Consider the following 230,686-nt stretch of genomic DNA (forward strand, 5'->3'; position numbering starts at 1 on the left):
TGAAGGCCGAGATTTCTCGGGAAAACCACCGATGAACTTGCAATCGAATGATTTTGAACTGTTTGACCTGCCCCGGCGCTTTGCGCAAGAGCGCAGCACCATCGACAACCGCTGGAAAGAGCTGCAACGCGAAGCCCACCCCGACCGCTTTGCCGCCCAAGGGGCCGCTGCCCAACGCATTGCCATGCAATGGTCAGTACGCATCAATGAGGCCTACCAGCGCCTGAAAGACCCCCAGCGCCGCGCCGCCTACCTGTGCGAACTGCACGGCGTACCTATCCGCGCCGAAGACAACACCGCCATGCCCGCCGCATTTCTGATGCAGCAAATGGAATGGCGCGAAGCCCTTGAAGAAGCCAAAACCCTTGCAGAAATCGACGCCCTAGAGCGCGAAGTGCGCCAAGCGCAAAAAGCCGGGCTAGAGCGCTGCGCCACGCTGATCGACACGCAACAAGACTTTGCGGCTGCGGCCCAGCAAGTCAGAACCCTTATGTTCATTGCGCGTTTTGCCCACGACGTAGGGCAGCGCCAAGATCAACTGGGACAATAAGGCCCTCTCCGTATCCCACAAAAGAAAAAATTCATGGCGCTGTTGCAGATTTCCGAACCCGGCCAATCCCCCAACCCCCACCAACGGCGCATTGCCGTAGGCATTGATCTGGGCACCACCCATTCGCTGGTGGCTGCCGTGCGCAATGGCGTCGCTGAATGCCTGCCCGACGATGAGGGCCGGGTGCTGTTGCCCTCTATCGTGCGCTACCTAGCAGGTGGCAAGCGCCAGATTGGCCATGCCGCTGCCGCCGCACAGGCCGACGATGCCAGCAATACCATTGCCTCGGTCAAGCGCTTTATGGGCCGGGGGCTGGCCGACATCACCCAGCCAGACAAGCTGCCCTATACGCTGGTGGGTGCCGATGGGGGCGCAGCCACCACAACCGGCATGGTGCATCTGGCTACTGCCGGGGGCGTGAAATCGCCGGTAGAAATCAGCGCCGACATTCTGGCTACGCTGCGTTACCGCGCTGAAGACACCTTCAACGACGACCTGTATGGGGCCGTGATTACCGTCCCTGCCTACTTTGACGACGCCCAACGCCAAGCCACCAAAGATGCAGCCCAATTGGCCGGTATCCACCTGCTGCGCCTGATCAACGAACCCACCGCCGCCGCCATTGCCTACGGCTTAGACAACGCCAGCGAGGGCGTCTATGCCGTGTATGACCTCGGTGGCGGCACGTTCGATATTTCCATCCTGCGCCTGACGCAAGGCGTGTTTGAAGTCATTGCCACCGGGGGCGACTCGGCACTCGGCGGTGACGACTACGACGCCGCACTGGCCGATGCGGTGCTGGCCCCCTTGGGCGTCGCCTTGCACACCCCGGCTGACAAAACAGCCGCCCGCTTGGCCGCCCGTGCCTGCAAAGAAGCCCTGACCGCCCACGACAGCGCGCTGTTCAGTGCTACGCTGGCCGGAACCACCATCGCGCAAACGGTGCAGCGCAACGATTTTGAAGCCGCCACCGCCCACCTTACCGCCCGCTCCTTGGCCGCTGTGCGCCGTGCGCTGCGCGATGCCCAACTGGCAGTGGACGAAGTACAAGGCATGGTCATGGTCGGTGGCTCTACCCGGATGCCGCACATTCAGCAAGCGGTGGGCGCATTTTTTGGCCGCACGCCCCTAACCAACCTCAACCCCGACGAAGTAGTCGCCTTGGGCGCGGCCATCCAAGCCAACCAATTGGCAGGCAACAACACCGCAGGCGATTTGCTGCTGTTGGATGTGATTCCGCTGTCACTGGGCATTGAAACGATGGGCGGCTTGGTCGAGCGCATTGTCTCGCGCAACGAAACCATCCCCACCGCCAAAGCGCAAGACTTCACCACCTACAAAGACGGCCAAACCGCGCTGGCGCTGCACGTCGTGCAAGGCGAGCGCGATTTGGTGCAAGATTGCCGCAGCTTGGCCCGTTTTGAGCTGCGCGGCATTCCACCGATGGCCGCTGGGGCAGCACGTATCCGCGTCACCTTTACCGTGGATGCTGATGGCCTGCTGTCGGTCAGTGCCAAAGAGCAAATCAGCGGCGTCGAGGCCCGTATCGACGTCAAACCGTCGTATGGCCTGAGCGATGAGCAAATCGCCACCATGTTGCAAGAGGGCTTTGCTACCGCTGCCCAAGACATCCAAGCGCGTGCGCTGGTAGAAGCCCGCGTCGATGCCGACCGCATGTTGCTGGCGACACAAAGCGCTTTGGACATCGACAGCCATCTGCTACAAAACGACGAACGCACCACCATTGACGCCTTAATGGCTGCCCTGCGCCAGCAAAAAGACAGCGATGATGCCGCCGCCATTGAGGCCGCCACCCAAGCGCTGGCTAAAGGCACCGAGAGCTTTGCCGCCCAACGCATGAACCAAGGCATTCGCCAAGCGCTGGCCGGTAAAAACGTCCAAAGCCTGTAAATTGACCCCCACACCTTATGCCAGTCATCAAAATCCTGCCCCACGCCGAATTCTGCCCCCAAGGCACTGAAATCAACGCCCCTGCGGGCACTTCCATTTGTGAAGCCCTGCTAGAAAACCATATCGCCATTGAGCACGCCTGTGACATGAGCTGTGCCTGTACCACCTGCCACGTCATCGTGCGCGAAGGCTATGCCTCACTCAATGCGGCAGAGGAAGAGGAAGAAGACCTGCTCGACCGGGCTTGGGGCTTAGAGCCACAATCGCGCCTGAGCTGTCAGGCCATTGTGGGCGCACAAAATCTGACGGTAGAAATCCCCAAATACACCATCAACCACGCCCGAGAAAACCACTGAGATGCTGCGCCAGATCATCCTCGACACCGAAACCACTGGCCTGTCGGCAGACAACGGCGACCGCATCATTGAAATCGGCTGCGTCGAGCTGGTGGCCCGCAAGCTCACGGGCAACAACAAGCATTTTTACCTCAATCCGGGGCGCGATAGCCACCCGGATGCCCTGCGCATCCACGGTATCAGCAACGATTTTTTGAAAGACAAACCCAAGTTCGAGGCCGTGGTGGAGGATCTGCTGGCGTATTTGCAAGATGCCCAGCTCATCATCCACAACGCACCGTTCGATATCGGCTTTTTGAACAAAGAGCTAGAACTAACGGGCCGCCCGCCCCTGCGCCACTTTGTCGGTGAGATCACCGACACGCTGGTCATGGCCAAGGAGATGTACCCCGGTAAGCGCAACTCGCTTGATGCGCTGTGCGACCGCTTGGGCGTGGACAACTCCGGGCGCACCCTGCACGGCGCGCTGCTCGATGCCGAGCTGCTGGCCGATGTGTATATCAACCTCACCCGCGGCCAAGATGCCCTGCTGGTGATAGAGGAAGACGCCCAAAACACCGGCAGCAGCCAGCACATTGCCCTCGACTTGCAGAGCATCCAACTGCCCATTATGTTTGCCACCGAGCAAGAACAGGCGGCCCACAAAGCCGTGCTGACCCAGATCGACAAAGCCAGTGGTGGCAAAACGGTTTGGCGCACGCAGCAAAACGGCTAAAAACTGTGCGATAATATTGGTCTTGTCATTAAGACAGGGTGATTAGCTCAGCGGTAGAGCACTGCCTTCACACGGCAGGGGTCACATGTTCGATCCATGTATCACCCACCACAATTTGCGGCTTTGGTTTTCCCGATCAAAGCCATTGGGTGATTAGCTCAGCGGTAGAGCACTGCCTTCACACGGCAGGGGTCACATGTTCGATCCATGTATCACCCACCACAAAATTGAAAGAAATCAAGGACTTGTCCATTAGGCCAAGTCCTTTTTCTTTGCCCCATCCATTCAGATCACAGCACGGCCAGCCCAACCGTCAGCTTCCCGCAAGCACAGCCTGAATAATTATGAATTCAAAATTGCCACGACTGTGCGCCCCTCTCGGAGACATTGCATGACCAGCTACGCCGACTTCCACCAACGCTCCATTACCGAGCGCGATGCCTTTTGGGCCGAGCAGGCCCGCCTGATTGACTGGTACACGCCCCCAGAACAAATTTGCGACTACAACAACCCGCCCTTTGCGCGCTGGTTTGTAGGCGGTACCACCAACCTGTGCCACAACGCCGTCGATCGCCACTTGGCCGAGCGTGCCGATCAAGCCGCGCTGGTAGCCATCTCCACCGAGACCAACACCGAGCGCAGCTACAGCTTTGCCGAACTGCACCAAGAAGTGCAACGCATGGCCGCCAGCCTGCAAGCATTGGGCGTAAAAAAGGGCGACCGTGTCCTGATTTACATGCCCATGATTGCCGAGGCCGCTTTTGCCATGCTGGCCTGCGTGCGTATTGGCGCACTGCATTCGGTAGTGTTCGGTGGTTTTGCTGCCGGTTCTTTGGCTTCGCGCATTGAAGACGCCCAACCTGTGGCCGTAGTCAGTGCCGATGCAGGTTCGCGCGGCGGTAAGGTCGTGCCTTACAAGCCGCTGCTGGACGAAGCGATTAGCCTGTCTAGCCACAAGCCTGCCGCCGTGCTGATGGTCAACCGTGGTTTGGCCCCGATGGACTGGGTACAAGGCCGTGACCACGATTGGGCCACCTTGCGCCAGCAGCAAATCGATACCCAAGTGCCTTGCGAATGGCTGCAAGCCACCGACCCCAGCTACACCCTGTATACCAGCGGCACCACGGGCAAGCCCAAGGGCGTGCAACGTGACACCGGCGGCTACACCGTGGCACTGGCGTCCAGCATGAAGCACATTTTTGATGCCAAAGCAGGTGATACCTTCTTTGCCACCAGCGATATCGGCTGGGTGGTGGGCCACAGCTACATCATCTATGGCCCCCTGATTGCTGGCATGACCACCATCATGTACGAAGGCTTGCCCACCCGCCCCGATGCTGGCATCTGGTGGAGCATTGTTGAGAAGTACAAAGTCACGCACATGTTCTCGGCCCCCACCGCAGTGCGCGTGCTCAAAAAGCAAGACCCTGCCTATCTGGCTAAATACAACCTGTCCAGCCTCAAGGCCTTGTGGTTGGCCGGTGAGCCGCTCGATGAGCCCACAGCCCAATGGATCAGCAGTTCGCTCAATGTGCCCATCATTGACAACTACTGGCAAACCGAAACCGGCTGGCCTATCCTCTCGCTGTGCAACGGCGTCGAGCAGCAAGTCACCCGCTTTGGCAGCCCCGGCAAGGCAGTGTATGGCTACAACGTCAAACTGATTGACGAATCCACCGGTGAGGAACTCACCACCCCCAACCAAAAGGGCGTGGTAGCCATTGAAGGCCCCTTGCCCCCCGGCTGTATGCAAACCGTCTGGCGCGACGACGACCGCTTTGTCAACACCTACTGGAAGAGCATTCCGGGCCGTTTGGTCTACAGCACCTTTGACTGGGGCATCCGCGATGCCGACGGTTATTACTTCATTCTGGGCCGCACCGACGACGTGATTAACGTGGCTGGGCACCGTTTGGGCACCCGCGAAATCGAAGAATGTATTGCTTCGCACTCCAACATTGCCGAAGTGGCTGTGGTGGGTGTAGCCGACAGCCTCAAGGGCCAAGTGGCCTTGGCCTTTGCCGTACCCCGCGATGCCACCACCTTGGGCGATGATGCTGCGCGCAAAGCGCTAGAAGCCGAAGTGATGCACTTGGTCGATCACAGTCTGGGCGCTGTGGCACGTCCATCGCGGGTTTATCTGGTCGGGCTGCTGCCCAAGACCCGCAGCGGCAAGCTCTTGCGCCGCGCCCTGCAAGCCGTGGCCGAAAAACGCGATCCGGGCGATTTGACGACAATGGAAGACCCCGCCGTGCTGCAACAAGTGCGCGATTTGGTCGGTTCCTGATTCGGTTCCCGTAGGGCTATATGAGCCGCAATGCCTTATCGGGCATTGCGGCTTTTTTATGGCTCGGCTCAATGCCCGGTAAACACTGGCTTGCGCCGCTCGGCAAAAGCACGGCGGCCTTCGGCAAAATCTTCGCTTTCAGACGTCAGGGCTTCGCGCTCGCGCATGGCGGGCCAATTGGCTTGGCCGGTAGCAATCTCATTGATAGATTGCTTGGTGGCCCGCACAGCCAGCGGTGCCAGCGCCGACACATCTTGCACCAAGGCCGCCAACGTGGCCTCCATCGCCGCGACATCGGGCACTACGGCCTCTAGGCACCCGGTGTTCCAGAGCATTTGCGCCGTAAAAGGTCGTGCCGTCAAAAAAGCCCGTTTGGCCGCCGACACCCCCAACCGCGCCACATAGCGCTGCAAACCACTGGGGTAGTAGTGCAAGCCCAGCGCCGTGGCGGGCATACGGAACTCAATGCCATCCAAAGCCACGCGCAAATCACAGGCCAAAACCAAATCGGTAGCGCCGCCATAGACGCTGCCATTGAGGGCGCAGATCGTTACCGGGTGCAACACCGCCAGCGCATCGGCCACGCGCTCAAACAATGCCGATCCGCTCTCATCTTCGCCACCAAAACCACCAATATGGTAGCCCGCACAAAACACCGGCTTGGGCTGGTCTGCGGTGTTAGCTGTCAGCACCACGACACGGATACTGGGATCGGCATCAATTTGGGCAAACAGGTACAACAGGGCTTTCAGATCGGCATTTTCTAGCCGGTTGCGGTGGGCGGGGCGGTTCAGCGTGATGGTAGCCACACCGCCATCAGCAAGGGTCAATACAGGGGTGGAAGGTGAAGAAAAAACAGACTCAGACATAAGGAGGGTTTGCTTCCAATCGGAAGCGCAGCATAGACAAAAGCGCAAGAATACCCGTGTTGCAATTCCTGCTACGCTCTCGCCCCCATGAACCCATCCCATCCTATTCCGGCCAGCCTGCAAACCTTGTTGAGCCAAACCCCCGTGACCGATTTGCTTGGCCGGCACATCCAATTGCTAGACCTGCAAGCGGGCACCATCGTCGTGCAATACCAAGCCACAGAACAGTTTCTCAACCCGGCCCGTCAGGTGCAGGGCGGTATGCTCAGTTCCATGCTCGATGATGTGACCGCCGTACTGGTCACAGCCACGCTGGAGCCGGGAGCTTTTTGCGCTACCCTGAGCCTGAACACCTCGTTTCTGGCCTCGGCCAAAGCTGGAGCGCTGATAGGCAAAGCCCATTTTGAGCGCCGGGGCAAGAACATTTGCAATGTGCGCGGTGAACTCTGGCAGGGCGATACGCTGGTAGCCAGCGCCAGCGCGGTCTGCATGGTGCGCCGTCCGGCCAGCGCCTGAAAGTCCGTTATAAGGCCGGTTGGGCCGCCTGCCACACTTGCAGTGCTTGGGCGGTGGCGCGCACATCATGCACGCGCACAATGCGCGCCCCACGCTCCACCGCCAGCAGGGCAGCAGCCACACTGGGCACCATGCGCTGATCTACCTCCAGCCCCGTCACCGCCCCAAGACAAGACTTGCGCGACCACCCAGCCAACACGGGGTAGCCCAGCGCCAGCAACTCCTGTTGGCGCGCCAGTAAAGTTAAGTTTTGCTCCACGGTTTTGCCAAAACCGATGCCGTAGTCCAGCACGATACGTTCGGGCTGCACCCCCAAGGCTTGCAAGTTTTGGGCGTTTTGCGCTAAAAATTGCACCACTTGCGCTACAGCATCACCAGCCATCGGGGCCTGCTGCATGGTTTGCGGATCGCGGTGCATGTGCATCAGGCAGATGCCGCAGGCGGGGTGCTGCGCCACTACCTGCGCCGCCCCCGGCTGGCGCAAGGCCCAAATATCGTTAATGATGTCAGCACCTAAATCCAACACCGCCTGCATCACCTCCGGCTTATAGGTGTCTACCGACACCGGCACGCCCAAGCGCACAGCCTCACGCACCACGGGCAAAACGCGGGCTAATTCTTCGACCAAAGGCACTGCTGGACTGCCGGGGCGCGTGGATTCGCCACCAATATCCAAAATATGCGCGCCGTCATGCAGCAACTGCTCGGCATGGCGCAAGATCGCTGCAATATCCGAAGGCTGACGCTGGCCGCCATCCGAAAACGAATCGGGGGTGACATTCACAATCCCCATGATTTGGGGCGAGGTCAGGTCAATACTGAAACGAGAAGTTTGCCAAAACATATTTGCGTGGGCGCTATCACAGCACCATGAAAAACGGGGCACTAGGCCCCGTGTCAGAAAAAAGAAGGCGCTACTACTGCCTTAAACCACCGTGGGGGCGGCTGGGGCAGCGGCGGGGCCAGCGGCCACCGCAGGTAAACCACCACTGCCACTGTCCCCGCCCGAAGAGGCTGGGGGTGTGCGGGGCGTCCAATCCTTGGGTGGGCGTGGTGCCTTGCCCGCCATGATGTCATCGAGCTGCTCGGTATCAATGGTTTCCCATTCCAGCAGGGCCTTGGCCATGGCGTGCATCTTGTCGCTGTGCTCTTCAATCAGGCCACGCGCCAAGGAGTATTGCTCGTCAATGATGCGGCGCACCTCGTTGTCCACCTTTTGCATGGTGGACTCACTCATGGTAGTGGTTTTGGTCACGGAACGGCCCAAGAACACCTCGCCCTCATTCTCGGCATAAACCATCGGCCCCAAGGCGTCGGTCATGCCGTAACGGGTCACCATGTCACGGGCAATGTGCGTGGCACGTTCAAAGTCGTTGCTGGCACCCGTGGTCATTTGGTGCATAAACACTTCTTCAGCGATACGGCCCCCAAACAACATGCTGATTTGGTTCAGCATATAGTCTTTGTCGTAGCTGTAGCGGTCTTGCGCGGGCAGGCTCATGGTCACGCCCAAGGCCCGGCCACGCGGAATGATGGTTACTTTATGAACCGGGTCGCACTTGGGCAGCAGCTTGCCAATCAGGGCATGACCTGCTTCGTGGTAGGCGGTGTTGCGGCGCTCTTCTTCGGGCATGACCATGCTCTTGCGCTCAGGCCCCATCAAGATTTTGTCTTTGGCCTTTTCAAAATCTTGCATCTCTACCGTGCGGGCATTGCGGCGTGCTGCCATCAGCGCCGCCTCATTGCACAGGTTAGCCAAGTCGGCGCCAGACATACCGGGCGTGCCACGGGCAATGATGCCGGGATTCACATCTTGGCCCACCGGAATCTTGCGCATATGCACATTCAGGATTTGCTCACGGCCCCGGATATCGGGCAGCGTGACATACACCTGACGGTCAAAACGGCCCGGACGCAGCAAGGCAGCATCCAGAATGTCGGGGCGGTTGGTGGCGGCCACCACGATCACACCGAGGTTGGTCTCAAAACCGTCCATCTCGACCAGCATCTGGTTGAGGGTTTGTTCGCGCTCGTCGTTGCCACCGCCCAAACCCGCACCACGTTGGCGGCCTACGGCGTCGATTTCATCAATAAAGATGATGCAAGGAGCATTCTTTTTGGCGTTTTCAAACATGTCGCGGACACGGGCCGCGCCCACGCCGACGAACATTTCCACAAAATCAGAACCAGAAATGCTGAAAAACGGCACCTTGGCTTCACCTGCAATAGATTTGGCCAACAGGGTTTTACCGGTGCCCGGAGGGCCGACCAGCAGCAAACCACGCGGAATACGGCCACCCAGCTTTTGGAATTTTTGTGGGTCTTTCAGAAAATCGACCACTTCCTTGACTTCTTCTTTGGCCTCATCGCAACCAGCGACATCGGCAAAAGTGACACCATTGTTGTTTTCATCCAACATACGCGCTTTGCTTTTGCCAAAGCTGAAAGCACCACCCTTGCCGCCGCCTTGCATCTGGCGCATGAAATACACCCAGACGCCAATCAGCAGCAGCATCGGCCCCCAGCTGACCAGCAAAGTCATCAGCAGCGAGCCTTCTTCGCGTGGTTTAACGTCAAACTTGACGTTGTTGTTCACCAGATCGCCCACCAAACCCCGGTCGAGGTAGGTGGCAGTGGTACGGATACGGCGGTCATCGTTGGTGACGGCCACGATTTCGGTGCCGCCTTGGCCTTCTTGGATGGTGGCGCTCTTGATGCGGCTGTTGCGCACTTCGTCCAGAAACTCGGAATATCCGATGTAGCCAGCTGCCGCGCCTACCCGCGTATCAAACTGTTTGAATACGGTGAACAGCACCATGGCAATGACCAGCCAAACGGCGACTTTTGAAAACCACTGATTATTCAAGCGGGGCTCCAGAGAGAGTGCAAAGAGCAATAGACAAGGTAAGGGGCGATTTTAGGCGTTTCGAGACAGGCCGGAACAGCAATAGCCCCAGACGGCCACAGTTGGGGCGTGGATTTGACCCACCGCAGCCCAACGTATGGCTTTAGCCTTGGTTTTTAAGACCAATGCCGACCAAAAAGGTTTCGGATGATTTGTCGCGCGATGCCTTGGGTTTGACAGGCTTGACGATACGAAACGTCTCTTTGAACAAGGCCACCAGCGGCGCATAGGCACCGCCATGAAACAATTTGGCCACCAACGCACCATCAGGATGCAGATGCTGGCGGGCAAAATCGACCGCCAACTCTACCAGCAGCTCAATGCGGGCAGCATCGGTAGCACCTATGCCAGACAGGTTAGGAGCCATGTCAGACACCACCACATCCACCGTACGGCCTTGCACTGCTGCTTCGAGTTGTGCCAGCACCTCAGGCTCACGGAAATCGCCTTGGATGTAGTGGACGCCCTCTACCGGCTCCATCGGCAACAAGTCCAAAGCGATGATGGTGCCATCGAGTGTGCCACTGGCCGCACCACCGGGCGACAAGCGGCGGCGCACATACTGGCTCCAAGCACCGGGGGTGCAGCCCAAATCGACCACTACTTGGCCGGGGCGGATCAAGCCAAACTGCTCGTCGATCTCCTTGAGTTTGTAGGCGGCGCGGGCGCGGTAGCCCTCTTTGTGCGCCAGTTTGACGTAGGTGTCATTGACGTGGTCGTTCAACCAAGCCTTGTTCACCTTCTTACTTTGTGTTTTGACCTTCATGATTCTCCTGTCCTGCCTCGATAATACGGCCCATGCCCCAAATTGAACTTACTCCGGCCCAGCGCCGGGAACAACGCGCCGAAGCCCACCACCTGAACCCGGTGGTGCATATCGGCAACGATGGCCTTACCCCCGGTGTGCGCAAAGAGGTCGATGCCGCCCTCAATGCCCACGGCCTCATCAAAATTCGCGTCTTCAACGATGACCGTGCAGCCCGCGAACTGATGTACCAAGAGCTGGCCGCCGAACTCAACGCTGCACCCATCCAGCACATCGGCAAATTATTGGTGCTGTGGCGGCCCATGCCCGACAAAGAGCGTAGCGTCGATGAAGACCGGATGCCCGGCCCCAAAGACGTCAAGGTGCTCAAGTACAGCAAACGCGGCGGTCAACGCCCCGAAATCAAAACCCTGCGCGTGCTAGGCAACGAGCGCCTGACCTCTGGCGGCCAGATTAAACGCGCCAAAAAGCGCAAGCCCACTTCAGTGAAAAAACGCCAATCGGATTAAGCACTGTGGCCTCCCTGTTTCTACACAATGTGCAACAGCAGCAAGCCTTGCTTGCCACGCTGCACACGCTGGATGAGGCAGTGTTGCAAGCGGGTCAACTGGCAGCCCAAGTGCTGCGCCAAGGTGGCAAACTGTTGTGGTGTGGCAACGGTGGCTCTGCCGCTGACAGCCAACACTTGGCCGCCGAGCTGACGGGGCGCTTTGTCCAAGACCGGCGGCCCCTTGCGGCGCTGGCCTTGTCCACCGACACCTCGGCCCTGACCTGCATCAGCAACGACTACTCTTTTGACGAAGTGTTTGCCCGTCAGGTGCAGGCGCTGGGGCGCCCTGGTGATTTGCTGATTGGTATTTCCACCTCTGGCAACTCGCGCAATGTGATCCGTGCTGTGCAAGAGGCCCAGCAGTTGGGCCTGCACACCTTGGGCCTGCTGGGGCGCGATGGCGGCGCACTGCGCCCGCTGTGCAGCCACAGTATCGTCGTTCCCAGCCAAACCACGGCGCGCATCCAAGAAGCCCATATCCTGATCGGACATACCCTGTGTGGTCTGATTGAACAAGAGTTAGGCTTGGCCTGAATGGGCCTAAGCCCCGTGTTGATGAAGCCTTTGTTACCTTCTCCTGAACACATTGCCCACTGCCGCATCTTGGTGGTGGGCGATGTCATGCTTGACCGTTATTGGCATGGCGAAGTCACCCGCATTTCGCCCGAAGCCCCGGTGCCAGTCGTGCATATCCGGCGCGAAGAAAACCGCCTCGGTGGTGCTGCCAACGTCGCCTTAAACCTCAAAACCCTTGGTGCCCAAGTCACTTTGTTGAGCATGGTGGGGCAAGACGAGGCCGCCGAGCGCCTGCACGAGTTGCTCCAGCAGCACGGCATTTGTGCCGAGTTGGGCCGCGACCCGGACATGGACACCATCGTCAAGCTGCGCGTGATTGGCCGGGCGCAGCAAATGCTGCGCATCGACTTTGAAAAAGAACCCGACCACGAAGTGCTGGCCAGCATGTTGGGGCATTTTTCTACGCTGCTGCAAGGGCACGATGTGGTACTGTTTTCCGACTACGGCAAAGGCGGATTGGCGCATATCCCGCAAATGATCGACATGGCCCGGCGTGCGGGCAAGCCGGTGCTGATTGACCCCAAAGGCCACGATTACAGCCGGTATGCCGGAGCCACCGTGATCACGCCCAACCGCGCCGAATTTACCCAAGTGGTGGGCAGTTGGCACAGTGAGGAACAACTCCAGCACAAAGCCGAGGCTTTTTGCCAGCAACTGGGATTGCAAGCCCTGCTGCTGACCCGCTCTGAAGAGGGCATGACGCTGTTTCAGGCGGGCCAAGTGCATTCTGTGCCTGCGCAAGCGCGGGAAGTGGCCGACGTTACCGGAGCGGGCGATACCGTGATTGCCACCCTCGCCCTGTTGCTGGCCTGCGGCCTGCCCCTAGAGCAAGCCATGCACTGGGCCAACCATGCCGCTGGGCTGGTGGTGGCCAAATTTGGCACAGCCAGCCTGAGTTACGAAGAATTATCCGCATGAGTAACCCTGCCGAGAAAATCTGTCCGCCAGACCAACTAGCCGCCCGGCTGCCAGCCTTGGCGCGGCCATTAGTCATGACCAATGGGGTGTTTGACGTGTTGCACCGTGGGCACGTCAGTTACCTGCACCGCGCCGCTGAGTTGGGCGGCTCGTTGCTGGTGGCCCTCAACACCGACCGCTCGGCCAAAATGCTGGGCAAAGGCCCAGACCGGCCCCTGCACAGCGATGTAGATCGGGCCTATGTGCTGGCTGGTTTGGGCTGCGTTGATTTGGTCACGTTTTTTGACACCCGCACCCCGGTAGAGTTGATTCGCGCCCTGCGCCCCGACATCTACGTCAAGGGCGGTGACTACGATATGGAAACCCTAGAAGAAACCCAAGTGGTGCGCAGTTGGGGTGGGCAATCGCTGGCGCTGCCTTTTGTCGAGGGTTTTTCCACCACCGCACTGGTGCAGCGCATTCGCACCCCCTTGCGCAAGGCCGCTTTTTTAGACCGCGATGGCGTAATTAACCGCGACCGGGCCTATGTCCATCGCTGGCAAGATTTTGAGTTCATGCCCGGTGCCATCGAGGGGATGCGCCGTTTGCAGCAAGCGGGTTACGCACTGGTGGTAGTCACCAACCAATCAGGCTTGGCACGCGGCTACTACACCGAAGCAGAGTACCAAGCCCTGAGCAGCGCCATGCGCCAAGAGCTGGCGCGCCAAGGCGTAGAGCTGGCAGGTATCTACCACTGCCCACACCACCCAGCCGGGGCAGTAGCAGATTTGGCTATAGCCTGTGACTGCCGCAAACCCGCCCCCGGCTTGCTGTTGCAGGCTGCGCAAGAGCTGCAACTCTCGCTCACAGATTCACTCTTGATTGGCGACAAACCCAGCGACATCGAGGCCGCACGCGCCGCAGGCGTAGGCCATGCCTATCTGGTCGATTCGGACAACCCCGAATCTGGCACCGCACCCCATTTGGCAGACGGCCATTTTGCCGATTTGCTTACCTGTACCACCGCGCTGCTGGGTGCAGCAACACTGTAAAAGAGAAGCACTTATGATTATTGTGACTGGCGGTGCTGGCTTTATTGGCAGCAACCTTGTGCAGGGGCTCAATGCCCGTGGCATTTCGGATATTTTGGTGGTCGATGATTTGAGCGATGGCCACAAATGCCTGAACCTCGCAGACGCCCACATCCGCGATTACTTGGACAAAGACGATTTTCTACAGCGCATCCAATCGGGCCAACACTTGGGGCCGGTAGAGGCGGTGTTTCACCAAGGAGCCTGCTCCTCCACCACCGAGTGGGATGGCCGCTTTGTTATGCGCGTCAACTACGAATACACCAAAGCACTACTGGGCTGGACAACGGAGAAACGGGTGCCGTTTTACTATGCCTCCTCGGCCTCGGTGTACGGCAATGGCACGGTGTTTAAAGAGTCCCGCGAGCACGAGCGCCCTCTCAATGCCTATGCCTTCTCCAAATTTTTGTTTGACGTGCATCTGCGACCCTTACTGGCAGGTATCGACAGCCCAGTAGTAGGCCTGCGTTATTTCAATGTGTATGGCCCGCGTGAACAGCACAAGGGCAGCATGGCCAGCGTGGCCTACCATATGCGCCAGCAACTGCACACGGGCAACACCGTGCGCCTGTTTGAGGGCTGCGATGGCTATGGCCCCGGCGAGCAGCAACGCGACTTTATCCATGTCGATGATGTGGTGGCAGTCAATCTGTGGCTGCTGGACAACCCACAGGTGCGCGGCATTTTTAACTGTGGCACGGGCCGGGCGCAGAGCTTTAACGAAGTGGCCCAAGCTGTGATTGCACACCACCAGCGTGGTCAGCTCGAATACATCGCTTTTCCAGAGCACCTCAAGGGCCGCTACCAAAGCTACACCCAAGCCGATATGGGAGCGCTGCGCCAAGCAGGTTACGAGGCCCCATTCCTGAGCGTAGAGCAGGGCGTACAGCGTTACATGGCATGGCTGGATCAGCGGGCCTAAAATTTTCCATGACAACTGCGCAGCAGATTTTGGTGGTCGGCCCCTCTTGGGTGGGCGACATGGTTATGGCGCAAAGCCTGTTCATGGTGCTGCACACCCAGCATCCGGGAGTGTGCATTGATGTGCTGGCACCGCAGTGGTCACTGCCCATTTTGGCGCGTATGCCCCAAGTGCGCCAAGGCATTGCCATGCCGCTGGGGCACGGTCAGTTGGATTTGCGCACGCGCTGGCAACTGGGGCGGTCGCTGGCAGCCAAGGGCTACGATCAGGCCATTGTGCTGCCCGGCTCGCTCAAATCAGCATTGGTGCCTTGGTTTGCAGGCATACCCACGCGCACTGGCTTTGTGGGCGAGATGCGCTATGGCCTGCTCAATGACCGGCGTCGCTTGGATAAGCAAGCCCTGCCCATGACCGTGCAGCGGTTTGTGGCGCTGGGCCTGCCAGCATCAGTGACACCAGCACCAGAAACACCCCAGCCCCGGCTCTTGGCCAATACCGATCACGCTACGCGCCTCAAACAACAACTGGGCCTGAGTGACGACCGCCCCGCCATAGCCTTGATGCCCGGTGCCGAATATGGCCCGGCCAAACAATGGCCGGCCAACCATTTTTCTCGCCTCGCCACGGCCTTGCTCGCCCAAGGCTATCAAGTCTGGATTTTGGGTTCCGCCAAAGACCGCCCAGTGGCCGATACCATCGCCCAAGGGGTATCAGGTAACGGTGTGCATAACCTCTGCGGCCAGACGCAACTGGCCGATGTGTGCGATTTGCTGTCGGTGTGTGCAGCGGCAGTCAGCAACGACTCCGGGCTGATGCACGTAGCCGCCGCCTTAGACAAGCCGGTGGTAGCCCTGTATGGTTCCTCTAATCCACACCATACACCGCCCTTAAGCCCCAAGGCGCAGATTCTGTATTTGGGGCTGGATTGTTCACCCTGCTTCAAACGGCAATGCCCGCTAGGACACACGCGCTGCTTGGCCGATATCCAGCCTGAGCAAGTGCTACAAGCACTGGGGCTACCCTCTTTATGAACCGACCTACCCTGTCCGTCATCCTTATCACCAAAAACGAGGCCTTGTTGATCGACCAAGCACTGGCCTCGGTGCAATGGGCCGATGAGATCATCGTGGTCGATTCTGGCAGCACCGATGCCACGGTAGAAATCTGCCGCCGCTACACCGACAAAGTGACCGTCACCGACTGGCCGGGCTTTGGCGCACAAAAAAACCGCGCTTTGGCCCTAGCTACGGGTGAATGGGTGTTGTCGATAGATGCCGATGAGCAAGTGTCACCAGAACTAGCACAAGAAATTCGTGCCACGGTGCAAGATGCGGCATACCCGGTGTACAGCCTGCCCCGGCTGTCGAGTTTTATGGGCCGCCCCATACGGCACGGCGATTGGTGGCCGGATGAAATCCCGCGCCTGTTTCGGCGCACGCAAGCCCGGTTTTCAGATGATTTGGTACATGAACGCTTAGTATTTGAAGGTGCAGCAGGCCGATTGCAGCACCTGTTGTTGCACCAAAGCATCCGCTCCATCGAGCAGCTTTTGGGCAAAACCAACAGTTATACCACCGGTGGGGCCGTGCGTGTGCGCCAAGCGGGCAAGTCTTGTGGCATAGGCACAGCCATCAGCCACGCCTTTTGGGCTTTTTTGCGCGGCTATGTGTTCAAACGCGGCTTTCTCGATGGCAAGGAAGGGTTCATCATTGCCTTGTCGGTGGCAGAGAATTCTTTCTATAAATACGTCAAAGCCAGCTATCTACCACCCCGCCAGCCCTGAGTGGGCGCGCTGTGCAGCCGCTGCATTGGTAGCCCCCACACATGCATATTCTGATTATCAAAACATCGTCACTGGGTGACATCATCCATATGTTGCCCGCCATTACCGATGCAGCACGGGCCATACCAGCCTTGCGCATTGATTGGCTGGTCGAAGAATCGTTTGCCGCTATTCCAGCTTGGCACCCGGCAGTGGGGCGCATCGTACCTATCGCCATGCGCCGCTGGAAAAAACAGCCCCTGTCTAGCCAAACGTGGAAAGAAATTGCCAACGCCCGCCAAGCATTGCGCACACAACGCTACGATTTGATCCTCGATAGCCAAGGCTTGCTCAAGAGTGCGCTGTGGTGCAAGATGGGCCTAGGCCCTAGCGTGGGTTACGACCACCATTCGGCCCGTGAGCCGCTGGCAGCCCGCTTTTACGACCGACCACTGCCCGTGGCACGCCAGCAGCACGCCATTGCGCGCAATCGGCAACTGCTGGCAGCGGCGCTGGGCTATAGCCTCGATCAGCCAGAGCCTGACTATGGGCTGTCAAATTTGGCAAAGCGCTTGCCTGTCCTCGACCTTCAGTTGCCCCTCGGCAGCGTTGTGGGCCTGCATGGCACCAGCCGCGCTGACAAACTGTGGCCGGTAGAACACTGGAAAGCGTTGGCGCTGCATTTGCAGCAACAGGGCACCCATCTGGTACTGCCTTGGGGCAATGCACCAGAACAGGCCCGCGCCCAAGCACTGGCAGAAAATAGGAGCCATGTGATCGTCCTGCCCAAGTTGGGGCTGGATGCGCTGGCGGGCATCATTACCCAAGCAGCCGCCGTAGTGGGCGTGGACACCGGTTTACTGCACTTGGCCGCTGGTCTGGGCAAACCCGGAGTGGCTCTTTATACCGCCACCCCACCAGCGCTGACCGGGGCGGTTTCTGACCGAAGCGCACCCACCACGCTGCGCAACCTGTGCACCACACAAGAGTTACAAGCATCCACTGTGATAGCGGCGGTGGACGCCCTGCTACACAATCAGCGCCGTGCAGACGCCGACAAACGCCAGAGCAGCGCGCCAGCACACAGCCACTGAAGCACATACATCAGCGTGCCCACGCTGTGCCACAGGCGCAGGTCTTGGCGGGCCACAATGCGCGGTGCCACACCAAACTGCACCAGCAGCGCCAACAGCATCCCGCCCAAAATAAACACCAGTGTGTTTTGCGCCCACGGTTGCAGCGTTGCGCTGCCCCTGTGCCGCGACAGCAGCAACAACACCAAGCAGCAAACCACCGACAGCCAAGTTTGCGCAGCAAACAAGCGGGCCGCCATATTGCCCGCCAATGCCGGGCTGGGCAGGTGAGCAAACAGCAGCGGCACGGCCATAAAACCAATGGCACCCAAGCTGCCCCACCACAGGGCCGCTACCAACAACGGCAGGCGTTCTTGCACGCTCAAAGGTAGCGTACCGCCACTACTTCGTAGCGGCGCACGCCACCGGGAGCTTGCACTTCGGCGGTGTCGCCTTCTTCTTTGCCGATCAGGGCACGGGCAATCGGGCTGCTGATGTTAATCAGGCCCTGCTTGAGGTCGGCCTCGTCTTCACCAACAATTTGGTAAGTGACGGCATCGCCGGTTTCTTCGTCTTCCAAATCGACGGTGGTGCCAAATACCACCCGGCCCCCGGCATCTAGCGCCGAAGGATCAATGACTTGAGCAGCCGACAGCTTGCCTTCAACCTCTTGGATGCGGCCCTCGATAAAGCCTTGGCGGTCTTTGGCCGCTTCGTATTCAGCATTTTCGCTCAGGTCGCCTTGGGCGCGAGCTTCGGCAATCGCCGCGATCACGGAAGGGCGCTCAACGGTCTTGAGGCGGTGCAACTCGGCCTTGAGCAATTCAGCGCCGCGCTTAGTAATAGGAATGGTAGCCATTGTGTGTTCTCCAAAAGCAAACCGCCGATCGTTCCCGGTCGGCGGTGTGGGGCTGATTATGCCTCAAGCGTTTTGGGATGCAATCATTGCAGTACGAAAAAGGCCCCATGGAAATGCACATCCACTGCGGGGACGCAGACCCATCAAACCATTCTCCTGAGAGGGATAGATACAATTAGATACAAAGCAGCCTGTAATCTTCAATCCAAGGTCAACAATAGCGCATATTTGGTGCATATTATCAACAAAAGAGGCTTTTGAACCATGACCAAGCACCCATTGCACAAGCACGCACCCCACCGTGGGCGATGGCTGCTCTCTCTCATGATCGGTGTTGTTGTCTGGGGCAACCACATACCCAGTGTAGCTGTAGAGCGCCCCCAAGAATCGACAGAAACAGTGGCAGAGTCCTCGTTCACCCTACACGGCTTTGGTACCTTAGGCGTGGCACGGTCGTCCTCAGATCAGGCAGAGTTTGTGCGTGACCTGTCACAACCGCGCGGCATTTCCAACCATTGGTCTGGGCGTATTGATTCGGTCATGGGCTTGCAGGCTAACTGGCAAGCCACACGCGAGCTTGAGCTGGTGGGGCAAGTGGTCAGCCGTTACCAACACAACGAAAGCCGCGATCCAGAAGTAATGTGGGGCTTTGCCAAATGGGATATCGATGGCCGTTTGGAACTACGAGCCGGACGACTGGGGGCTGATTTCTTGATGGGTGCCGATTCTCGGCTGGTGGGCTATTCTTATTTGCCGGTGCGCCCTTCGGTGGACTATTTTGGCCCCCTGCTCTTTTCTTATTTTGATGGAGCTGATGCCAGCGCCACGTTTCCGCTGGCGGGTGGATTGCTACGCACCAAAGCCTATGCCGGTTTGAGCCGAGAAAAAGGCTCCTCTGGGGGCGTGGTCTGGGATGCCAGTGACTCCACCCTAAAAGGTCTGGTCTTTGATTATTTTACGGGCCCGTGGCAGGTACGTGCCAGTGCCACCCATGTCCGACTGTCGCGGGATATGCCCTTTGGGCCATTGCCCAGCAGCCTGCACACCGCAGGTACCGCATTGGGCATACCCCAGGCCATTGCTGCCGCCCACACGCTAGCGGTGGGTGGCAGCACTAGCCAGTTCATAACCGTAGGCATGGTGTACGACGATGGCCCGCTACAGGTGCAGGGCATGGTCAATACCATCCGCCACGACACTGGGGCCTTTGAGAACTCGCAGGCAGGCTACTTGCTGAGTGCCTACCGTCTGGGAGCCATCACGCCCTATGTGGGCTATTCGTGGTGGAAAAGCAAATCCAAGCACCTTGCTACTGGCTTGCCCAACACAGGCGCGCTCATCGCACTCAACCAAGGATTTGACAGCGTGCTACGCGACTCGGCCAGTGACCAAAAAACCTACACGCTGGGTGCCCGTTGGGACATCATGCCCGATGTAGCACTCAAAGCCCAATGGGATACCATAAACGGCAAACCCCGCTCCATTTTTCCCTATCGGGCCGAAAAACTGGGGTGGACTGGTCATACTGATGTTTTCAGCCTGACGCTTGATTTCGTCTTTTAAACAATGCGCAGCCTACTCCAAAGACTGCTCATACTGCTTGCATTGTCGGCCACGCCTGTCATGGCAGCAGATTGGGTGCTGGTAGCTAATCCACAGTCAGGTATCAAAGCACTGTCACAGGATGAAGTGGTCAATATCTACCTAGGCCGCTATCGGCATCTGGCATCGGGCCTTACCGCTGAACCCATAGACCAAGCCGCTGACACCCCCATCCGAGCGCGCTTTTACCGCCACTTGGTCAACAAAAATGTGGCGGAAATCAACGCCTATTGGTCACGCTTGACCTTTTCTGGCAAAACCAAACCCCCACGGGTAGCCACGAGCAGTGAGCAAGCGCTCCAACTGGTAGCACACACCCAAGGAGCGCTGGCCTATATCGAGCGCTCTCAGGTTGATGCTCGTGTCGTGGTGGTTTTTGAATGGCCGGAATGATGCGATGGCAAAACACAACAACACGATGTATTGGTGGAATGGTATTGTTTTTCGCAGCTTGGCCGCCGTAACCCTACTGACAGCGCTGATCGGCGGTCTGTCTAGCCTGATGCTGCGCGAACAGGTGGTTGCCCGCGCCCACACTGATGCCCAGCGACGCCTAGAAGAATTGCTCGACACGGTGGAAAACACCGCCAGCGTTGCTGCCTTTGCCAACGATGAGCAGTTGGCGCGTGAAGTGGTGCAAGGCCTGTTGCGCAACACCGAAGTGCGGCGCGTTAGCATCCACGGGGCAACGGCCCCATTGGCCGATGCCGACTCTTCTCAACCACAAAATACAAGGCACCCTCCGATACAGCGCCGTCTGATGTCACCATTCAAGCAAGGTGAGTACATTGGTGAAATCCGCTTAGAAGCCCATTGGAATGCCATCTACCGCCAAGTAGAGGCCGATGCCCAGCACGCCATGCTGCTGCTATCGGCCCAAACGTGGCTGATGATTTTTGGCACCGCAGGCATGGTTTTTTGGGTGGTGGTGCTGCCCATCAAGGTTATTTCTGACCGTCTGCACCACCTTGATGCCAGTGGCAGTGATGCACTGACCGTCCCTGAAGGCTACGACAAGACGGAGCTGGGGCGCTTGGTCGATGACATCAATGATCTCAAAGGCCGTCTTATCAGTACGCTCGACCAAGAGCGGGCGCTACGCTGGCAACAAAACATTGCCCAGCGCATGTACCAAGACTTGTTTGACCACTCCACCTCCGGCATTTTTGTTGCTGATCTTCAGGGTCAGCTTCTGTCCTTTAACCCAGCGTTTGTGGAGCTGACTTGGCTGCCGCCGTTGCCCAGCGAACCAACAGACCGCCGTCTGGTCGATGCCCACTGGGATGAGGCGGGGCAACTGTTGCAGCTTATCGAGCACAGTACCCAGCAGCATGAATCGTGCGCTGCCGATCTGCTGTTGCATGGCCCGCGCAGCGATGAGCGCTGGCTCAATATCGTGGTGCTGCCCTTGGGCGATGGCACCGTGCAGGGCACCGTTACCGACGTGACCGCACGCAAGCGTGAAGAAATGTCTGCACGCCGCCTTGCCGTGACAGACCCACTGACCGGCTTTGCCAACCGCGAAGGTTTGTTTCAGGCCCATGCCTGCCTCAATGCGGCCAGTGACGCCCCGTTTGCCGTGGTAATGATTGATCTCGAAGGGTTCAGACAAATCAACGATGCACTGGGGTTTAGCGTAGGAGATCAGGTACTGTTGATGGCAGCCAACCGCATTCGTGAAGCGGCCCACCCTGACTCTTTCTTAGCCAGAGTAGGGGGTGACGAGTTCGTCATCATCCTGCGCAGCCTGGGAGAACATGACACCGTCGAAACCTGGATCAATAACCTGCAAACGCGGTTGAGCAAACCCTACAAAACCGATACCACGCCCATCTCTATGGGCTCCAGTGCTGGTATTGCCCTGTTTCCCCACGATGGCACAGATATACAAAATCTGCTGCATTGTGCCAAACTGGCATTGGGCAGCGCCCATGACTCCCGCCACGGGGTGCAAACCAACCCATACCTGTTCTTCCATCCAGAATTGCTCAAACAGGCTGAATACCGTCGGCGCCTAGAAGACGATCTGCGTCTGGCTGTCGAGCAGCGGGAGTTGAAACTGGTATTTCAGCCGATTGTCGATCTGCGCACGGGCCTGCTGGCCGGTGCCGAGGCACTGTTGCGCTGGCAGCATCCTGAACGCGGTGCTATTTCGCCAGAAGTATTCATTCCACTGGCCGAACGTATTGGCCTGATTGGAGAAATTGGACGTCAGGTGCTGAACGAGGCTTGTCGCCAAGCGGCCCACTGGCGTCAAGATGGACTCGATATCTATGTTTCTGTCAATGTATCGGCCAGCCAGATTCCCGAAGAATTGCCCCCAGAATCCATCTTAGAAACTCTACGCCGCCACGGTCTGCCCAGTCAGGCCATTGCCCTCGAAATCACCGAAGGCGTTTTGATGGGCAATATCTCCGTGGTTCAAAATTGGATTGCACAATTGCGCGCCGCTGGTCTGCGCATTTACTTGGATGATTTTGGTACCGGCTATTCGTCACTGTCGTATCTGAAGCGTTTTCCGATGGACACTGTCAAGGTCGATAAATCGTTCATCATGGACATGAGCGATGACCACACACTGGTAGACGCCATCATCACCATGACGGGCAGTTTGGGACTCACTGTGGTGGCAGAAGGGATTGAGGAAATTGAACAACTCGACCTGCTGCGTGCTATGGGCTGTGGTTACGGCCAAGGGTATCTTTTTTCGCGGCCGGTAGCCGCAGCCGACTTTATGGCTACGGCCAGACGTATCAATACCGACATGGCCAGAAGCGCGGCATAGCCATAAGAAAAAAGCCCCTGCTTATCAGGGCAGGGGCCTTGTGGTGGGCACACAGGCCCCTTTTTTCTGGCTATCAGGCAGCGTGCAATTGCGCGTGCATTTCCTGCACCGAAATCACATCGAGTTGATCCATGTGCTTCATGCCCTCGACGGCCGCCTCGGCACCAAAGATGGTGGTGAAAGTGGTGACGCGGGCCAACAGCGAACTGGTACGGATAGCACGCGAATCGGCAATGGCGTTGCGGCGCTCTTCTACCGTGTTAATGACCATAACAATGTCATTGTTCTTGATCATGTCCACGATATGTGGGCGGCCTTCGGCCACCTTGTTCACCACCTGCACCGGCACACCGGCTTCGGCAATGGCGGCTGCGGTGCCCTTGGTAGCACACAGGGCAAAGCCCATAGCCACCAGTTCGCGGGCAATAGCCACGGCACGGGGCTTATCGTTGTTTTTCACGGTCAAGAAGACCTTGCCCGATGTAGGCAACTTGGTGCCTGCGCCCAGCTGACTCTTGACAAAAGCCTCGCCAAAGGTCTTGCCCACGCCCATCACTTCGCCGGTAGACTTCATCTCAGGGCCAAGGATGGTATCAACACCAGGGAACTTGACAAACGGGAACACCGCTTCTTTGACGCTGAAATACGGCGGTGTCACTTCCTTGGTGATGCCTTGGCTAGCCAGCGTTTGCCCGGCCATGCAGCGCGCTGCCACCTTAGCCAATTGGATACCCGTGGCTTTGGAAACGAACGGCACGGTGCGCGAGGCACGCGGATTCACTTCGAGCACATAGATGACATCTTGGCCGTCGGCTTCTTGAATCGCAAACTGCACATTCATCAGGCCGACCACATTCAAGCCTTGGGCCATGGCTGCCGTTTGGCGCTTGATCTCATCGACCGTGGCCTTAGACAGGTAATACGGTGGCAGCGAACAGGCCGAATCGCCCGAATGCACGCCCGCTTGCTCAATGTGTTCCATCACGCCGCCAATAAAGACTTGGCCGGTGTGGTCGCGCACGCAGTCCACATCGCACTCAATGGCGTTGCTCAAGAAGCGGTCGAGCAGCACAGGGCTGTCGTTGCTCACCTTGACCGCTTCGCGCATATAGCGCTCTAGGTCGCGCTGCTCGTGGACGATTTCCATCGCCCGGCCACCCAACACATAGCTGGGGCGCACCACCAGCGGATAACCCAGCGCGGCGGCTTTTTCTAGCGCATCGGGTTCGGTACGGGCGGTGGCATTGGGCGGCTGCTTGAGGTTCAGCTCGTGCAGCAGCTTTTGGAAGCGCTCGCGGTCTTCGGCGGCGTCGATCATATCGGGGCTGGTGCCGATGATGGGCACGCCTTCGGCCTCTAAGCCCAGCGCCAGCTTGAGCGGCGTTTGGCCGCCGTACTGGACAATCACGCCCACCGGCTTTTCTTTATCGACGATTTCCAGCACGTCTTCGAGCGTCACCGGCTCAAAATACAGGCGGTCAGAAGTGTCGTAGTCCGTCGAGACGGTTTCGGGGTTGCAATTGACCATGATGGTTTCGTAACCATCTTCGCGCATCGCCAAAGCGGCGTGAACGCAGCAGTAGTCAAACTCGATACCTTGGCCGATACGGTTGGGGCCACCGCCCAGCACCATGATCTTTTTCTTGTCGGTCGGCTCGGCCTCGCACTCTTCTTCGTAGGTTGAGTACAGGTAGGCAGTGTTGGTAGCAAACTCAGCGGCGCAGGTATCCACGCGCTTGTACACCGGGCGCACGTTCAGGGCGCGGCGCTGGTCGCGCACGGCCTTTTCGGTGGTCTTGAGCAGCTTGGCCAAGCGGCGATCTGAGAAACCCTTCTTTTTCAGCGCCAGCAGGGTGGCGGCATCCAATTGGGCCAGGGCGGCGTCAGGGTGGCTGGCCGTGAGTTGATCCAGTTCCAGCTCAATTTTGACGATTTCTTCGATCTGCACCAAGAACCACTTGTCGATTTTGGTCAGGTCGTGGACTTCATCCACCGACAGGCCCATCGCAAAGGCATCGCCCACGTACCAGATACGCTCAGGGCCGGGCTCGCCCAGTTCTTTTTCCAAGATTTCGCGGTCTTGGGTTTTTTCGTTCATGCCATCCACGCCCACTTCCAAACCGCGCAGGGCTTTTTGGAAGGACTCTTGGAAGGTACGGCCCATCGCCATCACTTCGCCTACCGACTTCATTTGCGTGGTGAGGCGGTTGTCGGCAGCGGGGAATTTTTCAAAAGCAAAACGCGGAATCTTGGTGACCACGTAGTCAATCGACGGCTCAAACGAGGCCGGAGTCGCGCCGCCGGTGATTTCGTTCTTCAGCTCATCGAGGGTATAGCCCACCGCCAGCTTGGCCGCCACCTTAGCAATCGGGAAGCCTGTGGCCTTAGAGGCCAGCGCCGAGGAGCGCGACACACGCGGGTTCATCTCAATCACGACCATGCGGCCATCTTTGGGATTGATGGAGAACTGCACGTTGGAGCCGCCGGTATCGACGCCAATCTCGCGCAGCACAGCCAAACTGGCGTTGCGCAGGATTTGGTACTCTTTGTCGGTCAGGGTTTGTGCCGGGGCCACGGTGATCGAGTCGCCAGTGTGCACACCCATCGGGTCAAGGTTTTCAATCGAGCAGATGATGATGCAGTTGTCCGCCTTGTCGCGCACCACTTCCATCTCGTACTCTTTCCAACCCAGCAACGACTCTTCAATCAGCAGCTCGTTGGTGGGCGAAGCTTCCAAACCGCGCTTGCAGATGGTTTCAAACTCTTCGGGGTTGTAGGCAATGCCGCCGCCGGTGCCACCCAGCGTAAAGCTGGGGCGAATGACGGTGGGGAAGCCCACGCTCTTTTGCACCGCCCACGCTTCTTCCATGCTGTGGGCAATGCCCGAGCGCGCCGAGCCCAGACCAATTTTGGTCATGGCGTCTTTGAACTTGAGGCGGTCTTCGGCCTTGTCGATGGCCTCGGGGGTCGCGCCAATCAGCTCAACCTTGTATTTTTCTAGCACGCCGTGGTGCCACAAGTCCAAGGCGCAATTGAGCGCCGTTTGGCCGCCCATCGTGGGCAAAATGGCGTCGGGGCGTTCTTTGGCAATGATCTTCTCGACCGTTTGCCAAGTAATCGGCTCGATATAGGTAACGTCGGCGGTGGCCGGGTCAGTCATGATCGTGGCAGGATTGCTGTTGATCAGAATGACCTTGTAGCCTTCTTCGCGCAGGGCCTTGCAGGCTTGCACGCCGGAATAGTCAAACTCGCAGGCTTGGCCGATGATGATCGGGCCAGCGCCAATGATGAGGATTGATTTGAGGTCGGTGCGCTTTGGCATTACTTCTTCTCCATCAGCGCGGTGAAGCGGTCAAACAGGTAGGCGATGTCGTTCGGGCCGGGCGAGGCTTCGGGGTGGCCCTGAAAGCAGAAGGCGGGCTTGTCGGTGCGCTCTAGGCCTTGCAGCGTGCCATCAAACAAGCTGATGTGCGTGGCACGCAGGTGGGCGGGCAGCGATTGCAGTTCTACCGCAAAACCGTGGTTTTGGCTGGTGATGCTGACGCGGCCATTGTCCAAGTCTTTGACCGGGTGGTTGGCACCGTGGTGGCTGTTGTCCATCTTGAAGGTTTTGGCCCCAGAGGCCAGCGCCATGATTTGGTGGCCCAAGCAGATACCAAACGTGGGCACGCCTGACTCAATGATGGTTTGCGCAGCGGCAATGGCATAATCGCAAGGCTGCGGATCGCCGGGGCCGTTGGACAAAAAGACGCCATCGGGGTTGAGGGCCAGCACTTCGGCGGCAGGGGTTTTGGCGGGCACCACCGTGAGCTTGCAGCCGCGTTCGGCCAACATGCGTAAGATGTTTTTCTTGACGCCAAAATCATAGGCCACCACATGGAAACGTGGGGCAGTCTGCTGGCCGTAACCTTGGCCCAGCTTCCACTCGGTCTGATCCCAAGCATAAGGAGCAGCCGTAGTGACGACTTGGGCCAAATCCAAGCCCTTCATGGGGGGGGCGGCTTTGGCAGCGGCAATGGCCTCGTCAATACGTGCCTGCGTCACCACTTCACCCACGGCCAAACCAACGATGGCACCGTTTTGCGCGCCTTGGCTGCGCAACAGGCGGGTCAGCTTGCGGGTGTCGATGTTAGCAATCGCCACTGTGTTCTCGCGCACTAAGTACTGCGAGAGCGTTTCGGTGGAGCGGAAATTGCTGGCCAGCAAGGGCAGGTCTTTGATGATGAGGCCTGCGGCGTGGACTTTGTCGGCTTCGATGTCCTCGGCATTGACACCATAGTTGCCAATGTGCGGATACGTGAGGGTCACGATCTGCTGGCAATAGCTGGGGTCGGTGAGGATTTCTTGGTAGCCGGTGATGGAGGTGTTAAACACCACTTCACCAACGGTGGTGCCAGTGGCACCGATCGAATTGCCGATAAAGACCGTGCCGTCTGCGAGCGCCAGAATGGCGGGCGGGAAGGTTCCCTGTAGAGACAAAAGCACTGGGTTCTCCGGTTTGGTTACGGGCACGCCCAGCGGAGCAGGAGACAGGATGGGTCTCATGCAAAAGCTCTTGTGGGGGTCGGCTATGAAGCTGCGCTAGGCGTAAGGGATGCGTAAAAGCCGCCCATTATAGCCAATGGCAATGATTTCCCCATGACAGTTGCAGGGAAAACCCGCAGCGTTAAATGGCTGAAGCGGGGGCAAAGGCCGCTACGGCGCTGGCGTGCAAGCAGATGGCTGCCGCTGCGGCCACATTGAGCGATTCTTCGCCGCCGGGCTGGGCAATGCGCACCGACAAGGCAGCACGGGCCGCCACAGCATCACCTACGCCTTGACCTTCGTGGCCCAAGGCCCACGCACAGGGCCAAGGCAAGGCTTGCTGCTGGATGAGCTCGCCTTGGTGCGAGCTGGTAACGATCAAGGGCATTTGCAAGGCATCCAAAGCCTCTGGCTGCAAGCCCTCGATCAGGCGCAAACCAAAATGGGCACCCATACCGGCGCGCAGCACCTTGGGTGCCCACAGCGCCGCTGTGCCCTTGAGCGCCAACACCTGCACAAAGCCAAAGGCAGCAGCACTGCGCAAAATAGAACCTACATTGCCTGCATCTTGCACCCTGTCTAGCACCACCGTGGACACATCAGGCAACACCGCAGGGGCGGCAGCGTAATCCATCACATAGCCCATCTGCGCGGGGGACTCTAAGCCGCTGATGTCGGCAAACAAAGCATCGGCCAGCACCACCACCCGGCCAGCACCCTGCACCCAAGCTGGGGGCGCTACCGGCCAGAAAGACTCAGTAAACACCGCTATTGCTGGGCGCAAGCCACGGGCCAAAGCGGCGCGGCAGAGATGATCGCCCTCCAACCACACCCGGCCCTGCTTGCGATAAGCGGTGCTGTCTTGGGCCAGACGGCGCAAATCTTTGAGCAGGGCGTTATCGCGCGATTGGATATGGGTGACGGAAGGAGCGGTCATAAAACGTTGGGTAGGCTGGCAGACGCCCGTTGGGCCTTAGCCACCGGGGCAAAAGAGCTGCGGTGCAGTGGGCAAGGGCCATGTTCTTGCAAAGCTGCCAGATGGGCCGCCGTGCCATAGCCCTTGTGCAGGGCAAAGCCATATTGCGGATACTGGGCATCGGCTTGGACACACCAACGATCCCGAAACACCTTAGCCAAAATGGAAGCTGCCGAAATTGCAGGAACCAAGGCATCGCCCTTGACAATGGCCTCGGCGGGCATATCGAGTTGGGGCAGGCGGTTGCCATCGACCAGCGCCATCGCAGGCTTGAGGCGCAGCCCGAGCACAGCACGGCGCATGGCCAACAAGGTGGCCTGCAAGATATTCAGGCGCTCGATTTCTTCGACGCTGGCTTGGGCAATGCTGCAACACAGGGCCTTGGCGCGGATTTCATCAAACAGCGCCTCGCGCCGGGTGGCAGTGAGCTTTTTGGAATCGGCCAAACCAGCAATCGGATACAACTCGTCCAAAATAACGGCAGCAGCCACCACCGGCCCTGCCAAGGGGCCGCGCCCAGCCTCATCCACCCCGGCCACTAAGCCGGGCGGATGCCACGGTAAACAGTGCTGCTCAGGCAGCGAGAACTTGTCGGATGGCATCGGCAGCTAAAACAGAAGTGTTGCGGCGCAAACTGTGGTGCAAGGCGGTAAAGCGCTGGTGCAGCGCAGCGATACGCTCAGGGGCCTGCTGACGTGCATCGAGCCATTCGAGCGCAGCCTTAGCCAGTGCCTGTGGCGTGGCCGCCTCTTGCAAAAGCTCAGGCACGACAAACTCGCCACACAGGATATTCGGCAGGCCGACCCACGGCTGCAACTGCTTGCGCTTCATCAATTGCCAGCTCAGAGCCTGCATGCGGTAGGCAATGACCATAGGGCGTTTGAACAAAGCGGCCTCGAGGGTGGCAGTGCCGCTGGCGATCAGCGTACAGTCACAAGCGGCCAGCACGGTATGCGATTGCCCGGTCAGCACCTGCACTGCGCCCTGCAAGCCAGCGGCCTGCACCATGCGCTCAATAGTCGGGCGCTGGGCAGGCGCAGCGGGCAGCACCAGCTTAATGCCCGGATGGGCCTGCCGCACCAAAACGGCAGCCTGCAAGAAAGTGGGAGTGATGTATTTGACTTCTGCGCCCCGGCTGCCGGGCAACAGGGCAAGCACGGTATCTTCGGGCTGCAAGCCCAAAGCGGTACGTGCCGCTGCACGGTCAGGCTCTAAGGGAATCACACTGGCCAAAGGATGCCCGACATAGCTAGCGGCAATACCGTGGCGGGCCAACAACTCAGGCTCAAACGGAAAGACACACAACACATGGTTGGCAGCACGGCGGATTTTTTCTACCCGCTCGGCCCGCCAAGCCCAAATAGACGGGCAAATGAAATGCACTGTTTTGACACCCGCTGCGCGCAAATCGGTCTCTAAGCCCAAATTGAAATCTGGGGCATCGACACCAATGAATACGTCGGGCTTGTTTTGTAACAGACGCGTGCGCAGCTGGCGGCGAATCTGGATGATCTCACCCAAGCGACGCAGCACTTCAAGGCTATAACCATGCACTGCCAGCTTATCGCTGGGCCACCAAGCCTCAAAACCACGCTGAACCATTTGCGGGCCACCAATACCTTGGCTGGGCAGGCCGGGCCAGTGCTGCTGCAAGCCATCGAGCAACAGCCCAGCGAGCAAATCGCCAGAGGCTTCGCCCGCCACCATCGCGATGCGCGGTAGATGTTTACTCATGCCCCAGCCTAGCGCGCAATACCGCGTGTGGAAGCTGCTAAAAAGGCCAGCAGCAAAGCAATATCGTCTGCCGCTTCGGGGTGGCTGGCTGGCATGTCGGCAATGGCGTTGCGCGCTAACTCCAACGTTAAACCTTGGCGATAGAGTAGCCGGTGCATCTGCTTGATAGCAGCCACGCGCGCCGTTGAGAAGCCCCGGCGGCGCAGCCCTTCTGCATTGAAACCGCGCACCGCCAGCGGGTTGCCATCGACCATCATGAACGGCGGCACGTCCTGCGAGATATGGCTGGCAAAACCCGCCATGACGTGGGCCCCCACCTTGGTGAATTGGTGCAGCCCCGTGAGGCCACCAATGATGGCGTAATCACCCACCTGCACATGGCCTGCCAGCGTGGCATTGTTGGCTAAGATGGTTTGGTTGCCCACTACACAGTCGTGGGCAATGTGGACATAGGCCATGATCCAATTGTCATCGCCAATGGTGGTCACGCCTTGGTCTTGCACCGTGCCGGTATTGAAGGTGCAAAACTCGCGGATGGTGTTGCGATTGCCAATCACTAACCGGGTAGGCTCGCCTGCATACTTTTTGTCTTGCGGGGCAGCTCCCAGCGAGGCAAATTGAAAAATGCGGTTGTCTTGCCCAATGGTGGTGTGCCCCTCGATCACACAATGGGCACCCACCGTGGTGCCAGCCCCCACCGTGACATGGGGGCCAATCACCGCGTAAGGCCCAATGGTGACGCTGCTGTCTATCTGCGCGCTAGCATCTACCAGCGCCGTAGAGTGAATCGTGCTCACAGCCAAAACCTACCACTCCAGCTTAGGCCACGCTGCGCATGGTACACATCAGCTCGGCTTCGCAGGCCACTTCTTCGCCCACACGGCCCACGCCCTTGAACTTCCAGATGCCGCCGCGCACCCGGTCAATGGTGATGTCGAGGATAAGCTGGTCGCCCGGCTCTACCGGACGCTTAAAACGTGCGCTGTCAATGCCCACAAAATAATAGATATTGTTCTCATCGGGCACCTGCCCCATCGCATCAAAGGCCAACAAGCCAGCAGCTTGGGCCAGTGCCTCTAAGATCAGCACGCCCGGCATGACCGGACGGCCCGGAAAATGCCCGGTAAAGTAAGGCTCATTGAACGTGACGTTCTTGATTGCCCGGATGCGCTGGTTGCGCTCCAACTCCAGCACCCGATCCACCAGCAAAAAAGGATAGCGGTGGGGCAGTTGCTTAAGAATTGCGTGAATATCCATCATGATCGATTCCGTTCAGGCTGCGTCAAGGCCGCGCTCTAGCGCCTTGATGCGTTCACGCAGCCGGTGTAGTTGTTTGAGGGTGGCGGCGTTTTTTTCCCAATGGGCATTGTCGTCCATCGGAAAAAAGCCGGTGTAATGCCCAGCACGGTTGATAGAGTGGCTGACCACCGTAGCGGTCGATACATTGACACCATCAGCTAATGTTAAATGCCCTAACACCATGGCGGCACCGCCAATGGTGCAATGCGCGCCAATGTGGGTACTACCGGCGACACCTGCACAACCCGCCATCGCAGTGTGGCGGCCCACACGCACGTTGTGGCCAATTTGCACCTGATTATCGAGCTTAACGCCGTCTTCAATCACCGTGTCTTGCAATGCACCCCGGTCGATACAGGTATTGGCGCCAATTTCGACATCATCGCCAATACGCACCGCACCCAGTTGTTCAATTTTGAGCCACTGTCCACCTTGGGGCGCAAAACCAAAGCCATCGGCACCAATCACCACCCCTGGATGCAAGATGCAGCGCGCACCAATGTGGCAGCCCTCGCTGACCGTAACCCGCGACTTGAGCACCGTGCCCGCACCAATCACGGCCCCGCGCTCGACCACACACAACGGGCCAATGCTAGCCGTAGGGTGTACCACGGCGGCAGCATCGACCACCGCGCTGGGGTGAATACCTACAGGCACTGGGGTACCGTAGCGCTGCTTCCACAGTTGCGTCACACGGGCAAAATAAACATACGGATCGTCAGCAACGATGCAGGCACCGCGCTGCAACGCCAGCTCGCGCAACGCCGGGGCCACAATGACACAGGCCGCCTGGGAGGCGGCCAGCTGCTGCCGGTAACGGGGATTGCTCAGGAAGCTCAGCTCCTGCGGCCCAGCCACCTCCAGCGGGGCCAGACGCTCTATTGGCACTTGGGGGTTGCCCTCTAGGCTGCCTCCCAAGGCCGCCACAATATCACCCAGCAATAAGCTCACGCGCCACCCACCTGCCAGCGCTGCGACTTACTTGGCTGCGGCTGCATTCAGCGCCTTAATCACTTTGTCGGTGATGTCGTGCTTAGGGTTGATGTACACCGCCTGATCCAAAATGACGTCGTACTTTTCAGCCTCAGCCACCTGTTTGACCACCTTGTTAGCACGCTCCAAGACTTGGGCCAGTTCTTCGTTTTTGCGGGCGTTGAGGTCTTCTTGGAACTCACGGCGTTTGCGTTGCAGATCACGGTCTTGATCGACCAATTGGCGCTGGCGGGCAATGCGTTGGCTTTCGGCCATAGTCGGGGCTTCGCGCTCAAACTTTTCGGTGGCCGTCTTTAGAACGTTGCCTTGGTCAATGATTTCCTTGTCGCGGCGGGAGAACTCTTGCTCTAAGCGGCCTTGGGCGGCCTTGGCGGTACCTGCTTCACGGAAGATACGGTCGGTATTGACAAAACCGGCCTTGAATTCTTGGGCCTGCACCGGAGCGGCCACAGCCAAAGAACCGAGCAACAGAGCCAAGGGCAGGGAGCGAGAAAGTGTTTTCATTAGAAGGAAGTTCCAATTTGGAATTGTAGTTTCTGGATTTTATCCCCGGCAAACTTACGCACCGGATGTGCAAAGGCCAAACGCAGTGGCCCCAGAGGAGAAATCCAGCTCAGGCCCAAGCCCACCGAGGCGCGCATATCGCCCCAAGCCACCTTCTCACTGTCACCAAACACATTGCCAGCATCAGCAAAGGTGAACAGGCGCAAGGTACGGTCATTGCCCGCACCTGGGAAGGGCGTAATCATTTCCATGTTCAGGGTGACTTTTTTCGGGCCGCCCAAGGAAGCGCCAGTCACGTCACGCGGCCCCAAGGTGCCTTGGTCAAAACCACGCACCGAGCCTAAACCACCCGAATAGAAGTTTTTGAACACTGGGAAGGGCCGGTTGTTCATGCCCTTGCCCCAGCCCAACTCGCCGTTGAAAGCCAGTGTGAACTTTTTGTTCAGGGGCACATACTGTTGGTACTGGTAGTTGGCGCGCAGATAGCGCGCATCACCCGCCACCGACCATTCAGAATTGAGCCGTTGGTAGCGGCCCACATTGGGTGCCAGCGCACTATCGCGGTCATCACGCGCCCAACCGATGGTCAGGGGCAAGGAGGTGCTAGAAGAACCAAAAGCGTCGGTATAGGCGAGGTAAGCGGCTGGAATGTTGGTACCGGCCTTGATGCGGTTGTTCTCAATGCCGCCGCCAAAAAACACGGTATCGGTTTCACTGAATGGCACGCCAAAACGGACACTGCCGCCGGTGCTAATCAGCTCGTAGTTGCCGCCTTGGTCTTGGTACGGCTTATCAGTGCGGTAGTACACATCAAGCGTGCGCGAGATACCGTCGTTGGTGAAATACGGGTTGGTAGTGCTCAAGACAAAGGTGCGTTTGTACTTGCTGGTATTGACATCCACCCCTAGGTAGTTGCCAGAGCCAAACACGTTTTCTTGCTTGACCGCAAACGACAGCGACACCTTTTCAGCGCTAGAAAAGCCAGCACCCAATTGCAAAGAGCCGGTGGGCTTTTCTGCCACTGTCACCACCAGATCGACCTGATCGGGGGCACCGGGCACCTCTTGGGTTTCAATATCGACGCTGGTAAAGTAGCCCAGCCGGTCAATGCGGTCACGCGAGAGGCGGATTTTCTCACCGTCGTACCAAGAAGACTCAAACTGGCGAAACTCGCGGCGGATAACTTCGTCGCGGGTGCGGTTGTTGCCCGCCAGTTGGATACGGCGCACATAAGCACGGCGCGAGGGCTCGGCCTGCAAGGCCAGCGCCACCCGGTTGTTCTCGCGGTCTACTTCGGGCGCAGGCTCGACGCGGGCAAAGGCAAAACCAAAATTGCCAAAATGCTCAGAGAAGGCTTTGGTCGTTTCGGCCACTTGGTCGGCGTTGTAAGGCTCGCCGGGGCGGATGGTGACCAGCGATTTGAACTCGTCTTCCCGCTCTAGGTAGTTACCTTCAAGCTTGACCGCCGACACCACATAAGGCTCCCCCTCCGTGACATTGACAGTGATGGAAATGTCTTGCTTGTCGGGCGAGATGGCCACTTGGGTCGAATCAATGCGAAACTCCAAATAGCCACGTTGCAGATAGTACGAGCGCAGTGTTTCGAGGTCGGCGTTGAGCTTAGAGCGGGCATAGCGATCGGACTTGGTGTACCAACTCAACCAGCCGCCGGTATCCTGATTGAACAGGTCTTTGAGCGTGGACTCGCTAAACGCTTTGTTGCCCACAATGCGGATGTCTTTGATGCGTGCGCTCTCACCTTCAACCACCGTAAAAGTGAGATTGACCCGGTTGCGCTCTACAGGCGTCACGGTGGTGAGCACTTCGGCGGCATAAAAGCCTTTGTTGATGTACTGGCGCTTGAGTTCTTGCTCGGCGCGGTCGGTCAGGGCCTTGTCGTAGGGGCGGCCATCGGCCAAGCCGACGTCGCGCATGCTCTTTTTGAGGGCATCTTTGTCAAACTCGCGCGTGCCCGCAAAATCAACGTCGGCAATGCTCGGGCGCTCTTGCACCACCACAACCAACACATTGCCGTTGGCCTCTAGGCGTACATCTTTAAACACGCCCAATGCAAACAGGGCGCGGATGGCAGCAGCACCTGTGTCGTCGTTGTATTGCTCGCCCACGCGTAGCGGCATGGAAGCAAACACAGTGCCGGGCTCAATGCGCTGCAAGCCCTCAATGCGGATGTCTTGCACCTGGAAGGGCTCTAACGCCCAAGCTGCTGGGGCAGCAAAAATCAGGGCAGCAACAGCCGATGCCGTACGCATACCAAAGCGGTGATGATGTGTTTTCATGAGTCAAGCGGGTGCCACCGCAGCCTTGCAGCGGTGTGCGTAAGATTAGCCCAAAAGCCGGGTGATATCGTTGAACAAGGCGATGGACATCATGAGCAGCAACAAAGCCACTCCGCCACGCTGTAGGCGCTCCATCCAGGCGTCAGATACGCCCTTGCCCGTTACGCCTTCCCAAAGATAATACATCAGGTGGCCGCCATCGAGCACTGGCAACGGCAGCAGATTGAGTACGCCTAGGCTCACACTGATGAGTGCCAAGAACAACAAATACTGTGTCAGGCCCATACTGGCAGAGCGGCCAGCATAGTCGGCAATGGTCAGGGGGCCACTCAAGTTTTTGAGCGAGGCCTCGCCAATCACCATGCGCCCCATCATGCGCAGGCTCAGTAGCGATACATCCCAAGTGCGCGTTGCACCATGCCAAAGGCTCTCGCCTAAACCATACTCTACGGTGATCAATTCGGGGGGCGCACCCACATAAGCCCCAATACGGGCTACAGCACCAGCGGGCTCAGTGACCAGATCAGGCCGAACCTCCAGCATTAACACCTGCCCAGCACGCTGCAAACGCCACGTTTGCGCAATGGGCTGACCCGCACGCACAGAATTGCGAATCAAGTCGCGCAATTGCTGGCCGTCTACTACCTCTACGGCCCCCACCTGCAAAATCAAATCGCCTTCACGCAGACCTGCACGCCACGCGGCACCGTCTGGACTAACACCACCAATCACTGGGCGCGTCCACGGCGAGACAATACCCACCTTGCGCAGCAGTTGGGCATCGGCTTCACGCACATCCAACTGCTCTAAGGGCAACAGCACCGAGCGCAGGCGTGCGCCTTCTGCGGACTGCACTTCGAGGCGGATAGAAGTGGTATCGAGCGCCGCTTGGGTCAACAGCCAACGCAGGTCTTCAAAGGAGCGCACTGGGCGCAGCTCTTCGGTGCCGATGGCCGCGTTGCGCACCCAATCGCCGCCCTGCAAACCCGCTTGTTGTGCTACCGAGCCGGGCACTGGGCTGGCCAGTCGGGCCACGGGTTCATCAATGCCCGTCCAGTTGACACCCGCATAGAGAAAAATAGCCAGCAATAGATTCGCCAACGGCCCAGCAGCCACAATGGCCGCCCGCGCCCGCAGCGATTGGGTGTTGAAGGCCAGATGGCGCTGCTCGGCAGGTACGGGTGCCTCGCGCTCATCAAGCATACGCACATAGCCGCCCAAGGGAAAAGCCGCCAGCACAAACTCGGTGCCTGACGTTGGCGATTGCCAGCGCAGCAACGGCTTGCCAAAACCGACTGAAAAGCGCAACACCTTAACGCCACAGGCCACTGCTACCCGGTAGTGGCCATATTCGTGAACGGCAATCAAAATGCCCAAGGCCAACACAAAAGCGAGCAAAGTCAGCATAGTGCAAATGCCTCCAAAAGGGCGAATTTTTTCACAGTGCCATGCGCGCCGCACAACGTTGGGCGGCGTCACGGGCTTGGGCATCCAAGGCGAGTAAATCTTGCAGGCTATCGGGTTGGGCGGGCACGATGGCCTCTAGGGTAGCGTGATTGACGGCATGGATTTGGTCAAAGCGGATACGGCGCTCTAAAAAGGCAGCCACCGCTACCTCATTGGCGGCATTGAGCACTGCGGTGGTGCCTGTGGGAGCCTCTAGGGCCTCCCAAGCCAACCGCAGCCCCGGAAAACGCTCCGGGTGGCCGTGGTCGTCAATGGCCTCAAAAGTCATGGCCGACAGCGCATGAAAATCCAAGGCCGTCGCGCCAGACGCAATGCGTTCAGGCCAAGACAGGCCGTAGGCAATGGGCACGCGCATATCGGGGGTGCCCAACTGTGCCACCACTGAGGTGTCGCGGTACTGCACCATCGAGTGGATGATGCTCTGCGGATGAATCACCACGTCCAGCCGTGCTGGGGCCAAGCCAAACAGATAGCGGGCCTCAATCACCTCAAGCGCTTTGTTCATCATGGTGGCCGAATCGACCGAAATTTTGCGCCCCATCACCCAGTTGGGATGGGCGCAGGCTTGCTCTGGCGTCACATCGCGCAAACTGACCGGAGCGCGGCTGCGAAACGGCCCACCTGAGGCCGTGAGGATGATTTTTTCTACCCGCCGCTCCCATGTGGAGGGGTCTTCAGGTAGGGATTGGAAGATGGCCGAGTGCTCGCTGTCAATTGGTAGCAGGGTGGCTCCACCTTCGCGCACGGCACGCATAAACACGTCGCCCCCCACCACCAGCGCCTCTTTGTTGGCCAGCAGCAGGCGCTTGCCAGCCCGTGCTGCGGCCAGACAGGGGGCTAAACCCGCCGCGCCAACAATCGCTGCCATGACCGCATCCACGTCTGGATGGGCAGCAATAGTCTCTAGCGCATCGGGTGCGGTCAACACTTCGGTTTTCAGCCCTTCAGCTTGGATTTTGTCTGCCAACAGCTGTGCATGGGCGGCACTCGCCATCACGGCATAACGGGGCTGGAACTGCGCGCATTGCGCCAGCATCAAATCGACTTGGGTGGCAGCGCTCAGGGCAAAGACCTCAAAGCGCTCTGGGTGGCGGGCCAACACATCCAAGGTGTTGCTACCGATGGAGCCGGTCGAGCCCAGCACCGTAATCCGTTGTTTCATGGGTTTGTTGCGCTGGTTACAGCAAAGAGAAAAACATCATCGCCAAAGGCAGCGTGGGCAGCAGGGCATCAACACGGTCGAGCACACCACCGTGACCGGGCAACAGGCGGCTGCTGTCTTTGGCCCCCGCAGCGCGCTTAATCAGCGACTCGACCAAATCACCAGCGACACTCATCGCCACCATAAACAGCACTGCTGGCAACAGCCACCACCCGCTTTGTTGGGCGAGGCGGCTAAACAAGCTGGCTACCGGAGACTGCCATGCGGCATCTGCCGCCACCCAAACCCAAGCCAGTAGTAACGCGCCAACCACGGCACCACCCACACCTTCCCACGTTTTGCCGGGGCTGATAGACGGAGCAAGCTTCTGGCGAGTGAAACGCAAACCCAAAGCACGGCCAGCGCAGTAAGCAGCAATATCAGCCACCCACACCAAGGCCAGCGCCGACAACAAAAAATTGGTACCCACGATGCGCGCTTGCACCGCCGCCAGCCAAGCTAGCCACAGAGCGACCACGCCCGCCAGCAAACGCACCACCACAGGAATGCGCGGCCACCCCGCTACCCCAGCGCGCAGCATGAGCACCACGCCTAGCACCCAGAACAGCCCCGCACCCAGCCACAGCGGCGTCAAGGTCTGTTGCAGCACTCCCAACCCCCAAGTGAGCAGGCACAGCGCCACACAGCCTACACCCAACGCCAAAGATGGCAGCATGGTACAGCCATTGAGCCGCCCCCACTCCCAAGCCGCAGCCGCCATCAGCACCAGCACGACCAAAGCAAAAGGAACAAACGAGGGGTACAGCAGAGCTGGCAACAAAATTGCCAGCAAAACCAAGGCAGTGAGAACGCGCTGTTGCAGCATGGTGCCCTTTCAGGCGTGCAAAGAAGGGCTACCAGGCGCAGCCAGCACTTGCTCGGAGGTTTTGCCAAAACGGCGCTCACGCGAGCGGTAATCGGCAATGGCAGCGTCTAGCGCAGCCTCATCAAAATCGGGCCAGAGCTTGTCGCTGAACAACAACTCGGCATAGGCTGCCTGCCACAGCAAAAAATTGCTCAGGCGCATTTCTCCGCCAGTGCGAATGAGCAGATCGGGGTCAGGCACCGCTGACAGGGCCATTGCAGCATTGAGACTGATTTCGGTAATCGGCTCACCGCGTGCTGCCAGAGTGGCTGCCGCTTGGGCAATATCCCAGCGACCGCCATAATTGAAACAAATATTGAGCACCAAGCGGCTATTGTGCGCGGTAGCCTGCTCGGCTTTCTCTAGCCCCTGACGCACCTTGGGCGATAGGCTGACCCGGTCGCCAATAAAACGTACCTGCACGCCGTCTTTGCACAACTGCGGCACTTCGCGGGACAAAGCCAAGGCGAGCAAATCGAGCAGGCCGCTAACCTCCTCTGCTGGTCGCCCCCAGTTTTCGGAGGAAAAAGCAAACACCGTGAGCACAGCCACACCGCGCTGGGCGCAGGCCTGCACACAACGGCGCAAGGCGGTGACGCCCTGCTTGTGCCCAGCCAGACGGGGCAAAAAGCGGCGTTGCGCCCAACGACCATTGCCATCCATGACGATGGCAATATGCCGGGGCACCGGCGCAGAAAAAGTCGTAGACACAGGACTCTACTGCCTGGCCTCAAACTGCCATGATTTCTTGCTCTTTGGCCGCCACCAGCGCGTCAATCTCGGCAATATGCCGGTCAGTGAGCTTTTGAATCTCTGTTTCGGAGCGTTTTTGCTCATCTTCAGAGGCAAGCTTGTCTTTGACCAGCTTTTTCACCGATTCATTGGCATCGCGGCGCAGATTGCGGATGGCAATTTTGGCCGACTCGCCCTCGTTGCGCGCCAGCTTGGTCATCTCTTTGCGACGCTCTTCGCTCATTGGGGGCATGGGCACGCGGATCAAATCGCCCATCGAGGCCGGGTTCAAGCCCAAATCGCTCTCGCGGATGGCCTTTTCAATCTTGGCGCTCAGGTTCTTTTCCCAAGGCTGCACGCTGATGGTGCGCGAATCGAGCAGCGACACGTTGGCCACTTGGCTCAGGGGCACCATCGAGCCGTAATAATCGACATGGATTACATCCAGCAAGGCGGGGTTAGCGCGGCCAGTGCGGATTTTTTGCAGGTTGTGCTTGAAAGCCACAATGGACTGGTCCATTTTGGTTTCCATAGTTTTCTTGGTATCGGCAATCGTCATGTTGTTTCCTCAAATGCAATATGGGCCAGCCTGCCACACAACGCGGCACCACAGGCCCACACGTCAAGCGTAAACCAGCGTGCCTTCATCCTCACCCAGCACCACACGCTTGAGGGCACCGGGCTTGATGATGGAAAACACCTTCACGGGCAGTTTCTGGTCGCGGCACAGGGCAAAGGCGGTAGCATCCATGATGCCCAGATTGCGCACCATCGCCTCATCAAAGCTCAATTGGGTGTAGCGCGTGGCTGTAGGGTCTTTGTGTGGATCAGCAGAATAAACACCATCGACCTTGGTGGCCTTGAGCACCAGCTCAGCACCAATTTCAGCACCGCGCAGCGCCGCTGCTGTATCGGTGGTAAAGAAGGGGTTGCCGGTACCGGCAGCAAACACCACCACTTTGCCTTCTTCGAGGTATTGCAAGGCCTTGGGGCGCACATAAGGCTCCACCACCTGCTCAATCGAGATGGCCGACATCACGCGGGCCGTCAGGCCTTGGCGCTCCATGGCATCGGCCAAAGCCAAAGCATTCATGACCGTGGCCAGCATGCCCATGTAGTCGGCGGTGGCACGGTCCATGCCCGCAGAACCACCAGCCACACCACGGAAGATGTTACCCCCGCCAATCACCACTGCCACCTCTACCCCCATCGCCGTGACTTCGGCCACCTCAGAGACCATGCGATCAATAGTGGCCCGGTTGATGCCAAAAGCATCATCGCCCATCAGGGCCTCGCCCGACAACTTGAGCAAGATGCGCTTGTAGGCCGGTGTTGCGAGGGTCATGGGAAATTCTCCGTAAAGGGTAATAATGAAAAGAAAAATGGAGGGGGCAGATCAACAATTAAGCAGCAGCTTTAGCAGCGGCTACTTGAGCGGCCACTTCGGCAGCAAAATCGTCAACCTTCTTCTCGATGCCTTCGCCCACCACGTACAGGGTAAAGCCCTTGACGGTGGTATTGGCAGCCTTGAGCATCTGGGCCACGGTTTGCTTGCCATCGGCAGCCTTGACAAACACTTGGTCGGCCAGCGAGACTTCTTTCAGGTACTTTTGCACGCCGCCTTCGATGCGCTTGGCAACGATTTCGTCCGATTGTGCTGCCTTGCCTTCGGCCAGAGCCTTGGCCTTGTCTTCAGCGGCCTTAGCGGCGGCCACGCTGCGCTCTTTTTCGATCAGGTCAGCGGGCACTTCGGTGCTGGTCAGGGCCACGGGCTTCATGGCAGCCACGTGCATGGCCACATCCTTGGCGGCTACAGCATCACCTTCAAACTCCACCACCACGCCAATGCGCGAGCCGTGCAGGTAAGAAGCCAATTGGCTGGCACCAGAGAAATACTTGAAGCGGCGGAAAGACATGTTCTCACCGATCTTGCCGATCAAGCCCTTGCGCACATCTTCCAAGGTGGGGCCAAAGCTGTCTTGCTCGTAGGGCAGGGCACCCAAAGCAGCCACATCAGCGGGGTTGTGTTGGGCGATCAGCTTGGCAGCGGCATTGGCCATGGCCAAGAAGCTGTCGTTCTTGCTCACGAAGTCGGTTTCGCTGTTGACTTCAACCAAGCCACCCACATTGCCTTCAATGTGGATCGCCACCACGCCTTCGGCGGTGATGCGCGAAGCAGCCTTACCAGCCTTAGTGCCCAGCTTGACGCGCAGCAGCTCTTCAGCCTTGGCCATATCGCCATCGGCTTCGGTCAGGGCTTTTTTGCATTCCATCATAGGAGCATCGGTTTTAGCGCGCAGTTCAGCGACCATGCTTGCGGTAATTGCAGCCATTTGTTTTCTCCGTATTCAGTTCAATTGATTCGAGATAAAAAAAGGGGGCTAAATGAGCCCCGCTTTTTAGCGCGTTGAGCGCGGCCGGGCTGGCCGATCAGGCAGCGGCGTCTTGGACTTCCACAAACTCGTCGGTGCCTTCAGGGGCGGCCACAGCACGAACCACATCTTCGGCGGCGCTGGCGCGGCCTTCGATGATGGCGTCTGCGATCACGCGGGCATACAGATCAACGGCCTTGGCCGAGTCATCGTTACCGGGGATCACGTAACCGATGCCATCGGGCGAGTGGTTGGTATCGACCACACCGATCAGCGGGATACCCAGCTTCTTGGCTTCAGCGATGGCAATCTTGTGGAAACCGACGTCGATGACGAAAATGGCATCGGGCAGCGCGGTCATGTCTTGGATGCCGCCGATGTCTTTTTCCAGCTTCTCGATCTCGCGAGCAAACATCAGTTGCTCTTTCTTGCTCATGGCTTCCAGACCCGTTTCTTGCTGGGCCTTCATGTCTTTCAGACGCTTGATCGAGGTCTTGACGGTCTTGAAGTTGGTCAACATGCCACCCAACCAGCGTTGGTTGACAAAAGGCACGCCAGCGCGGGCGGCTTCAGCGGCGATGGTGTCACGGGCTTGGCGCTTGGTGCCGACCATCAAAACGGTGCCGCCATTGGCCGACAGTTGCTTGGCAAACTTGGCTGCGTCCTGCAACAGGGGCAGGGACTTTTCCAAGTTGATGATGTGAATCTTGTTGCGATGACCGAAGATGAACGGGGCCATCTTGGGGTTCCAGAAGCGGGTTTGGTGACCGAAGTGGACACCGGCTTCCAGCATTTCGCGCATAGTAACGGACATGGTATTTTTCCAAAGGTTAGGTCTGAAACCCAGCCCGACATTTGCCGCCTTGTCACGGGCAACAACACCTTGAATGGGCTGGTTTGGGATTGGCTTTGCCACTTGGCTGTAGTGCCCAAGGAAACGGCGTCTGACAGTCGGCAAAACCCTAAGATTCTAGCATATTTGGCCCTCTTGGCATCGCCACTGCTGCTTGGGATTTTTCTTGGCATCTCTCTTTTGAGGGTTTGCCCCACTACAATTTTCTTAAAATTTCAGGTAATTTTTATGATGTATCGCATGATCCGCCGCTCATTTTTGACTACTGCCACCGCCGCCTGTGCCCTGCTGGCATCAGGCGCACATGCCGGTGCCCATGACGACTTTTTCAGGGCTATCCACCGTGATGACGGCGACACACTGCAAACCTTGTTGCGCCGGGGCATGGACCCCAACACTCGCAACAACAAAGGGCAAACAGGCCTCGTACTGGCGTTGCAACTGGGTTCTTTGCGCGCTTTCGCTGTGTTGGTGGCTGCACCCCGTGTCAATGTAGAAGTGCGCAACGTCCACGGTGAAAGCCCGCTGATGATGGCCGCCTTGCAAGGACATCTAGATGCCGCTCGGCTATTGATTGAACGCGGCGCCGATGTCAATAAACCCGGCTGGACGCCGCTGCACTATGCCGCCTCTAAAGACCAGCCAGCGCAGGAGCAAATAGTGGCGTTGCTGCTGGAGGAGCATGCCTATATTGATGCCGCCTCGCCCAACGACACCACGCCCTTGATGATGGCAGCGCAATACGGCAGCATGGCCGTACTGCACCTGCTCCTTGATGAGGGGGCCGACCCGTTACTCAAAAACCAACTCGGCCTGCGTGCTGTCGATTTTGCTGCACGGGGGCAGCGCCCGGACAGCGTGGCACTGCTACAAGCGGCAGTGCGCCAGCACCAGCCCAACCCTGGGCAGTGGTAGGCGTACACAGCCGCCTTTAATCGGCGTCAATCCAGTGCCACGGATCGCGCTGCAAAGCCAGTGGACGGTTAAAGTGCAGGCTTAGATCGGCCATGCGCTGCTTGACCAGAATGGGCGGCACTTCAAACAGGCGCGCCAAATCGTCCAAATCGGCCATGCGCAACTCCTGCACACGCTGGCGCAAAGCGTCGCCGGGCATGAGCAGCGCCAAGGCAAATTGATTGGCTTCGGTTTCGCTGCGCTGGTGGGCGTTAACGCCAAAATTGTCCGATACATCAATCAGGCGCTGGTGCCCTGGCCGCAGATGGTGCAAGGCCACATGGCCCAAAGCATGGGCCACACCATAGCGTTGGCGCACAACGCTTTGCGCTTTACCAAGGGTGATAATGGCCTGATTTTGCAGGCTAATATCTAGCTGCGCACAGGCTTGCAGCGTATCGCTCAGGCGCACGGCAATACCCATGCTGCGAGCGATGCGCGCTAGATTGACTGGTACCGATTGATCCCAGTGGAGTTTCAGGATGCCTTCCGCGAACATGGCCATAGGGCTGCATTATCCCAGCCCCAGCCATGCACAAAAACTTAGGAGGGCAGCGACAACTTGACTTGGTAGCTAGGGTCGTTTTTGGGGTGGCTTTGGTTGGTAAACACCGTGCGGTCGTTTTTGAGCACAATGATCTCAAAGAAGGGGCGGAAACGTGCTTCCGAGACCCCAAACGCTTGCAAGAACTTGCCAAACAGCGCCTGCTCTTCTGGCTCAGGCTGACCATCCGCGAGCGATGAGTCGATCAGGTTAACCAACATGCACATCTTTTGCGCATCACTCAGCAGCGGTGCTGCTTCTTGCAAGAAGGTGTCAATCGAGTTTTTGCGACGGTATTTCACTGCGCTATCGAGCAACGCTTGGTTTTGCGCGCCCACACCAATGGAACCATTGCCTTGATCGGAGCCGCCCAACACTGACAGTAGATGGCCAATTTCTTCATGATCAATCTCGCCATCGGCAGACATCATGTAGATCAGGCTGGTGGCAAAAGCCAAGTGGGGCGTCATTTTGTCGCCCGAATCGCTCTTGAACATGTCAAACAGACCCATTGTGCTTACTCCTTGAAAACAAGTGGACCAAAAAACCGTACCGCTTTCACTACGGTGCCGGGGTGCGTTGCAGTGTACCCAAGGAGACCACGTAAACAACCTGAATCCCTGTAAGTTGCAGGAGATTGATTCAGTACACTTTGCGTTGTTACAAATCACACTAGCTAGAGCTGGCCGGCCCTAAGCACAAGGAATATTTATGCACAACACAACTACAAGACATTGCTCCAGCGCCTTGGGACGGCTCTGTCTTGGGGTGTTGACGGCCCTGCTGACCACAGGCGGCGTTTGGGCCGCCGATGTGCAGGCCCCTACCGCCACGCGCTTTCAGGTAGTAAAAGCAGACAAAGAACACATTGAACTCTTGCGCCGGGGTGGTTTGGTGGTTTACATGCGCCACGGTGCCACCGATGCGCGCTTTCCAGACCAAATTCCGGTCAAGCTTGACCATTGCGCCAACCAGCGCCCTCTGACGGATGCTGGCCGCGCCCAGCTCGATCAAATTGGGAGCTTTGTACGCAGCATTCGCGTTCCGTATACCACCGTCATCAGCAGCCCCTTTTGCCGGGCGCAAGAAAGCGCAGAACGCGTTTTTGGCAAACCAATAGAGGTAGACCTGATGCTGCGCTATACCGCCACTATGCCTGCATCTGAGAAAAAACCCGCTGTGGCCCGCACCCGGCATTGGCTGTCTGAGAAGGTAGCCGAAGCTGGCACCAACCGCGTGGTGGTAGCCCACGGCCCCAACATTGCCGAGCTGATGGACTACCTGCCGCCCGAAGCGACGCTGGTTATTTTTCGCCCACTGGGCAGTGCTGCCGAACCCAGTTTTGAATACATTGCCAGCATAGAGGCTAAACACTGGCCTGAGCTATTGATGCAACTGGGGGCACCATGAACACGGGACGCCGATTACAGTTGTTCCTGCTACTGCCAATGGCACTGGTGGTGCTGGTGGCTTTGTTGGTGTTTTATGGTGCCTTGGCCAGTATGCGCCAGCAATTTGAGCTGGCCCACAGCGCGCAGCATAAGGATTTGGAGGGGATGGCCAGTGCCGCTAGCTTCTCGCGTGACATCGGCTTGATAGAAGAACGCACCTCTGCGGCGTTAGAAGGTGCGATCAACGGCTCGCTCAATGAGTTGCAGCTCTACCGTATGCACACTGCAATTGTCAATGACTTGGACGTTTTGGGCAAGCAGGTAGAGCAACTTACCCAATCGGCAGCGCTCGTGCTTGACGCCAACCAAGGCAGTACCAACAGCTTACAACAAGAATTTGAACTGTATCGGCGTTTTGTCGTCATGTCTACCGATGTGCTAGCCGTCGATCCCAGCGTAGCACGTGATTTCTTGAACCAAGCACGGCAACATTTTCGGGATTTTTCTATATTCTCCAGCCGCCTTAGCATCTTGCTAGCCCAGCGTGCGCAAGAGCGCAATCTGGCCCAATTCCATGCCTTTACCCACATGGCCCAGCAGCTGTGGTGGCTGGGTTTGGCTGCCGTGTGTGTACTGCTGCTGGTCAGTTACCTGTTAGCTCGACGTGCCAGCCACGCACTTATCGACATTGCAGACGCGTTGCACACCTTGGCGGGCAGCCAGCACAAAGAGATTCCGTTGCCACGCCTAGAAGCCATGCACGACAAAGACTCCGGTGAACTAGGGCGCTTGGCTGGGGCCGTGCTGGTGTTTCGCAACGCCATTGAGCGCCAACGCCAAGCTGAGGAACAAGCACACCAGCTTGCTTTTTATGATGTGCTCACCCAACTGCCCAACCGCCGTATGCTGATGGAGCGGCTCAAGCTAGCCTTGGATGGCTGTGCACGCAGCGACCATCATGGGGCTGTGGTGTTGCTCGATCTGGATAGCTTTAAGCGCATCAACGATGCACGCGGCCACAGTGTGGGAGATCAATTACTACAACAGGTAGCCCAGCGCTTGGCCCAAACAGTGCGTGCCAACGACACCGTCGCCAGACTCGATGGCGACAAATTCGGCTTTGTGCTGGCCGCCCTGAGCCACCAATCTCAACAGGCAGCCAATGAAGCCGAGCAGGTAGTGCTGGAATGCACGCAAATTTTGGCCCAGCCAGTGCAATTGGAAGGGCAAACCTACTTTATCAGTGCCAGCATCGGCATCACCCTGTTTGATGCACAACGCCAAAGCCTTGATGAGCTGCTCAAACAGGCAGAGGCAGCTATGTACCGAGCCAAAAATGAAGGGCGTAACACCTACCGTTTTTATGACCCACAAATCCAAGCCCACCTAGACGCCAAGGTCAGCCTCGAAGCAGACTTGCGCTTAGCGGTAGAGCAAGAACAGTTGTGCCTGTTCTACCAATTGCAGGTCGATGAGCAAGACCATATGCAGGGCGTCGAAGCCTTGGTGCGCTGGATTCATCCCAACAAGGGCATGGTCTCGCCCGCGCAATTTATTCCGCTGGCCGAAGAATCCGACCTGATTTTGCCGATTGGCCATTGGGTGCTAGAGACCGCCTGCCGCCAACTGAGCCAATGGGCGCGCCAGCCAGAGCGCGCCCACTTAAGCATTGCCGTCAATGTGAGCGCACGGCAATTTCGCCAGCACGACTTTGTGCAACGTGTACAGGCCGTGCTCGCCGCCACCGGCGCGCCACCCCAAACCCTCAAGCTCGAACTGACGGAGAGTTTGGTGCTAGAAAACGTTGAGGCCACCATTGCCAAAATGCTGGCGCTGCGTGCAGTGGGGGTACGCTTTTCGATGGATGACTTTGGCACCGGCTACTCATCTTTGCAATACCTCAAGCGCCTACCACTCGACCAACTCAAGATCGAGCAATCATTTGTGCGTGACATCACCACCGACCCTGACGATGCCGTGATTGTGCAAACCATCATTGCAATGGGCCGAGCCTTGCGTCTCGAAGTGATTGCCGAAGGGGTAGAAACCCGCGAGCAGCAGGCATTTTTGCGCACCCAAGGCTGCTTGGCCTACCAAGGCTATCTGTTTGGCAAGCCTATCCCCATCGAACAACTAGAGCCGCAACTGCCCAGCCCGACATAAATTCCTCTGCACCATCCCCGTCAAGGGGGCGGTGAACGGCTGTTGTTTTCGGCGGCAAAAATATCCCAAGTAGCCATAAACAGGGCTGCAATCACCGGGCCAATGACAAAGCCATTGAGGCCCAGCAACGCCATGCCGCCCAAGGTCGAGATCAGCACCACGTAGTCGGGCATTTTGGTATCTTTACCCACCAAAATCGGGCGCAGCACGTTGTCCACCAACCCAATCACACCCACGCCAAAGGCGGCCAAGATCAGCGCCTTGCTGGTAGCGCCCACGGCCAAAAAATACAGTGCCACAGGCCCCCAAATCAGCCCAGCTCCCACCGCAGGCAGCAGGGATAAGAAGGCCATCAGCACGCCCCAAAGCACTGCGCCTTGGATGCCCAGCACGCCAAAAATAAAGCCACCCAGCATCCCTTGCGATGCCGCCACCATCACGTTGCCTTTGACCGTCGCCCGGATCACGGTAGTAAATTTGCTCACCAGATGGCGCTTGTGCGCCTCATTGAGGGGCACTGCATCGCGCACCCGTGCCACCAAAACAGCGCCGTCGCGTAGCAGAAAAAACAGCAGATACAGCATGATGCCCACGCTGATTAAAAACTGAAACGTATTTTGGCCAATATTGAACGCACGGGTAGCAATCAACTGACTGGCCTGCACGGCCACCGCCGACAGTTTGCGCTGCACAGCGTCCATGCTGGTCAACTCTAAGCGTGCCAACAAGTCTACCGCCCAAGCGGGTAAGGCCCCAATGATTTGCTTGAAATAAGCACCCAGATCAAGCTCTCCCGAACGCAGCAGATCGTAAATATGGGTAGCTTGTTGAATCAAGGACAGACTGAGCAGCGTCATGGGCAAAATGACCACCAACAAACACAGGCCCAGCATGAGCAGCGCTACCAAATTGGGGTACTGCGGTAGCCGCTGCAACAGACGCCGATGCAGAGGTGCAAACAAAATAGCCAACACTACGCCCCAGAACACCGCATCGTAAAACGGCCACAGCACCGCTGCAAAGGCCAGTGAGGCACAGACCAGCAGAAATAAAAAAGTTTTGTGCTGTAGTGAGGAGGAATTCATGCGCAGTAGTCCGATCAAGTGGCCCAATGTACGCCACAAGGGAAACTCCTAGCAGGCGAGCAGGGGTTTTCAGTGGCACAATCTGGGGTGAACAGGCCCTTCCCAGCCACAGTCGCATCCGCCAATCGGTTCAGCCGTGTCGCGGAAGGTTTCTTAAACCAGCTAATGCTTTCTTCAGGAAAGCTGAGGTCAGCGGAAAATATGAGCGATAAGACATCCGTCTACCAAGCCTACCAAGGCAACACCTACCTCTTCGGCGGCAATGCGCCTTATGTCGAAGAGATGTACGAGAACTACCTCGCCAACCCCGGTAGCGTGCCTGATACATGGCGCGACTACTTCGACGCGCTGCAACATGTGCCCGCCGTCGATGGCTCCAACGCCAAAGACGTTCCACACCTGCCGGTGGTCAATGCCTTTGCCGAGCGCGCCAAACAAGGCGGCACCAAGGTCGTGCTGGCCAGTGGTGCTGATTCCGACTTGGGCCGCAAGCGCACCGCCGCGCAGCAATTGATTGCCGCTTACCGCAATGTCGGTCAACGTTGGGCCGATCTTGATCCGCTCAAGCGCACCGAGCGCCCCGCCATTCCTGAGCTAGAACCATCGTTCTACGGCTTCAGCGACGCTGACCAAGAAACCGTGTTCAACACCAGCAACACGTTCTTCGGCAAAGACAGCATGCCGCTGCGCGAGCTGATCAACGCACTGCGCGAAACCTACTGCGGCACCATCGGTGCCGAGTTCATGCACACCACCGACCAGAACCAAAAGCGCTGGTGGCAACAGAAACTCGAAACCATCCGTAGCAAGCCCCAATTCAATGCGGACAAGAAAAAGCACATCCTCGACCGCCTGACCGCTGCCGAAGGCCTAGAGCGCTACCTGCACACCAAGTACGTCGGCCAAAAGCGCTTCTCGCTCGAAGGTGGCGAAAGCTTCATCGCCGCGATGGACGAGCTGATCCAGCAAGCCGGTGCCAAGGGCGTGCAAGAAATCGTTATCGGCATGGCCCACCGTGGCCGCCTGAACGTGCTGGTCAACACCTTGGGCAAGCTGCCCAAGGATTTGTTTGCCGAGTTTGACCACACCGCCCCCGAAGACCTGCCCGCCGGTGACGTTAAATACCACCAAGGTTTTAGCTCCGACGTCTCTACCGCAGGCGGCCCAGTGCATTTGTCGCTGGCCTTTAATCCTTCGCACTTGGAGATCGTCAACCCCGTGGTTGAAGGCTCGGTGCGCGCTCGTATGGATCGCCGTGGCGATCCCAAGGGTAGCCAAGTGCTGCCCGTGTTGGTACACGGTGATGCCGCCTTTGGCGGTCAAGGCGTGAACCAAGAAACGCTGGCCTTGTCTGAAACCCGTGGCTACAGCACCGGCGGCACCGTCCATCTGATTATCAACAACCAGATTGGCTTTACCACCTCTGACCCCCGCGACATGCGCTCGACGCTGTACTGCACCGACATCGTCAAGATGATCGAGTCGCCCGTGCTGCACGTCAATGGTGATGACCCAGAAGCCGTGGTTTTGGCCATGCAATTGGCGCTCGAATTCCGCATGGAGTTCCGCAAAGACATCGTTTTGGACATCATTTGCTTCCGCAAGCTGGGCCACAACGAGCAAGATACCCCCGCGCTGACCCAGCCGCTGATGTACAAAAAGATCAGCCAGCATCCCGGCACCCGCAAGCTGTACGCTGACAAGCTGGCCGCACAAGGCTTGGGCGAAACGCTGGGCGACGACATGGTCAAGGCTTACCGTGCTGCAATGGACGCCGGCCAACACACCTCCGATCCAGTCCTGACCAACTTCAAGAGCAAGTACGCCATTGACTGGTCGCCCTTTGTGGGCAAAAAGTGGACGGACGCTGGCGAAACGGGCATCCCACTGACCGAGTGGAAGCGCCTGTCCGAAAAGCTCACCACCCTACCTGCCACCCTGACACCACACCAATTGGTGAAAAAGGTCTATGACGACCGCGCCGCAATGGGCCGGGGCGAGATCAATGTGGACTGGGGCATGGGCGAGCACATGGCGTTTGCCTCGTTGGTAGCCAGCGGCTACCCCGTGCGCCTGTCGGGCGAAGACTGTGGCCGTGGCACCTTCACGCACCGCCACGCCGTCATTCACGACCAAAACCGCGAAAAGTGGGATACCGGCACCTATGTGCCCCTGCAAAACGTGGCCGAAAACCAAGCCCCGTTTGTCGTCATTGACTCCATCCTGTCTGAAGAGGCAGTGATGGGCTTTGAATACGGCTACGCCGGTTCTGACCCCAGCTCGCTGGTGATCTGGGAAGGCCAGTTTGGCGACTTCGCCAACGGCGCCCAAGTGGTGATTGACCAGTTCATCGCCTCTGGTGAAGTCAAGTGGGGCCGTGCCAATGGCCTGACCTTGATGCTGCCCCACGGCTACGAAGGCCAAGGCCCAGAGCACAGCTCGGCCCGCGTCGAGCGTTTCTTGCAATTGGCCGCTGATACCAATATGCAGCTGGTGCAACCCACCACCGCCAGCCAGATTTTCCATGTGCTGCGCCGCCAAATGGTGCGCGATCTGCGCAAGCCCTTGGTCATCTTCACACCCAAATCGCTGCTGCGTAACAAGGATGCGACCTCGCCGCTGTCTGAGTTCACCTCGGGCATCTTCCAAACTGTGATTGCCGAGCAAGACGAAGCCATCACCAAAAAGGCCGACAAGGTCAAGCGCGTAGTGGCTTGCTCAGGCAAGGTGTACTACGACTTGGTGAAAAAGCGCGCCGAGAAGGAAATCACCGATGTGGCCATCATCCGCGTTGAACAACTCTATCCGTTCCCACACAAAGCCTTTGCTGCGGAACTGAAAAAGTACCCCAACGCCACCGACATCGTCTGGTGCCAAGATGAACCACAAAACCAAGGCGCTTGGTTCTTCATCCAGCACAACATCCACGAAAACATGCTCGATGGGCAAAAGCTGGGCTACTCGGGTCGCGCTGCCTCGGCATCGCCTGCCGTGGGTTACTCGCACCTGCACCAAGAACAGCAAAAGGCGCTGGTCGAAGGCGCATTTGCCAAGCTCAAGGGTTTTGTCCTGCCCAAGTAAGGTCAGCAACCCGAATTCAGAACAAAACCCTTTACCGAAAGAATTGAAATGGCAATCGTAGAAGTTAAAGTTCCGCAACTGTCCGAATCCGTGGCCGAAGCCACCATGCTGACGTGGAAGAAAAAGGCCGGTGAGGCCGTGGCTATCGATGAAATCCTGATTGAAATCGAAACCGACAAGGTGGTGCTGGAAGTGCCCGCTCCCGCCGCTGGCGTGCTGGCCGAAATCATCCAAGGCGACGGTGCCACCGTGACTGCCGAGCAACTCATCGCCAAAATCGACACCGAAGGCAAGGCCGGTGCGGCAGCTCCTGCCGCCGCCCCCGCTGCTGCGGCTCCCGTGGCTGCTCCTGCTGCTGCCGCTGCCAACAAGGGCGACGTGGCAATGCCTGCCGCCGCCAAGCTGCTGGCCGACAACAACCTGTCGGTCTCTGCCGTGACCGGCACCGGCAAAGATGGCCGCGTGACCAAGGGCGACGTGCTGGCTGCTGTAGCCGGTGGCGTGCAATCCACTGCTGCCGTCATCCCAACCGGCGTGCCCACCAAGGCCCTGCCCCAGGTGGCAGCACCTTCATCCAAACTAGAACTGGGTGACCGCCCTGAACAGCGCGTGCCCATGAGCCGCCTGCGCGCCCGTGTAGCCGAGCGTCTGTTGCAATCGCAATCGACCAACGCCATCCTGACCACGTTCAATGAAGTGAACATGGCCCCAGTGATGGAAATGCGCAAGAAGTTCCAAGACGCCTTCAGCAAAGAGCACGGCGTCAAGATCGGCTTCATGAGCTTCTTTGTCAAGGCCGCAGTGCACGCACTGAAGAAGTTCCCGGTGCTCAACGCCTCAGTGGATGGCAACGACATCGTTTACCACGGTTACTTTGATATCGGTATCGCTGTGGGTTCGCCCCGTGGCTTGGTGGTGCCTATTTTGCGCAACGCCGACCAAATGAGCTTTGCCGACATCGAAAAGAAAATCGCTGAATTTGGCAAGAAGGCCCAAGAAGGCAAGCTGGGCATGGAAGAAATGACCGGCGGCACCTTCTCCATCTCCAATGGCGGCACCTTCGGCTCCATGCTGTCTACCCCCATCATCAACCCCCCACAATCGGCCATCTTGGGGGTTCACGCCACCAAAGATCGCGCTGTGGTGGAAAACGGCCAGATCGTCATCCGTCCGATGAACTACTTGGCCATGTCTTACGACCACCGCATCATTGACGGTCGTGAGGCTGTGCTGGGCTTGGTAGCGATGAAGGAAGCGCTGGAAGATCCTTCGCGCCTGCTGTTTGACATCTAAACCCTGACCGATTAGCCCACCCATGTGGCCCAGCTTGCGCTGGTGCCCATCGGTGGGTTTTTTTGAACCGATTAAGAAAGATTTTTATGAGCAAAGCATTTGATGTCGTGGTGATTGGCGCTGGCCCCGGTGGTTATATTGCCGCCATCCGTGCCGCCCAACTGGGTTTTAACGTCGCTTGTATCGACGAATGGAAGAACGACAAGGGCGGCCCCGCACCCGGCGGCACCTGCACCAACGTCGGTTGCATCCCCTCCAAGGCGCTGCTGCAATCGTCTGAGCACTTTGACCACGCCAACCACCATTTTGCCGAGCACGGCATCAGCGCTAAAGACGTGAAGATGGATGTGGCCAAGATGATTGCCCGCAAGGACAACGTCGTCAAGCAAAACAACGACGGCATCTTGTACCTGTTCAAAAAGAACAAGGTCAGCTTCTTCCACGGTCGTGGCTCTTTTGCCAAGGCGGTCGAAGGCGGCTACGAAGTCCAAGTGGCTGGCGACAAACCCGAAACCTTGGTAGCCAAGCAAGTCATCATCGCGACTGGCTCCAACGCCCGTGCCTTGCCCGGCACACCGTTTGACGAAGAAAACGTGCTGTCCAACGATGGCGCATTGCGCATTGGCGCTGTGCCCAAAAAGCTCGCCCTGATTGGCTCTGGCGTGATTGGTCTGGAAATGGGTTCGGTCTGGCGTCGTCTGGGTGCCGACGTGACCATTTTGGAAGGTCTGCCCACCTTCTTGGGTGCTGTGGACGAACAAATCGCCAAGGAAGCCAAAAAAGCCTTTGACAAGCAAGGCCTGAAGATTGAGCTGGGCGTGAAGGTTGGCGACATCAAGAATGGCAAAAAGGGCGTCTCCATCGCCTACACCAATGCCAAGGGCGAAGCCCAAACGCTGGACGCCGACAAGCTCATTGTATCGGTTGGTCGCGTGCCCAACACCAACGGCCTCAATGCCGAAGCTGTGGGTCTGCAACTGGACGAGCGCGGCGCGATTGTGGTCGATGGCGACTGCAAGACCAATCTGCCCGGCGTCTGGGCGGTGGGTGACGTGGTGCGTGGCCCCATGCTGGCACACAAGGCCGAAGAAGAAGGCGTGGCCGTGGCCGAGCGCATTGCTGGCCAACACGGCCATGTGAATTTCAACACCATTCCTTGGGTGATTTACACCAGCCCCGAAATTGCATGGGTGGGCCGCACTGAGCAACAACTCAAGGCCGACGGCGTGAAATACAAGGCCGGTACCTTCCCGTTCTTGGCCAATGGCCGCGCCCGTGCCTTGGGTGACACCACTGGCATGGTCAAGTTCTTGGCTGATGCCACCACCGACGAGATTTTGGGCGTCCACATTGTTGGCCCCATGGCATCCGAGCTGATCTCTGAAGCCGTGGTAGCGATGGAATTTAAGGCCAGCGCCGAAGACATCGCCCGCATCTGCCATGCCCACCCCTCTTTGAGTGAAGCCACCAAAGAAGCAGCTTTGGCCGTGGACAAGCGCACGCTAAACTTCTAAACCTTTTCAACGGTTTTCACCCACAGTATTGCGGTGATTTATAACTCTGGTGTCCGCACGTCGGGCACCAGAGATTTTCTTTTTGTAGAGCAAGGGGGCTGATTTTGTCCGTTTCCGTTCTTCAGGCCTATGAGGCCGAACTGGTAGCCAAGGGCTTTCAGAGTGACCCAGCCCAACTGCGCGCCGTGCAGGCCTTAGAGCGCTGCGCCCAAGAGTGGGCGGTATACAAGTCACGCCGCTCCAATGCGCTCAAAAAATTGATTAACCGCCCCGATATCCCTAAGGGGGTATATATGTTTGGCGGCGTTGGGCGTGGCAAAAGCTTTCTGATGGACTGCTTTTTTAATGCCGTGCCGCTTAAGCGCAAAGTGCGGCTGCATTTTCATGAATTTATGCGCGAGGTACACCGCGAGCTGGCGGTGTTGCAAGGCACACAAAACCCATTGGATGTGCTAGGTGCGCGCATCTCCAAACGCTACAAACTCATTTGTTTTGATGAGTTCCATGTGGCCGATATTACTGACGCCATGATTTTGCACCGCCTGCTGGTGGCGCTGTTTGAGAATGGTGTGGGTTTTGTCACCACCTCCAATTTTGAGCCGGATGGTCTTTATCCTAATGGCCTGCACCGCGACCGCATTTTGCCTGCTATTGCGCTATTGAACCAGCGCATGCAAGTGATTAATGTGGACAACGGCACCGACTACCGCCGCCGCACGCTAGAGAATGCCAAGCTCTACCACTGCCCCTTGGGGGAGCAGGCCGATGCCGAGATGGGCAAAACTTTTGACCAACTGGCTGAAATCCACGACGAAGACCCAATATTGCACATTGAAGCGCGAGAAATTCGTGCCCGGCGCAAAGCTGGTGGTGTGGTGTGGTTGGATTTTCGGGAGCTGTGCGGTGGCCCACGCTCACAAAACGACTATTTAGAAATTGCCAACCAATTTCATACCGTGTTGCTGTCGAATGTGCCGCATATGCCTGTGAGTATGGCGTCACCAGCGCGGCGCTTTACGTGGCTGGTGGATGTGCTTTATGACCGGCGCGTGAAGCTGGTGATTTCTGCCGCCGTGCCGCCCGAAGAGCTTTATACCGACGGGCCACTGGCGCACGAGTTTCCGCGCACGGTGTCGCGACTCAATGAGATGCAATCGAAAGAATTTCTGGCATTGGAGCGCCGGGTAGTGGATACCGGATTGACCTGATGCAGATACGCCCATTTTTGCAAGGCTGGCCCCAAATCGGGCTGGCGTGCGCGCTGGTGCTGCTCCACGGCCACAGCGTGGCCCAAACCGATGAACGTGCCACCCTGCGCCAAGAACGCGCCCAGTTGGATGCGGCCTTGAGGTTGGCCGAGACTGCGTGCCAGCAGCGCTTTGCCGTAGAAGACTGCTTGCGCGCCGAACGGCGCAAAGTACGCCAAGCCAAAGACGTTTTGCGCGCCCGCGAAAACCAACTCAATTTGCAAGAACGGCGCGAGCGTGCGGCGCAGCGCCTGCAAAGCATTGAAGCACGCCAACGCGAGCATCTACCCACTGGCGAGGCTAAAGCGCCCAAAAAACCTACGCCAAGGAGTGGGGCAGGTCTGGAAAAACGCCGCACAGACCCTCGGCTGGCGGTGATTCGGGCTGAGCAGCGCCAAGCACGCCAGCAAGAGGCGGCGCAGCAGGCCACGCAAGCGCAACAACAGCAACGGGAAAGACTCGCCGCTGCGCAAGCGCACAAACAGCAGGTGCTACGCGAACAGGCCGAGCGTGCGCAAAAGGGCCAGCCTACTGCGGCACCTTTGCCGGTGCCGCAGTAGCTTTAGCCACCGTCTTCACTTGGTCGATGTACCAAATCCAACGGCTGGTTGCTCATGCATGAAAGCCAGTTAGCCGGTATTGCGCAACCCTGCCGCAATACCATTGATGGAGATGTGGATACCCGTCTGCACCCGCTCATCGCCTTGACCACCGCGCCAGCGGCGTACCAGCTCCACCTGCAAGTGGTGTAGGGGATCAATGTACGGGAAACGGTGGCGGATAGAACGCGCCAACGCCGTGTTGTTGACCAGCCGCTGCTTCTCGCCCGTGATACGGGACAAGGCATCGGCGGTGCGGTGCCATTCGGCCTCAATAGTGCTGAAGATCTTTTTGCGCAGACGGGCGTTGTCTACCAGCTCGCTGTAGCGCGAGGCCAACGCCAAATCGCTCTTGGCCAGCACCATGTCCATGTTAGAGAGCAGCGTGCTAAAGAACGGCCACTGGCGGTACATCTTGCGTAGCAGCGCCAGCTGGGCCTTGGGGTCGGTGCCCTCAGCGTGCAAAAAGGCTTCTACCGCCGCACCAAAACCGTACCAGCCCGGCAGCGTCAGGCGGCACTGGCCCCAGCTAAAGCCCCACGGGATGGCGCGCAAGTCTTCAATTTTCTGCGACGGCTTGCGCGAGGCTGGACGTGAACCGATATTGAGTTCGGCAATCTCGCGAATGGGCGTGGAATTGAAGAAGTAATCTGTAAAACCGGGGGTTTCATAAACCAGCGCCCGGTAGGCATCCATGCTCGCTTGGGATAACTGGGCGGCGGCGTCCAAAAAGTCGGGTGTGGCTGATTTGGTCGGCTGCAACAAAGTGGCCTCTAGCGTGGCAGCGACCAAGGTTTCGAGGTTGCGGCGGCCAATTTCGGGGTTGGCATATTTGGAGGCAATCACTTCGCCTTGCTCGGTCAGGCGAATCTGGCCGCGCACCGTGCCCGGAGGCTGCGCCAAAATGGCTTGGTAGCTGGGGCCACCGCCCCGGCCTACGGTGCCGCCGCGCCCGTGGAACATGCGCAAACGGATCGGCGTGTTGCCCGCAGACAACTCGTCAAACAACTCGACCAGCGCAATCTCGGCGCGGTATAGCTCCCAATTGCTGGTAAAAATGCCGCCGTCTTTGTTGCTATCAGAGTAGCCGAGCATCACGTCTTGCTCGCCACCGCTGCGACGCACCAAGGCAGCAATGTCGGGCAACTGGTAGAACTCGCGCATGATGGTCGGAGCGTTGCGCAAGTCTTCGATGGTCTCAAACAGCGGCACGACGATCAAATCGGCATGGGCTTGGCCTAGCGCCGCCGATTCGTGGCCGAGGGTGCCACGCAACAGGCCGACTTCTTTTTGCAGCAACAGCACTTCGAGCAAATCGCTCACCGTTTCGGTGTGGCTGATGATGTAGTGACGGATGGCCTCAGCGCCGTAGCGCTGGCGCATGCGCAGCGCGGCCTCAAAAATAGCCAGTTCGCTTTGGGTGTGCTCGGAGTAAGGCACACCATGCACACGCAACGGACGCGCATCTTGCAACAAGCGCATCAACACCGAGCGCTTGGCGGCCTCGCTCAAATCGGCATAGTGCGGCTCTACTTGGGCCACGGCCAGCAGTTCGGCAATCACCAGCTCGTGCTGATCGGAGCTTTGGCGCAAATCCACCGTAGCCAGATGGAAGCCAAACACCTCTACCGCGCGCATCAAGGGGCGCAAACGTTCAGGCACCATCGCAGCGCCGTGGTGGGCTTGCAGAGAGGTGGCGATGGTGCGCAGTTCGGCCAAAAACTCGGCAGCGTCGCCATAGGCGTTTTGCGGTGCTACGGCGTGCAAGGCCGCTTCGGTGCCAGTCAACTGCTGCAAGGTAGCGGCCAAGCGGGCATAGGTGCCTATCAGGGCGCGGCGGTAGGGTTCATCTTGGCGATGAGCGTTGCTGTCGGGCGAGGTTTCAGCCAAAGCTTGCATCTCGGGGCTGAGGCCCACCAGCCGTGCCGAAATGGACAACTCACTGCCCAGCAAATGCACTTCGGTCAGGTAGTGGCGCAGGGCCACTTCGCTTTGGCGGCGCAGTGCTTGTTGCAAGGTGGCGGCACTGACGTTGGGGTTGCCATCGCGGTCGCCGCCAATCCATTGGCCCATGCGCAAAAAGCTGTGGACGTGCAAATCGCCCAGTTCGCTTTCCAATTCAGCATACAGGCGTGGGATTTCACGCAGAAAGGTAGCCTCGTAGTAAGACAGGGCGTTTTCGATCTCATCGGCCACCGTCAGCTTGCTGTAGCGCAGCAGGCGGGTTTGCCACAACTGGGCCACACGGGCGCGCAAATGGGCCTCATTCGCAGCCAAGGCACGGGGCGTGAGGGCGTCTTTGGCACTGTTGTAGAGCTGGGCGCGCTCGACGATGTCGTCGCGGGTGCTCAAGAGCTGGGCAATATCGCGCTCGGCGTCCAAAATGCTCTTGCGCTGCACCTCGGTAGGGTGGGCGGTGAGCACCGGAGCGACATAACTGCTAGCCAGCGCCTCGGCAATGGTACTGGGGGCAATGCCCTCCCAGCGCAAGCGCGACAAGGCCACAGCAATGCTGCCCTCTTGCGTATCGCCCGCCCGCTCACGGATGGTGCGGCGGCGGATGTGGTGGCGGTCTTCGGCCAGATTGGCCAAATGGCTAAAGTAAGTGAAGGCGCGAATCACGCTCACCGTCTGGTCGCCAGTCAGGCCCTTGAGCAGCTTTTTGAGCGCCTTGTCGGCATCGTGGTCGGCATCTCGGCGGAAGGCCACTGAGAGCTTGCGCACCTGCTCAATCAGCTCAAAGGCTTCTACGCCTTCTTGCTCGCGGATTACATCACCCAAAATACGCCCCAATAGGCGGATATCTTGGATCAGGGGTGCATCTTTGTCAGATTTGCGCACCGAGGGGGCTTCAGTCTTGCGATGGGACGAAGTCATTTTGGTTGAGTCTCCTGCTCAATGGTTTTAAAACTGGGGCCATGCTAGCATCCGAAACTGACGCCCTTTCAGCCCACCCGGTTGCAGTAGGGCTGGTTTTGTTCCTTGAATCTGCCCTTTCTTTTGCCCTGCCCGTTTCGATGACTTTCCAAGCCCCTTCCCTCCCCCCCATCGTTATTGCTACGCGCGAAAGCCGCTTGGCACTGTGGCAGGCCGAACACGTACAAGCCCTACTGCAAGCGCGCGGCCACGCCGTATCTTTGCTGGGCATGACCACGCTGGGCGACCAAATTTTGGATCGCAGCCTGAGCAAGGTCGGTGGCAAGGGACTGTTTGTCAAAGAATTAGAAACAGCGCTGCACGATGGCCGCGCTGACATTGCCGTGCATTCACTCAAGGATGTGCCGATGGAGCTGCCCGAAGGCTTTGCCTTGGCCTGCGTCATGGAGCGCGAAGACCCGCACGATGCGTTTGTCTCGCCCCGCTATGCCAGCTTGCAAGATTTGCCCACGGGAGCAGTGGTGGGCACCTCCAGCCTGCGCCGTCAGGTGCTGCTGCAAGCCCTGCGCCCCGACTTGAACATCCAGCCCCTGCGTGGCAACTTGGATACCCGGCTGCGCAAATTGGACGAGGGCCAATACGACGCCATCGTGCTGGCTGCCGCCGGGCTGAAACGCTTGAACTTGCACGAACGCATCCGCATGATTTTTGCCCCCACGGAGATGCTGCCCGCCGCAGGCCAAGGGGCCTTGGGCATTGAAGTGCGCAGTGATCGCCAAGATTTGATCGCCGCCTTGGCCCCGTTAGCGCACCAGCCCACTTGGCTGCGCGTGACGGCAGAGCGCACCGTAAGCCGCTGCTTGGGTGGCAGTTGCTCGATGCCGCTGGCGGCCCATGCGGTGCTAGAGGGCCAACAGCTACGGCTAGATGCCGCTTGGGGCGATCCAGAACAGCACACGGCTTTGGTGCGTACCAGCGCCAGCGCCAATGTGAGCACCTTGGCCGAGGCCGATGCACTGGGCCAAGCCGTAGCAGCACAATTGCGTGCCGGTGGCGCTGGCTAAGGCCATGCCCCCGCGTATCCTGATTACCCGCCCCCAACCCGAAGCGCTGCAATGGGTAAGCGCCTTGCAGGCGCGTGGCCTGCACGCGCTGGCTTTGCCGCTGCTGGCTACCCATGCGCCCCGCGACGCGGCCACCTTGACGCGATTGCACAGCGCACAGGCACAACTAAGCCACTACCAAGCCATTATGGTGGTGAGTGGGCAGGCGGCGCGGCATTTCTTTACCCCAGCAGTGGTGCAGGCGCTAGCCGTACAAGCGGGCAGTGGGCCATCGCCCAGAATCTGGGCACCGGGCCCTGGCACCGCCCGTGTCTTGGCTGCTTTGGGCTTAGCGCACGGTTTGATCGACCAGCCTGCCGCCGATGCGCCCCAATTTGATTCTGAAGCACTCTGGAGCCAAGTGCGCCCGCAAGTCCAGTCCGGCCACCGGGTGCTGATTGTGCGTGGCAGCGATCAAGAAGGCACCCACGAAGGCTCAGGCCGCGATTGGCTGGCGCAGCAATTGCAGCAACAGGGTGCCGTGGTGGACAAGGTGGTGGCCTACCAGCGCAGCGCACCCATTTGGACTGCCGCCGAACAAGCACTGGCCGTGCAGGCCGCCAGTGATGGCTCGCTATGGCTATTCAGCAGCTCGCAAGCCATCGCCCATCTGCCCACACTGCTGCCTGCACAGCTTTGGCAGCAAGCCCACGCCTTGGCCACGCACCCGCGCATTGCAGCAGCGGCACAGGGACTGGGCTTTGGTACCGTGGCGCAATGCCGCCCGGCCCTCAAGGATGTGGCTGCCTCGATAGAATCCATGCCATGAGTCCCGCGCCTTCTTCCGCCCCGTCTGCCGCAGCCCCAGTGCCACCCACGGGGGCTGCGGTGGCACCAGAGGCTGCCGTGCCCGGCGGCACAGGCAAACTGTGGGCCTACAGCTTGACTGCCGTAGCCGTTTTGGCCGCCGCTGGTTTGACCAGTAGTGTTTTGCTCTGGCAAAAGCTCAGTACCATCCAAGAACAACTGGCCCGGCAGAGTGCCGATGCGGGCGCCCAAGCGGTAGAGGCCCGCACCTTGGCCCGCGAAGCCCAAGAGCAAACCAGCGACACCGCCACCCGCCTGACCGTAGCCGAAACTCGCCTCAACGAGGTGGCTTTGCAGCGCGGTCAATTAGAAGAGCTGATGCGCAGTGTTTCGCGCTCACGCGATGAAACCTTGGTGGTGGATATTGAGGCCGCACTGCGCCTAGCCCAGCAACAAGCACAATTTACCGGCCATCTGGAGCCACTGGTGGCATCGCTCAAGAGCGCGCAGCAGCGCATTGAGCGCGCAGCCCAGCCGCGCTTGCTGCCCCTACAGCGTGCGATGGGCCACGATCTAGAGCGCCTGAGAACCGCCACGGTGGCCGATACTGCTGGCTTATTGGCCCAGCTTGATGAACTGGTGCGCCAAGTCGATGAGCTGCCGCTGCACAATGCCGTAGCGCAAGGGGCCGCCACCCGCCGCCTGCAAGCACGAGCCAATACGCACTCAGATGGCGCAGCCCCCGTGCCCGATCAGCCGTGGTGGCAAAGCGCACTGCTGCGCGGTGGCGAGGTGGTGTGGGATGAGGTGCGCAGTTTGGTACGTGTCAGCCGCATTGACCAGCCCGAAGCCATTTTGCTGGCCCCAGAACAAGCCTTTTTTCTGCGCGAGAACCTCAAGCTCAAGCTGCTCAATGCCCGCTTGGGCGTGCTGGCGCGCCAGTTTGAATCGGCCCGGGCCGATCTATCTGCCGCCAGCGCGGCCATCCACAAATATTTCGATCCGGCCTCGCGGCGCACGCAAAATGCCGCCACTACCCTGCAACAGGTACAGACGCACATGAAGCAGACCGAGCTGCCGCGTCTGGATGAAACCTTTGCCGCCCTCGGTAGCGCGGCAGCGGGCCGCTAACACCGGTCAGAAAGCAGCTACAGCCCATGCGTGCCGCCCTCTGGCTTTTGGCCCTTTTTGCCGTTGCTGTGGCGTCGGCCTTGTTTGCTGGCAACAACCAAGGCACCGTCACCTTGTTCTGGCCGCCCTATCGGCTCGATTTATCGCTCAATCTGGTGCTGCTGCTGTTGGCGCTGGGTTTTGCCACGCTGTATGCCGCCCTGCGCGGTTTGGCAGCGCTGCTGGCCCTGCCGCGCCAAGCCCAGCGCTGGCGCTTGCAACAAAAAGAGCGGGCCATGCACGCGGCCTTGCTAGAGGCACTGGCTGAGTGGATGGCAGGGCGCTTTTTGCGCTCGCGCAAGGCCGCCCTGCTGGCACTGGCCCAAGAAGCGGCCCTCACTCAGGCGGGCGAGGTGTTGCCCCATGCCCATGTACTGCGCGCCTTGGCCCACCTGATCGCCGCCGAAGACTCCCAAGCCCTGCAAGACCACCGGCAGCGTGAGCAACATTTGCAGCGGGCCCTAGAACACGCACCAGCCTACGGCAGCAGCCACGATTTAGTACTGCGCGAAGGCATACAACTGCGCGCCGCCCGTTGGGCGCTAGAAGACCATGATGCCCGCAGCGCCCTCGAATGGCTGGCCGCACTGCCCCAAGGTGCTGCTCGGCGCACCTTGGCACTGCGTACCCGACTACAAGCAACGCGCCACGCCGAGCAAACGCAAGAGGCCCTAGAAACCGCCCGGTTGCTGGCAAAACACCGGGCGTTCTCGCCCGCCGCCGGGCAAAGCCTCGTGCGCGGGCTAGCCACCGAACTGATCGATGGCGCCCACGACCCAATACAACTGCAACAAGTCTGGCAAACGCTAGAACCTACCGAGCGGGCCATGCCAGAATTGGCCATCCACGCCGCCCAGCGCCTGAGCACCCTAGGGGGCGATGCGGCCCAAGTGCGCCACTGGCTGCTGCCAGTGTGGCCGCTGTTGCAGCAACCCCCCGGTACCTTAAGCGATACACTGGCCCTCAAATTGGTAGGCACCCTAGAGGCCAGCCTGCACGGCATGGATGACCCTTGGCTGGCCCGCATGGAGGCCGCCGCCCAAGCGCAGCCACAGCAGGTTCACTTGCAATACTTGGCTGGTGTAGCCTGCCTACAGCGCCAACTATGGGGCAAAGCGCAGCAATTGTTGGCGCCATGTAGCCAACAATTGCCAGATGCCAGTCTGCGCCGACGTGCATGGCGGCATTTAGCCGCGTTGGCCGAACGGCGCGGTGATGTCGCAGCAGCCACCCAAGCATGGAAACAAGCAGCCCAAGCCGAATAACACCAAACGCTACCAAGCGTGGCATAGCGCAGGCCAGAGTGAGATCGCTTTGCTATGGGCAAGAAAAAAACAATAATGCAGCGTAGTTCGATAGCCACTGCTGCCATGGAGTGTTTTCATGTTGTCCCGCTTTTGTAAAATGTTCTTGGCCACTGCGCTACTGCTGGGTTTGCTGGCCTGTAAAGATGCCAACGATCTGCAACTGAGCAGCGTCACCACAGCACCAGTGCCCGTTGCACCCACCAAACCCGCGCCAGACGACAAGAAAAAAACCATCGCCTTGGTGATGAAAACCCTGACCAACCCCTTTTTCATTGCAATGGAACAAGGCGCACGCCGGGCTGAACGCCAACTGGGCGTGCAATTGCAAGTCAAAGTAGCAGCACAAGAGACTTCTATCGAGCAGCAAATCCAAATTGTCGATGACCTGATCAGCGCCAAGGTAGATGCCCTCGTCATTGCACCGGGCGACTCGCAACGTTTGGTGCCGGTGCTCAAAAGGGCCGCTGATGCTGGTATCAAGCTGGTCAATCTAGACAACCGCCTAGACCCCCAAACAGTAGCGCAAGCGGGGCTAGCTCCCATCCCATTTTTGAGTGTAGACAACGAAAAGGCTGCCTATGCAGCGGCGCAGTGGCTGGCCAAAGAGGCCCGCCCCGGCACCCAAGCCATCGTGCTAGAAGGCATTCGCAGCGCCGACAACGCCCGCCAGCGCCAGCAAGGGGCCAAACGTGCTTTAGCCGACAACCCCGCAGTCCAACTGGTAGCCAGTGAGAGCGCACACTGGAAAATCGACGAGGGCTACAGCGTGACACGCGAGCTGCTCACCCGCCACCCCCGCGTACAACTGATTTATGCGGCCAACGACATGATGGCACTGGGCGCAATCCAATACCTGCAAGAAAAAGGGCTCGGCGATGTCAAGGTAGGCGGCTACGATGCCATTGACGATGCCGTGGCCGAGGTGCGCAAAGGCCGCCTGAGTGTCACCGTCGATCAGCAGGCCGCCGAGCAAGGCTTTCAGGGGATGATGCTGGCGCATCGCTTGCTGGCCGGAGACAAGGTGCCTTTGGTCACGCTGGTCGATGTGCAACTGGTCACGGCCTCTACCTCTAGCCTACCTTAAGCCGTGCGCTGGAACAACACCATCACCACCCGGTTGGTGGCGTATTTGCTGCTCACCGGCATTGTGCCCTTGCTGCTGTTTGGTGTGGGTGCCTTTTATGTAGCGCGTGGCATGGTGCTAGAGCAAACTACGGCCAACAACCAGCGCACCCTGCAAGAGGCGCAGCAGCTGCTCACGCTCTACAGTGAGCAGCTAGAGGACTTGGCTAGCAACATCGCTGGCAATGAGGCCATCGCCCGTGCCCTCTACGAGCTAGACCGCGCCACTGAAGACAGCTATAGCCGCCTAAACACCCGCGCCCAAATTGGCTACATCCTGAACCATTTTTTGCGCACCAGAGGGCTGGTATCGCTGGATGTATTGTCCTTGCAAGGGCGGCATTTTCATGTGGGTGCAACGCTAGACGCCCAAGACGTACCCACAAACACCGTACGCCAGCTGGTGCAAGAGGCCCAAGCCTCAGGCCGGGGCACCTTCTGGCGCAGCATCGATGATGGTGCCAACCTTGGACTGGCCCCCAACAAGGTCTACACCCTGACCCACCCCATCAGCCATTACGATGAAAAAGCCGGGGTACATTCTGTAGTCGGTGTGCTGGTCATCAGCATCAACGATGCAATTTTTCAAAAACACCACGAACTAGACGCCTCTGGTTATGGGCTGGCACGGCTGATGGTGACGGATCGCAGCGGCCATTTTGTCCATCACCCCGACCAACGCTATTTTGGCCAGCCCGTGGCCCCCGCCTTGGTGCGCTTGCTGCAACAAGGCAAACCCGACCGAAGCTTGATGCTCGATGGGCAGCAAGTCTGGTTCTCTGCCGTACCCTTGGCCAAAATGGGGGGTTATTTGGTGCTCACCTCGCCCTTAGCGCAGCAAACAACGCAAGTGTTACGCTTGGCCTTGCTGGCGCTGGCCTTGCTGCTGGTTTGCTTGGCCGTGATGGCAGTTTTGGTACACCGCCACGCCCGGCAGGTGGTAGCACCGCTGCGCGCCGTGGCCCAACGCTTTCAGCGCCTGAGCCAAGCACCGCAAGCAGCCCATGCGCCCTTACCCATCCCCGCCGAACGCGATGAGATTACCGACTTGGTGACAGGCTTTAATGCCTACTTGCACACTGTGCAGCAGCAGCAACATGCCACCGAAGTCTTGCGCTGTACCCAGCAAGAACTGCTAGAGCAGGCCCAGACCCTACGCACCGCTATTGAGGCCATCGACGAGGCTTTTGTGCTGTTCGATGAAAACGACCGCCTGGTGTTTTGCAATGAGAAGTACCGCACCCTCATTCCGGCCCATGATCTGCTGGACTTGCACGGCAAAACGTTTGAAGAACTGCTGCGCATCCGTATCCGGGCGGGCAACTATGCCAACCTCACTCAGGCCTCGCTGCCAGAGCAAGATGCTTGGGTACAGCAGCGCATGCTCATCCACCGCGACGGCCAACAGACGACAGAGCAAAAACTGCACGATGGGCGCTGGCTGCGCATTGTCGATCGTAAAACGCCTACGGGTTACACGGTGGGCTTTCGGGTAGACATCACACGCCTCAAGCAGATGCAAGAGGCTGCCGAAGCCGCCAACCGCGCCAAGAGCGATTTTTTGGCCAACATGAGCCACGAAATCCGCACCCCCATGAACGCCATCATCGGCATGACCGCTTTGGTGCTTGACTCCCCCCTGACACCACGCCAGCGCGACTACCTAGGCAAGGCCCACACCTCGGCCAAGGCGCTGTTGCAATTGCTCAATGACATTCTGGACTACTCCAAAATTGAGGCGGGCCGCATGGAGCTGGAACAAGAACCTTTTGAGCTGGCAGCCCTAGTGCAACAGGTACACGACCTGTTTGCGCACCAACTAGAGGCCAAGCAACTGCAATGGCAGCAGGATATTGATCCGCATTTGCCCCGCTATCTGGTGGGCGATGCCCTGCGCTTGGGCCAGATTTTGAGCAATCTGGTCAGCAACGCTATCAAGTTTACCCCGCACGGAGGGGTGCAGTTGTCCTTTTCATGGCAGGCAGAAACAGCCCATACCATCACCCTGCAAGGCAAGGTATCCGATACCGGCATCGGCATGACACCTGAGCAGGTGCAGCGGCTGTTTGCGGCCTTTACCCAAGCCGATAGCTCCATCACACGCAAATATGGCGGCACGGGGCTAGGGCTCTCTATCGTGCGGCAACTGACCCACCTCATGGGTGGCAGCGTACAAGTGCAAAGCACAGCAGGCCAAGGCAGCATGTTCTGTTTTCAGGTCACGCTGGCGCGCGCCAGCGAAGAGCTGGCACCCGCCAAAGCAACTACGCCTGAAGAGACAACCCCGTTGGAATTTTGCCCAGCTACGGCGACCTGTATCAACTACCTCCAACTGCACCAACTGCTGGCCGAGCTCGAACCCCTGCTACAAGCCAACCGATTGGCAGCCAAACGCACCAGCGAAGAGATCGAGCTATTGCTGCAAGGCAGTGCGCTGGCTAGCGCTTTTGCGCCAGTGAGCATCGCTGTGCGCCGCCTGCAATTTAAGCCAGCGCTCGAAGCACTGCTCACCTTTGCCTCCACCCTGCCCGCCAGCACGGCACAATAAACACAAAAGAAAGAGACTGTTTCATGCTGCCCCCACGCCCCCAAGTCTTGATCGTGGACGACCAACCAGAAAACATCGAAGTTCTGGGTGAAACGCTGGCCGACATCTGCGACATCGGTTTTGCCCTGTCTGGGCAAGAAGGGCTGGCCCAAGTAGATGAGGACTTGCCTGACCTGATTTTGCTCGATGTGATGATGCCCGACATGAACGGCTACGAAGTGCTAGCGCACTTGCGCAGCAACCCGCGCACACGCGATGTACCGGTGATTTTTGTAACTGCCCGCATCGATCCAGACAGCGAAACACAGGGCATCGAGGCGGGGGCCGTAGACTTTATCCACAAGCCCATCAACCCACAGGTGGTCAAAACACGGGTATCGGCACACCTAGAAAGAGCACAACAACGCGCCGCGCTGGCCCAGCTCAACCGCCAGCTAGAGCAATCGCTGGCCGATATCAAAGCCGCACAAAACAAGCTGCAAGTACTCTCTACCGCCATTGAGCAATCGCCCTTGACAGTGATGGTCACTGACACCCAAGGCCGCATTGAATACGTTAATCCTTACTTTACCCAACTGACCGGCTACTCTTTTGATGAGGTGTGCGGACAACGGCCATCCATGCTCAAATCAGGCCTGACCGACCAATTGGTGTTTAGCGAGTTGTGGACGGAGCTCAACCACGGGAACCGCTGGATGGGGGAAATTATCAACTGCACCAAGCATGGCCAAACCTATGTCGAAGAGACACACATTGCCCCAGTCATTGATGCCGAAGGCCGACACAGCCACTATGTCGCCATCAAGCTCGACATCACAGAGCGCAAGCACTCACAAGAAAAACTCGACCATCTCGCCCATTACGACATCCTGACCAATTTGCCCAACCGCAGCCTGTTTATGGATCGCGTTGAGCGCGGGCTGGCGCTGGCTAAACGCCACGCCTCGCTGCTGGCGCTGCTGTTTATTGACCTAGACAAGTTCAAGCCCATCAACGACATCTGGGGCCACGCCATTGGCGACTTGGTATTGCAAGAGGTAGCGCAGCGTATGCAATCTTGCGTGCGCGAGTCCGACACTGTGAGCAGGGTCGGGGGTGACGAGTTTGTGGTGCTGCTGCTCAACCTCAGCAGCCCCACCGACGCCTTGCAGGTGGCCGAAAAAATACGCTTGGCCCTCAATGAACCGATGCAGCTCGATGGCAAAGTGCTGTCGGTGTCTTCCTGCATTGGCGTGGCACTGTACCCAGAACACGGCCAAACGCAAACCGAGCTGTCGCGCCATGCCGATGCCGCCATGTACCAAGCCAAAGAGCGGGGCCGCAACCAAGTGGTGCTGTTTGAACCCATGATGGCCGGGGCCTAAACTTGCTGCCATATTCAAATATTTTTAATTGAAACATCAATTCAATTGAAACTAAAAGAATGGAATGGTTCTTACACTGACATTGTTTCTGATGCCAGTTGCCATCCATGCCCACACACCACACACTTCCTACTGCTGCCCCTAGCCTACCTGCCAGCCGCTACAGCACCACCGCCATCGCATTGCACTGGCTGCTCGGCGCTGCACTGATCGCCGTGTTTGCGGTGGGCATATACATGGCCGATTTGCCGTTTTCGCCCCGGCGCTTGCAGCTTTATAACTGGCACAAATGGGCCGGTGTGACCATCTTGCTGCTATCGCTGCTGCGCTTGGTTTGGCGCATCACGCACCGCCCACCAGCCTTGCCCGCTGCGATGGAGGCAGCCATGCCGCAGTGGCAAAAAGTAGCGCACCACGGCACGCACCATGCGCTGTACCTGCTGTTTTTTGCCGTGCCCTTGTTGGGCTGGGCCTACAGCTCAGCGGCTGGCTTTCCTATTGTATTTTTGGGCCTCGTGCCTTTGCCTGATTTTGTGCCAGCTAGCCCAGCACTGGCCGAGTTGCTCAAGCCGCTGCACAAGCTCTCAGCTTTGGGCATGGCTGCCTTGGTGCTGCTGCACGTGGCAGCAGCGCTCAAACACCAACTGATTGACCGCGACAACCTGTTGGCCCGCATGTGGCCCGGCCAGCGTTGAACTTTGTTCAAGCACCTGCGCTCTGATCTCTTTTTAGTCTGGATCTTGTAATGAAAATCATTTCTTTATTCTCTACTTTGGTGCTTGGCAGTGCCAGCCTGCTCATGGCCGCCCCAGCCAGCGCACAGCAAGCCTTGGTGCCAGCACAAAGCAACATCAGTTTTACTGCCAAGCAAATGGGCGTGCCGCTGCAAGGGCATTTCAAGAAATTCACTGCCCAAGTAGCTTTTGATGCCACCAAGTTGGCTACGAGCAAAATCAGCTTTAGCGTCGATACCGGCAGCGCCACGCTGGGCTCGAAAGAAACCGATGCCGAGCTGCCAAAAGCGGTGTGGTTTAACGTGCCCCAGTTTCCGCAAGCCACGTTTGAATCCAGCAGCATCAAGGCACTGGGTGGTGGCAAATTTGATGTGGCAGGCAAGCTGACCATCAAAGGCCAAGCCCGTGATGTGACCGTGCCTGTGGCCCTGAGCCAAAACGGTGGCACCACCACCGCCACCGGCACACTGGCCCTCAAGCGTTTAGCCTACAAGATTGGTGAGAACGAATGGGCCGACACCTCGATGGTGGCCGACGATGTGCAAGTGCAATTCAAGCTCGCACTGACCGGCGTGGGCAAGCTGTAATTTTTCTTTTCCCCCGATTTTTTCAACGTTTTTTCAGGAGTTTTTTCATGCGTAAATCCCTCTTCTCCTTGGCCGCTATCGCTACTTTGGCCGCCAGCGCCGTGCAAGCTGCCCCCGCTGCCTACGCCATTGACCCCACGCACACCTTTGCCACCTTCGAGATCAGCCACTTTGGTGCTACCGTGAACCGGGGCCGCTTTGACAAAAAAGAAGGCACTGTGCAATTTGACAAAGCCGGTAAGAGCGGCAAGGTAGATATCAGCTTTGATATTGCCTCGGTCAACACCGGCACCGCCGCTTTTGACAAGCACCTGCAAAGCGCCGACATTTTTGACGCAGCCAAGCACCCCACGGCCCAATTTGTCTCTGACAAGTTCCACTTTAACGGCGACAAGGTCACTTCCGTGGATGGCAAACTAACCCTGCTGGGCAAAACCCAGCCCATCACCCTCAAGGCCAACCAGTTTGCCTGCTATGACAGCCCGATGCTCAAGCGCGAAGTGTGCGGCGGCGACTTTGAAGCCACCATCGACCGCACGGCTTTTGGCCTGAACTACGGCGTTGATTGGGGCTTCCCGAAGAACGTGCGCTTGGTCGTGCAGATTGAAGCGGTCAAGCAATAAGCCCTGTAATCTCCCCCAATAATGAACGCGCCAAGCCCCACAAGGCTGGCGCTTTTTTCTGTCTTTTTTCAGCAATTTTGTTATGCACATTGATCTTTCCGGAAAAACCGCCCTCATCACCGGGGCCAGCGCGGGTATCGGTTTGGCTATTGCCCGTGGGCTGGCCCAAGCCGGGGCCAGCGTCACCCTGAGCGCCCGCGATGCCCAGCGCCTCAACGCTGCCGTGGCCGCCTTGCAGGCTGAAGGCTTGCAAGCCCAAGGCATTGCCGCTGATTTGGCTACCGCCAATGGCTGCCAAGCGCTGATTGCTGCCGTGCCCGCCACCGACATCCTCATCAACAATTTGGGCATTTACGGCACGCAAGACTTTTTTGCCCTGACCGATGAAGACTGGGAAACCTTCTTCCAAACCAACGTGATGAGCGGCCTGCGCCTGTCGCGCCACTACGCCCAAGGCATGAAAGCGCGTGGCTGGGGTCGCATCCAATTTATCTCTAGCGAGTCAGCCATCAATATCCCCGCCGATATGGTGCATTACGGCGTGAGCAAATCGGCCTTGCAGGGCCTGTCGCGTGGGCTGGCCAAGGTGCTGGCGGGCAGCGGCGTGACCGTCAACACCATTTTGCCCGGCCCAACGCGCACCGAAGGGGTGCAAACTTTCTTTGCCAACTTGGCGCGTGAACAAGGTATCTCGGTGCCAGAGATGGAAGTGCGCTTCTTCCGCGAAAACCGCCCCTCTAGCCTGATTGGCCGCTTTGCCACCCCCGAAGAAGTAGCCAATCTGTGCGTTTATGCCGCCTCGCCCCAAGCCAGCGCCACCACCGGCGCAGCGCTGCGCGTGGAAGGCGGGATTGTCGAGAGCATTATTTGAGACTTTCTGATTTCTGCATCCGTGCATCAGCCAGCCCAGATCGGGCTGGCTTTTTTGTGCCCCAAGCAAGCACATTAAATTACTTTAAGGTAAACTCATTACGCTTAGTAAAACAACCACCCGGAGACTTTGATGAACGCCCCCTTACAACCCGATCTGGCCAGCCTGCCGCCCGCAGCCCCTATCCAGCAACTGCACCACTACGCCTACAAATCGCGGGATGCCGAAGAAACGCGCCATTTCTACGAAGACATCCTCGGGTTGCCGCTGTACCACATCATCCAGAGTGACTATGTGCCGTCCACGGGCGAATACTGCCCCTACACGCACTTCTTTTTCCGCTTGCAAGATGGCTCGTTCATCGCCTTTTTTGACATTGGCGACGATGTCAAACCCGAACCTTCGCCCAACACGCCACTGTGGATCAACCACATTGCCTTCCGCGTCAACAGCGTGCAAGAGCTAGAAAACACCAAGGCCCGCCTAGAGGCACATGGCATTGAGGTGCTGGGCGTCACCGACCACCACATCTTCAAGAGCATCTACTTCTTTGATCCCAACGGCATCCGTTTGGAACTGGCCGCCCAAGTGGCCGATGCCGACCAGATGGAAAAAGATAGCCAAGTGGCCCACGAGCGCCTGAACGCTTGGACGGCACGCAAAGAACAATGGCGCAAAGAACGCGCCGAAGGCAAGGTAAACACCCTGCTCAAGCCTGAGACCAACGACCGCCCCGAATTCGTGCCCCAGCAGGCTTAAAACCTCAGCGGCAAGTAAGCAAGGCAGGCCGGTAGAATTAGCTCCCATTCCGTCACCTGCCAACCCGACGGCATCCCCAGTGGATGCCGTTGTCATTTCTGAGATGCCCCCGATGAGCGACACCCTCTCCCAACCCGGCCTTGCCAGTCTGTCCAAATCGTTTGAACCCGCCGCGCTGGAAGCCCAGTGGGGCCCTGAGTGGGAAACTCGCGGCTACGGTGCTGCCGGTGTACGCGGCACGGGCCAAGCAGATGCCAGCCAGCCCGCCTTTGCCATCCAGTTGCCCCCGCCCAATGTGACCGGCACGCTGCACATGGGCCATGCGTTCAACCAGACCATCATGGACAGTTTGACACGCTACCACCGCATGAAGGGCCACAACACAGCTTGGATTCCGGGCACCGACCACGCCGGTATTGCCACACAAATCGTCGTGGAGCGCCAACTGCAAGAGCAGGGCATCAGCCGCCACGATATGGGCGCGACACCCTTTGAAGCGCGCAAGAACTTTGTCTCCAAAGTCTGGGAGTGGAAAGAAAAGAGCGGCAACACCATCACCACGCAAATGCGCCGTATGGGCGATAGCGTGGACTGGAGCCGTGAATACTTCACGATGGACGACAAGCTGTCCAAGGTGGTCAGCGAGACTTTTGTGCGCCTGTACCAACAGGGCTTGATCTACCGGGGCAAGCGGCTGGTCAATTGGGACCCGAAGTTGCAATCGGCAGTGTCGGATCTCGAAGTAGAAAACGAAGAAAAAGACGGCTCGCTCTGGTACATCGTTTACCCGCTCACCGATGGCTCTGGCAGCCTGACGGTAGCCACCACCCGCCCCGAAACCATGCTGGGCGACGTGGCGGTGATGGTGCATCCCGACGATGAACGCTACAAAGACTTTATCGGTAAAACCGTGACGCTGCCGCTGGTGGGCCGCGAGATTCCAGTCATTGCCGACGACTATGTGGACAAAGACTTTGGTACCGGCGTGGTCAAGGTCACGCCCGCCCACGACGAAAACGACTACGCCGTGGGCCGCCGCCACCGCCTGAGTGCGCTGATTATTTTTGACTTGCAGGCGCGCACCCTGTCGGCGGATCGCATTGCAGACATCCATGCGCAAATCTGGAGCTATGGCCTGAGCGATGAGGAAGAAGAGCGTGCCGCCCCCGCTGCCCATGCCGCCTTCTTGCACGAATTGTCCCAACTGCCCACTGCCGAGGCCGTGGCCCGTTTGGTGCCCGTGGCCTACCAAGGGCTAGACCGCTATGTGGCACGCAAAAAGATCGTGGCTGATTTGCAAGAATCGGGGGCCTTGGTCGATTCCAAAAAGCACAAGCTGATGGCCCCGATTTGCACCCGCACCGGCGAGATGATCGAAAAGATGCTCACCGACCAGTGGTTTGTAGCCATGAACAAGGTGGGCGAAGGCGATGCCACCGGCCAAAGCATTGCGCAAAAAGCCATCGAAGCCGTCGATTCGGGTGCCGTGAAGTTTGTGCCCGAAAACTGGATCAACACCTACCACCAGTGGATGAACAACATCCAAGACTGGTGCATCTCGCGCCAACTGTGGTGGGGCCATCAGATTCCGGCGTGGTACGACGAAGAGGGCAACGTTTATGTCGCCCGCAACGAGGCCGAAGCACAAGCCCAAGCGCCGGGCAAAACACTGCGCCGCGACGAAGATGTGCTCGACACTTGGTATTCCTCCGCGCTGGTGCCGTTTAGCACCATGGGCTGGCCGGAACAGTCGGAAGCCGCCAACGACGACTTCAACCTCTACCTACCCAGCAGCGTACTCGTCACAGGTTATGACATCATTTTCTTCTGGGTGGCCCGGATGATTATGATGACCACGCACTTTACCGGCAAAGTGCCGTTTAAGCACGTTTACATCCACGGCTTGGTGCGTGATGCCCAAGGCAAGAAGATGAGCAAGTCGGAAGGCAATGTGCTCGACCCGGTCGATCTGATCGACGGCATTGCCTTGGAACCCCTGCTGGACAAGCGCACCACTGGCCTGCGCAAGCCCGAAACCGCGCCCCGCGTGCGCAAAGACACGCAAAAGGAATTCCCAGACGGCATTCCGGCCTACGGGGCCGATGCGTTGCGCTTTACTTTTGCCGCATTGGCTAGCTTGGGCCGCAGCATCAACTTTGACAGCAAGCGCTGCGAAGGCTATCGCAACTTCTGCAACAAGCTCTGGAACGCCAGCCGCTTTGTGCTGATGAACTGCGAAGGCTACGATTGCGGCGTCACCTCCGAGGCGGTGCTTGAGCGCAGCGATGCCGACCGCTGGATTATTTCGCAACTGCAAAAAGTCGAGGCCGAAGTGGCCAAAGGCTTTGCCGAGTACCGCCTGGATAATGTCGCTAATACGGTTTACGACTTTGTCTGGAACGAGTTCTGCGACTGGTATCTGGAAATCGCCAAGGTGCAAATCCAGACTGGCAACGAAGCCCAACAGCGCGCCACGCGCCGCACGCTGATTCGCACATTGGAAGCGATTTTGCGTCTGGCCCACCCCATCATCCCGTTCATCACCGAAGCCCTGTGGCAAACCGTGGCCCCAGTGGCCGGATTGGCTGGTGCTTCGGTCAGCATTGCCCACTACCCCGAAGCACAAGCCGACAAAATCGACGCTGCCGCCGTGGCCCAAATGGCGCGCCTGAAGGCGCTGGTCGATACCTGCCGCACTCTGCGCGGCGAGATGAATGTCTCGCCCGCCAGCCGCCTACCCTTACTGGTGGTGGGAGATGCCAGCTTTGTGCGTGAGGTGGCCCCCGTGTTGCAAGCGCTGGCTAAGCTCAGTGAAGTCAAGGTGTTTGACGATGAAGCCGCTTGGCAGGCTGCTGCCCAAACTGCCCCAGTGGCAGTGGTCGGTGAAGCACGCTTGGCGCTGTTTGTTGAGATTGATGTCGCGGCTGAAAAAGCCCGCTTGGGCAAAGAAGCCGCCCGCCTGCAAGGCGAGATTGCCAAGGCCCAAGGCAAACTCGGCAACGAAGCGTTTGTGGCCAAAGCCCCACCGGCAGTGCTCGCCCAAGAGCAAAAACGTGTTGCCGATTTCACGGCCACGCTGGCCCGCATTCAGGAGCAACTAGCCCGCTTGGGTTAAAAAACGATGAGCCTGCACCTTCCGGCCCCGATCCGCAAAGCTGTGTTCCCGGTGGCCGGGTTGGGCACGCGGTTTTTGCCTGCCACCAAAGCCTCACCCAAGGAGATGCTGCCGGTGGTAGACAAACCGCTGATCCAGTATGCGGTAGAAGAAGCCTACGCCGCTGGCGTGCGGCACATGATCTTCGTCACTGGGCGCGGTAAGCGTGCGATTGAAGACCATTTTGATACCGCCTACGAGTTAGAAAACGAACTGGAACAGGCGGACAAACAGGAACTGCTGGCACTGGTGCGCTCCATCCAGCCCCCAGATATGGACTGCGCCTTTGTGCGCCAGCCCCGTGCCTTGGGGCTAGGCCACGCCGTGCTTTGTGCCGAGCCGCTGGTGGGGCAAGAACCCTTTGCAGTGCTGCTGGCCGACGATTTGATGGTCGGCCCCGCCGATGGCTTGCCAGTGTTGGCTCAAATGGTGCGCAGCTTTGCCGAGCAAGGCCGCTCCTTGCTGGCGGTGCAAGAAGTGCCGTTGGAGCAGGTGAACCGCTATGGGATCGTGGCCGGGCAGCCTGCGGGTGGCCCGTCGCCGCTGCTGCGCATTGAGCGCATCGTCGAAAAGCCCAGTCCGGAAACCGCCCCCTCACGCATGGGTGTGGCCGGACGCTATATCCTGACGCCCGCCATCTTTGGCCATATCCGCCAGCAAACGCAAGGGGCCGGGGGTGAAATCCAACTCACCGATGCTATTGCCCGCCTGATGGCGCACGAGGCCGTCTATGCCTACCAGTACACCGGCAAGCGCTACGACTGCGGCAGCAAGGAGGGCTTTTTGCAAGCCACGGTAGAACTGGCCTTGCAGCACCCACAGGTGGGAGAGGCATTCCGGGCCTACCTGAAGGGCTTGGCGCTGTAATTTACTGCTCCCCCAAAGCGGGTGGTGGTGGTGTCATGCCACAATCGCCCGCTTTTTTGCTCTGCTGCGCATGACTTCTTTTCTTCCCGGTACGCTGGGCATCGACTTTGGCACTTCCAACTCTGCGGTGGCTTGGGCCGACGGCCAAGGCAACGCCCGACTGCTCCCCTTAGAGGGCCAAGCCACTACCCTGCCCACCGCCCTATTTTTCAACAGCGAAACCCACAGCACGCATTTTGGCCGCGACGCTATGACGCACTATCTGGCGCACACCGAGGGGCGCTTGATGCGCTCGCTCAAAAGCCTGCTGGGTAGCCCACTGCTACAGGAAAAAACCGCCATCCATAACGAAATGGTGAGTTTTCAGGACATCATCGAGCGCTTTTTGCTCGAACTGGTGCAGCGCGCACGTCTGCAACTGGGTGGCCTGCCAGCGCGGCTGGTGTTGGGGCGTCCGGTGCATTTTGTCGATGACAACCCCGAACGCGACCAGCTAGCGCAAGCCTCGCTGTTGCAAGCGGCGGCCCGCTGTGGTTTTGCCGAAGTGGGCTTTCAATTAGAGCCGATTGCTGCCGCGCTAGACTATGAACGCCGCCTGACGCAAGAAAGCACCGTGCTGGTGGTCGATATTGGCGGCGGCACCTCCGACTTTACCGTGGTGCGCTTGGGGCCGCAGCGTATCGCCCAAACCGATCGCAGCGCCGACATTCTGGCTACCACCGGCGTACACATCGGCGGCACCGACTACGACCACAAACTGCACCTCGAACAGGTCATGCCGCTGTTGGGCTACCGCCATACCGGCCCTAAGGGCCGCGAAGTGCCCAGCCGGGTTTTCTTTGATTTGGCGACTTGGCACATGATCCATTGGCTGTCGTCGCCCAAAGCGGTACGCGAGGCCCAAGCCCTGCGCGAAGACTACCGCGATGAGCGCCTGCACCAGCGCCTGATGGTGGTACTGCGCGAGCAACTGGGGCACCGCCTGATGAACGCGATGGAACAGGCCAAGATTGCCTGCTCTGTCACTGAACAGCCGCAAGCGCTGGATTTGTCCGAGGTAGAAGCCGAACTCATCGCTACGCTGGCCCCAGAGCAGGTGGCAAGCCACCTGTCCACCCTGCTAGAGCGTGTGGTGCAATGTGCGCAAGAATGCGTGCGCCAAGCCGGGCTACAGCCTGCCCAATTGGGCGCGATCTACCTCACGGGCGGCTCCTCGGCCTTGCGCGCCTTCCAGCAGGTGCTGGCACAAGGGTTTCCGGGAGTGCCTTTGGTCGAGGGTGATCTGTTTGGTGGTGTGGCCTCTGGGCTGGCTTACGGGCCATTAGAACGTGCTGTCACAGAGGCATCCGCATAATGGTGGCTTCGATTGCCCTTGTGCCCCACTGTGACTGCCCATCCTGAACTGCATCTCCACCACACCCGCCTGACTGCGCCCATGCGCAGCGTTTTGCAGCGTATGCACCGCGCAGGCGGTGCCCCCTTGCACACCCTGACGCCCCTAGAGGCCCGCGCAGCCTACGAGGTCGGTGCCGGGGTGTTGGAAGTGCCCAAGGCCGCGCTGGCGCGGGTAGAAGACTTCACCATCCCGGCCCGCGATGGTTATGCCCTGCCCGCCCGCCTGTATGCCCCCAACGCAGCGGGCCCAGCCCCCGGCTTGCTGCTGTATTTGCATGGTGGCGGCTTTACCATTGGTAGCCTTGCCACCCACGACACCCTGTGCCGCGAGTTAGCACGGCTGGCCGATTGCATGGTGGTGGCGCTGGACTACCGCTTGGCACCCGAATACCGCTTTCCTACCGCCTGCCATGATGCTTGGGATGCCCTGCAATGGCTGGCACTGCACGCCACCACGCTGGGTGCTGATGCCTCCCGATTGGCAGTGGGCGGCGACAGCGCGGGCGGCACGCTGGCTGCCGTCAATGCTATTTTGGCGCGCGATGCTGGTTTGCCGCTGGCACTGCAATTGCTGTTTTACCCCGGCTGCGCCGCGCACCAAGATACCCCCTCGCACGCCACCTATGCGCGTGGGCTGGTGCTGGAGGAACCTGCCATCAGTTGGTTCTTTGGCAACTATGTGCAAACTCGGCAAGAGCGCGAAGACTGGCGCTTTGCGCCGCTGCTGGCCCCAGATATCGAAGGCGTGGCCCCTGCTTGGATGGGGCTGGCCGAATGCGACCCGCTGGTGGATGAGGGCGTGGATTATGCCGACAAATTACGGCTGGCCGGGGTGCAGGTGGATTTAGAAATCTACAGGGGCGTGACCCATGAATTTATCAAAATGGGCCGTGCTATCCCGGAGGCGCGTACCGCCCACGCCGATGCCGCCCGCGCCCTGCGCCAAGCCTTTACCCCGGAATAAAAATGATGCAACGTACTGATTTTCGCTGTCTACACCGTATGCGCGTGCGCTGGATTGAAGTCGATAGCCAAAAAATCGTCTCTAGCCCACACTACCTGATGTATGTTCAGAGTGCCATCTTAGATTACTGGCGTGCTTTGGCCCTGCCCTATGAATCGGGTGTAGCCTTGCTGGGGGGCGAGCTGGTGATGAGAAAATGCACCCTCGAATACCACGCCTCAGCCCGGCTAGACGATGTGCTCGAAGTGGGCCTGCGCTGTGTGCGGGTGGGCAACTCTTCGGTGCAACTGGAGGCCGGTATTTTCCGGGGCGAGCAGTTGCTGGTGTCGGCAGAAATCATCGCCGTGTTTATCGATTTAGCCGCGCACAGTAGCCGCCCGGTGCCCGTCGGCCTGCGCACGTTATTAGAGAGCTTTGAGGCCGGCCACAGCATGGCCGAAGTGCGCACCGGCGATTGGCAGCAACTGGGTGACGACGCACTGGCCCTGCGCACTGCCGTTTTTGTCCAAGAGCAAGGCATTGCGCCAGAACTCGAACTCGATAGCCAAGACCTGCACTGCGTCCACGCCGTGGTCTACAACCGCCTAGGCCAAGCCATTGCCACCGGGCGGCTGTTGCCCGCCCAAGGCGGCATAGGTCGCATAGGCCGCATGGCCGTACACCAAGCGCTGCGCGGTGCCCATTGGGGCCAAGAACTGCTCCAGACCCTGCTAGAGGCGGCACGCAGCCGGGGCGATGTTTGTGTCGAACTGCATGCCCAATGCACTGCGGTGCCGTTCTACCTCCGCGCTGGTTTTATCCCCCATGGCGAGCCATACGAAGAAGCGGGCATCACCCACATCACTATGGAGCGCCCACTGCGCGGCACAGCCTTGAGCGCTGATGACCTGACCGCCATCGTTTGAGCATCCAAAAAAACAAAGGCCAGCCGCCCCACCGGGCGCTGGCCTTGTGCCAACAGCTTGTGCTGCTAGGGTTTAACGGGCAGCCGCTTCTTCTGGTTCCGCCGGTTCGGCCTTGGCGGCGCGCTCCTTCTTCGTCAGGGGCTGGATGTCGAGTTTCACTTCCGAAGTCTCGACGCCCTTGTCGTCCTTCTTCAGCTCCACATCGACCGTCAGGCGGCCACCATCGACTAGGCGGCCAAACAGCAGCTCATCGGCCAAAGCACGGCGGATAGTGTCTTGGATCAGGCGTTGCATGGGGCGTGCGCCCATCAGCGGATCAAAGCCCTTCTTAGCTAAGTGCTTGCGCAGCGCATCGGTAAAGGTGACTTCCACCTTTTTCTCGGCCAGTTGGGTTTCGAGCTGCAACAAGAACTTATCGACCACGCGCAAAATGACCTGCTCATCGAGCGCCTTGAAACCGACGATAGCATCAAGCCGGTTGCGAAACTCCGGCGTGAACAGGCGCTTGATGTCGGCCATCTCGTCACCAGCCTCACGCTGGGTGGTAAAGCCGATGGTGGCTTTGTTCATGGTTTCGGCCCCCGCATTGGTCGTCATGACGATGATGACATTGCGGAAGTCGGCCTTGCGCCCATTGTTGTCGGTCAGGGTGCCGTGGTCCATCACCTGCAATAGCACGTTGAAGATGTCGGGGTGTGCCTTTTCGATTTCATCAAGCAGCAGCACAGAGTGCGGCTTTTTGGTGATGGCTTCGGTCAGCAAGCCACCTTGGTCAAAACCGACATAGCCGGGGGGCGCGCCAATCAGGCGGCTAACGGCGTGGCGCTCCATGTATTCAGACATATCAAAGCGGATCAGCTCAATGCCCAAAATGTAGGCCAATTGCCGTGCCGCTTCGGTTTTACCCACACCCGTGGGGCCACTGAACAAGAAAGCACCAATCGGCTTGTCGGGCTTACCCAAACCCGAACGCGCCATTTTGACGCTAGAGGCCAGCACTTCCAGCGCCTTGTCTTGGCCGAAAACCACGCTTTTCAGGTCGCGCTCTAGCACTTGCAGTTTGCCCCGGTCGTCATTGGAGACATTGGCCGGGGGAATGCGCGCAATTTTGGCAACGATCTCTTCGATCTCGGTTTTGCCAATGGTTTTCTTGCGCTTGCTGGCTACCAAAATACGCTGGGCGGCACCAGCCTCGTCAATCACATCAATCGCCTTGTCGGGCAAGTGGCGGTCATTGATGTATTTGGCGCTGAGTTCAGCCGCTGCTTGCAGGGCTGCCGCTGCGTATTTGACGCTGTGGTGCTCTTCAAAGCGCGATTTCAGGCCCTTGAGGATGTCGATGGTTTCGGCCACGCTGGGCTCGACCACATCCACCTTTTGGAAGCGCCGAGACAACGCTGCATCTTTTTCAAAAATGCCCCGGTATTCGGTAAAGGTGGTGGCCCCAATGCACTTGAGTACGCCTGAACTGAGTGCCGGCTTGAGCAGGTTGGAAGCATCCATTGTGCCGCCGGAGGCCGCACCAGCGCCAATCAGGGTGTGGATTTCGTCAATGAACAGCACGGCGTGCGGCTTGTCTTTGAGGGCTTTGAGCACCGCCTTGAGACGCTGCTCAAAATCGCCCCGGTACTTGGTACCGGCCAGCAGCGCGCCCATGTCCAGCGAGTAAACCGTGGCCTCGGCCAAGATTTCGGGCACATCTTTTTGCGTGATGCGCCAAGCCAAGCCCTCGGCGATGGCAGTTTTGCCCACACCCGCCTCACCCACCAGCAGCGGGTTGTTTTTGCGGCGGCGGCACAAAATTTGAATGGTGCGCTCGACCTCAAAATGGCGACCAATCAGCGGGTCGATTTTGCCGTCTTTGGCCAACTGGTTGAGGTTTTGCGTGTACAGCTCCAGCGGCGAGGCTTTTTCGCTCTTTTCGCTGTGTACAGCCTCTTCGCCTTCGGGGCCAGCGCCTTCGGGGCCTTTGGCCGGTTCAGGTGGCTCGCTCTTTTTGATACCGTGGGCAATAAAGTTGACCACATCCAACCGGGTGACGCCCTGCTGGTGCAGGTAGTACACAGCGTGCGAGTCTTTCTCGCCAAAAATAGCCACCAGCACGTTGGCACCGTTGACCTCTTTTTTACCACTGCCCGTAGACTGTACGTGCATGATGGCGCGCTGGATGACGCGCTGAAAGCCCAGCGTGGGCTGGGTATCGACTTCATCGATACCGGCCACTTGGGGGGTGTTGTCTTTAATAAAGTGGGCCAGCGCGGTGCGCAGATCGTCCATATTGGCCGAACAGGCACGCAACACCTCGGCGGCGCTGGGGTTATCGAGCAGTGCGAGCAACAGGTGCTCCACGGTAATAAATTCGTGGCGTTGCTGGCGGGCCTCAACAAAGGCCATGTGCAAGCTGACTTCCAGTTCTTGGGCAATCATGTGAACTCCTTTGTGCTTGCGGGAAAGTGGACTGTATTTGGGGACGGTAGCGGTTTATTCAACCGGCTCGCTCAAGCATTGCAAGGGATGGCCTGCCTGATGGGCTGCCTCCATCACCTGATCGACCTTGGTGGCAGCAATGTCGCGGGAGTAAACGCCGCACACCCCTTTGCCGTCGAGATGGATTTTGAGCATGATCTGGGTGGCCGCTTCGCGGTCTTTGCCAAAAAATTCTTGCAACACCACAATGACAAACTCCATCGGTGTGTAGTCGTCGTTGAGCATGACGACCCGGTACATCTGTGGCGGCTGGGTTTTTTGCGGCAAACGCTCCAGCACGACGGCATCGCCGTCATCCGACGCAGGCCGATGCACCGCAGGCGCACGGACAGGGGTGGGGGGTTGTGTTGCCATAAAAATCATTCTAACGATGCGCGCACCTTGGCGCTGAACAAAGGCATTTGTGCCTGTGGGCTGAATTTTTCAAGTACTGTAGCCATAACCATGTTTATATTTCGTAAACGATGGTAACGCGCCCTTGATCGGCCTGTTGCGCCCAAGCGGCCAAGGCTTCATCGCTGGGATAAGTCTGGTAGGCATCGCCCAACTGCACTTGTGCGTTGGTAGCGCCCTCAGGCCCCGCACAAACGATGGACAAGCGCACCGGCAATCCATACCTCTGCACGTCCCCTTGGGCAGGTTTCTCCTCGCGGCAGGGGTAATCGCGCAGCAAACGGGCCAAGTCGGGGGTGCCCCCGCCCACTGCCACTTGGAGGTACTTGCCAAAGCGGCTGCGCGCCGTAGCCAAATCATGCACCTGCTGCACGATAAACCGGGCCTCAAAGCCGTTGCGCCCCGGTTGCAGGCGGCCCGACACAATCACCAGTTCATCGTCTTGCAGCAGCTCGCGGTAGGTGTTGAGCACCGCTTCGCTGGCAGAGGCTTCCACTTGCGCTGAAGTATCGTCCAGCACCAAGATGCCTTGCTTGCCGCGCATACCGTTGACGACCCGAAAGCCGCCCACAATACCGGCAATGGTTTGCGTATCGCGGGTGTCGCGCAAATCGGCAATGCGGGTACGCACAAAACGGCGCACCTCGGCAGCCACTTCGTCAAACAAATGGCCCGATAGATAAAAGCCCAGCGCGGGTTTTTCGTAGGTCAGGCGCTCTTTCACGCCCCAAGGGGCCACATCGACCAGCTGCGGCTCTTGGGTGCTGGAGCCATGGGCATCAGCGTCCATGTCAAACAGGCCGCCTTGGTTGGCGTTGGCTAGTGTGGTGGTGGCAAAGTCAAATGCCCGGTCAATCGAGGCTGACAACGCGGCGCGATTAGGCTCAATGGTGTCAAACGCCCCGGCCTTAATCAAGGCATCGACGCTGCGTTTGTTGAGCTTGCTGCGCTCAACGCGCAAACAAAAATCAAACAAACTGCTAAACGGGCCGCTGCGGTCGCCTTGCGGGCCTTCCCCCCGGCCTTCGCGGGCGGCAATAATAGCCTCAATGGCGGCCTTGCCGGTGCCTTTGACAGCCCCTAAACCGTAGCGGATGGCGGTGTCAGAAATCGGCTCAAAGCGGTAAGCACCCCGGTTCACATCGGGCGGCTCAAAAGAGATGCCAAAGTTCTTTTGCGCATCGTCGAGCAACACCTTGAGCTTGTCGGTGTCGTCCATTTCGATGGTCATGTTGGCGCAGAAAAACTCCGCCTTGAAATGCACCTTGAGCCAGCCGGTGTGGTAAGCCAACAAAGAGTAAGCAGCGGCGTGGGACTTGTTAAAGCCGTAACCGGCAAACTTCTCCATCAAGTCAAAAATTTCATCGGCCTTTTCTTCGCTGATGTCATTTTTGGCCGCCCCGGTGCGGAAGATGGCCCGGTGCTCGGCCATTTCTTCGGCCTTCTTTTTGCCCATCGCCCGGCGCAGCAAGTCGGCACCACCGAGTGAGTAGCCGCCCAAAATCTGCGCCGTCTGCATCACCTGCTCTTGATAGACCATGATGCCGTAGGTCTCGGACAGCATCTCTGCCACCAGCGGGTGCGGGTACTCGACCGGCTCTTTGCCATGCTTGCGATTGACAAAGCTCGGGATCAAGTCCATCGGGCCGGGGCGGTACAGCGCATTGAGGGCGATCAAGTCTTCCAAGCGTGTGGGCCGCGCTTCCTTGAGCATCCCCTGCATGCCCCGGCTTTCAAACTGGAACACCGCTTCAGTCAACCCATCAGAGAACAGCTCGTAGGTGGCTTTGTCGTTAAGCGCAATATCTTCAAAGGCAAAACCGGCTTGGTCGGGGTGGCGCTGCACAATAAACTCGCGCGCCAACTCCAAGATGGTCAACGTAGCCAGCCCCAAAAAGTCAAACTTCACCAGCCCAATGGCCTCGACATCGTCTTTGTCGTACTGGCTCACCGCCGATTCACTGCCCGGCTGCTGGTAGAGCGGGCAAAAATCGGTGAGTTTGCCCGGTGCAATCAGCACGCCCCCGGCGTGCATCCCGATGTTGCGCGTCAGGCCCTCTAGCTTTTGGGCCAGCGCCAGCAGGGTTTTAACCTCATCTTCTTTGGCTAACCGCTCGGCCAGCACGGGTTCGGCCTCAATGGCCCCGGCAATGGTGATGTGCTGGCCCGGCTTGTTCGGAATGAGCTTGCTGATGCCATCGCAGAAGGTGTAGCTCATGTCCAACACCCGACCCACATCGCGGATGGCGGCGCGGGCGGCCATGGTGCCAAAGGTGGCAATCTGGCTCACGGCATCCTTGCCGTATTTTTCTTTGACGTAGTCGATCACCCGGTCGCGGTTGGACTGGCAAAAGTCAATATCAAAGTCGGGCATGGATACCCGGTCGGGGTTCAAGAAACGCTCGAACAGCAGCTTGTATTCCAGCGGATCAAGGTCGGTGATTTTGAGAACATAGGCCACCAAAGAACCGGCCCCTGACCCCCGGCCCGGCCCCACCGGGCAGCCGTGGGTTTTGGCCCACTGGATAAAGTCGCCCACAATCAGAAAGTAGCCCGGAAACCCCATCTTCAGGATGGTGTTGAGTTCAAACTCCAAGCGCTCCAAATAGCGTGGGCGTTGTGCCTCACGCAATGTCGGGTTAGGGTAGAGATGTTGCAGGCGCTGCTCCAACCCCTCGTGCGAAACGTAGCGGAAATAGTCATCCACCGACAGCACCTTGCCATCGACCGGCGGAATCGGAAAATTAGGCAATTGCGGCTTGCCCAGCACCAGCGTCAGGTTGCAGCGCTGGGCAATTTGCACCGTATTGGCCAGCGCCGATGGCACATCGGCAAACAGCGCCTGCATTTGCGCTGACGATTTGAAATACTGCTCGCGCGTAAAGCGGCGCACGCGGCGCTGGTTGCCCAAAATCTCGCCTTCGGCAATACAAACGCGGGCCTCATGGGCATCGTAATCATCTTCGGTAGCAAACTGCACCGGATGGGTAGCCACCACCGGCAGTTGCAACTGCGCCGCCAACTGCACTGTGGCAGCGACATGGCTTTCATCATCGGGGCGGCCTGCGCGTTGGATTTCGAGATAAAAACGCTGCGGAAACACCGCCGCAAGGCGTTGTGCCAGCGCCGCAGCCCCGGCACTATCGCCGCGCACCAAGGCTTGGCCCACTGGGCCTGCTTGCGCACCGGCCAGCACAATCAGCCCTTGATGGAGCTCTTGCAGCCAAGCCCAAGTACACACCGCTTGCGATTTGATTTGGTTGCTCGTCCAAGCACGGGCTAGCAACTCCGACAGGTTGAGATAACCTTGGGCGTCTTGCACCAGCAACACCATGCGGGATGTAGGGTCACTGGCGGTGGGGCCTTCGAGCACCACTTCTGCCCCCAGCACGGGTTTGACCCCCTTGCCACGCGTTTGCTTGTAAAACTTGACAGCCCCAAACAGGTTGTTGAAATCCGTAATAGCCAGTGCAGGCTGGCCGTCGGCGGCGGCAGCTTGCACCACCTCATCGATACGGTTGGTGCCGTCAACGACGGAAAACTCGGTGTGCAGGCGCAAATGAACAAACATAGCCGCCATTGTAGAAAGGCTGGGCCAAAGCTGAGTGCTGTTGTGGCCGCCGGTACAATCAGCAGCCCGTCTCTATGCCCCCTCTTGCCAGAAAGCTGCCTGCCATGCCGCGTGTGTCTCTCGCGATTGTTCCCGCCCTGCTGGCCGCCAGCGCTTTGCTGGCCGGCTGCTCTACCGTTACCGAAGATAAAACTATCGGTTGGAGTACCGAGCGCCTATATGCCGAGGCCCGCGATGAAATCAGCAGTGGAGCCTACGACAAGGCCGTGCCCCTGCTTGAAAAACTCGAAGGCCGTGCCGCAGGCACCCCGCTGGCACAACAAGCCCAGCTCGATAAAGCCCATGCCCAATACAAAGGCGGCGATAAAGCGCAAGCCTTGGCCACACTCGACCGTTTTCTCAAGCTGCACCCCGCCAGCCCCGCTGTCGATTACGCCCTGTACCTGAAAGGGTTGGTCAACTTCAATGACGACTTGGGGCTATTTTCTTGGGTAGCTAACCAAGATTTGTCTGAGCGCGACCAAAAAGCTGCCAAAGACTCGTTTGAAGCCTTCCGCGAACTGAGCACGCGCTTTCCAGAGTCCAAATACGCGCAAGATGCCCGCCAGCGCATGACCTATATCGTCAATGCCTTGGCACAATACGAAGTGCATGTGGCGCGCTACTACTTGCAGCGCGGCGCTTATGTCGCGGCCATCAACCGGGCGCAGGTGGCACTGTCAGACTACCAAAGCGTTCCAGCCCAAGAAGAAGCACTGTTTATCTTGGTACAGTCCTACGATGCCTTGGGCATGACGCAATTGCGCGACGATGCTCGCCGCGTGCTCGATGCCACCTACCCACAAAGCAACTACCTGACGCAGGGCATCCAGCAGCGTGCGTCTTCATGGTGGAAACCTTGGTAAACGCCAAGAACATGTCTTCTTTCCGACTTGGGCATGTCTAAAGCATTTCGCATCACTGCCTCTACGGGCATCCACAAAGGCGACCGCAGTTACCAACAAGACCAAGTAGCCCTGCTCACGCATCCACGTTATAACGGTTGCCTGCTAGGGATACTGGCCGATGGCATGGGTGGGCGCAGTGGTGGGCGCAAAGCCTCCGATCAGGTGATGATGACAGCGCACCAACTGTTTGAGCGCTATTCCCCCGACTACGACGACGGCCCCTCCATGCTCAAAAACATGGTGGAGGAGGCACATATCGTTATCCGCCTGACGGCAATTTCTTCGGAGGAAGAGCCGCACAGCACCCTAGCGGCCTTTCTTATCAATCCACGGGGCGATTGCTATTGGGTTCATGCCGGTGACTCGCGCATTTACCATTTCCGCGATAGCAAAATGGTACGTCGCACGATGGACCACTCTTACGTGCAAGCGCTGGTTGATCGCGGCGACTTGACCGAAGAACAAGCGCAGGTGCATCCCCAATCGAACATCTTGCTGGGTTGTTTGGGGGCCGATGTCGATCCCCCCATTGGCACACACAGCATCCCCCAGTTGCGCCCCGGCGATGTGCTCATGGCCTGTAGCGATGGTGTTTGGCACTACTTTTCCGCCACAGAAATGGCCACGGTGGTCGAATCGCTCACCCCGCGCGAAGCCACCGAGTTTCTGATCGAAAAAGCGCGGATGCGCGGGCGCGGTGGCGGAGATAACCTGTCTTTGGTCATCGTCAAAATTGAAGCGCTAGATGTAGAAAAGAAGCCCCTGCGCTCTGGGCCAAAATCAGCGCCATGACACATGGGGGGAGATAATCAAGGGTTTATCCTGAGGTTCTTGCCATGACAACTCCTTCCCTCCCCACCCAAGACGAACTCAAAACCCTGGTGGGCCAAGCTGCGCTGCGCTACGTCACCCCCGGCGACATTGTGGGCGTGGGCACTGGCTCCACCGTGAACAAGTTTATCGAGGCACTGGCCACCATCAAAGACCAAGTGCGCGCTGCGGTGTCTAGCTCGGTAGCCAGCACGGAGCGACTGCGCGCCATTGGCATCCCGGTGCTCGATGCCAATGAAGTGGAAAAATTGTCAGTGTATGTGGACGGTGCCGACGAGATCGACGGCCACGGCTACATGGTCAAGGGTGGCGGTGCCGCCCTGACCCGCGAAAAAATTGTCGCGGCCTTGGCACAACGCTTTGTCTGCATTGCTGATGCCTCTAAGCTGGTACCTGCTTTGGGGCAGTTTCCGTTGCCAGTAGAAGTGATCCCGATGGCAGCGCAGCAGATTACACGCCGGTTTACCACCTTGGGGGGGCAGGCTACCCTGCGCCTCAAAGATGGACAGCCACTGGTAACGGACAACGGCCAGCACATTTTGGACGTGCGCGGCCTGCAAATCACCGATCCGCTGGGCTGGGAGTCGGCCATCAACCAATGGCCCGGCGTGGTGACGGTGGGCATTTTTGCCCACCAAAAGGCTTCCGTTTGCCTGCTGGGCACCGCCCAAGGCGTAGAAACCATCACCTACTAAGGGGCTGCAGGGACTGCGCTGCGGCTGGCCTGCTGCGCTAGCTGCTCTAGCACCCACCCAGCGGCGCACTGACCAAAGGTGGCCGTAACGGCCACCACCGAGCCATAACCATGGCAATTGAGGCTGCCGTCACCTGCAATAGCGCAAGAGGCATCCGGCGGGGCTACCGCCTCGCGGCTGAATACACAAGGCACGCCGATTTTTTTGCCTTCGCGCGGTGCGCCATGCTGCTTGCGCAGGCGGTAGCGCAACTGTGCCAGCAGCGGGTCGTGGGTGGTGTGGGCCAAATCATCAATATCCACCTTGTGGGCATGGCGTTTGCCACCGGCTGCGCCCACGCTGATGAACAAGCGCCGCTGCTGCCGCGCCCAAGCGGCCATCGCCGTTTTGGCATGGATTTGGTCGCAGGCATCAATCACCGCATCCACCCCCGGTGGCAAGATGGCAGGCCAGTTGCCCGGCTCGACAAAATCCTCAATGCAATGCACGAGGCCATCGGGGTTGATATGGGCAATGCGCTCGCGCATGGCCTGCACCTTGGCTTGGCCCACCGTGGTGTCCAAAGCATGGATTTGCCGGTTCAAGTTGGATTCAGCCACATGGTCAAGGTCGATCAGCGTGAGCTGGCCCACACCACTGCGCGCCAGCGCCTCAGCGGCCCAAGAGCCAACACCGCCAATGCCCACCACAGCCACATGGGCAGCGCGTATCTGCGCGGCCCCAGCACGGCCATAAAGCCGCTCCAGCCCGCCAAAACGGCGTTGCTGGAGGGCTTGGCGCTCGGCCTCAGCTTCTGTGTCTAGCGCTGGCTGCATCACTTCATTTGCGCCAGCCGCTCTTTGGCGGTACTGGCAGCTTCGGACTTGGGGTAGGCCACGAGCAGGTCTTCGAGCGTTTTGCGCGCGCCACGGGTTTCTTTGAGTTCCATCTGGCAGTTGGCAATCGACAAGGCAGCCTCTGGAGCGCGGGCGTGGTTAGGCGCAGCCGCCAGCAGAGCCTTGAAGTGGGTAATGGCTTCCTTGTAGTTGCGCGTGGCATATTGGGCATTGCCCAACCAAAAGCGCGCCGACGGCCCATAACCACTGCGCGGATATTGCTTTAAGAACCCGGTAAACGCCGTTTGTGCATCGACAAACTTGCCAGCACGAAACCCAGCCAATGCCGCCTCAAAGGCGGTTTTCTCGGCGGGATCGACCATAAACTCTTGGCCATCCACCGTGACCTTGACCGGCTCAAATTGGCGCAGACGGGCATCCACACCCACGGCAATATCGCGCTGTTGGCGTTGCAACTCGGCCACTTCGCGCAGCAACTGCTCGTTTTGGCCGCGCAGTTTGGCCGTTTCGGTACGCAGGGCGTCGATTTGGTTTTGCAAATCGAGCAAACTGCGGCGCACTTGGGAGCCATCGTCGCCGGTGCGGCGCACGTCATCGCTGGTGCGCTGGCTGGCTTGTTGCAGCGTTTCAATGCGCTGGCGCAGCTCCAAAATGGCTCGACGCGCTTCGTCGTCTTCAAACAGCGCCGCTTGGGCTGCGGGCAAGCAAGCGCCCGACAACACCAGCACCAGCGCGGGCAGTGCCGCTGCCGCAAAGCGGCGGGGCCAGGTGGTGAGGCTTGGCATCAGCGGTAAGACAGTTCAGCGCGGCGGTTTTTGGCGTGCGCGTCTTCGTTGTGGCCTGTTGCAGCAGGCTTTTCTTTACCAAAGCTCACTGCTTCCATTTGGGTGTCGGGCACGCCCAGCAAACCCAAGGAGCGGCGCACAGCCTCGGCACGCTTTTGGCCCAAGGCGAGGTTGTATTCGCGGCCACCGCGCTCGTCGGTGTGGCCCTCAATCATCACCGTGCGGCCTTGGCCGGATTTGATAAAACTGGCATGCGACTCAATCAGCGACTGAGAATCAGGCTTGATGGCATAGCTATCGTAGTCAAAATAGACCACACGGCTGATACCTACAGGCCCGGCACCATTAGCACCCGACTGTGACAGATTAACCCCGGCCACGCCGCTCAGGCCCGCGCTGCCCGATTGCGCTCCATTGAGACCCAAATTTTGCGTGGGGATGGCTGTGCCAGTGCCATCTTCAATCGGGGCCTTACCATCTAAATCAACGCCTGAACTGCAACCGGCCACCAACATGGCAGCGGCCAGAGCCAAAGAAAAACGCTTCAACATAAAAACTCCTGCAACTGGAAACATAAAAAACGGCCAAAACTTATTGTTTCTGGAATGGCCCCCAGTCAGGCTCGCGGATATCACCGCCCTGACCGGCCAGACGTGCCTTGATCTTCCCGTCCAAGGTCGTGGTCATGAGGGCTTCGCGGCCTTGCTGCTGGGTGGCGTAAACAATCAAGCGACTGTTGGGGGCAAAACTGGGGTTTTCGTCGGCGCTGGTATCGGTAATGGCGGTCACGTTGCCACTGGCCAATTCCATCACATGCAGCTTGAAGGCCCCTCCCACACGCGAGACATAGGCCAACCAGCGGCCATCGGGGCTGACGCTGGGCGAGATGTTGTAGTTGCCAGTAAAAGTGATGCGCTCAGCGCTACCACCAGAGGCTGCAACGCGGTAAATCTGCGGTGCACCGCCCCGGTCACTGACAAAGTAGATGCTGCGGCCATCAGAGGAGTACACCGGCTCGGTATCAATACCAGCGCTTTGCATCAGGCGGCGCGCCTCGCCGCCGTTGGCATCAATGGTGTAGAGCTGCGAGTTGCCATCGCGGCTGAGGGTGACAGCCAAGCTGCGGCCATCGGGCGACCACGCTGGGGCGCTGTTAGAACCCCGGAAGTTGGCAATCAGGCGGCGGCGGCCCGTGGCAATGTCATGCACATACACCACCGGCTTGCGCGACTCAAACGACACATAAGCCAGTTGCATCCCGGAGGGCGACCACGCCGGAGAGATGATAGGCTCAGGGCTAGACAGCGCGGCTTGGGAGTTTTCGCCATCGGCATCGGCCACCCACAGGCTGTAGCGCGCACCGGCCTTGGTCACATAGGCCAAGCGGGTAGAAAAGATACCCGGCTGGCCGGTCAATTTTTCGTAAATAAAGTCGGCCACCCGGTGCGCAGCCAAGCGCAAATCGGTAGTCACTACGGCATAACTTTGGCCGCCCAAGTCTTGGTTGCGCACCACATCCCACAGACGAAAGCGCACCTCAAAACGGCCATCGGCCAAGCGCGTGACGCTGCCAGCGGCCAAGGCATCGGCCGATTTTTGCCGCCACAGGGCTAAATCGGGGCGCACGCTCTCGTCCAGTACCGCGCCACTGGAATCGATGGCACGAAACTGGCCGCTGCGCTCCAAATCGGCTTGCACGATGGCGGCAATTTTTTGCGGCGATTGGCCCTCACCCCGGAACGGGGCAATAGCCACTGGCAACTGGGTCAGGCCCACGCCAGAGACTTCGACCCGAAACTGGGCCAGTGCGGGCAAAGCCGAAGAAGCCAGCGCCGCAGTCAAGGCATGGCGACGGGACAGGCGCGGCAGCGCCGCAACCGGAAAGGAGGAATAGTTCGGGTGGTGGGTCATAAGCAGCGGACAGCAGTCGGGCAGTGGCCAAACAGAAAGGGCGATGTTACCAAGCCGGGGGCAACCGTAAAATCCGCGCCACATGCAAACTCCTTCTGCCTCCACGCCGCCGGTCAGTCCTGACCCTTCTGTCCACGCCATTGCTGATGCCAGTATGGGCACGCGCCTGAAACGTTTAGCAGTGTACTTTGGCGGCCAGCGGCTGGCTTGGGCTTTGGCGATTATCGGCACGCTGGCTGGGGCCTTAACAGAGCCGCTGCTGGCAGCCATGCTCAAACCGCTGCTCGACCAAGGCTTTACCGACGGCACGCTGGCGCTGTGGAAGGTGCCAGTGGGCATCATGGGGCTGTTTGTGGTGCGCGGGCTGGCGCTGTTTGCCGCGCAGTATGCACTGGCACGCATCGCCAATGAAGGGATGCTGGCACTGCGCCGCACCCTGTTTGACCGCCTGCTCGCTGCCGAGATGGCACTGTTTGCGCGGCAATCGGCCAGCGCATTGGCCAATACCATTGTTTATGAAGTGCAAACGGGTGCTACGCTGCTGGTGCAAGCCATGTTGGGCATCTCGCGCGATGGTTTTACCCTGCTGGCATTGCTGGGTTACCTGCTCTATCTAAACTGGCAGCTCACGCTGATTGTGGCCGTAGTGGCACCCGGTGTGGCGTGGATCATGAAAACCCTATCGCGCCGCTTGTACCGCTTGGCCAAAAGCAGCCAACAAGCCACCGACGCCTTGGCCTACGTGGTGGAAGAAAACATTTTGGCCCACCGCATGGTGCGCCTGCATGGTGCCCAAGCCAGCCAAGCCCAGCGTTTTGATGTGCTGGGGCAACAATTGCGCCAACTGGCAATTAAGGCCACCATCTCCGGCTCGGCCATGACACCACTGACGCAGATGATGGCGGCGGCGGCATTGTCCACAGTGATTTGCACGGCACTGTGGCAAAGCCGCACGCTGGGGGCAGCGCAAAACGATTTAACGGTGGGGGGCTTTATCTCCTTTATCACCGCCATGCTGATGCTCATTACACCGCTGCGCCGCTTGGCCGATGTGAGCAGCCCTATCACCCGTGGGCTGGCAGCCTTAGAGCGTGGGCTGGCCCTACTGGGCGAGGCCCCGGCAGAAACTGGCGGCACTTATACCCCCAGCCAAGCCCAAGGCCCAATAGAGTTGCACGATGTTGGTGTGCGCTTTAGCGCTGACCAAGCCCCAGCGCTGGCCGAGGTGAGCTTGGTGGTGCAGCCGGGGGAGGTGGTGGCGCTGGTCGGGCCATCTGGGGCGGGCAAAACCACATTGGTCAATTTGCTGCCGCGCTTTTTGGAGCCGACATCAGGGCAAATTTTGCTGCATGGGCAGCCGCTGCGCGACTGGCAACTGCCAGCACTGCGGGCGCAGTTTGCTTTGGTAAGCCAAGACGTGGTGATGCTCAACGACAGCATTGCCGCCAATGTGGCCTTGGGCGCAGCAGTGGACAAGGCCCGCGTGCAAGCCAGCCTAGAAGCCGCCAACCTGTGGGCACATGTGGCAGCGCTGCCGCAGGGCATGGATACCGCCGTGGGCCACAATGCCGCGCAGCTCTCTGGTGGGCAGCGCCAACGCTTGGCTATTGCCCGCGCCTTATACAAAGACGCCCCCATTTTGATTTTGGACGAGGCTACCTCGGCCCTAGACACCGAATCGGAGCGCTTAGTCCAAGAAGCCCTGCAACGCCTGATGCGTGGGCGCACCACGCTAGTGATTGCGCACCGGCTCTCGACCATTGAACACGCCAACCGGGTGGTGGTGATGGAGCGTGGGCGCATAGTGGAACAAGGCAGCCATGCCCAGTTGCTGGCCTGTGGCGGCTTGTATGCACGGCTGCAAAGCCGCCCACATGAAGCCAGAGGAGCCAACGGCTAAAACCGCCATTGCCTCTGTTACCGTCTTTTCACCATTTTTTGCCTTTGGAGCACTGCGCCATGTCCAACCACACCTTTCTTTGGCACGACTACGAAACCTTTGGTGCCGACCCGCGCCGCGACCGGCCCGCGCAGTTTGCCGCCATCCGCACCGATGCGCAACTCAACGAAATCGACGCGCCGGTGATGTTCTATTGCCAGCCCAGCAATGACTACCTGCCCGATCCGCAATCGTGTTTGATTACGGGCATCACGCCGCAACAGGCTGGGCAATGGGGCGTGCCTGAGCGCGAATTTGCCACCCGTATTGAGGCCGAATTGGCCCGCCCCGGCACCATCGGCGTGGGTTACAACACCATTCGCTTTGATGATGAGTTCACACGCTTTTTGTTCTGGCGCAACCTGATCGACCCCTACGCCCGCGAATGGCAAAACCAATGTGGCCGTTGGGATTTGCTGGACGTGGTGCGCATGGCCTATGCACTGCGCCCCGAAGGTATCGTTTGGCCCACCAAAGAAGATGGCAGCCCCAGCTTTAAGCTAGAAGACTTGAGCCGCGCCAACGGCCTAGCCCACGAGCAAGCGCACGATGCGCTGTCGGATGTGCGCGCCACCATTGCGTTGGCCCGCTTGGTGCGCCAACACAACCCGCGCCTGTTTGATTTTTGCTTGGGTCTGCACAAAAAAGATGGCGTGGCCGCCGAACTGCGCTTGCCGGTCTCCCCCAAAACAGCGCGGCCCTTTTTGCATGTTTCAGGCATGTACCCAGCGCAGCGGGGCTGTTTGGCCGTGGTCTGGCCGCTGGCGAACCACCCCACCAACAAAAATGAGATCATTGTGTGGGACTTGGCCCACGACCCCAGCGAGCTGGCCGGTATGGACGCAGAAACTCTGCGCCTGCGCATGTTCAGCCGCAGCGCCGATTTGCCCGAAGGCGTCAGCCGCCTGCCGATCAAAACCATCCATCTGAACAAATCGCCGATGGTGGTGGGCAACCTCAAAACCTTGAGCCCAACACAGGCGCAGCATTGGGATATCGACCTAGAGCAAAACCTGCAACACGCCGCCATTGCCCGTGATCTGCCCGACATGAGCGCCATCTGGCCCGCCGTGTTTGCCCGTGCGCCAGAGCCTGCGCTGGATGTAGAACAAGCCCTGTATGCCGGTTTTGTCGGCAACAACGACCGCTACCGCCTCAATGACCTGCGCCAAGCCAACGGCGATGCGCTGGCGCGAGTGCATGGTCATTTTGATGACCCACGTTTGGACGAAATTTTGTTCCGCTACCGGGCGCGCCATTTTTACGAATCGCTCGACGATATGGAGCAAGAGCGCTGGCAAGCCTACCGCAGCGCCTGCCTGATTGACGGCCAAGGCGGCGCACGCACGCTAGAGCAGTTGCAACAAGAGATTGACCAGCTCTCAGAAACTGCCGATGAGCGCGCCGAAGCTATTTTGGGAGCGCTGTACGACTGGGCCGATACGCTGGCCGAGGGGTTATAAAAAACCACTGCCCCAAGCCTTCTCAACAAAGACTTGGGGCATAGTGCGGTACTTTTAGAGCCAGTCTGGGTTTAAGCCCAGTCCACTCAAAGAAGCCTGCCCCACTGCAAGCACATAGTCCTTCAACTCGACATAAACATTGTCTGCGGGCTGGGGCTGCCCCACCGGAACTTGGTACCATACTCCACCGATCTGCAACAACTCCATATGGCGTAGCACATCTACTGCGCCACTGGTTTTGTGCCGAATGAGCACATCCTGTGCCCCAGTGGTCGTATTGGGGGTGAGGGCGGCCTCGTAGTCCGAGGGCCTGCCCAAGTACACCGCCACATCGGTGCCTTCGCCCCCATCGAGCACATCGCTGCCACTGCCGCCCACCAAAATATCATTGCCTGCACCGCCCAACAAGGTGTTGCTGCCCGCATCCATTGACCAACCCGTCTCACTGAGCTGTTGATTGATGAGCTGTAGGTTACCTTGGGCATCAGTGAGTTGACTGGTATGGTTACTGTGGCGGGCCAAAGCTAACCAAATCGCTGACCAGCTTCCACCGGCATTCAGGTGGTTCACGCCCAAGGTCGTTAACGCTGTGGTCGCACTGCCTACACCCCAAACCCGATTGATAATTCCCGTCAGTTGGATTTCTAAGGGTTGATTGGTCAAAATGGTGTGTCCCTGCCAATAGGCATGGGCCATCTCGCCCAGTTGTTGGCTGCTGTAATTGCCACCAGCAAAAGTGCCCATTTCTGCCAAAGTGGGTAAACGCGCGCCCAGCGCATGTACCAACAAGGCCGTGTCTTGGGCCAGTTGGTAGTTGTCATAGACCCACGCCAAGCGCTCATCCGTCATCAGACCACTGCCGTGGTTGTTGCTCCAAGTATCGTTGAGATGCAGGCCAGTGCTGTCGGCCAACTCGGTGCTGTTGGGGGCAAAGTCCACTTGCAAGCGCCCCTCAGGCGTGAGGCCAAAACGCCAGCGCCCGGCGTCGCTGGGGCCGCCTTGCAGCAAATCGTTGCCATCGCCACCTTGCAGGGTATCGTTGCCAATGCCGCCCACTACCCAGTCGTTACCACCATCGCCAAACAGTTGGTCATCGCCGCCTTTGGAGCCAATGGTGTCATTGCCATCACCACCGCGCAGTACGTCGTCGTCAGCACCGAGCACTAAAAATTGCGCACTGCCATCGCCAATGACAAAGTTGCGCCCGCTGCCGCCTATGGCGGTGCTGGGGCCAATGACGATGGCAAACTCAACCAAACTCAAGTCGAGCACGGTGCCGGGCGGGAGCTGACGGGCATCAATCACCAGAGCCTCGGCGCGCTGGGGATTAGTGCTGTCATCCTCGCCGGTGCCGGTGGTGCCTCGAATCACGATGGGCTGTGTGGGGGCCACACTGCCTGAAGCCATCGTCATGGTAACGGTGCGCACGGTGACTTGGTCTTGATTGATGACGCCGGGCACATATTGGTCAATTCCTTGACCCAGCACTTCGACAAAGTCGGCGGGCATCTCAATGCGCGGCTCACTGGCTTGGATGAGTTTCTCGCGCAGGGTTAGGCGGCTGCCCTCGATGCTCTCAGAGGTCAAGCCCACCCCCACCGGCAAGCTGACTTCCAAGAGTGCTTCCCCAGCGCTATTTTTGACCAATGGAATATCCGCCAGAGCGCCATTGGGGGTGTTGGGGTCTTCGGGGCGGGTGTCGCTGACCGGAGCAATGGTCTGGGTGGTGGTCGTCGTCGTTTGACCATCGTTGCCCGTTTGGGTGCTGGTCTGTGTTTGTACCGTCGTGCCATCTACAGTTTCGGTGCTGGGAGCTGGGGCCGGGGCCGGAGCTGGAGCTGGAGCTGGAGCTGGAGCTGGAGCTGGAGCCGGAGCCGGAGCCGGAGCCGGAGCCGGAGCCGGAGCTGGAGCTGGAGCTGGAGCTGGAGCTGGAGCTGGAGCCGGAGCTGGAGCCGGAGCCGGAGCCGGAGCCGGAGCCGGAGATGGAGCCGGATCACCCCCACCACCCGCACTGACACCTGACACGGTGATGCCATTGCCGGTGAGATCGGCCACGGTCACACTGGCATCGGCCCCGGCAGCCCAGTCTTCAGCACCCGCAAGGTTGTAGGTGACACTGCCGGTGCTGCTGCTGCCATTCTTGTTGAGGCGGCTGGCCAGTTCTGTCTTATCAGTGGCATTGAGGGTGATGCTAAAACTGGTGCCATCAGTGATCTCAATGCTGCTCGAAGTCAGGGTGTAGGCGGTGCTGTCGCCAGAGAGTGAGAGCTTGCTGACATCAATGTCGTTGGTGGCTCCACTGCGCTTGAGCAGGCCAGTGCCAGTGACGGCCAGCACACCAGTGCTGGCGTTGTAAGTGGCACTGGTGAGGGTGGGGACAGCCACATTGCTGACCGTTACTCCATTGCCGGTAGCGTCGGCAATATCCACTGCGGTGGGAGCACCCGTGGCCCAGTTGTCGGCTGCGGCTAGATTGAATGTTGTCCCTCCTGTGGAGGTCGTACCATTCTTATTCAAGGTCTGGTTAAGTGCTGCCTTGTCGGTGCTAGACAGGGTCAAGGTAAAGCTGGTGGCCGAGGTTCGTTCGACATCGGCAGTATCGGTCAGGGTATAGGTTGCGTCTCCTTCACCCTTAAGCGTCAATAGCGAAGCATCTATGTCCATGCCGCTGGCGTTTGCTGGGATATCTTGGCCAGTGACGACCAAGGTTCCGGTGCCCGCATGGTAAGTAACCGAGGTAATGACTGGTTGGATGGCCTTCATGGTGAAGCTGGCGGCTGCCGAGGTGCCACCGTCGCCATCACTGATGGTCACGGCATAAGTCCACTCATCGGCTTGGCTGGCTGTGAATTTCAAGGATTTGATGGTGTTTTCAACCTCCAGTGCTGTGGCACTGCTGTTGAAGGTGACCGACAAATCAGCGCCGCTTTGGCCGGTCTTGCTTGCATCCACCGTACCAACAGCCAACCAGCTGTTGCCATTGGTGTCGCTATAGAAAACCGTTTCCCCTCCGTCAATCGTTCCATCCGCGAGGGTATGGTCTGCGGCATTGGCACCAAATTTGAGTGTGAGGTCTGCCGGATCGCTGGAGAAACTGCCGCTGTTTGAACCCGATGTTTTGCTGATGAGCAAGATACCGCCATCAAAATCGGCTGAATCTGTATCAGTGACCCCCACTGGACTGGGGATCTCATTATCAATGTAGGCGGGGTCTTGCGTGGAATCTCCCCATGTAAAGGTGGTGGAGTCTTGATCCAGATCGGAAATTACGGGTACAGCATTAGAGCCGATACCACTCACGGTGATACCGTTGCCGGTCGCATCGGCAATATCGCCACCCGTGATGGGGCCGTTCCAGTTATCGGCGGCTGCTAGGTTGTAGTTGGTTCCACCCACCGAGCTGGTGCCGTTCTTGTTGAGCAGCGCATCCACTGCCGTCTTTGTTGCACCTGACAGGGTGACGGTAAAGCTTGTGGCATCGGTGATTTCCACCACGCCGCTCAAGGCTTGCGTTCCATCTGCTTGCCCTTTAAGGGTCAATTTGCTCAGGTCGATATCGTTGGTGGCACCGCTTTGGTGTACCAGATTCGTTCCGGTTACGGCCAATACACCAGTGCTGGCGTTGTAGGTGGCGCTGATAACGGTGGGCGTCTGGGTACTGGAAACCGTCACCGCATTGCCCGTCAGGTCGGCATTACCAGTATTGGCAGGATTCCAATTGGCAGCCGCCGCGAGGTTATAGGCCGTGGTGCCATCGGCGGCTTGAATTCCGTCTTTGTTCAGCAAACCTTCGATATGGCGCTGATCGACGGCATTCAAAATCACGGTAAATTGGGTTGCCGAGTCGATTTCGACATTCGACGAAGTCAAGGTATATTCTGCGCTGCCCTCGCCTTTGAGTTTGAGTTTGGAGACGTCAATATCATTGGTAGCGCCGATGGTGGCCGTCAAGCCGGTGCCGGTAACCACCAGTGTATTGGTGCTGGCGTTGTAGGTGGCGCTGGTGATGGTGGGGCCAGCAGGAGCAGCTGTGCTGAAGTCATAGCTGGTATCGTCGGTGATCTCCGCCAACTGGTTGGGCGTGGTGGCGGTGTCCACCACAGATCCAGCAGAAAACTGTACTGCGTAAGTTTTGCCTGCCACCAAGTCGCTGGTGGGGTTGATGGTCAGTTTGTCGCTGCTGATGGTGGCCGTGCCAAAGGCCCCGGAGGCCATGTCTGTAGTCACCGTGAATGTGCCTGCCGTGCTGTTGTCCGTGACGTTGCGCACCGTGATGGTGCCGGAGCTGCCAAATGCAATGTTCTCGGAAAAGTCAATGACGATGTCGCTGCCTACCGCAATGCTGGTGGCGTCATCGGCAGGGGTGGAATGGGCTCCGTCCAGGGTGGGGGCAGTGTTGTCTGCCGGTGCGTCATGAATGTTGGTCAACGCAATATTGTCGAAACCAATCCCGAAGTATTCTGGATGACCTACTGCAAAGGGTGCTGATGAATAGGATGTTAATGTGAAGGAGGTAATATCCTGCATATTTACAGCATCGCCACCAGTGGGAGTAAAAATCGCAGAGCCACCAACGCTTAGGCTATAATTTGCAGATCCCTTGCTGGATGTTAATGTAATTGCATTAGGCTGACCCAATGTATCTCTAAATGCAATTGAATTTAAATTAAAAAGCTTTCCACTTGCAAGGGAGAAGGTGACAGAAGTTTCATACTGATAGCCGCCGTTAGAAAATATTGTTTCACTGCCATCAATTAAGGTGCTACCAGTATTTGCCGCATTATCTAAATTGTCGTGAGTAGATGCTAATTTTAGAGTTTCACCTGAGACAGTTTGTTGCACATTTTTCGTGCCTATTCCTGTAACATTGTTCTCAAAATCAAATGTGGCACTGCTTCCCGTTGTTACATCCACCGTCGCAGCTATCCCCGTCAAAGTAGCGGTGGCATTACTGCTGCCGCTGTCGGTCACTTCAGTCAAAGTAATGACACGGTTACCAGCGGTAGCGGTGCTGTCGCTGTTTTTGTATGTGATGCCGTCGATGAGCGTGCCCATGTTGGCATTGCTTTGGGTCATGCCACTGAGGGTGATGGTGGCAGTACTACCAGACACGGCCACGCTGTAACTGCCCACGCTGGCGATAGTGCCGCTGGCAGCATTGGTCAATGCCACATTGGTGCCGCCAATGGTCAGGTACTCGGTGGTGTCGGCCACATTGGTGACCGTGATTTTTGCCCCGCTAAAGGTCTGGCCGCTGTCGTTGGTATCTGCTGCAACGGTGCTAAACAGATCCACGCCGGTGGCACTGCCTTGGGTGAAGGTTGGGGTGGCTCCGGTGGCGGTGAGGGTGGGGGTGGTGCCGGCAGGAAGGGGAGTAATGTCATACAAAATAAGCTGCGGAACCGTCCATGCTCCAGCCATTGTGCTCGATCCAATGGTGAATGAAAGGGTCGATAAATTGCTTGTTGTTCCAGAAAAATTATTCAGAACGTGGGTTGTAAACTCACCGGTAAGGTCACCATTCCAATTTCCGCTGGCAAGAGCACCCGCACTACCTGTTATGCTGTATTGCAAATTGTTACCGGCTGTTCCATCCAAGTCTTGAAAAGAAATAGATGACACCCCGAAGGTATAGCCGGATATGGAAATACTGACTGTAATCTGATCGTTTTGTGCGTAATCTTGCTGGATGGCATCCGACGTATCCCAATATGGATCCACGCTGTAGCCGGAAAATGACATGGAAAGCGTGTAGGGCGTTCCATTGACTGTTTCCGTCCAAGTGATATTGCCACCCGAGCCACCCGCAGTGCCTGTGGCGAATTCAAAACCAGCCAAAACAGGTGCATTAGATACGGTGACCGCATTGTCGGTGACGTCCGCATTACCGGTGCCATGCCAGTTTGCTGCTGCCGCTAGGTTGTAGGCCGTACCACTGTAGGCCGATGTGCCATTTTTGTTAAGCAGCGCTTCCACGCCTGCTTGGTCGGTGGCATTGAGCGTGACGCTGAACGACGTGGTGCTGGCCGCCGTGATGGCCCCAGTTTCCGTCAGGGTGTAGGTGGCACCACCTTGGCCGGTCAGTGTCAGTTTGGTTTCGTCAATGGCTCCGCCCGATGTCAGGTCGGTGCCGGTGACGGTCAGGACATTGGTACTGGCATTGTAGGTGGCGCTGGTGATGGCGGGGCCAGTCGAAGCTTCAATAATAAAATTCGAATTGCTCAGCGCTGTTGATGTAATGCCACGCAGGAAAACAGTCGTTATATCATTGGAGCCATCACACAACATAACAAATGTGCCACTAATGTCGCCGCTGATATTGCTTGTGCCGGTGACCGCCGCTCCTGCGGTAATTGCTGCCGATCCTGGTCCCGTGAACCCTGCTGCGGTGATGTAGCCGGGTGAGGTAAATATTCTATATTCCCCCTGATTTGCCCAAGCATCGAAAACGTCACTCCATGCAGAAGAGTTGGCATCAATGGTGATGGTTACTTCAGAATTGGTTTTGCCCCAGAACAGCAAAGAAATTTTGTCTGCGGCAGGATCAAAATTTGTAATGTCGTAAAAGTACCCAGCGTCGGCCCCCATGAAGTCGTCTGGTAGGGCGTTGTAGGAATGGGAGCCCACAGATATTGAGCTTCCATTAAGTACCGAAACATCTGCCGAGCCTGTTCCTTGCAAAGATGTTGTGGTTGCCAGTGTCACGTTGGATGAGTCAAGCGTCACCGCCACGGTCGCAGCCACTCCGCTCAAGCTGGCAGTGGCATTGCTGCTGCCGCTGTCGGTTACCTCGGTCAGTGTGACTACGCGGTTACCAGCGGTAGCGGTGCTGTCGCTGTTTTTGTATGTGATGCCGTCGATGAGCGTGCCCATGTTGGCATTGCTTTGGGTCATGCCACTGAGGGTGATGGTGGCAGTACTACCAGACACGGCCACGCTGTAACTGCCCACGCTGGCGATAGTGCCACTGGCAGCGTTGGTCAATGCCACATTGGTGCCGCCAATGGTCAGGTACTCGGTGGTGTCGGCCACATTGGTGACCGTGATTTTTGCCCCGCTAAAGGTCTGGCCGCTGTCGTTGGTATCTGCTGCAACGGTGCTAAACAGATCCACGCCGGTGGCACTGCCTTGGGTGAAGGTGGGGGTGGCTCCGGTGGCGGTCAGGGTGGGGGTGGTGCTGGCTGACAACGGCGTGAAATCACTCATGTCGAAGTGGTTGTACCCGTTGTATGGGGACGCGGCGGTCCCATCAGACGCTTCGATAATCACTCGAGTAACTTGCTTGCCATTTCCCGTAAATTTTGATCCGATGGATGACGCTGCAGTTCCCAATCCATCCGTGGCATTGATAACGACCGTATCAATCAGAGTGCTGTTGTAATAACCTTTGATCGTATAAGTGCCATTATTTCCAGCCGATTCAAAATTTGCGTAGTAAGTGAAATCCTTGAAATCAAATGAATGTGTCAGCGATTCGATGATTAGGCTGGACTCATCGTTATAAGAATTATTTTGATCACGCAAAGTGGGGACAAATACCAAATCACCGACTGTTGCATCACCATACAAATTTGACATTGCTGAATCAAATGCAGCAGTTGTCGTCCCCAACGGAACCGAGCCAAATGTCACCGTAACGGGGCTGCCGGTGCCAACCTCGGTGGCATCGGTACTCATCTGAGTAGATCCATCGGTAACTGTCTGGAACTCATCGTATCCTTGTCCAGAGAGGGTGAACAAATTACGTGCTGTGCCAAAGTTATATGTGGTGTCGTCGCTGATCGCTGCCAGCGTATTGGGCGTAGAAGCAGTGTCCACCACAGATCCGGCAGAAAACTGCACTGCGTAAGTTTTGCCTGCCACCAAGTCGCTGGTGGGGTTGATGGTCAGTTTGTCGCTGCTGATGGTGGCCGTGCCAAAGGCCCCGGAGGCCGTGCCCGTAGTCACCGTGAATGTGCCTGCCGTGCTGTTGTCTGTGACGTTGCGCACCGTGATAGTGCCAGAGCTGCCAAACGCAATGTTCTCGGAAAAGTCAATGACGATGTCGCTACCTACCGCAATGCTGGTGGCGTCATCGGCAGGGGTGGAATGGGCTCCGTCCAGGGTGGGGGCGGTTAAATCACTGCTAACGGCTTCGGATGTAACATTTAAGACGATTACATCATTTGGATTCCATCGAATTTTCCCTTCTTGACCTGCTTGACCACCTGTTTGAACTGCATTGGCTGTTGTGTAGGTAAAATCTAGGACTTTAGGGTCGGATGAATTTACTTGAATTGAGAGTGCTGTTATGTTTGGTGAGGTGGTATTGGCTGAATCAATACTGACAGATGTAAGTCGGTCTAGCACTCCCCCTGTAAATCGCATATAACTTGTGACGTCGCTGTCGGTCCAAGTTGTTCCAACAATGAGCATCGTGATTTTTGAATGCGTTGCATCAATTGTCTCGATGTTTGCACTAAATGGGCCAAATGGCTCAAGTTCATACGCAGTGGGGTCATTTTGAATAGTTGCAGCATCTTGTTCTGTTGCGTTCAGAAATGACTCTTCAGACCAGACCTTGGCTCCAACCAACGAAAGAACATTGGAGTAGTTCTGGAAGAGGGTGAGTGCAGGCGAAAGAGCGCCTGTTTTTTCTTCCAGCACCCCATCTCCACCCAACCCGCTCGCTCCAGTCAAGTCATCGGATGCCCCCACATCCGCCCCAGTGGCCTGTGCCAGTTTCCCCACAAACTCTACCCCTGTCCGCCCTTCGGCCACGCTGCAGCCGTACACCAAAAAATCGCCGTCCGCAGTCAGTACATTGCCAATTTGGGTCAGTGTGTCGTTGTGCTGTTGGAGGTTTTCGCTGTTCAGCGTCAATGCCCCTAGGTTGATGGCCCCACTGCTACCGTGGCTTAATAGGTGAATGGCGTCTACGCTGCCGGGTTGTTTTTGCGCCAACCAATCGGCCATCTGGGCTAGGCCATCCCCCCGGCTGTCCAGTAGCACCACCTCCACACCGGCGCGCACACCCTCAGCCAAGGTTTGCCAGTCAGCCACGTTATCCAACACAAAGGCAATTTCGGTGCGCCCCTGATTGTCTGTAGGCTGACCAGTGGTATGCAGCGTGGCGGTATGTGTTGATGTGCTGAGGTGTGTCATGGGGTTTATTGCAAGTGAATGTGTTGGGAGAAGGGTAATAAAGGAGTGTCTAGCACATCAGGGCTAATGGAGGGAATGGTGTTATTGCGACTTGCTAGACACATTCTGCCAACACCTCACGGGCACAGAAGTACGCTAGCAACAGAATGAAGTGGGTAACACTTTGACTTTGGCTGTGGCCCGCTTATTGCACCAGTGCGTAATCTATCGGCTATATATGCAATAGTTCTTGGCGTCCCATGCCATCTAGATCAGTCAACGCCAATCCAATCGTTGGATGGGGTTCAGATCTCCCTCAACACCAAGGCAGTAAGCTGGTGGGTACAAGTTTGTGCGGACATGAAAGTTTTCTCCATCAACAGGGGGGATTGATAGACACTTTGTCGCTAAAAAGCCTCCGAAAGCTCTCAAAAACTCTCAATTTAGAGAGCAATGCCCTGCTACGCTCAGGGCATGTCAACCCTGCATGCCCACTCCGCTTTAAAGACAAAGGCCAGTATTGGCTTGGTAGAAGATGAACCCGTACTGCGCGAAGAACTATCGTTTCAATTGCAGCACAAGGGGTTCAAGGTAGTGGCTTTTGCCGATGCCGCCGGCCTGTACCGCCACTTGGCCACACAGCCATTGGCGGTGGTGGTGCTAGACATTGGCCTGCCGGGAGAAGATGGCATCAGCATTGCCAAGCTGCTGCGCAGCCACAACCCACTCATGGGCTTGGTGTTTTTAACTGCACGCAGCCTGCGTGATGACAGACTAGAGGGCTTGGCCGCCGGTGCAGATGCCTATTTGGTCAAACCTGTAGACATTGAGGAGTTAGCGCTACTGCTGCAACGCTTACTAGAGCGGCACCGCCACAGCACCACAGCACTGGTGGCACAGCAACTTCCAGCCACAGCCGCCAAAACAGATGAGCAAGCATGGCAACTACAGCCCCACCGCGCCGTGCTGATTGCACCCAATGGAACGAAAGTGCGGCTAACCTTGACCGAATTGCAGTGCCTGACTGAGTTGATCTCAAAGAAAGGCAAGCCGTGCAACCATACAGAACTGGCACGCGCGATGGGCCTCATGCCTGACGAGTGGGATCGCCACCGGCTGGAAGTGATTGTGAGCCGCCTACGGGCCAAGGTGGAGCGAGGCACGGGCTTGACAGCGCCGATAGGCACCATGCGCGGCGTCGGTTATGTCTGGGATGCCAGTTTGTAGGATAAGTGGGTGTTAAAACATCTCGGATGGACACTGCTTTGCATGTGGGCTGTCGTTTTTTCTGCCTATGCTGCTGAACCACTACAGCTAACGCCAGAAGAACAGGCCTATGTACAACAGCACCGTACAGTGCGTATGTGCGTAGACCCAGACTGGGCACCCTTTGAACGCCTAGACCCGCAAGGCAAGCATGTGGGTATTGCGGCAGATTTGATTGCACTGGTGGCACAACGCACGGGTCTAAACATTGAGCCTCTGGTACTGGGTACTTGGGATGAAAGCCTAGCGGCCTCCCAAGCGGGCCACTGCCAGCTCATGAGTTTTTTGAACCAAACACCAGAGCGAGAAAAATGGTTGCGTTTTACCGCGCCTATTTTTTCTGATCCTAATGTGCTGATTACCCGCGAGGAGCACCCCCACATTGCCGACCTCAAGCTCATGGAGGGCCAAACCATTGCCCTGCCCCATGGCACGATGGTAGAGGAGCGCATTCGCAAAGAATTTCCGATGCTCAAGGTGGTACTCACCACCAGTGAACCGGAAGCGGTAGAACTGGTTTCAGAGCGCAAGGTGAATATGACGATTCGCTCGCTGATTGTGGCAGCCTACACTATCAAGCAAGAGGGTTTATTTAACCTCAAAATTGCCGGACAGGTGCCCAATTACGCCAATGAATTGCGAATGGGGGTACTTAAAACCGAGCCTGTCTTGTGGGGCCTGCTCGACAAGGGGGTGAAATCGATTACGCCATTGGAGCGAGAAGCCATTGCTAACCGCCATGTGGCCGTACAGGTGCAACAGGGGGTAGATTACCGATTGGTATGGAAGGTGGTGGCTACCGCTTTAGCGGTGTTGCTGGCCGTGCTTATCTGGCACCACAAGCTGCGACAACTAGACCAAGAGCGTGCAGCCTTGGCAGAAGCGCGGGTAGAACAAGCCCTGCAAGCCCAACGAGACCAAAGCCATCTGGTAGCCATGCTGTCGCACGAGGTGCGCACGGCGCTGTCGATGATTGACGCGGCAGCAGGCTCTTTGCGCCTGCTGGTCAACCCAGAAGATGAGCCTAGCTTGCTGCGCGTCACACGCATTCGTGCCGGGGTGCAGCGGCTCACAGAATTGACCGCCCAATTTTTAACCAAAGACCGGCTAGAAAGCGGCGCACTGATGCCGCGACTGACGCTGGTGGACGCACTGGCGTTATGCACAGAAACTGTCCAGAGCCTAGACGAGCGCCACCGCGTGGCACTAGACCATCAAGGAGACACCTGGCTTGAAGCAGACCCAGACCTGCTACAGGTGGCCTTGCGCAATCTGCTAGTCAATGCCTTGCGCTATACGCCTCCAGATTCACCCGTCAAAGTGGAGATGATGGGTGAAAACGGTATGTTCTTGATCCGAGTGAGTGATGAAGGGCCGGGCGTGCCTGTAGCAGAGCAGGCTACCATTTTTTCCAGCTACGTCAGAGGATCTACGGGGCATGGAAAACCCGGTTCTGGTTTAGGTTTGCATCTGGTGAAACGTGTGGCGCAATTGCATGGGGGAACGGTGTCTTTAGTGTCCCAAACAGGCCGAGGTGCCGTCTTTACCATGGCTTTGCCACGCCACCAGACACCCACAATCAGCGCATCAGAAGCGCTTAAACCTCCTGCGCCAGCGCGTAGGGCAGGGCATCCAAAGTGAGCACAACGCCATCGATGGCACCCACTTGCAAAGCGCCTTGGGCCGCTGCCGCCACTTGCAATGACACCAGTGCAGCCCAGCCACCCGCTGGTGCCGGGGCTACCTGCACCACGGTGCCGCAAGGCTGCTCCAGATCATCTGGGGTAAACACTTCGGCTCCCACGGCAACTTCTGTCGCAGCATGGGCCAAATAAGTGCGGCGCTTGAGCGTACCGCGAAACTGGCTGCGTGCCACCACCTCTTGGCCGGGGTAGCAGCCTTTCTTAAAGTTGACGCCGCCCACCGATTCGTAATTGAGCATTTGCGGCACAAACTTGTCCACCAGCGGCGCGCTCAGGGTGGCAATGCCGCTGCGCACTTCGCCCCAAGCCCACAGGGCTGCATCCAATGCGGGGCCTGTGGGGGCCGGGGTGCTGGCTGGGGCCACGAGCAGCGCACGGGCTTGGCCGTCGGCGGGGTAGAGGTGAATCAGGCTGCTATCGCCTTGATCGGTTTTGCTCCAAGGGGTTTGCACGCTGCCCGCTAGAGCGGCCACGCTGTCACCAGCCACGCCGTACAGAGCAAACTCCTCTGAGGCATCGCTGAGTTTGGCTTTGGCGCGCAACACAAACATGCTCAGGCGCTTGAGGGTGGGGGCAAGCAGGTCACGGCTGCACACCAACAGCACCTCGGTGGCGCTGCGTTTGAAGCCGATAAAGCTGGCCTGCATCCGGCCTTGGGCCGACAAAAACGCCGCAAGGCGCGCCTGCTCCATGCCCAGCAGGGCAAAATCGTTGGTCAGTTGGCCGTGCAGAAACTTGACGGCATCATCACCTTGGGCGCGGATGACGCCCAGGTGGCTTAGAGGGGTAATTCCATGAAGATAAGGGGTCATGGCGCTGAATTATGATGGTGGGTTGTTTTTTCTACAGGGCAGGCACAGGTGGCTCGTTTGCTGAAATGGTTGTTGCTGCTCGCTCTGGCTTGGTGCGGGGCTGCTGCATGGTGGTTGTACCAGCCGCTAGAGTTACTCCACAGCCCGCTAGAACTTGAGATTGAACACGGCACCACGCCACGCGGAGTAGCGCAAGAAGTGGTAGCCGCTGGCGTGCGTACCGATGCCCGGCTGCTGTATTGGTGGTTTCGATTTTCTGGGCAAGACCGGCAAATCAAGGCAGGTAATTACGAGTTAGAGCGCGGCACCACGCCCTACAGCCTGCTGCAAAAGCTGGCCCGTGGCGAAGAATCGCTCCAAGCCCTGACGCTGGTAGAAGGCTGGAACTGGCGTCAAGTGCGCGCCGCACTGCTCAGAGAAGATGGCTTGCGCCACGACAGCGCCAGCTTGAGCGACACCGCCCTGATGGAGCGCTTGGGCCGCGCTGGTACGCCCCCAGAGGGGCGCTTTTTTCCAGACACCTACACCTACGCCAAGGGTAGTAGCGATATAGCTTTGCTGCGTCGGGCCTTGCATGCGATGGATAGACATCTGGAGGCCATTTGGGCGCAGCGCGCCAGCGACACACCACTGCAATCGCCGCAGCAGGCGTTGGTTTTAGCCAGCATCGTCGAAAAAGAAACAGGCCGCGCCAGCGACCGCGCCCTGATTGCGGGTGTCTTTGTCAACCGCCTGCGCATGGGTATGTTGCTACAAACAGACCCGACGGTGATTTACGGCTTGGGCGAAAAGTTTGACGGCAATCTGCGCAAAAAAGACCTACAAACCGACACCCCTTGGAACACCTATACCCGCGCTGGCCTGCCACCCACGCCCATTGCCATGCCCGGCAAAGCGGCCTTGATGGCCGCCGTACAACCCGAAGCCACCAACGCGCTGTATTTTGTGGCTAAGGGCGATGGCACCAGCCATTTCAGTGCCTCACTGGATGAGCACAACCGCGCCGTCAACCGCTACCAGCGGGGCCGGTGATCTCCTTGGGCGCACTCTCTTATTTTCAGGATTCTGCTGTGATGGCTTCCGGTTTTTTTATCTCTTTTGAAGGCATTGATGGCGCGGGCAAGTCCTCGCACATTGCCCCCTTGGCCGAGGCTTTGCGCGCCCAAGGCCATAGCGTCACCGTCACCCGCGAGCCGGGTGGCACGCCCTTAGCAGAAAAGCTGCGCGCCATGTTGCTACACGACGAGATGGACGCACTGACCGAGGCCCTGTTGGTGTTTGCGGCCCGCCGCGACCATCTGCGCTGCGTGATTGAGCCAGCGTTGGCACGCGGCGAGGTGGTGCTGTGTGACCGATTCACCGATGCCACCTTTGCCTACCAAGGCGCAGGGCGCGGGTTTAACCCAGAAATTTTGACGATGCTGGAACAATGGGTGCAGGCCCAGCCCACTCTGCCCGAAGGCCATATCCGCCAGCCCGACATCACGCTCTGGTTTGATCTGCCGCCACAAGTCGCAGCAGCCCGGCTGGCCGATGCCCGCCAGCCGGATCGCTTTGAGGCACTCAACCAAGATTTCTTTGTCCGCGTGGCCCAAGGCTATGCCAGCCGTGCCGCGCAAGCTCCCAACCGTTTTGTGCGCCTTGATGCCGCCCAAACGCCAGAAGCTGTCTGGCAGCAACTCACCACCGCTTTGGCTGGCCGGGGCTGGCTGGCTGGGGCGCAGCCATGAGCCTGCCGGAGGCGGGTAAGGCAGCAACACCCTTGGCACCGTGGCTGGCTGCCCAGCGCAACGCCTTATTGGCGCAGCGCGGCCACGCTTGGCTGTTGCAGGGGCCATCCGGGCTGGGGCAGTTTGCTTTGGCACTGGAGCTGGTGCGCGCTTGGCTGTGCGATGCCCCTAGCGCCCACGGGGCCTGCGGCCACTGCGGCAGTTGCCACGCCATTGACGTGCACACCCATGCCGATCTGTGCGTGCTGATGCCCGAAACCGAACTGCTGGCCCGTGGCTGGCCGCTGCCAGAAAAAGCCCAAACCGAGATCGACGAGAAAAAACGCAAGCCCAGCCGAGAAATCCGCGTCGAGGCCATGCGCAGCGCAGTAGAGTTTGCCCAGCGCACCAGCGCCCGCAACCGGGGCAAGGCCGTGCTGGTTTATCCGGCGGAGCAAATGAACACCATCACCGCCAATGCGCTGCTCAAAACGCTAGAAGAGCCGCCCGGCGATGTCCGCTTTGTGCTCGCCAGCGAGGCTGCCCACCAATTGCTGCCCACTATCCGCAGCCGCTGCCTAGGCCACACCATGACTTGGCCTGCCCGCCAGGAGATGTTGCAATGGCTGAGGCAGCAAGGCGTAGCCCCCGAAGCTGGGGCAGCCCTGTTGCGCATGGCTGGTGATCGCCCCGATGATGCACTGGCCTTAGCCCATGCCGAACACAGCCCCCAAGCCTGGGCACAACTGCCCCAAGCCCTGCTACGCGGCCAGAGCAATGCCCTCACCACCTACACACCAGCGCAAGCCATTGCCGCGCTGCAAAAACTCTGCCACGATCTGTTGGCGCTGCGCGTAGGAGCGTCCCCGCGCTACTTTACCGCCACCGATTTACCAGCGCCACCGCCATTGGCTGCACTCACGCAATGGGGTAAAACACTGATGCAGGCAGCGCGCACGGCAGAGCACCCGTTCAACACCGGCCTGATGCTCGAAGCCCTGGCCGCACAAGCACGAAACGTTCTAAACTCGCATCCATCCCCTGTTTAAAACCCTTTGTCCTACCACGATGACCAGTAGCCCCTCTACCGCTCCCCGCCCCAGCGTCATGCAATTGGCCATCAAGGAAAAAGCGGCTTTGCACGCGGCCTATATTCCGTTTTTTGCCGAGGGCGGTATTTTTGTCCCGACACCGCGTGAATACCGCTTGGGCGATGATGTCTATGTGTTGCTCACCCTGCCCGAAGACACCCAACGCTACCCAGTGGCTGGCCGGGTGGCTTGGGTCACGCCAGCCCGTGCTGGTAGCAATCGCATTCAGGGGGTAGGGGTGCAGTTTCCCAAAGACGAAAAGGCGCGTCAGCTTAAAGCCAAGATTGAATCCATCCTTGGCACGGCTTTAGGCTCCGACCGGCCCACGCAAACCATCTAACAACGTGTTTACAGATTCCCACTGCCATCTCAATTTTCCTGAACTCAGCAGCCAACTGCCTGCCATTCGTGCAGCAATGCAACAAGCGCAGGTTAGCCGCGCCCTGTGCATTTGCACCACGATGGAGGAGTTTCCCGCCGTTCATGCCCTCGCCACCGAGTACGATAACTTTTGGTGTACGGTGGGTGTCCACCCCGACAATGAAGGGGTGCAAGAGCCGTCCGAGCAAGAACTGCTCACCCATGCCGCCCTGCCCCGCGTGGTAGCCATTGGCGAGACTGGGCTAGATTACTACGGCATGGAAGACCGCAAGGGCGGACGCAGCATTGCCGATTTGGAGTGGCAGCGTGAGCGCTTTCGCCGCCATATCCGCGCTGCCCGTGCTTGTGGCAAGCCCCTCATCATCCACACCCGCAGCGCCGCTGACGATACCTTGGCTATTTTGCGTGAAGAGGGCGAAGATGGCAGCACCAACCGTGCTGGTGGCGTGTTCCACTGCTTTACCGAATCACTAGAAGTGGCACAGGCAGCCTTGGATTTGGGTTATTACTTGTCGTTTTCCGGCATCATCACCTTCAAGAGTGCGCAAGCCCTACGCGATGTGGTGGCGATGGTGCCGCTAGAGCGTATGCTGATCGAGACCGACAGCCCTTATCTGGCTCCAGTGCCCTATCGGGGCAAAGTCAACAGCCCCGCCTATGTGCCTTTCGTGGCACAGCAGATTGCCGCTACCAAGGGCTTGCCGCTAGAAGTAGTGGCCGAAGCCACCAACCGCAACTTTGATACCTTGTTTGCTGGCGTGCATACCCCCACTGGTTTGGCTTGACCCCGTATTTTTATCCACTGTTTTTGCACGAATGTAGCCAAAGACTGGCTACAGTGTCTGCCATGCAGCCTCAGAACGTGTTTGCGATCTAAGAAGCTGCGACTTCAGCGTCGCTGCCCCGGCAAGGGGTGGCGTTTCGATGGCCCTTCGAGTGAGAAAACATGGATAAACACTACCTTACCCCGCTCTTTTCCCCTCAGTCTATTGTGGTGTTTGCAGGTCAGCACGATGCCCCCGAAACCCAGACCCCGCAAGCACGGATGTTGTGCGAAGGACTTAAAGCGCAGCGCTACAGCGGCACCTTGCAGTTTTTAAGTACCGAATCGATTGGTACGCTGGCCGAGCTGGCACAAACCAAAGCCGATTTGGCCATTATTGCGCTGCCGCCTGAAGAAATCAGCACCGCCCTAGAGATGACCGGGCGTATGAAGTGCCGCTCAGCACTGGTGGTCTCTAGCAATACCACTGCCGATGAAGCCGCCAAACTCAAACAGGTGGCTGAACGTGAAGATATCTACCTGCTCGGCCCCAACTGCTTGGGCTTGCAACGCCCGGCCCTGCACCTCAATGCCAGTGCTGCAGGCGCACTGGCGCATACCGGCTCTTTGGCACTGGTGTGCCAGTCGGGGGCGCTCACATCGTCTATTCTCGATTGGGCGCGCAACAACGGCGTCGGCTTTTCCTCAGTAGTATCGCTGGGGCCTAACACCAGCATCGACATTGCCCACGTGCTCGATTTTCTGGCCCATGACCGTCTCACGCAAAGCATCGTCGTCTATATGGAGGGCATCGGCAATGCACGCGGCTTTATGAGTGCGCTGCGCTCGGCAGCCAGCGCCAAGCCGGTGGTAGTGCTCAAGGGCGGGCGCAAAGCGGCTGGCAACAAAGCGGCCCAAACCCACAGCGGCACCATTGTGGGCAGCGACGATGTGTTTGATGCCGCCCTGCGCCGCGCCGGTGCCGTGCGTGTGCGCTCGTTTGTCGAGTTGTTCTCCGCCACCAAATGCTTGGCCTCGCGCTACCGCCCCGTGGGCAAACGGCTAGCCATTGTGGCCAATGGCGGTGGCCCCGGCGTGCTAGCTGCTGACTGGATCAATGAGATTGGCCTCGAACTGGGCAAACTCTCGCCCGAATCCATCAGCGCCTTGCAAGGGCAATTGCCCAACCGCGCCTCCCTGACCGATCTGATTGACCTGTCCGAATGTGCAGGCCCTGAGCACTACCTCGCAGCCATTGAGGCAGCCAACAAAGAGCGCCAAATTGATGGTGTGCTGGCTATTTTCTCGCCCCGGCCCGGTGCCGATGCCGAGGCCATCGCTCAGGCATTGGCCAGCGCCAAGACGCACATGGCCAAGCCCTTGGTGGCCTGCTGGATGGGCGATGCCTCCGTCGGCCCCGGACGCGGCGTGCTCAAAGAGGCGGTGATTCCGAGCTTTCGCACCCCTGAGGCCGCCGTGGGCGCTTTTGGCAACATCGCCTCGTTCTACCAAAACCAGCAACTGCTGCAACAAACGCCCTCGCCGCTCTCTACCTTGGCAAAGCCCGACATCGAAGGAGCCCGGCTGGTGATTGAAAGCGCACTGGCCGAGCGGCGCAAGGTGCTGACCGAGATGGAGTCTAAAACGCTGCTGGCGGCGTTCCATATCCCGGTCACCAAAACCATTTTGGCGCGCAATGCCCACGAGGCCATGATGATCGCCACGCAACTGGGCTTTCCGGTGGCTCTCAAAATTGACTCGCCCGACATCACGCACAAATCTGACGTGGGCGGTGTTGCGCTCAACATCATGAGTGGCACCAGTGCCCGCGACACCTTTACCGACATGGTGCAACGCGTGAAACAAGCACAACCGCAAGCGCGCATCAGCGGTGTGACGGTACAAAAAATGGCCAAAGCCCAGCGGGGCCGTGAGATTTGTATCGGGCTGGTGTGCGACGATCCATTTGGCCCTGTGATCTCCTTTGGTGCCGGTGGCACCATGATCGAACTCATCAACGACAAGGCGATGGAGCTGCCGCCGCTCAACCAGTTCTTGTCGCACCGCCTGATTGAGCGCTCGCGCGTGGCCGAAACTTTGGGCGCTTGGCGCGGCAGCGCTCCGGCCAACCTGGAGGCACTAGAGCAAATCTTGCTGCGCGTGTCCGAAATGGCCTGCGAGCTGCCCCAACTGCGCGAGATGGACATCAACCCGATCATTGTCGATGAGTATGGTGCGGTAGCCGTAGATGCACGCATTGCGATTGACCATGCGTCGCAATCGAGCACCAGCGGCAATCTGCACTACAGCCATCTGGCTATCTTGCCCTACCCGGCGCGGCATGAGCAAGTATGGCCGCTGCCCGGCGGTGGTGAATACACCATCCGGCCTATCCATCCCGACGATGCCCACATGCTCCAAACGCTGGTGCAAAGCCTATCGCCGCAAAGCCGCTACTACCGCTTTGTTTCGTCGATGGCCGAGCTACCTGCCTCGATGCTGGCGCGCTTTACGTTGATCGATTACGACCGCGAAATGGCACTGGTTGCCATCCACAAAGAGCGCACCGCCACCGAAGATGGTGAAATCCAAGAAACCGAGCGCATGGTGGGTGTGTCGCGCTACGTCACCAACCCCGACCGCACCAGTTGCGAGTTTGCTTTGGTGGTGTCCGATAGCTTCAATGGCAAGGGGCTGGGTTCGCGCCTGATGCACAGCATCATGGATGTAGCCCGCGAAAAAGGACTCAGTGAGATTGAGGGCTTGGTGCTGGCCAACAATGCCCCGATGCTCAAACTGATGCGCAGCCTAGGCTATTCCATCAAGTCCTACGACGAAGACCCAGACTTCAAGCTCGTCACGCACAAGCTCTAAGGTCTGCTGCCATGTACCGCATCACCCCCGGCCCAGCCTATGCACTCCACGGCAGCGCCAGCACCCAGCGGCTAGAGGCTGCCGCAGCAGCACCACTACCGCTGCACACTTTGATGCGGCGTGCGGGGCTGGCGCTGGCAAAGCTGGCGCGGGCGCTGGCCCCCCATGCACGCACAGTCTGGATCGCTTGTGGCCCCGGCAACAACGGCGGCGATGGGCTAGAAGCGGCCATGCACTTGCACCAGCACGGCTTGGCGGTGGTGGTCACGTGGCTGGGGGAGCCGCTGCACTGCCCCAAAGACGCCCACCACTCTTGGATGCGCGCCCAAGCGGCGGGCGTCTGCTTTACCAGCCAGCCCCCAGCAGCGTTAGGGCCACAAGACCTGTGCATTGACGCCCTGTTGGGTGTGGGCCTGTCTGCCAACGCGCAGCGCCGCTGGCCCTCTAACCATCCGTTGCTGGCTACCTTGGCCCAAGTGCGCTCTTGCGCTGCGCCCGTGCTGGCGGTGGATGTGCCTAGCGGCTTGCTGGCCGACAGCGGCCAGTTTGCGCCGGGGCTGGCTCCAGCGCCCGGCACCGTGGGCACCAGCCCACGCCATACCCTGAGCCTGCTCACGCTCAAGCCAGGGCTGTTTACCGGAGCCGGGCGCGACGCGGCAGGCACGGTGTGGTTTGATGATTTGGACTGCTCAGCCCCAGAAACCCCAGACGCATGGCTCAACCCCCACCCAGTCACCTCTATACGGCCCCACGCCAGCCACAAGGGCAGCTATGGCGATGTAGCCGTCATTGGCGGCGAAGGCTTGGGCCAGCGCGGCATGGGCATGGGTGGTGCAGCCTTATTGGCCGCCCGCGCCGCCTTGCACAGTGGTGCCGGGCGTGTGCTCCTGTGCCTGTGCGACGAGACTGGCCCCGGTATCGACATAGTGCAGCCCGAACTGATGCTGCGCCATTTTGCAGCCCTGCACCTTGAACAACTGACGGTAGTTGCTGGCTGCGGTGGTGGCGAGGCCATCCGGGCCATGTTGCCCCAAGTGCTGGCTGATGCAGCACGTCTGGTGCTCGATGCCGATGCGCTCAATGCCATAGCCTGCGATGCACAACTACAACAAGCCTTGCAAGCGCGCCAACACCGCCCACACCAGCACACTGCACTGACCCCGCACCCGCTAGAAGCAGCGCGCCTGCTTGGTGCATCGGTGGAGCAGGTGCAAGCGCAGCGCTTAGAGGCAGCGCTGCAACTGGCGCAGCGCTTTGGCTGTGTGGTCGTGCTCAAAGGCTCTGGTAGCGTGATGGCTGCACCGGGGCAAATACCCCGTATCAATCCTACCGGCAATGCCCGCTTGGCCAGTGCGGGCACCGGCGATGTGCTGGCCGGAATGGTCGGCGCGGCACTCGCCAGCGGCATAGACACCTACACCGCCGCCTGCAATGCCGTTTTTACCCACGGCGAGGCCGCAGACCAGTGGCCGCACGACCTGCCCCTTACCGCCAACGCTCTGGCCTGCCGCTTGTTGCCGCTGGCTTAAGCCTCAGGAGCGCTTGCCGCCGTTTTTGCCACGCCGCGCCCTAGCTTGGCTCTTTTTCATTCCAGCCCCGCCTGCGGTATCGGCATCCGCACGTCCGGCGGGGCGCGCATTACTGCGTGCAGGGGGTGCCTCCTTGGGTCGGTCTTTGCCCCACTCTTTGCTTGGTCGTGGGGGCAAGCCCTCAGCTTCGTTGAGCAAACGGAAATCAATGCGCCGTGCGTCTAAATCTACCCGGCTCACCTGCACCTGCACCCGCGCACCAATGGCATAACGGATGCCGCTGCGCTCACCACGCAACTCTTGGCGCGCTTCATCAAACTTAAAGTATTCGCCACCCAGTTCGGTGATGTGGACTAGCCCCTCCACATACATGGCGTCTAGGGTGACAAAAATACCAAAGCTGGTAACGGCACTGACCAAGCCGCTGTATTCTTCGCCCAAATGCTCGCGCATGTACTTGCACTTGAGCCACGCTTGCACATCGCGGCTGGCCTCGTCAGCACGGCGCTCATTGGCGCTGCAATGCAGTCCAGCGGCTTCCCAAGATTGGGTCTCAGCCAAGGCCGCGCCGGTTTCTTTTTTGCGTGGCTTTTCTCCGGGGGCCAAGGGTGGAGCTACACGCTTGGCCAGCCGCTTGCTCAGTTTGGCATGGGCATCGCCGGGGGTGGGCAGGGCTGGCAACTTGTATTTGGTGTTGCTCAAAATGGCCTTGATGACGCGATGCACCAGCAAGTCGGGGTAACGCCGAATCGGGCTGGTGAAATGCGTGTAGGCCTCAAAAGCCAAACCAAAATGCCCGCTGTTGACGGGGGTGTAAATGGCCTGCTGCATTGAGCGCAGCAGCATAGTATGGATTTGCTGCGCGTCGGGGCGGTCTTTGGTGGCCTCGGCAATGGCTTGAAATTCAGCGGGCTGCGGGTTCTCGCTGATGGTCATGCCCACCGCCATCGCCTTGAGGTAGCTGCGCAAAATGTCTTGCTTTTCGGGCGTCGGGCCTTCGTGTACCCGGTACAGGCCGTGCTGCTTGCCTTGGGCAATAAAGTCGGCGCTACAGACGTTGGCCGCCAACATGGCTTCTTCAATCAGTTTATGGGCATCGTTGCGCGTGCGCGGCACAATCTTTTCAATGCGGCCATTGTCATCGCAGACGATTTGGGTTTCTACCGTTTCAAAATCTACCGCACCACGGGCCTGCCGCGACTGCAACAGCGCCCGGTAAACATCATGCAGATTGAGTAAATCGCGCACGCGCTCGGTGCGCTTGGAAGCCTCCGGGCCACGGGTATTGGCCAAAATCGCCGCCACCTCGGTATAGGTAAAGCGGGCATGGCTAAACATCACTGCCGGATAAAACTGGTAGGCATGGACTTCGCCCTTGGTCGTGACCAGCATGTCGCACACCATGCACAGCCGCTCCACATCGGGGTTGAGCGAGCACAGGCCGTTGGACAGCTTTTCCGGCAGCATCGGAATGACGCGGCGCGGAAAATAAACACTGGTGGCCCGGTCGTAGGCATCAATATCAATGGCGCTGCCGGTTTGCACATAGTGGCTCACATCGGCAATGGCTACCAGCAAGCGCCAACCTTTGCTGCGGCCCACCTTGGCCGGTTCGCAATACACGGCATCGTCAAAGTCGCGCGCATCCTCACCATCAATCGTGACCAGCGGAATATCGGTCAGATCAATGCGCTGGCGCTTGTCGGTGGCGCGTACTTTGTCAGGCAAAGTGGCGGCTTGGGCTAAACACGCATCTGAAAAGATATGCGGCACATCGTATTTGCGCACGGCAATCTCAATTTCCATGCCGGGGTCGTCCACCTCGCCCAGCACCTCGGTGATGCGCCCCACCGGCTGACCAAACAGCGCGGGCGGCTCGGTCAACTCCACCACCACCACTTGGCCGGGCTGTGCTTGCCCCAAGGCATTGGCCGGAATGAGCACATCTTGGCCGTAGCGCTTGTCTTCGGGGGCCACCAGCCAGACACCGCTTTCTTGCAACAGGCGGCCAATCAGGGGGCGTGCTGGCCGCTCAATGATTTCGACCACCCGGCCCTCCGGGCGGCCACGCCGGTCTTGGCGCACCACGCGCACACGCACCCGGTCTTGGTGCAATACGGCGCGCATCTCGTTGGGGGGCAGAAAAATATCGGGCTGCTGGCCATCATCGCGCAGCAAAAAACCATGTCCGTCGCGGTGGCCTTGCACGCTGCCTTCGATCTCATCATTAGAAGGGGCTGCTTGGGTATTGAATTTCATTTTTTTGGTATACAATCTGATTCTTTCCTGAAATGCCCAGGTGGCGGAATTGGTAGACGCACTAGTTTCAGGTACTAGCGGGTAACTCCGTGGAGGTTCGAGTCCTCTCCTGGGCACCAAGTTTAACGATAAGCAGCCCGCTGTTTAGCGTTTTTTACTTGGAAATTTCAGAAACCTTAAAAAGTTCTGAATTTTAATTTACAATTTAGTTCTTTCCTGAAAGCCCAGATGGCGGAATTGGTAGACGCACTAGTTTCAGGTACTAGCGGGTAACTCCGTGGAGGTTCGAGTCCTCTTCTGGGCACCAAATTTAAAAAGCCGTTGCATTGTATGCAGCGGCTTTTTTGTTTTTGCGTTTCGTTTTACCTGCACTTATTTCTCTCCAGATCAAAAAAGGCCCACAGGCGCGTGTGCCTGTGGGCCCTTTTGGCAAGAGAAAACCGCTTTAGGCTTTGCGCAGCAGTGCCTTGAGCACGTTTTGCAAGCGGCGGGCGCTGGTGGCGTCGCTAGCGCTGGTCAGCACAGCCGCCACGTCACGGCCCCAAGTTTCTGCTGGGGCAGGGTCATTGCGGCGCGTCAGCAGTTGCAATTGCAACATGCGCCGGGCCGACAATTGTTCTGCTGGGGTCGGTACTTCAGCGGCCATTTCCAAACGCAGCAGCGATTGGGCGGCATCACCCGCTGCGCCCTTGCTCAAGGCTTGCGTCCAAGCGGTACGCACGGCTGGAGCCACACGTCCGCCCAATTCCTGTGCCGAAGGCAACAGGGCTGGGTCGCGCTGCTCCCAAGCGGTCAGGAGCTGGGTCAGGGCCTCGCCGTGGGCTTGGGCGGCCAACTTCTTCAGAGCCTGCTGGGCATGTTCCATCGCCTCGCGCTGGGCGCGGAAGGCGGCATCGCCCAAACGCGGGCCACGGTCTTCGTAGGCGGGAGCGCGGTCACGGTCGGCAAAACGGCCACCACGGGCTTCAGGACGCGCACCATCACGGCCCGCATCGCGGCTGGGGCGGGCATCGCGGCGCTCGCCGGGTTTGCCATTGCGGCCCATAGGGGCAGCAGGGGTGTCTTTTTTCATGCCGGGGCGGTCATCGCCACGCACAGCCACCACCGGGCGGTTGACCGCCTTAGGGGCCGCTGGTGCGGCTTCTGGAGCCGTTGCGGCGGCATCGGTGTCTTGTGGGACAGTCTCATCAGCCGCAGCCTCTGACGCAGCTTCTGCACTGGCGGCCTCGGCTGCCGGGGCAGCAGGGCTTTCGCCGCCGGTGGCTTGGGCGGCTGCATCGGCATCCGCACGGGCTTGGGCCTGACCGCGCAAGGCGGCTTCGAGCGCCGTCATGGCTTGGCGGATTTGCTGGGCATCGCCGCTGGCGTTGGCTGCCTCAAGCGCCTTAGCGGCATCAACCACAGCACGGTCACGGGCGCTCAGTTCGGTGCTGTGCTTTTCACGCTCTGCCGTTTTGCGTTGGAACGCCTCGTCAATCGGCTTGCGGAAGGTATCCCACAGCTTTTGCTCTTGCTTGCGATCCAAGGGCACGCCTTGGGCTTCGGCCTGCCAACGTTGCTGCAAAGCACGGATGGCATCAATGCGCAGGGCAGGAGCCGCACCCAGCACGGTGGCTTCTTCAATCATGGCTTGGCGGCGCAAGATGCTGGCCTTTTGTGCGGCTTCCAGCGGTGCGGCGGCAGCGGCAATGGCTTGCTTCCACAACGGTTGCAGCTCGGCAAAGAGTTTTTCACCGACATGGCCGCTGGCACGCCAGCGATCCGAAAACTGGTACAGCCCACGGTTAATGGCCTTCCAATCGCCAGAGGCGGACGCGCTGGCGGCCCAAGCTTTGAGTTCTTCCACCAGCGCCAAGCGTTGTGCCTTGTGTTCGGCGGCTTCGGCGCGGATTTTTTCTAGCCAAGCCTCGACTACTTTGTGAGCGGCATTGCAGGCTTCGTCAAACTTTTTCCACAAGGCGTGGTTAGGCGCACCACCTTGGTCGGTTTGCTTCCATTGCTCGCGCAACTGGCGCAGGGTTTCTTGAATTTTGCGGCCACCCAAGGCTTGGCCTTCGGGGCGGTTGAGCAAGGCTTCGGCCTTGGCTACCAGCTCTTCGCGCACCTGATCGGCGCTCCAGCGCTGCCAGCCTTCCAGCTCGCCAGCGGCCACCAAGGCCGTATGCACCTGCTGCTCTAGGGCGGCATCAATGTGCTTGCCGTGGTCTTTGAGTACGGCGCGCAGTGCAGCGGCAGCGCCGACACTGGCCTTGCCATGCCCTTCGGCGGTTTCTTGCTCCAGCTTGGCAAGCGCATCACGCACCGTTTGCACGGCCTTGGTCAGCACTTCGGGGGCCACTTTGGCCTTGGCAACACGGGCGGGGCGCTCTGCGGCAGCGGCAGCGGCAGCCGCTGCCTCGCTGGGCAGGCCACGGGCCACGCGCAGCTCGTCGGCCCACACGGGCACGGGGGGCAAGGGAGCAGCGGCGTCTTCTGCGGCGGCCACGGCTTGGGCCACAGCGGGCTGGAAGGCCTCCCAAACCACCAACAACTGGCTGCGCGAAGCATCGAGCAGCGTCGGGAAGCGTGCCTCTACGCTCACCCAGCTGGTATCGCCCGTCAGGGCTTGGGCTTGGTCTTGCCAATGCTGCACATCGGTGCGCAGCACTTCAAGCGCTGCTTGGGCATCGCGCCACGATTTGGTCGATAGCACCTCAATGCGCTGGGCCAGCAATACGGCGGCTTCACGTTGCACCTGTACGCGGTGTTGCAAATCTTCAATCACCTTGATGCGCTCTGCCAACTGCACCTTGAGCAGCGACAGCGGCTCGCGTGACAGTGGCGCACCGGCCTTGGCGGCATCGCGCTGCCAAGCCAAGGCATCGGCAATGTTGAGTTTGGCAGCGGCCAGCAGAGCGCTGGCTTTGTCGGCCCATTCAGCAGCAATGGCTTCTTGGTTTTTAGCGCGGCGCAGTTCGTCAATGCGCTCGCGCACCGCCTTTGCTGCACCTTTGTCACGGCCACTGAGTTCTTTGAACACTTCCTGCAATTGCTCAGGGCTGGGCTGGGTGGTGAGCCACTCGCGGACACGCGCAGCCCGCTCGCCCGACGTTGCCGCCGAAAAGGCCCCGCCAGTCAGGGCATCCAAGGGATGCGCTTCGGGGGTTTTAACAGGGGCCGGATGGTTTTCGGGAGCGTCAGACATTTTGTTGCGTGAAAGAAAAGAAAACATGGATTGTGAAAGAAACGGCCACCCAAAAAGCATCTTGGGCAGCAATAGCGGATAAACGACAGCCCCACAGCCAGGGCCATGCCGAAGAAAGCGCTATTTTGACCGGGATTTGGCCCAGCACCTAGGCCATCGGGTCAACGAACCGCCAAGCTCAACTCGGCTTGGGGCTTCCAAGTGGTATCGGCTTGCACCGTAGTGGGTGCCCCTAGGAACAAACGCTCTAGGGGCAAATCGCGTGAAGCCAGATAGTCGCGCACCGTCACGGCACGCGCTAGCGCCAGCTCACGCATGGCATTGTCCGGTACGGCAATGCTGCCCAGCAGCACGGCCTCCATCTGCGCCAGCGGCACCTCTTTGGCCATGCCAATCAGGTTGCGCTCTTTTTTCAGGTCAGCGCGGCGATACACCTCTTTGAGCAAAGCCGGATATTCTTCAGCACTGACGGCATCTATGCTGTCAGCAGCTTGGCCCGCCCGCGCTGCTGCGCGGCGCTTATGCGCCAGCACCAATTGCTGTAGGCGCTCTTGCCGCCATGCCTCTTGCTCTGCCGTGGCACTGGCTTGGCCCACCACTGTCATATTTAACGCGGGCCGCTCTTGCATGGCTTTAGCCACCTTGTCTAGGTTGTCGCGGGCAGTGGCATCGAGCTGCGCCGTGCCGGGGGCAAAAGCCACCACGCCCAGTTCACTGCCGCCACTGAACAGGCCCGTCAGTAAGGAGAAGGGGGCAGTTACCGCCTTGACAATCAAATTGCCCACCACTTTGAAGATCACCGCACCCAAGCGAAACTCTGGGTCATTGAGCGAGCCACTGATAGGCAAATCGACATCAATCACGCCATTGCGGTCGGCCAGCAAGGCCACCGCCAAACGCACGGGCAAGCTGGCCGGTGCGCCCTCTACCGGATCGCCAAACTTGAGCTGGTGCAGCACCAGTTTGTTACCAGCCGTCAACTGGCCGTTGGGCTGCACTTGGTAGTGGATATCCATGCTGAGCTTGCCGCGTTCAATGCCATGCCCAGCGTATTTGATGGTGTAGGGCGACAGCGGTGGCAGTTCCAAATCGCGCATCTGGCCGTGAATATCCAGCGCCAACGGCTGTGCCAGCGGGTTGAACTGGCCGATGATGTCCAGTGACGCCGTGCCTTGAGCGCGGCCGCGCAGTTCCAAATCGGCCATCTGCGGTGGCATCCCTGGCGCTGCGGGCACCGAAGAAAAAGCACTCAAGCGCCCAGCCAACGCACTCACATCCGCTGAGTAGTTGGGCTTGATAAAGTAATCAGAAAAATCGACACGCCCCCCGCTCAAGGTGATGGGGCCAATGCGGATGATCGGATCGGGCGTGGCGGGTACTACGGCCACTGGGACGCTGCCAGCGGGCGTTGTCACCGTGGAAGTGGGGGCAGGGGCCGGAGTCTTGCGCCAGTTTTGCAAGTTCAGGCGTCCATCTTCTTGCAACACGACACGGGCAAAAAAGTCCATGAGTGCAGTCTCGCGCACATCCAATTGCAAAGGCTTGCCCGGTGCCATCGCCAGCGACACGCCACGCACGGCCAGCGATTTCCAATTGAGCAACTCTTGTGTTCGCTCCAAAGTTGGCAGTCCTTTGGTGCTCTTTTCTGCTGCCTCTGGGCTAGCAGCCAAGGCCCGCACGCGCACATCGTCCAAAGCGACATCACCTTGCACCGTGACTTGGGGGCCAGCGGCCAACTGGGCATAGGCCACCTGCCCCTGAAAACTACCATCCGCACGGCGGATATCCACATTCAGGTCTTGGGCCACATAAGGCTCCAACACATGCAACGGCAATTGCTGTGCGCGCAACTTGCCCTGTGTTGCCAGCGGTGCCAAGGCCAGCGTGCCCTCGTAGTCCAGCCGCCCCGGCTCAGTGCGCCCCGCGCCCATCCGGGCCGAGAGGCTCAATGCAGCAGGCGGTGCGTTGGCTGCCAGCGGCGCAAAATTTTTGAGCTGCACTTGCAACCCCGACACCAGCAAAGCTACCGGAGAGGCCGCCGCCTCATCGCGAAACGCCACTGAGCCACCATGCAGCGCCAAATTGGCCCAATGCAGCGACCACGGGGGTGCAGCAGCCTCCTTAGGGGCCTCCTTGGCCTTGGTGGTGATGGGCTGTGGCCCGGCCACCGGCAACCAGCGCTCAAACATCCAGCGGCCATCCTCGCCCCGCTCCACCAACAAGCGCGGCTGGGTCAGGGCCATGCTTTGTACCGTGACTGAGCGCTTGGGCAGATGGATTTGCGCTCCTTCGATGCGCAATTGCTTAAGTTCGGCCAAGGTATTTTGGCTGCGCACGGCCAATCCGGGGGCCGCTGCCGGTACGCAATCGGTTTTGGGCGCGCAAGCCAGTTCTAGGCCGTTGATGCTCAATTGCGCAATCTGCGCCACCACCGTTGGATCGTCCCAAGCCAAACCCACATCGGCCTCCAGCAAGCCATCGAGTGGTGGCAGCAATTGCTGCGCTAAATACGGTCTGGCCCACCCCAAAGGCAGGGCCTGCACCGACAGCGCCAGCTTGGCCTTGCGCTCGGTGGCTTGGCCCTCAAACGCCAACCGGGCTGGCGCACGCGCATCGCCGGGAGCCAGCAACTGCATGTGCCCAGCAAACGGCACCGCCTCCAGCAAGGGCCAACGGATGTGGTGTGCCTGCAACGCCAATTCATGCAAACGCAAATGCGCGGGGGTAGCCAAGCTCTCGTCTTGCCAGTCCAATTGCGCTTGGTGCACGTTGATCTTGTCCACCGCCACCGTCCAAGCAGCGTCTGTGCTGGTCTGGGGGGCGGCTGGTGCGGTTGAAGATGGCTTGGGCGCGGCCCAGTTCAAGCGCCCATCGCGCTGGCGCTGGAGATGCACACGGGGCGCATCTACCTGCACCGACTGCAACTGCACACGCCGCTCTAGTGGACGCACATCGCCCAACTCCAGCGTCAGGGCCTCTACTGACAGCAGGGGTGCTTGGGCCGCATCGCTCAACTGCAATTGGCGGGCACCTAAACGGCCACTCAGGCGCAGCACGGGGGTGTTGGTATCGGCCTGCTCAAAATGGACGCGCACATCAGCATCCAACAATGCCGACTGCAAACGCACCGGCAAACTGGCTGGCAAATACGCCAGATAGGGTTTGAGATCTAAGCCCGACCAGCGCAGCGCCATATCGGCTTGGCGCTGCGTGGCAAAGGGCGTAGCCTGCGCACTGGAGCTAAACGGGGTGCCGTTGAGCTCAAAAGCCAATTGTGGCTGCACCTTGATCTCGCGCTGGGTGGGCAGATTGCTCAAAAAAGGAATTTGCAATTGCAGTTGGCGCAGCGTGTGCGTGCGGCCCACGGTGTCATCCTGCAACGCCACTGCACCATCGCGCAGCACAACATTGTGCAAGGCAAACGCCGGTGGCGCGCTGTGGTCAGGCTCTGGTGGTTTGGCCGCTTCGAGGCGAGCCACAATATCGTCAATGTCATAGCGGCCCGGTGCCTGCTGGGTGATATGCAACACTGGCGCATCCAGCTCCAGCCCATCCAGCACCGGGGCCAAACGCCACAGCGACTCCCACTGCACATTCAGATACAAGCGTTGCAATTGAAACAGCGGCTTGCTGTCTGCACTGGCTCCGGCAATGCGCACATCACGTACTGTGAGCTCTAGGCTCCAAGGCCGGACATCAACCGCACCGATCTGCACCGCACGCCCAAGGCGCTCGCTGCCGATTTTTTCACCCACACTGCGCAGTACCCAAGGCAGGGCCAGCCAGCCCACAGCGCACAACAACATCCAGCCCGCCAAACTGGCAAGAGCCCAGCGCACCCAGCGTTTGTGACAAAAAGAAGAAATTTGCATCACCCAATTTTGCGGGATATCGGCAAAAAACACTTCGTAGCAGGCACAAAAACCCTTTTTTTAATTACTTTAAAATCTAAAATATAAAATTGTTAGTATTGACTTGCTATTAAACCCGATCCTAGAATCGGCCCAGCCTCCTAGCAGGCTAGTACTAACCCCCGCTGCCGAATCCGGCTAAGTCAATTCCGTGCCTTCTTTGGGTGCCACGCACCCCCGCACGAATTTGATGGCGTACCAATCCAGGCGAGATTTTCTGACTTTGCGGTGCCTCACGAGGGCGCCCGATGCCCAGACCCCCGCCGCCGAGAAAGGAAAGCTCCTATGACAGCGTCAGGAAAATGGATCTCTGGTGTGCATACCTTTGCCACCGATGTAATCACAGGATTTCTTGCGATCACCCGCAACAGTTTTGCCCTGGTTGGGCTGCTGGTTGTTTTTGCCACCGCTACCTTGGTAGCACGCCCCGATCTGCGCCAAACTGGCGAGGAGCAACTGATCGGCTGGCTGCAAGCACGCCAAGAAGCCCTGCTGGGGCCCACCGAGCCCGAACCCGAACCCAGTGAGCGCATCTTGGCTATGAACCCCAAGGAGCTGCCCAAAGAGCAGGCCAAGGTGGCCTACTGGTTAAGCAAAAAATACCGGGTAGCCGCCGAGCCTTTGGGCTTGCTGGTGGCCGAAGCCTATGCCACAGGCAAACGGGTGCAGCTCGACCCAACGCTCATTTTGGCCATCATGGCGGTAGAGTCGAGCTTTAACCCGTTTGCGCAAAGCTCTGTGGGCGCGCAGGGCCTGATGCAAGTCATGACCCGCGTACACACCGACAAATATGAAAACGTTGGCGGTAAGTTGGCCGCCTTTGACCCCGTGACCAATCTGCGCGTCGGGGTTAAGGTGCTGATGGACTGTATCAGCCGCATGGGCTCCGTCGAAGGGGGGCTAGTCTGTTATGTTGGTGCAGCCGATATGGCCGACGACGGTGGCTACGCCGCCAAGGTGCTGGCCGAGCACACCCGCCTGCGCCAAGTGGCAGGTCAGCGCAAAGCACCCGTGGCGCCGTTCCCGCTGCTAGCGCAGCGCAAACCCACAGAACTGCCAACCACAACAGCACCAGACCCCGCAGCCACGGTGGCCCCCGCACAGGGCGTTGAAAAACTAGCACTGGTGTCGGGTCTTTGAAGTGTGGCAGTGTGCGTGCCTGTCAGCTACACTAACAGGGCACGCGACTGGCGATAGGCACAGCCCCCTGCTGACCATCACAACAAGGCGCTGTTGCTGACGTGGACACGAAACCAACCCTTGTGGGGCCGTGAAACCACTGGGAAGCGTGCCGCCGTGGGCCTGTCAGGCCCTTGGTGATTCCGCCGTTCGCCTGGGCAGCCCTTGGCTTCAAGGGACTCCAGTTCACAGGACTGCCACACCATGTACCAACGCAATATTCTTGTCGAGCAAACCGACCCCGAGCTGTACGCTGCTATTCAGGCCGAAAACAAGCGCCAAGAAGAGCACATCGAGCTGATCGCCAGTGAGAACTACGCCTCGCCCGCCGTCATGGCTGCGCAAGGCTCACAACTGACCAACAAGTACGCCGAAGGCTACCCCGGCAAGCGTTACTACGGCGGCTGCGAATATGTGGACATCGCCGAGCAATTGGCCATTGACCGCATCAAACAAATTTTTGGTGCCGATGCCGCCAACGTGCAGCCCCATTGCGGCGCGTCGGCCAACGAAGCCGTGTTCTTGGCCTTCGTCAAGCCCGGCGACACCATCATGGGCATGAGCTTGGCCGAAGGCGGCCACCTGACCCACGGTATGCCCCTGAACATGTCGGGCAAGTGGTTCAACGTCGTCAGCTATGGCCTCGATGCCAACGAAGCCATCGACTACGACGCGATGGAGCGTAAGGCCCACGAAACCAAGCCCAAACTCATCATTGCCGGTGCTTCGGCCTACAGCCTGCGCATCGATTTTGAACGCTTTGCCAAAGTCGCCAAAGATGTCGGTGCCATCTTCATGGTGGACATGGCCCACTACGCTGGTCTGATTGCCGCAGGCGTTTACCCCAACCCCGTGCCATTTGCTGACGTGGTCACTTCCACCACGCACAAGAGCCTGCGCGGCCCCCGTGGCGGTATCATTTTGATGAAGGCGGAGCACGAAAAGGCCATCAACAGCGCCATCTTCCCCGGCCTGCAAGGCGGCCCGTTGATGCACGTGATTGCAGCCAAGGCCGTGGCGTTCAAAGAAGCTCTGCAACCTGAGTTCAAAACCTACCAACAACAGGTGCTCAAGAACGCGCAGATCATTGCCGAAACCCTGACCGAGCGTGGCCTGCGCATCGTCAGTGGCCGCACCGAAAGCCACGTCATGCTGGTGGATTTGCGTGCCAAGGGCATCACCGGCAAAGAAGCTGAAGCCGTGTTGGGCGCTGCCCACATGACGATCAACAAAAACGCCATCCCCAACGACCCCGAAAAGCCAATGGTCACCAGCGGCATCCGCGTGGGCACACCCGCCATGACCACCCGTGGTTTCAAGGACGAAGAAGCACGCATCACCGCTAACCTGATCGCTGACGTGCTGGACAACCCACGTGACGAAGCCAACATCGCAGCCGTTCGCGCCAAGGTCAATGCCCTGACCGCACGCTTCCCGGTGTACCGTTAAGCCGGGTTGACACTATGAAATGCCCCTTCTGCAGCCACCAAGAAACGCAAGTCGTCGAAACCAGGGTGTCTGAAGAAGGGGACGTCGTTCGCCGCCGACGCCGTTGTAGCGCCTGCGAAAAACGCTTTACCACCTACGAACGCCCTGAAGTGAGCTTTCCGGTGGTAGTCAAAAAAGATGGCCGCCGCACTGAATACACCCATGCCAAGCTGCTGGGTTCGTTCAGCATTGCACTGCGCAAACGGCCCATCAGCACGGCGCAAATTGATGCCGCTATTGAGGGCATCGAAGAAACCCTGCTCAACCTAGGCCAGCGCGAAGTGCCCTCCAGCCGCATTGGCGAGCTGGTGATGCGGGCGCTGCAAAAGCTCGACAAGGTGGCCTACATCCGCTACGCCAGCGTTTACCGCAGCTTTGAAGACATCAACGACTTCAAAACCTTGGTAGATGAAGTGCGGCAGTAAGACGGTAGCGGCATCACACCCCATCAACGGGATACGGGCGTATCGATGCGCGTAATACGGCGCGGCAGCGGTGGCACCACCCTGCCCTGCGCCTGAAAATAGCCTTCTAGTGCATCCACATCCAACATACCACCCAGCACCTCGCGGCCTTGGGTCAGTATGGGGTAACGGTCACCACCTTGGGCCAAAAAGCTACTGACCACAACACGGTAATCGCGTGCATCTTCCAATGGTTGGCCATGCAATGCCATAGCTGTGACACGGGCACCGGGCGGTTGCGACAGATCGTAGTGGTAGCTGAAGCCGCTCGATACCGAGAGCACACGGGTGCGCTGCGAAGGTGATGTGGACGGGTCAAACTGCTGCTCTAGCAAGGTGCGGATTTGCGCCCCGGTCAGGGTTTGCACGACCAAATGGTTACCAAAGGGTTGTACGGCAAAAAGCTGCCCATAACGCACTTGGCCTTGGGCGTCGGGTAATAAATCAGCGCGCAAGCCACCAGCGTGCATGAAGGATAGCTGCGCGCCACCGGCTGGCGGCGACTGGGTAGCCCACAGTTGCGCATCAGCCACCAAATTGCCCAGCGTACTCTCGCCGGAGGGCGCGGTGTGGCGGGTGACTGCGCCCGCCAATGGCCCCACGGGTTTGTCGATCAAGGGGGCGGCAGCGGCCCGGTAGCGCTCTAGCACCGCTTGCACCCCGACATCCGGCACATAACTGGGATACAGTGGCGAAGGCATGACTTTGCCTGCACTGCTTTCGTAGCCGCTATTCTGCACGGCCACATTGCGGGCACTTTTGTGTACCAAACGCCGTGCCGCCAGATCAAAACGCAGTGCAATATCCGTCACCCACATGCCGTAAGCCCCAGCGCTGGTGAGCAAAAAAGGCTTGGCCGGGTTGATGCTGGCGTAATCACACACATAGGCTTGATGGGTGTGGCCAGACATCACCACATCAATGGCCGGACTCAAGCGCTCCAAAATGGGCACGATGTCGCCCCGCAGACCAGAACAACTGGTCTCAACCACACTGGCACTGGTGGCACCGCCTTCGTGCAGGGCCAGCACCACCACATCCGCCCCTTGCGCCCGCAGGCGTGCCGCTTGGGCATTGGCGGTATCGGCCTCGTCCGCAAAGTACAAGCCACGCACGCCAGCGGGCGACACCACACGCGGCGCGCCCCGCAGCGTGACGCCAATAAAACCGACTGTGACAGTATTTGCACCCTGTGTGAAGCGTTTGAGGGCGGTAGCAGGCAGCGGCGTCTGGCCGTCATGCTCTGGCACGATGTTGGCTGCCAGAAACTGAAAATTGGCCCCGGCAAAGGCCGGACTGAGTTGGCACGGCTGACGTGCCGTGTAGGGCGCACAGCCACCGTGTTGCAGGCGCAACAATTCTGACCAGCCCCGGTCTAGTTCGTGGTTGCCCACGGCACTGACATCCACCTGCATGTGGTTCAGGGCCTCTATCGTCGGCTCATCCAGAAACAGCGCCGACACCATCGGGGAGGCCCCCACCACATCGCCTGCAGCCACCACTGCATGGTAGGGCGTACGCGCCTTCAGGGCAGCTAGGGTGCCCGCCAGATAAGCAATGCCGCCCACAGGCAGGGTGATGGAGCCTTGGGCTGTGGGCAGCGCTACCGACTGGCGCGGCGGCTCTAACTGCCCATGCAAATCATTAAAGCCCAGCAGGGCAATATCCATGTGCTGGGGCGGAGGTAATGCCACCCCAGCGCATCCAACCAGCACCAGCGCGCCAGCCAGCCCGGTCAGACGCCAAAGCATAGCGATCAGATGGCCGCAGGAATGGGCGGCACCGCCAGCACCACATCACTACACTGGGCACGGTGGCGCAAGGCGTGATCCATGAGCACCAGCGCCAGCAGGGCCTCGGCAATCGGGGCCGCACGAATACCCACGCAGGGGTCGTGGCGGCCCTTGGTGCTCACCTCCACCGGCTGGCCGTGGATATTGATGGAGTCGCGTGGGCTGAGGATAGAGCTGGTCGGCTTGATGGCGATAGACACCTCAATGTCCTGCCCCGTGCTGATGCCCCCCAGCACACCACCAGAGTGGTTGCTGGCAAAACCGTCTGGCGTGAGCGAATCGCCATGCATGGTGCCGCGCTGGGCAACACTGGCAAAGCCCGCACCAATCTCTACCCCTTTCACGGCATTGAGGCCCATCATGGCGTAAGCGATATCGGCATCGAGCTTATCGAACAAAGGCTCGCCCAAGCCCACGGGCACGCCAGTGGCCTGCACACGGATACGGGCCCCACAGGAGTCTCCGGCCTTGCGCAGGGCGTCCATGTAGCTTTCGTACTGGGCCACATCGGCCACTGGGGCAAAAAATGGGTTGTCGGGCACATGCGCCCAATCCTCGAACGGGATGGGCAACTCACCCAATTGCGTCATGCAGGCACGAAACTGGGTACCAAACTTTTCTGCTAGCCACTTTTTGGCTACGGCACCGGCAGCCACCGTGGGCGCAGTCAGGCGGGCCGAAGAGCGCCCACCGCCACGCGGATCACGGATGCCGTATTTGTACCAATAGGTGTAATCGGCATGGCCGGGGCGGAAGGTTTGCAAAATATCACCGTAGTCTTTGCTGCGCTGATCTTGGTTGCGGATCAGCAAAGCAATGGGCGTGCCGGTGGTATAGCCCTCATAGACCCCCGACAAAATCTCCACCGCATCAGGCTCGTTGCGCTGTGTGACGTGGCGGCTGGTGCCGGGGCGACGCCGATCCAGATCGAGCTGGATGTCGGCCTCGCTCAGGGCCATGCCCGGTGGGCAGCCGTCAATCACGCAGCCAATGGCTGGGCCGTGGGATTCACCAAAATTGGTGACGGTAAAAAGGGTTCCAAAAGTATTGCCGCTCATGGCGGGAGATTATCCCAGTATCCACCGCGCAGCGGCTGGCCTGTTTAGAGTGCCGGGGCCTTTTCTTCATCGGGCCAATCGCGAATGTAGGCTTTGAGCATCTGGTTCTCAAAGTTTTGGCTATCGACCACCGCCTTGGCGACGTCGTAAAAGCTAATCACGCCCATCAGCATCCGGCTGTCCATCACCGGCATATAACGGGCATGGCGCTCTAGCATCATGCGCCGCACTTCGTCCATATCGGTTTCCATGGTGCATGTCAGGGGAGCGTCGTCCATCGCGGTGCGTACGCGCAAGCTACCGACGCTGCCACCATTTTTTACCAAACTCTGGATGATTTCGCGGAAGGTGAGCATACCGACCAAATCGCCATGCTCCATGACGACCAAAGAGCCAATATCGCGCTCGGCCATGGTTTGCATGGCTTCAGACAGAGGTTGGGACGGATCGGCGGTATAGAGGGTGTTGCCCTTGACGCGCAGGATGTCACTGACTTTCATGATGTATCGGATGCCCAATCAACGGGTTACTGGTATATTTTGCAAATATAGCCCACAAAAGGTGGGCTCTGCGAGAGAATAAGCGGCTTTATACCAATCCAGCCAACTGTGCTGGACACACCCACGCATCAAACTGCTCGGCAGTCATATAGCCGAGAGTGATGCCCGCCTCGCGCAAGGTGCTGCCCTCGGCATAGGCTTTGCGGGCAATCTCTGCCACTTTTTCTTCGCCCAAATGGGGGTTGAGCGCCGCCACTAACACCAACGATTGCTCTAGCAGCGCAGCCATGCGTTCAGGTTGCGGCTCGATACCCACCACGCAATGGTCATGAAAGCTCTGCATGCCATCGGCAAGCAGACGCACGCTTTGCAGAAAATTGTGAATTACCAAGGGCCGAAACGCATTGAGCTGAAAATTGCCCGAAGCGCCACCGATATTGATCGCCACATCGTTGCCCAGCACCTGACAGCACACCATCATCAGGGCTTCGCATTGCGTGGGGTTGGCTTTGCCGGGCAAAATGAAAGCGCCCGATTCGTTTTCAGGGATGGTGATTTCACCCAAGCCACCGCGTGGGCCACTGGCCAGCCAGCTGATGTCGTTGGCGATTTTCATCAAACTGGTTGCCAGAGTTTTCAGGGCACCATGGGCATGAACCAAGGCGTCGCACGAGGCCAATGCTTCAAACTTGTTGGGGGCAGTGACCAGCGGCAGGCCGGTCAGATCGGCCAACTCTTGCGCCACTACTGGGGCATAGTCGGACGAGACATGCAGCCCAGTGCCTACCGCCGTGCCGCCCAGCGCCAGCTCGCACAGGTGCGGCAAAGCATCGCGCACATGCTGCTCGGCATGGCGCAATTGCGCCGCCCAGCCCGATATTTCTTGACCAAAAGTCAAGGGGGCGGCATCTTGCAAGTGGGTGCGGCCCAGCTTGACCAAACCGGTAAAGGCTTGCGCTTTTTCGGTGAGCGCAGAACGCAGGCGTTGCAAGGCGGGCAATAAGCGCCGCAGCAGCACCTCTACCGCTGCGACGTGCATAGCGGTAGGAAAGACATCGTTGCTGGCCTGCCCTAAGTTGACGTCGCCATAGGGGTGAACCCAGCGCCCCTGCCCACGGGGGCCGCCCAGCAACTCGCTGGCCCGGTTAGCCAACACTTCATTGACATTCATGTGGCTTTGCGTGCCTGAGCCGCTTTGCCAGACCGATAGCGGAAATTCGTCGTCATGCTCGCCATTGAGCAGCTCATCGACGGCGGCAATGATGGCGGTGGCCTTAGCTGCTTCTAGCCGCCCCTGCGCATGGTTGACATAGGCGCAGGCACGCTTAATTTGCGCCAGCGCTCGCAGCAACTCAGGGGCCATGCGCTCGTCAGAGATGGCGAAATTGACCAGCGCACGCTGGGTCTGCGCCCCCCAAAGCCGCTGTGCGGGCACTGCAATCGGGCCAAGGTTATCGCGTTCGGTGCGTGTGGAAGTGGAAGATTCTGTGGTCATAGGCTCGCTCCTGCGTCTAGCACATATTACTGCCAGCGGCGCACTGGCTCCACGACAGCCTGATGCAAGCTGGTCGGTAGGATAATCCGCACTTCGATAATGGACAAAAACCCCTCGACGCCATGAGCACCACCACCATCCGCCAACAAGACCTGATCGATTCCATCGCTGCTGCGCTGCAATACATCAGCTACTACCACCCCACCGACTACATCCAGCATCTGGCCCGCGCCTACGAGCGCGAACAAAGCCCAGCGGCCAAGGATGCGATGGCGCAAATCCTGACTAACAGCAAGATGAGCGCTACCGGCCACCGCCCAATTTGCCAAGACACTGGCATCGTGAACGTGTTTTTGAAGGTGGGCATGGACGTGCGCTGGGACGGCTTTACCGGCAGCTTGGATGACGCCATCAACGAAGGCGTGCGCCAAGGTTACAACCACCCCGACAACACGCTGCGCGCCAGCGTCGTGGCCGACCCGCTGTTTGCCCGCAAGAACACCAAAGACAACACCCCCGCCGTGATCGTGACCGAAATCGTACCCGGCAACAAGGTGGACATCACCGTGGCTGCCAAGGGCGGCGGCTCGGAAAACAAGTCCAAGATGATCATGATGAACCCCAGCGACAATCTGGTCGATTGGGTGCTCAAAACCGTGCCCACCATGGGCGCTGGCTGGTGCCCACCCGGCATGTTGGGCATTGGCATTGGTGGCACGGCAGAAAAAGCCGTGCTACTGGCTAAAGAGAGCCTGATGGACGACCTGAACATGTACGAGCTGCAAGCCAAGGCCGCCAGCGGTGCCACCTTGGACGACGTAGAAAAGCTGCGTCTGGAGCTGTTTGAGAAGGTCAACGCCCTGGGCATTGGTGCCCAAGGTTTGGGTGGCCTGACCACGGTGCTGGACATCAAGATCAAGATGTATCCCACCCACGCTGCCTCCAAGCCCGTGGCGATGATCCCCAACTGCGCCGCTACCCGCCACGCCCACTTTGTCATGGATGGCTCTGGCCCGGTGTACCTCGACCCGCCCAGCCTCGATCTGTGGCCCAAGATCGACTGGGAGCCCGACTACAACAAGAGCAAAAAGGTCAACCTCGACACCCTGACCAAAGAAGAAGTGGCCAGCTGGAAGCCCGGCGACACCCTGCTGCTCAACGGCAAAATGCTCACCGGCCGCGATGCCGCACACAAGCGCATTCAAGACATGCTGGCCAAGGGCGAAAAGCTGCCCGTCGATTTCACCAACCGCGTCATTTACTACGTGGGCCCGGTCGATCCGGTGCGTGACGAGGCCGTAGGCCCCGCTGGCCCGACCACCGCCACACGCATGGATAGTTTCACCGAGATGATGCTGGCAGAAACCGGCCTCATCGCCATGATCGGCAAGGCCGAGCGCGGCCCAGTGGCCATCGAAGCCATCAAGAAGCACCAAAGTGCCTACCTGATGGCCGTGGGCGGTGCCGCTTACCTCGTCTCTAAGGCCATCAAGACCGCCAAGGTGGTGGGCTTTGCCGATTTGGGTATGGAAGCCATCTATGAATTTGATGTCGTCGATATGCCCGTAACGGTAGCGGTGGATGCTGGTGGTACCAGCGCCCACATCACCGGCCCCGCAGAGTGGGAAAAACGCATCGCTACTGGCGAGTTCAAGGGCATTAACGTGACAGCAGCATAAGCCTGCACTACTGCGTCCTGCTGTACTGACAAAACCGCCTTCGGGCGGTTTTTCTTTTGGTGCTGTCACTGAAAAACGAAAAACTCCACTATGGTGTGGGCCCAAAGACAGCCACGGGGTTGCAGCGCATAATCGGCCACCCCAAGTGGTGTGCTGCATGTGACGTGGCCGCAAGACGGCCAAGGTTTTGCGTTCAGGGTGGAGTCACTCACCCACCGTGCAGACACTGCACTCACACCCCCAAGAGAGATACCTATGCAGACATGGAAAATCAGCCAGCGCCTGATGGCGGGCTTTGGTTTGGTCATCATGGTATTGATGGGCATGTCGATCTACAGCGTGTATATCGCGCGTGGTATCGACGCTGCCTTGAGCGCCAATGCCAGCCAGAACGCCATCATCCAACGCGCCGCCATTAACTTTCGTGGCTCCGCGCACGACCGCGCCATTGCCTTGCGTGATGTGGTGATGGCCCCCGACGAAGCAGCGCGCCAAAAAGAGCTGCAAACGATTGAGCAATTAGCCAGTTTTTATGCCAACTCCGTCAAGCAGTTGGAGACTGTGCTCAAAACGGAAGCCACCATCCCCCCCGATGTGGCTCGCATGCTGCAAGCCATCAAAGACATCGAGACACGCACCGTAGCCACATCGGGCAAAGTAGTGCAATTGGTGCAGGCCGGTGACAGGGCTGGGGCCGAAACGCTGCTCTGGGCCGAGGCCAAGCCGCAATACACACAGTGGCTGGCGACCATCAACCAACTGATCGACTTTGAAGAAAAGCGCATCCTCCAAAACAGCCAGTTTGCCAACCAAGAGGCGGCGCAGTTCACGGGCGTGATGCTGGGCATCACCCTGCTGGCGGTGCTAATTAGCATCATCGCTACGACCACGGTATCACGCAGCATCAACCGCGAGCTGGGTGCTGAACCCAGCGAAGTACGCGCAGTGGTGCAGGCCATGCAGCACGGTGATTTGACGGTGGCGGTGCCCGTGCGCCCCGGCGATAGCAGCAGTGTGATGGCCGCCGTGCGTGACATGCAGCAGCGCTTTCACACCTTGGTGGCAGCCGTGCGCGACAACATCCAGCAGCTGCGCGCTACCAGCGCCGACATCGCCAGCGGCAACCAAAACCTAGGCATGCGCACCGAACAGACCGCCTCTAGCCTAGAAACCACCGCGCGCAGCATGGATCAACTCACTGCTACGGTGCGCCAAAGTGCCGACTCGGCCCAACAGGCCAACACCTTGGCCAGTACGGCGGTCAGCTCAGCCAGCCGGGGCGGTGAAGTCATGGAGCATGTGGTGCAAACCATGCAAGAAATCCACCACAGCAGCCAAAAAATTGGCGACATCATCGGTGTGATTGATGGCATTGCCTTTCAAACCAACATTTTGGCGCTCAATGCAGCGGTCGAGGCGGCACGCGCCGGAGAGCAGGGGCGCGGCTTTGCCGTGGTAGCCACAGAGGTACGCAGTTTGGCAGGGCGCAGCGCGGCAGCGGCCAAAGAGATCAAGCAGTTGATCCAAGCCAGCGTCGAAAAGGTTGATTCGGGCACGCAATTGGTCGGCAGTGCAGGAACAGCCATGGGCGAAATCGTACAAGGCGTGCAGCGCGTTAGCGGCATGATGGGCGAGATCAGCGCCGCAGCGGTAGAGCAGCGCGACGGCATCTCACAGGTCAATGTGGCAGTGAGCCAATTAGATCAAATGACGCAGCAAAATGCGGCCTTGGTCGAGCAAAGCTCCGTGGCCGCAGACAACCTAGAAACCCAAGCCCAGCAACTGGCCAATCTGGTGGCTGTGTTCAAGGTAGATACTGCCGCGCGTTCCAACGCTCTGCGCCTGCTCGCTTAAACGTCTGAATGCCTGCCCCTGCTCACAGCGGGTGGGCCATCAGCCGTCCCGGTATGCATTGGCCCAAATAGTCTAAAAAACTGCGCACTGCTGGTGCCAAGCCCCGGCGCGACGGAAATACCGCATGAACAATGCCGGGCGTAGGTGCCCATTGGGGCAACACCTGCACCAAATGGCCAGCGCGTATCTCCTCTTGGCACATATAGTCGGGCAGCCAGCAAATGCCGGTACCCGCCAAAGCGGCAAACTTGAGCGTGAGCAAATCATCGGCCACATAGCGCGGATGGTGGTGCAGCACCTGCTCAACACCGTCGGGGCCACTCAGTTGCCAAGTAGCACGGCCATCAGGGGCGGACATGGCCACACTGTCCATGCCTGCCAAATCAGCCAGCGTAGCGGGCGTGCCTTGGCGTTGCAACAAAGCCGGACTAGCCACCAGCACCTGACGGGCTATATCCAAGCGCTTAACGACCAAACTGCCGCTGTCTTCAAGCGAAGAGCGCACGCGCAAGGCGACGTCTATGCCTTCTTCGACCAGATGCACCGCCCGATTGGTGACTTGCATCTCCACCCGCACCAGCGGATGGCGGGCCAGAAATTCGGGCATCAACTCGCCCAGCACGGTTTGCGCCAACGTGACCGGGCAACTGACGCGGATGGTGCCACACGGTACGGCATGCACTTGGCTGACGACATCTTGGGCCGCTTGGGCCGCTTCGCGCAGGGCTTGGCAATGGCGCAAATAGGCTTCGCCCACCGCCGTCAATGAGAGCTGGCGCGTGGTGCGCTGCAACAAGCGCACACCCAACTGGGCTTCTAACCCAGCCACCCGCCGCGATAGGCGCGACTTGGGAATGCCCAAAGCCCGCCCGGCAGCGGCAAAGCCACCGCGCTCTACCACCTCGGCAAAGTACAGCATATCGTTGAGGTCTTGCATCATCTGGCTCACTGTTCTAAAAATAGGACGAATTGAGCTGATTTTGCCTACTTATCCCAAAATGGATACGCACACATAATCCATTCATCGCCGCCACGGGTGGCTTATTTGCCCAAAGACATACCATGCAACTGCTGCACATTGATTCCGCCATCACCGGCGCTGGTTCCGTTTCCCGCCAACTGACGGCCCAAATCGTAGCCGCTTGGAAGGCCAGCCATGCTGACACCCAAGTCGATTATCTGGATCTGGTGGCCGATGCCCCCGGCCACTTCACGATGGACGCCATGGCGCCGCGCACGGGCCAGACCGATGGCCTAAGCGACGTGCAACAGCACGAAAACGCGGTGTCGGAGCGCTTGGTCAGCCAGTTTTTGGCCGCTGATGTGGTGGTGATTGGTGCCCCGTTGTATAACTTTAGCATCCCCAGCCAACTCAAGGCGTGGGTAGACCGCATTGCCCAGCCGGGCCGCACCTTCCGCTACACCGCCACAGGCCCAGAAGGGCTGGCAAAGGGCAAAACGATCATCATCGCCTCCACCCGTGGTGGCATCTACTCTACCTCCGACGCTGGCCGCGCGATGGAGCACCAAGAAAGCTATCTGCAAACCGTGCTGGGCTTTTTTGGCGTGACCGATGTGCGTATCGTGCGCGCTGAGGGCGTAGCCATGGGTGATGACGCCAAGGCCCAAGCGCTGGTAAGCGCCGCCCGCGACATGGCTGCCGCCACCGCCTAAACTGCGGCGATTCGATTCCTCCTAGGTGCCGCGCTGGCACCACTTCTGCCCCGGCCTTGTGCCGGGTTTTTTTGTGGGCGCTATTGCACCCGCGCCCGGATTTCAGGCAACGCCTTTTGCAGGTAGTAGACCATTGACCACACGGTGAGCACGGCAGAAATCCAGATCAGCCAAGTTCCCCAAACGCCGGTGTCGATCAACCCGAACAACTGCCCGTCGTAGAGCAAAAACGGAATCGCCACCATTTGCACCGTGGTCTTGACCTTGCCCAGCATGTGCACGGCCACACTTTTGCTGGCCCCAATTTGGGCCATCCATTCGCGCAGCGCGGAAATGGCAATCTCGCGGCCAATAATGATGAGCGCCACAAACACATCGGCGCGCTGCAAATGCACCAGCACCAGCAAAGAGGCGCAGACCAAAAACTTATCAGCCACCGGATCGAGAAACGCGCCAAAGGAAGAAGTTTGGTTGAGCTTGCGCGCCAAGTAGCCATCAAGCCAGTCGGTAGCCGCAAACAACACAAACATCACCGTAGCGAGCCAATTGCGCGTGCCCAAGTCCAGCGGCGCATAAAACACCCCGACGATCAAGGGTATCGCGACAATACGCGTCCAAGTCATGAGGGTGGGGATAGTCCAAAACATGGCCGCGATTGTGGCACGCCGGGACATTACCCCTTGGGTGATTAGCGCAGGGCTTGGTAAATCGTTTCCGCCAAGGCGGGCGAAATGCCTTCCACGGTCGCCAAATCCTGCACGCTGGCCGCTGCCACGCCGCGCACACCCCCAAAACGCTGCAACAGCCGGGCACGCTTTTTCGGGCCAATACCGGCAATATCTTCCAGCCGACTGCCGCCAGTACGCACCTTGGCCCGCGCCGCACGCATCCCGGTGATGGCAAAACGGTGCGCCTCGTCGCGAATCTGTGCCACCAGCATCAGCGCCGCAGAATCTGCGGCCAGCGCCAACTTGGGGCGGCCATCGGCAAACACCAACTCTTCCAGCCCAACCTTGCGGCCCTCGCCTTTTTCTACGCCGACAATACGTGACACGTCCAACCCCAACGCCTCAAACACGGCCTGTGCCACCTTGACTTGCCCCTGCCCACCATCCACCAGCACCAAATCGGGCAAGCGCGCTTGTGCTGGTGCCGTATCGGCACCACCGGCCTCCCGCTGGGCCTCAGCTACTTTGCTGTAGCGGCGCAGCAGCACTTGGTGCATAGCGGCATAGTCATCACCGCCAGTAATGCCCTCAATTTTGTAACGTCGGTATTGAGCGGGCTGCATCTGATGCCCCTGAAACACCACGCACGAGGCTTGGGTGGCCTCGCCCGCTGTGTGTGAGATGTCAAAGCACTCGATGCGCAACTGCGCCATATCGTCCAGCGGCAAATCCAGCACTTGGGCCAAAGCGCTGGTGCGTGCCTGCTGTGAGCCTTCTTCGGCCAGCAGGCGGGCCAATTGCAGTTCGGCATTGTGTTGCGCCATCTCTAGCCATGTGCGGCGCAAGGCACGCGGCTGGTGTACGGCATGGATACGCTGGCCGCTTTGCTCGGAAAGCAATTGCAACAACGGGGCCGCTACCGGCAGCGGCAACACCAACACCGGCGGCACCGGCACCCCCAAATAATGCTGCGCCATAAAAGCGTGCAGCACTTGGGATGCAATGCCTGCATCTTGCGCCTGCTCCTCTTCGGGCAACACCAGCGCCGTCGCTTCTTGTAGCTGGGCCGGAAAATAGGCCCGATCACCCAAATGCCTGCCACCGCGCACCATCGCCAGATTGACGCAGGCACGCCCACCCTGCACGCGCACGGCCAAAATATCCACATCCCTGTCGTCTGCAGTAGATACCGACTGCTGCTGCAACACCTGTGACAGGGCGGCAATCTGGTTGCGCAGTTCTGCCGCCAGCTCAAACTCCAGCCGCTCGGCGTGCGCCATCATGCGCTGTTGCAACTGCGCCAGCACGGTATCGGCTTCGCCACGCAGCAGGGCTTGGGCATGGGCGACCTCTTGGGCATAATCTTCGGGACTGATTTTTCCCACGCACGGGCCACTGCAACGTCGAATTTGAAACAGCAAACAAGGTCGGGAGCGGTGGTTAAACACCGTATCCTCGCAGGTGCGCAGCCGAAACACCTTTTGCAGCAGCTCGATAGTTTCTTTGACCGCCCAAGCGCTGGGGTAGGGGCCAAAGTAGCGGTGCTTATGATTCACAGCCCCCCGGTAGTAGGCCAGCCGAGCAAACTGCTGCCACGGTGCTGGCCCTTGACCATCTTTACCAGCCACGCCCGTCAATTGCAGGTAGGGGTAGCTCTTGTCATCGCGAAACAAAATGTTGTAGCGCGGCTGCAAGGTTTTGATGAGGTTGTTTTCCAGCAGCAGGGCCTCGGCCTCAGAGCGCACCACGGTGGTCTCTAGCCGGGCAATTTTGCCCACCATGTGGCCGATGCGGGTGCCATCCAGATTCTTCTGAAAATAACTGCTGACCCGGCGCTTGAGGTGCAGCGCCTTGCCCACATAGAGCAGCGCCCCTTGGGTATCAAAATAACGGTAAACGCCCGGCAAGGCGGGCAACGCCGCTACCTGCGCCAGCAACTCCGGCGAATGAACTACGACAACATCATCAGACATGGCCGCTATTGTGGCGTGCGCCAGCAGACACTGTGTGATGTTCTGGGCATAGGCTTATGCCTGCAAGCCTTGGTCTATATCGCTACAGTGCGGGGCTTGTGCCCTACTCCCGGAGTTTTCCTTCCATGTCTGTCCCGTTGCCTGAATCGCTGTCCATCCGCTACGGCACCCATGCCCCGAATCTACAGGCACCCGATGCAGCCTTGCCCGTGCTGGAGCAGATTCTCAACCACCGCTCGGTACGCCATTTTTTGCCCGATGCCCTGCCCGAAGGCACGCTAGAGATGCTGGTGGCCGCAGCGCAATCGGCAGCCACGTCCTCCAACCTGCAAGCGTGGAGCGTGGTGGCCGTCGAAGCCCCCGAACGCCGGGCACAACTGGCCGAACTGGTGGGCCAGCAAAAACATGTGCGCCAAGCCCCCTTATTTTTGGCTTGGCTGGCCGATGTCTCGCGCATTGAGCGCCTCGCCCAATACCAACAGCAGCGCGCCGAGGGCGTACAGTACCTCGATACCACCCTGCTCGCCGTCATTGATGCCGCACTGGCAGCACAAAACGCTGTGCTGGCGGCAGAAGCACTGGGTTTGGGCACGGTGTATATCGGCGGCTTGCGCAACCAGCCCGAAGCTGTGGCCGAGCTGCTGGGCACGCCTGCGGGGGTGTTTCCGATATTTGGTCTGGTCGTGGGCCGCCCCGACCCGGCGGCCCGCCCAGCCGCCATCAAGCCCCGGCTGGCACAAAGCGCCGTGCTGCACCGCGAACGCTACCAAGTAGCGCAAAACCTAGAAGATGAAATTGGCGACTTTGACCAGCGCCTCGGTGCCTTTCAAGCCGAGCAGGGTATGCCCGCCAGCGCGTGGAGCCAGCAGGTAGTGACCCGGCTGCGCGATGCAGCCGCCCTGCATGGGCGCGATCAACTGTCCCAATCCCTGCAACGGGCCGGGCTATCGTTGCGCTAAAACCGACACCGCCACAGCAGCGACAATCCCCGCCCAAGGAGCAGCACGCACATGCAATGGGATATTTTCTGTCAGGTGATCGACAACTTTGGCGACATTGGCGTGTGCTGGCGGCTGGCCTGCGATTTGGCAGGGCGTGGGCAGCAGGTGCGCCTATGGATCGACGATGCCAGCGCCTTAACGTGGATGGCCCCGCAGGGCTGCCCCGGCGTGCAAGTGCGCGCTTGGGGCAGTGCCTTGCTCCCGGATAATGCACCGAGTGATGTGCTCATCGAGGCTTTTGGCTGCGAGATAGAGGCCCATTTTCTGGCCGCTACCGTGGCCCAAGTGCAACATTCTGGCCGACAGCCACCGGTATGGATCAACTTGGAATACCTCTCCGCCGAGCGCTACGTCGAGCGCTGCCACCGCCTGCCCTCATTGGTGCAGCATGGCCCGGCCAGCGGCTGGACGAAATGGTTTTTTTACCCCGGCTTTACCCCCGCCACAGGTGGCCTGTTGCGCGAACTAGACTTGCCAGCACGCCAAGCTGGTTTTGACCGCTGGGCGTGGCGTCAAGCCCACACCCCAGCACCGGGCTTACCGCCCGACGCGCTTTGGATCAGCCTGTTTTGTTACGAACCGGCGGGCCTGCCCGCCCTGTTGGCTCCACGCCCCGCCTCTGCCGCCCCTATACATCTGCTGGTCACGCCGGGGCGGGCCACCGCTGCCGTACAGGCCACACTGGCATCGCAAGCCCCGCCACACGCCCAAGATGCTGCTGCACTGACCATCAGCTATCTGCCCCCTGTGCCCCAGCCCGCCTTTGATGAGTTGCTCTGGGCCTGTGACCTGAACTTGGTGCGCGGCGAGGACTCTTTGGTGCGTGCCCTCTGGGCTGGGCAGCCGCTGGTCTGGCATATTTACCCACAGCACGACCACGCCCACCACGCCAAGCTGCACGCCTTTTTGGACTGGCTGCAAGCACCGCCCTCACTGCGCCAATTTCATGCGGTGTGGAATGGCTTGGTCGAGACGCCCTTGCCCACCATCACCACCGCCATGCTGCAAGAATGGGCCGCTTGCGTGCAGGCAGCGCGCGCACAACTCCTGCAACAACCAGATTTGTTGACCCAGCTTCTGGGGTTTTCTGCGTCACAACGCTAAAATGCTGGGTTTTGCGCCATCAGGCCGGCTACGTGGTTGTACCGGCACCGCGCACCTTTGCCGCCGAACCCGCCCCCTTGCGCGCGTAGAGCGGCCCCAACCCCTGCAAATCGCTTATGAAAATCGCTCAAGAAATCCGCGCTGGCAATGTCATCATGCACGGCAAAGACCCCATGGTTGTGCTCAAGACAGAATACGCCCGTGGTGGCCGTGGTGCTGCCACCGTGCGCATGAAGCTCAAGAGCCTGATCGGCAACTTTGGCACTGAAAACGTGTACAAAGCCGACGACAAGATCGACAACGTCATCCTCGACAAAAAAGAGTGCACCTACTCCTACTTTGCCGACCCCATGTACGTCTGCATGGACACCGAATTCAACCAATACGAAGTTGAAGCCGAAAACATGGGCGACACCCTGAACTACCTCGAAGACGGCATGGAGCTGGAAGTGGTGTTCTACGACGGCAAGGCCATCTCTGTCGAACTGCCCACCAGCGTGGTGCGTGAAATCACTTGGACAGAACCCGCCGTCAAGGGTGACACTTCGGGCAAGGTGCTCAAGCCTGCCAAGATCGCTACTGGCTTTGAAGTGCCCGTGCCCCTGTTCGTCAGCCAAGGCGACAAAATCGAAATCGACACCCGCACCGGCGAATACCGCAAGCGCGTGTAAGGCACGGCCTACACCGCAGCAAAAAGGCTTCCCTTGGGAAGCCTTTTTTCATGGCCGCAGCACCCTGCTTAAAACGGCTGCGCCACCAAATCGTGGCCACGCACTGCCACAATGCGCGCTTTGGTGAACTCGCCCACCTTGAGTTGCTTGCTGATCTTTTCAGGTGGTAGCAGTTGCACGGTGCCGTCAATCTCAGGGGCATCGGCATAGCTGCGGCCCACGCCACCCTTGCGCCCCAGCGCTGGGGCCGAGTCAATCAACACCTGCATAGTGGCTCCGACGCGGCGCTGCAAACGGGCAATGGATACTTCTTCGGCCACCGCCATAAAGCGCGCCCGGCGTTCTTCGCGCAGCTCCAGCGGCAACATACCGGGCAGTTCATTGGCTACGGCACCCTTGACGTCGCTGTAAGCGAAGCACCCCGCACGGTCAATTTGCGCCTCGCGCAAGAAATCGAGCAGGTGCTGGAATTCTTCTTCGGTCTCGCCCGGAAAACCAGCAATAAAGGTGCTGCGAATCACGATATCGGGGCAAATCTCGCGCCAGCGCTGGATGCGCTCCAGATTTTTCTCGCCATCGGCTGGGCGCTTCATGCGCTTCAACACATCAGGGTGGCTGTGCTGGAATGGCACATCCAAATAAGGCAGCACCAAGCCTTGGGCCATCAGCGGGATCACTTCATCCACGCTGGGGTAGGGATAGACATAATGCAAACGCACCCAAGCACCATAAGTCTTGGCAATTTCGCCCAGCGTTTGCACCAGCTCCAGCATTCGCGTTTTGACCGGCTTGCCGTCCCAAAAACCAGTGCGATATTTCACATCGACGCCATAGGCCGAGGTATCTTGGCTAATCACCAGCAGTTCTTTCACACCACCAGCAAACAGCGCTTTAGCCTCAGATAGCACATCGCCCACCGGACGCGAGACCAAATCGCCGCGCATCGATGGGATGATGCAGAAGGTGCAACGGTGGTTACAGCCCTCGCTGATCTTCAGGTAGGCGTAATGCTTGGGCGTGAGCTTAAGGCCCGCCACGCCAAAACCACCGGGCACCAGATCGACAAACGGGTCGTGGGGTTTGGGCAGGTTTTGGTGTACGGCATCCATCACCTCTTGGGTGGCGTGGGGGCCGGTCACGGCCAGCACGCTGGGGTGCATCTCGCGCACCATATTGCCGCCGCCCTCACCGGCACGCGCGCCCAAGCAACCCGTCACAATGACCTTGCCGTTTTCGGCCAGCGCCTCGCCAATGGTATCTAGGCTCTCCTTGACGGCATCGTCAATAAAGCCACAGGTGTTGACAATGACCAGATCGGCCCCATCAAACGTTTTGGAAGTCTGGTAACCCTCGGCGCTCAGTTGCGTGAGGATAAGTTCGGAGTCAGTCAGGGCCTTGGGGCAGCCCAAGCTGACAAAGCCGATTTTAGGAATTTTGGCAGGGGATGAAACTTCAGTCATACCCGTATTGTCCCAGCATTGGGCTGGAACGGGCATGGCAAGGTTAACGCCGCCTCAGCGTTTGAGGCCCAGCACCCCCAGCATTTGCTCGGTCTGCTGCTGCATCTTCTCTTGCATCTGGGTAAACATGCTGCGCGACTGCTCCGCATAATTGCCCATCAGGCCCTGCATCATCGGTGACTGGGCGCTCATAAACTGCGCCCAAATCTCTGGGGTCATGCTTTGGGACTGCTCGGCCATTGTGGTCTGCATGTCGGTAAAGAGCTGCACATTCTTTTCTAGGTAGCTCCCCATAAAACCCTGCATGGCTTGGCCATAGATGCGGATGATGTTGGACAGCACCGCCTCGGTAAACAGCGGCGCACCACCGGCCTCTTCCTCCAAAATGATCTGCAACAGAATGCTGCGGGTAATGTCTTCGCCCGTTTTGGCATCGCGCACTACCAGATTTTTATGCTCCATGACCAACTGCTTGACCTCGGCCAGCGTGATATAGGCAGAGGTATCGGTGTCATAAAGGCGTCGATTGGGGTATTTTTTAATAATACGTTGTGCCAACTTGGGGGTAGCAGGTACCGTTTTCTCTTCTTGCACTACACAGGCTCCTTGGGCCATTAGGCCCCTCTATCTCAACTCTATCTCAATTGCACTCTAGGCAATTTTAGGCTGTGGTCTTGGCAACTGCGTGACCTATACCCCTGTGCAACCACCAGACACCCTCTGTTTGCATACAAATGCCGTAGGCACGACAATCACCCGCCTGTACCAACACCACACCATGCACTCTGATCTGCTTTGGCTGGCACCCAACGAGCCGTTTCCTGCCCCCAAGGCAGCTTGGGGCCAAGACTCTCCAGCCCCCGGCCTGTTGGCCGCAGGCGGTGCCTTGGACAAGCCGCATCTGCTGCGCGCCTACCGCAACGGCATTTTTCCGTGGTTCAGTGCCGGACAGCCCATTCTGTGGTGGACACCCGACCCGCGCATGGTGCTGCCCGTGGCACAGTTTCGCCTGCACCGCTCACTGCGGCGCACCTTAGAGAAATTTCGCACCAGTGCCCACTGCGAGATACGCATTGACAGCGCCTTTAGCACCGTGATGCAAGCCTGTGCCAGCAGCCCACGCCCCGGCCAGCCCGGTACGTGGATCGTGCCCGCCATGCACAGTGCCTACCAAGAACTCCATGCAGCAGGCTACGCCCACAGCGTCGAGACTTGGGTGGGCGGCCAACTGGTCGGCGGCCTGTATTGCGTCGCCATCGGGCAGGCCGTCTTTGGTGAATCCATGTTTGCCCACCAAACCGATGCGTCCAAAATCGCACTGGCCGCATTGGTGGGCTTATGCCGCTACCACGGTGCGGCCTTGATTGACTGCCAACAAAACACACGCCATCTGGCCTCTTTGGGCGCCCACGAAATACCGCGTGCTCATTTTCTACAACATCTGGCACAGGCACAGCAACAAAGCGCCATGCACTGGCAATTCACGCCCCTATACTGGGATGCTCTTCTGTCGCCCGCCACTGCCACAGCATGACGCAACCCTACGACCTCCCGCCCCAAACTCTACAGTTTTACGCAACCGCCACCTACCCGTGCAGCTATCTGGCTGATCGGCAGGCACGCTCTCAGGTGGCTACGCCGGGCCATCTAGTACGCAGCGACACCTTTTCGGAGTTGGTGCGCTTGGGCTTTCGGCGCAGTGGCATGTTTACTTACCGCCCGCACTGCGATGGCTGCCAAGCTTGTATGCCGCTGCGCGTGCTGGTACAAGAATTTACGCCTGACCGCAGCCAACGCCGCGCCTTGGCCCGCCACGCCCACTTGCAAGCGCGCGTGCTGGCACCGGCTTTTGTGCCCGAGCACTATGCACTCTACCTGCGTTACCAGCAAGCCCGCCACGCTGGTGGCGGCATGGACCAAGACAGCATTGACCAATATAGCCAGTTTCTGCTGCAAAGCCGGGTTGATACCCGGTTGGTAGAGTTTCGTGAACCGTCAGACCAGCACCCCGATGGCGTGCTCAAAATGGTGTCTATCCTCGACTTGCTCGACGATGGCCTCTCAGCGGTTTACACTTTTTATGAGCCCGAACCCAGGTGCAGCTATGGTACCTACAACGTCTTGTGGCAAATTGAACAGGCCCGCCAGCAAGACATGGATTATGTGTACCTAGGCTACTGGATTGCCGACAGCCCCAAAATGAGCTACAAATCCGCCTACCTGCCACATGAAGTATTGCAAAACCGGCGCTGGCAACGGCCCCAACTGCCAAATTCCACCAAGTAAAATAGGCGCACCTAGTACGCTGCGCTCTCAATGAAGAAAAAAGATTCTGCCCTTCCCCCCAAACCCAGCGTTCAGGTCATTGAACGCATGTTCACGCTGATTGACATCTTGGCCTCGCGCGAAGAAGCCATATCACTCAAAGAAATCAGCGAAAAATCGGGGCTACATCCGTCTACTACCCACCGCATCCTCAACGATCTAGCCACAGGCCGCTTTGTCGATCGCCCCGAATCGGGCAGCTACCGCCTTGGTATGCGCCTGCTAGAGTTGGGCAATTTAGTCAAAGGGCGGCTCAATGTGCGCGATGCCGCACTGATTCCAATGCGCGACCTGCACAAGCTGATCCAGCAGCCGGTCAACCTGAGTATGCGCCAAGGCGATGAGATCGTGTATGTAGAGCGCACCTACAGCGAGCGCTCAGGGATGCAGGTGGTGCGGGCCATTGGGGGCCGGGCCCCCTTGCACCTGACTTCTACCGGCAAGCTATTTTTAGCCGCCGATGACATCCAGCAAGTACGCAACTATGCCACCCGCACCGGCTTGCCGGGGCACACACACAACAGCATCACGCAGTTTGCAGTGCTGGAGCGCGAGCTCAACAAAGCACGCCAATCGGGCGTAGCCCGTGATAACGAAGAGCTAGAACTGGGCGTGCGCTGTATGGCTGCTGGGGTTTATGATGACCAAGGCAAGTTGCTGGCGGGCCTGTCTATCTCTGCCCCTGCCGACCGGCTCGATGAGGGCTGGCTGTCTAAACTCCAAGCCACAGCGCAAAAAATATCAACCGCCTTGGGCTACAACAAGGCGGGCAGCACTGAATAACTACCCACCAGCGCCTTTAGCGGTTGAGTGCTTGGAGTTGGGTTCGGTTAGCTGCCGAGTGCAGGCTGTGCTGGCGTGCTTCAACCCAGTTGCGCACCCGCTCGGCATCGCCTAGACGGCTGTATTTGCCCGCAGAATCCAAAAACACCATGATGAGTTTGCGCCCAGCTACCTTGGTCTGCATCACCAAGCAGCGGCCTGCCTCGGCGATGTAGCCCGTTTTTTGCAGCCCAGTATCCCAGTCTGGGTTTTTTACCAGCCGGTTGGTGTTGTTGTATTGCAGGGTTCTTTGCCCCACGGCCACCTCGTGGCCTGGCGAAGTAGAAAACTCACGCAACAACGGATCACGGGAAGCTACATTAACCAACATCGCCAAATCGCGGGCGCTAGACTGGTTGTTGCTGGACAAGCCCGTAGGCTCAACATAGCGGGTATCTGCCATGCCCAACTGGCGGGCCTTGGCATTCATCTTGGCGACAAACGTGCCTAAACCGCCCGGATAGGTGCGGCCCAACGCATTGGCCGCTCGGTTCTCGCTAGACATGAGCGCCAAATGCAGCATCTCTTGGCGTGTCAAGGTGGTGCCTACGCTCAAGCGCGAGCGACTGCCCTTTTCGGTATCCACATCCTCTTGGGTGATGGTGATCGGCTCGTGCATCGGCAAGCGAGCCTCAGAGATCAGCAGCCCAGTCATGAGCTTGGTCAGAGAGGCAATAGGCAAAATGGCTTGCTCATTCTTGCGTAGCAGCACCTCTTGGGTGTCTTGGTCAATCACCAAGGCCACGCTCGATTTAAGCTCCAGCGGATCAGTGGCATGGTGCAAGCCAGCCAACTCACCAAAAGAGGGCTTGGCCGCTACAACAGTAGCTGCCGTAGCGGCTGCAGCAGCCAGGGCCGCACGCTGGGCAGCTTTGCCACGGCCTTTGGGTGGTGGTGCCAACGCTACCATCTTGTTGGCCGCCGCACCACGTGCGTTGCGGCTAACCACCACTGGGGCGCGCTCGGTGGTTTTAGCCACCGACTTGCGGGCGGGCTGACTCGATGCTGCCTTGACCACCGATTTTCCCTGCGGCGTGGCTGCCGCCACACTAACCTTGGCTTTCTTGGCCGGAGCGTCTTTGCGCTCTGCTGCCAGAACCAGTGGAGACGACAATGCTGACCCCAAAAGAGCAACCGTCAATATCTGAACCAGAGAACGCAATGCGGTGGGGGGACGACGGCAGATCACGATGTGTCTCCAAACGGAAGGCAAGGATAAAAAACAAAAAGTCACGCAAGGGTAATTTTTTGCGTGACTTTTCTATTGATTGGCCTTAATTATAGGAGCGAAGTGCCGAAGTTGCACCACAAGGGCCTTTTAGCCCCGTGGGGCGCTCGCATTAACCTTGAGCGGCTACGCGCTCGGTCTTGCTGTGCAGCTTGTTCAAGGCACTCAGGTAGGCTTTGGCCGAGGCCACCACGATATCTGGGTCAGCACCCACGCCATTGACCACCCGGCCACTGCTTTGCAGGCGCACTGTCACTTCGCCTTGGCTTTCGGTAGAGCCACTGATGGCATTGACCGAATACAGCACCATCTCAGCACCACTTTGCACATGGGATTCAATCGCTTTGAGCGAGGCATCCACCGGGCCATTGCCATCCGATTGCGCCTTGATCTCTTGGCCACCGGCGGTAAAGACTACCGTGGCCTGTGGGCGCTCGCCGGTCTCGCTGTGTTGGGCCAGCGAGACAAAGGCAAAGTGCTCTTTGTCGTGGCTCACGCTTTCTTCATTGACCAGCGCCAAAATGTCTTCGTCAAAAATTTCGCTCTTGCGGTCGGCCAACTCTTTAAAACGAGCAAAGGCGGCGTTGGTTTCGGTCTCGCTGTCTAAGCTCACGCCCAGTTCTTGCAAGCGCTGCTTGAAGGCATTGCGACCACTGAGCTTGCCCAACACAATTTTGTTGTTGCTCCAGCCTACATCTTCGGCACGCATGATTTCGTAGGTATCGCGGGCCTTGAGCACGCCATCTTGGTGGATGCCGCTGGCGTGGGCAAAAGCATTGGCCCCCACCACCGCCTTGTTGGGCTGCACGACAAATCCAGTAATCTGGCTGACCATGCGGCTGGCAGCCACAATGTGTTGGGTGTCGATGTTCAGGTCGAGGTTGAAATAATCGCGCCGCGTCTTCACGGCCATAACCACTTCTTCCAAGGCACAGTTGCCAGCGCGCTCACCCAAGCCGTTGATAGTGCACTCGATTTGGCGTGCGCCACCAATTTTGACCCCAGCCAGCGAGTTGGCTACTGCCATGCCCAAGTCATTGTGGCAATGCACCGACCAGACGGCCTTGTCGCTGTTGGGTACGCGCTCGCGCAGAGTCTTAATGAAATTGCCGTACAACTCAGGAATGGCATAGCCCACGGTGTCGGGCACATTAATGGTGGTAGCCCCCTCGTTAATCACCGCCTCAATCACGCGGCACAAAAAGTCCATCTCGCTGCGGTAGCCGTCTTCGGGGCTAAATTCAATATCGCCACACAGGTTGCGGCCAAAGCGCACCGCCTGCTTGGCCTGCTCCAACACCTGCTCAGGGCTCATGCGCAGCTTCTTTTCCATGTGCAGCGGCGAGGTGGCAATAAAGGTGTGGATACGGCCCCGATTGGCCCCCTTGAGCGCCTCAGCAGCGCGGGAAATGTCACGGTCATTGGCGCGCGAGAGCGAGCAGACGGTGGAATCTTTGATAGCGTTGGCAATCATCTGCACGGCTTCAAAATCGCCGTTGGAGCTAGCGGCAAAACCTGCCTCAATCACATCCACCTTGAGGCGCTCCAACTGGCGGGCAATGCGCAGTTTTTCGTCCTTGGTCATGGAGGCACCGGGCGATTGTTCGCCATCGCGCAAGGTGGTATCAAAAATAATCAATTGATCGGCCATAGGTTTCTCCTGGTGTCTGAAATGGCAAAAAAAAAGCCCGCTGCGGTTGCATACGGGCTTTTGAAGAAAAAGTGTGCGCGCGCGCCTACTGACTCCGCCCGTGGGTGGTTAGTAGTAGCGCTTGGGCAAAAATTTTCATGGCGCTCAATGTAGCACAATTGCAGCCCATCTGCGGCAATTATTGGTGCAAGCCACGCTCTTCTGGCTCATCGGTAGAAGTGCTAATCACACTCGTTTGCAAGCCTTTGGCCTTGCGCCAAGCATAAACGGCATAGCCACTGAGGCCATAAAGCACAAAAACGCCAAACAACGCAATGGGCGGGTGGATGTTGACAATCGCGATGCCCAACGCCATGAGCACAATGACGATAAAAGGCACGCTCTTTTTCATCTGCACATCTTTGAAGCTGTAAAACGGCACATTAGTCACCATCGTTAAGCCCGCATACAGGGTAAAGGCAAACATCAGCCAAGTGATGCCATGCCAACCGAGCAGCTCGGTATTGCCGCCGCGCTGCACGCCCAACTCCGTCATCAGCCAGATCAAGCCCATCACCAAAGCCGCCGCAGCGGGCGAGGGCAGGCCCTGAAAATAGCGTTTGTCTACCACTGCCGTGTTCACGTTAAAGCGCGCCAAGCGCAGCGCCGCGCAGGCGCAATAAACAAAAGCAGCAATCCAGCCCCAGCGGCCCAAATCTTTGAGCGCCCAGATATAAGCGATCAGCGCGGGTGCCGCGCCAAAAGAGACCATGTCGGACAGCGAATCCATCTGCTCACCAAAGGCGCTTTGCGTGTTAGTCATGCGGGCAATACGGCCATCAAGGCTATCGAGCACCATCGCGCAAAAGATGCCAATGGCCGCCATATCAAAGCGCCCATTCATCGCCATGACCACCGCATAGAAGCCGCCAAACAAGGCCGCCAGCGTGAACAGGTTGGGCAGGATGTAAATCCCCTTGCGACGCTTGCGCACCAGCAGTTCAGGGGTTTGTACGCCCGATGTACCTTCTTCATCCATTCAATCGACCTCCAGCGCAATCCCCATGGTGCGCAAGCAGCTATGCCAAACAGCGTATTCATTTACTGCCCGGATGGGGGCCGGACAGGGTTGCAGTGTACCTGCGCCCACAAAAAAAAAGGCCACCGAAGTGGCCTTGGCAAAATCGGCGCGAAAAGCGAACCGATCAGTTGCGGGTTTGATCGACCAGCTTGTTCTTAGAGATCCAAGGCATCATGGCGCGCAGCTTTTCGCCCACGATTTCGATGGAATGCTCGGCATTCAGGCGGCGACGGGCCGTCATCGAAGGATAGTTGGTCTTGCCTTCCAAGATGAACATCTTGGCGTATTCGCCAGTTTGGATGCGCTTGAGGGCAGCACGCATGGCCTCGCGGGACTTGTCGTTGATGACTTCGGTGCCGGTCACGTACTCGCCATACTCCGCATTGTTGGAGATGGAGTAGTTCATGTTGGCAATGCCGCCTTCGTACATCAGGTCGACAATCAACTTCAGCTCGTGCAGGCACTCGAAGTAGGCCATTTCAGGAGCGTAACCTGCTTCGGTCAGGGTTTCAAAGCCCATCTTCACCAGTTCGACCGCACCGCCGCACAGCACGGCTTGTTCGCCAAACAGGTCGGTTTCGGTTTCTTCTTTGAAATTGGTCTCAATGATGCCGCCCTTGCCGCCGCCATTGGCCGAAGCGTAGGACAGGGCCAAGTCACGGGCCTTGCCGGACTTGTCTTGGTACACCGCGATCAGGGTGGGCACGCCGCCGCCCTTGAGGTATTCGGAACGCACGGTGTGGCCGGGGCCTTTGGGGGCGACCATGATGACGTCCAAATCGGCACGGGGCACGACTTGGTTGTAATGCACGTTAAAACCGTGGGCAAAGGCCAGCGTAGCGCCTTGCTTGATGTTGGGAGCAACGTTGTTGTTGTAAACGTCAGGGATGTTCTCGTCGGGTAACAAGATCATGACCAGATCAGCGGCCTTCACGGCATCGTTGACTTCCATCACGGTCAGGCCAGCCTTGGCAACCTTGTCCCAAGAAGCGCCACCCTTGCGCAGACCGACCACGACCTTCACGCCGCTTTCGTTCAGGTTTTGGGCGTGGGCGTGGCCTTGGCTGCCGTAACCAATGATGGCTACAGTCTTGCCCTTGATCAGGCTCAGGTCACAGTCTTTGTCGTAGAAAACTTTCATATTGGCTCCAGGGGGTTAAATAGTTCAAAAATGGGAAGCAAAGAGGATGCGTTTAGACGCGCAAAATGCGCTCGCCACGGCCAATGCCACTGGCACCGGTGCGCACGGTTTCCAAAATGGCGGTGCGGTCTAGCGCTTGCAGGAAAGCATCGTTTTTGCTCTGGTCACCGGTCAGCTCAATGGTGTAGCTCTTGTCAGTGACGTCGATGATGCGGCCACGGAAAATATCGGCCATGCGCTTCATTTCTTCGCGCTCTTTGCCTACCGCGCGCACCTTGATCAGCATCAGCTCGCGCTCGGTGTAAGCACCTTCGGTCAAATCGACCACCTTGACCACTTCGATCAGGCGGTTCAGGTGCTTGGTGATCTGTTCAATCACGTCTTCCGAGCCGGTGGTCTGGATGGTCATGCGCGACAGCGAAGGGTCTTCCGTCGGTGCGACGGTCAGCGACTCGATGTTGTAACCACGGGCAGAAAACAAGCCGACCACGCGCGACAGGGCACCGGCTTCGTTTTCGAGCAGAACAGCAATGATGTGTTTCATAAAAGATCCCTCTTTTCGCCGCCCTCCCCTGCTGCCGGTAAGCAGCAGGCTTGGCGGGCAATAGATTCGTCCAAAAAAGTGAAGGAGAATTACAGTTCTTCGGAGCCAAGCAGCATCTCAGTGATGCCCTTGCCCGCTTCAACCATCGGCCAGACGTTTTCAGTTGGGTCTGTACGGAAGTCGAGGAACACGGTGCGATCCTTGATGGCACGGGCCTCGCGCAGCGCTCCCTCCACGTCTTCGGGGCGCTCAATCAGCATACCGACGTGGCCGTAAGCCTCGGCCAACTTGACGAAATTGGGCAGCGCGTCCATATAGCTATGGCTGTAGCGGCCTTGGTAGATCAGCTCTTGCCACTGGCGCACCATGCCCAAATAGCGGTTGTTGAGCGAGATGACTTTGACGTGGGTACCGTACTGCTGGCAGGTGGACAGCTCTTGGATGTTCATCTGGATCGAGCCTTCGCCGGTCACGCACCAAGAGTCGGCTTGTGGCTTGGCCAGCTTGATACCCATCGCATAGGGCAAGCCCACACCCATGGTGCCCAAACCACCAGAGTTGATCCAGCGGCGCGGCTCATTGAACTTGTAGAACTGCGCGGCAAACATCTGGTGCTGACCGACGTCAGAGCTGATGTAGCAGTCATCGTCCTTGGTCAGGTTCCAGAGGGTTTCAATGACCTTTTGTGGTTTGATGACTTCGGTGTTGGCCCGGTCGTAGGCCAAGCAATCTTTGACACGCCAGCCTTCGATGGTGTCCCACCAAGCGCCCAAAGCTTGGGCATCAGGGCGCTGTGGGCTTTCTTTGAGCATGGTGATCAACTCGGTGAGCACGTCTTTGACATCGCCCACAATCGGCACATCCACCTTGACGCGCTTGGCGATGCTGGAGGGATCAATGTCGATATGGATGATCTTGCGCTCTACCGAGGCAAAGTGCTTGGGGTTGCCAATGACGCGGTCGTCAAAGCGTGCGCCCACGGCCAGCAGCACGTCGCAATGCTGCATGGCGTAGTTGGCCTCGACCGTGCCGTGCATACCCAACATACCCAAGAACTTTTTGTTCGTGGCTGGATAGGCACCCAAACCCATCAGGGTGTGTGTGACGGGGTAGCCCAACATATCGACCAACGTGCGCAACTCGTTGCAGGCGTTGCCCAGCAACACGCCACCGCCGGTATAAATGTAGGGGCGCTTGGCGTTGAGCAGCAGTTGCAGCGCCTTGCGAATCTGACCCCCGTGGCCCTTGCGCACCGGGTTGTAACTGCGCATGGTCACGGATTCGGGGTAGCCGTGGTAAGCCGTTTTATTGAACGACACATCTTTGGGCACATCCACCACCACCGGGCCGGGGCGGCCAGTGCGAGCAATGTGGAAGGCCTTTTTCATGATGTCAGCCATGTCACGCACATCTTTAACCAAGAAATTGTGCTTGACGATAGGGCGGGTGATACCTACGGTATCGCACTCTTGGAAGGCATCAGAACCGATGGCTGCCGTGCCCACTTGGCCGGAGATAATGACCATCGGGATGCTGTCGCAGTAGGCGGTGGCAATGCCAGTGACGGCGTTGGTCAGGCCGGGGCCAGAGGTGACCAGTGCCACGCCCACTTCGCCGGTGGCGCGGGCAAAACCATCGGCAGCGTGAACGGCGGCCTGCTCGTGGCGCACCAGCACGTGCTGGATGGTGTTTTGTTTGTAGATGGCGTCGTAGATGTAGAGGACGGCACCGCCGGGGTAACCCCAGATCTGGTTGACGCCTTCAGCCTGCAAGGCACGAACGAGGATTTCAGAACCCATCAGTTCAGGGGCCTCGGTAGCGGGAGTGGTAGTGGCGTCAGCCTTGTTGATTTCCATGATGAACCTTTGTGAATTTCTCTGACGAAAAACCTTGGGTGCTCCTTGCGCGCACTCTTGTGAAGGCGGCTCGGAACTTAAGGCCAAGGACATGGGCGAGATGATTGCCGCGCCGGACCGTGACCCGTTTGCTTTTTAGTGTGCAACTCGCATTATCGCATTGCAACATAGCCATCCATGTCAACAGGACAAAAAAGCATGGGCAGTGCCATAATCGCGAACTTTTGCATGGCGCATGGTGCGCCCACGCTGCCCACTTGCCACACTGTCTGTCTTGGCCACCGAACAAGAACTCTCCGATTTTCTCAAAAACGTGGAAAAGCGCGCCTTCAAGCGCTCGCTCTACCATGTGCGCAATGAGGAAGCCGCCCTAGACATCGTGCAAGACAGCATGATGAAGTTGGCGGAGCACTACGGCGACAAACCGGCCAACGAGTTGCCCATGCTGTTCCAGCGCATTTTGTCCAATTGCACGCTCGATTGGTTCCGGCGACAAAAGCGCCACCGTGCCCTATTTACCGACCTGGGCGACTTTGAATCCAGCGGCGAAGAAGGCGAAGGCTTTGACCTGCTAGAGACTTGGAGCGACCGCGACCCAGAGCAACGCGCGCACAGCGCCGAAGACATGGCCCAGCGCGGCCAAACCCTGCACAGCATCGAACAAGAGATCGAAGCGCTCCCCGCACGTCAACGAGAAGCCTTTTTGATGCGTTATTGGGAAGAGATGGATGTCGCAGAGACTGCGGCGGCTATGGGCTGCTCTGAGGGCAGCGTCAAAACCCATTGCTTTCGCGCCATTCAAGCCCTCAGCAAAGCCCTGCGGGCCAAAGGAATCAAGCCATGAACACAAATTTACATCTTCCCCCTGACGAGCAGGCGCTGCGGGCCTATGCGCGTCGCGTGGTGACGCATCTAGACGACAGCACGCAGACTTTGCCTTACGACATTTCTGAGCGCCTGCGTGCTGGGCGCGAGCAAGCGCTGGCCCGGCGCAAGAAGCCCGTATTGGTACATGTACACACCCACCAACCAGCCACCGTGCTGGTGCCCTCTGGTGGTGCTGCCGCCTTGGGCGGGCGTAGTGAGGGCGGCGGCTGGTGGCAGTCATTGTTGGGAGCTATTCCAGCGCTGGCCTTGGTGGCGGGCTTGGTGATGATCAACACGGCGCAAAACGAATATGGCACGGCTGAAGTGGCCGAAGTGGATGCTGCACTACTCACCGATGATTTGCCACCAGAAGCCTATGCCGACCCCGGATTTGTGCAGTTTCTGAAAAACGGTGGCAGCCCGCAAGCGCATTGACTGGCATTTGCGGCCCCTTCCTGCACTCCTTTTGCATGTTGCACCCTACCCCTCTCCCTGATGGACGCCGTCGCGTTCACCTACCGTTGGTACTGGCCTCGGCGTTGCTGGGGGTGTTGGCTGCCTATGGCACTCATGTGGTGCAACAGGTACGCATGGCCCCCAGCACGGTGCTGGTGGCAGAGGCGTTGTCTGCGCCGCCTCAGGCAGGCAAAGATCTGCGCAACCTAGAGGCCGTGGGTGTGGCCTCTGGCCCACCGTGGGGCCAATTGGATGCCGGGCAAAAACGCGCCCTGCAGCCCTTGGCTGCGCGCTGGGGGGTGCTGAGTGAAATCCAAAAACGCCGCTGGCTGGCCTTGGCGCAAAGCTTTGCTGCCTTGCCAGAAACAGAACAGACCAAACTGCACAACCGCATGACAGAGTGGGCCAGCCTGAGTGCTCAACAGCGCAACCAAGCACGGCTCAATTTTGCGACAGCCAACAAGCTAGCACCAGAAAACAAACGGGCACAGTGGGAGGCCTACCAAGCCCTGAGTGACGAAGAAAAACGCCGCCTAGCAGCCCATGCAGCGCCACGCCCCAAAGGCGCAGCCACCGCCTTGCACCCAGTGCCAGCGCGCAAACTGGTGCAGGTACCAGCAGCTACGGCCAAGGATGCCAATCCGCTCAATCCACCCAAAATTCCGCACCAAACTGCTACGGCCCAGACAACATCTCGGCCCTATCCCACCGTACCACCACAGGAGAACAAAAGCAGCACAGCAGCAATGCCTCCTGTCGTGGTAGAAACAGCCCCCGTGACTGTGCCTAGCAGCCCGGTTATCCAAGCCCTGCCCCCGTTAGCAGAACCTGTAGCGCAGCCTACACCTGCGGCAGAAACCGTGGTGCCCATACTGGCCCCTTCCGCTTACGGGCACTGACCCCCGCCAATGCACGCTCCTGCTCCCGCCTCTTCTGCACCGCCATCCGATCAGCCAAAGGCGGCGCATCCGTACCTGCAAGCGCCCCCCCTGCGCCGGCGCATGGCCTGCTGGCTCTACGAAGGGCTGTTGATGTTTGGCGTGGTGTTTATTGCGGGCTACCTGTTTGGCACCCTCAGCCAAACGCGCCATGCACTGGATAACCGCCATGCCCTGCAAGGCTTTTTGTTTATTGTGTTTGGCATTTACTTCACTTGGTTTTGGGCCAAGGGCCACACCTTAGCCATGAAGACTTGGCATATCCGCGTGGTAGATGCCGCCGGCCAGCCCTTAACCCAATCGCGTGCCCTGCTGCGTTATGTGCTAAGTTGGCTGTGGTTTTTGCCACCGCTGTTGGCAGCGGCCCCCTTTGCGTTGTCTGGAGGCGAAATCGCTGTGCTGCTGCTAGGCTGGGTAGCTATTTGGGCTATTTTGAGTCGCTTTCATCCTCTGGGCCAGTTTTGGCACGATGCACTGGCGGGCACCCGCTTGGTTCATTTTGTGCATACCCGAAAGCCCCAGTCGTGACGCAGCCACCCCACCCCAGCGCCGAGCCAGTCAACGCCCAAAAGAGTCGCACTGGCTTGCACAGACTTTGGCACGCCACCCGTTACTCGCTGCATGGCTTGCGGGCCGGTTGGGCAGAACCAGCATTTCGTCAAGAAGCCCTAGCCGCTCTGGTGTTGCTGCCCAGTGCTTGCTGGTTAGGCCAAAACTGGATGGAGGTGGCGCTGCTGGCAGGCTCGGTGGTGTTGCTGATGGTGGTCGAGCTGCTCAATACCGGCATTGAGGCCGCAATTGACCGCATTGGCCCAGAGTGGCACGCTTTGTCCAAGCGGGCCAAAGACATGGGTAGTGCTGCCGTTTTGCTCACCTTGTTGCTGTGCTTGGGCATTTGGGCCAGCGCCATTTTTCAAAGGTTTTTTCATGGCTGAACCGGCTTTTTCGCTGGCCGTCTATTGCGGTTCGCGCACGGGCAATGATCCCCAATTTGCCGATGCTGCCCGCCGGGTTGGGCATTGGATTGGCAGCCACGGCGGCCAGTTGGTGTATGGCGGTGGCCGCAACGGCCTGATGGGTACAGTGGCAGATGCCACCCAAGCGGCTGGAGGCCGCGTGGTGGGGGTTATTCCACACAGTTTGGCCGCCCTAGAACACGCCCGCGAAGCCTGTGACGAGCTGCATGTGGTGCAAACCATGCACGAACGCAAGGCATTGATGGCCGACCGCAGCGATGCCTTTTTGGCCCTGCCCGGTGGCATTGGCACCTTTGAAGAATTGTTTGAGGTCTGGACTTGGCGTCAGCTGGGCTACCACCAAAAACCCATAGGCTTGCTAAACGTGGCGGGCTACTACGACGGCTTGCTCAGTTTTGTGCAGACCAGCGTCAGCCAAGAATTTATGGGGTCGTGGCAGTTGGGTCTTGTCCAAAGCAGCAGCGACCACACCACCCTGCTACGCGATCTGGTGCAGGCGGCGGGCTGCCGCGCCGCCAGCGTCAACTTGGAATCGGTGCTTTAAACCGCGTTATCGTCCAAATCGCCGGTACGAATACGCACAACGCGCTCCACAGGGGTGATAAAAATCTTGCCGTCGCCAATTTTGCCGGTGCGGGCAGTATTGACGATGGCATCGACACAGCGATCTACATCGTCGGACTTGACCACCACTTCTACCTTAACTTTGGGCAAAAAGTCCACCACGTACTCAGCGCCCCGGTACAACTCGGTATGGCCCTTTTGGCGGCCAAAGCCCTTCACTTCCGTCACCGTCAGGCCAGTGACGCCACAATCGGCCAGCGCCTCACGCACTTCTTCGAGTTTGAACGGCTTGATAACGGCGGTGATCATTTTCATAAAAGCAACTCCTCTGATGGTTAAATCGACAAACAGGCGCGGGCTCAGGCCCGAAAACGGCTGGTAATGGGGTAGCGCCAGTCTTTGCCAAAACTGCGCCGGGTCAGGCGTGGGCCGGGCGGGGCTTGGCGACGCTTGTATTCATTGAGCTTGATGAGCCGCGTCACGCGCTCAACATCGGCTGGCTCAAACCCAGCTTGGATGATGGCGGCAATCGGCTCGTCATTTTCCATGTAGCGCACGACGATGGCATCGAGCACTTCATAGGGCGGTAGGCTGTCTTGGTCGGTTTGATCTGGGCGCAGCTCGGCACTGGGCGGGCGGGTGATGATGCGCTCAGGAATCGGATTGAAACCCGTGCCGTAAGGATCGTGGGCATTGCGCCAGCGGGCCAAGTCGTATACCGTGGTTTTGACCAGATCTTTAATCACGGCAAAGCCCCCAGCCATATCGCCATACAGGGTGCAGTAGCCGGTGGCCATCTCGCTCTTGTTGCCGGTAGTGAGTACGATAGCACCCAACTTGTTGGACATGGCCATCAGCAAAGTGCCCCGGATACGCGCTTGGATGTTTTCTTCGGTGGTGTCTTCGGGGCGGCCAGCAAATACCCTGGCCAGCGCTTGGCGGAAGCTATCGAATTGCGGTGCAATGGCGATCTCGTCGTAATGCACACCCAAGCGAGCCACCATGTCGCGGGCATCAAGCCAACTGATGTCCGCCGTGTAGGGCGAGGGCATCATCACGGTACGTACCTTATCGGCACCCAAGGCATCCACTGCAATCGCTAGCACCAAGGCCGAGTCAATACCGCCCGACAGGCCGAGCAAGGCCCCCGGAAAGCCGTTTTTGCCCACATAGTCGCGCACGGCCAACACCAGTGCGTGCCACAAGTCGGCCTCAGGACTGGCGTGGGGGATGGTGTCAGCGGCAAAGTGCAATCCGGCAGGAGTAGAGCGTGCTTGGATAAAAAACAGCGTTTCTTGAAAGCCTATGGCGCGCCCAGCCACGCTGCCATCGGCGTGCAAGGCAAAAGAGTGCCCATCAAACACCAGCTCATCTTGACCACCTACCAAATGGGCATAGACCATCGGCAAGCCGGTTTCTTGCGCACGGGCATACAGCACCTGTTCGCGTTCTGCCGGTTTGCCGCCATGAAAAGGCGAGGCATTGATGACCGCGAGCACTTGCGCACCTGCTGCCGCTGCCGCACGCGCCGGGCCGGGGTGCCAAGCATCCTCACACACTAACAGCCCGACGCGCACCCCCTGCACCTCGAACACACAAGGCTGGGAGCCGGGGGAAAAATAGCGCTGCTCGTCAAAGACGCCATAGTTGGGCAGCGACTGCTTGGCGTAAGTTTGCTCAATCTGGCCATGGCGCAGTACGCTGGCCGCATTGCAGACCAGACCCGCGCCAGCCACTGCCTGTGGATGGCCCAGCACAATCACTAATCCCTGCAAATGGGCGGTGTCACGGGCCACGGTTTGCACGGCCTCATCACAGGCGGTTTGGAAAGCTGGGCGCAGAAACAAATCTTCTGCCGCATAACCGCAAATGGCCAGTTCAGGGGTAAGCAACAAATGGGCACCCGCAGCATGGGCCTCATGGGCCGCAGCAATGATCTTTTGCGCATTGCCAGAGAGGTCACCAACGACAAAATTGAGCTGTGCGGTGCAAAGGGAGAGCGTCATGGATAAAAAACCGACGGCGGGGGATCGGACGGAAAGGGCTGATTATCACCGGCGTATCGGCTTTGTGCAGAAGAGCGCCACAGCAGCCGACTGCGCCTGCGCTCTGCGGGTGTATTTTCCCTCTTGAATTTGGGCCACAAGCGGCTTATCTTGTACGAGTGCCTATCGCAGTGCATGGACATTTTTTCCAACCCGTTTTGAACGAAAACCCTCATGAATGCATTGATTGGTCGCGGTGGCTTCCTAGATGAGCTGCTCAAAGAGGTCAATCCCAGTTACTACATCCGCCCGCTGCATGGCGACCCACTGCCCTCCCCAGCACAAATGAAAGTAGATGTGAAAGAAACCGATACTGGCTATACCGTGCAGGCCGAAGTGCCCGGTGTACTCAAGGAAGATATCCACGTTTCGGTAGAAGGCAATGTGGTCAGTTTGCGCGCCGAGGTGCGCCAGCTTGATCGGCAAACCGAAGACGAAAAACTGCTGCGCTCAGAGCGCTATTTTGGCGAGATGGCGCGCAGCTTTCAGTTGCCTGCCGATATCGATGCCTTGCAGGCCAAAGCCAAGTACGACCACGGCGTGCTCACCCTGACGCTGCCGAAAAAACAAGGCAGTAGCGCACAGCGACTCACTATCGAATGAGCTTTAGCTCCGCTCTAGGCTATGCAGAACCGCTGTCACCAATAGCGCCAACGCGTCAGACTGGTCGCATGCCAACACGCGGCGCTGGGGCATGCTACGCAGCCAAGTGATTTGGCGCTTGGCCAATTGGCGTGTGGCAGCTATGCCCTGCTCGCGCAGCGATGCGATGTTCAGCGGGGCACCCTCGGGCAGATTGGCTTGTGTATCCAACGCCTGCCACACCTGCCGATAACCCACACAACGCATCGACGGCAAATCGGGGTGCAGATCGCCACGGGCGCGCAGGTGGCGCACTTCGTCAATCAAATCAGCATGAAGCATGGCGTCAAAACGCTGGGCAATGCGTTGGTGCAGCCAAGCCCGGTTGTCCGGCTCTAAGGTGAAAAAATGCTCCGGAGCTACCAGCGCAGAACCAAGCACCGCGTCTTTGGCTTTATGAAAGCTCGACAGCGGCTGTCCCGATACCTGCCAGACTTCTAGCGCCCGCTGAATGCGTTGGCTGTCTGCCGGGGCCAAACGCGCCGCCGTGACCGGATCGACCCGCGCCAACTCGGCGTGCAGAGCGGGCCAGCCTTGCTCGGCAGCTTGGGCCTCTAGGCGGGCGCGCACCACCGGGTCAGCGGCGGGCATATCGTCAATGCCATCGAACAGGGCTTTGAAATACAGCATGGTGCCCCCCACCAACAGCGGTATAGCCCCCCGTGCGCGGATCTCGGCCACCAAACGGGTGGCGTCTTGCACAAATTCTGCGGCGCTGTAAGCATGCAACGGGTCACGAATATCAATCAGGTGGTGCGGCACGGCAACCAGTTCATCAGGGCTGGGCTTGGCCGTACCCACATCCATACCGCGATAGACCAAGGCCGAATCGACACTGATGATTTCTACCGGTTGCTGCTGTGCGGCCAACGCTGTGGCAATGGCTAATGCGCCAGCGGTTTTGCCAGAGGCCGTGGGGCCAGCCAGAGCGATGCAAGGCAAAGAGGTGTTCATGATTTTTGTGCTTCACCAAATTTTTGTACCAGCGTCCAAGCGGCTACGGCGGCACAAGCACCCCAAAACCACACCCCTAGCGCCAGCGGCAACACCGTGCCATTCATGTGCTGGCCCAACCAGTGGCCGATGCCAAAGGCCACCACCATCATCACCACCCCATTGAGTGCCGCTGCTGTACCTGCGGCCTGTGGAAATGGCCCTATGGCACCGCTTTGGCTGCAAGGCATATGAATGCCGTGGGCTAGCTGGTACAGCCAAAACGGTACAGCGTAGGCCCAACCGTTTTGCACCCCAAGCAGCGCAAAAATACCCATCAGCGAACCGCCGCTCAAACTCAAAGCCCCCGCCAGCACCATACTGCGGCGCACACCCCAGCGCACCACCAAACGGCGGCACAGCACCGTGCCACACACGTAAAGCAACGCATTACAGGCCAGCAACGTGCCATAGGCGGTACTGCTCCAGCCCAACACCTGCATAAAGGTAAACGAAGACGTGGCCAGATAGGTAAACAGCCCAGCGTAGGTAAAGGTGGTGGTGGCGGTAAAAGCCCAAAATGTTGGGTGGCGCAGAATCTGCCGCCAAGTGCGCAGCAAATGCGCTGGTTGCAGCGCCTGCACATTGGGCCGCATCAGGGTTTCTTGAAAGCGCAGCGCCACCAACCACAAAGCCAGACCACCAAAGACGGCGAGCGCGGCCATCGTGGCGCGCCAGCCTAGGCTGCCAGCCAGCCAGCCGCCCAATGGCGGGCTGAGGCAAGCAATAATGCCTAAGCCCGTCAGGGCGCGCGACATGGCCTGTGCCCCCTCTACCGGCGCATATAAGTCCCGCACCACGGCACGGGCGCACATCACTCCGGCACCCATTGCCATACCCTGCACGACCCGCCACACAATCAACGCCTCAATGGATTGCGCCAGCGCGCACCCCAAGGCCGCCAGCACATAGGCCAACAAGCCCAACAGCAAAATAGGCCGCCGCCCCCAACGGTCAGACAGTGGCCCCCAGACCAACTGCGAGCCGCCAAAGGCCAGCAGCAAAGCCGTAAGCGTCAATTGCGTTTGCGCCATACCCGCGCCCCACTGCCCTTGCAAGGCAGGTAGAGCAGGCAAATACAAATCGGTAGTAATGGGTTGCAGCCCCAGCAACAGCGCCAGCAGCAGCACAATCAGGGCCGCAGACATCGGGGCCGGTGCGCAGGGGCTGGCACCGGGCTGCTTGGTGGGCATCACAGGTAAGAAATGACCACTTGGCCAAAACCAGAACAACTGACTTGGGTGGCCCCGCTCATCAAGCGGGCAAAGTCGTAAGTCACTTTTTTCGAGGCAATGGCCTGCTCCAGTGCTTTGATGATGCGATCAGCAGCCTCTGTCCAACCCATGTGGCGCAGCATCATTTCTGCCGATAGGATGGCCGAGCCGGGATTGACATAATCCTTGCCTGCATAACGGGGAGCGGTGCCATGCGTGGCCTCAAAGCAAGCCACGGAATCGGACAAATTGGCCCCCGGCGCAATGCCAATACCGCCCACCTGCGCCGCCAGTGCATCCGAAAGGTAATCGCCATTCAGATTGAGCGTAGCCACCACCGAATACTCTGCCGGGCGCAACAAAATTTGTTGCAAGAAGGCATCAGTAATGCTGTCTTTGATGGTGATTTCTCGGCCCGTGTTTGGGTTGTTAAAGTGGCACCATGGGCCGCCGTCGATGGGTTGGGCACCAAACTCTTTTTGTGCCAAGGCGTAGCCCCAATTGCGAAAGCTGCCCTCGGTGTATTTCATGATGTTGCCCTTGTGGACTAACGTCACGCTGGGCTTGTCATGGTCAATGGCGTACTGGATGGCCTTGCGCACGAGGCGCTCGGTGCCTTCGCGCGACACCGGTTTGATGCCAATGCCAGAAGTGTCTGGAAAGCGGATTTTGTTCGTGCCCAACTCTTGCTGCAAAAAGTCGATCAGCTTTTTGGCTTGCTCCGAGCCTGCTTCAAATTCGATACCGGCGTAAATGTCTTCGGAGTTTTCGCGGAAGATGGCAATATTGGTTTTTTCAGGCTCTTTGAGCGGCGAGGGCACGCCCTTAAAGTAGCGCACGGGCCGCAAGCAGACATACAAATCCAGCCCTTGGCGCAGCGCCACATTAAGCGAACGAATGCCATCGCCCACCGGCGTCGCCAAGGGGCCTTTGATCGACACCGCAAAATCGCGCAAGGCGGCAATGGTCTCGTCGGGCAACCAAACATCAGGGCCATAGATTTGCGTGGCCTTGGTGCCTGCATACACCTCCATCCACTGAATTTGGCGTTGGCCTGCATAAGCACGCTCCACCGCCGCATTGACCACCGCCCGCATCACTGGGGTCACGTCCACACCCACGCCATCGCCCTCAATAAACGGGATGATGGGCTGATCGGGCACTTGCAGCGACAAGTCGCTGTGCACGGTGATTTTCTGGCCCTGGGCAGGCACCTGAATATGCTGGTAATGGGTCATAGCAGTGAAAACTTGGTGGATCAAAAGACAACAGGCTGGGCAAATGCCACAGCCTGTGTTTGCTTTTTTGATTCTAGCGGTGCCTCAGTGCCGTGGCAGCCACGGACACTGAAGGCCAGCGCCAAACTGCGCGATTAAGCCTGCACGCTGTCCAGAGCTGCGTTCAAGGTAGCACTGGGGCGCATCACGGCATCGAGCTTTTGCACGTCGGGCAGGTAGTAGCCACCAATATCGGCAGGCTGGCCTTGCACGGCATTGAGTTCACCCACAATTTTTTCCTCGTTGTCGGTGAGCTGCTGGGCCAGCGGTGCAAACTGGGCGGCCAGTGCGGCATCCTCAGTTTGGGCTGCCAGCTCTTGCGCCCAGTACAGGGCCAGATAGAACTGGCTGCCACGGTTGTCCAACTGGCCTGTCTTGGGCGAGGGATTCTTGTTGTTGTCCAGCAGTTTGCCGGTAGCAGCATCCAAGGTCTTGGCCAGCAATTTGGCCTTGGGATTGTGCTCTTTGATACCCAAGTCTTCCAGCGATACCGCCAATGCCAAGAACTCGCCCAGCGAGTCCCAGCGCAGGTGGTTTTCTTCCACCAGTTGCTGTACGTGCTTGGGCGCAGAACCACCCGCGCCAGTTTCGTACATACCGCCACCAGCCATCAAGGGCACGATGGACAGCATCTTGGCCGAGGTGCCCAGTTCCATGATCGGGAACAGGTCGGTCAGGTAGTCGCGCAGGATGTTGCCGGTGGCGCTGATGGTGTCTTGGCCACGGATCACGCGCTCCAAGGTGTAGCGCATGGCGCGCACTTGGCTCATGATTTGGATGTCGAGGCCAGTGGTATCGTGCTCGTGCAGATACATCTTGACCTTGGTGATGAGCTGGGCTTCGTGGGGGCGGTAGGCATCGAGCCAGAACACCACGGGCATACCGGAGTTGCGCGCACGGTTCACAGCCAGCTTGACCCAGTCGCGGATGGCGGCATCCTTGACTTGGCACATGCGCCAGATGTCGCCCTTTTCGACGTTTTGGCTCAACAGCACTTCACCTGTAGCCAGATCGGTGATGTTGGCGACGCCGTCTTCGGAGATTTCAAACGTTTTGTCGTGCGAGCCGTATTCTTCGGCTTGTTGGGCCATCAGGCCGACGTTGGGCACGGTGCCCATTGTCTTGGGGTCGAAGTTGCCGTGCCACTTGCAGAAGTTGATCATCTCTTGGTAGATGCGGGCAAAGGTCGATTCGGGCATCACGGCCTTCACGTCCTTCAAGCGGCCATCGGCACCCCACATTTTGCCGCCATTGCGAATCATCGCGGGCATGGAGGCATCCACAATGATGTCGTTGGGCGAGTGGAAATTGGTGATGCCCTTGGCAGAGTCCACCATGGCCAGCTCAGGGCGGCCTTCGTGGCAAGCGTGCAGGTCGCGCTTGATCTCGTCTTGCTGGCTTTGTGGCAACGTGGCAATCTTGTTGTACAGATCGACCATGCCGTTGTTGACGTTCACGCCCAATTCTTCAAACGCCTTAGCGTGTTTTTCGAAGGCGTCTTTGTAGAAAATCTTGACGCAGTGGCCAAACACGATGGGGTGCGACACCTTCATCATCGTGGCCTTGACGTGCAGCGAGAACATCACGCCAGTCTTGTGCGCGTCTTCGATTTCTTTTTCGTAGAACGCCACCAGCGCTTTTTTGCTCATGAACATGCTGTCGATCACTTCACGGTCGAGCAGCGAGACTTTGGGCTTGAGCACGATGGTTTGACCGCTCTTGGTCAGCAGCTCCATTTTCACGTCGCGGGCGCGGTCCAAGGTGATGGACTTTTCACCGTGGTAAAAATCGCCGTGGTGCATGTGCGAAACATGCGAGCGCGAAGCTTGGCTCCACTCGGCCATGCTGTGCGGGTTTTTGCGCGCGTATTCTTTCACGGCCTTGGGAGCGCGGCGATCCGAGTTGCCCTCGCGCAGTACCGGGTTCACGGCGCTGCCAATACACTTGTTGTAGCGAGCGCGGATTTCCTTTTCTTTCTCGTCCTTGGGGTTTTCTGGAAAGTCAGGAATGGCGTAACCCTTGGCTTGCAGCTCTTGGATCGCAACTTTGAGTTGGCCGACAGAAGCGCTGATGTTGGGCAGCTTGATGATGTTGGCTTCGGGCTTGAACGTGAGCTTGCCCAGTGTGGCCAGATTGTCAGTGACGCGCTGCTCTTCGCTCAGGTACTCAGAGAATTGGCCCAAAATACGAGCGGCCACCGAGATGTCGCTGGTTGCTACCTCAATGCCAGCAGGCTTGGCAAAGGCGCGCACAATCGGCAAAAATGCCGCAGTGGCCAGACGGGGGGCTTCATCGGTCAGGGTGTAGATGATGGTAGGGGCTTGGGTACTCATGGGCTTATCTCCAAAAATAAGGATCAGAAACGCTGCCCACCGTATGACAGGCCGACAGGCGCTCTCCGATAGTGCCCGATTTTCGTCCTGTGGCTGGGGGCAAAAACGTTTTTTTGCAATCAAATTGCATAATGCAAAATTTGCCTAGCTTCCACACAAAAAAATTTCCTGTCCCAGCACCTGCTTGACAGTGGTGCAGTAGAACAGCGGTTTCTTTTTGCTTTCGGTATTGCCCTATGTTGTTATTCCCGTTTTTCTTGCCCAACCACGGTGGCCGTCTGCCAGTGCAGGCCCATGCATTGATGCTTGTGCGCGCTTTGATAGCGCTGGTTTTATTCGCAGCAGCCGCAGCCACCTTGGCCCAAGAAGCCCCCCAACTGCATCTGCCGCGTGTCATGCTCACGGCGGGTATGCACCGCATTGATGCCCAAGTGGCCCAAGCCCCTGAGGAACGACAAATCGGCCTGATGTACCGGCAAAACATGCCCAACCATGAGGGCATGTTGTTTGTATTTGAGCAGCCCGCCACGCAGTGCTTTTGGATGAAAAATACCCTGCTACCGCTCACTGCCGCCTTTGTGGCCGACGACGGCAGCATCGTTAATTTGGTCGATATGCAGCCGCAAACCCTGCAATCGCATTGCTCCGCCAAGCCTGTGCGCTATGTGCTGGAGATGAACCAAGGCTGGTTCAAGAAACGCGGATTGAAGGCCGGATCGCGCTTGGCGGGCGTGCCCTTTCGCCAGCCCTAAAACTGGCTGGCCGGGCTGGCACAGCTTTAGTCGGTGGCAATAGTTTGCAGTGCATGGGTGCTGCTGCCACTGACCGGCAGGCGACGCACATACTTGAAGGTGCCGGTGGCATGGCTGCACATGCGGCCTTGGGCATCAAAAATGGTGGCTTCGGTAAACGCCATAGTCGCGGTGCGGTGCAGCAGCTTGCCCTTGGCCACCAACGGCCCGCTTGCTGGTTGCATAAAGCTGGTTTTCATTTCGATGGTCACTACGCCCATATTGGGGGTTTCGCTGCGGGCAGCGGTAGCCATCGTGACGTCCAGCAAGGTCATGCTGGCTCCGCCGTGGGTAACGGCAAAAGAGTTCAGATGCTCAGGCTGGGCCTCGTAATGCAATTCTGACTCGCCATTTTCCATACGGTGCAGGGTAAAGCCCAGCAGTTGCACCAAGGGAATATCAACACCAAAACTCAACATAGCAATTTCCAAGCAAAAGATGGCGGCAGGATAGAGCAGTTTAGACTTGCAGCCACTCTTGGCGCAGATCGCTGCGCGCCCGTAGCTGTTCTGGAGTGCCGGTAAACACCACCCGGCCTTGGCCCATCAAGGCTACTCGGTCTGCCACTTGCAGCGCAATGGTGAGTTTTTGCTCCACCAGCAACACCGACACGCCGCGCTGGCGCAGGGTGTGTAAAAACTGCCCCACCAACACCACCAGTTGCGGGGCCAAGCCCTCGGTAGGCTCGTCAATCACCATCAAATCCGGGTCACCCATCAGGGTGCGGCACAGCGTCAGCATTTGCTGCTCGCCGCCGGAGAGTACGCCCGCTTTGGTGTGCTGGCGCTGCGCCAGTTGCGGAAACAGCTGGTACATATCGTCCAAAGACCAGCGGCAGGCTTTGCGCCTGCTTTTTTGCCCCAGCAGCAGGTTTTGCTGCACGGTCAAAGCAGCAAACACGTCGCGGCTTTCGGGCACATAGCCAATGCTGCGCTGGGCGATGTCGTGCGGAGCCAAGCCTGCCAAACTCTGGCCGCGCCAGTACAAGCTGCCACGCCAGTCCACTAGCCCCATGATGGCCTTGGCGGTGGTGGAGCGCCCTGAGCCATTGCGCCCCAGCAGTGCCACCACCTCGCCCGGTGCTACCTCTAGGCAAACGCCTTGCAATACATGGCTTTGGCCATAGTAGGCGTGCAGATCATCTATTTGGAGCATAGGTTTAGCCCTCCGGCGCAGTGCCTAAATAGGCCGCCTGCACTTGGGGATTGGCGCGCACCTTGTCGGGAGTATCGTAAGCAATGATCTGGCCTTGTACCAGCACGGCAATTTTGTCGGCCAAGCCAAACACGACTTCCATGTCGTGCTCTACCGTGAGCAGGGTGCGCCCTTGGGTGGCTTGGCGAATGAGCGCGATGAAATGCGTGGTCTCGCTGCGGCTCATGCCAGCGGTGGGCTCGTCGAGCAAAATCACGCTGGCACCACTGGCTAAAGTCATGCCCAGTTCTAGCGCCCGCTGCTGCGCGTAACTGAGTTGCATGGCCGGGGTGTCGCACTGTGGGGCCAGTTGCAGCAGTTCTAGCAGTTCATGGCTGCGTGCATTCACATCGCGCAAACCGGGCAACCAATGCCAAAAGCTATAACCGTAGCCTAGGCTCCACAACAAGCTGCAACGCAAGTTGTCTAACACCGACAGGCGCGGAAACAAACTGCTGATCTGAAAACTACGCGACAGCCCCAGCCGATGAATATCGTGCGCCGCCTTGCCATCAATGCGTTGGCCTTGTAAGTAAATCTGCCCGCTGCTGGGCCGCAATCGCCCACTGATTAAATGGAACAGAGTCGATTTGCCAGCACCATTGGGGCCAATCAGCGCCACTCGCTCTGTGGCTGCTACTGCCAAATTGACGCCGCGCACAATCTCGGTATGGCCAAAGTGGCGATGGACATCGCGCAACTCCAATGCCCAAGAAGCTGGCGCTGGTGGTGCCGCTATGGCAGAGGGTGAGGCACTCAACATGGCATGGTGTGGGAGAAACAATCTGCAATCGAAAACAATCAACCTGCCCAAAGCCCCTTCTTGCGGCTACAGTGTGCAAAGTAGGCTCCATTTTCATCAGCCACTACAGCACAGCCGCGCTAGGATACTGGCACATTTCTAATATGGGTAGGTAAAGGAGGGCAAGTTTATGCTGTATCGCTTCATAGCACTGTGTTGGCTGGTATGGGCGCAGGCGCTGATGGCCGCCCCCACGGCGGATTTGCCCCGCGAGCCTGTTTTACGGATTGAAACCGGCAGCCATTTATCGGCCATCACCCATATCAGCAGCGATGCGCAAGGCCGCTACGCCGTCACCTCGTCCGAAGATAAAACCGCACGCTTGTGGGATTTGCGCTCAGGCAAGGCATTGTCGGTATTGCGGCCACCTTTAGGCGCAGAAAACATTGGCGCTTTGTATGCAGTAGCTATGTCGCCCGATGGGCAGCAGATTGCTACTGGCGGTAATGCGGCTTTTGATGGCCAAAGCCATGCCCTGTACCTTTTTGATCGAGCCAAGGCCAGCCTGCCCCCCAAGAGCACTTTGTCCGGGCTAGAGGCTCCCATCACCGAATTGGCTTGGTCTGCCGACAGTCAACTGATTGCCGTGGGTCTGCGCCAAACGGGGTTGCGTGTTTTTCAGCGCCAATTGGGCTTTATCGGTGCCGACCCCGAATTCAATGAGGCCATTTATGGCGCGGCCTTTGCCCGCGATGGCCGTTTGGCTGTGGTCAGTTTGGATGGGGCAGTGCGTTTGTACCGCTTCGGGCCACAGGGATTAGAACGCATCGCACGCAAACAAATGCCGGGCCGCCCTTATGCACTGGCTTGGTCGCCAGATAACCAACTGCTAGCCATTGGTATGCACGATAGCGCACAAGTAGCGATTGTCTCGCCGCACACTCTAGAGGTGCTGTACACGATAGAGTTGCCCGGTGCTGGCAATTTGGCCAAAGTAGCGTGGTCACCCGATGGCCAAACGCTGTTTGCAGGCGGTAGCCTATCGCGCCAAGGGCGCTTTCCGGTATTTGCTTTTGCCCAAGCCGGACGCGCTGCGGGGCGCGAAGTAGCCCATTTTGGCAATATCGTCACCAGTCTGGCAGTCAACGAGACCGGGCTGCTAGCCAGTTCCGCCCAACCAGCTTGGAGTGCCTTAGATGCCGCTGGTGAACAGCGTTTTTCTGTCACCGCCAGTATGGCTGATTTTCGGGATGCACTCGATGCTTTCCGCCTCAGTGCCGATGCCCAACAACTGGCCTTGCCCACGCAAATGGGTGGCAAAGCCGGGGTGTGGTTTGATTTTGCCCTCGGAGAGCTGCGCTTAGGCGATGCACCACCCCAGCTCATGCCCGCCCAAGTCCCTGCTGGTTTGAGCGATTGGCGCAATGCCCCCGCCCCCCAATGGCGTGGGCGTGTGCTGCCACTGCGCCAAGGTGAGCGCTCGCGCAGTGCTGCCGGTTTGCCCGATGGGCGTTTTGTACTGGGCACCGACTGGTTTTTGCGCAGCTACTCCGCCGCAGGTGCCCTGTTGTGGGAACAGCGCACTCCAGCCACGGTCTGGGCTGCCAACATCAGTGCCGATGGCCGTTGGGCCGTGGCAGCACTGGGTGATGGCAGCGTGCGCTGGTATCGGCTGGCTGATGGGCGCGAGCAACTGGCACTGTTTATCCACAGCGACCGTGAGCGCTGGATTGCTTGGACACCCAGCGGCTATTACGACACCTCGATTGGTGGCGAAGCATTGGTAGGCTGGCATGTGAATCGGGCCTTTAATCAGGCAGCTGATTTCTTTTCGGTGGGGCGTTTTCGTGAACGTTTTTATGCCCCCTCCGTGGTGGCCAAAGTGCTGCAACTGGGCGATGAGCAACAGGCCTTATTGGCCTACAAAACCACTCCACTGGCACAGAAAAATACCGCGCCTGTCGCCGCACCCCTCAAAACGACCGCTGTGAAGGTCACAGAGATGCTGCCGCCGCTGGTAGAGTTGCAAAGCGACCACAGCATCGACAGCAATGATGCAATTATTCCGATCCGTTACACCGTACGCACTCCAGACAATGCCCCCCTGCAAGATTTAAAAATCCGGGTCAATGGCCAACTCAAGTTGGGCGTAAAACAGCGCATCTTGCGCAGTGCAGCAGGCAATGTTTTTGAACTGGAAGTGCCCGTACCGCCGAAAAATTCAGAAATTTTGCTTATTGCAGAAAACAAATACGCGAAATCTGATCCTATCAGCATCCAAGTGCGTCGCCCCAGCACAGACCCTGGCAAAGCCGCCTATGTAGAAAAATACGACACACTGTATATGCTGGTGGTAGCAGTGAATAAATATCCGGGCAAAAATGCACTGGAGTTACCAGTCAAGGATGCTAAAGATTTTCAGCATCAGTTGGCACATATTGCCAACCCTCCGGTAGGCAGACCCAAGCTATACAATAAATCAGAGGTCAAAGTGCTGTTCGACCAAGATGCCAGCCTAGAAAATATTCGTGCGGGGCTTAAATGGTTAAAAGATAATGTCAAAGCCAAGGATGCAGGAATTTTCTTCCTAGCTGGGCATGGCCTATCGGATGAGCGTTCTTATTATTATGTCCCCCATCGGGCCAACGATATTGGTAAAAAAGAACAATGGCTTTCTGGTTTTGATATTGTAGAAACCCTGCAAAGCTTACCTGGCAGAGCCATATTTTTCTTAGACACCTGCCATGCTGGCGCACTGGCTAACCAAGCAAAAGTGGTGAGCACTATCAACCAAGTAGAAGATGAAAAAGGGGTGATTGTGTTTGCCTCGTCTACCGCCAAAGAGTTGTCGCAAGAAAAAGACGATTGGGGCAACGGTGCCTTTACCAAAGCACTTATTGAAGGCTTGCGCGGCGAAGCCGAAGATCCACGCGATAAAATGGTTTATCCGACCACCCTCAAACGCTACGTGACCCGTAGAGTGCGAGAACTCACTGACAATGAGCAGCGGCCTTACATCAGCGATCATGGCATTGATGATCCGATTGCTATTGTTGTAAAGTAATTTTTAGGAAATTTTATGCATACAAAACATCGACTACGTTCTATAGCCACTGCGTTGGCTGGTGCAATGCTTTTATCTGCCTGCGCCACCAATCCTGATGGCAGCTTGGCTTTTGATCCAAAAATTACCAGTGTCTTGGTGGGTGCTGCTGCTGGCTGTGCCGTTGGGTCTGCTACAAGCAGCAAATCTGGGCAAGGTTGTTTGGTGGGTGCAGCCATTGGTGCTGCTGCTGGATATTTGGTGGGCTGGTATTTCGAGTCAAAAAAACTAGCCGATGCCAAAACCATCAACCGTGATTATGAAAACCAAGTCAAGGCAGGAAAAATCGGCAAAGATTACCGCCCACCAAAAAATGAAGTCGTGCCGGTCAAATTTGAAACAAAAATGACCCATCCGTCAAATAATGCCGCCAATAAAAATGAGTTTCAAGTTACGTCTAATACTGACTTGATTGGCTACGGCGATCGGGTTCCAGAAGTGCACCAAAATTATGCTATCTACGATGAGAAAAACCAGCTACTAGAGGAGCGTACAGAAAAAATGACGGCGGTCGATGGTGCTGGACGGTACCAAACCCAGTCTAAATTTAGTTTACCTGCTGATGCCAAAGGCAAGCAGTACACCGTCAAGACGAGCTTAGTGGCTAACAATAAGCCGTTCAAGGAGAGCAGCTATAAAGTTTCTGTGCTGGGAGATGATGCACCGATGCTGATCGTTGCACTGCACGAACCCCGCGATTAATACAGAGCCAGGCTACGGCAACAAAAAAGCCCCTTGCCTACAAAGGGCGGGGCTTGGAAGGCGCTGGAGCGGGTGAAGGGAATCACATTTCCCTCTGTAGATTGGTGAAAAATACAAAAAGAACCAACAAAAAGACCAACAAAAAGAAAAGTGTCCCCGTATTGCTGGCGCTTTGGTAGCTATGGTTTTTGTAGTGGTGCTATGTGCGGGATTTTTCCCCGTGGCATGGCGGGAAACTTTCCCGCCTATCTTGCTGGTGCCTGTTGCGCCACTGCCACGCTGGCAAGCTCCACGGCCTGCCTATGCGGGTGGTGGCTGGTCTAGGCACGGTGGGGTGGCGAATCTGCACCCCATGTCCATCATGGACATACCGCATGGGGCTGGTGGCTGGGAACGGTTATGCGCTCAGTTCAATTGAGGGCATAAAACGAAACTTCCGTAGTAGCGCTGGGCTGGCTGCGGGCATGGGCTAGATTCAATCTAGGGTTAGATGCGGGATTTCCCCGTATGTGCGCCAGCAAGGTGTGTCCGCGATGGCGCGCTTGAAGTCTTGCGGTGCAAGGGTTGGGCCTGCCTCGTTTGCTATATTGGAGCCGTCTCCTGAATTCGTTGAGCCAGACCGTTCGGATGCCTTCTTCGCATCAACACTGGATACTCTCGGCTTCAGGAGATTTTTGTTTGCGCCTTGGATTCGCCGGTCACTTCGGCGGTGGCTGCGGCAAAGCCTTTTTGCTGGGCGTGCCCGTGTTTCGCAACAGGTGGGCAAACTTTTCCCACCTGTTCGTCCTCCGCGTCATAGCTCTCCAGCGAGTAATCCGGCGACGGTTCCGGGTGCAGCGCCACCCAAACCTCTTTGCGGCGGGCTGTGTAGTGGGAGCGCTGGGGTAGGACTAGGGCACTGCCAGCGCCAGCACCTACCCAATGTTGTTGGGTTGGTTTGTGAGTATCTTTGGGATAGTCGCAAAAGTGCGTCATCCCTTGGTGGTGCTACCTTCCTGCTACTTTTTGCTACCTTGGGTCTGCTGCGTTTTGCTGCATCTTGCTGCGTTTGGGCTGAGACCTCATTGGGATTGACGCGCAACAGTGGACGGCGTACAAATGAGTGCAGCCCGGCGATAGGGGCGACACTTGAATCAGCTTGCTGGTCAGGACGCCCATAGGAATCACGGGCTGCTTCGGCGTCTTGCTACCTTGGGCTGTCGCGTTTTGTCGCGCACTGTCGCGTTTGGGCTGGGCTGCAACCATTGCCTCTGCAACCACCTTGGAAACTTGCCGCTGGAAACTAAGGTTTTCTCAGGTTTTCTTTGGTTGCACGTTTCACTTCCAGACGTATGAGCCTACCGCCCTGCACCGAAGGCCAGCGCCACACCCGCCAGCAGCTTGGACAGCGCCAGCGTTTCCCGTGGCGTCAGCGCCTCGCAAACATCATCCCCCACCTCTACCTTGAACCGACCACGCGGTAAGGCTGTCACGCTAACGGCGCGGTCTGGCGTGGTGTCCACTAGCTCGAATAGGCCAGCGTATAGCGAACGAATCAGGCCATCTTCCCGTAGCCTAGTGATGTGGTCATCAACGGTCGTCATGCGCAGCCCCGTTACCTCAGTAATGCGGCGGCGGCTTGCCTGATGGCCGTGCTCTGTCAGGTCGGTGATGGCTTTGAGGATGGTTTCTCGGTTCTGCCCAGGGCTTTTTGGCGGGCTGGCTTCAGTAGGTGTGTCATCGCTGGCGGTTGTCATGGGCGCCTTTCTGGATTCGTTCTCCGAAGTCTCTGCGCGCACGGCGCGAAAGCCAATCCCTGAAAGGGGGCTACCAAAAGCAAAACCCGGCACAGGGCCGGGCTGGTGGGGTGGAGTTTCACCACCCCATGCGCTGCAACCGGGGGTTTCAGAACGGCATGGGGCCATCGTCCGGCCACGGCGGTGGCTCAGACTGCGCACGGGCGCGCCATGCCTCATCTTTGGGGCGCTGGCTTTGGGGTTGGGCATCCCCTTGGGTAGCTGCACGCTTGTGGCGCACTTGGTACACGGTCAATACCTGCTGCGCCACCACGTCTAGGGCTGGGCGGTACTGCCCCTCCTTGTCCTGCCAAGTGCCTACCTTGAGTGGGCCAGCCACTGCCACAGAGTCACCTTCTTTCAGCGCCAGCAATGCGGCCACGGGGCCATCGTCAAAGGCAATCACGCTGACAAAAACAGATTCGCCTTCGGTGGTGGGCGTGCGAACTTTCGCCAGTGCAAAGGGCTTGCCGCTCTTACCGGTGCGCTGGGTGGGCGTGCCGTGTACCTTGCCTGCAATCAAGACGTCAATCATTTTCAATCTCCCCCTTCATGGTGCGCACTATGGCTTCCAACTTGCCCACCAGCTCGTGCATGAAGTGCTTTCCGATAGGTACGATGACAAAGTTATCTTCATCGTCCGTGGCAATAAGCTTGTTTTCAGCGTATTGGATTGACCAGCCGTCAGGGTGTTGGTACAGCGTGATGGGGGCTAGAACGGGCGGGCGTGTCATGTGGATTCCTTTCCTGCTTCAAAAGCCTGTTCATAGGTGGCGTAGAGGTGCTGGCCTGTAGCGCAGCGCTGGCTGCTCCCCCCACTGCGGGCGGTGGCTTTGCAAGTGGTGCAGCTCCAGTGGTGGGCCTGATAGGCGCGGTCTGCCACGTTCCACGGCTGGTGAACCGAGAACTTGGGTAAGGGCTTTGCTGGGGATGGGGTAGCGGCTGGCGACACCACGGCGGGCGGTGCTGGCTTGGGCGCTACGGATGGCACCAGCTTGGACAGTTCGCCCCGAAGGTGTGCAGCAAGCCCTTGCCGGTCGTTGGGTGGGGTTGCCTCGATGTCGGCGCGCCAGTCGGTGCGTGCCTTGTCGCTGGCTTGGATGGCAGTGCAGTAGCGGTCGGCCAGCGCCAGCAATTGAGCCATGCCGGGGTTAGGTGGTGGCGCTTCCAGTCCGTGGCTAATGGCTAATCCGGCTAACGTGGCTAATTTGGCTAATTCATCCGGGCTTTCGGGCTTTTGATTAGCCAAATTAGCCGGATTAGCCGCGTTAGCCATTAGCCAGTGGTTAGATTCACGTTTTGCGGCGGCGTCCCTGATAGCGCTCAAGTCAACCAACATGGCGCACCTCCCAGCCGTCGCCAATCGGGCGAACGTAGCCGCGCTGGGTCAGTTGCTCCAACAGCACATTGATACCTTTCGCTTTCAGGCTGCGAATGGCACGCGGGCACTTTTGCAGCACAGCAGCACGGGCCACCAACGGCCCCTGCTCTTGCAACCAGTCCCACAGCACGCGCAAGCGCTTGTCGGTCTGCGCTTGTTTGCCGGTGCCCATCAGGCGCAAGTGCTCAGACAGGTAGAACGTCACCAGCTCCATTGCGCCGTCCATGGCTTGCACGTCAATGACTGCGGCTTGGGGGTTGTTGAACAGGGTAATCACGCCCGCAATGCGCGCTGCCTGTTCTGCGGCCTTGCTGGCAAAGGCACGGGCCTGCTCTAGCTCTGCCCCGTCCGCCTGCTGCACTTCAATGGCGTTGTAGAACTCAATCCACAGGGCGCGGGCCTGCGGGTCTAGGGGTAGCCCCTTGGGTTTGAGCTCGTAGCCGTCGCCGTTGGGCCAGCGCTGCGGGCTGGTGTCGAGCAGTTGCCCCATGCGGTGGGCGTAGGCCAGTACTGCCGGGTTTTCCATCGGGTTGTTGCCGTTGTAGAAGCGCGTTCCTGCCAGCGTCTGGGGTTGTGCTACCAGGCACCGGGCTAGGAAGCCTTGGCCATCGGCCAGCGGGTCAGATAGCAGCTCACGCAGTAGCAGCGGTTGCACCATGATGTGCAGGGCAATGCGGCGGCCTAGCAGCGATGTGTAGCCCGTGCCCCCACGCATCACGTCGAGGGCTTCGGCACCCCAGCCCTTGAGGAAAAAGGCCATCGCCCCCATGCGGTTGACCTCTTTCATGCTGTGGCCCCCCAGCACTTCACCGCCTTCGGCACTGAACACACCGATACTGCTTTGGCCCTTGAGTAGCCGGGCCACGCCTTCCACAGTGGCATTGCCCACGGTCAGGGACTGCATGAGCGGCTCTTGCGGTTCTGGGTCGCCTTTTTTGGAGGTGGCCTGCTCTTGCCGGTAGGCTTCCATGGCATGGTGGTGCTGTCGGCTTTGCTCCTTCTTACGGCGGGCAATCTCCATACAGGCCACATCGTCCACGGCACTCTTTCTATCGCCGCTGCTGCCACTGGAGACAAGGTAGAGGGTGAGCGGACAGGCTTTGCCATGCGGCAACACCACGTCTGCAAGGGGTTGCGCGGCCAGACTGGCAGCGGCCAATACACTGCCACCAGCCATAGCATCGGGCGCTTGCACGTCTTCGGCAATGGCTTGGGCTGCGGCTCCTAGCAGTGGCCCCAGTGCGGCAAAAGGGAAGGACTGGGGCGGGCGGGTGTCGCCGGTGTCTTCAGGCAGTGGCACCAGTTCGGGCCAGTCGGTGACGGTGACGCCTGTGTCGGCAAGGGCATTGCGTGCGTCGATGTCGGCCATCTCTAGTGCAGTCATGGCGTTATGTAGGGCGATGGCCTTGGTACTGTCGCCCGTTGCAATGACCGCATCAATCTGCGCCTGCAATGCGGCAGCTTTGGCACCGCCGGGGCGGTTGAGGTCGTTATTCATGGTGGCTCCCTTTGCCGGGTGTTGGCAATGCAGCGGCTTGACCCTGCTGCACAGGGCTTTGAATTTGGGTCATGTTTTCCTCTACTCGGTGAGGTTTGCGGGGGTGTTGGGGGGCTGGCTGGCGATGAACTCGCGCAGCATGGTTTTGGCAACCATCAAGTCGGTCATGCGTTCGGCAGCATCAGACAGACCGGGGCCAGCTTGCTCGCGTAGGTCGGCGGTGGTGGCGTCAAGCTCGCCATCAAGCCATTGCAGGTAGGTTGCGGTGGTGCTCATTTCGTCACCCCCTTGGCTTGGTCGGCTGCATCGCGCAAAACCGCTGCCGTCATCAGTGCTGCTGCAAACTCGCGGGCCGATTTGGTGCACAGCTTCACATGAAAACCATTGCCCGCCAGCGCCATCCCAAGGTTGATTTCACCGGGTTCTATTGCAGATATGAACGAGGGGCCGCCCACCTTGGCCGAAGCTGCCACTTTGCCATCCCTGCCATACAGGTCTAGGCCAGCCACAAAGCAAATTTCTTGGGGAAACTTTGGGTAGTTCACACTGCCACCTCCATGACTTGCAGTGCCTTGAGCAGTTGCACGGCCTTGCGGCGGGCTGCGGTTAGGTTGCCCTTGCGCAGATAGAACCCGGCCAAGCTGGCGCTGGTGGTGGCCTCTAGGAGGGCGTGGGCTGTGGTGGTGGGGATGGCCGGGGCGGCCTTGGGCGTGGGCGCGGCAGTGCGCGCCAATGTGACCTGTTGCATGGTCTTGGCTCCTACGGGATGAAGAACCACACGTTGCGTTTCTACGCACAACGGGTGGGCATGGCGGTTAGAAACACGTCCGTAGCCGTGCGGGTGTCCTTGCGGATAACCCACGCCATGCCCATAAACCATGCCGCTATGGGAAAGTCCATAACGGAAAAATTGGGGCGTAACAAAACCCCGCTCATCGGTGGGAGTTGCTACCTCTACGGATTTGGTGTTTCTACGCACCGGGCCTCTCGGCTTGGGGCCAATTTTGCCACAGCTCACACCCGTGGTGCAGGCCAGCGCCAGCAGCGGGACAATGCCGGGGGCTGGTGCTGGGGGTGTTTCCAGTCTGTGGCTAATGGCTAATCCGGCTAACGTGGCTAATTTGGCTAATTCATCGGGGCTTTTGGGCTTCTGATTAGCCAAATTAGCCGGATTAGCCGGATTAGCCACGTTAGCCATTAGCCAGACACCGGCTAACGGTGCCAAATTGACCCAATCTGTCGCCGTTGTCGCCACGTCGCCAGTGCTGGCTGCATGGCCGGTAGTGCGGGCCAGCGCCAGCGGGCCACCTTGCGGGTAGTGTAATAGTTTCACTACAATAAAGCGCATGACCAATTACCCCGCTATCGGAGACTGGCGCATCCGAATCAACAGCATGGAACATGGCGTGGCCCATGTCCATGTGGAATTTCGTGATGGGCACCGCGTAGTGGTGGCGATTGAAACCCGCAAGGTACTGGCGGGAAGCGTGGTTCCTGCAAAGCGGCTGGTGTCTGCCTTGCAAGACATTGAGGCGAATGCGGCCAAGTACCTGGCCGAATACCGGAGGTTGAATCCATGAAGGCCATCACCCTGAAAGCGGCGCGTATCGTTGGCACGCTGGCCCTTGAAATCGACTGGAGCACCGGCGAAACTTTGCGGGCTGACTTGGCAGACTGGCTGCGCCCCCCTATGGATGCGCTGCACGATGCGGCGTTCTTCGCACAAATGCAGGTGGACGACTGGGGCACGGGCCTGAACTGGCCCGGTGGGCTTGATCTGGGGGCCGATACCCTCTACACCCTGTGCCGAGAACAGGCGGGCCTGCCCACCGCGCAAGGCTTTGACGCATGGATGCAGCGCAATGGCCTGTCGTTGGTCACAGCAGCAGAGTCGCTGGGTATGACGCGGCGCATGATTGCCCACTACCGCACGGGCAGTCGTCCCATTCCCAAGGTGGTGGGGCTGGCTTGCACCGGCTGGGAAGCCAAGCGCCAAGGCATCAGCCGATAGAAAACCAGCGTAGGGGGTGAGCAGCGCCAGCGCTTGCGTGGTCTGGGTGGTGGTGGGAGAATGGCCTTGTTCTGTGTGGCCTGTCGTGATTTTCGGATTGCGGCGGGCCATTTTTATTGCACCTCCGCCAGTTGCACCGCGTTGGTATTGGTTTGCTGCGCCAGCCACTGGCGAATATCACCACAGCGCCATGCGGTAATGCGTGGCCCCAATTTCAAGGGTTTTGGAAAATCACCCGCCTTCACCTTGCGCCAGAGTGTGGGGGCGCTAAATGGCAGTAGTGCATGGACACCGGGGCGCTTGGGGCTAGGCACCAATTGAGACTCACGCAACAGGGCGCAGTCTGGCAATTGGTCGAACGAGGTGGGAATGGGCGCGGCTGGTGTAGCTGGCGCTGGTGGTTTGGCGGTGGCTTTTTTGGCGTGCCTAGAACTGAACCCGAAACCTAATGACATTTAGTGACTCCATTCGTGAAAACGTGGGGTCAGTGTCTGGATTTTGGTGGCGTCTGAATAGGCCATATAGGCCACCTATTAGCCCTTGGAAATACCCAGCCTATTTCCTAAGTCATTGAAAACAATCAAATTTAATACCCGGCCTATTCTTTGAATTTCACTGGACGGCCTCGCGCCTTGTCAGGGTTAGCTACGGTGGCAATCCGTTCTATCGCCGGGATACCCAGTGCTGGGAAGTTTACGTTTAGGTATTCGATCAGCCGGTTTCTAAAGGTATCAGCCGGGTTGCCATACCCGTTGAAGACGGCGCGGAATGCCATGTTTGCCGCGTCCAGTTCTTCTGGTAGGTCTGCCGGGTCGATATCTGGCGTGGGCGGTGCCACATCAGGGGCTGGGCTGGGTACTGGTGCCATGGTGGGTACAGTCGCCTTGCTAGGCACTGGTGCCGGGGTGGCACCGATGGCTGGGTCTAGTGCTGGTGGCAGCGGAATAGGCCACCAATAACCATGTGCCTCGGCCCATTGCTTTAGGTCTTGTGCATCGAAGGCAAGGGACTTCTCAAGTCCATGGCCTCTACCATCCATTTCCATGCCTGTCGGCAGTAAATAGCCGTCATCGGCCGCTTGTTTCAATCCGGTTTGAATTGGGCCAAATATTGGCCATACTTCATCGGGTATTGCTCCCGTTTCTCCCATGGGGGGAATGCCAGCTATAGCAGCCGCAGCTTCGCACAACGTAAATCTACGAACCCCAGCACAAGCCTTTGCCCAATCTGGAATGTGGCGCTCTGGGACGGTGGGTTCCGATGGCTGTTTCGCTACTCGGGATTCAAGGTCTAGACCGTGCTGCCTTAGAAGCTGAAAGACTTCGGCGCGACGGAAACCAATGAGGTAGTAATCAGGGTCTATGGCCATATCAGAAAGGGATATCGTCATTGGCCCAACTAGGAACGGTCACTTCTGTGTACTGTCCATGCACAGCAACACTCCTCAGCAGTCGCTCACCAATAGCTGAATCTGTCCCCCCAAAATACAGATCGCCATATTCCTGCCAAGGTATATAGTCAAATTCGCCTAATCCTGAAAGCGTAGTGTGCAAAAACTGCGCCGCATCCTGCAATGTGCAGCCGTCGTGTTTAACGATGGTTTCCAGCAGTTCATGCAGGCTGATAAATGCAGTCTTCCGCTCGTGTAGCTTGGCAGCAATGATGCTCATGCGTCCCCCTGTGTCGCAAGCCCTGAAATGAGAAAGCGCCCCAGCCGGTCAGGGGTTCCGGCGTACCAGCGGGTAATTAGTCCGTGGCTTGGGGCGCTGGGGTCTATTGTGGCACGGGGGGCACGGCACCAGTGGGAAGGACACCAGCGCCAGCAAACAATGGCACAGCACGGGCTGGCAATACCAAGGTTTACCCAAAGTTTTGAGCGTGCGCAGTCCCCGGGAATGTCAAGGTTTAGATAAGGTTTTGGGTAGGGTGCCAGCGCCAGCGAACAATGGTACGGGCTGGCGCTGATGGTGGCAGCGGTAACCCCGGTAACCCCAAGTAACCCGGCTGGGGTTACCGCATTTTTTGGGTGTTTTCCCTCTGTAGAAGGGGTGTAGTAACCCCAGTAACCCCGGTAACCTCTAAAAATACAAGTCGCGCGCGTTTGTTTTTTGTTCCCCCGCTTTCTGTTTCTAATCTGGCGCGCATTCCTGCCTATGGCGTCCTCAGAAAGCACAAACCCAGCGCAGTGGCCGGGCTGGTGGTGTGGAACTGGTGGGGGCTATGCAGCCTTGCTGTGCAGGGGGATGATGTCTGCACCCGTGCGCAGCCGGTCTAGGTAGTCAGCCCATGTTTGCATCATGGCGCGGCGCTGCTCCATGTATTCAGCACGGTCGTACGCACTACCAAGGGGGCCGCTTTTACCGTGGGCCAACTGCGCTTCCACCATGTTTGCATCTATGCCCGTCATCCGTTCGGCAAGCATGGTGCGGGCCATTGCCCGAAAGCCGTGCGCCACATGGTCATCGCTGCCAAAGTCCAAGCGCTTCAAGGCGGCATTGATGGTGTTGTCAGACATTGGGCGCGAGGTAGAACGGGCACCGGGAAAGACATAGCGCCCGCTGCCTGTCAGGGGTTGTAGCGCCCTCAAGATGGTGATGGCTTGCTTGGCCAACGGGAGGTAATGCGGTTTTCCGTTGACCTTTTCATGCCGGGTTCGCTTCATATCGGCTGGGGGTATGGTCAGCATGGCCTTGTCAAAGTCAATCCATGCCCATTCCATCGCCCGGATGTTGCCGGGGCGCTGGAAAAACAAGGCGGCAAGCTGTAGCGCGGCCACGGTGGTGGGAAGTCCCGTGTAACCGTCGATGGCCCGCAACAGTGCCCCCACTTGCGCCGGTTCAGTGACCGCAGCAAAGTGCTTGGCTACATGGGGCTGCAATGCCCCCTTCAAGTCTGGTACCGGGTTTTGCTCTATGCGGCCTGTCTGCACTGCATACCGGAACACCTGCCCCGCCATTTGTTGCAGGTCGTGGGCGGTGCTCAAGATGCCCTTGGCCTCTACCTTGCGCAAGGCGGCCAGCACGTCCTTGGCCTTGATTTTCTCCAGCGGCCTTGTCCCCAGCACGGGGAACAGATACAGCTCGTTCATGCGCAGCCATTTGTGTGCGTGGCTTTCGCTCCAGCTAGGAGCCTTGAGCTGGTGGAACTCACGCGCCACAGCCTCATAGGTGTTCGTGGCTGCCACTTTAGCGGCGTGCTTGTCCTCTTGCTTGGCGGTGCTGGGGTCTATGCCTTGGGCTAGTTGTTCCTTGGCGGTATCGCGGGCCTTGCGGGCTTGGGCCAGCGACACGGCAGGATAGACGCCTATATAGAGGGTCTTCTGTTTGTCGTGCATCCGGTAGGCCATGCGCCAGTATTTGCCCACTGCCTTGACGTGCAGGAACATCCCCCCGCCATCGCTGTATTTATCGCCAGCCGGTTTGCCGCTGTGCTTTACGTTCTTGATAAAAGTGTCGGTCAGTGCCACGGTACGCCATCCCCATGAGTGCCTGTTGGTTCCTGTTGGTGCCACGGGTCTGAGGAACCAACAAAACAACCAACAATTTGTTGGTCTGTCATGGTGCCCTATGAAGTGACATGAGACAACAAAAAAGCCCCTATGCCTATGAAGCAGGGGGCTTGTGATACGGTATGAAGTGGCTTGAAACGCTGGGGTGGAGCGGGTGAAGGGAATCGAACCCTCGTATGAAGCTTGGGAAGCTGCCGTTCTACCATTGAACTACACCCGCGTAGCCTCCCATTATACGGTGCTAGTGCTGGGCTTGATAGAAACAGTGTGCAAAACACGAGCCACTCTGCCACGGCACAACATCCAGCCCCCAAGGCCACACAAGCAGCACCCTACGGCCACCATCCAATGGCTAAGGCGGTTGGTATACAGCGCAACCCCAAAAAACTGCAACTGCGGCCCCAGCGTGGCCTGCTGTTGCCAGTGGTAAGCCAACTCTATAAAGGCGCAGCCGCCCAACAGCGCCAGCAACCCGGCCAAGGCTTGGAGTACATGCCAGCGCCCACACAACCGCCATTGCCCCAAGACCAGCCAGCGCCATCCGGCCACCAGCACCGCAGCCAAGCCACCGGGAGCCAGCATCACCACGCCCATAAACACCAACCCCAAATACAACAGCCAAGCCGCCGACAGCTCCGACCACCACACCAGCGTCAGCACCATGAGCACGGCACCCACAATAGGCCCGGCAAAAAATGCCGCCCCGCCCAAAAAGGTAAACAGCAAATAATGGCCCGAGCGTGCCATGCTAAAGCTGTCGGCTGCCGTCACCATCTCTAAGTGGATGGCCGCCAGTGCGCCCCCGATGCCCGCAAAAAAGCCTGCCATGATGAAGGCGATATGGCGCACACGCTGTGGGTTGTAGCCAATAAAGGCGACACGTTCTGGGTTGTCGCGCACCGCATTCAACATGCGGCCCAACGGCGTTTGCGTCAGGCCCCACATTGCCAAAGTACACAGCAGGGCATAAGCGGCAATCAAGTAATAGACTTCTAGCGCTGGGCCAAAAGTGATACCCCACCACGGCGCACCATAAACCCGGTTGCTGCTGATGCCGCTCTCGCCACCAAACCATGCTGGAAACATCAGCGCCACAGCAGCTACCAGCTCGCCCAAACCCAAAGTAATCATCGAGAACACCGTAGCCGATTGGCGCGTGGCGGCAAAGCCCAACACCGCAGCGCAAACCAGCCCAGCCAAGCCGCCCAGCAAAGGCACCAGCACCAGCGGCACCAACGGCCCGCCTTGGCTGGCGGCATTCATCACATGCACGGCCATAAAAGCCCCCAGGCCGGTATAGACGGCATGGCCAAAGCTCAACATACCGCCTTGCCCCAGCAAAATGTTGTAACTCAGGCAAATGATGATGAGCGTGCCCATCTGCGAACCCATGCTCAGGGCCAAACTACTCTGGAAATACCAAGGCCAAGCCAGCGCCAGCAAGGCCAGCACCGCGCCACCAACCCAAGCCCTATAGCGCGCAAATAATGGCAAAGACAAAACCATCCCCTCAATCTTGGCGCTGGCCCAGCAGGCCCTGCGGGCGCAGCACCAACACCAGCACCAGCAACACATAGGGCAAGATGGGTGCCAGTTGCGCCACCGTCAGCTGCCCCAATGGCCCAGCGCCCCACAGCAACGATAGAGGGGTATCCATCGCTACTGCCAGCGTTTGCAACAGGCCAATCAATAAAGAGGCCCAGAAAGCACCGGCCAGCGAGCCAATACCACCCACCACCACCACGACAAAAATAATCGACCCGACCGAAGCGGCCATACCCGGCTCTGTGACATAAGTATTGCCACCAATGACGCCCGCCAAGGCAGCCAAGGCACAACCACAGCCAAACACTAGCATCAAGACACGCGGGACGTTATGCCCCAGTGCCTGCACCATGTTGGGGTGCTCTAAAGCAGCTTGAATCACCAAGCCGATGCGACTGCGCGTGAGCAGCAACCACACCGAGGCCAACATCAGCAGAGCCACCAACATAATAAAAGCCCGTGATTTAGGAAACTGCACGCCATACAAGCTCAGTAGTGGCCCCTGCAAAGCAGGCGGCAGGGCATAGGGTACGGTAGAGCGGCCCCACAACAGTTGCACCACTTCGAGCACCAGATACGAAAGCCCCCACGTCAGCAGCAACTCTGGCACATGGCCAAAGCGATGCACACGGCGCAAACAATAACGCTCCAACAGCGCCCCCAGCACCCCCACGGCCAAGGGGGCCAGCAGCAAAGCCCACCAAAAGCCCCACAGCGCTGAAAAGCTGTAGCCCACATACGCCCCCAGCATATAAAAGCTGGCGTGGGCAAAATTGAGCACCCCCATCAGGCTAAAAATCAGCGTGAGGCCAGCACTGAGCATGAACAGCAGCAGCCCATAGCTGATGCCATTGAGCAACGATACCAACAGCCACTCCCAACCCATCAGTGGCGCTCCTTCGCGGGGCCACCAAAGCTATCGCCCAATCCATCCTTGATGGGTGGCATAAAAATAATAAAGATGAAGGTACAAATCAACATAGGCGGCAGGCATGTTAGCGGCTTGGCCCATGCACACACTTTAACCCTGCCCCCCTTGTGCCTGCCCTTGGGCAACGACAATCGACGCCATGAACCCATCTGCCGATAGTCCACCGCTGGCCGATGCAGGCTGGGTCTGGCACAACCGCTTTGCCAGCCTCAGCCCTGCCTTCTTTACCCGTCTAGCCCCTACACCCTTGCCAGCCCCCTACTGGGTGGGCATCAGCCAAAGCACCGCACAACTGCTGGGGCTACAAGCTGACTGGCTACCATCTGATGCTGCCCTGCACGCCTTCAGCGGCAATCTACCCTTGGCAGGCAGCGCACCACTGGCTAGCGTCTATAGCGGGCACCAGTTTGGCCACTGGGCCGGACAACTGGGCGATGGCCGGGCTATCTGGTTGGGTGAAGTGCAAACCCCCACCGGGCACTTGGAATTGCAACTCAAAGGCAGCGGGCGCACCCCCTATTCGCGCGGAGGTGATGGCCGGGCAGTGCTGCGCTCCAGTATTCGTGAGTTTTTGTGCAGCGAGGCCATGCACGCACTGGGCATTCCCACCACCAGAGCGCTGTGCATCACTGGCTCGCCTGAGCCGGTGTACCGCGAAACCCGCGAAACCGCCGCCGTCGTGACACGGGTTGCACCCAGTTTTATCCGCTTTGGGCACTTTGAACACTTTGCGGCCCGCCAACAATGGGATGAGCTGCGCCAACTGGCCGATTTTGTCATCGACCACTACTATCCCGATTGCAGACACAACGAGCACTTTGCTGGCAACGCCTATGCTGCACTGCTTCATGTGGTGTGTCAACGCAGTGCCGCGTTGGTGGCGCAATGGCAGGCGATGGGCTTTTGCCACGGCGTCCTCAACACCGACAACATGAGTATTTTGGGCCTGACACTCGATTACGGCCCGTTCCAATTTTTGGATGCGTTCGATCCCGGCCATATCTGCAACCACAGTGATAACCAAGGCCGCTATGCCTTCCACCGCCAGCCTGAGGTAGTGCGCTGGAATCTCTACCGGCTAGGGCAGGCACTGCAACCGCTGATCGGTGATCCGGCCATTGCCGAAGCCGCCTTGGCAGGCTACCACCAGCAGTTTAGCGACGCGTTCTTGCAACAGATGCGCGCCAAATTGGGCCTCTCTGTCCCTTGCAGTCAAGACACGGCATTGGTGGGCCAGTTGCTGCAATGGCTGGCGCAACAACGGGTGGATTACACAATCTTCTGGCACCGCCTGTCCGAAGCCGTGGCCCAAAACCACTTTGCTCCGGTGCGCGACCTGCTGCTCGACCCGGTAGATTTTGATGCTTGGTTGCCTACTTACCTTGCCCGGCTAGTCCCAGAAAACCGGGAGCAAGTGGCTGCTACGATGCGGCAAACCAACCCGCGCTTTGTGCTGCGCAACCATCTGGCCGAAGAAACCATCGAGGCCGCGAAACTTGGCGACTTTTCTGTGCTCCAAAACTTACAGGCCGTGCTGGAACGCCCCTTCGACGCCCACCCAGACCATGCGGCATGGGCCGATTTTCCGCCCGCTTGGGCCTCTTCCATCTCCATCAGTTGCTCGTCATGACCTTTCCTATCCAAAAAACCGAAGCCGAGTGGCAAGCCCTACTGCAAGCCAAGAGCGCTGAACCCGGCGCGCTGCAAGTGACGCGCCATGCCGCTACGGAACGCCCCTTTACTGGCAAATACAACCAGCAATGGGCCGATGGCAGCTACCATTGCATCTGCTGCGGCAGCCAATTATTTGATGCCAACACCAAGTTTGACGCCGGTTGTGGCTGGCCCAGCTTTTCACAGGCCCTGCCCGGTGCCATCACCGAAGTCATGGACTACAGCTTGGGCCGAGTCCGGGTAGAGACCGTGTGCAGCCAGTGCGGTGCCCACCTCGGCCATGTGTTTGAAGATGGCCCGGCCCCCACCGGCCTGCGCTACTGCATGAATTCTGCTGCACTGGACTTCACGCCCGACCCCTCCTAAGCCCCACACCCTATCGCTGCCACCACGCCATTTCATGAAAATTCTGCTCGACTTTTTCCCCATCATCCTGTTTTTTGTCGCCTTCAAGCTTGGCGGCATTTATGTGGCTACTGCCGTGGCTATTGCCGCTACCGTGGTGCAAATTGCCTATCTGCGCTTTAAGCACGGCAAGGTCGAACCCATGCAGTGGCTCAGTTTGGGCGTGATTGTGCTGTTTGGTGGTGCCACCTTGTTGGCCCACAGTGAGACCTTTATCAAATGGAAACCCACCGTGCTTTACTGGCTGATGGGCGGGGCGCTGCTAGTCGGGCAATTACTCTTTCGCAAGAACTTCATCAAGAGTTTGATGGGCGCGCAAATGCAGCTGCCTGATGCCATCTGGAACCATCTCAATTGGGCTTGGGCCAGCTTTTTTGCCAGCATGGGCGTGCTCAATCTGTGGGTAGCCTACAACTTTGACACCGACACCTGGGTCAACTTCAAACTGTTTGGCGGCATGGGGCTGATGTTTGCTTTTGTCATCGCCCAAGGCTTGTACTTGGCCCGCCACATCAAAGAACCCGACATCGCCACCCCCAGCAAGGATGCCCAATCATGAGCACACAGCCCATCACTGCCAGCGGTTTGGCGCGCAGCCTGCACGCCGCACTGGCCCCCACCACCCTAGAAGTGCTAGACGAAAGCGCTGCACACGCGGGCCATGCTGGTGCCAATGCGACAGGTGCAGGCAGCCATTTTCGGATACGCATTGCATCACCATTGTTTACCAATTTGCCCCGTGTGCGTCAGCATCGCCTTGTGTATGATGCACTGCAAGAATGGATAGACCGTGGCGTGCATGCCATCGCCATTGACATTCTCTGAACTACTTTTTTTCTTTCTGCTTTTCCCTTTTTTGGATTTCCTCATGAAGAAACAGCTCCTGTCCAGCCTCATGGCCGCCGCCATGCTGGGCACCTTGGCCCTGCCTGCTGCCGCGCAAAATTTGGCTGTTGTCAATGGCAAGCCCGTACCGGTCGAGCGCCTCAACACTATCAAAGAACAGGTAGAACGCTCGGGCCGCAAAGTCAGCGCTGAGATCGAAGCCCGTCTCAAAGACCAGATCATCACCGCCGAAGTGTTCACGCAAGAAGCGCAGCGCTTGGGCCTAGAGTCTTCGGCCAACTACAAAGCACAAATGGAACTGGCTCGCCAACAAGTGCTCATGAATGAACTGTTTGCCGACTACCAAGCCAAGAACCCAGTCACTGAGGCCGAAATCAAGGCCGAGTACGACAAGTTTGTGGCGGCCAATGGTGGCAAAGAATACAAAGCCAGCCACATCTTGGTAGAAAAAGAAGACGATGCCAAAGCGATCCTGGCCTCCATCAAAAAGGGCGGCAAGTTTGAAGACATCGCCAAAAAGCAATCCAAAGACCCAGGCTCTGGTGCCAAGGGTGGCAACCTAGACTGGGCCAACCCCGCCAGCTACGTACCTGAATTTACCGAAGCCCTGATCAAGCTGGAAAAAGGCAAAATGACCCAAACCCCGGTCAAGAGCCAATTTGGCTGGCACATCATCCGCTTGGATGACACCCGCCAAGCCCAATTGCCCAAGCTCGACGAGGTCAAGCCCCAAGTAGCCCAACAACTGCAACAGCAAAAGGTCAGCCAGTACCAAGAAAGCCTGCGCGCCAAGGCCAAGGTGGAATAAGCCGCACTTTGCAGCCCACACTAACAACGAACGCGGCTTTGGCCGCGTTTTTTCTTGCCCTTGGTGGGCGAAGAAAGTCCAGGCAGTAAAAAAGCCTGTTGCACTTACGCACAACAGGCTTTCAAACGGTGGTCGGAGCGGCGGGATTCGAACTCGCGACCCTCTGCTCCCAAAGCAGATGCGCTACCAGGCTGCGCTACGCTCCGACAAGACTTGAATTATATCCCTGAAAAACGCCCAATCTAGGCCACAACGTTAAAAATCAGGAAAAAATACAAAAATGATCAACGTGGGCTAGGGCCAGGGCCACGGCCAGCCAGATGGCGGAAGGTGATACGACCCTTGCTCAGGTCGTAGGGTGACATCTCTAGCGAAACCTTGTCGCCCGCCAAAATACGGATGTGGTGCTTGCGCATTTTGCCGCCGGTGTAGGCAATCAGCTGGTGCCCATTTTCTAGCGTCACGCGAAAGCGCGAGTCGGGCAGCACTTCGGTCACGCTGCCCTGCATTTCAATCAGTTCTTCTTTAGCCATTGTTTATCTCGTAAAAAGCAAATCGGTGTGTTTAGCGTGTCTTATCACCCTGTACCTGTAAAGGGTGGGCTGCACTTGGCGTGGCGGGCTGTGAGGGTCGCTGCACCCGCAAAGCAGGTGAGGAAGGTGCCGTGGAGAGACGGCTTCAATGTGCATGCAGAACGCGCCGTGCATGAGCGCTATCGATTGTAACGCGCTTGCAGCAAAGACATATCATTTTCTTTGCGCACCGATAGAATGGCCCATCCACCATTACCAGCCCCTTGCCTGTGTCCGATCGTCTTGCTGTCTTGCCACAATATCTTTTGCCCCAGCGGGCGTTGACCACGCTGGCCGGTCGTGTTGCCCACACACAGGGCGGAGCTTGGACTACGGCGTTGATTCGCCGTTTTGTGGCCCGTTATGGTGTGGATATGTCAGAGGCTGCAGAGCCAGATATCAGCCGATACGCTAGCTTTAACGACTTTTTTACCAGATCCCTGAAACCGGGTGCACGGCCTTTGGCGCAAGCCGATTGGATTTGCCCCGTAGACGGGGCGGTGAGCCAATCGGGAGCCATTGAGGGCGATCAAATTTTTCAGGCCAAAGGCCACCGCTACAGCACCAGCGCACTACTAGGGGGCGATGCTGCCTTGGCCGCGCAGTTTGCCAACGGCCATTTTGCGACCATTTACCTCAGCCCACGCGACTACCACCGCATTCACATGCCTTGTGCTGGCCGCTTGCAACGCATGGTGCATGTACCGGGGGCGCTGTTCTCGGTCAACCCAACCACTGCACGCGGCGTGCCGGGTCTGTTTGCTCGCAACGAGCGCGTGGTGTGCCTGTTTGATACCACCAACGGCCCGATGGTGCTGGTGTTGGTGGGCGCTACCATTGTGGGTAGCATGGCTACGGTGTGGCATGGGCAAGTCAACCCGCCACGCTCCGGGCAATTGCGCAGTTGGAGCTATACCGATCAAAACATTCACCTAGAACAAGGCCAAGAGATGGGGCGCTTTCTGCTCGGCTCAACCGTGGTGCTGTTGTTTCCACCCGGCCCGCTGCATTTCAATGCCGATTGGGCCCCGGCCAAGCCGGTACGGCTGGGCCAAGCAATGGCGCAGCGCAAAGCCACCTGAACCGGCGCACCGGCCCAAAGCATCAGCGGCGCACTTGACGCTCAATAGAAAACGTGGCCGGAGCTACGCGCAAGGTTTCGGGGCGCACCGGGTGCTCGAATCCGTTCAGATAAACCCACAGCTCGCGACGGCGAATCATCACGTAGCTGACGGTATGCTTTTTACCAGCCCACAAAACCACCGTGCCTGGCCGAAACAAAGGCATACGAAAGAGCTTGCCATCCACCGGACTGGCATCTAGGCTCAGGATCTTTTTTTTGGCTACCAATGGAACTGGAATCATTGCCACAATGCTATCGCACTAGAGGCCCCCTTGGCACATAGGCGAGGTGATGACATGGAGCCCTAACGGGAAATTGTTGTTTTAGCGTACAGGGGCAAGGGCCATGTAAGTGGCGCAGGATAATCACGCCCATGTCTCTCCTGCCCTATCAGCTTGAATTACTCTCCCCGGCACGCGATGCCGATATTGGCATTGAAGCCATCAACCACGGTGCCGATGCCGTTTATATTGGCGGCCCAGCCTTTGGTGCCCGTGCCGGTGCTGGCAATGATTTGCGCAACCTAGAGCGCCTGATCGGCCACGCACACCGGTTTCATAGCCGCATTTTTATCACCCTCAACACCATTTTGCGCGACGATGAGCTAGATGGCGCACGCCAAATGGCTTGGGATGTGTACCACGCCGGGGCCGATGCCCTGATTATCCAAGACATGGGCTTGCTAGAGCTAGACTTGCCCCCGATCCAGCTCCATGCCAGCACCCAAACTGACATCCGTACGCCAGAAAAAGCCCGTTTTTTACAAGATGTGGGTTTGAGCCAGATTGTGCTGGCGCGTGAACTGACAGTAGCGCAAATTGCCGCTATACGCGCCGCCACCGACCCGGCACGCTGCGCCATTGAATTTTTTGTGCATGGTGCCCTGTGCGTGGCCTACAGCGGCCAGTGCAACATCAGCCACGCCCACACTGGCCGCAGTGCCAATCGGGGCGATTGCAGCCAAGCCTGCCGCTTGCCCTACCAAGTGGTAGATGACACAGGCCGCTTTGTAGCCCACGATAAGCATGTACTGAGCATGAAGGACAACAACCAAAGCGAGAACTTGCGCGCTTTGGTGGATGCTGGGGTGCGCAGTTTCAAGATTGAGGGCCGCTACAAAGACATGGCCTATGTCAAAAATATCACCGCACACTACCGCAAGCTGCTCGATGATATTTTGGAAGAGCGCCAGTTTTCTGAACAGCCGCTGGCGCGGGCCTCCAGCGGCCAAACCACCTTTAGCTTTACCCCCGATCCGCTGCAAAACTTTAACCGCGAGTTCACGGATTATTTTGTCAATGGCCGCCAAGAAGACATCGGTGCCTTTGACACGCCCAAAAACCCCGGCCAAGCCATCGGCTGGGTCACCAAGCTGGGGCCAGATTTTGTGGAGTTGGAAGTAAGCAACCCCGACACCGTGCTGCACAACGGCGATGGCCTGTGCTACTACGACCTGCAAAAAGAGCTGGTCGGGCTGGCTATCAACCGAGCCGAGCCGGTATCGCCGCGCAACAAAACGCAGTGGCGCGTCTTCCCGAAAGACCCGATGGAGGGTTTGAAGGATTTGCGCAAGGGCACCGAAATCAACCGCAACCGGGATATGGATTGGGTACGCACGCTGGACAAAAAGTCCAGCGACCGGCGCATCGGCCTGTGGGTGCAACTGGCTGAAACGGCCACTGGCTTTGCCCTGACCCTGACCGATGAAGATGGTTTTGCTGGCACGGCCACCGTAGAGCAAACGCACCAGCCCGCCACTGATGCCAACAAGGCAGAAGCCAACCTGCGGGAACAATTAGGCCGCTTGGGTGCCACCCTCTTTGCCGTGCATGACATCAGCCTGTCGCTGGCACAGCCGTGGTTTGTTCCGGCCTCGGTGCTCAATGCGCTGCGCCGTGATGCCGTGGCGGCCCTAGAGGCTGCCCGCACCAGCGGCTTACAACGCCTGCCGCGCGCCCAGCCAGTGGTGCCTCCGGTGCCATACCCTGAAGACACCCTGAGCTATCTGGCCAACGTCTTTAACCACAAGGCCCGTGATTTTTATGCCAAGCACGGCGTGCGGGTGATTGATGCCGCCTACGAAAGCCACGAGGAAGAAGGCGAAGTGAGCCTGATGATCACCAAGCATTGCGTGCGCTTTTCCCTCAGCCTGTGCCCCAAGCAAGCCAAGGGCGTCATTGGCGTCAAAGGCACGATCAAAGCCGAGCCGCTGCACCTCATCAATGGCAAAGAAAAACTGACCCTGCGCTTTGATTGCAAACCTTGCGAGATGCACGTGATGGGCAAAATCAAGCGCTCGGTGTTACAACAGCAGCAAAGAGCGGCTCAAGAGCAACCCTTGCAGTTTTACCGCACCCGCCCACCAGCCTAAGTACGTGTTGACGCCCTCAACACCTAGGAGACAAGCCCATGTCCACCCCCATTCAGCCGGGCGAATGCTATTTGCAGGATATCGACGCACTGGCCCAAGCCCAAGCCGTTGATCTGGCGCAGGGCTTGGGCAGCGAAGAGGTCTCCCGCCGCACCCACACCCATGGCCCCAATGAGCTCGCAGCGGGCAAAACCCGCAGCCCTTGGCAGTTGTTGCTAGACCAGTTCAAAGACTTTATGGTGCTGGTGCTGTTGGGGGCAGCCGTCATCTCCGGGTTGGTGGGTGAGTTGACCGATACGCTGGTCATTTTGCTCATTGTGGTGCTCAATGCGGTGATTGGCTTTGTGCAGGCTTGGCGGGCCGACAAAGCCTTGGCAGCACTGCGCCAATTGGCCGCAGCCCATGCTACGGTGCTGCGCAATGGCCAAGTGCAGGTGGTGCCCGCCAGTGTGCTGGTGCCCGGCGACATTGTGCTGCTGGAGGCAGGCAACCAAATTCCTGCTGATCTGCGCCTGATCGAGATTGCGCAACTGCAAGTAGATGAGTCAGCCCTGACCGGCGAATCCGTCACCGTGGCCAAACAAACCGCCACCCTGCAACGCGAAGGCACCAATGCCTTGGGTGACCGTACGAATATGGCCTTCAAGGGCACCACGGCCACGCATGGCCGGGGGCGGGGGCTGGTGGTAGCCACCGGGATGCGCACTGAACTGGGTAAGGTAGCCACCTTGCTCGACAGCGGCGAGCGCAGCACACCGCTGCAATTGCGCTTGGCCGCTTTTGGCAAAAAACTGGCCTTGGCGGTACTGGCTATTTGTGCCATCTTGTTTATCACCGGCCTGCTGCGCGGAGAAAACCCGGCACTGATCGCCCTGACCGCCATCAGCTTGGCCGTGGCTGCTATCCCGGAGGCGCTGCCCGCCGTAGTCACCATCTTGTTGGCACTGGGAGCACGGCGCATGGTCGGGGTCAATGCGCTGGTGCGGCGCTTGCCCTCGGTAGAAACGCTGGGTTCTGTCACTACCATCTGTTCCGACAAAACCGGTACCCTGACGCAAAACCGGATGCACGCCGAATTGGTGTTGGCCTTGGGCCAGCGCTGGGTGCCGGGCGACCCGCTGCCCAGCCCTGTACATACCGAAGCCCTGCGCGCTGCCGCCCTGTGCAACGATGCGGCACGGCATGGCAGCGACCAAGACAGTGCCACAGCGGGCAACGCTTGGCAAGGCGACCCCACCGAAACCGCCTTGGTGCTGGCTGCCCATGCCGGGGGCGTAGAAAAAGCAGCACTGGATGCCGCCAGCCCGCGTGTGCAAGAGCAACCTTTTGACTCTGAGCGCAAGCGCATGACCACCTTCCACAAAGAGGGGGATGGCTTTGTCGCTTACACCAAAGGCGCGCCTGAATCCATGCTGCCACGCTGCACCCGACAATGGACGCCCGACGGCCCGCAGCCGCTAGACACAGAAGCGGTACTACAAACAGCCCAAACCTTGGCCGCACAAGGCTTGCGCGTGCTGGCGCTGGCGCGGCGCAGCCATACCCTCCTGCCCGATACCAATGCCCTTGAAGCCGTAGAAAACGAACTGGAACTGCTGGGCTTGATCGCCCTGATTGATCCACCGCGCACTGAGGCACAGGCTGCGGTGCGCGACTGCATTACCGCAGGCATCATTCCGGTGATGATTACCGGCGACCACCCCGCCACCGCCCGCGCCATTGCCCACCGGCTGGGCATTGTCGATAGCACCGAGGCCCCAGTGCTGACTGGCGCTGATTTAACCAGCATGAACGATGCAGCCTTACAAGCCCAAGTGGGGCGGGTGCGGGTGTACGCACGGGTAGACCCGGCACAGAAAATCCGCATCGTCGAGGCGCTACAGGCCCAAGGCCATTTTGTGGCCATGACGGGCGATGGTGTCAATGATGCCCCGGCGCTCAAACGTGCCGATATTGGCATTGCGATGGGCAAAGGCGGCACCGATGTGGCGCGTGAAGCCTCCAGCTTGGTGCTGCTGGACGATAACTTTGCCACCATTGTGGCGGCAGTGAAAGAAGGGCGGCGCATCTACGACAACATCCGCAAGTTTGTTCGTTACACCATGACCGACAACTCTGGGGAGATCATCACCATCTGCATGGCCCCGTTGCTGGGGCTGCCCATGCCGCTGTTGCCAATTCATATTTTGTGGGTCAATTTGGTCACTGATGGCCTGCCAGGGCTGGCCTTGGCCACCGAGCCTGCCGAGCGCAACATCATGCGCCGTCCTCCCCGCCCGCCCACCGAGAGCATGTTTGCTGGCGGTATGTGGCAGCATATTTTGGGCATTGGCCTGCTGCTGGGGGCCTTGTGCTTGGGGGTGCAGGCTTGGGCGATAGACACCGGCCACGATAATTGGCAAACGATGGTGTTTACCGTGCTCATCCTAGGCCAGATGGCGCACATCATGGGCATCCGCTCCGAAACCGAGCCGCTGTGGCGCTTGGGCTTGCGCACCAACTTGCCGCTGCTGGGGGCCGTGGTATTGACCTTCGTTTTGCAGATGGCGACTATTTATGTGCCCGCGCTCAACCCCATTTTTAAAACCCAGCCCCTCAGTGCTCTGGAGCTGGGTGTTTGCTTGGCAGCGGCCTCGATGATGTATGTGGCCGTGGAGCTGGAAAAGCTGTGGCGCAATCGGCCATCGCGGCGCGTGGTTTGATCTTTAGTACTGACTGGGCGCTTGTGGGGTGCTATCGGGCTTGACCCAGCGGTGGTAGCAACCCCAAGCTCCCAAGCCGCACAGGGCCATCACCAGCGCCAATGGCTGGCTGCTGCCGTTGTGCAAGCCCCCCACCAAGGCTCCGGCCAACGTGGCAAATAAAAAAGCCAAAGCCCCATTAAAAGCAGCCGCCGTACCGGCACGCCGCCCCTGCGTAGCTAAAGCACAAGCACTGGCATTGGGGCCAATCACCCCCACGCTGGCCATAAAAACAAAACAGCCCAGCACAAACCAAGGCAGCGACATCCAGCCCGCCAACGCCAGCACCGCCAAAGCCACGCCCGCCACGAGCGGCAGCCACAGCGCCCGGCGCAGCAAGGTGGTGGCGGCCATCTTTCTCAGCCAATAGGCATTGAGCTGGCTGGCCGCAATCAGGCCCAGCGCATTGGCACCAAAAAACCAGCCATAGTTCTGTGCTGTCACCCCATAGAGCTGCATCAATACAAACGGTGAGCCTGCAATGTAGGCAAACATGCCCGCCCGCGTCAGGCCCGCACTGAGCACAAAGCCCATAAAGCTACGGTCGTGCAGCAAATCACGGTAATTGCGCGCTACAGTGCCCCATTGCAAGGGTGGCTCTTGGGCGGTGTTATGGCTTTCTTCTAAACCCAGCCAAACCCCAAGCAGGCAGATCAGGCCAAACACCACCAACACGCCAAAAATAGCCCGCCAGCCCCACCATTGCAGCAGCCAGCCCCCCACCAAGGGGGCCAAAATAGGGGCCAGCCCCATCACCAGCATCAGCAATGAGAAAACCCGCGCTGAGTCGCGCGCACCCATGCGGTCGCGTACCATCGCGCTGGGCACCACCAACCCGGCACAGCCGCCCATGCCCTGCAAAAACCGACACACGCACAGCATGGTAATGTTGTCGGCCAAGGCGCACCCCAGCGAGGCCAAGGCGTACAGGGTAAAACCGACATACAGCGGCAGCTTGCGGCCAAAGCGGTCACTGACCGGGCCATAAATCAACTGGCCCAAGGTCAGGCCAATAAAGAAGGTGGACAGCGTCCACTCCATGCTGCCAGCTGGGGCGTGCAAATCCTGCTCTACCTGCACAAAACTGGGCAGGTACATGTCGATGGTCAAGGGGGCCACCGCCGTGAGCATCCCCAGCAGCACAATCCAGAGGGTAAAGCGGTGGCCGGTGGGTGGCCCCAGCGGCGCAAACGGAGAAGAAGAGCTCATGGCTAACGCGATGCAGACCCCAAAAGGCCATGCAAAAGCCAGTCATTATCCCGTGGACACCCGTTTCTTGCAGCGCGGCTACTGCCACGAAAAAGCATAAGCACATTTGAAAAATATCGCCGGGGCAGCACCGCCCCCATGCAACAATGCCCGCCAGCTCCGCATGGGCGCGGGGCCTGCCTTTGAGGAAAAAATTTCATGCACCTTGATACCCTTGCCGTCCACGCCGGTTACTCCCCCGATCCCACCACCAAATCGGTGGCAGTGCCTATCTACCAAACGGTGGCCTATGCCTTTGACAGCGCACAGCATGGCGCTGACCTGTTCGATCTGAAAGTACAGGGCAACATCTACACCCGGATCATGAACCCCACCACCGACGTGCTAGAAAAGCGCGTGGCGGCTTTGGAAGGTGGCATTGGGGCGCTGGCATTGGCCTCGGGCATGGCAGCCATTACCGCAGCGATTCAAACGCTGGCCGAAGCGGGTGACAACATCGTCTCGGCCAGCACGCTGTATGGCGGCACCTACAACCTGTTTGCCCACACCTTCCCGCAGCAAGGCATTGACGTACGCTTTGCCGACCCACGCGACCCAGCCAGCTTTGCCCAACACATTGATGCCCGCACCAAGGCCATCTTTATTGAATCTATTGGCAACCCACTGGGCAACGTCACTGACATCCGCGCGCTGGCTGATGTGGCCCATGCCCACGGCGTACCACTGATTGTGGACAACACCGTGCCCAGCCCCTACCTGCTGCGCCCGATTGAGCACGGTGCCGACATCGTGGTGCACTCCCTCACCAAATACTTGGGCGGCCACGGCAACAGCGTCGGCGGCGCGATTGTCGATAGCGGCAAATTCCCTTGGGCCGAGCACAAAGAGCGCTTCAAGCGCCTCAATGAGCCTGATGTGAGCTACCACGGCGTGGTCTATACCGAAGCACTGGGCGCTGCGGCCTTTATTGGCCGCGCCCGCGTGGTGCCGCTGCGCAATATGGGCGCGGCATTGGCACCGCTCAACGCCTTCCTGATTTTGCAAGGCATTGAAACCTTGGCCCTGCGCATGGACCGCATTTGCGACAACACCCAAGCGCTGGCCCAATACCTAGAACAGCACCCCAAGGTGGAATGGGTGCGCTACGCTGGTCTGCCCAACCACCCCGACCATGCCCTTGTCCAGCGTCAGCTCGGTGGCAAGGCTTCGGGTATTTTGTCGTTCAGCCTCAAGGGCCAAGAGGCCGACCCCCGCGCTGCGGGCGCGCGCTTCTTGGATGCGCTGCAACTGTTCACGCGCTTGGTCAACATTGGCGATGCCAAATCGCTGGCTACCCATCCGGCCTCCACCACCCACCGCCAGCTCAACCCCACAGAACTGGCGAAGGCCGGTGTCAGTGAAGGCATGGTGCGTCTGTCTGTAGGTATCGAGCACATCGACGACCTGCGCGCCGATCTGGCCCAAGCGCTAGACAAGGTATAAGCCAACAGCCCCACCACGGGGCATTGAAACAAAAAAAGCCCTCATAGAGGGCTTTTTTGATGCAGAGCGCAACAAAGCACGCTTTGCAGAAGAGCTAGATCAGCCGCCCTTTTTGGAGCGCTTGCCGGGGTTCTTCTTGCTGCGTGTTGCCACGCCGCGTTCCAGACTGACGCGCTGACCACGGCCTGGGGTAGCCAAAGTCACGCCATTAGGAGTTTGGGGGCGGGGGGTGCGCTTGCGATCTGCTTCAGTAACGATTTTGTTGCCCATGAATGGCCTCCGTTGAAAGTGAAAATAAAAAGAAAAGCCCTCTATTAGGCCACAGCCAGAAAGGGGGTGGCATAAATAGGGGCTGTGGCAGCCCTCACGCCCCTCAGTGGGCTGTGCCGCGCAAGCGCTGTACCAGCAGCACCACCGCCAATACAATGGCCCCGGCCAGTACTCCCAGCAGTGCATTGAGGCCGTTGGGCACCAGCACCTGCCACAGTGCCCCCGCAGGCCATTGCAAGGCTGCTACCCCGGCGGCCTCAATGTGGTGGTGCAGCCACGGCACGCCGTGCGCCAAAATTCCACCCCCCACCAAAAACATAGCTGCCGTGCCCGCCACTGACAGGCCCTTCATCAGCCAAGGAGCCGCCCCAACAATGCCCCGGCCCAGCCCTTGCACCAAGGTGCTGCTTTGGCGGGTCAGCCACAAGCCCAGATCATCGAGTTTGACGATACCGGCCACCAGCCCATACACTCCCGCCGTCATGATGATGGCAATGCCCGACAGCACCGTCACCTGCTGAATAAACGGTGCTGCCGCTACCGTACCCAGCGTGATGGCAATGATTTCTGCCGACAAAATAAAATCCGTGCGCACTGCACCCTTGACCTTGTCGCGCTCAAACGCGGCCAAATCCGCCACTGGGGCAGCAGCGTCTTCGCCCTCTTCGCTGTCCTGGGGATGCCAAAAGGCATGGGCGAGTTTTTCGCAGCCCTCAAAGCACAAAAAGGCCCCGCCCACCATCAACAGCGGCGTGACCGCCCAAGGGGCCAGTGCGCTAATAAGCAAGGCCAGCGGCACCAAAATGGCCTTGTTGAGCAGTGAGCCTTTAGCCACCGCCCAAACCACCGGGATTTCGCGCTCGGCGCGCACACCGGCCACCTGCTGCGCGTTCAAGGCCAGATCATCACCCAGTACCCCAGCCGTCTTTTGTGCTGCCACCTTGGTCATGACCGAGACATCGTCGGCCATTGCCACACTTTTTTTGGCGGCTACTTTGGTCATCAAGGCCACGTCGTCCAAGATGGTGGCGATATCGTCCAACAGGGTCAATAGACTGGCTCCAGCCATAGCAGCTCCTTGAAAGAGAAAAGTAACACGCGCCACCACCAAAAGCAAAACGCCCCGCACGGGGGCGGGGCGCATTACTGGGCAAGGCCCGTAGCGATTAACCAGCCAAAGCCGCAAAGGCGCGGGTGGTGATGTCTTCTACCGTGCCAGTGCCGCTGATAGCGCGGTACTTGGGGGCGGCTTCAGGCTCTTGGGCTGCCCACTGGCTGTAGTAGTCCACCAAGGGACGGGTTTGGGCGCTGTATACGTCCAAACGCTTTTTAACGGTTTCTTCTTTGTCGTCGTCGCGCTGCACCAGCGGCTCGCCGGTGACGTCGTCCGCACCCTCCACCTTGGGTGGGTTGAACTTGACGTGGTAAGTGCGGCCCGAAGCGGGGTGCGAGCGGCGGCCACCCATGCGCTCAATGATGGCGTCAAACGGCACATCGATTTCAAGCACGTAGTCGAGCTTAACGCCAGCAGCCTTCATGGCGTCTGCTTGGGGGATAGTGCGCGGAAAGCCATCAAACAAGAAACCATTGGCGCAGTCAGGCTGGGCAATGCGCTCTTTGACCAAGTTGATGATGAGGTCGTCACTGACCAAACCACCGGCATCCATCACTGCTTTAGCCTCAATGCCCAAGGGCGTACCGGCCTTGACGGCAGCGCGCAGCATGTCGCCGGTAGAGATTTGTGGAATGCCATATTTTTGGCAGATGAACGTGGCTTGGGTGCCTTTTCCAGCGCCGGGTGCGCCGAGCAGAATCAGTCTCATGGAAAGTCCTCTGGATGTAAATAGCGATGGCAGCTGCTGACCAGAAAAACTCTGGGCGCAGCACTCTTGTCAATGGACAAGGATAGCACGCACAACCTATGCCTAGCCTGACGCCAGCAAGGCGCGCACCCGATCTAGGTCTTCGGGGGTATCCACCCCTAGGCCGGGGGCCGTGGCAGCCACATGCACCGCAATGCGATGGCCATGCCACAGGGCACGCAGTTGCTCCAGCGCCTCCAGAGCCTCAGTGGGGGCCGGGGCCAACTGTGGAAAATCACGCAAAAAACCGGCCCGATAACTGTAGAGACCAATGTGGCGCAGCGGCGCAAAACCCGCCAAGGCAGCAACCTGCGGATAGGCTGGCAATGCACGGCCATCCCACCAAGGGCTATCCGCCAGATCACGGGCGTGCGGAATAGGGGCACGGCTAAAGTATTGCGCCATGCCACGCGCATCCAGCACCACCTTCACGATGTTCGGATTGGTGTAATCGGCTTGGCTGTTGATGGCGTGGGCAGCGGTGCCCATACTGGCGTCTGGATGCTGGTGCAACAGTGCCGCCACCGCAGCAATCAGCAGCGGATCGATCAGTGGCTCGTCCCCCTGCACATTGACCACCACATCGTTGCCAGACAAGTCCAGCAGGGCGCAGGCTTCGGCCAAACGGTCACTGCCATTGGCGTGGTCGGGGCGGGTCAGGATAGATTCAATGCCGTGGGCGGCACAGGCTTGCTCGATACGCGCATCGTCGGTGGCAACCACGGTACGCAAGGCACCGCTTTGCGCGGCACGTTGGGCCACGCGCACCACCATCGGCAGGCCAGCAATATCGGCCAGCGGTTTGCCCGGCAGGCGGCTAGACGCCATCCGTGCCGGAATCAGCACGGTAAAGGGGGCAGCAGACATCATGCGGCAGCAGCCCAGTGTTCCAACTCATCATCGGTCAGGGTGCGGGCTTCGTCTTCGAGCAGCACCGGAATACCGTCGCGCACCGGGTAGGCCAGCCGGGCGCTGCGCGAGACCAGCTCTTGGTATTCGCGGTCGTAAATGAGCGAGCCTTTGGTGACGGGGCAGACCAGCAGTTCAAGCAGTTTGGAGTCCATGATGGTGCAGTGCAAAGAATGTCAAGAAGAGGAGCGTGATGATAGTGTGCGGGCCAGACAGGCATCGAGGGCGGTAAAAAAGCCGGGGGCGATCTCTACGTGCAACGGTACTGCCAGCGCTTCAGGATGGTGCCGCCAGAGCTTGGCGGCATCTTTTTCTGTACACAGCAGGGGCTGGCCGGGCTGGGCTGGACTGCGCCAACCATCAAAGTTGAAATGATCGGGCAAGGCCACAGCATGCTCTACCTGCAAGCCCTGAGCGGCCAACATGGCAAAAAAATGCTCAGGGCGGGCAATAGCCGCCACCGCCACCAACCCTTGGCCTTGCAGTGCCGCCAAAGGCAGTTGTGTGCCATCGGCGCGCACGGCCCAAGGGGCTAGTTGGCGCTTTAGGGCAAAGGTGGGGGCACTACTGGTTGGGGGGTTGCCTGCATGCACCACCAAATCCACCGCACGGGGCCAAGACTCACGCAAGGGGCCAGCAGGCAGCAGCCAGCCATTGCCAATCCCTTCTTCATTAAAAACACAGATTTCGATGTCGCGCTCTAAAGCCCAGTGCTGTAACCCATCATCGCACACCATGATGTTGACTTCTGGGTGCTGGGCGCGCAAATGGCGGGCCGCATCCATGCGCTTTGCGGCCACGGCCACCGGCACCTTGCAGGCCCGTGCCAGCAGGAGGGGTTCATCACCCACATCATCTGGGTGGCTGTCGGGTGGTACGCTGCGGCAGTCGTGGCTGCGGCGGCCATAGCCGCGTGACACCACCCCTGGCCGCCAGCCTTGGTTTTGCAAATGGCGCACCACGGCCATCACTACCGGCGTTTTTCCCGCACCACCGGCAATCACATTGCCCACCACAATGACAGGCACCCCCGGATGTTGTGCTGGCAACCAACCCACGCGGTAAAGGGCTTGTCGCCCACGCGCTAGCAGCCCATAAAGCAGAGAGAGCGGCCACAGTATCTTGGCACCCCAACCCCGATAGCGCCATAGGCGGCGCAATGTGGCTTCAGACATGGTGTGGCAGGCAGCAGGCTGCGCCAAGGCAGCCGCTGCACAAAGACTCAGGGATTACCAACCCCAGCACTGGCCGACGACTGGGTGGCAAAGGTAATTTGTGTCAGCCCCGCACGGCGAGCCGCCTCCATCACCGTAATGACGGCCTGATGGGTGGCGGTGGCATCGGCGCTAATCACAATAATGCTGCCAGACTGGCTTTTGGCGGCATTGCGCAGGGCGCTGGCCATAGAGTCTACGCCTTTGCCATTGACTACCATCTTATTGACGGCATAGCGTCCATCAGCCGCCACGGCCACAATGATCTCTTTGGGCCGGTCGCGCATTTGTTCGGTATCGGCCACAGGCAGCGTCAGTTGCATCTCAGTGAACTTGCTGTAGGTAGTGGTCAGCATCAGAAAGATGAGGATCACCAGCAGAACGTCGATGAACGGGATCAAGTTGATCTCCGGTTCTTCTTTCTGGCGCGGGCGGAAATTCATTTGCGCAACTGGATCAGATGGCGCACAAACTGGTCTGCCGACAACTCCAGCGTGAGCAAATAAGCGTCTACACGGGCGCGAAAATAGCGCCAGAAGATCAATGCGGGAATAGCGACGATCAGGCCAAAAGCGGTGTTGTACAGCGCCACAGAGATACCGTGGGCCAAACGTGCTGGGTTGCCCCCACCCATCGCCTGCCCTAGGCCGCCAGCATCTACTTGCGCACCAAAAATTTCAATCATGCCGATCACAGTGCCCAACAAGCCCAACAGTGGTGCCGCCGAGGCAATGGTGGCCAACGCACTGAGGTATTTTTCCAACCGGTGGGCCACAGCGCGGCCTGTGCCTTCCATCGTGGCGCGCAGGTCAGCCTCGGTGCAACGGGGGTTGGTGTTCAGGGCTTGCAGGCCGCTAGCCAGCACTTCACCCAGCGCAGAGTTTTGCGCCAAGTGGGCCACCATATCGGGGCTGGGAACACCACTACCAGAGACCGCCATGGCTTCTTGGAGCAATTGGGGCGGCGTGATGCGCGCCGTGCGCAAAGTAACAAACCGCTCAATAATCAGCGCCAGCGCCAGAACGGAGCAGGCCATCAAGGGCCAGATAGGCCAGCCTGCGGCTTGGATAATCGACAACAATGGGTTCTCCGTTCGGGTAAGGAAAGGGCGATTATCTCCCAGCTTGCCTTGGCCCCACCTGTTCAATAAAGATCGCTATCGGCCAAGGTGAAGGCGTAATCACGATCAAAGTCTATGCCATCGGGCACAGCGCTATAGCTGCGATAGACAGCCTGCACCGGCAATGGCGGCTCAGTGGGTATAAAGCCCCATCGGGCCAACCAAGGATACGCTGGGCAGGCTTGACCCAGAAAGGTGCTGACCTCAGAGATGCCATGCCCTTGTAGCCATTGGATGATCTGGTTCCAAGCGTCACGAACTGCTTGGGGCTGCTCAGGTAACATGAGATCGACCAGCACAGCCTGCCCTGCTGCCGTGGGCGTAAGCACCACAAACCCCAGTGGCACCGCAGACAGTACCGACCACAGCGCAAAGCGCCAATAACACCGCCCTTGGCGATCATCAAAGCGCCAAGCCAAAAAAGCCTGATCGCGCACCAGCGCTGCTTGGAGGTTCTGCCGACGCTCTGCCCACAGGGCATCCCAAACAGGCTCGGCAAAATGGGTGGGCACCACTTGGACGGTATAGCCGTGTTCTGGCTTGTGCGTGGCCGATAGCGTCAGACGCCACCAACTACCACCTTGGTACAAAGAACACAGCCCCAGCAGGCTCTCTAAACGTACTCTTCGCTCAAGCCCAATCCCCACCGCGATAGCCACGGCGCTGGCATCAGCGTTGGTGTGGAAAATTTGTGCTGCCGCCACCAACGGCCCCTGACGGGCAGTACCGACGCGACCACGCCAAAGGGGGTGGCTGTAGTGGTCACGGGCTAAACACAAAGGCCATTCCTGCCCTTGTAGCCAACAGCGATGCACACTGGCACCGACAAACGCTGCCACGGTGCCATCCGGCGCTTGGCTGATGGCTGCACGCCTGCCCACCTGATCGGGCAAGTGCCATTGGTAGCGCCACGCCCAAACGGCTGGTGTGCGGTGATCAACAAAACTGTGCATAAACCCTGCTTGCACCGTAGGCCAATCCGACTCGGTCATGGCTCGCACCACGCAGTGGGTCTGGGGATTTTCAGTCATGGTTCATGGCAATGATGCGGGTGCCAGCGTAGCGCATCTGGTAGTGCAAGCGGTAGGTGTCTTGCAAGAAGTTACCCCACTTGCTCCGTAGTAGCTGCGATTCCTGCTGGAGTTGGGCGCGCTTGGCCTCGGTATCCATCACGCCACGGGTACGTGATTCGCGGTGAATGCAAGTGACATCACTGGCCTGCACCACACGCCAGCCCAATTGGCGCACATGCAGATTGAAGTCAACATCATTGAAGGACACAGCAAAACGCTCATCAAAGCCACCACAGGCATCAAAAACCGTGCGCCGGGTCAGCAGACAAGCCCCAGTCACCGCAGAGACATTGCGGGGCATATTGAGCCCCTTGCCATCGCGTTCATCGACGATGTTGCGTGCGCCCCATGCCGGATCAGTAGCGATACCGTCGTGCTGTAGGCCGCCGCCCTCTTCTGGGTCGTACTCTAGACGGGCACCCACAATGCCAATGCCCGCATCCAGCGTGAGGTAGCGAGCCAACTGGGCGAGGGTATCTGGTGTGCTCAACTCAACATCGTCGTTGAGGAACAGCAACCAAGGGGTGACTACATGGCGGGCGGCTGCGTTGTTCAGGGCAGCCCAATTGAAGGGTTGGTTATCGTATAAAACACGCCAATGCGGCTGACGCTGCGCCAGCGCTATCAGTGCTGCCGTGGCGTGGTCATCAGCCGGCACGTTGTTGCATACCAGCAGCACCTGTAGCAGGGGATAGTTTTGGCACAGCAAAGAAGTGAACAGCCGGGCCAAATCTTCTGGGTTGTGGTGGGTTGGGATGATGGCGGTAAGGGGTTGCAATGCTGCTTGCCATGTATGGCGCAGACCACTCCCTTGCGTGGCTGCTTGGCTGCTGACGTGGTGCAGCCCCCGGTCTTGAAGATGGCAGGCTACGCTGCGGCAGGCCGCTTCTAGCACGTAGGGCTTGCTCAAGGCGGTGTAGGCCACCGAAGTTTCAGTGGCACGCCAATCGTACAGAGGCTGGGCCACATGCCCGACTTGCAGCGCCGGGCGCACTGCCAACCGCAGCCACAAATCCCAGTCTTGGCTGCCATCAAAGCCTGCCCGCAATCCCCCCACCTGTTGGAACACATCATGGCGTACTGCCGTGAAATGGTTGATGTAATTGAGGTGCAGTAGCGTCTCTGGAGCCCAGCCCGGCTTGCGGTAGGTGTGCAACACAACACCATTGCGGTCAATCATCCGACTGTCGGTATAGAGACACTCTAGCCCCGGATGGGCATGGACATGGGCGGCCATTTCCAACAAGGCGTCGGGATCAAGACGGTCGTCATGATCCAGAAAAGCCACCCAATCGGCATCGGCCAAAGCGATGGCGGTTTGGCTGGCAGCCACAATGCCACCACGTTGGGGACGGCGCTGCAAACGCAGACGGCTGTCTTGGGCGGCCAAGAGTTGCAAACGATCCAGCAGCGCCAGCACTGGGGCGTGGGTACTGGCATCGTCGGCAATGCACAATTGCCAGTGGGGGTAGCTTTGCTGCAATACCGAATGCACGGCCTCGGCCAGAAACTCAGGGGCTGGGTCGCAAACGGGCAGCACGATGGCAAAGCAAGGGCCAGAGGTAAAAGCCCGACCCGCCAAACGGCTCAGGCCAGTGCTAGCCACTGGCCCCGGTGCCAGCAAATCGGCCCAGCGGTCTATCTGGGTCAGGGTGTGTTGTGCACTGCGCAGCTGCTGCTGGCTGCGTTGGGCTTGGGTTTCATATGCTTGGGCGTGGGTTTGGGCTTGGTCGCGCTCCGTCTCTAAGGTATCAACCAGATCGACCAAACGCTGGAGCCCAGCCAACGAGAGACGATCAGCAATTTTGCGCAACACAGCTTGCCGCCAGACCAGATACCCCTTGCGTTCATGCTGTGTTTTTAGGTCAGCGGCCTCTTGGGGCTGGGGGTATTGGCGGTATTCACACACCAGCTCCGGCACGCGGCGCAGGGTGCTGCCATCGAGTTCAGCGCGGGCCAAAAAGTCCCAATCTTCATAGGCATCCAAAGCCTCATCAAAGCCAAGACGCTGTGCCCATCGGGTGCGACACACATAACTATGTAGGGGAATATGATTGCCTGCCAACAAGCGCCCTGCCCGCCAATCTTTGCCCACTGGCTTGCCTACTTCCAACACCTGCACCACACCTTGCTGATAGCTACAGGTAGCCAATCGGTAGTCGCCATAAGACACATCTAGCTTTGGGTCGGACTCCAACTCTGTCAGCAGCAGTGCCAAATGGTTGGGCAGCCAGACATCATCTTGATCGAGAAAGGCCAGATACTCACCTTGCGCAGCCGCCACACCAGCATTGAGATTGGCGGCGCGCGGCCCCGGCCCTTGCAATATGCGCACAGGCAAGGTGGGAGGCACCTCTGTGGGCAAGGTGACGCCATGCCAAACCACAATCACCTCTAGCTGGTCATAGCTTTGTTCGCTCAGGCTGTGCAGGGCGATGGCCAGCAGGGCGGGATCATCAGCACGTACCACCACCGAGACCAGCGGACGGTTTTCAAAGAAATTTTGCGCGCTGCCATCCCAAGGGTAGCGCACATAAGCCTCGCCATGCGCTGCACCCATAGCCGCACCGCGCAAAATGGCTAAGCCGCGTGCGTGGGCTTGGTAGTCATACTGCGTCTGCTGGGAAGCATGGCAGGCCAACGCTTGGAGCTTGCGCTCCAGCCGCAATGGCTCAATATGGTTGGGGTGGGGCAGGGGGCTGGTGGTTTCATAAAACCACAACTGGCCCGACCAATGCCCGGTGAGGGCAGACAGCACCCCCCGTGTCAGGCGGCGGTGGTCTGCATGGTTTTCGCCCGGTGCTGGCAAGGCAATATCGGTGGGCTGGTACGTGGCCACCAAAGCGCGGTAACGCTGCTGAATAGCCGTATCCAGCGGCAAGGCACCATCTGCTGCGGCCCAGCACTGCGCTGGCGGGGCTTGTAGCACTGCCAGACCCGCCTGCAACTCCTGCAAGCGTTGTTGCGGATTGCCACCCAGAGCGCCATCCGTCACTACCACCACCTTGACCATGCCCCTTTGTTCGAGGGTGTTCATCATCAAAGCGGCACAGCCCAACAGCTCATCATCGGGGTGAGGAGCCAATACCAGCAAGCGCATACTCAAGTCTCTGTAGCAGAAAACGGCTGCAGCGGCACCAAACGTTGTAGCCGCGCACGGGCCGGGCTGCTGAGCCATTCAGGTTGCAGCAGGGCATAGCGCCACAAATCGGTGCGTTGGCCGTCAGCCGTGCGCAACTCTTTGCGCAAAATGGCTTCTCGTGCAATGCCCAAGCCTTGTAGAAACTGGATGGCGGCGTGGTTGTCAGGATGCACGCAAAACACCAGTTTGTAAAAAGGGAGATGGATAAAAGCCATATCGAGCAGCCAATGCACTGCCTCCAAGGCTGGACGGCTGCCCTGCCCCCGGAAAAAGGCCACCGACATCTCTGCCTTGGCATTGGGCAAATCCACCGCACTCAGGGCTAAAAATCCTAGCGGGGTGTTGCTACTGCGATGCAGCACCAAAGCCTCGCGCTCTACCGGGGGATCCAATTGTGCCAGCCACTGCAAGCGCTGCACCCAGTCGTGCAAGGGGTGCTCATGTGGCTGGTAGGAAGGGCGGTAAGCCGCCAACGCCGCAGCCACCGTGGGCTGCGGATAGAGTTGCAAGATATCCGCTCCCTCTAGTGCACGGATAGCGCAGGAGGCACCTTGGTAATAGAACTGGCGGTCTGCCGAGAGCGAAGAAGGGGGCTGCAAAACCGGGTCAGTAGGTAGAACCACCGTAAGTGCTGACACACGCATTAACGCTGATTTGGTCTAGTTCCGAGACGCGGGCATTGGCCCATACAGGAAGCCCATTCTCATAACTGCCCTCAGGCAGCACAATGGTTTGCATATAGAAGGAATTGCCCCGCGTCAGGGAGTAACCTAAGGCCCCCAGATTTAGGGGAATGGTCAGGGCCACCGTGCCATTAGCAGGTGCCGTTACCCCTGTGGCGACTGGCACTTTCAAGCCAGCCATACCCACTTTAAGCTTAGGGTTGAGTATTTCATTGCCACCAGTGTTAGTAGACGTGACGACATACACCAAGTCGCGGTCTTTCAGGCCTGTGACCACCAAAGACAAAGCATTGCTCACTCCAGCGTCATCACACAAGGTAACAGCGCCATTGCTGGTGGCGCTGCCCAAGCTATCAAGACGCACCTTGTTGGCAAGCGGCAACTCCACCTGAGTCACTTGGGTCGTCACGATATCAGTATAGGCGGGCGTCAGGGCGTGGGCCTGCTGCATCAAAAAAGGTAGAGTGGCTGCTTTGCCAGTCAGCAGCAAAGTAGAGAATTTTTTGAGCATGCCGCAATAGCCTCTGAAGGGTAAAACAAAAACAGGCACCCGCAGACCGGAGTAAGCCCTGAGATTTTGTGCCACTCTAGCATGGGCCAGCCCAAACTGGAATTACTTTCTACAATGCAACATTGCTACCACCGTTTGTACGGCGGTGCTGCATTGTTTGAACTACCCACGAAGGAAAATAATGGAACATACCCTGCCCCCCCTGCCCTACGCTATTGACGCCCTGGCTCCCCACTACAGCCAAGAAACCCTAGAGTTTCACCACGGCAAGCACCATAACGCCTATGTCGTGAACCTGAACAACCTGCAAAAGGGCACTGAGTTTGAAAGCCTGAGCTTGGAAGAAATCGTGAAGAAGGCTTCTGGCGGCATTTACAACAATGCAGCCCAAATCTGGAACCACACTTTCTTCTGGAATTGCATGACCCCCAACGGCGGTGGTGAACCTACCGGCGCATTGGCCGAGGCCATCAATGCCAAGTGGGGCAACTATGCGGCTTTCAAAGAAGCCTTTGTGAAGTCTGCTGTGGGCAACTTTGGTTCGGGCTGGACTTGGCTGGTGAAAAAGGCCGACGGCTCGGTCGATATCGTCAACACTGGCGCTGCAGGCACCCCCCTGACCACTGAAGACAAAGCCCTGCTGACCGTGGACGTGTGGGAACACGCCTACTACATCGACTACCGCAACCGTCGCCCAGACTTTGTTGCTACCTTCTTGGACAAGTTGGTGAACTGGGAGTTCGCGCAAGCCAACTTCGCCTGATCGCCCCAAGCGCTTAAAGCGTAAAAAAACGGCCTACGGGCCGTTTTTTTATGCCCATGCCAGTTCAATCTGACAGCGCTTGGATCAGTTCGGTTTCAATAGCAATTTGCTGGGCGCTGTGCTGCAATTCTGGGCCTTCGACCAAAAAGGTATCTTCCACCCGTTCACCCAAGGTGCTCACCTTGGCCAATTGCACATTCAGTTGGTGCCGTGCCAACACCCGTGCTACTAGATAGAGCAAGCCTGCCCGATCACTGGCGGAGATAGCCAACAGCCAGCGCTGTGCTTTTTCATCAGGGTGCAGCGTGACACGCGGTGCAATCGGAAAACTCTTGGCCCGGCGCGACAAACGCTTTCGGCCCGGCTCGGGCAAAGGGCCGCTAGCTTGTAGAGCTTGCGTGAGGTCGTTTTCCACCATCTGTGGCAGTTCGCGGTAATGCTCAGGCAACGAAGCCGTGACGACCTGAAAGGTGTCGAGTGCATAACGGTTGCGCGCCGTGTGCACCCGTGCATCCAAAATGTTGAAACCGGCCCGGTCAAAATAGCCGCAGATGCGGGCAAACAGGTCAGGCTGGTCTGGGGCATACACTACCACCTGTAAGCCCTCACCGGCCAAAGATTGCCGCGCCCGCACCACAGGCTGAGCAGTACCCACATGGCGCGACAGGTGCCGGGTATGCCAAGCAATATCGGCCGCCTCGTGGCGCATGAAGTAACTGACGTCCAGCGTATCCCAAAGTTTTTTGTGCGATTCAAAGGGCTGAGCTACCAGCGCCAGCAGTACCAAGGCTTCACGTTTACGTGCCTCGATCTCGGCGGCTGCATCGGGGGCACGCCCACCCAAAGTGCGCAGGGTGGCGCGGTACAAGTCTTCGAGCAACTTGCCTTTCCAAGCATTCCAAACTTTGGGGCTAGTGCCCCGAATATCGGCCACCGTCAGTAGGTACAGCGCCGTGAGGTAGCGCTCGTTGCCCACACGCTGGGCAAAAGCATCAATCACATCGGGATCGCTCAGGTCTTGTTTTTGCGCCACTTGGCTCATGGTCAGGTGTTCGCTTACCAAAAACTCAATCAAGTGGGCGTCTTCACGCGCTACGCCATGCTGGCGGCAAAAGCGCCGGGCCACTACGGCACCAATCTGGGAGTGGTCACCACCCCGGCCTTTGCCAATATCGTGGAACAGCGCCGCCACATAGAGCAGCCAAGGCTTGTTCCAACCCGCCGCCAGTTGGGAGCAAAACGGGTATTCATGGGCGTGGTCGGCCATGAAAAAGCGGCGCACATTGCGCAGCACCATCAAAATGTGCTGATCGACGGTATAGACATGGAACAGGTCGTGCTGCATCTGCCCCACAATGCGCCGAAACGACCACAGGTAGCGCCCCAGCACCGAGGTCTGGTTCATCAAGCGCATAGCATGGGTGATGCCTTCGGGCTGTTGCAAGATACGCAAAAAGGCGGCACGATTGACCGGATCACGCCGAAAGGCCCCATCCATCACACTGCGCGCCCGGTACAACGCCCGCAAGGTGCGCGCCGACAGGTGCTGCAAACCAGCAGAGGTTTGGTAGAGCAAAAATGTTTCGAGGATGGCGTGTGGGTCGCGCTGGTACAGATCGTCGCTGACCACCTCAATCGTGCCAGCCTTGTCTAAAAAACGCGCGTTGATGGGCCGGGGGGCGTGCTCAGAGGGGTTGAGGCGCTCTTCGATGTTGAGCAGCAAGATCTGACACAACTGGGTCACTGCCTTGGCAGCCCAATAGTAGCGGCGCATCAGGGTTTCACTGGCGCGCAGGGGCAGGCCACTGCCATCGGGGGCTTCGGAGCGGTAGCCAAACGATTCGGCCACGGCATTTTGCAAGTCGAACACCAGCCGGTCTTCACGCCGCCCAGCAATGGCGTGCAGCCGCGCCCGTACCAGTGACAACAGAGCCTCGTTGCGCACCAATTGGCGCAGTTCAAACGGTGTTGCCAGCCCGCTGCGGGCCAACTCCTGCCAACTATGGCCTAGCCCAGCGGCACGCGCTACCCAAAGCACGGTTTGCAGATCACGCAGGCTGCCAGGAGACTCTTTGCAGTTGGGCTCTAGTGCGTAAGGGGTGTTGTCGTACTTGTTGTGGCGCTGGCGCATCTCCAGCGTTTTGGCGATCAAAAAGGTGCGGGGGTCAAGGTGGGCACGGTATTGCTGTTCAAACTCCGCAAACAAGGCGGTATGGCCACAGAGGTACCTCGCCTCCAGCAAAGAGGTTTGCACCGTCACATCTTGAGCGGCCTCAGTGGTGCACTCCGCCACAGTGCGCACGCTAGAACCAATTTCTAGCCCCACATCCCAGCAACTGCTGATAAAGGCTTCAATGGCTTGGCGCTGCGCCGTGGCCGTGTCGCTGTTGGGCAGCAACAGCAATACATCCACATCAGAATGGGGAAACAACTCCCCCCGGCCAAAGCCGCCCACGGCCACCAAGGCCATAGTGTCAGGCAGGGCCGCACGCTGCCAGAGCTGCGTGAGCAGGCTGTCCACAATCCGCGCCAAGGCACGCAAATGGGTATGAATGCCGCGCGTAGAAGCTTGCGAGGCGGCCAGCGCGGCCAGCAACTGGGCTTTCTGGCGGCGGTAGCTATCGCGCAGGGATGGTAGTTCGGTCATGGCGGATATTCTGCAAGAAACAACAGGAATCAAGCCATGCAAGAACTGTGCACGCTGGCGCTGCTCAGGTGGTAGTGGCTTTGACGAAGTCCGGCAGCGCCGGGTAACCTTCGGACAGGGTCAGCACCTCGTAGCCGGTGGGGGTCACGAGCACGGTATGCTCCCACTGCGCCGACAGGCTGCGGTCTTTGGTGATGATCGTCCAGCCATCATTGCCCAGCTCTTTGATGTCACGCTTGCCCGCATTGAGCATCGGCTCAATGGTAAAAATCATGCCGGGCTTGAGTTCTTCTAAGGTACCGGGGCGGCCGTAGTGCAGCACCTGTGGTTCTTCATGAAACTTTTGGCCGATACCGTGGCCGCAAAACTCACGCACCACCGATAGGCCATGGCCCTCAGCAAATTTTTGAATGGCGTGGCCAATATCACCCAAACGTGCGCCAGGCTTGACCTGCAAAATACCAATCCACATGGCCTCATAGGTCAGGGCACACAAGCGCTTGGCGGCAATAGAGCAGTCGCCAATCAGGTACATACGGCTGCTGTCACCATACCAGCCATCTTCGGTAATCACCGTGACGTCCACATTGACGATATCGCCCTTTTTCAAAGGCTTGTCATTGGGGATGCCGTGGCACACCACATGGTTGATCGAGGTACACAAGTTGCCGGGGTAAGCTGGGTAGCCCGGTGGCTGGTAACCAATGGTGGCCGAACGCGTGCCTTGGCGGGCCATGCACTCGGCACCAAGGCGGTCGATCTCCAGCGTAGTCATGCCGGGTTGGATATGGAGGGCGATGTGGTCCAGCACTTCAGAGGCCAGACGGCAGGCCCGGCGCATAGCGTCGATTTCCGGGGCCGTTTTGATGGTGATGCTCATAGGCCCGTGATTATCCCATTGCCCTTTGCCATTGCCCACAGCGGGGCCTTGGAGAGGTGCAGGCCGGTAAAATGGCCCCTTCTGCTGGCGCTGTCCAGCCTCTTTTGCCCCATCTTTACCCAACCAGGCCGCCAACGTGACCTTGCACATCACCACGCTTGCGGGCGCTAACGCCCTCAGCCCCTTCCGCGCCCAGCAAATCTTGCCCGCGCTCCAAGCCATCCACCCCAAAATCGCGTCGATTGCCGCACGCTTTGTTCATTTGGTGGCCACCGATGTCGCACCGGCTGCGGATACCCTAGAGCGTCTGGCCGCCTTGCTCAACTATGGCGAGCCTTACGCCGGCCCCACCGAGGGCGCGACACTGATCGTGACCCCCCGTTTGGGCACGGTTTCGCCGTGGGCCTCCAAGGCCACCGATATTGCGCACAACTGCGGTTTGGCCGTGCGCCGCATTGAACGCGTGACGCAATACCACCTCACGCTGCAATCGGGCCTGCTCAGTAAACCCAGCCTGAGTGCCGAGCAGCGCCAGCAAATCGCTGATCTGCTGCACGACCGCATGACCGAATCGGTGGTGGCCGACCTGAGTGGCGCGCAAACCCTGTTCACTGAACTGCCCGCACAACCGATGGAGCAAGTGGATGTGCTGGGCGGTGGCCGTGCCGCGCTAGAGAGCGCCAACAAGCAATGGGGCTTGGCACTGGCCGATGACGAAATCGACTATCTGGTCAACGCCTTCCAAGGCTTGCAGCGCAACCCCACCGATGTCGAACTGATGATGTTCGCGCAGGCCAACAGCGAACACTGCCGCCACAAGATTTTTAACGCCCAATTCACCATTGATGGCGCGGCCCAAGACAAAAGCCTGTTTGCGATGATTCGCAACACGCACCAACTGGCACCGCAGCACACCGTCGTTGCTTACTCTGACAATGCCTCGATCATGGAAGGCTCGTCCGTAGAGCGTTTTGTCGCCCGGATGCAGGGCGATGCCAACAGCTACCAAAAAGAGCAGGCCACCCACCATGTGCTGATGAAGGTAGAAACGCACAACCACCCCACAGCCATCTCGCCCTTCCCCGGTGCCTCCACCGGCGCGGGCGGTGAAATCCGCGATGAGGGTGCTACCGGACGCGGCTCTAAGCCCAAGGCGGGCCTGACCGGCTTTACCGTGTCCAAACTCTGGGATGGCGCATCCGATCAAGAGGGCGGCAAACCCGGCCATATCGCCAGCCCGTTGCAGATCATGATTGAAGGCCCATTGGGCGGCGCGGCATTCAACAACGAGTTTGGCCGCCCCAACCTGACCGGCTATTTCCGCGAATACGAGCAAACCGTGGCCGGTGTGCAACGCGGCTACCACAAGCCCATCATGATCGCTGGCGGCTTGGGTGTGATTGACGCCGGGCAAACGCAAAAAGTGGAGTTTCCTGCCGGTTCGCTGCTGATCCAACTTGGTGGCCCCGGTATGCGAATTGGCATGGGCGGCAGTGCCGCCAGCTCGATGGCGACCGGCACCAACGCCGCCGAACTCGATTTCGACTCCGTGCAGCGTGGCAACCCCGAAATCGAACGCCGCGCCCAAGAAGTGATTAACCACTGCTGGGCACAAGGCGAGAACAACCCCATTTTGGCGATTCACGATGTCGGCGCGGGTGGCCTGTCCAATGCCTTCCCAGAGCTAACCAACGATGCCGGTCGTGGCGCACGCTTTGACCTGCGCGCCGTGCAGCTCGAAGAATCAGGCTTGGCTCCAAAAGAAATCTGGAGCAACGAAAGCCAAGAGCGCTATGTGCTGGCGATTGCACCGCAATCGCTGGAGCAGTTCCGCGCCTTCTGTGAGCGTGAGCGCTGCCCCTTTGCCGTGATTGGCACCGCCACCGAAGAGCGCCAGTTGGTACTGGAAGACACCACAGCGACGGCAGCAGATCAGAAATTCCCGGTCGATATGCCAATGTCTGTGCTGCTGGGTAAGCCACCCAAAATGCACCGCGACGTCAAAACCGTGCAGCGCGCCTTCCAGCCCATGGAACTGACGGGCGTGGAGCTGCAAAAATCCATCATTGATGTGCTCAGCCACCCCACCGTGGCCTCCAAGCGCTTCCTCATCACCATTGGCGACCGCGCCGTGGGCGGCCTAACCCACCGTGACCAGATGGTCGGCCCTTGGCAAATTCCGGTGGCCGATGTCGCCGTGACGCTGGCCGACTTTCAAGGCTTCGCCGGTGAAGCGATGGCGATGGGCGAACGCACCCCACTGGCAGCACTCAATGCTCCGGCCTCAGGCCGCATGGCGATTGCCGAGGCCATTACCAACCTGCTGGCCGCGCCGATGGAGCTGTCGCGCGTCAAACTGTCAGCCAACTGGATGGCTGCCTGTGGCGAGCCGGGCGAAGATGCCGCCCTGTACGACACCGTGAAAGCCGTGGGCATGGAACTGTGCCCACAACTGGGCATCTCGATTCCGGTGGGCAAGGATTCGCTGTCCATGCGTACGCAGTGGCAGCATGATGGCGAAACGCACAAGGTGGTCTCGCCTGTCAGTCTCATCATCACCGCCTTTGCCACACTGCAAGATGTACGCGGCACCCTGACACCACAACTCAACGCCACCGAAGAAGACACCACGCTGGTGCTGATTGATTTGGGCAAAGGCCAAGGCCGCATGGGCGGCAGCATTTTGGGCCAAGTGTTGAACCAATCGGGCGATGTCGTGCCCGATTTGGACGATGCACAAGACCTGATCCAATTGGTCAATGCCATCAACACCCTGCGCGCCCAAGGCCAAATTTTGGCCTACCACGACCGCAGCGATGGTGGTTTGCTGGCAGCGGTGGCCGAAATGGCCTTTGCCGGTCATGTGGGCGTAGCGCTGAACGTTGATATGCTGGTCACCGAAGGCGATGGCATCAGCGACAGTCGCATGGACGCAGGCGACTCCAAAAACTGGGCACAGCAAGTCAGCGCCCGCCGCGAAGAACTCACGCTCAAGGCGCTGTTCAACGAAGAACTGGGCGTGGTGCTGCAAGTGCGCACCACCGAGCGCAATGCCGTGATGCAAACCTTGCGCGCCCATGGGCTGTCCAAGTTCAGCCACTTCATTGGCAAAACACGCCCCGCCTGCTCCAGCATGGATGCGGGCAAGGGCCAATTGTCCATCTGGCGTGATGCCAAAGAAGTGTTTAGCGCCCCGCTGGCCGACTTGCACCAAGTCTGGGACAGCGTAAGCTGGAAAATCTGCCAGCAGCGCGACAACCCCGCCTGCGCCGATGCCGAACACGCCGCAGCGGGCGATACGCAAGACCCCGGTATGCACGTCCACCTGACGTTTGACCCAGCGCAAAACGTGGCAGCGCCGTTCCTGCACCTGTCGCGCCCCAAAGTGGCGGTGCTGCGTGAGCAAGGCGTCAACTCCCATGTCGAAATGGCCTATGCCTTTACCGAGGCTGGCTTCGAAGCCGTGGACGTTCACATGACTGACCTGCAAACCGGCCGCGTGCGTTTGCAGGATGTGCAAGGCGTGGTGGCCTGTGGCGGCTTTAGCTATGGCGACACTTTGGGTGCAGGCATTGGCTGGGCGCGCTCCATCACCTTTAACCCGGTGCTGGCCGAGCAGTTCCAAGGCTTTTTTGCCCGCCAAGACACCTTTGGCTTGGGCGTGTGCAACGGCTGCCAAATGTTTGCCGAACTGGCCGACATCATCCCCGGCGCACAAGACTGGCCGCGCTTTACCACCAACCAAAGCGAACGCTTTGAAGCACGCCTGAGCATGGTCGAGGTGTTGGAGTCGCCCAGCATCTTCCTGCAAGGCATGGCGGGCAGCCGCCTGCCGATTGCCGTGGCCCACGGCGAGGGCTATGCCAACTTCAAGCACCGGGGCAACGCCGCACAGGTATTGGAAGCCATGCGCTTTGTCGATAACACCGGCACAGCCACTGAGCGTTACCCGTTCAACCCCAATGGCAGCGCAGGCGGCCTCACGGCAGTGACCACCGCCGATGGTCGCTTTACGGCCATGATGCCGCACCCTGAGCGTGTGTTCCGCAACATCCAAATGAGCTGGATGGACTTGGCCGCCAGCGGTGGCGCTGACGCTGCCAGCCCGTGGATGCACCTGTGGCGCAACGCACGCCGTTGGGTCGGTTAACCATCAACAGCACTTGCGGCTGAGGAAAAGTACAACTTTGAACCCCACTGATCGATTGCACACCCTTGCGACATCTTGCTTTCAGATGGTTCAAAATCGTCTTTTCCTTGGCAGTCATGCTTGCCCATGCAGAAACAGCGTGGTCTTTAGAGCAGCTCTCGCTCCAACTGCGCTGGGTGCATCAATTTCAGTTTGCGGGATACTATGCCGCCCAGCAGCAGGGTTATTACCGTGAGGCAGGTCTAGAGGTCTCCTTCAAAGAGGGAGGGCCAAGGGTCAATCCGGTAGCGGAAGTATTGGCTGGCCACAGCGACTTCGGCATTGGCCTGTCTAATTTGGTGGTGGAGTATCTTAAAGGCCAGCCGTTGGTAATGCTGGCCCCGGTGTTCCAGCACTCGCCCAATGTGCTATTGGTACAAGGCCAAGACAAACGCTTGGTCGATCTGGCGAGGCCCGATGCCGGAAAAATCGCCCTGCTGGGTGGCAATCAGGATGTCGATCTGAAGGCGATGTTTCTGGATGAAGGCATCGCACTGCACCGGCTGCGCATCGTTCCCAACGAAAACCACTTGCAAGATTTCTTGGATCTTCGTGTCGAAGCGCTGAACGCTTATGTTTCCAACGAGCCCTACTTGCTCAACCAACGCCACGTTCCGTACACCGTTCTCAAGCCGCAAACCTACGGCATGGATTTTTATGGTGATGTGCTGTTCACCAGCCAAGCATTGGCCCGCTCTCGCCCAGAGGTGGTCGAAGCCTTCCGTACTGCCTCGATGCGCGGATGGCAATATGCCCTAGAGCACGAAGAAGAAATCATTACCCTGATCCAACAGCAATACAACAGCCAGCAAAAAACCCGCGACCACCTTCGTTATGAAGCCCGTGAAATAGAGCGCCTCATCAACCCCGAAGTAATCGACATCGGCCACAGCAATCCGGGGCGGTGGCAACATATTGCCAAGACCTATGCCCGTTTTGGCATAGTCAATTTTGACGGGCCGCTGGACAATTTTTTCTATCAACAAAAGCAGAATGTCGATCTAAGCCGGTTCTACTGGGCCTTGGGCATCATCAGTGCCATCTTAGCTATCGTTGGCAGCATTGCCTGGTTCATTCACTGCGTCAATCGCCGTCTGGCGGTGGCCTTAGCAGAGAAATCACGCAGCGAAGAGCACCACCGCGTCGTGTTTCAGACTTCACCCTCGGCAGGCATTGTCTGGCACCAAGGATTCATTGTGACCGACTGGAACCAACAGGCCGAAGCCGTGTTTGGCTGGAAACGCGAAGAAGTGCTGGGCCGACCTTTTACTGATTTTTTGTTGCCCGACACAGAAATGCAGCATTTGGTGCCTGAACTGGCCCATCTGGTACAAGAAAACACCCTGCCACACAGCATCAACCAAAACCTGACGCGCGCTGGCGAAATCATCACTTGCGAATGGTTCAACGCTTGGTTGCCCGAACGTCCCGGAGAGCCACGCCAAGTCATCTCTCAGGCCATCAACATCACTGAACGTTTGCAGTTGGAAGAAGAAATTCGCCAACTGGCATTTTTTGATCCCCTGACCCAATTGCCCAATCGACGCCTGCTGCAAAATCGACTCCAGCATCGGCTCACAATGCTGCAACACGACAGCGCGCACAGTGCGTTGATTTTTTTGGACTTAGACAACTTCAAGCCGCTCAACGATACGCACGGTCACGCCGTTGGAGACCAACTGCTGATCGAAGTCGCACAGCGGCTGCGAGCCTGCCTGCGCGACACCGATACCGTGGCCCGCTTTGGCGGTGACGAGTTTGTGGTGCTGCTGTGCGGATTAGATACACAACGGACACAGGCACACGCTTTAGCGCTCCACATTGCGCAACAAATACTGCACTGTCTGGCGCAACCTTATCGGTTGCAGCGCGCAAATGGCACCGGTATTGTCGAACACCGCTGCTCGGCCAGTATCGGCATAGCCTTGTTTGATGGTTCGGTAGATGCAGAAAACGTACTGCGCCGCGCCGACGCGTCGATGTACCGCGCCAAAGACAATGGACGCAACTGTATCGAGATAGATGCCAGCCTGTCCCCTGAAGCAAGCAGCGCTACCCCATCGCCCCCTGCCAGCATCACCATTGCTGTCACCCCAGAAGTTGTAACAGCAACATAATCCGCGCTTTGACGGGGCTTAAGCCCAGGGCCCAAGGCCAGCGCGGCGTATTTTCTGCGGCAGGCACCAACTGGCCCCACGGGCATCGGCTAGCCACAAGCACCGCCACACCAGCCGTTTCAGCCCGCACCAAGGCTGCCTCCAAGGCTTGGTGGATGGTGCCATTGCCCGTAGCGGCCACTACCAGTCCCTGCACACCACTGGCTACCAGCGCCTCCACGGTGGCGGCACTGGCTCCGGCATAGCTCATTACCACCTCTACCCTCGGCCAACCCGCTATGCCACCCAACGGCGGGAAAGCTGTCTGCGCAAAAGCACCTTGGGAAGCTACGGGCCAAGGCTGTGCCATGCGCAGTTGCCCCTCTTCTATCCAACCCAGCGGCCCGGCATCACCCGAATCAAAGGCGTCCAGCCGGTAAGGGTGCACTTTTTGCACCCGCTGCGCCCCATGCACTTGGCCTGCACACACCACCACCACCCCTTGGGCGTGGGGATGTGCCACTACCGCCAAGGCATCACGCAAATTTTGGGGGCCATCGGCAAACAAGGCTGTGGCAGGCCGCATGGCACAGGTCAAAACCACCGGCTTGCCCGCTGGCAGCACGTTGTGCAAAAACCAAGCGGTTTCTTCTAGGGTGTCGGTACCGTGGGTAATGACGATGCCTTGCACCAGCGGCTGTTGCAGATAGTGCTGGCAGCGCTGCGCCAGCGCCTGCCAGAGCGCAAAATCCATATCCTTGCTGTCGATTTGTGCCACCTGCTCGGCCAGCAACGCCACGCCTGCCGGTACCGCGCCAGCACCCAACGCATCCAACAAGGTTTGTACGCTGCGTTGCGCCGCGCTGTAGCCTAGGTTGTCATGGGCATGGGCGGCAGTGCCAGCAATGGTGCCACCAGTGCCCAGCACCACCGCGCAGGGCTTGGTGTTCATGGGCTTTGTAGTGCTTTTTGCCGGGTGCCACGCCAAGCACCCAGCACGGCGATCAACCCCGGCACCAAAATCAGCCCCCAGATGATCTTGTCCAAGTTCTGCTGCACCCAAGGCAGGTTGCCGAAAAAGTAGCCCGCAGTGCAAATACCCAGCACCCAGAGCAAGGCCCCAACCACATTGAACATCGTAAATTGACGCCGCCGCATCGCCGCTACGCCCGCCACAAACGGAGCAAAGGTACGAATGAAGGGCATAAAACGCGCCAGCACAATGGTGATGCCACCGTAGCGCTCATAAAAGGCATGGGCTTGGTCAAAGGCACGGCGGTTAAACCAGCGTGAATCCTCCCACTGGAACACCTTGGGGCCAAAGTAACGGCCTATCGAATAATTGCACTGATCGCCCAAAATGGCCGCTGCCAGCAGCACGGCGCAGGCCGGAGCAAACTCGATCAGGCCAGCACCAGCCAAGGCTCCCACAATAAACAGCAAAGAGTCGCCCGGCAAAAATGGCATTACCACCACGCCGGTCTCCACAAACACAATCAAAAACAGCAGGGCGTAGACCCAGACGCCATAGGCCAACACAAAGGCTTCAATGTGCTTGTCCACATGCAGGATGAAATCAAGAAGAAAAGTGATGGCTTCCATAGCGCTTTCCAAAAACAGCGGCCGATTATCCCCGCCCCAGCCTGCCTACAATCTGTGCGGTGAATGACCCTACGCCCCTCTCCTCTGGTTCACGCCCCATCCGTGAACTGCCCGACGAACTTATCAGCCAGATAGCCGCTGGCGAGGTGGTAGAGCGCCCAGCCTCAGTGGTGCGCGAACTGCTCGACAACGCCCTTGATGCCGGAGCAACGCAAATCACCGTGCGGCTGCTGGCCGGAGGCGTGCGCCTGATCGCCATCGAAGACAACGGCAGCGGCATTGCACAAGCACAATTGCCCCTAGCCCTGCGCCGCCACGCCACCAGCAAAATTGCCAGCCTGCACGATTTGGAAACCGTGGCGACAATGGGATTTCGCGGCGAGGCGCTGGCCGCCATCTGTGCGGTGTCCGAAACCGCCCTGCTCTCGCGCCCACCAGGGCAAGAAAGCGCCTTTTTGCTCGATGCACGCAGCGGCGAACTGCGCCCCGTGGCCCGTGGCCTAGGCACCACGGTAGAAGTCAAAGAACTCTTTTACTCCACCCCAGCACGGCGCAAGTTTCTCAAGTCTGACGCCACCGAGCTGGCCCACTGCATTGAAGCTGTACGCCGCCAAGCCTTAGCCCGGCCCGATGTGAGCTTTGCTATCTGGCATGAGGGCAAACTGGTAGAACAATGGCGTGCCACCCTCATCCCCGGCCAAGAAGGCCACAATGCACTGGCCCAGCGCTTGGCTGATGTTCTGGGGCCAGAATGGCTCACGCAGTCGATAGCGGTGCAACACAGCCACGGGTTGGTCACGGTCACAGGCCGGATTGGTGTACCCGACGCGGCCCGCACCCGTGCCGACCAGCAGTTTGTTTATGTGAATGGGCGCTTTGTGCGCGACAAGGTCATCAGCCACGCTGTGCGCAGCGCCTATGAAGATGTGCTGCATGGTCAGCGCCAGCCGGTGTATGCGCTCTATATCGACATTGACCCAGCCCAAGTCGATGTCAACGTTCACCCCACCAAAATCGAAGTGCGCTTTCGGGACAGCCGCCAAGTGCATCAGGCCGTACGCCATGCCGTAGAAAACGCTTTGGCGATCCCTCGCGCCGCCGCTACACAGACTGCACCCCCAAACGGCCCCCCCCTCCCAGATGCGGCAACGCCGCGCCAGCCATTCCCAGCACAGCACCGACAGGTGTCCATGCCCCTCGAAGAACGGGCCGGACACCGTGTCCATGATCTGCAACTGCTCTGGGGGTCAACGCCACCTTCTGATGGCAGCAGCGCCCATCAGGTCACAGAACGTGGGCCCGCCAGCACCTACCAAAGCCCCACGTCCGAAAGCTCCCTAGCCACCACGCCAGCGCCAGCAGCCAGCAATCAGCAGCCAATGAAACCTTGGCCCCTAGGCCGCGCCTTGGCACAGCTACATGGCATTTATATCTTGGCCCAAAATGCCCAAGGCTTGGTCTTGGTAGATATGCACGCCGCGCACGAGCGCATCGTCTATGAGCGCCTCAAGGCGCAGGCCGATAGCAGCAGTCGCATTGCCAGCCAGCCCTTGCTGATCCCAGTCACCTTTGCTGCCACCGCGCAAGAACTGGTCACAGCAGAAGAGCAAGCGGCCACGCTGACCCTGCTGGGGTTGGAAGTCACGGCTTTTTCTGCCAAAACGCTGGCAGTGCGCGCCGTTCCGGCCCCGCTGGCCCAAGGCGATGCAGTAGAACTGGCGCGCAGCGTGCTGGCCGAACTGGCTCAATACGATGCTGGCACGGTGGTACAACGGGCACGCAACGAGCTTTTGGCCACCATGGCCTGCCACGGTGCCGTGCGGGCCAACCGTACGCTCACTCTGGATGAAATGAACGCCCTGCTGCGCCAAATGGAAAACACCGAGCGCGCCGACCAATGCAACCACGGCCGTCCCACCTGGCGTCAGCTCAGCCTGCGCGAGCTTGACGCACTGTTTCTGCGCGGACGCTGACTGCCCCCTGAGCCACCATGCAGCGCACAGCGCACATTCCGGGCACCGCAGCGCACGACACTCCCGCAGTGCTGCACTACAAGCACGGGCCTATGAACTGGGGGAAAGTCCCCTCGCTGACGTACTCTTGGCTCGGCGTAATGCCCTAGAAGCACGTCTAGCCACGAACGCTGCTGCACTCGATGAAATGCAGGCCCAAGCGAGACTGTTGCTCGATACGCATCAACTTTGGGCAATTCCACATGAAACAAACCACAGTATGCACCAATAGTAATACTTGATACCCAAAAAGATGCATAAATGCATTAATTTGGTGCAAACAGAGGAGGCTTTTTGACATAATCTTGCGCCACCATCGTGCATTGCCCAGAAAGCCCTTGAAATGAAATACCAGTCCGTCACGCAGTTCTTAGAACAAGTTGCCCAACGCAATCCCGGCCAGCCTGAATTTTTGCAAGCTGTCACCGAGGTCATGGAAAGTTTGTGGCCGTTCATCGAGAAGAACCCCCAGTACGCCGAGTTTGGTCTGCTAGAGCGCTTGGTCGAGCCTGAGCGCATCATCATGTTCCGTATCAGCTGGGTAGACGACCAAGGCCAAGTGCAAGTCAACAAGGGCTATCGCATCCAGCACAACATGGCCATCGGCCCCTACAAGGGCGGCCTGCGCTTTCATCCCTCGGTTAATTTGTCGGTGCTCAAGTTCTTGGCCTTTGAACAAACCTTCAAAAACGCCCTGACCACCCTGCCGATGGGTGGTGGCAAAGGTGGCTCCGATTTCGATCCCAAGGGCAAGAGCCAAGGCGAAATCATGCGCTTTTGCCAAGCCTTTGCCTCTGAACTGTTCCGCCATGTGGGTGCCGATACCGATGTGCCCGCCGGTGACATCGGCGTGGGTGGCCGCGAAGTCGGTTTCATCGCTGGTATGGTCAAGAAACTGTCCAACCGCGCCGATTGCGTCTTTACCGGCAAGGGCATCAGCTTTGGCGGCTCACTGGTTCGCCCCGAAGCCACTGGCTACGGTACCGTGTACTTTGCCAATGAGATGCTCAAGGCACGTGGCAAATCCTTCGCGGGCCTGACCGTATCGGTATCCGGTTCTGGCAATGTGGCCCAATACGCGGTCGAAAAAGCCATGCAGCTCGGCGCCAAGGTCATCACCGTGTCCGACTCTAGTGGCACTGTGGTTGATCAAGCGGGCTTCACGCCCGAAAAGCTCGCACTGCTCATGGACATCAAAAACAAGCAGTATGGCCGCGTCAGTGACTACGCAGCCAAAGTCGGCGCCCAGTTCCTGCCCGGTCTGCGCCCGTGGAGTGTCAAGGTCGATGTGGCCCTACCCTGCGCCACACAAAACGAACTCGACGAAGCCGATGCCAAAGCCCTGATCGCCAATGGAGTGCTTTGCGTGGCTGAAGGTGCCAACATGCCCTCCACCATCGAAGCGGCCAAAGCTTTCGAGGCCGCTGGCGTGCTCTATGCCCCCGGTAAGGCGTCTAACGCTGGCGGCGTAGCCACTTCGGGGCTAGAAATGAGCCAGAACGCCCTGCGCCTGAACTGGAGCCGCGAAGAAGTGGATGCCCGCCTGCTGGGCATCATGCAAGGTATCCATGCTGCCTGCCTGCAATACGGCCAACGCGCCGACGGCAGCGTCAGCTATATCGATGGTGCCAACATCGCTGGTTTTGTCAAAGTGGCTGATGCCATGTTGGGCCAAGGCGTACTTTAAGCCTGACCAACAAAACGGCTGTGTAGTCACCCATCCCCAAGGAGCTTCGGCTCCTTTTTTACATCCAAGCAGCACCGTTTTGCGCAGGTGCCCCCATAGTGCAAGCGCGCTGAAAGGGGTCTACCGGTAAAATCAAGAGCCTGCCCCATCCATCTGCGGATGCCTGGCATCTCTCAACCTCCTGATCGACAACCATGTCCCTGAACCTAGTTACCGCCGGCAAAAACGTTCCAGAAGCCTTCAACGTGGTCATTGAAATCCCGATGGATTCCGACCCGATCAAATACGAAGTAGACAAGGAATCGGGTGCCATTTTTGTGGACCGTTTCATGACTACGGCCATGTACTACCCCTCCAACTACGGCTATGTGCCCCAAACCCTCAGCGGTGATGGTGATCCAGTGGACGTGCTGGTGATTACCCCCTACCCGCTGCTGCCCGGTGTGGTAGTGCCTTGCCGTGCCTTGGGCATCCTGAAAATGGAAGATGAGGCAGGTGTCGATGGCAAAGTGCTGGCTGTGCCCACCAACAAAGTGTTAGCAATGTACTCGGCTTGGAAAGACATTGGCGATGTCAACCCCATGCGCCTGAAGGCTATCAGCCACTTCTTTGAACACTACAAAGATCTGGAAGAAGGCAAATGGGTCAAAGTACTGGGCTGGGAAGGCGTTGAGGCTGCCCACACCGAAATCACCGACGGCATTGCCAACTACCAAAAAGCACAAGCACAGGCTTAACACCAGCTTGCAGCTCCCAACAAAAAAGCCTGCCCCATCGTGGGCAGGCTTTTTTATGCTCTTTTATTATTTACCGCGTTTCAGAATCAGCAGTGCGCCGGTGGTGCAGCAAATAACGAAACACAAACCCAGGAAACGCCAGCGTGACAAACAGAGTGGCAGTCACAGCATAAAACTCCCACGTTTGCGGCGCAATCTGCCCCACGCGCTGTTCTAACCACAAAGCCAAACCGCCCACCAGAAAATACCAACAGATCAATTCCAGCAGGTGCCACCATAGGTTTTTGCCTTGGCGCAGTACAGGCCCCAATAGTAAAAGACGCTGGTGCATGAAAGGCAGGTTGGCTGCCAATAAGGCAGCCAACACCACAAACCAGATGGCGGCTGTCTGGGTCATGCGCTTTAGGTAGCCAAAGAACGCATGATGGCATCAGCACACAAGGACATCAGACCGCTGGGCAAAATACCCAGAATCAGCACCAAGGCACCATTGATAGTCAACACCACACGCACTTCCAGCGGCGCCGAAACATGGGTAGCAGTGAGGGGAGCATCAAAATACATCACCTTCACCACACGCAAATAATAGAAGGCACCGATCAGCGACATCACTACAGCAAACACAGCCAAGGCAATATACAAACTCTGCCCTGAAGCCATCAGAGATTGCAGCACGGCCAGCTTGGCATAGAAACCAACCATAGGTGGAATACCAGCCATCGAGAACAAGCAAATCGCCAACACTGCTGCATACAGTGGGCTGCGCTGATTCAGACCGGCCATATCAGCAATCTCTTCGCTCTCAAAACCTTCACGGGCCAGCAACAAAATCACGCCGAACGATGCCAAAGTAGTCAACACATAGGTGACAACATAGAACATGGCTGAACTGTAGGCGCTCTGAATAGTTGCAGCCTCTACATTGCCATTAACGACACCAGACATCAAACCTAGCAGGACAAACCCCATCTGGGAAATCGTCGAGTAAGCCAACATGCGCTTGAGGTTAGTCTGGGCAATAGCCGCCAAGTTACCTACCAGCAGCGAAGCAATCGCCAGCACACCCAACATCTGCTGCCAGTCAATAGCCAATGGCAGCAAACCATCTACCAACAAACGCATCACAATGGCAAAGGCTGCCAGTTTGGGCGCGCCACCAATCATCAGCGTAATGGCGGTAGGTGCACCTTGGTAGACGTCAGGCACCCACATGTGAAACGGTGCAGCCCCCAGTTTAAAGGCCAAGCCAGCAACCACAAACACCACACCAAACACCAGCACTTGGTGGCGGATCTGACCAGAATTAACCGCCTTGAATACCTCACCAATGTCTAAGGAACCTGTAGCACCATAGATCATGGACAAACCGTAAAGCAAGAAACCACTGGCCATAGCGCCAAGAATGAAATACTTCATGGCAGCTTCGGTCGCTGTAGTGTGATCACGACGCAGTGCCACCAACGCATAGCCAGACAGCGTCAACAACTCCAAACCCAGATAAATGAGCAGGAAATTGTTACCGCTGATCATGACAAACATGCCCAACAACGACAGCAAACCAATCGTGAAAAATTCACCGCCACGCAACATGTCACGATCAGCCGCATAGGGACGACCATAAATGAAGGTGACAATCATGGCGA

At 58.6% G+C, this 230,686-nt stretch carries 194 protein-coding genes, 6 tRNA genes, 2 pseudogenes and 1 riboswitch (1 of these 203 only partly in view); of the genes and pseudogenes, 100 read left to right on the top strand and 102 right to left on the bottom strand.

Annotated features, from left to right (window positions below; translation table 11 throughout):
* Nucleotides 1–31 precede the first annotated feature (31 nt).
* The 7 genes from hscB to BMX55_RS02795 all read left to right on the top strand — a co-directional run bounded on the left by hscB (nt 32) and on the right by BMX55_RS02795 (nt 5,819).
* Nucleotides 32–550 carry a Fe-S protein assembly co-chaperone HscB gene (hscB, locus tag BMX55_RS02765; protein ID WP_091452365.1) on the top strand — a complete coding sequence of 173 codons (519 nt, stop codon included), beginning with the start codon at nt 32–34 and terminating at the stop codon, nt 548–550.
* A 33-nt stretch (nt 551–583) separates the two neighbouring features.
* Nucleotides 584–2,461: a Fe-S protein assembly chaperone HscA gene (gene hscA, locus BMX55_RS02770; RefSeq protein ID WP_091452369.1), complete on the top strand. Its 1,878-nt coding sequence runs from the start codon at nt 584–586 to the stop codon at nt 2,459–2,461.
* Between the two features lie 17 nt (nt 2,462–2,478).
* A complete protein-coding gene (fdx, locus tag BMX55_RS02775; RefSeq protein WP_091452372.1) occupies nt 2,479–2,817 on the top strand; it encodes an ISC system 2Fe-2S type ferredoxin in 339 nt (112 codons plus the stop codon).
* 1 nt (nt 2,818) lies between these two features.
* Entirely contained in the window at nt 2,819–3,532 is a 714-nt protein-coding gene (gene dnaQ, locus BMX55_RS02780; protein WP_091452376.1) for a DNA polymerase III subunit epsilon, read from the top strand.
* A gap of 36 nt (nt 3,533–3,568) precedes the next feature.
* Nucleotides 3,569–3,643, top strand: a tRNA-Val gene (locus BMX55_RS02785).
* A gap of 36 nt (nt 3,644–3,679) precedes the next feature.
* A tRNA-Val gene (locus BMX55_RS02790) sits at nt 3,680–3,754 on the top strand.
* A 112-nt stretch (nt 3,755–3,866) separates the two neighbouring features.
* Nucleotides 3,867–5,819 (top strand): propionate--CoA ligase, encoded by a 1,953-nt coding sequence (locus BMX55_RS02795; RefSeq protein WP_281242815.1) that lies wholly within the window; start codon nt 3,867–3,869, stop codon nt 5,817–5,819.
* A 68-nt stretch (nt 5,820–5,887) separates the two neighbouring features.
* On the opposite strand, the gene BMX55_RS02800 is transcribed toward BMX55_RS02795, so the two are convergent.
* Nucleotides 5,888–6,688, bottom strand: coding sequence for an enoyl-CoA hydratase/isomerase family protein (locus tag BMX55_RS02800; RefSeq protein ID WP_091452382.1), 801 nt, complete (start codon nt 6,686–6,688; stop codon nt 5,888–5,890).
* 87 nt (nt 6,689–6,775) lie between these two features.
* Between BMX55_RS02800 and BMX55_RS02805 the strand changes: the two genes are divergently transcribed.
* On the top strand, nt 6,776–7,204 hold the full coding sequence (locus BMX55_RS02805) for a PaaI family thioesterase (RefSeq protein WP_091452385.1): 429 nt from the start codon (nt 6,776–6,778) through the stop codon (nt 7,202–7,204).
* 7 nt (nt 7,205–7,211) lie between these two features.
* On the opposite strand, the gene folP is transcribed toward BMX55_RS02805, so the two are convergent.
* From folP to BMX55_RS02820, 3 genes are all read right to left on the bottom strand, one after another.
* Nucleotides 7,212–8,048 (bottom strand): dihydropteroate synthase, encoded by an 837-nt coding sequence (gene folP / locus BMX55_RS02810; protein WP_091452388.1) that lies wholly within the window; start codon nt 8,046–8,048, stop codon nt 7,212–7,214.
* Between the two features lie 81 nt (nt 8,049–8,129).
* Nucleotides 8,130–10,070, bottom strand: coding sequence for an ATP-dependent zinc metalloprotease FtsH (ftsH, locus tag BMX55_RS02815; protein ID WP_091453153.1), 1,941 nt, complete (start codon nt 10,068–10,070; stop codon nt 8,130–8,132).
* A gap of 142 nt (nt 10,071–10,212) precedes the next feature.
* Nucleotides 10,213–10,875, bottom strand: coding sequence for an RlmE family RNA methyltransferase (locus BMX55_RS02820; protein ID WP_091452391.1), 663 nt, complete (start codon nt 10,873–10,875; stop codon nt 10,213–10,215).
* Nucleotides 10,876–10,907: 32 nt separating this feature from the next.
* Between BMX55_RS02820 and BMX55_RS02825 the strand changes: the two genes are divergently transcribed.
* The 9 genes and pseudogenes from BMX55_RS02825 (at nt 10,908) to waaC (ending at nt 17,767) form a co-directional block, all read left to right on the top strand.
* The gene (locus BMX55_RS02825) at nt 10,908–11,384 is read left to right on the top strand and encodes a YhbY family RNA-binding protein (RefSeq protein ID WP_091452394.1); all 477 of its coding nucleotides are present in this window, start codon (nt 10,908–10,910) and stop codon (nt 11,382–11,384) included.
* Between the two features lie 5 nt (nt 11,385–11,389).
* The gene (gene gmhA, locus BMX55_RS02830) at nt 11,390–11,959 is read left to right on the top strand and encodes a D-sedoheptulose 7-phosphate isomerase (protein WP_091452398.1); all 570 of its coding nucleotides are present in this window, start codon (nt 11,390–11,392) and stop codon (nt 11,957–11,959) included.
* 21 nt (nt 11,960–11,980) lie between these two features.
* Nucleotides 11,981–12,919, top strand: a complete 939-nt coding sequence (gene rfaE1 / locus BMX55_RS02835) for a D-glycero-beta-D-manno-heptose-7-phosphate kinase (RefSeq protein WP_091453156.1) — start codon at nt 11,981–11,983, stop codon at nt 12,917–12,919.
* A pseudogene (locus BMX55_RS16650) lies at nt 12,916–13,383 on the top strand (adenylyltransferase/cytidyltransferase family protein); the annotation flags it as partial. The gene rfaE1 and the pseudogene BMX55_RS16650, both read left to right, overlap by 4 nt.
* A 21-nt stretch (nt 13,384–13,404) precedes the next feature.
* Nucleotides 13,405–13,950 (top strand): annotated as a pseudogene (gene gmhB / locus BMX55_RS16540) (D-glycero-beta-D-manno-heptose 1,7-bisphosphate 7-phosphatase); the annotation flags it as partial.
* A gap of 13 nt (nt 13,951–13,963) precedes the next feature.
* Nucleotides 13,964–14,911 carry an ADP-glyceromanno-heptose 6-epimerase gene (gene rfaD, locus BMX55_RS02845; protein WP_091452401.1) on the top strand — a complete coding sequence of 316 codons (948 nt, stop codon included), beginning with the start codon at nt 13,964–13,966 and terminating at the stop codon, nt 14,909–14,911.
* An 8-nt stretch (nt 14,912–14,919) separates the two neighbouring features.
* Nucleotides 14,920–15,942, top strand: coding sequence for a lipopolysaccharide heptosyltransferase II (waaF, locus tag BMX55_RS02850; protein WP_091452406.1), 1,023 nt, complete (start codon nt 14,920–14,922; stop codon nt 15,940–15,942).
* Nucleotides 15,939–16,694: a glycosyltransferase family 2 protein gene (locus BMX55_RS02855; RefSeq protein ID WP_091452409.1), complete on the top strand. Its 756-nt coding sequence runs from the start codon at nt 15,939–15,941 to the stop codon at nt 16,692–16,694. The genes waaF and BMX55_RS02855 overlap by 4 nt, the downstream gene beginning before the upstream one ends.
* A gap of 41 nt (nt 16,695–16,735) precedes the next feature.
* Nucleotides 16,736–17,767, top strand: coding sequence for a lipopolysaccharide heptosyltransferase I (gene waaC / locus BMX55_RS02860; protein WP_091452412.1), 1,032 nt, complete (start codon nt 16,736–16,738; stop codon nt 17,765–17,767).
* On the opposite strand, the gene BMX55_RS02865 is transcribed toward waaC, so the two are convergent.
* Together BMX55_RS02865 and greA are read right to left on the bottom strand one after the other, a co-directional pair.
* The gene (locus BMX55_RS02865) at nt 17,710–18,126 is read right to left on the bottom strand and encodes a DUF4149 domain-containing protein (protein ID WP_091452415.1); all 417 of its coding nucleotides are present in this window, start codon (nt 18,124–18,126) and stop codon (nt 17,710–17,712) included. The two genes, waaC and BMX55_RS02865, sit on opposite strands and share 58 nt — an antisense overlap.
* A gap of 2 nt (nt 18,127–18,128) precedes the next feature.
* Nucleotides 18,129–18,605: a transcription elongation factor GreA gene (gene greA, locus BMX55_RS02870; protein WP_091452418.1), complete on the bottom strand. Its 477-nt coding sequence runs from the start codon at nt 18,603–18,605 to the stop codon at nt 18,129–18,131.
* 264 nt (nt 18,606–18,869) lie between these two features.
* Here greA and BMX55_RS02875 point away from each other — a divergent pair, with 264 nt between their 5' ends.
* Genes BMX55_RS02875 through BMX55_RS02885 form a run of 3 tightly spaced genes read left to right on the top strand, consistent with a single transcriptional unit; the run spans nt 18,870 to nt 22,992 of the window.
* Nucleotides 18,870–20,168: a hypothetical protein gene (locus BMX55_RS02875; protein ID WP_091452421.1), complete on the top strand. Its 1,299-nt coding sequence runs from the start codon at nt 18,870–18,872 to the stop codon at nt 20,166–20,168.
* 60 nt (nt 20,169–20,228) lie between these two features.
* On the top strand, nt 20,229–20,600 hold the full coding sequence (locus tag BMX55_RS02880) for a type 2 periplasmic-binding domain-containing protein (RefSeq protein WP_143059567.1): 372 nt from the start codon (nt 20,229–20,231) through the stop codon (nt 20,598–20,600).
* Nucleotides 20,601–20,604: 4 nt separating this feature from the next.
* Nucleotides 20,605–22,992 (top strand): putative bifunctional diguanylate cyclase/phosphodiesterase, encoded by a 2,388-nt coding sequence (locus BMX55_RS02885; protein ID WP_177172809.1) that lies wholly within the window; start codon nt 20,605–20,607, stop codon nt 22,990–22,992.
* 73 nt (nt 22,993–23,065) lie between these two features.
* Here the strand turns inward: BMX55_RS02885 and carB are convergent, their stop codons facing one another.
* The 18 genes from carB to rpsB form a co-directional block, all read right to left on the bottom strand.
* The gene (carB, locus tag BMX55_RS02890; RefSeq protein WP_091452429.1) at nt 23,066–26,314 is read right to left on the bottom strand and encodes a carbamoyl-phosphate synthase large subunit; all 3,249 of its coding nucleotides are present in this window, start codon (nt 26,312–26,314) and stop codon (nt 23,066–23,068) included.
* Nucleotides 26,314–27,477, bottom strand: coding sequence for a glutamine-hydrolyzing carbamoyl-phosphate synthase small subunit (carA, locus tag BMX55_RS02895; protein ID WP_091453162.1), 1,164 nt, complete (start codon nt 27,475–27,477; stop codon nt 26,314–26,316). The genes carB and carA overlap by 1 nt, the downstream gene beginning before the upstream one ends.
* 181 nt (nt 27,478–27,658) lie before the next feature.
* Nucleotides 27,659–28,453: a TrmH family RNA methyltransferase gene (locus BMX55_RS02900; protein ID WP_091452431.1), complete on the bottom strand. Its 795-nt coding sequence runs from the start codon at nt 28,451–28,453 to the stop codon at nt 27,659–27,661.
* Nucleotides 28,450–29,094 (bottom strand): ribonuclease HII, encoded by a 645-nt coding sequence (rnhB, locus tag BMX55_RS02905; protein ID WP_091452435.1) that lies wholly within the window; start codon nt 29,092–29,094, stop codon nt 28,450–28,452. The genes BMX55_RS02900 and rnhB overlap by 4 nt, the downstream gene beginning before the upstream one ends.
* The gene (gene lpxB, locus BMX55_RS02910; RefSeq protein ID WP_091452437.1) at nt 29,066–30,226 is read right to left on the bottom strand and encodes a lipid-A-disaccharide synthase; all 1,161 of its coding nucleotides are present in this window, start codon (nt 30,224–30,226) and stop codon (nt 29,066–29,068) included. The genes rnhB and lpxB overlap by 29 nt, the downstream gene beginning before the upstream one ends.
* Nucleotides 30,227–30,234: 8 nt before the next feature.
* Complete coding sequence (gene lpxA / locus BMX55_RS02915) at nt 30,235–31,023, bottom strand: acyl-ACP--UDP-N-acetylglucosamine O-acyltransferase (protein WP_091452440.1); 789 nt, start codon at nt 31,021–31,023, stop codon at nt 30,235–30,237.
* Between the two features lie 22 nt (nt 31,024–31,045).
* Complete coding sequence (gene fabZ, locus BMX55_RS02920; protein WP_091452443.1) at nt 31,046–31,486, bottom strand: 3-hydroxyacyl-ACP dehydratase FabZ; 441 nt, start codon at nt 31,484–31,486, stop codon at nt 31,046–31,048.
* 12 nt (nt 31,487–31,498) lie between these two features.
* Nucleotides 31,499–32,476 carry a UDP-3-O-(3-hydroxymyristoyl)glucosamine N-acyltransferase gene (gene lpxD / locus BMX55_RS02925; protein ID WP_091452446.1) on the bottom strand — a complete coding sequence of 326 codons (978 nt, stop codon included), beginning with the start codon at nt 32,474–32,476 and terminating at the stop codon, nt 31,499–31,501.
* A 27-nt stretch (nt 32,477–32,503) separates the two neighbouring features.
* A complete protein-coding gene (locus tag BMX55_RS02930) occupies nt 32,504–33,022 on the bottom strand; it encodes an OmpH/Skp family outer membrane protein (protein ID WP_091452448.1) in 519 nt (172 codons plus the stop codon).
* A complete protein-coding gene (bamA, locus tag BMX55_RS02935) occupies nt 33,022–35,319 on the bottom strand; it encodes an outer membrane protein assembly factor BamA (protein ID WP_091452450.1) in 2,298 nt (765 codons plus the stop codon). Before bamA ends, BMX55_RS02930 begins: the two co-directional genes overlap by 1 nt.
* 45 nt (nt 35,320–35,364) lie before the next feature.
* The gene (gene rseP / locus BMX55_RS02940) at nt 35,365–36,726 is read right to left on the bottom strand and encodes an RIP metalloprotease RseP (RefSeq protein ID WP_091452453.1); all 1,362 of its coding nucleotides are present in this window, start codon (nt 36,724–36,726) and stop codon (nt 35,365–35,367) included.
* Nucleotides 36,727–36,757: 31 nt separating this feature from the next.
* Nucleotides 36,758–37,948 carry a 1-deoxy-D-xylulose-5-phosphate reductoisomerase gene (gene ispC / locus BMX55_RS02945; protein WP_091452455.1) on the bottom strand — a complete coding sequence of 397 codons (1,191 nt, stop codon included), beginning with the start codon at nt 37,946–37,948 and terminating at the stop codon, nt 36,758–36,760.
* Nucleotides 37,949–37,964: 16 nt separating this feature from the next.
* Nucleotides 37,965–38,813 carry a phosphatidate cytidylyltransferase gene (locus tag BMX55_RS02950; RefSeq protein WP_091452458.1) on the bottom strand — a complete coding sequence of 283 codons (849 nt, stop codon included), beginning with the start codon at nt 38,811–38,813 and terminating at the stop codon, nt 37,965–37,967.
* 9 nt (nt 38,814–38,822) lie between these two features.
* Nucleotides 38,823–39,563, bottom strand: a complete 741-nt coding sequence (uppS, locus tag BMX55_RS02955) for a polyprenyl diphosphate synthase (protein ID WP_091452461.1) — start codon at nt 39,561–39,563, stop codon at nt 38,823–38,825.
* A 19-nt stretch (nt 39,564–39,582) separates the two neighbouring features.
* Nucleotides 39,583–40,143 carry a ribosome recycling factor gene (gene frr / locus BMX55_RS02960; protein WP_091452463.1) on the bottom strand — a complete coding sequence of 187 codons (561 nt, stop codon included), beginning with the start codon at nt 40,141–40,143 and terminating at the stop codon, nt 39,583–39,585.
* Nucleotides 40,144–40,206: 63 nt separating this feature from the next.
* Nucleotides 40,207–40,929: a UMP kinase gene (gene pyrH / locus BMX55_RS02965; RefSeq protein ID WP_091452465.1), complete on the bottom strand. Its 723-nt coding sequence runs from the start codon at nt 40,927–40,929 to the stop codon at nt 40,207–40,209.
* 58 nt (nt 40,930–40,987) lie between these two features.
* Nucleotides 40,988–41,917, bottom strand: coding sequence for a translation elongation factor Ts (tsf, locus tag BMX55_RS02970; protein WP_091452469.1), 930 nt, complete (start codon nt 41,915–41,917; stop codon nt 40,988–40,990).
* Nucleotides 41,918–42,014: 97 nt separating this feature from the next.
* A complete protein-coding gene (gene rpsB, locus BMX55_RS02975; RefSeq protein ID WP_091452473.1) occupies nt 42,015–42,770 on the bottom strand; it encodes a 30S ribosomal protein S2 in 756 nt (251 codons plus the stop codon).
* A gap of 267 nt (nt 42,771–43,037) precedes the next feature.
* On the opposite strand from rpsB, the gene BMX55_RS02980 reads away from it, so the two are divergent.
* Nucleotides 43,038–43,724, top strand: coding sequence for an ankyrin repeat domain-containing protein (locus BMX55_RS02980; RefSeq protein ID WP_425432037.1), 687 nt, complete (start codon nt 43,038–43,040; stop codon nt 43,722–43,724).
* 16 nt (nt 43,725–43,740) lie between these two features.
* Here BMX55_RS02980 and BMX55_RS02985 read toward each other — a convergent pair whose 3' ends face one another.
* Nucleotides 43,741–44,268 (bottom strand): ImmA/IrrE family metallo-endopeptidase, encoded by a 528-nt coding sequence (locus BMX55_RS02985; RefSeq protein ID WP_091452476.1) that lies wholly within the window; start codon nt 44,266–44,268, stop codon nt 43,741–43,743.
* A 38-nt stretch (nt 44,269–44,306) separates the two neighbouring features.
* The gene (locus BMX55_RS02990) at nt 44,307–44,819 is read right to left on the bottom strand and encodes a TerB family tellurite resistance protein (protein WP_091452480.1); all 513 of its coding nucleotides are present in this window, start codon (nt 44,817–44,819) and stop codon (nt 44,307–44,309) included.
* A gap of 199 nt (nt 44,820–45,018) precedes the next feature.
* Here BMX55_RS02990 and BMX55_RS02995 point away from each other — a divergent pair, with 199 nt between their 5' ends.
* Both BMX55_RS02995 and BMX55_RS03000 read left to right on the top strand, forming a co-directional pair.
* Complete coding sequence (locus BMX55_RS02995) at nt 45,019–45,717, top strand: histidine phosphatase family protein (protein ID WP_091452483.1); 699 nt, start codon at nt 45,019–45,021, stop codon at nt 45,715–45,717.
* The gene (locus BMX55_RS03000) at nt 45,714–47,861 is read left to right on the top strand and encodes a putative bifunctional diguanylate cyclase/phosphodiesterase (RefSeq protein WP_091452487.1); all 2,148 of its coding nucleotides are present in this window, start codon (nt 45,714–45,716) and stop codon (nt 47,859–47,861) included. The genes BMX55_RS02995 and BMX55_RS03000 overlap by 4 nt, the downstream gene beginning before the upstream one ends.
* A gap of 20 nt (nt 47,862–47,881) precedes the next feature.
* Here BMX55_RS03000 and BMX55_RS03005 read toward each other — a convergent pair whose 3' ends face one another.
* Entirely contained in the window at nt 47,882–48,946 is a 1,065-nt protein-coding gene (locus tag BMX55_RS03005; protein WP_091452490.1) for an AI-2E family transporter, read from the bottom strand.
* A 201-nt stretch (nt 48,947–49,147) separates the two neighbouring features.
* Between BMX55_RS03005 and BMX55_RS03010 the strand changes: the two genes are divergently transcribed.
* From BMX55_RS03010 to BMX55_RS03030, 5 genes are all read left to right on the top strand, one after another.
* On the top strand, nt 49,148–52,027 hold the full coding sequence (locus BMX55_RS03010) for a 2-oxoglutarate dehydrogenase E1 component (protein WP_091452492.1): 2,880 nt from the start codon (nt 49,148–49,150) through the stop codon (nt 52,025–52,027).
* 48 nt (nt 52,028–52,075) lie between these two features.
* Nucleotides 52,076–53,320, top strand: a complete 1,245-nt coding sequence (gene odhB / locus BMX55_RS03015) for a 2-oxoglutarate dehydrogenase complex dihydrolipoyllysine-residue succinyltransferase (protein ID WP_091452496.1) — start codon at nt 52,076–52,078, stop codon at nt 53,318–53,320.
* An 86-nt stretch (nt 53,321–53,406) separates the two neighbouring features.
* Complete coding sequence (gene lpdA / locus BMX55_RS03020; protein WP_091452499.1) at nt 53,407–54,834, top strand: dihydrolipoyl dehydrogenase; 1,428 nt, start codon at nt 53,407–53,409, stop codon at nt 54,832–54,834.
* Nucleotides 54,835–54,938: 104 nt separating this feature from the next.
* Nucleotides 54,939–56,042: a cell division protein ZapE gene (gene zapE / locus BMX55_RS03025; RefSeq protein ID WP_091452501.1), complete on the top strand. Its 1,104-nt coding sequence runs from the start codon at nt 54,939–54,941 to the stop codon at nt 56,040–56,042.
* Nucleotides 56,042–56,641: a hypothetical protein gene (locus BMX55_RS03030; RefSeq protein WP_091452504.1), complete on the top strand. Its 600-nt coding sequence runs from the start codon at nt 56,042–56,044 to the stop codon at nt 56,639–56,641. Before zapE ends, BMX55_RS03030 begins: the two co-directional genes overlap by 1 nt.
* Nucleotides 56,642–56,710: 69 nt before the next feature.
* Here the strand turns inward: BMX55_RS03030 and ppc are convergent, their stop codons facing one another.
* Complete coding sequence (gene ppc, locus BMX55_RS03035; protein ID WP_091452507.1) at nt 56,711–59,557, bottom strand: phosphoenolpyruvate carboxylase; 2,847 nt, start codon at nt 59,555–59,557, stop codon at nt 56,711–56,713.
* Nucleotides 59,558–59,697: 140 nt separating this feature from the next.
* On the opposite strand from ppc, the gene hemC reads away from it, so the two are divergent.
* From hemC to BMX55_RS03120, 17 genes are all read left to right on the top strand, one after another.
* Entirely contained in the window at nt 59,698–60,621 is a 924-nt protein-coding gene (gene hemC, locus BMX55_RS03040; RefSeq protein WP_091452510.1) for a hydroxymethylbilane synthase, read from the top strand.
* Nucleotides 60,622–60,625: 4 nt separating this feature from the next.
* On the top strand, nt 60,626–61,429 hold the full coding sequence (locus tag BMX55_RS03045; protein WP_091453167.1) for a uroporphyrinogen-III synthase: 804 nt from the start codon (nt 60,626–60,628) through the stop codon (nt 61,427–61,429).
* Entirely contained in the window at nt 61,426–62,538 is a 1,113-nt protein-coding gene (locus BMX55_RS03050) for a uroporphyrinogen-III C-methyltransferase (RefSeq protein WP_091452512.1), read from the top strand. The genes BMX55_RS03045 and BMX55_RS03050 overlap by 4 nt, the downstream gene beginning before the upstream one ends.
* Before the next feature lie 26 nt (nt 62,539–62,564).
* Nucleotides 62,565–63,842: a heme biosynthesis protein HemY gene (locus BMX55_RS03055; protein WP_091452515.1), complete on the top strand. Its 1,278-nt coding sequence runs from the start codon at nt 62,565–62,567 to the stop codon at nt 63,840–63,842.
* Nucleotides 63,843–63,960: 118 nt separating this feature from the next.
* The gene (locus BMX55_RS03060; RefSeq protein WP_218144454.1) at nt 63,961–64,968 is read left to right on the top strand and encodes a substrate-binding domain-containing protein; all 1,008 of its coding nucleotides are present in this window, start codon (nt 63,961–63,963) and stop codon (nt 64,966–64,968) included.
* Between the two features lie 3 nt (nt 64,969–64,971).
* On the top strand, nt 64,972–67,554 hold the full coding sequence (locus BMX55_RS03065) for an ATP-binding protein (RefSeq protein ID WP_091452522.1): 2,583 nt from the start codon (nt 64,972–64,974) through the stop codon (nt 67,552–67,554).
* Nucleotides 67,555–67,577: 23 nt separating this feature from the next.
* Nucleotides 67,578–68,918: a GGDEF domain-containing response regulator gene (locus tag BMX55_RS03070; protein WP_091452524.1), complete on the top strand. Its 1,341-nt coding sequence runs from the start codon at nt 67,578–67,580 to the stop codon at nt 68,916–68,918.
* A 107-nt stretch (nt 68,919–69,025) separates the two neighbouring features.
* Nucleotides 69,026–69,613 carry a cytochrome b gene (locus BMX55_RS03075; protein ID WP_091452529.1) on the top strand — a complete coding sequence of 196 codons (588 nt, stop codon included), beginning with the start codon at nt 69,026–69,028 and terminating at the stop codon, nt 69,611–69,613.
* Nucleotides 69,614–69,717: 104 nt separating this feature from the next.
* The gene (locus BMX55_RS03080; protein WP_425432043.1) at nt 69,718–70,239 is read left to right on the top strand and encodes a YceI family protein; all 522 of its coding nucleotides are present in this window, start codon (nt 69,718–69,720) and stop codon (nt 70,237–70,239) included.
* 47 nt (nt 70,240–70,286) lie between these two features.
* Entirely contained in the window at nt 70,287–70,862 is a 576-nt protein-coding gene (locus BMX55_RS03085; RefSeq protein ID WP_091452535.1) for a YceI family protein, read from the top strand.
* 82 nt (nt 70,863–70,944) lie between these two features.
* Nucleotides 70,945–71,733 carry an SDR family NAD(P)-dependent oxidoreductase gene (locus BMX55_RS03090; protein WP_091452538.1) on the top strand — a complete coding sequence of 263 codons (789 nt, stop codon included), beginning with the start codon at nt 70,945–70,947 and terminating at the stop codon, nt 71,731–71,733.
* A gap of 132 nt (nt 71,734–71,865) precedes the next feature.
* The gene (locus tag BMX55_RS03095; RefSeq protein ID WP_091452541.1) at nt 71,866–72,492 is read left to right on the top strand and encodes a VOC family protein; all 627 of its coding nucleotides are present in this window, start codon (nt 71,866–71,868) and stop codon (nt 72,490–72,492) included.
* A gap of 112 nt (nt 72,493–72,604) precedes the next feature.
* A complete protein-coding gene (locus BMX55_RS03100; RefSeq protein ID WP_091452546.1) occupies nt 72,605–75,607 on the top strand; it encodes a valine--tRNA ligase in 3,003 nt (1,000 codons plus the stop codon).
* Nucleotides 75,608–75,613: 6 nt separating this feature from the next.
* Nucleotides 75,614–76,513, top strand: a complete 900-nt coding sequence (galU, locus tag BMX55_RS03105) for a UTP--glucose-1-phosphate uridylyltransferase GalU (RefSeq protein WP_091452550.1) — start codon at nt 75,614–75,616, stop codon at nt 76,511–76,513.
* Between the two features lie 70 nt (nt 76,514–76,583).
* Complete coding sequence (locus tag BMX55_RS03110) at nt 76,584–77,867, top strand: Hsp70 family protein (protein WP_091452553.1); 1,284 nt, start codon at nt 76,584–76,586, stop codon at nt 77,865–77,867.
* Nucleotides 77,868–77,948: 81 nt separating this feature from the next.
* Complete coding sequence (locus BMX55_RS03115; RefSeq protein ID WP_091452557.1) at nt 77,949–78,872, top strand: alpha/beta hydrolase; 924 nt, start codon at nt 77,949–77,951, stop codon at nt 78,870–78,872.
* Between the two features lie 5 nt (nt 78,873–78,877).
* Entirely contained in the window at nt 78,878–79,777 is a 900-nt protein-coding gene (locus BMX55_RS03120) for a GNAT family N-acetyltransferase (RefSeq protein ID WP_091453174.1), read from the top strand.
* Between the two features lie 72 nt (nt 79,778–79,849).
* On the opposite strand, the gene clpA is transcribed toward BMX55_RS03120, so the two are convergent.
* The 3 genes from clpA to dnaE form a co-directional block, all read right to left on the bottom strand.
* Entirely contained in the window at nt 79,850–82,204 is a 2,355-nt protein-coding gene (clpA, locus tag BMX55_RS03125) for an ATP-dependent Clp protease ATP-binding subunit ClpA (RefSeq protein WP_091452560.1), read from the bottom strand.
* A gap of 54 nt (nt 82,205–82,258) precedes the next feature.
* Complete coding sequence (gene clpS, locus BMX55_RS03130) at nt 82,259–82,627, bottom strand: ATP-dependent Clp protease adapter ClpS (RefSeq protein ID WP_091452562.1); 369 nt, start codon at nt 82,625–82,627, stop codon at nt 82,259–82,261.
* An 85-nt stretch (nt 82,628–82,712) separates the two neighbouring features.
* Entirely contained in the window at nt 82,713–86,228 is a 3,516-nt protein-coding gene (gene dnaE / locus BMX55_RS03135) for a DNA polymerase III subunit alpha (RefSeq protein WP_091453177.1), read from the bottom strand.
* Nucleotides 86,229–86,332: 104 nt separating this feature from the next.
* Here dnaE and BMX55_RS03140 point away from each other — a divergent pair, with 104 nt between their 5' ends.
* Genes BMX55_RS03140 through rpiA form a run of 3 tightly spaced genes read left to right on the top strand, consistent with a single transcriptional unit; the run spans nt 86,333 to nt 88,701 of the window.
* Complete coding sequence (locus tag BMX55_RS03140; protein WP_091453180.1) at nt 86,333–87,133, top strand: outer membrane protein assembly factor BamD; 801 nt, start codon at nt 86,333–86,335, stop codon at nt 87,131–87,133.
* Between the two features lie 33 nt (nt 87,134–87,166).
* On the top strand, nt 87,167–87,967 hold the full coding sequence (locus BMX55_RS03145) for a PP2C family protein-serine/threonine phosphatase (protein ID WP_091452565.1): 801 nt from the start codon (nt 87,167–87,169) through the stop codon (nt 87,965–87,967).
* A 44-nt stretch (nt 87,968–88,011) separates the two neighbouring features.
* On the top strand, nt 88,012–88,701 hold the full coding sequence (gene rpiA / locus BMX55_RS03150; protein WP_091452567.1) for a ribose-5-phosphate isomerase RpiA: 690 nt from the start codon (nt 88,012–88,014) through the stop codon (nt 88,699–88,701).
* Here the strand turns inward: rpiA and BMX55_RS03155 are convergent.
* The 4 genes from BMX55_RS03155 to tolB are packed head-to-tail and all read right to left on the bottom strand — an operon-like array spanning nt 88,698 to nt 92,233.
* Nucleotides 88,698–89,516, bottom strand: coding sequence for a tRNA threonylcarbamoyladenosine dehydratase (locus BMX55_RS03155; protein WP_091452571.1), 819 nt, complete (start codon nt 89,514–89,516; stop codon nt 88,698–88,700). The two genes, rpiA and BMX55_RS03155, sit on opposite strands and share 4 nt — an antisense overlap.
* Nucleotides 89,516–90,322, bottom strand: coding sequence for a tol-pal system protein YbgF (ybgF, locus tag BMX55_RS03160; RefSeq protein WP_091452572.1), 807 nt, complete (start codon nt 90,320–90,322; stop codon nt 89,516–89,518). The genes BMX55_RS03155 and ybgF overlap by 1 nt, the downstream gene beginning before the upstream one ends.
* Nucleotides 90,322–90,873: a peptidoglycan-associated lipoprotein Pal gene (gene pal, locus BMX55_RS03165; RefSeq protein ID WP_091452575.1), complete on the bottom strand. Its 552-nt coding sequence runs from the start codon at nt 90,871–90,873 to the stop codon at nt 90,322–90,324. The genes ybgF and pal overlap by 1 nt, the downstream gene beginning before the upstream one ends.
* 40 nt (nt 90,874–90,913) lie before the next feature.
* Nucleotides 90,914–92,233: a Tol-Pal system beta propeller repeat protein TolB gene (gene tolB / locus BMX55_RS03170; protein WP_091452577.1), complete on the bottom strand. Its 1,320-nt coding sequence runs from the start codon at nt 92,231–92,233 to the stop codon at nt 90,914–90,916.
* A gap of 154 nt (nt 92,234–92,387) precedes the next feature.
* Here tolB and msbA point away from each other — a divergent pair, with 154 nt between their 5' ends.
* Nucleotides 92,388–94,133, top strand: coding sequence for a lipid A export permease/ATP-binding protein MsbA (msbA, locus tag BMX55_RS03175; protein WP_425432044.1), 1,746 nt, complete (start codon nt 92,388–92,390; stop codon nt 94,131–94,133).
* Between the two features lie 59 nt (nt 94,134–94,192).
* Complete coding sequence (gene sbcB, locus BMX55_RS03180) at nt 94,193–95,635, top strand: exodeoxyribonuclease I (RefSeq protein WP_091452582.1); 1,443 nt, start codon at nt 94,193–94,195, stop codon at nt 95,633–95,635.
* A gap of 54 nt (nt 95,636–95,689) precedes the next feature.
* Here the strand turns inward: sbcB and BMX55_RS03185 are convergent, their stop codons facing one another.
* Nucleotides 95,690–104,779 carry a DUF4347 domain-containing protein gene (locus BMX55_RS03185; RefSeq protein WP_091452585.1) on the bottom strand — a complete coding sequence of 3,030 codons (9,090 nt, stop codon included), beginning with the start codon at nt 104,777–104,779 and terminating at the stop codon, nt 95,690–95,692.
* A gap of 453 nt (nt 104,780–105,232) precedes the next feature.
* Here BMX55_RS03185 and BMX55_RS03190 point away from each other — a divergent pair, with 453 nt between their 5' ends.
* Nucleotides 105,233–105,985 carry a response regulator transcription factor gene (locus BMX55_RS03190; RefSeq protein ID WP_177172810.1) on the top strand — a complete coding sequence of 251 codons (753 nt, stop codon included), beginning with the start codon at nt 105,233–105,235 and terminating at the stop codon, nt 105,983–105,985.
* Between the two features lie 42 nt (nt 105,986–106,027).
* Nucleotides 106,028–107,665, top strand: coding sequence for an ATP-binding protein (locus BMX55_RS03195; RefSeq protein ID WP_091452591.1), 1,638 nt, complete (start codon nt 106,028–106,030; stop codon nt 107,663–107,665).
* On the opposite strand, the gene ygfZ is transcribed toward BMX55_RS03195, so the two are convergent.
* Nucleotides 107,622–108,539, bottom strand: coding sequence for a CAF17-like 4Fe-4S cluster assembly/insertion protein YgfZ (gene ygfZ / locus BMX55_RS03200; protein WP_091452594.1), 918 nt, complete (start codon nt 108,537–108,539; stop codon nt 107,622–107,624). The two genes, BMX55_RS03195 and ygfZ, sit on opposite strands and share 44 nt — an antisense overlap.
* Before the next feature lie 48 nt (nt 108,540–108,587).
* Here ygfZ and mltG point away from each other — a divergent pair, with 48 nt between their 5' ends.
* The 7 genes from mltG (at nt 108,588) to BMX55_RS03235 (ending at nt 116,886) form a co-directional block, all read left to right on the top strand.
* On the top strand, nt 108,588–109,571 hold the full coding sequence (mltG, locus tag BMX55_RS03205; protein ID WP_091452597.1) for an endolytic transglycosylase MltG: 984 nt from the start codon (nt 108,588–108,590) through the stop codon (nt 109,569–109,571).
* Nucleotides 109,572–109,612: 41 nt separating this feature from the next.
* Nucleotides 109,613–110,269 carry a dTMP kinase gene (gene tmk / locus BMX55_RS03210; RefSeq protein ID WP_091452600.1) on the top strand — a complete coding sequence of 219 codons (657 nt, stop codon included), beginning with the start codon at nt 109,613–109,615 and terminating at the stop codon, nt 110,267–110,269.
* Nucleotides 110,266–111,297: a DNA polymerase III subunit delta' gene (locus tag BMX55_RS03215; protein ID WP_091452602.1), complete on the top strand. Its 1,032-nt coding sequence runs from the start codon at nt 110,266–110,268 to the stop codon at nt 111,295–111,297. Before tmk ends, BMX55_RS03215 begins: the two co-directional genes overlap by 4 nt.
* Nucleotides 111,298–111,316: 19 nt before the next feature.
* Nucleotides 111,317–111,679, top strand: coding sequence for a PilZ domain-containing protein (locus tag BMX55_RS03220; RefSeq protein ID WP_091452604.1), 363 nt, complete (start codon nt 111,317–111,319; stop codon nt 111,677–111,679).
* Nucleotides 111,680–111,683: 4 nt separating this feature from the next.
* Nucleotides 111,684–112,505, top strand: coding sequence for a TatD family hydrolase (locus BMX55_RS03225; protein WP_091452607.1), 822 nt, complete (start codon nt 111,684–111,686; stop codon nt 112,503–112,505).
* A 161-nt stretch (nt 112,506–112,666) separates the two neighbouring features.
* Nucleotides 112,667–115,357: a bifunctional acetate--CoA ligase family protein/GNAT family N-acetyltransferase gene (locus BMX55_RS03230; protein ID WP_091452609.1), complete on the top strand. Its 2,691-nt coding sequence runs from the start codon at nt 112,667–112,669 to the stop codon at nt 115,355–115,357.
* 11 nt (nt 115,358–115,368) lie between these two features.
* Nucleotides 115,369–116,886, top strand: a complete 1,518-nt coding sequence (locus BMX55_RS03235) for an NAD(P)H-hydrate dehydratase (protein WP_091452612.1) — start codon at nt 115,369–115,371, stop codon at nt 116,884–116,886.
* A gap of 3 nt (nt 116,887–116,889) precedes the next feature.
* Here BMX55_RS03235 and rnr read toward each other — a convergent pair whose 3' ends face one another.
* The gene (gene rnr / locus BMX55_RS03240; RefSeq protein ID WP_091452614.1) at nt 116,890–119,145 is read right to left on the bottom strand and encodes a ribonuclease R; all 2,256 of its coding nucleotides are present in this window, start codon (nt 119,143–119,145) and stop codon (nt 116,890–116,892) included.
* Between the two features lie 34 nt (nt 119,146–119,179).
* Between rnr and BMX55_RS03245 the strand changes: the two genes are divergently transcribed.
* Both BMX55_RS03245 and BMX55_RS03250 read left to right on the top strand, forming a co-directional pair.
* Nucleotides 119,180–119,264 (top strand) — tRNA-Leu (locus tag BMX55_RS03245).
* 103 nt (nt 119,265–119,367) lie between these two features.
* A tRNA-Leu gene (locus tag BMX55_RS03250) sits at nt 119,368–119,452 on the top strand.
* A 138-nt stretch (nt 119,453–119,590) separates the two neighbouring features.
* On the opposite strand, the gene BMX55_RS03255 is transcribed toward BMX55_RS03250, so the two are convergent.
* Nucleotides 119,591–122,356, bottom strand: a complete 2,766-nt coding sequence (locus tag BMX55_RS03255) for a DUF349 domain-containing protein (protein WP_091452616.1) — start codon at nt 122,354–122,356, stop codon at nt 119,591–119,593.
* Nucleotides 122,357–122,490: 134 nt separating this feature from the next.
* Entirely contained in the window at nt 122,491–126,201 is a 3,711-nt protein-coding gene (locus BMX55_RS03260; RefSeq protein ID WP_091453182.1) for a DUF748 domain-containing protein, read from the bottom strand.
* Between the two features lie 324 nt (nt 126,202–126,525).
* On the opposite strand from BMX55_RS03260, the gene BMX55_RS03265 reads away from it, so the two are divergent.
* The 3 genes from BMX55_RS03265 to nrdR all read left to right on the top strand — a co-directional run bounded on the left by BMX55_RS03265 (nt 126,526) and on the right by nrdR (nt 129,332).
* Nucleotides 126,526–127,380 carry a lytic transglycosylase domain-containing protein gene (locus tag BMX55_RS03265; RefSeq protein WP_091452618.1) on the top strand — a complete coding sequence of 285 codons (855 nt, stop codon included), beginning with the start codon at nt 126,526–126,528 and terminating at the stop codon, nt 127,378–127,380.
* Nucleotides 127,381–127,413: 33 nt separating this feature from the next.
* Nucleotides 127,414–127,586, top strand: a riboswitch (ZMP/ZTP riboswitch).
* 37 nt (nt 127,587–127,623) lie between these two features.
* Complete coding sequence (gene glyA, locus BMX55_RS03270) at nt 127,624–128,868, top strand: serine hydroxymethyltransferase (RefSeq protein WP_091452621.1); 1,245 nt, start codon at nt 127,624–127,626, stop codon at nt 128,866–128,868.
* A 14-nt stretch (nt 128,869–128,882) separates the two neighbouring features.
* Nucleotides 128,883–129,332 carry a transcriptional regulator NrdR gene (gene nrdR / locus BMX55_RS03275; RefSeq protein ID WP_091452623.1) on the top strand — a complete coding sequence of 150 codons (450 nt, stop codon included), beginning with the start codon at nt 128,883–128,885 and terminating at the stop codon, nt 129,330–129,332.
* A 23-nt stretch (nt 129,333–129,355) separates the two neighbouring features.
* Here the strand turns inward: nrdR and BMX55_RS03280 are convergent, their stop codons facing one another.
* The 4 genes from BMX55_RS03280 to fumC form a co-directional block, all read right to left on the bottom strand.
* Nucleotides 129,356–131,122, bottom strand: coding sequence for a bifunctional metallophosphatase/5'-nucleotidase (locus tag BMX55_RS03280; protein WP_091452625.1), 1,767 nt, complete (start codon nt 131,120–131,122; stop codon nt 129,356–129,358).
* A 5-nt stretch (nt 131,123–131,127) separates the two neighbouring features.
* Complete coding sequence (gene aroC, locus BMX55_RS03285) at nt 131,128–132,222, bottom strand: chorismate synthase (RefSeq protein WP_091452628.1); 1,095 nt, start codon at nt 132,220–132,222, stop codon at nt 131,128–131,130.
* Between the two features lie 44 nt (nt 132,223–132,266).
* Nucleotides 132,267–132,722: a CBS domain-containing protein gene (locus tag BMX55_RS03290; protein ID WP_091452632.1), complete on the bottom strand. Its 456-nt coding sequence runs from the start codon at nt 132,720–132,722 to the stop codon at nt 132,267–132,269.
* Between the two features lie 88 nt (nt 132,723–132,810).
* On the bottom strand, nt 132,811–134,217 hold the full coding sequence (gene fumC, locus BMX55_RS03295; protein WP_091452635.1) for a class II fumarate hydratase: 1,407 nt from the start codon (nt 134,215–134,217) through the stop codon (nt 132,811–132,813).
* Nucleotides 134,218–134,339: 122 nt separating this feature from the next.
* Here fumC and BMX55_RS03300 point away from each other — a divergent pair, with 122 nt between their 5' ends.
* Entirely contained in the window at nt 134,340–135,896 is a 1,557-nt protein-coding gene (locus tag BMX55_RS03300; RefSeq protein ID WP_091452638.1) for a fumarate hydratase, read from the top strand.
* 255 nt (nt 135,897–136,151) lie between these two features.
* Complete coding sequence (locus tag BMX55_RS03305; RefSeq protein WP_091452640.1) at nt 136,152–137,750, top strand: methyl-accepting chemotaxis protein; 1,599 nt, start codon at nt 136,152–136,154, stop codon at nt 137,748–137,750.
* 22 nt (nt 137,751–137,772) lie between these two features.
* Here BMX55_RS03305 and BMX55_RS03310 read toward each other — a convergent pair whose 3' ends face one another.
* Nucleotides 137,773–138,687 (bottom strand): LysR family transcriptional regulator, encoded by a 915-nt coding sequence (locus BMX55_RS03310; protein WP_091453185.1) that lies wholly within the window; start codon nt 138,685–138,687, stop codon nt 137,773–137,775.
* Nucleotides 138,688–138,812: 125 nt separating this feature from the next.
* Here BMX55_RS03310 and BMX55_RS03315 point away from each other — a divergent pair, with 125 nt between their 5' ends.
* Entirely contained in the window at nt 138,813–139,424 is a 612-nt protein-coding gene (locus BMX55_RS03315) for an FMN-dependent NADH-azoreductase (protein ID WP_091452643.1), read from the top strand.
* An 80-nt stretch (nt 139,425–139,504) separates the two neighbouring features.
* On the opposite strand, the gene pgsA is transcribed toward BMX55_RS03315, so the two are convergent.
* Together pgsA and uvrC are read right to left on the bottom strand one after the other, a co-directional pair.
* Nucleotides 139,505–140,071: a CDP-diacylglycerol--glycerol-3-phosphate 3-phosphatidyltransferase gene (gene pgsA, locus BMX55_RS03320; protein ID WP_091453188.1), complete on the bottom strand. Its 567-nt coding sequence runs from the start codon at nt 140,069–140,071 to the stop codon at nt 139,505–139,507.
* 41 nt (nt 140,072–140,112) lie between these two features.
* Entirely contained in the window at nt 140,113–142,065 is a 1,953-nt protein-coding gene (uvrC, locus tag BMX55_RS03325; RefSeq protein ID WP_091452647.1) for an excinuclease ABC subunit UvrC, read from the bottom strand.
* Between the two features lie 125 nt (nt 142,066–142,190).
* Between uvrC and BMX55_RS03330 the strand changes: the two genes are divergently transcribed.
* The 3 genes from BMX55_RS03330 (at nt 142,191) to efp (ending at nt 144,841) form a co-directional block, all read left to right on the top strand.
* Nucleotides 142,191–143,024, top strand: coding sequence for an NADPH-dependent oxidoreductase (locus BMX55_RS03330; protein ID WP_091452649.1), 834 nt, complete (start codon nt 142,191–142,193; stop codon nt 143,022–143,024).
* A 51-nt stretch (nt 143,025–143,075) separates the two neighbouring features.
* Entirely contained in the window at nt 143,076–144,170 is a 1,095-nt protein-coding gene (earP, locus tag BMX55_RS03335) for an elongation factor P maturation arginine rhamnosyltransferase EarP (RefSeq protein ID WP_091452653.1), read from the top strand.
* Nucleotides 144,171–144,286: 116 nt separating this feature from the next.
* On the top strand, nt 144,287–144,841 hold the full coding sequence (gene efp, locus BMX55_RS03340) for an elongation factor P (protein WP_091452656.1): 555 nt from the start codon (nt 144,287–144,289) through the stop codon (nt 144,839–144,841).
* A gap of 68 nt (nt 144,842–144,909) precedes the next feature.
* Here the strand turns inward: efp and rimO are convergent, their stop codons facing one another.
* Complete coding sequence (gene rimO / locus BMX55_RS03345) at nt 144,910–146,301, bottom strand: 30S ribosomal protein S12 methylthiotransferase RimO (RefSeq protein WP_091452659.1); 1,392 nt, start codon at nt 146,299–146,301, stop codon at nt 144,910–144,912.
* Nucleotides 146,302–146,355: 54 nt separating this feature from the next.
* Nucleotides 146,356–146,916 (bottom strand): polyhydroxyalkanoate synthesis repressor PhaR, encoded by a 561-nt coding sequence (phaR, locus tag BMX55_RS03350; protein ID WP_091452662.1) that lies wholly within the window; start codon nt 146,914–146,916, stop codon nt 146,356–146,358.
* A 163-nt stretch (nt 146,917–147,079) separates the two neighbouring features.
* Here phaR and aat point away from each other — a divergent pair, with 163 nt between their 5' ends.
* The 3 genes from aat to BMX55_RS03365 are packed head-to-tail and all read left to right on the top strand — an operon-like array spanning nt 147,080 to nt 149,409.
* Complete coding sequence (aat, locus tag BMX55_RS03355) at nt 147,080–147,835, top strand: leucyl/phenylalanyl-tRNA--protein transferase (RefSeq protein ID WP_091453191.1); 756 nt, start codon at nt 147,080–147,082, stop codon at nt 147,833–147,835.
* Nucleotides 147,832–148,587 (top strand): arginyltransferase, encoded by a 756-nt coding sequence (locus tag BMX55_RS03360; RefSeq protein ID WP_091452665.1) that lies wholly within the window; start codon nt 147,832–147,834, stop codon nt 148,585–148,587. The genes aat and BMX55_RS03360 overlap by 4 nt, the downstream gene beginning before the upstream one ends.
* Nucleotides 148,588–148,617: 30 nt before the next feature.
* Nucleotides 148,618–149,409 carry an IclR family transcriptional regulator gene (locus BMX55_RS03365; protein WP_091452669.1) on the top strand — a complete coding sequence of 264 codons (792 nt, stop codon included), beginning with the start codon at nt 148,618–148,620 and terminating at the stop codon, nt 149,407–149,409.
* Nucleotides 149,410–149,425: 16 nt separating this feature from the next.
* Here BMX55_RS03365 and pbpG read toward each other — a convergent pair whose 3' ends face one another.
* The 6 genes from pbpG to BMX55_RS03395 all read right to left on the bottom strand — a co-directional run bounded on the left by pbpG (nt 149,426) and on the right by BMX55_RS03395 (nt 156,928).
* Nucleotides 149,426–150,634, bottom strand: a complete 1,209-nt coding sequence (pbpG, locus tag BMX55_RS03370; protein ID WP_177172814.1) for a D-alanyl-D-alanine endopeptidase — start codon at nt 150,632–150,634, stop codon at nt 149,426–149,428.
* A gap of 154 nt (nt 150,635–150,788) precedes the next feature.
* Entirely contained in the window at nt 150,789–152,327 is a 1,539-nt protein-coding gene (locus tag BMX55_RS03375; RefSeq protein ID WP_091452673.1) for a 2-isopropylmalate synthase, read from the bottom strand.
* A gap of 178 nt (nt 152,328–152,505) precedes the next feature.
* A complete protein-coding gene (gene pssA, locus BMX55_RS03380) occupies nt 152,506–153,345 on the bottom strand; it encodes a CDP-diacylglycerol--serine O-phosphatidyltransferase (protein WP_091452678.1) in 840 nt (279 codons plus the stop codon).
* A gap of 166 nt (nt 153,346–153,511) precedes the next feature.
* On the bottom strand, nt 153,512–154,528 hold the full coding sequence (gene ilvC, locus BMX55_RS03385) for a ketol-acid reductoisomerase (RefSeq protein WP_091452682.1): 1,017 nt from the start codon (nt 154,526–154,528) through the stop codon (nt 153,512–153,514).
* Between the two features lie 52 nt (nt 154,529–154,580).
* Nucleotides 154,581–155,072, bottom strand: coding sequence for an acetolactate synthase small subunit (ilvN, locus tag BMX55_RS03390; protein WP_091452685.1), 492 nt, complete (start codon nt 155,070–155,072; stop codon nt 154,581–154,583).
* A gap of 89 nt (nt 155,073–155,161) precedes the next feature.
* Nucleotides 155,162–156,928 carry an acetolactate synthase 3 catalytic subunit gene (locus BMX55_RS03395; RefSeq protein WP_091452688.1) on the bottom strand — a complete coding sequence of 589 codons (1,767 nt, stop codon included), beginning with the start codon at nt 156,926–156,928 and terminating at the stop codon, nt 155,162–155,164.
* A 274-nt stretch (nt 156,929–157,202) separates the two neighbouring features.
* Between BMX55_RS03395 and BMX55_RS03400 the strand changes: the two genes are divergently transcribed.
* From BMX55_RS03400 to BMX55_RS03425, 6 genes are read left to right on the top strand one after another with little or no spacing between them, the layout of a single operon-like run.
* A complete protein-coding gene (locus tag BMX55_RS03400) occupies nt 157,203–157,772 on the top strand; it encodes an RNA polymerase sigma factor (RefSeq protein ID WP_091453195.1) in 570 nt (189 codons plus the stop codon).
* On the top strand, nt 157,769–158,230 hold the full coding sequence (locus tag BMX55_RS03405) for a DUF3619 family protein (RefSeq protein ID WP_091452691.1): 462 nt from the start codon (nt 157,769–157,771) through the stop codon (nt 158,228–158,230). Before BMX55_RS03400 ends, BMX55_RS03405 begins: the two co-directional genes overlap by 4 nt.
* 35 nt (nt 158,231–158,265) lie before the next feature.
* On the top strand, nt 158,266–159,150 hold the full coding sequence (locus tag BMX55_RS03410) for a DUF3106 domain-containing protein (RefSeq protein ID WP_091452694.1): 885 nt from the start codon (nt 158,266–158,268) through the stop codon (nt 159,148–159,150).
* A 9-nt stretch (nt 159,151–159,159) separates the two neighbouring features.
* Nucleotides 159,160–159,717: an RDD family protein gene (locus BMX55_RS03415; RefSeq protein WP_091452697.1), complete on the top strand. Its 558-nt coding sequence runs from the start codon at nt 159,160–159,162 to the stop codon at nt 159,715–159,717.
* Nucleotides 159,714–160,124 carry a diacylglycerol kinase gene (locus BMX55_RS03420; protein WP_091452700.1) on the top strand — a complete coding sequence of 137 codons (411 nt, stop codon included), beginning with the start codon at nt 159,714–159,716 and terminating at the stop codon, nt 160,122–160,124. The genes BMX55_RS03415 and BMX55_RS03420 overlap by 4 nt, the downstream gene beginning before the upstream one ends.
* Nucleotides 160,117–160,710: an LOG family protein gene (locus tag BMX55_RS03425; protein WP_091452704.1), complete on the top strand. Its 594-nt coding sequence runs from the start codon at nt 160,117–160,119 to the stop codon at nt 160,708–160,710. Before BMX55_RS03420 ends, BMX55_RS03425 begins: the two co-directional genes overlap by 8 nt.
* On the opposite strand, the gene BMX55_RS03430 is transcribed toward BMX55_RS03425, so the two are convergent.
* Together BMX55_RS03430 and BMX55_RS03435 are read right to left on the bottom strand one after the other, a co-directional pair.
* Nucleotides 160,707–161,045, bottom strand: a complete 339-nt coding sequence (locus BMX55_RS03430; protein ID WP_091452707.1) for a P-II family nitrogen regulator — start codon at nt 161,043–161,045, stop codon at nt 160,707–160,709. The two genes, BMX55_RS03425 and BMX55_RS03430, sit on opposite strands and share 4 nt — an antisense overlap.
* 44 nt (nt 161,046–161,089) lie before the next feature.
* Nucleotides 161,090–162,736 (bottom strand): NAD+ synthase, encoded by a 1,647-nt coding sequence (locus BMX55_RS03435; protein ID WP_091452713.1) that lies wholly within the window; start codon nt 162,734–162,736, stop codon nt 161,090–161,092.
* Between the two features lie 213 nt (nt 162,737–162,949).
* Here BMX55_RS03435 and BMX55_RS03440 point away from each other — a divergent pair, with 213 nt between their 5' ends.
* Entirely contained in the window at nt 162,950–163,378 is a 429-nt protein-coding gene (locus tag BMX55_RS03440; RefSeq protein WP_091452716.1) for an Hsp20/alpha crystallin family protein, read from the top strand.
* 3 nt (nt 163,379–163,381) lie between these two features.
* Here BMX55_RS03440 and miaA read toward each other — a convergent pair whose 3' ends face one another.
* The 4 genes from miaA to BMX55_RS03460 form a co-directional block, all read right to left on the bottom strand.
* On the bottom strand, nt 163,382–164,371 hold the full coding sequence (gene miaA / locus BMX55_RS03445) for a tRNA (adenosine(37)-N6)-dimethylallyltransferase MiaA (protein ID WP_091452719.1): 990 nt from the start codon (nt 164,369–164,371) through the stop codon (nt 163,382–163,384).
* A complete protein-coding gene (locus BMX55_RS03450) occupies nt 164,368–165,603 on the bottom strand; it encodes a Bcr/CflA family efflux MFS transporter (protein WP_091452723.1) in 1,236 nt (411 codons plus the stop codon). Before BMX55_RS03450 ends, miaA begins: the two co-directional genes overlap by 4 nt.
* Entirely contained in the window at nt 165,603–166,862 is a 1,260-nt protein-coding gene (gene icd / locus BMX55_RS03455) for an NADP-dependent isocitrate dehydrogenase (protein WP_091452724.1), read from the bottom strand. Before icd ends, BMX55_RS03450 begins: the two co-directional genes overlap by 1 nt.
* Nucleotides 166,863–166,996: 134 nt before the next feature.
* On the bottom strand, nt 166,997–169,234 hold the full coding sequence (locus BMX55_RS03460; RefSeq protein WP_091452728.1) for an NADP-dependent isocitrate dehydrogenase: 2,238 nt from the start codon (nt 169,232–169,234) through the stop codon (nt 166,997–166,999).
* A gap of 302 nt (nt 169,235–169,536) precedes the next feature.
* On the opposite strand from BMX55_RS03460, the gene BMX55_RS03465 reads away from it, so the two are divergent.
* On the top strand, nt 169,537–169,986 hold the full coding sequence (locus BMX55_RS03465; RefSeq protein WP_091453197.1) for a DUF192 domain-containing protein: 450 nt from the start codon (nt 169,537–169,539) through the stop codon (nt 169,984–169,986).
* A gap of 26 nt (nt 169,987–170,012) precedes the next feature.
* Here the strand turns inward: BMX55_RS03465 and BMX55_RS03470 are convergent, their stop codons facing one another.
* Genes BMX55_RS03470 through BMX55_RS03480 form a run of 3 tightly spaced genes read right to left on the bottom strand, consistent with a single transcriptional unit; the run spans nt 170,013 to nt 171,982 of the window.
* Nucleotides 170,013–170,444 carry a PaaI family thioesterase gene (locus BMX55_RS03470; protein WP_091452730.1) on the bottom strand — a complete coding sequence of 144 codons (432 nt, stop codon included), beginning with the start codon at nt 170,442–170,444 and terminating at the stop codon, nt 170,013–170,015.
* 40 nt (nt 170,445–170,484) lie between these two features.
* Nucleotides 170,485–171,180, bottom strand: a complete 696-nt coding sequence (locus BMX55_RS03475) for an ABC transporter ATP-binding protein (protein WP_091452733.1) — start codon at nt 171,178–171,180, stop codon at nt 170,485–170,487.
* A gap of 4 nt (nt 171,181–171,184) precedes the next feature.
* Nucleotides 171,185–171,982 (bottom strand): ABC transporter ATP-binding protein, encoded by a 798-nt coding sequence (locus BMX55_RS03480; RefSeq protein ID WP_091452736.1) that lies wholly within the window; start codon nt 171,980–171,982, stop codon nt 171,185–171,187.
* A 169-nt stretch (nt 171,983–172,151) separates the two neighbouring features.
* Between BMX55_RS03480 and BMX55_RS03485 the strand changes: the two genes are divergently transcribed.
* Both BMX55_RS03485 and BMX55_RS03490 read left to right on the top strand, forming a co-directional pair.
* Nucleotides 172,152–175,025 carry a caspase family protein gene (locus BMX55_RS03485; RefSeq protein WP_091452740.1) on the top strand — a complete coding sequence of 958 codons (2,874 nt, stop codon included), beginning with the start codon at nt 172,152–172,154 and terminating at the stop codon, nt 175,023–175,025.
* A gap of 15 nt (nt 175,026–175,040) precedes the next feature.
* Nucleotides 175,041–175,766 (top strand): glycine zipper domain-containing protein, encoded by a 726-nt coding sequence (locus BMX55_RS03490; RefSeq protein WP_091452743.1) that lies wholly within the window; start codon nt 175,041–175,043, stop codon nt 175,764–175,766.
* A 663-nt stretch (nt 175,767–176,429) separates the two neighbouring features.
* On the opposite strand, the gene BMX55_RS16075 is transcribed toward BMX55_RS03490, so the two are convergent.
* From BMX55_RS16075 to BMX55_RS03535, 9 genes are all read right to left on the bottom strand, one after another.
* Nucleotides 176,430–176,609 carry a hypothetical protein gene (locus BMX55_RS16075; RefSeq protein WP_143059568.1) on the bottom strand — a complete coding sequence of 60 codons (180 nt, stop codon included), beginning with the start codon at nt 176,607–176,609 and terminating at the stop codon, nt 176,430–176,432.
* A 494-nt stretch (nt 176,610–177,103) separates the two neighbouring features.
* Complete coding sequence (locus tag BMX55_RS03500; RefSeq protein WP_091452750.1) at nt 177,104–177,502, bottom strand: LexA family transcriptional regulator; 399 nt, start codon at nt 177,500–177,502, stop codon at nt 177,104–177,106.
* A gap of 148 nt (nt 177,503–177,650) precedes the next feature.
* Nucleotides 177,651–178,076, bottom strand: coding sequence for a single-stranded DNA-binding protein (locus tag BMX55_RS03505; RefSeq protein WP_091452753.1), 426 nt, complete (start codon nt 178,074–178,076; stop codon nt 177,651–177,653).
* Complete coding sequence (locus BMX55_RS03510) at nt 178,069–178,275, bottom strand: hypothetical protein (protein ID WP_091452755.1); 207 nt, start codon at nt 178,273–178,275, stop codon at nt 178,069–178,071. The genes BMX55_RS03505 and BMX55_RS03510 overlap by 8 nt, the downstream gene beginning before the upstream one ends.
* Nucleotides 178,272–178,880 carry a hypothetical protein gene (locus tag BMX55_RS03515; protein WP_091452759.1) on the bottom strand — a complete coding sequence of 203 codons (609 nt, stop codon included), beginning with the start codon at nt 178,878–178,880 and terminating at the stop codon, nt 178,272–178,274. Before BMX55_RS03515 ends, BMX55_RS03510 begins: the two co-directional genes overlap by 4 nt.
* Nucleotides 178,870–180,420: a YfjI family protein gene (locus BMX55_RS03520; RefSeq protein WP_091452762.1), complete on the bottom strand. Its 1,551-nt coding sequence runs from the start codon at nt 180,418–180,420 to the stop codon at nt 178,870–178,872. Before BMX55_RS03520 ends, BMX55_RS03515 begins: the two co-directional genes overlap by 11 nt.
* Nucleotides 180,421–180,501: 81 nt before the next feature.
* On the bottom strand, nt 180,502–180,696 hold the full coding sequence (locus BMX55_RS03525) for a hypothetical protein (RefSeq protein ID WP_091452766.1): 195 nt from the start codon (nt 180,694–180,696) through the stop codon (nt 180,502–180,504).
* On the bottom strand, nt 180,693–180,965 hold the full coding sequence (locus BMX55_RS03530) for a hypothetical protein (protein ID WP_091452769.1): 273 nt from the start codon (nt 180,963–180,965) through the stop codon (nt 180,693–180,695). The genes BMX55_RS03525 and BMX55_RS03530 overlap by 4 nt, the downstream gene beginning before the upstream one ends.
* On the bottom strand, nt 180,962–181,753 hold the full coding sequence (locus BMX55_RS03535; protein WP_143059569.1) for a hypothetical protein: 792 nt from the start codon (nt 181,751–181,753) through the stop codon (nt 180,962–180,964). The genes BMX55_RS03530 and BMX55_RS03535 overlap by 4 nt, the downstream gene beginning before the upstream one ends.
* 13 nt (nt 181,754–181,766) lie before the next feature.
* Here BMX55_RS03535 and BMX55_RS03540 point away from each other — a divergent pair, with 13 nt between their 5' ends.
* A complete protein-coding gene (locus BMX55_RS03540) occupies nt 181,767–182,000 on the top strand; it encodes a DUF4160 domain-containing protein (RefSeq protein WP_091452776.1) in 234 nt (77 codons plus the stop codon).
* Nucleotides 181,997–182,431: a DUF2442 domain-containing protein gene (locus BMX55_RS03545; protein WP_091452780.1), complete on the top strand. Its 435-nt coding sequence runs from the start codon at nt 181,997–181,999 to the stop codon at nt 182,429–182,431. Before BMX55_RS03540 ends, BMX55_RS03545 begins: the two co-directional genes overlap by 4 nt.
* Nucleotides 182,432–182,544: 113 nt before the next feature.
* Here BMX55_RS03545 and BMX55_RS03550 read toward each other — a convergent pair whose 3' ends face one another.
* From BMX55_RS03550 to BMX55_RS03580, 7 genes are all read right to left on the bottom strand, one after another.
* A complete protein-coding gene (locus tag BMX55_RS03550; protein WP_091452783.1) occupies nt 182,545–182,886 on the bottom strand; it encodes a helix-turn-helix transcriptional regulator in 342 nt (113 codons plus the stop codon).
* A 143-nt stretch (nt 182,887–183,029) separates the two neighbouring features.
* Entirely contained in the window at nt 183,030–183,470 is a 441-nt protein-coding gene (locus BMX55_RS16080) for a hypothetical protein (RefSeq protein ID WP_143059570.1), read from the bottom strand.
* Between the two features lie 331 nt (nt 183,471–183,801).
* On the bottom strand, nt 183,802–184,101 hold the full coding sequence (locus tag BMX55_RS03560) for a hypothetical protein (protein ID WP_091452788.1): 300 nt from the start codon (nt 184,099–184,101) through the stop codon (nt 183,802–183,804).
* A 548-nt stretch (nt 184,102–184,649) separates the two neighbouring features.
* Entirely contained in the window at nt 184,650–185,897 is a 1,248-nt protein-coding gene (locus BMX55_RS03565; RefSeq protein ID WP_091452792.1) for a tyrosine-type recombinase/integrase, read from the bottom strand.
* A gap of 188 nt (nt 185,898–186,085) precedes the next feature.
* Nucleotides 186,086–186,159, bottom strand: a tRNA-Gly gene (locus BMX55_RS03570).
* An 11-nt stretch (nt 186,160–186,170) separates the two neighbouring features.
* Nucleotides 186,171–187,433 carry a branched-chain amino acid ABC transporter permease gene (locus BMX55_RS03575; protein WP_425432038.1) on the bottom strand — a complete coding sequence of 421 codons (1,263 nt, stop codon included), beginning with the start codon at nt 187,431–187,433 and terminating at the stop codon, nt 186,171–186,173.
* 16 nt (nt 187,434–187,449) lie between these two features.
* Nucleotides 187,450–188,370: a branched-chain amino acid ABC transporter permease gene (locus BMX55_RS03580; RefSeq protein ID WP_091452799.1), complete on the bottom strand. Its 921-nt coding sequence runs from the start codon at nt 188,368–188,370 to the stop codon at nt 187,450–187,452.
* Between the two features lie 184 nt (nt 188,371–188,554).
* On the opposite strand from BMX55_RS03580, the gene BMX55_RS03585 reads away from it, so the two are divergent.
* From BMX55_RS03585 to BMX55_RS03605, 5 genes are read left to right on the top strand one after another with little or no spacing between them, the layout of a single operon-like run.
* On the top strand, nt 188,555–190,045 hold the full coding sequence (locus BMX55_RS03585) for a protein adenylyltransferase SelO (RefSeq protein WP_091452803.1): 1,491 nt from the start codon (nt 188,555–188,557) through the stop codon (nt 190,043–190,045).
* Nucleotides 190,042–190,455, top strand: coding sequence for a peptide-methionine (R)-S-oxide reductase MsrB (gene msrB, locus BMX55_RS03590; protein ID WP_091452807.1), 414 nt, complete (start codon nt 190,042–190,044; stop codon nt 190,453–190,455). The genes BMX55_RS03585 and msrB overlap by 4 nt, the downstream gene beginning before the upstream one ends.
* Nucleotides 190,456–190,489: 34 nt before the next feature.
* Nucleotides 190,490–191,053 carry a septation protein A gene (locus BMX55_RS03595; RefSeq protein ID WP_091452811.1) on the top strand — a complete coding sequence of 188 codons (564 nt, stop codon included), beginning with the start codon at nt 190,490–190,492 and terminating at the stop codon, nt 191,051–191,053.
* On the top strand, nt 191,050–191,319 hold the full coding sequence (locus tag BMX55_RS03600; protein WP_091452814.1) for a BolA family protein: 270 nt from the start codon (nt 191,050–191,052) through the stop codon (nt 191,317–191,319). The genes BMX55_RS03595 and BMX55_RS03600 overlap by 4 nt, the downstream gene beginning before the upstream one ends.
* Before the next feature lie 43 nt (nt 191,320–191,362).
* On the top strand, nt 191,363–192,148 hold the full coding sequence (locus BMX55_RS03605) for a peptidylprolyl isomerase (RefSeq protein ID WP_091452817.1): 786 nt from the start codon (nt 191,363–191,365) through the stop codon (nt 192,146–192,148).
* A gap of 129 nt (nt 192,149–192,277) precedes the next feature.
* On the opposite strand, the gene BMX55_RS03610 is transcribed toward BMX55_RS03605, so the two are convergent.
* Nucleotides 192,278–192,354: transfer RNA gene (locus BMX55_RS03610), tRNA-Pro, on the bottom strand.
* A 78-nt stretch (nt 192,355–192,432) separates the two neighbouring features.
* Nucleotides 192,433–192,681: a translation initiation factor IF-1 gene (gene infA, locus BMX55_RS03615; protein ID WP_091452820.1), complete on the bottom strand. Its 249-nt coding sequence runs from the start codon at nt 192,679–192,681 to the stop codon at nt 192,433–192,435.
* 269 nt (nt 192,682–192,950) lie between these two features.
* On the opposite strand from infA, the gene asd reads away from it, so the two are divergent.
* Nucleotides 192,951–193,802: an archaetidylserine decarboxylase gene (gene asd, locus BMX55_RS03620; protein WP_091452822.1), complete on the top strand. Its 852-nt coding sequence runs from the start codon at nt 192,951–192,953 to the stop codon at nt 193,800–193,802.
* 22 nt (nt 193,803–193,824) lie between these two features.
* On the opposite strand, the gene BMX55_RS03625 is transcribed toward asd, so the two are convergent.
* Nucleotides 193,825–194,085 carry a hypothetical protein gene (locus tag BMX55_RS03625; protein ID WP_245751228.1) on the bottom strand — a complete coding sequence of 87 codons (261 nt, stop codon included), beginning with the start codon at nt 194,083–194,085 and terminating at the stop codon, nt 193,825–193,827.
* Nucleotides 194,086–194,216: 131 nt separating this feature from the next.
* On the opposite strand from BMX55_RS03625, the gene BMX55_RS03630 reads away from it, so the two are divergent.
* Nucleotides 194,217–196,214 (top strand): peptidase U32 family protein, encoded by a 1,998-nt coding sequence (locus BMX55_RS03630; RefSeq protein ID WP_091452826.1) that lies wholly within the window; start codon nt 194,217–194,219, stop codon nt 196,212–196,214.
* A gap of 38 nt (nt 196,215–196,252) precedes the next feature.
* Nucleotides 196,253–198,916: a cation-translocating P-type ATPase gene (locus BMX55_RS03635; protein ID WP_091452830.1), complete on the top strand. Its 2,664-nt coding sequence runs from the start codon at nt 196,253–196,255 to the stop codon at nt 198,914–198,916.
* Between the two features lie 3 nt (nt 198,917–198,919).
* Here the strand turns inward: BMX55_RS03635 and BMX55_RS03640 are convergent, their stop codons facing one another.
* On the bottom strand, nt 198,920–200,164 hold the full coding sequence (locus BMX55_RS03640) for a Bcr/CflA family multidrug efflux MFS transporter (protein ID WP_091452833.1): 1,245 nt from the start codon (nt 200,162–200,164) through the stop codon (nt 198,920–198,922).
* Between the two features lie 198 nt (nt 200,165–200,362).
* On the opposite strand from BMX55_RS03640, the gene BMX55_RS03645 reads away from it, so the two are divergent.
* The gene (locus BMX55_RS03645; protein ID WP_091452836.1) at nt 200,363–201,646 is read left to right on the top strand and encodes an O-acetylhomoserine aminocarboxypropyltransferase/cysteine synthase family protein; all 1,284 of its coding nucleotides are present in this window, start codon (nt 200,363–200,365) and stop codon (nt 201,644–201,646) included.
* Between the two features lie 99 nt (nt 201,647–201,745).
* On the opposite strand, the gene BMX55_RS16360 is transcribed toward BMX55_RS03645, so the two are convergent.
* From BMX55_RS16360 to BMX55_RS03700, 12 genes are all read right to left on the bottom strand, one after another.
* Nucleotides 201,746–201,916, bottom strand: coding sequence for a hypothetical protein (locus tag BMX55_RS16360; RefSeq protein WP_177172811.1), 171 nt, complete (start codon nt 201,914–201,916; stop codon nt 201,746–201,748).
* Nucleotides 201,917–202,019: 103 nt separating this feature from the next.
* Nucleotides 202,020–202,985: a DUF808 domain-containing protein gene (locus BMX55_RS03650; RefSeq protein ID WP_091453205.1), complete on the bottom strand. Its 966-nt coding sequence runs from the start codon at nt 202,983–202,985 to the stop codon at nt 202,020–202,022.
* A 97-nt stretch (nt 202,986–203,082) separates the two neighbouring features.
* Entirely contained in the window at nt 203,083–203,739 is a 657-nt protein-coding gene (gene adk, locus BMX55_RS03655) for an adenylate kinase (RefSeq protein WP_091452838.1), read from the bottom strand.
* A 102-nt stretch (nt 203,740–203,841) separates the two neighbouring features.
* The gene (kdsB, locus tag BMX55_RS03660; protein WP_091452842.1) at nt 203,842–204,648 is read right to left on the bottom strand and encodes a 3-deoxy-manno-octulosonate cytidylyltransferase; all 807 of its coding nucleotides are present in this window, start codon (nt 204,646–204,648) and stop codon (nt 203,842–203,844) included.
* A complete protein-coding gene (locus BMX55_RS03665) occupies nt 204,645–204,842 on the bottom strand; it encodes a Trm112 family protein (protein WP_091452845.1) in 198 nt (65 codons plus the stop codon). The genes kdsB and BMX55_RS03665 overlap by 4 nt, the downstream gene beginning before the upstream one ends.
* A 21-nt stretch (nt 204,843–204,863) precedes the next feature.
* Nucleotides 204,864–205,889, bottom strand: coding sequence for a tetraacyldisaccharide 4'-kinase (lpxK, locus tag BMX55_RS03670; RefSeq protein ID WP_425432039.1), 1,026 nt, complete (start codon nt 205,887–205,889; stop codon nt 204,864–204,866).
* Between the two features lie 20 nt (nt 205,890–205,909).
* Nucleotides 205,910–206,344 (bottom strand): ExbD/TolR family protein, encoded by a 435-nt coding sequence (locus tag BMX55_RS03675; RefSeq protein ID WP_091452848.1) that lies wholly within the window; start codon nt 206,342–206,344, stop codon nt 205,910–205,912.
* Complete coding sequence (locus tag BMX55_RS03680; RefSeq protein ID WP_091452852.1) at nt 206,341–206,982, bottom strand: MotA/TolQ/ExbB proton channel family protein; 642 nt, start codon at nt 206,980–206,982, stop codon at nt 206,341–206,343. The genes BMX55_RS03675 and BMX55_RS03680 overlap by 4 nt, the downstream gene beginning before the upstream one ends.
* Nucleotides 206,983–207,044: 62 nt before the next feature.
* Nucleotides 207,045–208,052: a hypothetical protein gene (locus tag BMX55_RS03685; protein WP_091452855.1), complete on the bottom strand. Its 1,008-nt coding sequence runs from the start codon at nt 208,050–208,052 to the stop codon at nt 207,045–207,047.
* Nucleotides 208,045–211,194: a glycosyltransferase gene (locus tag BMX55_RS03690; protein WP_177172812.1), complete on the bottom strand. Its 3,150-nt coding sequence runs from the start codon at nt 211,192–211,194 to the stop codon at nt 208,045–208,047. The genes BMX55_RS03685 and BMX55_RS03690 overlap by 8 nt, the downstream gene beginning before the upstream one ends.
* Before the next feature lie 2 nt (nt 211,195–211,196).
* Nucleotides 211,197–211,835: a GNAT family N-acetyltransferase gene (locus tag BMX55_RS03695; protein ID WP_091452864.1), complete on the bottom strand. Its 639-nt coding sequence runs from the start codon at nt 211,833–211,835 to the stop codon at nt 211,197–211,199.
* A 7-nt stretch (nt 211,836–211,842) separates the two neighbouring features.
* On the bottom strand, nt 211,843–212,430 hold the full coding sequence (locus BMX55_RS03700) for a hypothetical protein (protein WP_091452868.1): 588 nt from the start codon (nt 212,428–212,430) through the stop codon (nt 211,843–211,845).
* A gap of 181 nt (nt 212,431–212,611) precedes the next feature.
* On the opposite strand from BMX55_RS03700, the gene BMX55_RS03705 reads away from it, so the two are divergent.
* A complete protein-coding gene (locus tag BMX55_RS03705) occupies nt 212,612–213,193 on the top strand; it encodes a superoxide dismutase (RefSeq protein ID WP_091452871.1) in 582 nt (193 codons plus the stop codon).
* A 64-nt stretch (nt 213,194–213,257) separates the two neighbouring features.
* On the opposite strand, the gene BMX55_RS03710 is transcribed toward BMX55_RS03705, so the two are convergent.
* Nucleotides 213,258–215,840, bottom strand: coding sequence for a [protein-PII] uridylyltransferase (locus tag BMX55_RS03710; protein WP_091452874.1), 2,583 nt, complete (start codon nt 215,838–215,840; stop codon nt 213,258–213,260).
* A 64-nt stretch (nt 215,841–215,904) separates the two neighbouring features.
* On the bottom strand, nt 215,905–216,720 hold the full coding sequence (gene map, locus BMX55_RS03715) for a type I methionyl aminopeptidase (RefSeq protein ID WP_091453212.1): 816 nt from the start codon (nt 216,718–216,720) through the stop codon (nt 215,905–215,907).
* A gap of 136 nt (nt 216,721–216,856) precedes the next feature.
* Between map and purL the strand changes: the two genes are divergently transcribed.
* Nucleotides 216,857–220,870: a phosphoribosylformylglycinamidine synthase gene (purL, locus tag BMX55_RS03720; protein ID WP_091452877.1), complete on the top strand. Its 4,014-nt coding sequence runs from the start codon at nt 216,857–216,859 to the stop codon at nt 220,868–220,870.
* Nucleotides 220,871–220,986: 116 nt separating this feature from the next.
* Nucleotides 220,987–223,026, top strand: a complete 2,040-nt coding sequence (locus BMX55_RS03725; protein ID WP_091452880.1) for a diguanylate cyclase domain-containing protein — start codon at nt 220,987–220,989, stop codon at nt 223,024–223,026.
* Here BMX55_RS03725 and BMX55_RS03730 read toward each other — a convergent pair.
* Both BMX55_RS03730 and BMX55_RS03735 read right to left on the bottom strand, forming a co-directional pair.
* A complete protein-coding gene (locus BMX55_RS03730) occupies nt 222,998–223,957 on the bottom strand; it encodes an asparaginase (RefSeq protein ID WP_091452884.1) in 960 nt (319 codons plus the stop codon). The two genes, BMX55_RS03725 and BMX55_RS03730, sit on opposite strands and share 29 nt — an antisense overlap.
* Nucleotides 223,954–224,607, bottom strand: a complete 654-nt coding sequence (locus BMX55_RS03735) for a DedA family protein (protein ID WP_091452887.1) — start codon at nt 224,605–224,607, stop codon at nt 223,954–223,956. The genes BMX55_RS03730 and BMX55_RS03735 overlap by 4 nt, the downstream gene beginning before the upstream one ends.
* Before the next feature lie 59 nt (nt 224,608–224,666).
* On the opposite strand from BMX55_RS03735, the gene mutL reads away from it, so the two are divergent.
* The 3 genes from mutL (at nt 224,667) to ppa (ending at nt 229,043) form a co-directional block, all read left to right on the top strand.
* Nucleotides 224,667–226,580, top strand: a complete 1,914-nt coding sequence (gene mutL / locus BMX55_RS03740; RefSeq protein WP_245751229.1) for a DNA mismatch repair endonuclease MutL — start codon at nt 224,667–224,669, stop codon at nt 226,578–226,580.
* Nucleotides 226,581–226,962: 382 nt separating this feature from the next.
* Complete coding sequence (gdhA, locus tag BMX55_RS03745) at nt 226,963–228,306, top strand: NADP-specific glutamate dehydrogenase (protein ID WP_091452893.1); 1,344 nt, start codon at nt 226,963–226,965, stop codon at nt 228,304–228,306.
* 194 nt (nt 228,307–228,500) lie between these two features.
* Complete coding sequence (gene ppa, locus BMX55_RS03750; RefSeq protein WP_091452895.1) at nt 228,501–229,043, top strand: inorganic diphosphatase; 543 nt, start codon at nt 228,501–228,503, stop codon at nt 229,041–229,043.
* Between the two features lie 70 nt (nt 229,044–229,113).
* Here ppa and BMX55_RS03755 read toward each other — a convergent pair whose 3' ends face one another.
* Nucleotides 229,114–229,440: a DUF2818 family protein gene (locus BMX55_RS03755; protein WP_091452898.1), complete on the bottom strand. Its 327-nt coding sequence runs from the start codon at nt 229,438–229,440 to the stop codon at nt 229,114–229,116.
* 5 nt (nt 229,441–229,445) lie between these two features.
* On the bottom strand, nt 229,446–230,686 hold the 3' portion of the coding sequence (gene nuoN, locus BMX55_RS03760) for an NADH-quinone oxidoreductase subunit NuoN (RefSeq protein ID WP_091452900.1). The gene runs 253 nt beyond the window's last position; the window shows 1,241 of its 1,494 coding nt (coding positions 254–1,494); its start codon lies off the right edge, out of view; it ends in the stop codon at nt 229,446–229,448.

Origin of the sequence: Giesbergeria anulus, assembly GCF_900111115.1 — a bacterium.
In the GTDB taxonomy this organism is placed as follows: domain Bacteria; phylum Pseudomonadota; class Gammaproteobacteria; order Burkholderiales; family Burkholderiaceae_C; genus Simplicispira; species Simplicispira anulus.

What these genes read in the sequence shown, in the direction of transcription:
- pal (WP_091452575.1), bottom strand. Translation starts at nt 90,873, where the DNA reads ATGTTGAAGCGTTTTTCTTTGGCTCTGGCCGCTGCCATGTTGGTGGCC.
- rimO (WP_091452659.1), bottom strand. Translation starts at nt 146,301, where the DNA reads ATGACTGAAGTTTCATCCCCTGCCAAAATTCCTAAAATCGGCTTTGTC.
- BMX55_RS03640 (WP_091452833.1), bottom strand. Translation starts at nt 200,164, where the DNA reads ATGAGCTCTTCTTCTCCGTTTGCGCCGCTGGGGCCACCCACCGGCCAC.
- BMX55_RS03595 (WP_091452811.1), top strand. Translation starts at nt 190,490, where the DNA reads ATGAAAATTCTGCTCGACTTTTTCCCCATCATCCTGTTTTTTGTCGCC.
- BMX55_RS03690 (WP_177172812.1), bottom strand. Translation starts at nt 211,194, where the DNA reads ATGCGCTTGCTGGTATTGGCTCCTCACCCCGATGATGAGCTGTTGGGC.
- BMX55_RS03000 (WP_091452487.1), top strand. Translation starts at nt 45,714, where the DNA reads ATGAACACGGGACGCCGATTACAGTTGTTCCTGCTACTGCCAATGGCA.
- rfaD (WP_091452401.1), top strand. Translation starts at nt 13,964, where the DNA reads ATGATTATTGTGACTGGCGGTGCTGGCTTTATTGGCAGCAACCTTGTG.
- BMX55_RS03265 (WP_091452618.1), top strand. Translation starts at nt 126,526, where the DNA reads ATGACAGCGTCAGGAAAATGGATCTCTGGTGTGCATACCTTTGCCACC.
- BMX55_RS03185 (WP_091452585.1), bottom strand. Translation starts at nt 104,779, where the DNA reads ATGACACACCTCAGCACATCAACACATACCGCCACGCTGCATACCACT.
- hscA (WP_091452369.1), top strand. Translation starts at nt 584, where the DNA reads ATGGCGCTGTTGCAGATTTCCGAACCCGGCCAATCCCCCAACCCCCAC.
- BMX55_RS03520 (WP_091452762.1), bottom strand. Translation starts at nt 180,420, where the DNA reads ATGAATAACGACCTCAACCGCCCCGGCGGTGCCAAAGCTGCCGCATTG.
- clpS (WP_091452562.1), bottom strand. Translation starts at nt 82,627, where the DNA reads ATGATTTTTATGGCAACACAACCCCCCACCCCTGTCCGTGCGCCTGCG.
- BMX55_RS03460 (WP_091452728.1), bottom strand. Translation starts at nt 169,234, where the DNA reads ATGAGTACCCAAGCCCCTACCATCATCTACACCCTGACCGATGAAGCC.
- BMX55_RS03730 (WP_091452884.1), bottom strand. Translation starts at nt 223,957, where the DNA reads ATGAACACCAAGCCCTGCGCGGTGGTGCTGGGCACTGGTGGCACCATT.
- efp (WP_091452656.1), top strand. Translation starts at nt 144,287, where the DNA reads ATGAAAATCGCTCAAGAAATCCGCGCTGGCAATGTCATCATGCACGGC.
- lpxB (WP_091452437.1), bottom strand. Translation starts at nt 30,226, where the DNA reads ATGAGTAAACATCTACCGCGCATCGCGATGGTGGCGGGCGAAGCCTCT.
- BMX55_RS03095 (WP_091452541.1), top strand. Translation starts at nt 71,866, where the DNA reads ATGAACGCCCCCTTACAACCCGATCTGGCCAGCCTGCCGCCCGCAGCC.
- sbcB (WP_091452582.1), top strand. Translation starts at nt 94,193, where the DNA reads ATGTCCAACCACACCTTTCTTTGGCACGACTACGAAACCTTTGGTGCC.
- BMX55_RS03360 (WP_091452665.1), top strand. Translation starts at nt 147,832, where the DNA reads ATGACGCAACCCTACGACCTCCCGCCCCAAACTCTACAGTTTTACGCA.
- BMX55_RS03735 (WP_091452887.1), bottom strand. Translation starts at nt 224,607, where the DNA reads ATGGAAGCCATCACTTTTCTTCTTGATTTCATCCTGCATGTGGACAAG.
- rnr (WP_091452614.1), bottom strand. Translation starts at nt 119,145, where the DNA reads ATGAAATTCAATACCCAAGCAGCCCCTTCTAATGATGAGATCGAAGGC.
- BMX55_RS02930 (WP_091452448.1), bottom strand. Translation starts at nt 33,022, where the DNA reads ATGAAAACACTTTCTCGCTCCCTGCCCTTGGCTCTGTTGCTCGGTTCT.
- BMX55_RS02875 (WP_091452421.1), top strand. Translation starts at nt 18,870, where the DNA reads ATGACCAAGCACCCATTGCACAAGCACGCACCCCACCGTGGGCGATGG.
- rpiA (WP_091452567.1), top strand. Translation starts at nt 88,012, where the DNA reads ATGACAACTCCTTCCCTCCCCACCCAAGACGAACTCAAAACCCTGGTG.
- greA (WP_091452418.1), bottom strand. Translation starts at nt 18,605, where the DNA reads ATGGCTACCATTCCTATTACTAAGCGCGGCGCTGAATTGCTCAAGGCC.
- BMX55_RS03220 (WP_091452604.1), top strand. Translation starts at nt 111,317, where the DNA reads ATGACCAGTAGCCCCTCTACCGCTCCCCGCCCCAGCGTCATGCAATTG.
- BMX55_RS03650 (WP_091453205.1), bottom strand. Translation starts at nt 202,985, where the DNA reads ATGGCTGGAGCCAGTCTATTGACCCTGTTGGACGATATCGCCACCATC.
- BMX55_RS03290 (WP_091452632.1), bottom strand. Translation starts at nt 132,722, where the DNA reads ATGAAAGTCAGTGACATCCTGCGCGTCAAGGGCAACACCCTCTATACC.
- BMX55_RS03490 (WP_091452743.1), top strand. Translation starts at nt 175,041, where the DNA reads ATGCATACAAAACATCGACTACGTTCTATAGCCACTGCGTTGGCTGGT.
- BMX55_RS03280 (WP_091452625.1), bottom strand. Translation starts at nt 131,122, where the DNA reads ATGCTTTGGCGTCTGACCGGGCTGGCTGGCGCGCTGGTGCTGGTTGGA.
- BMX55_RS03685 (WP_091452855.1), bottom strand. Translation starts at nt 208,052, where the DNA reads ATGACTGAAAATCCCCAGACCCACTGCGTGGTGCGAGCCATGACCGAG.
- BMX55_RS03215 (WP_091452602.1), top strand. Translation starts at nt 110,266, where the DNA reads ATGAGCCTGCCGGAGGCGGGTAAGGCAGCAACACCCTTGGCACCGTGG.
- BMX55_RS03635 (WP_091452830.1), top strand. Translation starts at nt 196,253, where the DNA reads ATGTCCACCCCCATTCAGCCGGGCGAATGCTATTTGCAGGATATCGAC.
- rfaE1 (WP_091453156.1), top strand. Translation starts at nt 11,981, where the DNA reads ATGAAGCCTTTGTTACCTTCTCCTGAACACATTGCCCACTGCCGCATC.
- odhB (WP_091452496.1), top strand. Translation starts at nt 52,076, where the DNA reads ATGGCAATCGTAGAAGTTAAAGTTCCGCAACTGTCCGAATCCGTGGCC.
- BMX55_RS02900 (WP_091452431.1), bottom strand. Translation starts at nt 28,453, where the DNA reads ATGACCGCTCCTTCCGTCACCCATATCCAATCGCGCGATAACGCCCTG.
- BMX55_RS03540 (WP_091452776.1), top strand. Translation starts at nt 181,767, where the DNA reads ATGACCAATTACCCCGCTATCGGAGACTGGCGCATCCGAATCAACAGC.
- BMX55_RS03310 (WP_091453185.1), bottom strand. Translation starts at nt 138,687, where the DNA reads ATGCAAGACCTCAACGATATGCTGTACTTTGCCGAGGTGGTAGAGCGC.
- map (WP_091453212.1), bottom strand. Translation starts at nt 216,720, where the DNA reads ATGAGCATCACCATCAAAACGGCCCCGGAAATCGACGCTATGCGCCGG.
- BMX55_RS03500 (WP_091452750.1), bottom strand. Translation starts at nt 177,502, where the DNA reads ATGACAACCGCCAGCGATGACACACCTACTGAAGCCAGCCCGCCAAAA.
- BMX55_RS03255 (WP_091452616.1), bottom strand. Translation starts at nt 122,356, where the DNA reads ATGTTTTCTTTTCTTTCACGCAACAAAATGTCTGACGCTCCCGAAAAC.
- BMX55_RS03260 (WP_091453182.1), bottom strand. Translation starts at nt 126,201, where the DNA reads ATGCAAATTTCTTCTTTTTGTCACAAACGCTGGGTGCGCTGGGCTCTT.
- ilvC (WP_091452682.1), bottom strand. Translation starts at nt 154,528, where the DNA reads ATGAAAGTTTTCTACGACAAAGACTGTGACCTGAGCCTGATCAAGGGC.
- galU (WP_091452550.1), top strand. Translation starts at nt 75,614, where the DNA reads ATGAGCCTGCACCTTCCGGCCCCGATCCGCAAAGCTGTGTTCCCGGTG.
- BMX55_RS03120 (WP_091453174.1), top strand. Translation starts at nt 78,878, where the DNA reads ATGCAACGTACTGATTTTCGCTGTCTACACCGTATGCGCGTGCGCTGG.
- BMX55_RS03305 (WP_091452640.1), top strand. Translation starts at nt 136,152, where the DNA reads ATGCAGACATGGAAAATCAGCCAGCGCCTGATGGCGGGCTTTGGTTTG.
- BMX55_RS03755 (WP_091452898.1), bottom strand. Translation starts at nt 229,440, where the DNA reads ATGACCCAGACAGCCGCCATCTGGTTTGTGGTGTTGGCTGCCTTATTG.
- BMX55_RS16080 (WP_143059570.1), bottom strand. Translation starts at nt 183,470, where the DNA reads ATGGATGGTAGAGGCCATGGACTTGAGAAGTCCCTTGCCTTCGATGCA.
- BMX55_RS03545 (WP_091452780.1), top strand. Translation starts at nt 181,997, where the DNA reads ATGAAGGCCATCACCCTGAAAGCGGCGCGTATCGTTGGCACGCTGGCC.
- BMX55_RS03155 (WP_091452571.1), bottom strand. Translation starts at nt 89,516, where the DNA reads ATGCAGCCAGCGCTAGACACAGAAGCTGAGGCCGAGCGCCAAGCCCTC.
- pyrH (WP_091452465.1), bottom strand. Translation starts at nt 40,929, where the DNA reads ATGACCCTCGCAACACCGGCCTACAAGCGCATCTTGCTCAAGTTGTCG.
- BMX55_RS03140 (WP_091453180.1), top strand. Translation starts at nt 86,333, where the DNA reads ATGCCGCGTGTGTCTCTCGCGATTGTTCCCGCCCTGCTGGCCGCCAGC.
- ybgF (WP_091452572.1), bottom strand. Translation starts at nt 90,322, where the DNA reads ATGCCAAGCCTCACCACCTGGCCCCGCCGCTTTGCGGCAGCGGCACTG.
- BMX55_RS03395 (WP_091452688.1), bottom strand. Translation starts at nt 156,928, where the DNA reads ATGGAAATCAACAAGGCTGACGCCACTACCACTCCCGCTACCGAGGCC.
- rnhB (WP_091452435.1), bottom strand. Translation starts at nt 29,094, where the DNA reads ATGCCATCCGACAAGTTCTCGCTGCCTGAGCAGCACTGTTTACCGTGG.
- BMX55_RS16360 (WP_177172811.1), bottom strand. Translation starts at nt 201,916, where the DNA reads ATGGGCAACAAAATCGTTACTGAAGCAGATCGCAAGCGCACCCCCCGC.
- BMX55_RS03405 (WP_091452691.1), top strand. Translation starts at nt 157,769, where the DNA reads ATGAACACAAATTTACATCTTCCCCCTGACGAGCAGGCGCTGCGGGCC.
- BMX55_RS03045 (WP_091453167.1), top strand. Translation starts at nt 60,626, where the DNA reads ATGCCCCCGCGTATCCTGATTACCCGCCCCCAACCCGAAGCGCTGCAA.
- BMX55_RS02800 (WP_091452382.1), bottom strand. Translation starts at nt 6,688, where the DNA reads ATGTCTGAGTCTGTTTTTTCTTCACCTTCCACCCCTGTATTGACCCTT.
- uvrC (WP_091452647.1), bottom strand. Translation starts at nt 142,065, where the DNA reads ATGTCTGATGATGTTGTCGTAGTTCATTCGCCGGAGTTGCTGGCGCAG.
- frr (WP_091452463.1), bottom strand. Translation starts at nt 40,143, where the DNA reads ATGACGATTGCCGATACCAAGAAAACTATGGAAACCAAAATGGACCAG.
- BMX55_RS02855 (WP_091452409.1), top strand. Translation starts at nt 15,939, where the DNA reads ATGAACCGACCTACCCTGTCCGTCATCCTTATCACCAAAAACGAGGCC.
- BMX55_RS03145 (WP_091452565.1), top strand. Translation starts at nt 87,167, where the DNA reads ATGTCTAAAGCATTTCGCATCACTGCCTCTACGGGCATCCACAAAGGC.
- rpsB (WP_091452473.1), bottom strand. Translation starts at nt 42,770, where the DNA reads ATGTCCGTTACTATGCGCGAAATGCTGGAAGCCGGTGTCCACTTCGGT.
- aroC (WP_091452628.1), bottom strand. Translation starts at nt 132,222, where the DNA reads ATGAGCGGCAATACTTTTGGAACCCTTTTTACCGTCACCAATTTTGGT.
- lpdA (WP_091452499.1), top strand. Translation starts at nt 53,407, where the DNA reads ATGAGCAAAGCATTTGATGTCGTGGTGATTGGCGCTGGCCCCGGTGGT.
- BMX55_RS03560 (WP_091452788.1), bottom strand. Translation starts at nt 184,101, where the DNA reads ATGAGCATCATTGCTGCCAAGCTACACGAGCGGAAGACTGCATTTATC.
- BMX55_RS03710 (WP_091452874.1), bottom strand. Translation starts at nt 215,840, where the DNA reads ATGACCGAACTACCATCCCTGCGCGATAGCTACCGCCGCCAGAAAGCC.
- BMX55_RS03510 (WP_091452755.1), bottom strand. Translation starts at nt 178,275, where the DNA reads ATGACACGCCCGCCCGTTCTAGCCCCCATCACGCTGTACCAACACCCT.
- BMX55_RS03050 (WP_091452512.1), top strand. Translation starts at nt 61,426, where the DNA reads ATGAGTCCCGCGCCTTCTTCCGCCCCGTCTGCCGCAGCCCCAGTGCCA.
- BMX55_RS03190 (WP_177172810.1), top strand. Translation starts at nt 105,233, where the DNA reads ATGTCAACCCTGCATGCCCACTCCGCTTTAAAGACAAAGGCCAGTATT.
- fabZ (WP_091452443.1), bottom strand. Translation starts at nt 31,486, where the DNA reads ATGATGGATATTCACGCAATTCTTAAGCAACTGCCCCACCGCTATCCT.
- BMX55_RS03665 (WP_091452845.1), bottom strand. Translation starts at nt 204,842, where the DNA reads ATGGACTCCAAACTGCTTGAACTGCTGGTCTGCCCCGTCACCAAAGGC.
- infA (WP_091452820.1), bottom strand. Translation starts at nt 192,681, where the DNA reads ATGGCTAAAGAAGAACTGATTGAAATGCAGGGCAGCGTGACCGAAGTG.
- BMX55_RS03475 (WP_091452733.1), bottom strand. Translation starts at nt 171,180, where the DNA reads ATGCTCCAAATAGATGATCTGCACGCCTACTATGGCCAAAGCCATGTA.
- BMX55_RS02820 (WP_091452391.1), bottom strand. Translation starts at nt 10,875, where the DNA reads ATGAAGGTCAAAACACAAAGTAAGAAGGTGAACAAGGCTTGGTTGAAC.
- aat (WP_091453191.1), top strand. Translation starts at nt 147,080, where the DNA reads ATGCACTCTGATCTGCTTTGGCTGGCACCCAACGAGCCGTTTCCTGCC.
- pgsA (WP_091453188.1), bottom strand. Translation starts at nt 140,071, where the DNA reads ATGTTTTGGACTATCCCCACCCTCATGACTTGGACGCGTATTGTCGCG.
- carB (WP_091452429.1), bottom strand. Translation starts at nt 26,314, where the DNA reads ATGCCAAAGCGCACCGACCTCAAATCAATCCTCATCATTGGCGCTGGC.
- BMX55_RS03230 (WP_091452609.1), top strand. Translation starts at nt 112,667, where the DNA reads ATGGATAAACACTACCTTACCCCGCTCTTTTCCCCTCAGTCTATTGTG.
- earP (WP_091452653.1), top strand. Translation starts at nt 143,076, where the DNA reads ATGCAATGGGATATTTTCTGTCAGGTGATCGACAACTTTGGCGACATT.
- hscB (WP_091452365.1), top strand. Translation starts at nt 32, where the DNA reads ATGAACTTGCAATCGAATGATTTTGAACTGTTTGACCTGCCCCGGCGC.
- BMX55_RS03080 (WP_425432043.1), top strand. Translation starts at nt 69,718, where the DNA reads ATGGCCGCCCCAGCCAGCGCACAGCAAGCCTTGGTGCCAGCACAAAGC.
- BMX55_RS03525 (WP_091452766.1), bottom strand. Translation starts at nt 180,696, where the DNA reads ATGAGCACCACCGCAACCTACCTGCAATGGCTTGATGGCGAGCTTGAC.
- BMX55_RS03470 (WP_091452730.1), bottom strand. Translation starts at nt 170,444, where the DNA reads ATGTTGAGTTTTGGTGTTGATATTCCCTTGGTGCAACTGCTGGGCTTT.
- glyA (WP_091452621.1), top strand. Translation starts at nt 127,624, where the DNA reads ATGTACCAACGCAATATTCTTGTCGAGCAAACCGACCCCGAGCTGTAC.
- ppa (WP_091452895.1), top strand. Translation starts at nt 228,501, where the DNA reads ATGTCCCTGAACCTAGTTACCGCCGGCAAAAACGTTCCAGAAGCCTTC.
- BMX55_RS02950 (WP_091452458.1), bottom strand. Translation starts at nt 38,813, where the DNA reads ATGCTGCAACAGCGCGTTCTCACTGCCTTGGTTTTGCTGGCAATTTTG.
- BMX55_RS03585 (WP_091452803.1), top strand. Translation starts at nt 188,555, where the DNA reads ATGAACCCATCTGCCGATAGTCCACCGCTGGCCGATGCAGGCTGGGTC.
- kdsB (WP_091452842.1), bottom strand. Translation starts at nt 204,648, where the DNA reads ATGATGTCTGCTGCCCCCTTTACCGTGCTGATTCCGGCACGGATGGCG.
- BMX55_RS03075 (WP_091452529.1), top strand. Translation starts at nt 69,026, where the DNA reads ATGCCCACACACCACACACTTCCTACTGCTGCCCCTAGCCTACCTGCC.
- fdx (WP_091452372.1), top strand. Translation starts at nt 2,479, where the DNA reads ATGCCAGTCATCAAAATCCTGCCCCACGCCGAATTCTGCCCCCAAGGC.
- hemC (WP_091452510.1), top strand. Translation starts at nt 59,698, where the DNA reads ATGACTTTCCAAGCCCCTTCCCTCCCCCCCATCGTTATTGCTACGCGC.
- BMX55_RS03485 (WP_091452740.1), top strand. Translation starts at nt 172,152, where the DNA reads ATGCTGTATCGCTTCATAGCACTGTGTTGGCTGGTATGGGCGCAGGCG.
- miaA (WP_091452719.1), bottom strand. Translation starts at nt 164,371, where the DNA reads ATGAACACCTCTTTGCCTTGCATCGCTCTGGCTGGCCCCACGGCCTCT.
- BMX55_RS03435 (WP_091452713.1), bottom strand. Translation starts at nt 162,736, where the DNA reads ATGACGCTCTCCCTTTGCACCGCACAGCTCAATTTTGTCGTTGGTGAC.
- BMX55_RS03505 (WP_091452753.1), bottom strand. Translation starts at nt 178,076, where the DNA reads ATGATTGACGTCTTGATTGCAGGCAAGGTACACGGCACGCCCACCCAG.
- ispC (WP_091452455.1), bottom strand. Translation starts at nt 37,948, where the DNA reads ATGAAACAACGGATTACGGTGCTGGGCTCGACCGGCTCCATCGGTAGC.
- BMX55_RS02805 (WP_091452385.1), top strand. Translation starts at nt 6,776, where the DNA reads ATGAACCCATCCCATCCTATTCCGGCCAGCCTGCAAACCTTGTTGAGC.
- BMX55_RS03315 (WP_091452643.1), top strand. Translation starts at nt 138,813, where the DNA reads ATGCAACTGCTGCACATTGATTCCGCCATCACCGGCGCTGGTTCCGTT.
- BMX55_RS03055 (WP_091452515.1), top strand. Translation starts at nt 62,565, where the DNA reads ATGCGTGCCGCCCTCTGGCTTTTGGCCCTTTTTGCCGTTGCTGTGGCG.
- BMX55_RS03330 (WP_091452649.1), top strand. Translation starts at nt 142,191, where the DNA reads ATGTCTGTCCCGTTGCCTGAATCGCTGTCCATCCGCTACGGCACCCAT.
- bamA (WP_091452450.1), bottom strand. Translation starts at nt 35,319, where the DNA reads ATGAAAACACATCATCACCGCTTTGGTATGCGTACGGCATCGGCTGTT.
- msbA (WP_425432044.1), top strand. Translation starts at nt 92,388, where the DNA reads ATGGGCACGCGCCTGAAACGTTTAGCAGTGTACTTTGGCGGCCAGCGG.
- BMX55_RS02990 (WP_091452480.1), bottom strand. Translation starts at nt 44,819, where the DNA reads ATGGGTCTGTTTGACATGTTCAAGAGCGATTCGGGCGACAAAATGACG.
- BMX55_RS03300 (WP_091452638.1), top strand. Translation starts at nt 134,340, where the DNA reads ATGAGCACCACCACCATCCGCCAACAAGACCTGATCGATTCCATCGCT.
- BMX55_RS03070 (WP_091452524.1), top strand. Translation starts at nt 67,578, where the DNA reads ATGCTGCCCCCACGCCCCCAAGTCTTGATCGTGGACGACCAACCAGAA.
- folP (WP_091452388.1), bottom strand. Translation starts at nt 8,048, where the DNA reads ATGTTTTGGCAAACTTCTCGTTTCAGTATTGACCTGACCTCGCCCCAA.
- fumC (WP_091452635.1), bottom strand. Translation starts at nt 134,217, where the DNA reads ATGACCACAGAATCTTCCACTTCCACACGCACCGAACGCGATAACCTT.
- BMX55_RS02880 (WP_143059567.1), top strand. Translation starts at nt 20,229, where the DNA reads ATGGCAGCAGATTGGGTGCTGGTAGCTAATCCACAGTCAGGTATCAAA.
- BMX55_RS03010 (WP_091452492.1), top strand. Translation starts at nt 49,148, where the DNA reads ATGAGCGATAAGACATCCGTCTACCAAGCCTACCAAGGCAACACCTAC.
- BMX55_RS03430 (WP_091452707.1), bottom strand. Translation starts at nt 161,045, where the DNA reads ATGAAAATGATCACCGCCGTTATCAAGCCGTTCAAACTCGAAGAAGTG.
- BMX55_RS03675 (WP_091452848.1), bottom strand. Translation starts at nt 206,344, where the DNA reads ATGAATTTCCGCCCGCGCCAGAAAGAAGAACCGGAGATCAACTTGATC.
- dnaQ (WP_091452376.1), top strand. Translation starts at nt 2,819, where the DNA reads ATGCTGCGCCAGATCATCCTCGACACCGAAACCACTGGCCTGTCGGCA.
- BMX55_RS03465 (WP_091453197.1), top strand. Translation starts at nt 169,537, where the DNA reads ATGCTTGTGCGCGCTTTGATAGCGCTGGTTTTATTCGCAGCAGCCGCA.
- BMX55_RS02985 (WP_091452476.1), bottom strand. Translation starts at nt 44,268, where the DNA reads ATGGCCATGTTCGCGGAAGGCATCCTGAAACTCCACTGGGATCAATCG.
- icd (WP_091452724.1), bottom strand. Translation starts at nt 166,862, where the DNA reads ATGACCCATTACCAGCATATTCAGGTGCCTGCCCAGGGCCAGAAAATC.
- BMX55_RS03630 (WP_091452826.1), top strand. Translation starts at nt 194,217, where the DNA reads ATGTCTCTCCTGCCCTATCAGCTTGAATTACTCTCCCCGGCACGCGAT.
- BMX55_RS03550 (WP_091452783.1), bottom strand. Translation starts at nt 182,886, where the DNA reads ATGTCATTAGGTTTCGGGTTCAGTTCTAGGCACGCCAAAAAAGCCACC.
- BMX55_RS02995 (WP_091452483.1), top strand. Translation starts at nt 45,019, where the DNA reads ATGCACAACACAACTACAAGACATTGCTCCAGCGCCTTGGGACGGCTC.
- ppc (WP_091452507.1), bottom strand. Translation starts at nt 59,557, where the DNA reads ATGACTTCGTCCCATCGCAAGACTGAAGCCCCCTCGGTGCGCAAATCT.
- waaF (WP_091452406.1), top strand. Translation starts at nt 14,920, where the DNA reads ATGACAACTGCGCAGCAGATTTTGGTGGTCGGCCCCTCTTGGGTGGGC.
- rseP (WP_091452453.1), bottom strand. Translation starts at nt 36,726, where the DNA reads ATGCTGACTTTGCTCGCTTTTGTGTTGGCCTTGGGCATTTTGATTGCC.
- tolB (WP_091452577.1), bottom strand. Translation starts at nt 92,233, where the DNA reads ATGACCCACCACCCGAACTATTCCTCCTTTCCGGTTGCGGCGCTGCCG.
- BMX55_RS03725 (WP_091452880.1), top strand. Translation starts at nt 220,987, where the DNA reads ATGCTTGCCCATGCAGAAACAGCGTGGTCTTTAGAGCAGCTCTCGCTC.
- BMX55_RS03625 (WP_245751228.1), bottom strand. Translation starts at nt 194,085, where the DNA reads ATGATTCCAGTTCCATTGGTAGCCAAAAAAAAGATCCTGAGCCTAGAT.
- BMX55_RS03375 (WP_091452673.1), bottom strand. Translation starts at nt 152,327, where the DNA reads ATGGCCGATCAATTGATTATTTTTGATACCACCTTGCGCGATGGCGAA.
- BMX55_RS02980 (WP_425432037.1), top strand. Translation starts at nt 43,038, where the DNA reads ATGATGTATCGCATGATCCGCCGCTCATTTTTGACTACTGCCACCGCC.
- dnaE (WP_091453177.1), bottom strand. Translation starts at nt 86,228, where the DNA reads ATGTTTGTTCATTTGCGCCTGCACACCGAGTTTTCCGTCGTTGACGGC.
- BMX55_RS03440 (WP_091452716.1), top strand. Translation starts at nt 162,950, where the DNA reads ATGAATGCATTGATTGGTCGCGGTGGCTTCCTAGATGAGCTGCTCAAA.
- BMX55_RS03515 (WP_091452759.1), bottom strand. Translation starts at nt 178,880, where the DNA reads ATGTTGGTTGACTTGAGCGCTATCAGGGACGCCGCCGCAAAACGTGAA.
- BMX55_RS03700 (WP_091452868.1), bottom strand. Translation starts at nt 212,430, where the DNA reads ATGCTCAAAAAATTCTCTACTTTGCTGCTGACTGGCAAAGCAGCCACT.
- BMX55_RS03115 (WP_091452557.1), top strand. Translation starts at nt 77,949, where the DNA reads ATGCGCAGCGTTTTGCAGCGTATGCACCGCGCAGGCGGTGCCCCCTTG.
- BMX55_RS03100 (WP_091452546.1), top strand. Translation starts at nt 72,605, where the DNA reads ATGAGCGACACCCTCTCCCAACCCGGCCTTGCCAGTCTGTCCAAATCG.
- waaC (WP_091452412.1), top strand. Translation starts at nt 16,736, where the DNA reads ATGCATATTCTGATTATCAAAACATCGTCACTGGGTGACATCATCCAT.
- BMX55_RS03480 (WP_091452736.1), bottom strand. Translation starts at nt 171,982, where the DNA reads ATGTTGAGTGCCTCACCCTCTGCCATAGCGGCACCACCAGCGCCAGCT.
- pssA (WP_091452678.1), bottom strand. Translation starts at nt 153,345, where the DNA reads ATGGATGAAGAAGGTACATCGGGCGTACAAACCCCTGAACTGCTGGTG.
- ygfZ (WP_091452594.1), bottom strand. Translation starts at nt 108,539, where the DNA reads ATGACCCCTTATCTTCATGGAATTACCCCTCTAAGCCACCTGGGCGTC.
- BMX55_RS03060 (WP_218144454.1), top strand. Translation starts at nt 63,961, where the DNA reads ATGTTGTCCCGCTTTTGTAAAATGTTCTTGGCCACTGCGCTACTGCTG.
- BMX55_RS03600 (WP_091452814.1), top strand. Translation starts at nt 191,050, where the DNA reads ATGAGCACACAGCCCATCACTGCCAGCGGTTTGGCGCGCAGCCTGCAC.
- gdhA (WP_091452893.1), top strand. Translation starts at nt 226,963, where the DNA reads ATGAAATACCAGTCCGTCACGCAGTTCTTAGAACAAGTTGCCCAACGC.
- BMX55_RS03005 (WP_091452490.1), bottom strand. Translation starts at nt 48,946, where the DNA reads ATGAATTCCTCCTCACTACAGCACAAAACTTTTTTATTTCTGCTGGTC.
- tmk (WP_091452600.1), top strand. Translation starts at nt 109,613, where the DNA reads ATGGCTTCCGGTTTTTTTATCTCTTTTGAAGGCATTGATGGCGCGGGC.
- BMX55_RS03090 (WP_091452538.1), top strand. Translation starts at nt 70,945, where the DNA reads ATGCACATTGATCTTTCCGGAAAAACCGCCCTCATCACCGGGGCCAGC.
- BMX55_RS03085 (WP_091452535.1), top strand. Translation starts at nt 70,287, where the DNA reads ATGCGTAAATCCCTCTTCTCCTTGGCCGCTATCGCTACTTTGGCCGCC.
- BMX55_RS02825 (WP_091452394.1), top strand. Translation starts at nt 10,908, where the DNA reads ATGCCCCAAATTGAACTTACTCCGGCCCAGCGCCGGGAACAACGCGCC.
- phaR (WP_091452662.1), bottom strand. Translation starts at nt 146,916, where the DNA reads ATGGCCCAAGGAGCCTGTGTAGTGCAAGAAGAGAAAACGGTACCTGCT.
- msrB (WP_091452807.1), top strand. Translation starts at nt 190,042, where the DNA reads ATGACCTTTCCTATCCAAAAAACCGAAGCCGAGTGGCAAGCCCTACTG.
- nrdR (WP_091452623.1), top strand. Translation starts at nt 128,883, where the DNA reads ATGAAATGCCCCTTCTGCAGCCACCAAGAAACGCAAGTCGTCGAAACC.
- BMX55_RS03110 (WP_091452553.1), top strand. Translation starts at nt 76,584, where the DNA reads ATGACTTCTTTTCTTCCCGGTACGCTGGGCATCGACTTTGGCACTTCC.
- BMX55_RS03030 (WP_091452504.1), top strand. Translation starts at nt 56,042, where the DNA reads ATGCAGATACGCCCATTTTTGCAAGGCTGGCCCCAAATCGGGCTGGCG.
- BMX55_RS03450 (WP_091452723.1), bottom strand. Translation starts at nt 165,603, where the DNA reads ATGCCCACCAAGCAGCCCGGTGCCAGCCCCTGCGCACCGGCCCCGATG.
- BMX55_RS03605 (WP_091452817.1), top strand. Translation starts at nt 191,363, where the DNA reads ATGAAGAAACAGCTCCTGTCCAGCCTCATGGCCGCCGCCATGCTGGGC.
- BMX55_RS02885 (WP_177172809.1), top strand. Translation starts at nt 20,605, where the DNA reads ATGGCAAAACACAACAACACGATGTATTGGTGGAATGGTATTGTTTTT.
- BMX55_RS03365 (WP_091452669.1), top strand. Translation starts at nt 148,618, where the DNA reads ATGAAGAAAAAAGATTCTGCCCTTCCCCCCAAACCCAGCGTTCAGGTC.
- tsf (WP_091452469.1), bottom strand. Translation starts at nt 41,917, where the DNA reads ATGGCTGCAATTACCGCAAGCATGGTCGCTGAACTGCGCGCTAAAACC.
- BMX55_RS03425 (WP_091452704.1), top strand. Translation starts at nt 160,117, where the DNA reads ATGGCTGAACCGGCTTTTTCGCTGGCCGTCTATTGCGGTTCGCGCACG.
- adk (WP_091452838.1), bottom strand. Translation starts at nt 203,739, where the DNA reads ATGAGACTGATTCTGCTCGGCGCACCCGGCGCTGGAAAAGGCACCCAA.
- BMX55_RS03705 (WP_091452871.1), top strand. Translation starts at nt 212,612, where the DNA reads ATGGAACATACCCTGCCCCCCCTGCCCTACGCTATTGACGCCCTGGCT.
- BMX55_RS03415 (WP_091452697.1), top strand. Translation starts at nt 159,160, where the DNA reads ATGCACGCTCCTGCTCCCGCCTCTTCTGCACCGCCATCCGATCAGCCA.
- clpA (WP_091452560.1), bottom strand. Translation starts at nt 82,204, where the DNA reads ATGATTGCCCAAGAACTGGAAGTCAGCTTGCACATGGCCTTTGTTGAG.
- BMX55_RS03195 (WP_091452591.1), top strand. Translation starts at nt 106,028, where the DNA reads ATGTGGGCTGTCGTTTTTTCTGCCTATGCTGCTGAACCACTACAGCTA.
- BMX55_RS03580 (WP_091452799.1), bottom strand. Translation starts at nt 188,370, where the DNA reads ATGGGTTGGGAGTGGCTGTTGGTATCGTTGCTCAATGGCATCAGCTAT.
- ilvN (WP_091452685.1), bottom strand. Translation starts at nt 155,072, where the DNA reads ATGAAACACATCATTGCTGTTCTGCTCGAAAACGAAGCCGGTGCCCTG.
- BMX55_RS03235 (WP_091452612.1), top strand. Translation starts at nt 115,369, where the DNA reads ATGTACCGCATCACCCCCGGCCCAGCCTATGCACTCCACGGCAGCGCC.
- BMX55_RS03645 (WP_091452836.1), top strand. Translation starts at nt 200,363, where the DNA reads ATGCACCTTGATACCCTTGCCGTCCACGCCGGTTACTCCCCCGATCCC.
- BMX55_RS03410 (WP_091452694.1), top strand. Translation starts at nt 158,266, where the DNA reads ATGTTGCACCCTACCCCTCTCCCTGATGGACGCCGTCGCGTTCACCTA.